Source organism: Tychonema sp. LEGE 07196 (assembly GCF_963890365.1).
Lineage (GTDB): Bacteria > Cyanobacteriota > Cyanobacteriia > Cyanobacteriales > Microcoleaceae > Microcoleus.
Map to the genome: position 1 here is coordinate 1 of NZ_CAWPRX010000202.1, position 166,184 is coordinate 166,184.

The 166,184-nt window shown below is 45.6% G+C and carries 146 protein-coding genes, 1 tRNA gene, 2 pseudogenes and 1 riboswitch; of the genes and pseudogenes, 82 read left to right on the plus strand and 67 right to left on the minus strand.

Annotated elements, in window-relative coordinates; genetic code table 11:
• The 7 genes and pseudogenes from AACV78_RS24290 to AACV78_RS24320 form a co-directional block, all read left to right on the plus strand.
• A partial coding sequence (locus AACV78_RS24290; protein ID WP_194074266.1) for a cation:proton antiporter occupies positions 1–818 on the plus strand: 818 nt, incomplete at its 5' end.
• Between the two features lie 1,034 nt (positions 819–1,852).
• Entirely contained in the window at positions 1,853–2,914 is a 1,062-nt protein-coding gene (locus AACV78_RS24295; protein WP_194012964.1) for a sodium-dependent bicarbonate transport family permease, read from the plus strand.
• 129 nt (positions 2,915–3,043) lie between these two features.
• Positions 3,044–3,376: a P-II family nitrogen regulator gene (locus AACV78_RS24300; RefSeq protein ID WP_194012965.1), complete on the plus strand. Its 333-nt coding sequence runs from the start codon at positions 3,044–3,046 to the stop codon at positions 3,374–3,376.
• 952 nt (positions 3,377–4,328) lie between these two features.
• Positions 4,329–5,942, plus strand: coding sequence for a mechanosensitive ion channel family protein (locus tag AACV78_RS24305; RefSeq protein ID WP_194012966.1), 1,614 nt, complete (start codon positions 4,329–4,331; stop codon positions 5,940–5,942).
• 198 nt (positions 5,943–6,140) lie between these two features.
• Positions 6,141–7,207: pseudogene (locus AACV78_RS24310) on the plus strand (ISKra4 family transposase).
• A gap of 97 nt (positions 7,208–7,304) precedes the next feature.
• A complete protein-coding gene (locus AACV78_RS24315; RefSeq protein WP_194010998.1) occupies positions 7,305–8,390 on the plus strand; it encodes a mechanosensitive ion channel family protein in 1,086 nt (361 codons plus the stop codon).
• 7 nt (positions 8,391–8,397) lie between these two features.
• Complete coding sequence (locus AACV78_RS24320; protein WP_228041993.1) at positions 8,398–10,050, plus strand: mechanosensitive ion channel family protein; 1,653 nt, start codon at positions 8,398–8,400, stop codon at positions 10,048–10,050.
• On the opposite strand, the gene AACV78_RS24325 is transcribed toward AACV78_RS24320, so the two are convergent.
• Positions 10,043–10,465: a C6orf136 family protein gene (locus AACV78_RS24325; protein WP_194011001.1), complete on the minus strand. Its 423-nt coding sequence runs from the start codon at positions 10,463–10,465 to the stop codon at positions 10,043–10,045. The genes AACV78_RS24320 and AACV78_RS24325 overlap by 8 nt on opposite strands.
• 189 nt (positions 10,466–10,654) lie before the next feature.
• Here AACV78_RS24325 and AACV78_RS24330 point away from each other — a divergent pair, with 189 nt between their 5' ends.
• Positions 10,655–11,092: a hypothetical protein gene (locus AACV78_RS24330; protein WP_228041994.1), complete on the plus strand. Its 438-nt coding sequence runs from the start codon at positions 10,655–10,657 to the stop codon at positions 11,090–11,092.
• Positions 11,093–11,202: 110 nt separating this feature from the next.
• Here the strand turns inward: AACV78_RS24330 and AACV78_RS24335 are convergent, their stop codons facing one another.
• From AACV78_RS24335 to AACV78_RS24360, 6 genes are all read right to left on the minus strand, one after another.
• Positions 11,203–12,558 (minus strand): histidinol-phosphate transaminase, encoded by a 1,356-nt coding sequence (locus tag AACV78_RS24335; protein WP_228041995.1) that lies wholly within the window; start codon positions 12,556–12,558, stop codon positions 11,203–11,205.
• Between the two features lie 318 nt (positions 12,559–12,876).
• A complete protein-coding gene (locus tag AACV78_RS24340) occupies positions 12,877–13,596 on the minus strand; it encodes an ROK family protein (RefSeq protein WP_194010994.1) in 720 nt (239 codons plus the stop codon).
• A gap of 162 nt (positions 13,597–13,758) precedes the next feature.
• Positions 13,759–14,457, minus strand: a complete 699-nt coding sequence (locus AACV78_RS24345; RefSeq protein WP_194010993.1) for a YqiA/YcfP family alpha/beta fold hydrolase — start codon at positions 14,455–14,457, stop codon at positions 13,759–13,761.
• A gap of 615 nt (positions 14,458–15,072) precedes the next feature.
• Positions 15,073–15,561 carry a Spy/CpxP family protein refolding chaperone gene (locus tag AACV78_RS24350; RefSeq protein WP_194010992.1) on the minus strand — a complete coding sequence of 163 codons (489 nt, stop codon included), beginning with the start codon at positions 15,559–15,561 and terminating at the stop codon, positions 15,073–15,075.
• Positions 15,562–15,580: 19 nt separating this feature from the next.
• Complete coding sequence (locus tag AACV78_RS24355; protein ID WP_194010991.1) at positions 15,581–16,015, minus strand: hypothetical protein; 435 nt, start codon at positions 16,013–16,015, stop codon at positions 15,581–15,583.
• Complete coding sequence (locus AACV78_RS24360) at positions 16,012–16,602, minus strand: sigma-70 family RNA polymerase sigma factor (RefSeq protein ID WP_194011000.1); 591 nt, start codon at positions 16,600–16,602, stop codon at positions 16,012–16,014. The genes AACV78_RS24355 and AACV78_RS24360 overlap by 4 nt, the downstream gene beginning before the upstream one ends.
• A gap of 53 nt (positions 16,603–16,655) precedes the next feature.
• Between AACV78_RS24360 and AACV78_RS24365 the strand changes: the two genes are divergently transcribed.
• Positions 16,656–16,802: a hypothetical protein gene (locus AACV78_RS24365; protein WP_194010990.1), complete on the plus strand. Its 147-nt coding sequence runs from the start codon at positions 16,656–16,658 to the stop codon at positions 16,800–16,802.
• A 140-nt stretch (positions 16,803–16,942) separates the two neighbouring features.
• Here the strand turns inward: AACV78_RS24365 and gor are convergent, their stop codons facing one another.
• Complete coding sequence (gene gor, locus AACV78_RS24370; RefSeq protein WP_194010989.1) at positions 16,943–18,286, minus strand: glutathione-disulfide reductase; 1,344 nt, start codon at positions 18,284–18,286, stop codon at positions 16,943–16,945.
• A gap of 487 nt (positions 18,287–18,773) precedes the next feature.
• On the opposite strand from gor, the gene AACV78_RS24375 reads away from it, so the two are divergent.
• The 6 genes from AACV78_RS24375 (at position 18,774) to AACV78_RS24400 (ending at position 24,196) form a co-directional block, all read left to right on the plus strand.
• Positions 18,774–19,700: an NACHT domain-containing protein gene (locus AACV78_RS24375; RefSeq protein ID WP_228041996.1), complete on the plus strand. Its 927-nt coding sequence runs from the start codon at positions 18,774–18,776 to the stop codon at positions 19,698–19,700.
• Between the two features lie 51 nt (positions 19,701–19,751).
• Positions 19,752–22,079, plus strand: a complete 2,328-nt coding sequence (locus AACV78_RS24380) for a HEAT repeat domain-containing protein (protein ID WP_228041997.1) — start codon at positions 19,752–19,754, stop codon at positions 22,077–22,079.
• Positions 22,080–22,106: 27 nt separating this feature from the next.
• Positions 22,107–22,361: a hypothetical protein gene (locus AACV78_RS24385; protein WP_194010988.1), complete on the plus strand. Its 255-nt coding sequence runs from the start codon at positions 22,107–22,109 to the stop codon at positions 22,359–22,361.
• Between the two features lie 7 nt (positions 22,362–22,368).
• Positions 22,369–22,812: an HNH endonuclease gene (locus tag AACV78_RS24390; RefSeq protein WP_194010987.1), complete on the plus strand. Its 444-nt coding sequence runs from the start codon at positions 22,369–22,371 to the stop codon at positions 22,810–22,812.
• A gap of 61 nt (positions 22,813–22,873) precedes the next feature.
• Positions 22,874–23,212 carry a hypothetical protein gene (locus tag AACV78_RS24395; RefSeq protein WP_194010986.1) on the plus strand — a complete coding sequence of 113 codons (339 nt, stop codon included), beginning with the start codon at positions 22,874–22,876 and terminating at the stop codon, positions 23,210–23,212.
• 219 nt (positions 23,213–23,431) lie between these two features.
• On the plus strand, positions 23,432–24,196 hold the full coding sequence (locus AACV78_RS24400; RefSeq protein ID WP_228041998.1) for an ABC transporter ATP-binding protein: 765 nt from the start codon (positions 23,432–23,434) through the stop codon (positions 24,194–24,196).
• Between the two features lie 191 nt (positions 24,197–24,387).
• Here the strand turns inward: AACV78_RS24400 and AACV78_RS24405 are convergent, their stop codons facing one another.
• The 3 genes from AACV78_RS24405 to AACV78_RS24415 form a co-directional block, all read right to left on the minus strand.
• Positions 24,388–24,768 carry a hypothetical protein gene (locus tag AACV78_RS24405; RefSeq protein ID WP_194010985.1) on the minus strand — a complete coding sequence of 127 codons (381 nt, stop codon included), beginning with the start codon at positions 24,766–24,768 and terminating at the stop codon, positions 24,388–24,390.
• 142 nt (positions 24,769–24,910) lie between these two features.
• A complete protein-coding gene (locus AACV78_RS24410) occupies positions 24,911–25,639 on the minus strand; it encodes a lysophospholipid acyltransferase family protein (protein WP_194010984.1) in 729 nt (242 codons plus the stop codon).
• Between the two features lie 749 nt (positions 25,640–26,388).
• The gene (locus AACV78_RS24415) at positions 26,389–26,826 is read right to left on the minus strand and encodes a nucleoside deaminase (protein WP_228042006.1); all 438 of its coding nucleotides are present in this window, start codon (positions 26,824–26,826) and stop codon (positions 26,389–26,391) included.
• A gap of 247 nt (positions 26,827–27,073) precedes the next feature.
• Here AACV78_RS24415 and AACV78_RS24420 point away from each other — a divergent pair, with 247 nt between their 5' ends.
• Together AACV78_RS24420 and menB are read left to right on the plus strand one after the other, a co-directional pair.
• Complete coding sequence (locus tag AACV78_RS24420; RefSeq protein ID WP_194010982.1) at positions 27,074–27,670, plus strand: TerB family tellurite resistance protein; 597 nt, start codon at positions 27,074–27,076, stop codon at positions 27,668–27,670.
• Between the two features lie 425 nt (positions 27,671–28,095).
• Positions 28,096–28,929: a 1,4-dihydroxy-2-naphthoyl-CoA synthase gene (gene menB / locus AACV78_RS24425; RefSeq protein ID WP_194010981.1), complete on the plus strand. Its 834-nt coding sequence runs from the start codon at positions 28,096–28,098 to the stop codon at positions 28,927–28,929.
• Positions 28,930–29,165: 236 nt separating this feature from the next.
• Here the strand turns inward: menB and AACV78_RS24430 are convergent, their stop codons facing one another.
• Positions 29,166–29,453, minus strand: coding sequence for a hypothetical protein (locus AACV78_RS24430; protein WP_228041999.1), 288 nt, complete (start codon positions 29,451–29,453; stop codon positions 29,166–29,168).
• A gap of 515 nt (positions 29,454–29,968) precedes the next feature.
• Here AACV78_RS24430 and AACV78_RS24435 point away from each other — a divergent pair.
• The 4 genes from AACV78_RS24435 (at position 29,969) to AACV78_RS24450 (ending at position 35,560) form a co-directional block, all read left to right on the plus strand.
• Positions 29,969–31,156, plus strand: coding sequence for an SPOR domain-containing protein (locus tag AACV78_RS24435; RefSeq protein ID WP_194010979.1), 1,188 nt, complete (start codon positions 29,969–29,971; stop codon positions 31,154–31,156).
• Between the two features lie 144 nt (positions 31,157–31,300).
• A complete protein-coding gene (locus tag AACV78_RS24440; protein WP_194010978.1) occupies positions 31,301–32,005 on the plus strand; it encodes a PspA/IM30 family protein in 705 nt (234 codons plus the stop codon).
• A 299-nt stretch (positions 32,006–32,304) separates the two neighbouring features.
• Positions 32,305–33,090, plus strand: coding sequence for a PspA/IM30 family protein (locus AACV78_RS24445; protein WP_194010977.1), 786 nt, complete (start codon positions 32,305–32,307; stop codon positions 33,088–33,090).
• 490 nt (positions 33,091–33,580) lie between these two features.
• Positions 33,581–35,560, plus strand: coding sequence for a ShlB/FhaC/HecB family hemolysin secretion/activation protein (locus AACV78_RS24450; protein WP_194010976.1), 1,980 nt, complete (start codon positions 33,581–33,583; stop codon positions 35,558–35,560).
• A gap of 718 nt (positions 35,561–36,278) precedes the next feature.
• Here AACV78_RS24450 and psbA read toward each other — a convergent pair.
• The 4 genes from psbA to cobG all read right to left on the minus strand — a co-directional run bounded on the left by psbA (position 36,279) and on the right by cobG (position 40,717).
• Positions 36,279–37,361 (minus strand): photosystem II q(b) protein, encoded by a 1,083-nt coding sequence (gene psbA / locus AACV78_RS24455; protein WP_194074267.1) that lies wholly within the window; start codon positions 37,359–37,361, stop codon positions 36,279–36,281.
• 232 nt (positions 37,362–37,593) lie between these two features.
• Positions 37,594–38,304: a precorrin-2 C(20)-methyltransferase gene (locus AACV78_RS24460; RefSeq protein WP_194008175.1), complete on the minus strand. Its 711-nt coding sequence runs from the start codon at positions 38,302–38,304 to the stop codon at positions 37,594–37,596.
• Complete coding sequence (locus AACV78_RS24465) at positions 38,301–38,930, minus strand: precorrin-8X methylmutase (RefSeq protein ID WP_194008174.1); 630 nt, start codon at positions 38,928–38,930, stop codon at positions 38,301–38,303. The genes AACV78_RS24460 and AACV78_RS24465 overlap by 4 nt, the downstream gene beginning before the upstream one ends.
• 278 nt (positions 38,931–39,208) lie before the next feature.
• Entirely contained in the window at positions 39,209–40,717 is a 1,509-nt protein-coding gene (gene cobG, locus AACV78_RS24470; protein ID WP_194008173.1) for a precorrin-3B synthase, read from the minus strand.
• Positions 40,704–40,783: riboswitch (adenosylcobalamin-variant (AdoCbl-variant) riboswitch) on the minus strand. Its footprint overlaps the gene before it by 14 nt.
• Before the next feature lie 412 nt (positions 40,784–41,195).
• On the opposite strand from cobG, the gene cbiE reads away from it, so the two are divergent.
• From cbiE to AACV78_RS24485, 3 genes are all read left to right on the plus strand, one after another.
• Complete coding sequence (gene cbiE / locus AACV78_RS24475) at positions 41,196–42,404, plus strand: precorrin-6y C5,15-methyltransferase (decarboxylating) subunit CbiE (protein WP_194008172.1); 1,209 nt, start codon at positions 41,196–41,198, stop codon at positions 42,402–42,404.
• Between the two features lie 103 nt (positions 42,405–42,507).
• Complete coding sequence (locus AACV78_RS24480; RefSeq protein WP_228042000.1) at positions 42,508–42,957, plus strand: RusA family crossover junction endodeoxyribonuclease; 450 nt, start codon at positions 42,508–42,510, stop codon at positions 42,955–42,957.
• A complete protein-coding gene (locus tag AACV78_RS24485) occupies positions 42,954–43,640 on the plus strand; it encodes a HepT-like ribonuclease domain-containing protein (RefSeq protein ID WP_194008171.1) in 687 nt (228 codons plus the stop codon). Before AACV78_RS24480 ends, AACV78_RS24485 begins: the two co-directional genes overlap by 4 nt.
• A gap of 169 nt (positions 43,641–43,809) precedes the next feature.
• Here the strand turns inward: AACV78_RS24485 and cphA are convergent, their stop codons facing one another.
• Both cphA and AACV78_RS24495 read right to left on the minus strand, forming a co-directional pair.
• The gene (gene cphA / locus AACV78_RS24490; protein ID WP_194008170.1) at positions 43,810–46,533 is read right to left on the minus strand and encodes a cyanophycin synthetase; all 2,724 of its coding nucleotides are present in this window, start codon (positions 46,531–46,533) and stop codon (positions 43,810–43,812) included.
• Between the two features lie 495 nt (positions 46,534–47,028).
• Entirely contained in the window at positions 47,029–47,922 is an 894-nt protein-coding gene (locus AACV78_RS24495; protein WP_194008169.1) for a cyanophycinase, read from the minus strand.
• Here AACV78_RS24495 and AACV78_RS24500 point away from each other — a divergent pair.
• The 10 genes from AACV78_RS24500 (at position 47,921) to larB (ending at position 54,493) form a co-directional block, all read left to right on the plus strand.
• Complete coding sequence (locus tag AACV78_RS24500) at positions 47,921–48,106, plus strand: hypothetical protein (RefSeq protein WP_194008168.1); 186 nt, start codon at positions 47,921–47,923, stop codon at positions 48,104–48,106. The genes AACV78_RS24495 and AACV78_RS24500 overlap by 2 nt on opposite strands.
• A gap of 170 nt (positions 48,107–48,276) precedes the next feature.
• On the plus strand, positions 48,277–48,951 hold the full coding sequence (trmD, locus tag AACV78_RS24505) for a tRNA (guanosine(37)-N1)-methyltransferase TrmD (protein WP_194008167.1): 675 nt from the start codon (positions 48,277–48,279) through the stop codon (positions 48,949–48,951).
• A gap of 264 nt (positions 48,952–49,215) precedes the next feature.
• Positions 49,216–49,827, plus strand: coding sequence for an ATPase (locus AACV78_RS24510; RefSeq protein WP_194008166.1), 612 nt, complete (start codon positions 49,216–49,218; stop codon positions 49,825–49,827).
• Positions 49,784–49,963, plus strand: a complete 180-nt coding sequence (locus AACV78_RS24515) for a hypothetical protein (RefSeq protein ID WP_193975548.1) — start codon at positions 49,784–49,786, stop codon at positions 49,961–49,963. The genes AACV78_RS24510 and AACV78_RS24515 overlap by 44 nt, the downstream gene beginning before the upstream one ends.
• A 95-nt stretch (positions 49,964–50,058) precedes the next feature.
• Entirely contained in the window at positions 50,059–50,538 is a 480-nt protein-coding gene (gene ispF / locus AACV78_RS24520; protein ID WP_194008180.1) for a 2-C-methyl-D-erythritol 2,4-cyclodiphosphate synthase, read from the plus strand.
• Between the two features lie 33 nt (positions 50,539–50,571).
• On the plus strand, positions 50,572–51,090 hold the full coding sequence (locus tag AACV78_RS24525) for a hypothetical protein (RefSeq protein ID WP_194008165.1): 519 nt from the start codon (positions 50,572–50,574) through the stop codon (positions 51,088–51,090).
• A 7-nt stretch (positions 51,091–51,097) separates the two neighbouring features.
• Positions 51,098–51,535 (plus strand): PIN domain-containing protein, encoded by a 438-nt coding sequence (locus AACV78_RS24530; RefSeq protein ID WP_255512904.1) that lies wholly within the window; start codon positions 51,098–51,100, stop codon positions 51,533–51,535.
• A 13-nt stretch (positions 51,536–51,548) separates the two neighbouring features.
• A complete protein-coding gene (locus AACV78_RS24535) occupies positions 51,549–51,671 on the plus strand; it encodes a hypothetical protein (RefSeq protein ID WP_255512903.1) in 123 nt (40 codons plus the stop codon).
• Between the two features lie 28 nt (positions 51,672–51,699).
• Positions 51,700–53,472: an ABC transporter substrate-binding protein gene (locus tag AACV78_RS24540; RefSeq protein WP_194008164.1), complete on the plus strand. Its 1,773-nt coding sequence runs from the start codon at positions 51,700–51,702 to the stop codon at positions 53,470–53,472.
• 247 nt (positions 53,473–53,719) lie between these two features.
• Positions 53,720–54,493, plus strand: coding sequence for a nickel pincer cofactor biosynthesis protein LarB (gene larB / locus AACV78_RS24545; protein WP_194008163.1), 774 nt, complete (start codon positions 53,720–53,722; stop codon positions 54,491–54,493).
• A 521-nt stretch (positions 54,494–55,014) separates the two neighbouring features.
• Here the strand turns inward: larB and AACV78_RS24550 are convergent.
• The gene (locus AACV78_RS24550; RefSeq protein ID WP_194008162.1) at positions 55,015–55,632 is read right to left on the minus strand and encodes a hypothetical protein; all 618 of its coding nucleotides are present in this window, start codon (positions 55,630–55,632) and stop codon (positions 55,015–55,017) included.
• A 316-nt stretch (positions 55,633–55,948) separates the two neighbouring features.
• On the opposite strand from AACV78_RS24550, the gene AACV78_RS24555 reads away from it, so the two are divergent.
• The 3 genes from AACV78_RS24555 to AACV78_RS24565 all read left to right on the plus strand — a co-directional run bounded on the left by AACV78_RS24555 (position 55,949) and on the right by AACV78_RS24565 (position 57,769).
• Positions 55,949–56,161: a chlorophyll a/b-binding protein gene (locus AACV78_RS24555; protein ID WP_194008161.1), complete on the plus strand. Its 213-nt coding sequence runs from the start codon at positions 55,949–55,951 to the stop codon at positions 56,159–56,161.
• A 145-nt stretch (positions 56,162–56,306) separates the two neighbouring features.
• The gene (gene psbP / locus AACV78_RS24560; RefSeq protein WP_194008160.1) at positions 56,307–56,846 is read left to right on the plus strand and encodes a photosystem II reaction center PsbP; all 540 of its coding nucleotides are present in this window, start codon (positions 56,307–56,309) and stop codon (positions 56,844–56,846) included.
• Positions 56,847–57,118: 272 nt separating this feature from the next.
• On the plus strand, positions 57,119–57,769 hold the full coding sequence (locus AACV78_RS24565; protein ID WP_194008159.1) for a nucleoside triphosphate pyrophosphatase: 651 nt from the start codon (positions 57,119–57,121) through the stop codon (positions 57,767–57,769).
• Between the two features lie 356 nt (positions 57,770–58,125).
• Here AACV78_RS24565 and AACV78_RS24570 read toward each other — a convergent pair whose 3' ends face one another.
• Complete coding sequence (locus tag AACV78_RS24570; RefSeq protein WP_194008158.1) at positions 58,126–59,046, minus strand: calcium-binding protein; 921 nt, start codon at positions 59,044–59,046, stop codon at positions 58,126–58,128.
• Between the two features lie 531 nt (positions 59,047–59,577).
• On the opposite strand from AACV78_RS24570, the gene eno reads away from it, so the two are divergent.
• Together eno and AACV78_RS24580 are read left to right on the plus strand one after the other, a co-directional pair.
• Positions 59,578–60,858, plus strand: coding sequence for a phosphopyruvate hydratase (gene eno / locus AACV78_RS24575; protein WP_194008157.1), 1,281 nt, complete (start codon positions 59,578–59,580; stop codon positions 60,856–60,858).
• 292 nt (positions 60,859–61,150) lie between these two features.
• Entirely contained in the window at positions 61,151–62,587 is a 1,437-nt protein-coding gene (locus AACV78_RS24580) for an RNA-guided endonuclease InsQ/TnpB family protein (protein ID WP_194008156.1), read from the plus strand.
• Between the two features lie 14 nt (positions 62,588–62,601).
• Here the strand turns inward: AACV78_RS24580 and argC are convergent, their stop codons facing one another.
• Positions 62,602–63,660, minus strand: coding sequence for an N-acetyl-gamma-glutamyl-phosphate reductase (argC, locus tag AACV78_RS24585; protein ID WP_194008155.1), 1,059 nt, complete (start codon positions 63,658–63,660; stop codon positions 62,602–62,604).
• 307 nt (positions 63,661–63,967) lie between these two features.
• On the opposite strand from argC, the gene AACV78_RS24590 reads away from it, so the two are divergent.
• Positions 63,968–64,984 carry a sulfate/molybdate ABC transporter ATP-binding protein gene (locus AACV78_RS24590; protein WP_194008154.1) on the plus strand — a complete coding sequence of 339 codons (1,017 nt, stop codon included), beginning with the start codon at positions 63,968–63,970 and terminating at the stop codon, positions 64,982–64,984.
• 214 nt (positions 64,985–65,198) lie between these two features.
• Here AACV78_RS24590 and AACV78_RS24595 read toward each other — a convergent pair whose 3' ends face one another.
• Together AACV78_RS24595 and hisF are read right to left on the minus strand one after the other, a co-directional pair.
• Positions 65,199–65,540: a low temperature-induced protein gene (locus AACV78_RS24595; protein ID WP_194008153.1), complete on the minus strand. Its 342-nt coding sequence runs from the start codon at positions 65,538–65,540 to the stop codon at positions 65,199–65,201.
• A gap of 538 nt (positions 65,541–66,078) precedes the next feature.
• Positions 66,079–66,849, minus strand: a complete 771-nt coding sequence (hisF, locus tag AACV78_RS24600; protein ID WP_194008152.1) for an imidazole glycerol phosphate synthase subunit HisF — start codon at positions 66,847–66,849, stop codon at positions 66,079–66,081.
• 971 nt (positions 66,850–67,820) lie between these two features.
• Here hisF and AACV78_RS24605 point away from each other — a divergent pair.
• The 3 genes from AACV78_RS24605 to nadB all read left to right on the plus strand — a co-directional run bounded on the left by AACV78_RS24605 (position 67,821) and on the right by nadB (position 71,564).
• Entirely contained in the window at positions 67,821–68,807 is a 987-nt protein-coding gene (locus AACV78_RS24605) for an adenylate/guanylate cyclase domain-containing protein (RefSeq protein ID WP_194008151.1), read from the plus strand.
• Positions 68,808–69,009: 202 nt separating this feature from the next.
• Positions 69,010–69,444, plus strand: a complete 435-nt coding sequence (psbU, locus tag AACV78_RS24610) for a photosystem II complex extrinsic protein PsbU (RefSeq protein ID WP_194008179.1) — start codon at positions 69,010–69,012, stop codon at positions 69,442–69,444.
• Positions 69,445–69,911: 467 nt separating this feature from the next.
• Entirely contained in the window at positions 69,912–71,564 is a 1,653-nt protein-coding gene (nadB, locus tag AACV78_RS24615; RefSeq protein WP_194008150.1) for an L-aspartate oxidase, read from the plus strand.
• Positions 71,565–71,574: 10 nt separating this feature from the next.
• Here nadB and AACV78_RS24620 read toward each other — a convergent pair whose 3' ends face one another.
• The 4 genes from AACV78_RS24620 to btpA all read right to left on the minus strand — a co-directional run bounded on the left by AACV78_RS24620 (position 71,575) and on the right by btpA (position 77,790).
• Positions 71,575–71,853: a hypothetical protein gene (locus AACV78_RS24620; protein ID WP_194008149.1), complete on the minus strand. Its 279-nt coding sequence runs from the start codon at positions 71,851–71,853 to the stop codon at positions 71,575–71,577.
• 748 nt (positions 71,854–72,601) lie between these two features.
• On the minus strand, positions 72,602–74,707 hold the full coding sequence (locus AACV78_RS24625; RefSeq protein WP_194008148.1) for a CHASE2 domain-containing protein: 2,106 nt from the start codon (positions 74,705–74,707) through the stop codon (positions 72,602–72,604).
• Positions 74,708–75,633: 926 nt separating this feature from the next.
• On the minus strand, positions 75,634–76,560 hold the full coding sequence (locus AACV78_RS24630) for a vitamin K epoxide reductase family protein (RefSeq protein WP_194008147.1): 927 nt from the start codon (positions 76,558–76,560) through the stop codon (positions 75,634–75,636).
• A 342-nt stretch (positions 76,561–76,902) separates the two neighbouring features.
• On the minus strand, positions 76,903–77,790 hold the full coding sequence (gene btpA / locus AACV78_RS24635; RefSeq protein ID WP_194008146.1) for a photosystem I biogenesis protein BtpA: 888 nt from the start codon (positions 77,788–77,790) through the stop codon (positions 76,903–76,905).
• Between the two features lie 286 nt (positions 77,791–78,076).
• On the opposite strand from btpA, the gene AACV78_RS24640 reads away from it, so the two are divergent.
• Positions 78,077–79,048 carry an SGNH/GDSL hydrolase family protein gene (locus tag AACV78_RS24640; protein WP_194008145.1) on the plus strand — a complete coding sequence of 324 codons (972 nt, stop codon included), beginning with the start codon at positions 78,077–78,079 and terminating at the stop codon, positions 79,046–79,048.
• Between the two features lie 373 nt (positions 79,049–79,421).
• Here AACV78_RS24640 and AACV78_RS24645 read toward each other — a convergent pair whose 3' ends face one another.
• Positions 79,422–80,474 carry a Gfo/Idh/MocA family protein gene (locus tag AACV78_RS24645; protein ID WP_194008178.1) on the minus strand — a complete coding sequence of 351 codons (1,053 nt, stop codon included), beginning with the start codon at positions 80,472–80,474 and terminating at the stop codon, positions 79,422–79,424.
• A gap of 521 nt (positions 80,475–80,995) precedes the next feature.
• On the opposite strand from AACV78_RS24645, the gene AACV78_RS24650 reads away from it, so the two are divergent.
• A complete protein-coding gene (locus AACV78_RS24650) occupies positions 80,996–81,178 on the plus strand; it encodes a PEP-CTERM sorting domain-containing protein (RefSeq protein ID WP_194008144.1) in 183 nt (60 codons plus the stop codon).
• 9 nt (positions 81,179–81,187) lie between these two features.
• On the opposite strand, the gene AACV78_RS24655 is transcribed toward AACV78_RS24650, so the two are convergent.
• The 3 genes from AACV78_RS24655 to def all read right to left on the minus strand — a co-directional run bounded on the left by AACV78_RS24655 (position 81,188) and on the right by def (position 83,738).
• Positions 81,188–82,525 (minus strand): PrsW family glutamic-type intramembrane protease, encoded by a 1,338-nt coding sequence (locus tag AACV78_RS24655; RefSeq protein WP_194008143.1) that lies wholly within the window; start codon positions 82,523–82,525, stop codon positions 81,188–81,190.
• A 452-nt stretch (positions 82,526–82,977) separates the two neighbouring features.
• Positions 82,978–83,178, minus strand: coding sequence for a hypothetical protein (locus AACV78_RS24660; RefSeq protein ID WP_304941012.1), 201 nt, complete (start codon positions 83,176–83,178; stop codon positions 82,978–82,980).
• Complete coding sequence (gene def / locus AACV78_RS24665; protein ID WP_194008141.1) at positions 83,178–83,738, minus strand: peptide deformylase; 561 nt, start codon at positions 83,736–83,738, stop codon at positions 83,178–83,180. Before def ends, AACV78_RS24660 begins: the two co-directional genes overlap by 1 nt.
• A gap of 102 nt (positions 83,739–83,840) precedes the next feature.
• Here def and AACV78_RS24670 point away from each other — a divergent pair, with 102 nt between their 5' ends.
• Positions 83,841–84,353 carry a DUF1648 domain-containing protein gene (locus tag AACV78_RS24670; RefSeq protein WP_194008140.1) on the plus strand — a complete coding sequence of 171 codons (513 nt, stop codon included), beginning with the start codon at positions 83,841–83,843 and terminating at the stop codon, positions 84,351–84,353.
• Positions 84,354–84,447: 94 nt separating this feature from the next.
• Here AACV78_RS24670 and AACV78_RS24675 read toward each other — a convergent pair whose 3' ends face one another.
• Positions 84,448–84,903 (minus strand): aspartyl protease, encoded by a 456-nt coding sequence (locus AACV78_RS24675; RefSeq protein ID WP_194008139.1) that lies wholly within the window; start codon positions 84,901–84,903, stop codon positions 84,448–84,450.
• A 119-nt stretch (positions 84,904–85,022) separates the two neighbouring features.
• Between AACV78_RS24675 and AACV78_RS24680 the strand changes: the two genes are divergently transcribed.
• The 3 genes from AACV78_RS24680 to AACV78_RS24690 all read left to right on the plus strand — a co-directional run bounded on the left by AACV78_RS24680 (position 85,023) and on the right by AACV78_RS24690 (position 86,990).
• Complete coding sequence (locus AACV78_RS24680) at positions 85,023–86,315, plus strand: pentapeptide repeat-containing protein (protein ID WP_194008138.1); 1,293 nt, start codon at positions 85,023–85,025, stop codon at positions 86,313–86,315.
• Between the two features lie 22 nt (positions 86,316–86,337).
• Positions 86,338–86,709: a hypothetical protein gene (locus tag AACV78_RS24685; RefSeq protein WP_194008137.1), complete on the plus strand. Its 372-nt coding sequence runs from the start codon at positions 86,338–86,340 to the stop codon at positions 86,707–86,709.
• Positions 86,710–86,795: 86 nt separating this feature from the next.
• Entirely contained in the window at positions 86,796–86,990 is a 195-nt protein-coding gene (locus AACV78_RS24690; protein WP_194008136.1) for a hypothetical protein, read from the plus strand.
• A 38-nt stretch (positions 86,991–87,028) separates the two neighbouring features.
• On the opposite strand, the gene AACV78_RS24695 is transcribed toward AACV78_RS24690, so the two are convergent.
• On the minus strand, positions 87,029–87,673 hold the full coding sequence (locus AACV78_RS24695) for a TenA family protein (protein ID WP_194008135.1): 645 nt from the start codon (positions 87,671–87,673) through the stop codon (positions 87,029–87,031).
• A gap of 197 nt (positions 87,674–87,870) precedes the next feature.
• Here AACV78_RS24695 and AACV78_RS24700 point away from each other — a divergent pair, with 197 nt between their 5' ends.
• Both AACV78_RS24700 and AACV78_RS24705 read left to right on the plus strand, forming a co-directional pair.
• Positions 87,871–89,808, plus strand: coding sequence for a 4-amino-4-deoxy-L-arabinose transferase (locus tag AACV78_RS24700; protein WP_194008134.1), 1,938 nt, complete (start codon positions 87,871–87,873; stop codon positions 89,806–89,808).
• Positions 89,809–89,855: 47 nt separating this feature from the next.
• Positions 89,856–90,818 carry a glycosyltransferase family 2 protein gene (locus AACV78_RS24705; RefSeq protein ID WP_194008133.1) on the plus strand — a complete coding sequence of 321 codons (963 nt, stop codon included), beginning with the start codon at positions 89,856–89,858 and terminating at the stop codon, positions 90,816–90,818.
• A gap of 195 nt (positions 90,819–91,013) precedes the next feature.
• Here the strand turns inward: AACV78_RS24705 and AACV78_RS24710 are convergent, their stop codons facing one another.
• Entirely contained in the window at positions 91,014–91,922 is a 909-nt protein-coding gene (locus AACV78_RS24710; RefSeq protein WP_194008132.1) for a DMT family transporter, read from the minus strand.
• 384 nt (positions 91,923–92,306) lie between these two features.
• Positions 92,307–93,320 carry a Gfo/Idh/MocA family protein gene (locus AACV78_RS24715; RefSeq protein ID WP_194008131.1) on the minus strand — a complete coding sequence of 338 codons (1,014 nt, stop codon included), beginning with the start codon at positions 93,318–93,320 and terminating at the stop codon, positions 92,307–92,309.
• Between the two features lie 436 nt (positions 93,321–93,756).
• Between AACV78_RS24715 and AACV78_RS24720 the strand changes: the two genes are divergently transcribed.
• A complete protein-coding gene (locus tag AACV78_RS24720) occupies positions 93,757–94,056 on the plus strand; it encodes a ferredoxin (protein ID WP_193971396.1) in 300 nt (99 codons plus the stop codon).
• Between the two features lie 262 nt (positions 94,057–94,318).
• Here AACV78_RS24720 and AACV78_RS24725 read toward each other — a convergent pair whose 3' ends face one another.
• The 6 genes from AACV78_RS24725 to AACV78_RS24745 all read right to left on the minus strand — a co-directional run bounded on the left by AACV78_RS24725 (position 94,319) and on the right by AACV78_RS24745 (position 101,253).
• Positions 94,319–95,974: a SpoIID/LytB domain-containing protein gene (locus tag AACV78_RS24725; protein ID WP_194008130.1), complete on the minus strand. Its 1,656-nt coding sequence runs from the start codon at positions 95,972–95,974 to the stop codon at positions 94,319–94,321.
• Between the two features lie 565 nt (positions 95,975–96,539).
• Complete coding sequence (locus AACV78_RS24730; protein WP_194008129.1) at positions 96,540–97,730, minus strand: M20 family metallopeptidase; 1,191 nt, start codon at positions 97,728–97,730, stop codon at positions 96,540–96,542.
• 144 nt (positions 97,731–97,874) lie between these two features.
• Positions 97,875–99,635 carry a DUF2326 domain-containing protein gene (locus tag AACV78_RS24735; RefSeq protein ID WP_194008128.1) on the minus strand — a complete coding sequence of 587 codons (1,761 nt, stop codon included), beginning with the start codon at positions 99,633–99,635 and terminating at the stop codon, positions 97,875–97,877.
• Positions 99,632–99,901 carry an ABC-three component system middle component 6 gene (locus tag AACV78_RS28810; protein WP_333152021.1) on the minus strand — a complete coding sequence of 90 codons (270 nt, stop codon included), beginning with the start codon at positions 99,899–99,901 and terminating at the stop codon, positions 99,632–99,634. The genes AACV78_RS24735 and AACV78_RS28810 overlap by 4 nt, the downstream gene beginning before the upstream one ends.
• Positions 99,898–100,530, minus strand: a complete 633-nt coding sequence (locus tag AACV78_RS24740) for a hypothetical protein (protein WP_194008127.1) — start codon at positions 100,528–100,530, stop codon at positions 99,898–99,900. Before AACV78_RS24740 ends, AACV78_RS28810 begins: the two co-directional genes overlap by 4 nt.
• Before the next feature lie 3 nt (positions 100,531–100,533).
• A complete protein-coding gene (locus AACV78_RS24745; RefSeq protein WP_194008126.1) occupies positions 100,534–101,253 on the minus strand; it encodes a hypothetical protein in 720 nt (239 codons plus the stop codon).
• A gap of 97 nt (positions 101,254–101,350) precedes the next feature.
• Between AACV78_RS24745 and AACV78_RS24750 the strand changes: the two genes are divergently transcribed.
• The 3 genes from AACV78_RS24750 to AACV78_RS24760 all read left to right on the plus strand — a co-directional run bounded on the left by AACV78_RS24750 (position 101,351) and on the right by AACV78_RS24760 (position 102,215).
• Complete coding sequence (locus tag AACV78_RS24750) at positions 101,351–101,593, plus strand: NACHT C-terminal alpha/beta 1 domain-containing protein (RefSeq protein ID WP_228042002.1); 243 nt, start codon at positions 101,351–101,353, stop codon at positions 101,591–101,593.
• Positions 101,594–101,742: 149 nt separating this feature from the next.
• Positions 101,743–101,952 carry a hypothetical protein gene (locus tag AACV78_RS24755; RefSeq protein WP_194008125.1) on the plus strand — a complete coding sequence of 70 codons (210 nt, stop codon included), beginning with the start codon at positions 101,743–101,745 and terminating at the stop codon, positions 101,950–101,952.
• Positions 101,949–102,215 (plus strand): type II toxin-antitoxin system RelE family toxin, encoded by a 267-nt coding sequence (locus AACV78_RS24760; protein ID WP_194008124.1) that lies wholly within the window; start codon positions 101,949–101,951, stop codon positions 102,213–102,215. The genes AACV78_RS24755 and AACV78_RS24760 overlap by 4 nt, the downstream gene beginning before the upstream one ends.
• A 4-nt stretch (positions 102,216–102,219) precedes the next feature.
• Here AACV78_RS24760 and AACV78_RS24765 read toward each other — a convergent pair whose 3' ends face one another.
• The 4 genes from AACV78_RS24765 to AACV78_RS24780 all read right to left on the minus strand — a co-directional run bounded on the left by AACV78_RS24765 (position 102,220) and on the right by AACV78_RS24780 (position 105,753).
• Entirely contained in the window at positions 102,220–102,756 is a 537-nt protein-coding gene (locus AACV78_RS24765) for a hypothetical protein (protein ID WP_194008123.1), read from the minus strand.
• Positions 102,757–102,954 (minus strand): hypothetical protein, encoded by a 198-nt coding sequence (locus tag AACV78_RS24770; RefSeq protein WP_194008122.1) that lies wholly within the window; start codon positions 102,952–102,954, stop codon positions 102,757–102,759.
• 248 nt (positions 102,955–103,202) lie between these two features.
• Positions 103,203–104,987 carry an aspartate--tRNA ligase gene (gene aspS / locus AACV78_RS24775; RefSeq protein WP_194008121.1) on the minus strand — a complete coding sequence of 595 codons (1,785 nt, stop codon included), beginning with the start codon at positions 104,985–104,987 and terminating at the stop codon, positions 103,203–103,205.
• Positions 104,988–105,147: 160 nt separating this feature from the next.
• A complete protein-coding gene (locus AACV78_RS24780) occupies positions 105,148–105,753 on the minus strand; it encodes a hypothetical protein (protein ID WP_194008120.1) in 606 nt (201 codons plus the stop codon).
• 1,241 nt (positions 105,754–106,994) lie between these two features.
• Between AACV78_RS24780 and AACV78_RS24785 the strand changes: the two genes are divergently transcribed.
• From AACV78_RS24785 to AACV78_RS24805, 5 genes are all read left to right on the plus strand, one after another.
• A complete protein-coding gene (locus AACV78_RS24785) occupies positions 106,995–108,341 on the plus strand; it encodes an AAA-associated domain-containing protein (RefSeq protein ID WP_194008119.1) in 1,347 nt (448 codons plus the stop codon).
• A gap of 342 nt (positions 108,342–108,683) precedes the next feature.
• The gene (locus AACV78_RS24790) at positions 108,684–110,420 is read left to right on the plus strand and encodes an ABC transporter permease (protein ID WP_194008118.1); all 1,737 of its coding nucleotides are present in this window, start codon (positions 108,684–108,686) and stop codon (positions 110,418–110,420) included.
• A 293-nt stretch (positions 110,421–110,713) separates the two neighbouring features.
• On the plus strand, positions 110,714–111,601 hold the full coding sequence (locus AACV78_RS24795; protein WP_194008117.1) for a transporter substrate-binding domain-containing protein: 888 nt from the start codon (positions 110,714–110,716) through the stop codon (positions 111,599–111,601).
• Positions 111,602–111,967: 366 nt separating this feature from the next.
• A complete protein-coding gene (gene mgtE / locus AACV78_RS24800) occupies positions 111,968–113,365 on the plus strand; it encodes a magnesium transporter (protein WP_194008116.1) in 1,398 nt (465 codons plus the stop codon).
• A gap of 204 nt (positions 113,366–113,569) precedes the next feature.
• Positions 113,570–114,514 carry a hypothetical protein gene (locus tag AACV78_RS24805; RefSeq protein WP_194008115.1) on the plus strand — a complete coding sequence of 315 codons (945 nt, stop codon included), beginning with the start codon at positions 113,570–113,572 and terminating at the stop codon, positions 114,512–114,514.
• Positions 114,515–114,981: 467 nt separating this feature from the next.
• On the opposite strand, the gene AACV78_RS24810 is transcribed toward AACV78_RS24805, so the two are convergent.
• Complete coding sequence (locus AACV78_RS24810) at positions 114,982–115,503, minus strand: filament morphology membrane protein FcmC (protein WP_194008114.1); 522 nt, start codon at positions 115,501–115,503, stop codon at positions 114,982–114,984.
• Positions 115,504–115,523: 20 nt separating this feature from the next.
• Positions 115,524–116,606: a filament morphology actin-like protein FcmB gene (locus AACV78_RS24815; protein WP_194008113.1), complete on the minus strand. Its 1,083-nt coding sequence runs from the start codon at positions 116,604–116,606 to the stop codon at positions 115,524–115,526.
• Positions 116,607–116,928: 322 nt separating this feature from the next.
• Between AACV78_RS24815 and ftsH2 the strand changes: the two genes are divergently transcribed.
• The 5 genes from ftsH2 (at position 116,929) to AACV78_RS24840 (ending at position 125,159) form a co-directional block, all read left to right on the plus strand.
• Positions 116,929–118,818 (plus strand): ATP-dependent zinc metalloprotease FtsH2, encoded by a 1,890-nt coding sequence (gene ftsH2 / locus AACV78_RS24820; protein WP_194008112.1) that lies wholly within the window; start codon positions 116,929–116,931, stop codon positions 118,816–118,818.
• Positions 118,819–119,016: 198 nt separating this feature from the next.
• Complete coding sequence (locus tag AACV78_RS24825; protein WP_194008111.1) at positions 119,017–119,400, plus strand: hypothetical protein; 384 nt, start codon at positions 119,017–119,019, stop codon at positions 119,398–119,400.
• Between the two features lie 274 nt (positions 119,401–119,674).
• Positions 119,675–120,964, plus strand: a complete 1,290-nt coding sequence (locus AACV78_RS24830; protein ID WP_194008110.1) for an aminopeptidase P N-terminal domain-containing protein — start codon at positions 119,675–119,677, stop codon at positions 120,962–120,964.
• Positions 120,965–121,335: 371 nt separating this feature from the next.
• Positions 121,336–123,930, plus strand: coding sequence for a PAS domain S-box protein (locus AACV78_RS24835; protein ID WP_194008109.1), 2,595 nt, complete (start codon positions 121,336–121,338; stop codon positions 123,928–123,930).
• An 8-nt stretch (positions 123,931–123,938) separates the two neighbouring features.
• The gene (locus AACV78_RS24840; protein ID WP_194008108.1) at positions 123,939–125,159 is read left to right on the plus strand and encodes a hybrid sensor histidine kinase/response regulator; all 1,221 of its coding nucleotides are present in this window, start codon (positions 123,939–123,941) and stop codon (positions 125,157–125,159) included.
• A gap of 7 nt (positions 125,160–125,166) precedes the next feature.
• On the opposite strand, the gene AACV78_RS24845 is transcribed toward AACV78_RS24840, so the two are convergent.
• Positions 125,167–125,751, minus strand: a complete 585-nt coding sequence (locus AACV78_RS24845; RefSeq protein WP_194008107.1) for a D-glycero-alpha-D-manno-heptose-1,7-bisphosphate 7-phosphatase — start codon at positions 125,749–125,751, stop codon at positions 125,167–125,169.
• 471 nt (positions 125,752–126,222) lie between these two features.
• Positions 126,223–127,185 carry a glycosyltransferase family 9 protein gene (locus tag AACV78_RS24850; RefSeq protein ID WP_194008176.1) on the minus strand — a complete coding sequence of 321 codons (963 nt, stop codon included), beginning with the start codon at positions 127,183–127,185 and terminating at the stop codon, positions 126,223–126,225.
• A 169-nt stretch (positions 127,186–127,354) separates the two neighbouring features.
• On the opposite strand from AACV78_RS24850, the gene ispD reads away from it, so the two are divergent.
• From ispD to AACV78_RS24910, 12 genes are all read left to right on the plus strand, one after another.
• Positions 127,355–128,038: a 2-C-methyl-D-erythritol 4-phosphate cytidylyltransferase gene (ispD, locus tag AACV78_RS24855; protein WP_194008106.1), complete on the plus strand. Its 684-nt coding sequence runs from the start codon at positions 127,355–127,357 to the stop codon at positions 128,036–128,038.
• A 980-nt stretch (positions 128,039–129,018) separates the two neighbouring features.
• The gene (locus AACV78_RS24860; protein WP_194008105.1) at positions 129,019–129,954 is read left to right on the plus strand and encodes a circadian clock protein KaiA; all 936 of its coding nucleotides are present in this window, start codon (positions 129,019–129,021) and stop codon (positions 129,952–129,954) included.
• 167 nt (positions 129,955–130,121) lie between these two features.
• Positions 130,122–130,436, plus strand: a complete 315-nt coding sequence (gene kaiB / locus AACV78_RS24865) for a circadian clock protein KaiB (protein ID WP_006632119.1) — start codon at positions 130,122–130,124, stop codon at positions 130,434–130,436.
• A 195-nt stretch (positions 130,437–130,631) separates the two neighbouring features.
• Positions 130,632–132,194 carry a circadian clock protein KaiC gene (gene kaiC / locus AACV78_RS24870; protein WP_194008104.1) on the plus strand — a complete coding sequence of 521 codons (1,563 nt, stop codon included), beginning with the start codon at positions 130,632–130,634 and terminating at the stop codon, positions 132,192–132,194.
• A 486-nt stretch (positions 132,195–132,680) separates the two neighbouring features.
• Positions 132,681–133,880, plus strand: a complete 1,200-nt coding sequence (locus AACV78_RS24875) for a tyrosine-type recombinase/integrase (protein ID WP_339383792.1) — start codon at positions 132,681–132,683, stop codon at positions 133,878–133,880.
• 258 nt (positions 133,881–134,138) lie between these two features.
• Positions 134,139–134,549, plus strand: coding sequence for a hypothetical protein (locus tag AACV78_RS24880; protein WP_194008102.1), 411 nt, complete (start codon positions 134,139–134,141; stop codon positions 134,547–134,549).
• On the plus strand, positions 134,546–135,058 hold the full coding sequence (locus AACV78_RS24885) for a hypothetical protein (RefSeq protein WP_194008101.1): 513 nt from the start codon (positions 134,546–134,548) through the stop codon (positions 135,056–135,058). The genes AACV78_RS24880 and AACV78_RS24885 overlap by 4 nt, the downstream gene beginning before the upstream one ends.
• Positions 135,058–135,321 (plus strand): hypothetical protein, encoded by a 264-nt coding sequence (locus AACV78_RS24890; protein ID WP_194008100.1) that lies wholly within the window; start codon positions 135,058–135,060, stop codon positions 135,319–135,321. The genes AACV78_RS24885 and AACV78_RS24890 overlap by 1 nt, the downstream gene beginning before the upstream one ends.
• Positions 135,312–135,872 (plus strand): hypothetical protein, encoded by a 561-nt coding sequence (locus AACV78_RS24895; RefSeq protein ID WP_194008099.1) that lies wholly within the window; start codon positions 135,312–135,314, stop codon positions 135,870–135,872. The genes AACV78_RS24890 and AACV78_RS24895 overlap by 10 nt, the downstream gene beginning before the upstream one ends.
• Before the next feature lie 784 nt (positions 135,873–136,656).
• Positions 136,657–139,518, plus strand: coding sequence for a DUF3987 domain-containing protein (locus tag AACV78_RS24900; RefSeq protein ID WP_194008098.1), 2,862 nt, complete (start codon positions 136,657–136,659; stop codon positions 139,516–139,518).
• A gap of 231 nt (positions 139,519–139,749) precedes the next feature.
• Positions 139,750–140,049, plus strand: coding sequence for a hypothetical protein (locus AACV78_RS24905; protein WP_194008097.1), 300 nt, complete (start codon positions 139,750–139,752; stop codon positions 140,047–140,049).
• A gap of 32 nt (positions 140,050–140,081) precedes the next feature.
• Entirely contained in the window at positions 140,082–140,351 is a 270-nt protein-coding gene (locus tag AACV78_RS24910) for a flagellar alpha dynein (RefSeq protein WP_194008096.1), read from the plus strand.
• Positions 140,352–140,534: 183 nt separating this feature from the next.
• Here the strand turns inward: AACV78_RS24910 and AACV78_RS24915 are convergent.
• From AACV78_RS24915 to AACV78_RS24965, 11 genes are all read right to left on the minus strand, one after another.
• Positions 140,535–140,605 (minus strand) — tRNA-Gly (locus tag AACV78_RS24915).
• A 150-nt stretch (positions 140,606–140,755) separates the two neighbouring features.
• Complete coding sequence (gene uvrC / locus AACV78_RS24920; protein ID WP_194074268.1) at positions 140,756–142,837, minus strand: excinuclease ABC subunit UvrC; 2,082 nt, start codon at positions 142,835–142,837, stop codon at positions 140,756–140,758.
• A gap of 116 nt (positions 142,838–142,953) precedes the next feature.
• A complete protein-coding gene (locus AACV78_RS24925) occupies positions 142,954–143,706 on the minus strand; it encodes an amino acid ABC transporter ATP-binding protein (protein WP_194013110.1) in 753 nt (250 codons plus the stop codon).
• A gap of 118 nt (positions 143,707–143,824) precedes the next feature.
• Positions 143,825–145,054: an amino acid ABC transporter permease gene (locus AACV78_RS24930; RefSeq protein WP_194074269.1), complete on the minus strand. Its 1,230-nt coding sequence runs from the start codon at positions 145,052–145,054 to the stop codon at positions 143,825–143,827.
• Between the two features lie 291 nt (positions 145,055–145,345).
• The gene (locus AACV78_RS24935) at positions 145,346–146,506 is read right to left on the minus strand and encodes an amino acid ABC transporter permease (protein WP_194011612.1); all 1,161 of its coding nucleotides are present in this window, start codon (positions 146,504–146,506) and stop codon (positions 145,346–145,348) included.
• Positions 146,507–146,801: 295 nt separating this feature from the next.
• A complete protein-coding gene (locus AACV78_RS24940; RefSeq protein WP_194011613.1) occupies positions 146,802–147,887 on the minus strand; it encodes an amino acid ABC transporter substrate-binding protein in 1,086 nt (361 codons plus the stop codon).
• Between the two features lie 200 nt (positions 147,888–148,087).
• Complete coding sequence (locus AACV78_RS24945; RefSeq protein WP_194011614.1) at positions 148,088–148,315, minus strand: hypothetical protein; 228 nt, start codon at positions 148,313–148,315, stop codon at positions 148,088–148,090.
• 478 nt (positions 148,316–148,793) lie between these two features.
• On the minus strand, positions 148,794–153,962 hold the full coding sequence (locus AACV78_RS24950; RefSeq protein ID WP_194011626.1) for a PAS domain S-box protein: 5,169 nt from the start codon (positions 153,960–153,962) through the stop codon (positions 148,794–148,796).
• A gap of 203 nt (positions 153,963–154,165) precedes the next feature.
• Positions 154,166–154,567: a fasciclin domain-containing protein gene (locus tag AACV78_RS24955; RefSeq protein WP_194011615.1), complete on the minus strand. Its 402-nt coding sequence runs from the start codon at positions 154,565–154,567 to the stop codon at positions 154,166–154,168.
• A 247-nt stretch (positions 154,568–154,814) separates the two neighbouring features.
• The gene (locus tag AACV78_RS24960; protein ID WP_194011616.1) at positions 154,815–155,186 is read right to left on the minus strand and encodes a hypothetical protein; all 372 of its coding nucleotides are present in this window, start codon (positions 155,184–155,186) and stop codon (positions 154,815–154,817) included.
• A gap of 1 nt (position 155,187) precedes the next feature.
• Positions 155,188–155,550 (minus strand): hypothetical protein, encoded by a 363-nt coding sequence (locus tag AACV78_RS24965; protein ID WP_194011617.1) that lies wholly within the window; start codon positions 155,548–155,550, stop codon positions 155,188–155,190.
• A gap of 7 nt (positions 155,551–155,557) precedes the next feature.
• Here AACV78_RS24965 and AACV78_RS24970 point away from each other — a divergent pair, with 7 nt between their 5' ends.
• Positions 155,558–155,944, plus strand: coding sequence for a hypothetical protein (locus tag AACV78_RS24970; protein ID WP_194011618.1), 387 nt, complete (start codon positions 155,558–155,560; stop codon positions 155,942–155,944).
• Positions 155,945–156,104: 160 nt separating this feature from the next.
• Here AACV78_RS24970 and AACV78_RS24975 read toward each other — a convergent pair whose 3' ends face one another.
• Both AACV78_RS24975 and AACV78_RS24980 read right to left on the minus strand, forming a co-directional pair.
• Positions 156,105–156,545, minus strand: a complete 441-nt coding sequence (locus AACV78_RS24975; protein WP_194011619.1) for an Hsp20/alpha crystallin family protein — start codon at positions 156,543–156,545, stop codon at positions 156,105–156,107.
• A gap of 267 nt (positions 156,546–156,812) precedes the next feature.
• Positions 156,813–157,100, minus strand: coding sequence for a hypothetical protein (locus tag AACV78_RS24980; protein WP_194011620.1), 288 nt, complete (start codon positions 157,098–157,100; stop codon positions 156,813–156,815).
• A gap of 185 nt (positions 157,101–157,285) precedes the next feature.
• On the opposite strand from AACV78_RS24980, the gene AACV78_RS24985 reads away from it, so the two are divergent.
• The 4 genes from AACV78_RS24985 (at position 157,286) to plsY (ending at position 160,830) form a co-directional block, all read left to right on the plus strand.
• Positions 157,286–158,080 (plus strand): MlaE family lipid ABC transporter permease subunit, encoded by a 795-nt coding sequence (locus tag AACV78_RS24985; RefSeq protein WP_194011627.1) that lies wholly within the window; start codon positions 157,286–157,288, stop codon positions 158,078–158,080.
• 63 nt (positions 158,081–158,143) lie between these two features.
• The gene (locus AACV78_RS24990) at positions 158,144–158,536 is read left to right on the plus strand and encodes a DUF3119 family protein (RefSeq protein WP_194011621.1); all 393 of its coding nucleotides are present in this window, start codon (positions 158,144–158,146) and stop codon (positions 158,534–158,536) included.
• 59 nt (positions 158,537–158,595) lie between these two features.
• A complete protein-coding gene (locus AACV78_RS24995) occupies positions 158,596–159,936 on the plus strand; it encodes a DUF3086 domain-containing protein (protein ID WP_194011622.1) in 1,341 nt (446 codons plus the stop codon).
• 210 nt (positions 159,937–160,146) lie between these two features.
• On the plus strand, positions 160,147–160,830 hold the full coding sequence (gene plsY / locus AACV78_RS25000) for a glycerol-3-phosphate 1-O-acyltransferase PlsY (protein WP_194011623.1): 684 nt from the start codon (positions 160,147–160,149) through the stop codon (positions 160,828–160,830).
• A 95-nt stretch (positions 160,831–160,925) separates the two neighbouring features.
• Here the strand turns inward: plsY and proC are convergent, their stop codons facing one another.
• The 5 genes and pseudogenes from proC to AACV78_RS25025 all read right to left on the minus strand — a co-directional run.
• Positions 160,926–161,771: a pyrroline-5-carboxylate reductase gene (proC, locus tag AACV78_RS25005; RefSeq protein ID WP_194011624.1), complete on the minus strand. Its 846-nt coding sequence runs from the start codon at positions 161,769–161,771 to the stop codon at positions 160,926–160,928.
• A gap of 42 nt (positions 161,772–161,813) precedes the next feature.
• Positions 161,814–162,041, minus strand: coding sequence for a hypothetical protein (locus tag AACV78_RS25010; protein WP_228042003.1), 228 nt, complete (start codon positions 162,039–162,041; stop codon positions 161,814–161,816).
• Between the two features lie 29 nt (positions 162,042–162,070).
• Positions 162,071–163,210 (minus strand): group II intron reverse transcriptase, encoded by a 1,140-nt coding sequence (locus AACV78_RS25015; RefSeq protein ID WP_339383793.1) that lies wholly within the window; start codon positions 163,208–163,210, stop codon positions 162,071–162,073.
• A gap of 86 nt (positions 163,211–163,296) precedes the next feature.
• Positions 163,297–164,961, minus strand: a complete 1,665-nt coding sequence (gene ltrA / locus AACV78_RS25020; protein ID WP_194011625.1) for a group II intron reverse transcriptase/maturase — start codon at positions 164,959–164,961, stop codon at positions 163,297–163,299.
• A gap of 609 nt (positions 164,962–165,570) precedes the next feature.
• Positions 165,571–166,059, minus strand: a pseudogene (locus AACV78_RS25025) (reverse transcriptase domain-containing protein); the annotation flags it as partial.
• Positions 166,060–166,184 lie beyond the last annotated feature (125 nt).

A 166,184-nucleotide genomic window follows, 5' to 3' on the forward strand; every position in this document is an offset into this window, starting at 1 on the left:
GTTCGGGGGTGATTGGGGTGGTCACGACGGGGCTAATTTTGGGCAATTTTGGTTCTCGCATCGGGATGAATCCTCGCACTCGGATTATTGTGAGTGAGTTTTGGGAATTTTTAGCTTTTTTTGTAAATTCGATTGTGTTTTTGCTGATTGGCGATCAGATTCGGTTTGGGAGTTTGGGCGAAAATTTGGATGCGATCGCGGTGACGATTGTGGCGGTGATTGTAACGCGGGCGATCGCCATTTACGGACTGGGAAGTCTCAGCAACCGTTTTGCCGCATCCGCCATTCCGCTGCAGGAGCAAACGGTGCTGTGGTGGGGAGGGCTGCGGGGTGCGGTGTCGGTGGCTTTGGCTTTGAGCGTACCTGAAGGTTTACCGGGCCGGGAGGTGGTGATTGCGACGGTTTTTGGGACGGTGTTGTTTACTTTATTGGTGCAGGGACTGACTATTCAGCCTGTTCTGCAAAAACTGGATCTGCTGGGGGATGGGCCGATGCGCGGGGAGTATTTGGAGGCGATCGCCCGTCGGGCCGCTTTGGGTAGGGTGTTGCAACGGTTGGCTGAGATGGAGGATCGGCCGGGGGTCGATCGGGAGTTTTATGAGTATCAAGAATCCCTGGTTAAGGGGGAGTTAATGAGGATTGAGGCGGAGGTCGATCGGCTTCAAGATGAATATCCCGATCTCAGCACGTTTATTGCTGAGCAAATTCGAGGTGAGTTGCTGGCGATCGAGGCTGACACCTATGCTGAGTTTGTGCGATCGGGTCGCTTAAATCAAGAACTGTCTCTCTTTTTGGGAGTTGAGAATATAGGGGAGTAACTATAGCCTTTCTCGCACCATTTGTGAGTTTCTTACTCCCTCCCCTCAATAAGGGGATGGTTGGAGTGGGGTAAAAAACTTTACTACTGGTGCAAGGATCGCTATATAGCAATCCTAAATCATATCATTTCCGGTTACACTCCTTATGATGTTGACTGTTGACTGTTGACTGTTGGCGGTACGACTCGATTTTATTATTCCGATGCAACCGGAAACGATATGAGGTGCGAATTTCAAAGGTGGTACCCGCCACGCGATCGATCCACCGAATCAATCGGGAGCATCTGGAATCCTCAAGCCCCCGAATTTATCCGTGGGGTCGCCTCCAAAATCTCAAAATCTCAAATCTAAAATCGAATCACATCCACCCATCGCTAAAACGAGGGATTCCTAAGACTCACAACTTAGGTTTCTGTTTCCTTCCCTAAGCGAGTTGGTAGTTGTCTGAGAGAATGTATTGTCAATATATATACGATCGCACTTTAAACACAACTCTAATTTATATTTCGTATAGGAAATTCAAATATAACTTGCGTGGTGAAGGTGTTACCTTCCTAAACCTCTAACCCACATTGCGCAGGTCTTAACATTAATAGTTGGAAATTTTTATACAAAGAATAGCTGTAATCCTTTCTAGGCAAGCATTTTGACAATATATATAAATATGAACATTTGTTAACAAGTGTTTATGCGTTATCAATAATAGCTGTTAATTATCGATAATATTTTGAGGTTAAATTCCTAGGATGACGTTTTCTCCTAAAAATACTTTTGACCTGTTAAGAAGCGCGGAATGTGGCTCTAATCATAGTATTATCATCTGGAAGGAAGCGATCTCATTTGTTAAAGTCAATGGAACTTTTAACTCTATTGCCCACAAAGTTCCTATCCGACCATGACAAGGCAGTAATCTCCTAACCCCATAAAAGGCAATTGTTGCCTCGTGGATTCTGTGGAAGCCAGCTACCCAGAATTCGAGGTTTTGCTTGCCTGCCGTCCTGACCCCTAAGTTCCGATCGAGGAGAAATTACAACGTGGATTTTTTGTCCGAATTCTTGACGCGCTTCATAGCGCAATTACAGTCCCCGACACTCGGTTTTCTAATTGGTGGCATGATAGTTGCCTCCCTCGGTAGCCAACTAGCAATTCCAGATCCGGTCTATCAGTTCATCGTCTTCATGCTGCTGATGAAAGTCGGCCTGACCGGTGGCCAGGCGATCCGCAACTCCAATCCAGCGGAGATACTGTTGCCCGCGTTGTTCGCCGTGGCAATAGGGATCCTTATCGTGTTCATCGGGCGCTACACGTTGGCAAAGCTGCCGAACGTCAAAGTCGTGGATGCCATTGCGACCGCAGGGTTGTTCGGTGCCGTGAGTGGCTCTACCCTCGCCGCCGCCCTGACGCTACTGGAAGAGCAAAGCATCCCATACGAGCCCTGGGCCGCCGCACTCTATCCATTCATGGACATCCCAGCCCTCGTGACTGCGATCGTCTTGGCCAGCGTTTATACCAGAAAGCAGGAGTCTCTCATCAACAGGGAACGCACGATCGCAGGCTATGCCCCCAGCGAGCAGCTCGATACCGCAGACCATCGGGTCAAGATCTGGCCCATCGTGAAGGAAAGTCTCCAGGGTTCTGCCCTAACGGCACTGCTGCTCGGCCTGGCTCTAGGCCTGCTAACCCAGCCGGCAAGTGTCTATAAAACCTTCTACGATCCCCTCTTCCGCGGCCTGCTTTCGGTACTGATGCTGATCATGGGTATGGAGGCCGCCGCAAGGCTTGCCGAGCTCCGCAAGGTGGCCCAGTGGTTCGCCGTATATGCCTTTGTGGCACCGCTGCTGCATGGGTTCATCGCCTTCGGTCTCGGCTGGATTGCCCACGTCACCACGGGATTCAGCCCTGGCGGCGTTGTGATTCTGGCCGTCATCGCCGCCTCTAGTTCAGACATCTCAGGGCCGCCCACTTTGCGAGCCGGTATCCCGTCGGCCAATCCCTCCGCCTACATCGGCGCGTCCACAGCCGTCGGCACGCCGGTTGCCATTGCCTTGGGAATACCGATCTACATCGGGCTTGCCCAGGCGCTGATGGGCAACTGATCTCAGACGGGTCGCGGTCTGTCGGCGACCCACGCGGCAGCTATAATATCAGGGCGATAGCACGCGGTGCTGCCGTTTTCCTGAGTTTCTATATAGTTCAATCAATACACACATCAAGAGGTAACCCACATGGCTAAGCCAGCAAGCAAGCTTGTCATCGTCACGGAAAAGTTGTTGCTCAAAAAGATCGGTAAGATCATCGACGATGCCGGGGCGACCGGTTATACGGTGGTGGACGCTGGAGGTAAAGGCAGTCGCAACGTGCGCTCGTCGGGACATCCCACCGTTTCCGATACCTACTCGAATATAAAGTTCGAGGTGCTCACCGACAGTCGGGATATGGCCGTGAAGATTGCGGATGAGGTCGCAGCGAAGTTTTTCGCCGATTATTCGGGCCTCGCCTATATCTGTAACGCGGAGGTACTGAGCGCGCACAAGTTCTGTGGGCCAGAGGGCTGTTGAATCGAAATACGATCGCCAAAGCAAATCTCACTGAACCGCCTATTCAACCTAGGTTTTAGCCATTCTGAACCGATTGAACCAGTAACCGAAGATTGGGACGGTACAGGCGATATCTTTCCCGCTCTGACCGCTGGGCTGGTTCAGGGCATCCGGTCGGGGTTGTCTAACAATCAGATAATTACTGAGCTGCTACAGACTCCTAAAGGCGGCTCTAAAAAATATAGGCATTGTGAGTCAGAAACATGATGATTAGAGAAAAAAAATTCTGTGATTGTGTCCAAATAAAATAAGTTTTTGAACCACTGGCAACGGTGGTTTTTTATTGAAATCAACCCCAAAGTAAAGGCACATCATAGAGTGGGAATTTGCCATCCTTGGAAATCACTGTTAACCCTTCACAGAAAGCCTGAAAATTTAACATTTTGTCAAAAGGGTCTTGATGCTGATTTGGTAAAATACTGAGGTTAAAAATATGAGCAGCGCAACACCATATCGGGTTAATGTCACTTCGATGTGGTTCTGAATATCGGTTAATAGTTCCAACAGGCGATCGCCTAACTGATTAACATCAAACGTTTTCTTTAACATTTCACTCTAACCTAAACATTCAATCGCCCTCGCTCGAATCTAGCACAAAGACAATTCTCGATTGAGGGGCGATCGCCTCTAGCATCTGAAGCTTTGTTTAAGAGTGTTAAGGAATGTTCAGCATAAATAAATCAGCAGCGTCAGCATTAAGTTTGATGAGAGTTCAAACAGTTATAATGCAAAAAGAACGTAAATATCAAGAACCAAGATGTCCTTGCAGTGTATGCTTTGGAAGCACTAGCGCGCCGTTTCTCGCTTAGATGCTTGCATTTAATGGGTTCGATCTGCCAATGTCCAGTTTGTAATCTATTAGAAGCACAGCGATCGCCCGATATTAGCAGTCATGTTGTGAAATTGGTAAAATATGTTAAATCGCCGGAAATCTTCATTTGTTCGTTACCAAATACTGGGAATCATCACAGCCTTAGCGCTGAGCTTAGTTTTACAGGCTGTACCCGTTCAAGCAGCGAGGACGGCGACATCTGTTGTGGTAGATGGTCGTCCAATTTTTAGCGTCAGCGATGCTGACTCATTGACGGGCGCCGAACGAGCCGATTTGCTCAATTTGCGACTCAAACAAATTGAGCAATCTCAAGAAACCGTTCGAGTCACAACAGAAGTTCGCGATCGGTACCCCACCATTCTGGTTAATGGCAAATACTTGCTGACAGTCACTCAATCCGATGTGCAAGAAAATCGCACGCCCGCCGAACAAGCTAATTTTTGGGCCCAACAACTCCGTCAAGCTTTGCAGCAAGCTCAAAATGAAAAAAGCGACGGATTCATGAAAAATATGCTGGTGCTGGCAGCGGCGACTGTCGGGCTGGCGATCGCCCTCAACAAAGCATTGGGATGGCTGTGGCGATTGGCCCGACAAGCTGCAATCCAGCGATTTGTCGAACCGTCAAACGAAGAAGTTGGAGTTAACGATTCGCCCAAAGCTCTGAACTTATTATTTAACTTAACTCTGTTTTTCGCAAGGGCTGCGCTTTGGATTGTCACCGCCCTTTACATTACCAATCTGTTTCCGGTAACTCGGATTTGGAGTTACACCCTAACCAGCAGTTTAGTCAGCACTTTCACATCTAAAGCCCTGTCTGTAGGACGCAACAATTACTCAGTCACCGATCTGCTAATTCTAGCTGCTCTAATCCTGGGATGGGTTGTCCTTAGCGGCGTTATTTCTAAATTATTTAAACTGCGAATTTTAGAAGTCACCCGCATCAGTCGAGGCAGTCAAGAAGCCGTTGCTGTTATCGCCAAATATTTGCTGGTTGTTGTAGGAACGATCGTTCTCATGCAAATATGGGGAATTGACCTGAGTTCTCTAACAATTATCTTTAGTGCATTAGGAGTTGGTATCGGTTTTGGATTTCAGGATATCGCTAAAAACTTTGGTAGCGGTCTCATTTTGCTCTTTGAACGTCCGATTCGGGTAGGCGACTTTGTGAATGTCGGTAAAATTGAAGGCACTGTGATCCGTATTGGCGCTCGCAGTACAGTGCTTCGCAACCTAGATCAAGTTTCGATTATTTTACCCAATTCCCGTTTCTTAGAGGATGATGTAACTAACTGGAACTATGAGAATTCTGTGTCGCGAATCAGAATTCCAGTTGGTGTTGCCTACGGCTGTGATATCAATCAAGTTAAGGAGGCATTGCTAAAAGCTGGTAGGGGACATTCTGATGTCTTGAAGACTCCAGAACCGATTGTTTTTTTCTTGGGTTTTGGTGAGAGTTCCTTGAATTTTGAGCTGCGGGTTTGGATTGTTGAACCCATCGCACAGTATCGCGTCAAGAGTGATTTATTTTTCCGTATTGAAGAACTGTTTCGAGAGCGCGAAATCGAAATTCCGTTTCCTCAACGAGATTTGCACGTGCGATCTGGGAGCATTCCTTTGGCTTTGTCACCGGAACTAGAGGCAACCTTACGCAAAACTTTACTCAAGTCGGAAAATAACTCAGTTGCCCCTAAATAACTTAAACTAAATTCTTCCTGCTTGCTTCTTTTTTCTTCCTAATGACTAATGACTAATGACTAGGTTCGCGAGTTTTTAAGCTCGCACTAATGACGACTGTCAATTGTCAACGGGTGCATCTCACTTTGGCGAGTATGCCCAAAAAGGGTTAAAATGAAAAAGCTAGTAAAATTGCCAAATAAAGATGAGGTAAAGAAAATGACACCCTCAGACCAAGAACAGCTAAAAGCCTACTTAAAAGCGGCCGCAGAAATTCTTTACAAAAATACAGATCCAACCGAGTTAAAAAGTTTTGACAGTATCGAAAAATCTCTTCGTCAAAAAATGTTAGAAGAAGTTGGTCCAGAACTAGGTAGCTTTTTTTTTCAGCAGCATCAGGAATTGAAACAGGAAAACCCCGAAAAATAAAATCAATAGTCGGTTCGCTCGAAATTACAGATAATCAGGCGAAATATTTTGGATTGAAAGCTTAGAGTCAATTCAGTCCACTGATGGAAAAATGCTGTCTTTTAATCAGTGCCAACGAATCTTATCAAATGGCAGAAAAAGATTTAGAGATTTTCACTGGTATCAAAATCTCTCACAGTACATTACATAGATTAGTCAAGGGACAAGAATTTGAAGTACCTATATCTAAACAAGGAGTCCAAGAAATTACATTAGATGGCGGAAAAGTCAGACTACGCAACGAATCTAAAGGCGAAGGGTGTTACTGGAAAGACTATAAAGCCGTTTGTTTCGATAATGTTTATTCGGGAGCATTATTTCAAAATAATCAAGATTTAATTGATTGGACTAACAGCCAAAAATTGCTACATCCTATGTATTGTTTGGGAGATGGTCATGCCGGAATTTGGAAGATATTTCAAGAAATCGGAGATGTCGAACAAAGACAAGAAATTTTAGATTGGTATCATCTAAAAGAAAATCTTTACAAGATAGGAGGCTCACTAAAACGTTTAAAGCTAGCAGAAAATATGTTGTGGCAAGGCAAAATAGATGAAGTCATTAATCTATTTAAAGAAATGAAAAAAAAAGCAGTTAAAACATTTTGTAACTATTTAGAAACCCATCGTTGTCGAATAGTCAACTACCAATACTATAAAGAAGAATCCATAAGTTCGATTGGTTCTGGAACAGTTGAATCAATTATTAAACGAATTGGATTCAGGGTCAAAATATCAGGAGCGCAATGGAATATTGAGAGTGTTCCCTCTATCCTTTCTCTTCGCTGTGCTTACCTCAACGGTCAACTTTCAATTTGATGTATTTGCCAAAGTGAGATGCACCCATTGTCAACTGTCAACTATTTATTATAATACAGTTGGTTTGATCGTGACAACAACCATTAATGTGCTATTTATGTTCACACAACTGCCTTTAAATTATGCCGATCGTTTTTTGCAAGTTATCCTAATTTTTCTAGCTGGAGGAATTGGGGGATTAGCTGGACTGGTAGTGTTCCCAACCTTGAGATTGATATTAGCTTTATTTGCACCAAGCTTATTGAAAAAGAATTATATTGGTGTATTGCTTGCCTCTCAAAATCTAATTTTAATTTTATTAACTCTGTCGGCGATGGAAGTCATGTTAGTTTTAATTCCTCACACTAAATGGCTAAAATTGATGGAGTTTGGTTTGAGTGCGGGCATCACTTGCTCTGCCGGTTGGCTAGTGTCAAGTTTATTTCGAGAAGTTTTTAATAGCACAATTTTAGGCGCAACCTTTGACTCCAACCCGAAAGTAAGAGGCGAGTCTATCTTTTTAATTCGCTATCTGGGAGACTTTGCGATCGCTGTAATAATAATTTTAGTCTTTTGCATTAGCCATAATATCAATGTTGGAGGCATACTTGCTAGCTTGGGGATTGGAGGTGTTGCTATTGCCTTTGCTGCTCAGAAGACGTTAGAACAATTTTTAGGAGGAATTGTATTAACTCTCGATCGTCCTTTTCAAGTTGGAGACTATATTGGTTTATCCGACGGCCCTATGGGAAAACAAGGCACTTTCGGACGAGTCGAAAGTATTGGTTTAAGGTCAACAAAAATTCGTACCTCTGGTAAAGGTACCCTCACAGTTATTCCTAATAATTCGCTGACAGAAGTTACCATAGAGAACTATACCAGCGCCAAGAAAGTCATGTCGATTATGATGCTAGAGTTTCCCGAACAGGTATCTGCTCAGGATGAAGCACTAATCCGTCAAACTGTGATGGAAAGCACGATGGACATTTTTGGTTTAGACTGGCGCAGCACGGAGGTTTCCTTCAGTAACAACCAAGCCCAAATTTCTTTTTTCATTTTGGGTTCTAATGAATTATCTATGGACTTGAGGCGGCAATTGCTGGATCTAGCTACCCAACAAATTACCAAACAACTCCCAAAACATAATATTTCTTTCACCATTAACCAACCAACGATTTATGTGGATGCTCCAATTCCTATTTAAACGACCAATGAAGCTGATATTCTTATTTGTAATGGCTTTGGTTTTGGCGACTTTTCCGATGAGTTTTGCTCTAAGTGTTGACGGTCCTCATTCTCCTGTAGTAGTTGATGGCATTCCGCTGTTTTATTTACAACCTGTAGATCGATCTTCAGCATTAGATCGTACCGAATTTGCCAATAAATTACTGGCTGATGCGATTTCTAATGAGAAAGTCATAAATTTTGATGTGCGTAACGATCCTAATACAAGCGCTACTTCAATTTCTTTAAACAAGAATTACTTGTTGACAGTTACCGCTAACGATGTGTTACCAAACTTTTCTTTATCTCAACAAGCTAAACAATGGGAAGATATTCTAGAAAGGGCAGTCGCCAAGGCTAAAAAAGAACGAACTTCACAATACATTGTGGAGAGAAGTTTGTGGGTTTTAATTGGCATAGGAATTATTATAGTATTGCGGTTTTTATTGGTAATTGTCGCCAAAATAGCTAAGTGGGAAACTGGTGGTTTTACCAAGGTTTTTTTTAGTTTTGCCTGGTTAGCGATTGTCCTAGTGTGTGCGGAATGGTTCCCGGTATTGCGAAGTATTCGTTATCAGATTTTTTCCCCATTTTCTCAGCCCCAGTGGCTGATATTTTTGGGAGCATTAGGAAGCTCTTTTGTATTTAGCCACTACGCTCCAGCCTTATTGAGATTTGCCATCAAAAAGCTAGATCTGCATTCAACAGAAAATGTTTACCTGGCACTTATTCAACCAAGCGAAATTCTCGTACAATTTTCAGTCCTCTCTATTTGTATCAGTTGGTCTCTGAGCTTGCTAGAAACATTAGCACCAGTTGTGTATGAGCTGCTAAAACCGATTGCTAATTTATTTGTAGTTGGCTGTCTCTATTGGTTATCTACAAAAGTTACTAGCCGCTACCTGCGTACCTATGGATTCAAGTTTGGGGGAAAATTTAATCCCAGTAGCGATGATGCAATTTTAGTATTTGAAACTGTGTTGAATGTCTTTATCTTTATTGTAGCACTGGTGACATTTGCCCGCAGCGTAAACTTTGACTTGATTGGTTTGGTTGCTAGTTTGGGATTGGTTGGTTTAGCCGTCGCCTTTGCAGCCCAAAAAATTCTAGAACAACTGATTGCTACTCTAGTATTGTATTTAGATCGCCCTTTTGTCACTGGTGACTATATCCGTCTACCGGCTGGAGAGTTGGGGAAAGTAGAAAGTATTGGCTTGCGATCGACAAAAATTCGTTCTCTCGGTACGGGTACAATTATTGTGATGCCCAATTCTATATTAGTCAGTGTAGAAATTGAAAACGTTACTCTTGCCAAAAAAATTATGGTGTTACTGTATATGGATTTTGCAAGTGCTTTAGGAGAACGAGAATATGCTCTAGTGCAGCAAGCTATCATGGAAAAAATTGTTTTCCTATCAGGAATTGATCCTAACAGCACAAATATTGCTCTCGCCGATGGTTCGGGAAAAAGATTAAGGGTTAGTTTGGCAATTTTAGGCTCTCAGGATAATGCGGTTGAGGTGCGTAAACGCCTACTAGAGTTAGCAAGCGTTCAAATTGCTAAATCTCTTGCAGTCCACGGTATTGTGTTTACGATGGAAAATCCTACGGTTTACGTGCAGTCCCCTGCTACTATTTGAGTAAAACTGTTCCCTTGCCCAAAAACTGCTTTAAAATTTCTCCGGGTTTTCTGTCCCAAGTGTCGATATGTTGGTAAATCAAGCCGTCCTCATCCATTTTGTAGGTAGAGTAGCCGTTAAAGAAAATTTGAGCTTTCCAGGGTACGCGCAGCGTCCCGCGCACAGTCCAATTTGCCACAATAGTATCAGGGGCTGTCTGACTTACGTCGTGGAGGTCGAAGTAAATCTCGTTAAAAAATAGCTGCCCGTGAAATCGCAAAGTCCAAAAGATAATGCGGTAGTTGATTTTTCCTTTAAATTTGTTGACGGGATCTTGAAAATAGATGGCTTTTGTGTATATGTCGTAGGAGATGTCTTTCTCAAACAGCGTCGGGAGATCCGCTTTCAGGGTATCTACTACTTGTTTTACCTGCATTTGATATTCGATCGCGCTCAAGCTACCACCTTGTGACAGTATTAATTTATAAGTTTAAATGAATAATCTCGATCGCTCGACGATCGCAGATTTGAGATTTCATCCAGCTCTGATTTTAAGTCTAACGCTATTGTCCGCATCTGCCTTTGTGCAGACCCGGACTTGCGACATCGAAACCTTGGCACAGATTTGACTGAGTACACCAACCCCTCTGAAATTCTCGCAGAAATCAACAACGGCCAACTGTTGATGGTAGATTGCCGTCGCCGGAACGGTCTAATTTTGATTAAACGCTTTCACGCAGAGTTTGCCGGGCCGGGGGCTGCGGTTGGCGGTGCTTTTGATGTTGACTCTGTGCGGGCGATTCCGGTGGGGGATTTTTGTTTGGTTTGTCCTCAATCCCCCGAAGAAAAACAGAAAGCTTTTGAAATTCGGCGACATTGGGTGCGGTTAACGGAACAGTTAACTGCCAAGCCGGTAGCTTTGGAACGGGCACAAATGATTGTAACTCAGTTTGAACAATATTTTGATGGGGAAACAGTGGCACAAATTCCCGATGAAGCTTTGGCACTTTTAGTAGGCGTATTTCCCCAAACTATTCGCGCGGCCAGGCAAATCGATCGTTAAAAATGCCATATATTTTATTAGGCAAAATAACCGCGATAACTTCGCAGCATCGGATTTTGGTTTTCAGGAAAGGATAAAAAACTGGCATTCCGATGCTGCAAACTAATTTATCAAGTCAAAATCGCACCAATTCGATCGACTGTGCGCTGATTTTCCTCGGGACTTCCTACCGTAATTCGCAAACCTCCGCCGGTGTGCCGAATCAAAGTACCTCTAGCTTTTAGCTGCTGCATGATTTGTTGCTGTTCCTGTTCTGCCGATTTACCCTCACCGGCTTTCACCCGCAGGTAAACAAAGTTTGCCGCACTGGGCCAAACTTGCAATTTTGGGTGCTGAGTTAGCGCTGCAATTAATTTGGCTCTTTCGGCTATAATTTCGGGAACTACTGCTAGCAGTAGCTGTCGCTGGGCTAGGGCGAATTCGGCTGCGGTTTGCGATAAACTGGGGAGGTTGTAGGGTAGGCGGATTTTTTCTAAGGCGGCTGTGAATTCGGGATGGGCGATCGCATATCCGACTCTCATTGATGCTAGTCGAAATGCTTTGGAAAATGTTCGCAAAATTACCCAGTTCGGGTGTTGGTGCAATCTGTCTGCTAAGGTATTTTGGCTGAATTCAAAATAAGCTTCGTCAATTACTACTAAAATATCGGGCGGTAATGTTTCTAACCAATCCACCTCATCTGGTGTCAAAGCATTGGCTGTGGGGGAATTGGGATGGACGACAAAGACGGCGCGCACGGGGGGATTTTGATTTTGGGCGTTAGCGCAGCCCGCCCCTACGGGGGCTACGCCAACGGAGAGGATCGCTCTTTTAGCCGCCTCGATATCTATTTCAAAATTATCCTCTTTTCGCGCAACACTGACAGCGGGAATACCGAGGGTTTGCGCGATAATGCCATACATCGAAAAGGTGGGATTGGCGACTAAAATTGAGCCTTGGCCACCCAGACAGGTTGCAATTAAGAGCGATCTAATTAGTTCGTCGGAACCGTTTCCGACAGAGATATTGTCGGCTGTAATGGCATTTTTGGGCGGTGTAACCCCCCCTAGCCCCCCCTGGTTAAGGGGGGGGACATTTATGAGATCCCCCTGGTTAAGGGGGGGGACATTTATGAGATCCCCCTGGTTAAGGGGGGGGACATTTATGAGATCCCCCTGGTTAAGGGGGGGGACATTTATGAGAGCATTCTGGTTAAGGGGGGGGACATTTAGGGATTCGTTGACGTATTGGGCGATCGCCTCTTTGAGTGCTGCGTGGCCTCCGTCGGGATAGCGATTTGTTTCAATTAACTGCTGGTAATTCCAAGCTAGCTTTTGTTTTAATTCTTCTGGTAAGTCGTAGGGGCATTCGTTGGTGTCTAGGCGATCGATTACAATTTCCGAATGCGCTGATTCTGTTGATGCGCCACCCGGATGGGGAGTGTAGGCGGTAAGTTCGGCTAAGTCTTGGCGGATAAAAGGCAGCATAGTATGATTTTAGCTCTGAGATTGTAGATGGTCTAATTACGATTTAGTTTTACACTATTAGGGTTATTAGTCATTAATCTCTAATATCTAGTTGGTGAATTATTCATTCTAACAAATAACTGATGACTAATGACTAATAGACCTCTTGCAAAAAAATATATGTTATAATTAAAGGTTTTGAGTTTTAGACCCCAGAGCTAACTCATAATTGTAAAGTGCTGATATAACCTGCAATCTGCTCCACTTAAGCCAAACCCTTTACTATAGCATAAAATTATTTTGCAAGAGGTATAATAATTAATGACCAATGACTAATGACTAATGATTATTTAAATCGCGCCACAAAGCGATCCCGCCCAACAAACCGCTGACATTCGGTACTATTTTAGCCTGCGGCGGTAAATCAAAAGCAATTTTTTTTGTATTGCCGCCACCGATGTAAAGCCGATCGCAGTTAAACAGATTTTGCAGACATACCAGCGCTTTTTCCAGACGGCGATTCCATCTTTTGGTGCCGACTGCATCTAATGCCGATCGCCCTAATTGCTGTTCGTAAGTTTCCCCTTTGCGAAACGGGTGATGTCCTAACTCTAGATTTGGCACCAAAATACCATCGACAAATAAGGAAGAACCGAAACCGGTGCCGAGGGTAATTACTAATTCTACGCCCGTCCCAGCGATCGATCCCAATCCTTGAATGTCGGCATCATTCGCCACTCGCACAGGTTTTCCCAAACGGTCTTTGAGGGTAGTTGCTAGGTCAAAATCGACCCAAGACGGATCTAAATTTACTGCGGTTTTGGTGATTCCGCGACAAACTACGCCGGGAAAACCGACGGATACTCGGTCAAATTCTCCTTGTCCGCTGGCTAAAGAGGCGATCGCCTCTAGTACGGGTTCGGGTTTCGGCGGTTGAGGCGTTTCTAAACGGCTGCGTTCCGTCTGAGGTTCACCTTCAGCGTTCAAAACCATAACTTTGATGCCGCTTCCGCCAATGTCAACGGCTAAGGTGCGAGTCGATGAATCTTGTTCAGTCATTTGATTGTTGACACTTGCAAGTTGGTAAGTCGATTTGAAATTGAAGAATTTTAGATTTTCGATTAACTCTCCCATTAAATCTGAGAGTTTGAAAAAAAGTCTAAAATGTTATGTTCGATAATTGGGGATTGTCGGAAACTTGTACCAATTTTTTGGTGAAGTCTAAGTTGAATGGGGAAATTGGCAAAACTTTTGAATCGCTTCCCAAATTTCCGTTAGGACATTTCCCAAAGAATGATCGTCTTCTAATTCGATTAATTGCACCCAGGGACGGTGCTCGGAAAAATTTCTGCTAGCTTGAATCGGTATGATTGTATCATGCTTCCCGTGAACAATTAACGTAGGGACTGGTCGCATTAATTTTTCGTCAGGGTATTGAGACATTTCTGCCACAAACTGATAATTCAGCGGCAGATTGCGCTGTTCGCCGTAGTGATAAACTGGTAAATACTCCTCAGACTGCCACTTTTCTAACTGTTGCTGTCCCAGCAGCGGCAGCCAGTGAGAGAGAAATTGAAAAGCCGGTGCCAACAAAACTATTCGTTTTACCGATAATTCTCGCTGGGCCAACCAAGCCGCTGTCAAGCCGCCAAAACTTGACCCAATGATTGTAACTTCCCCTAAATCTTTTACATTTTCTGCCGGAGATGGGGAGGATTGGGTTGGCAAAAATTCTGTTTCTATTTGGTTTAATTGGCGGGTGAGGGTGAGACTGGAAAAATCGTTTTGATTGAGATCGGGAGTTTTTAGGTCAATTCCTAGGGAAGAAAAGCGATTTTGGAAATATTTAGCCTTAGCTGAATCTGGACTTGAAGCAAATCCGTGTAAATAAATGTAAGTTGAATTATTCTGTATATTCATTCCGAAATTTTGATGAGATTTACTAACTAATTTAGTCCCGGACGGATTATTTGATTAAAAATCGTTTCCTTTCCCCAAACAACTGCATCTAAACCTTTAATATAATATCCGATAGATTGACCGCAATAAGTAACGATCGCGCGTGCGGACTTTACCGCAATCCCGGAGCGGAAACCAGGACGCACTACGAACCGTTTTTGTTATGGTAGTCGATCGGACATGATATAATCCCGGTCAAAATCTGATTTATGTGGTATTAATGCGATCGCGAACTGTAATTATTGTAACTTCAATCAGTAAGGTGTGCAGTGCATACCTTACAACTTGATTGTAGGGTAAACACTGCACACCTTGCCAATATAACTAGCGGGTAAAATTACTTTTTGCAGTTTGACTGAGTTCTAGTGGCTGACAGTTAACTCTCCTGTGCTTCAGGCGCAGGCTACAAATTGATTCTTGAGTAGCGCGCACCAGAAATACTAGAATATCGACTCAAAACTACTTGTATGTTATACCCATTTCATAAAGTAGCGCTAGATATTAACCCCCCCCAACCCCCCCGCGAGTTCGGGGGGGCTAAGACTTCATCTATACCACATCTTTAGAAAAATGGTATTACTGCGGTTTTTGGCTGTTTTGCCTCCGGTTTTTAGCAGATTCCCTGCGCTGCTGCATCAGTTGAGATAGTTGGCTGCGCTGTTCGGGCGTGAGCACTTCTCGCATTCCTAGCATACTTTCAAATTGCGCTTCTTCTAACTGCTGTCTCAATCCCATGATTTGGCGGTTTTTATCGCGCATTTGGCTGGCATTTGCTGTCGCACTAGACATCATTGTTTCCAATTCTTGTCTGGCTTGGCGGACGGCTTGCATTCGCTGGGAAACTTGGTCTTTGTAGCGATCGCGCACAGCCTGCATTTTCTGCTTTTGATCGGCGCTTAAATTGAGTTGCTCGAACAGCCCGCCTTTCTTGCCAGCGGGTCGATTGGGACGCTGATTTTGGGCAATTGTTTCGGCTTGGGCGGGGGCAGAAACGGCTGTCGCAGCGGCTGTAGTGCCGAGGGTTAACATTAAAACTGCTAGGGCAGAAATGCGGCGAATAGACATGAAAATTACCTCTTTGAGATTAGTTATTTTTTGGTTGTTCGCTGTCAGGAGTAACAGCGTAATTAAACAAGTCAGTTGGCGAGCGTTCCAGCAAGTTTTCCGCTGGAGGCTCCTTCAATACAGCCTCCCAGTTATTGACAAGAAATGCTTCTAGGTGTGCCGCCTCATCCTTCTGATGTTGTGCGGTAACTAGGACGCGATAACCTGACCCAAAAACTAGCAGACTTGCAGCGATCGCAGTAGGAAAAGCCCATTTGGGAAAACGAAGGATTTTTGACTTTTTAGTGGCCTCGATCGATCGCGCTTCTCCTAGGTGATTTAACTCTACCGTCGCCTCATTTCTATCTATTGCTGCTAAAAGTTTTAGCTCAAAATCTGGGGCAGATTCAGGAACATTTGGGCGATGTTGCTTTAAAAAATTAACTAATTTTTTGTCACTATTTCCGTCCTTCATAGTTCGTGAACTCCCTGTTTTTGCAAAAATTGCCGCATAGCATTTCTGGCATAAAACACGCGAGATTTGACAGTCCCTGATGGCAGTCCCAAAATTTGGGATACTTCTTTTTGCGGGATATCTTCTAGGTCGTGCAACACCAAAACGCTGCGGTGTTCAAAGCTCAATTGATCCAGGCCGCGCTGCACTAAATCTTGATAGTGTAACTGCATCAAGTCGGATGTGTGATTGTTTACAATAACTCGCTCCATTGTTTCTTGATTTTTGAGCTTGGAGTCAAAAGAATGCTGTTTAGCAAATGCTTGTCTTTGGTCGGAAGCCACATTCCAAGTGATTCGATAAAGCCAAGTAGAAAAATTGTCTTGTTGTTTGAGTTTTGGCAATCCTTTCCATACCCGCAGGAATACTTCTTGTGCTAGATCGTCAAGAAGTGACGGGCCGCAGAGTTGGTAAAGGGTTGACCTGACTTTGTGTTGGTAGCGTTTGTAAAGGTAGCGAAAGCAAGTGCGATCGCCCTTTAGACACTCAGCAACTAAGTCCGAGTCGGAACAGTCATCGTTTAAAACATTGGCTGACACACCTAACACCTGTGAAGTCTCCCCCACCAGTTCGTTATCTGAAGTGTTTAGACAGGAGAGGTGTGAAAAAGGTTCAAATTATTGAAGAAGGAAGTACGTCCGCTTCTTTTGTAGCGGATGTAGCGGATGTAACGGATGTAACGGATGTAAGTCCGTCGGAAGAAGGGAAAACCAACTACCGCATGGGTTTAACTGATTTGACTGGTTAAGAGGCTCTGCCGGGGAACCTATATCTAGAGGCTCTGCCTCGCTGGGGAAAGAGGAGGCTCTTCCTCGCCCCAGAAGCGTTACCAGGAAGAGCCTGGTAACGAGTAATACGAGTAATTTGCGGGCTGTCCCGATTTAAGATTTACCGCAGAGTCACAAACTCTTCAGCAGTCGATGGATGAATGCCGATCGTCGCGTCGAAGTCTTTCTTCGTAGCTCCCATATTAACCGCGATCGCCATTCCTTGAATAATCTCGCCCGCGTCTTTCCCCACCATGTGTACGCCCAAAACTTTGTCAGTATTAGTCTCAACAACTAACTTGACAAAAGTCTTTTCGTCTGCACCTGTCAAAGAATAAAACATCGGTCGAAACTTGGCTGTGTAGCACTTAATTGATTCGGGAAACTTTGCTCTAGCCTGCTCTTCATTTAAGCCGACTGTAGCCGCTTCCGGCTGGGAAAATACGGCTGAGGCCACATTTTCGTAACTAATTGCTCTGGGATTGTTGCCAAATTCAGTATCGGCAAAAGCGCGTCCTTCGGCGATCGCAATTGGCGTTAAATTAATCCGGTTGGTGCAATCTCCGACGGCAAAAATGTGCGGTTGACTGGTGCGGCTGTCTTTGGTAACTGCGATCGCACCTTTATCGGTTTCTACTCCCGCATTTTCCAAACCCAATTTTTCCAAATTGGGCGATCGTCCAGTAGCACACAAAAGCGCATCAACTGTCAAGGTTTCTTCCGATTCTCCCGACAAAGTTAATTTTAAGCCTTCCGGGGTTTTTTCAATTTGGGCGATCGAGCTTCCAGTCACAAAATTGATCCCGTGCTTAACCATTCCTTCCTGCACGTTAGTGCGAATTTCTCCATCAAATTCATTCAAAATTAAATCACGCCGGATGATTTGAGTTACTTGACTTCCTAAACCGTTCATAATGCAGGCAAATTCAACGCCGATGTAACCTCCTCCCCAAATTGCCAACCGTTTCGGCTGCTCTTTGATCAAGAAGATTTCGCGGGAAGTAATGGCGTGTTCGATACCAGGAATGTCCACCCTGTGAGCTTCGCCACCGACTGCAATTAAGATTTTAGCAGCCGTGTATTTTTTATCGCCAACTTCGACGGTGTGGGCGTCGATAAATTTGGCGTATCCTGAGATTAATTCCACTCCAGCTTTTTCAAGGAAGCTGATGTGCAGTTTGCTCAGCCGCCGCACTTCTGTGTCTACGCTGGTGACGAGTTTTTCCCAATCGAAACTGCTTTCTACTGGACTCCAACCGTAGCCCACCGCATCTTCGTAAAGGTGCGAAAATGTAGAGGCGTAAACCATCAGTTTTTTGGGGACGCAGCCGCGAATTACGCAGGTGCCGCCTACTAAGTCATTTTCGGCGATCGCCACCTTCGCCCCGTAGGATGCCGCGCGCTTGGAACTCGCCAATCCGCCGGAACCTGCACCTATCACAAACAAGTCGTAGTCGTATGTCATAATTGTCGCTAGTTTCCTATCTTTATTTGACGATTTTTGCGCTTTACTTTTTTTCATGATATCTCAAAAATTTTTCATTTTTTTTGGGGTCAACTACTTTACTTCTTGCCCTTGACATGGTATTATTAGATAATAGAAATTTGTGCATTAATTTTAAAATTGCCACCATCACCATTATTAAAGTATAGCACAAGCAAATCGCTAAAACTATATAAAAATGTAACTATTTTTGGGCGGTCGTTGAAGGAATGGCTAATTGTAGCTGAAGTCTCGCTCCCCCTCGCATCCCCCTTAAGAAGGGAGAATTCGATCGGAATCTTGTCCGCCCTTTTTCAAGGGGTGATCTGGGATAATTGCAGCGACAGAAGACTGATACTATCCTAACCTATCGAGGTAACGGGAGAGATTGCCCGTACAGTTTTTTGAGCTTCACAAATCCTTGATAATTGCTATATTATAAACATAAATTTATTTTTAGGCTAGCTTTATGATTGATTGGCTTTTGCTGTGGGGAGTAACTCAAGGAGTCGGCATTATCGTTAAACCCATCTTAGAAGATTTAGTCAAAGACGGCGCGAAGGATTTTGCTAAAGATTTTTTTAAAGATTCCCTAAAAAATGTCTTATTTGGCGAAAAAGACCCCCGACAAGTCGCTGCGGGTAAAGCGCTGAAAAAGTTTTTGGAGTTAGTACAACAGCAGTTGAAAATCAGCGGACGTTCCCCCGAACAGATTAAGCTGTATATTAAAGATGTTAAAAAGTTTATCAGCAACAAGTCAGTTAAGGAAATTTTGGGTAAGGGCTTTGAGAGCGATCGCGAATCCCTTGATGCAGAACTTCTCGAACAAACCTGGAGTCAACTAGATTTAGCTGCTTTACCCGCCAGATTTAAGTGGCAAACCATCGCCAATCAGTATCTCGCCGAAGTTCAAGAAATTCTGTTTGACTCAAAAGATTTGCGGGATATCTTGAATGCTCAAAATCTTGATAGCATTCAGAAAAACACTCAAGAAATTGCTGGGATTATCCCCGATTTTGATTTGAGACAATATCAAGAGGCTTTGTGCGAACGTTACAGCAATCTGGATTTAAGCAGCGTCGATACCAATACCTACGATTATCGGGAAAAGCTGAAAGTTTGGCAAATCTTTATTTTCCAAGATGTGCGCTTAATTTACGAGTCATTTCGGCCGCAAGCTTACGAAATTCCCAAGGAACATCAAAGGCGGTTGCAAGATTGCGCTCAATTAAAGGCGATCGCACTTGAAAATTTAGAGAAATATCGGCGCGGTTATTTTTCGCAGGCGATCGTATCTGTGTTAGATGTCATCAATGACAAGTCAAATTATCCCTACATTGTGATTTTAGGCGATCCGGGTTCGGGTAAATCTACTCTGTTACAATATTTAGCATGAACCTGGGCGCGATCGCCCTTAAATAGCGTCACATCTCTCCCGATTCCGCTGTTGATAGAATTGCGGATTTACATTCGCAGCGGGGAATCAGGACATTGCCAGAACTTCCTCGAATTTTTCCATCAAAGTCCCGGTTCAATTTGTCACTTAAATCAGCATCAATTGCAGGAAAAGCTGAAAGCCGGCGACGCTGTGGTGATGTTCGACGGATTAGATGAAATTTTCGATTCGGGGAAACGAGAAGATGTAATTACCGCGATTCATCGGTTTACCAACGAGTATCCGCGCGTGCGAGTGATTGTCACCTCTCGGATTATTGGCTACAAGCCTAAACGGTTGCAAGATGCGGAGTTCCATCACTTTATCCTGCAAGACTTGAATCCGGCACAGATTCAGGATTTTGTGCACCGCTGGCATGAGTTGACTTTTACGGATGCTAGGGAAAAAGTGCGAATTTGCGATCGTATGAAAAGAGCGCTAGAGTATTCATCAACAATTCGAGATTTAGCGGGAAATCCGTTATTGTTGACGATTATGGCGATTTTGAATCGCAGTCAAGAATTGCCGAGAGACAGGGCGGAACTTTACAATCAAGCTTCGCGGATATTGCTGTATCAATGGGATGTGGAAAGGTCATTAGTAGAGGATAGCAGGCTCGATCCAAAAACGATTGATGCTAAAGACAAGCAAGAAATGCTGCGGCGAGTTGCTTGGAAAATGCAAGCAGCACCTGAAGGGTTGGCTGGTAATATTATTAGTGCCGAAGATTTGGAGGATATTCTGACAGCATATCTGAAGAATAAAGATTTTGACCAACCGAGAAACCGGGCAAAGTTGATCGTTAATCAACTGCGAACCCGCAATTTTATTTTATGTGATTTGGGTGCGGACAGTTACGGATTTATACACCGCAGTTTTTTGGAATATTTCTGTGCGTCGCAAGTGGTGAATAGGGTTCAGGCTTTAGAACTTTCGCTGGATGAATTGAAAGCAGAAGTTTTTGGCCCGCACTGGGATGATGAATCTTGGCAGGAAGTTTTGTGTTTGATTGCGGGATTGATTGCTGGCAAGCTTACAGGGGAAGTGATTCAATTTTTGATTGAGCAAGATGGGGAAGTCCAAAAGTTTACCAACCTGTTTTTGGCCGCGAAGTGTTTGGATGAGGTGAGGGATAGAAAGGTGATTGCTGCTGTTGATAGTCAATTGCTGGAGCGATTAAAAGAGTTAACGAAGTACGATCTCAATTACTCTTATGAACCTTATGGAGAAGAGGCAGATTTAGTTGAAAAAATTCGCACTCAAGCAGTAAGTGCGATCGCTTTTACTTGGAAAGAAGACCCAGAAACCTTACCTTGGTTCAAACAACTGGCTCAATCTGACGATGATTCGGCTGTGCGACGTGCAGCAGTCCAAGAATTAGCACGGGGGTGGAAAGATGACCCGGAAACCTTAACTATACTCAACGAAATAGCTGAACATGATGATAATTTGGGTATGCAAGTTACAGCAGTTCAAGAATTATTACGGGGGTGGAAAATAGACTTTAAAATTTTATCTTGGCTCAAAGATGTGGTTCGATTTAATGATGATCCGAATCAGCGTTCTTCAGCAGTCCAAGAATTAGCACGGGGGTGCAAAGATGACCCGGGAACCTTACCTTGGCTAAAAACAATGGCTCAATCTTACGATGATTGGAATGTGCAAAAAAAAGCATTTCAAGAGCTAGTAAGGGGGTGGAAACATAAACCGGAAATCTTACCTTGGTTCAAACAAATTACTCAATCTAATAATTATTCTGATGTGCGTTCTTCAGCAGTCGAAGAATTAGCACGGGGGTGGAAACATGACCCAGAAACCTTACCTTGGCTAAAACAACTGGCTCAATCTAACGATGATTCGATTGTGCGACGTGCAGCAGTCGAAGAATTAGCACGGAGGTGGAAAGATGACCCAAAAACCTTACCTTGGCTAAAACAACTGGCTCAATCTGATGATGGTTTGATTGTGCGACGTGCAGCAGTAGAAGAATTAGCACGGGGCTGGACAGATGACCCGGAAACCTTACCTTGGCTAAAACAACGCGCTCAATCTGACGATGATTGGGATGTGCGCTCTTCAGCAGTAGAAGAATTAGCACGGAGGTGGAAAGATGACCCGGAAACATTTGAATTATTGTGTGACATTGCTATCAATCATCCTTGTGAACGCATGTTCGACTTCCAAGATAATCCCAGAAAAATAGCACTTGAAATCATGTTTAAGCAATATCCCGATCGCCCGAAAACATTAGAAATACTTCGCGATCGATTTGCCAACGATCCAGATGAACAAGTCCGCGAATTTGCTGAGAAACAATTGGCAAAATTAGACAAGCTGTGATATAAACAAAAAAAAGAGAAACAAGTTATGACTGTAGCCACTAAAATCCCCCAAGCTTATGCAGAAATAGTTGAGTTTTTTGCTGCAGGCGCTACTCCCGAAAGCATTCTCAACTTTCAACTATCCGAAGAAGCAAAAGAGCATATCGCCGACCTAATTTACTCACACAACAACCAAGATTTGACCACCGATGAAAAAACCGAATTAGACAACTTTCTAGTTATAGAACATCTGTTGACTCTCATCAAAGCAGTCGCTCACAAACACGTCGTCAAAGAGTAAGTTTTTTATGCCTCGTCCTTACATTAGCGTCGAACTTAGGCGTTTAGTTGCTCTCCGTGCCGATCGCATTTGCGAATACTGCCTCATTGCAGAGACAAACAGAGCATCAGGCTGTCAAGTTGACCACATCATCAGCGTCAAACATGGTGGAGAAACAACAGCCGATAACCTCGCCTATGCTTGTATTTTCTGCAACTTACAGAAAGGAACAGATTTAGGCTCAATTGTTTGGCGGACTGGAGAATTGGTGCGTTTTTTCAACCCGCGCAGAGATTTTTGGGGAGAACATTTTCGCTTAGATGAAGCTGCAATTCAACCAAGAACAGATATTGAAGAAGTGACAGCAAGAATTCTAGAATTTAATCATAATGAGCGGATTAGAGAGCGACAAATTTTGATAGAAGTTGGTGTATATCCGTCACCAGCCGCGCAACAACGGATGACTCAGTAACTCAATAAATATCACCCAATCTAGTATAATTAAGATCGGATAGTTCTCGGAGACAACCACTATGCAAGTCACGAACGAACAAATTATTTATCCATCCAGCGACGGCCAACCAATAGCAGATAGTACAACTCAATTTGATTTAATGGTCAAAATTCAAGAAGGTTGCGAGTCGCTGTTTAAAAAAGATCCAAACGTATTTGTAGCAGCAGATTTACTGTGGTATCCGGTTGAGGGAAGAAATGACATCTTTCAAGCACCGGATTTAGAATTGGTTGAACAGATAGAATTAAACCGTCAGCGCAGACAACAAGCAGCTCAAAGAGCCGAACAAGAATCTCAAAGAGCCGAACGTTTAGCAGCAAAACTGCGCGAATTGAACATCGATCCCGATCGCATTTAAGCCACAAATTGTTTAATTTAGGACTTATTCATTAAGACCAAAGAAACCGGGTTTTTAGCGTTTTTGCGGGCTATAACCAATTATTTTCGTCAAAAAACCCGGTTTCTGGCCCGCCCCTGCGTAAGTCCTATAAGCGTCCAAACATCGCCCTTCCACCCGCCAAAACCTCTCAGAAGTGTTAACTTAGTAATTAGTTGTGTCGATCGCACATAAAAACAAATGCCTGAACTACAAACCCAGACCCATCCAGACCTCCACCCGCAAGACACCTCAAAACCGGTCATCGTCGGCCTGCAAGACGTAACAAAAGTTTACGGCATCGGCGACTTGGAAGTGCGCGCCCTCAACGGCGTCAGCTTGACAGTAACCCAAGGAGAATATTGCTCGATTATGGGCGCATCGGGTTCCGGCAAATCTACAGCCATGAATATTATCGGCTGTCTCGATCGACCTACGACCGGCAGTTACTACCTAGATGGCGTAAATGTCGCCCAAATGCCCGAAGCAGAATTAGCCGGAATTCGCAATTTAAAATTAGGTTTTGTATTCCAACAATTTCACCTGCTAGCTCAATTAACAGCCTTAGAAAACGTCATGTTACCGATGGTTTATGCAGGCATTCCCGCAGCCGAAAGACGCGAACGGGGCGTAGACGCTTTAACAAAAGTAGGCTTGCAAAGTCGGCTGCAAAATAAACCGAATCAACTATCAGGAGGACAGCAGCAGCGGGTAGCCATCGCCAGGGCGATTGTCAACCGTCCGGTTTTGTTGCTTGCAGATGAACCGACTGGTGCATTGGATACTAAAACTACTCAAGAAGTAATGGATATTTTTACAGAATTCAATGAAAGCGGCATGACTGTGGTGATGGTAACTCACGAACCGGAAGTAGCGCGCCAAACTCGCCGCGTTGTCTGGTTCCGCGACGGTCAAGTTATTCATAATAATCTCGATCCGGCAGAGCTTTCTCACGCAGTATTTTAATGCCAATTTCAAAAGTTTTGCTACAATCTTCAATCTGATAGCAATTATTAAAAGTCGCACTTTCCCGCGCCAGACAGGCCGCCGTGCCGTTTCCCTACAGATGCTCTCTACTTGTTACCAGCCTAGAGTATAGAAAGGAAACCTGTTAACTAATGACTACTGACTGCTGACTGCTGACTGCTGACTACCGACTACTGAAAAGCACTCGGAAAAGCAGCCCAAACTCGATCGACAAAATCTCTAAGTTGCCGAGACGCGATCGCGCTATCCTTGCGATCGGAGTCCAAAGACTGCAACTGAGTCAACAGCGAAATCACCTCGGTATCCAGCGCCGCCCGAAACAAACTCAACGGCCAAAGCAAATCAGCACCATCTCGCAAATCCGATAAAGTGTATTCTTCCGGCCACTTTTGGGGCAAATCCTTCCCCGATACCAATCCAACCAACATTAGAGGGCGCACCCAACAAATTTGACGTGCCTCAACCACTTCAATCACCTCTGAATGCAGGCACGCATTTCCACATTCTAAACTGACAATTTGACCGGGTTTAAAGTTCAAAGCACAATCCATTAATGCTGACTCTTAATACAGACAATAACCAAGCAAAATAAGTGCCGCAACTCTCGACAGCACCAAAAAACATTATATCACAATTACTTATTCCTTTGGTCAACTGCTTTCCTATCAACTGCCAACCGCCAACTGTCAACTATCAACATTCATCAAGAGTTTTCAGAGCCTTTTCAAGATCGGCAGTCAACAATCGCGCTTCTTTTTTACCACTGCCACCTTTAGCATAATCCGCCACCGAAAGCGGCTCGCCGATCGCAATTTTGACACGAGCACCCCGTCGAGGAATGCGCGGGCGGTAGCGGATACTCATCGGTACAATTTTCACCCCCAAACCAGGTTGGCTCAACTCTGCCTGCATTGCCAAACGAGCCAATCCAGGCTTGGGAGGGTGAACTTCACCATCCTGAAAAATGCCACCTTCGGGAAAAATCACCAACATTTGCTTGTCGAGGAGCAATTCCACGCCATAACGCAGGCTGCTAATTGCTGGATGCTTGATATCGACAGCAAAACCTCCCAAATGTCTGATGAACCAACCTTGCAAGCCTTGCACCTCATCGGCAGTTACCATAAACCGCAAATCGCGTCCACTCACCTTCTGTCCCGTTGAATAGGGCATCATCAACGCATCCCACCGGGAGCGATGCGTAGGGGCCAAGATGACAGGCCCGTCCTTCGGCAAGTGCTCCTGTCCGGTTATTTCAATCTTGCTAAAATAAAACGGCAGGACAACATAGTGACCTAGCGGATAGAGCAAGGAGGTTAACCAAGGAGAAACGCGAGAGGTATTAGGTGCTACCTTGGCAAGCATGGGCTTCACTAGAGATGATTTACTGGACTCAACGGCGATCGCGGCATTATGGCGCATAGCAGTTAACTTGCTTTATCGATATTTGACACTCCGGGCGCGTGAACGCGCGGGGATTCTTGGTTCACTGACACACCTTTAAACTATCCATCCTTTCGGCAATATTTAAACCCAAAAACCGTCCGATTGAACGAAGTTGCGAGTCTAATTTGAATAGCCCCAGAGGGCTTGTCTCCCCAAGCAAGCGTTAAGGAATCACTTCCCAAGTTCCCGTATGCCCTTGTACATCTAACTACTAAGTTTTTGAGTTTTCTGGTATGGGTGCGCGGTGGCTACCTTAGCTATGTTTTTGTGGTGTTCGCTACCCACGAGATATTATTGTTTTCTAGCCCGTCGTTTTGGATTCTCACCCATTTGTGCTAGCGGTTATTCTACCTGTATCTATACTCTAGTGTACTAGAGTTAGGGAAAATACTGTCAAGCCTGAAAAAGTTTTCCAGTATTAAAAGCCGTCCTCAAAGGCTTGCCATGAGCTTGCTGAAGGGACGGGGTTTAAAACCCTGTTTTCTGATCGAGTTTAAGGATATGTTGTTTAGCAAACTTTTAATCTTTCGATGGGACACTTTTGCTAGTGGCATTTTGCTTTTCGCCGGCGGAAAGCACCCCAAAACTTAATCTGTTAGAGGCTTTCACCGAAGTCAACCCGACCGCAATCAGGAGCCAGATCGATCGGGCAATTACTTATTATTTGAGTTAATACGGCCAAGTTCGATTAAACATTGTCGATCGAAAGTAAAAAATTTAACAGGTTAAATTTTCCGGCGGGCTTCAAACCAAGAAAGCAATTGATCTCGACAAACAGACTCCATAATACCGCCAAGTACCTCCAAGCGGTGACACGAAGGCGCGCTATCTGGAATATTAGCAGCAGTCCGAATCGTGCCAGTTTTCGGGTCATCAGCTCCGTATACCAGCAAACCGATCCGAGCTTGTACGATCGCACCAGCGCACATCGGGCAAGGCTCCAGAGTCACGTAGAGCGTGCATTGGTTGAGATGCCAGTCTTGCAAAACTTTGCCCGCCGCCTGCAGAGCCAAGATTTCAGCGTGAGCAGTCGGATCGCAGTCTCGCTCTCGCCGATTTTGCGCTTCGGCAATCAACTTACCAGTACCGTCAACCATGACAGCACCCACCGGCACTTCACCCGCATCGCCCGCAGCTCGTGCTAGTTCCACAGCCCTAGTCATCCAGCCCTTGTGAATAGCATAATTAAAATCACCAATAAACAACTGCTCTGTTTGCAAATTCACGGTATACCTATGTAACTAAAAACGTTTAACATTGTCTTACTTATACACTTGCTGCGGAGCGAATAAGTGCGATCGCTAGTAAAACAAGTTTTTATGGCAATTTATGGCATACTTACCTAGTTGAAAACACTTAAGATCGAAAAATAAAGTTACATCACAGTCCCATCCAGGGTAATTTTAAATTATGGACACCACCACGATTAGCACTGAAGTTGTTGAGCTGTTGTCCCGGATTAGCCGGCAAAAACTCCGCCAACAAGATATCACTCCCTTGGTAGTATTTCTGACTGCTCTAATTTCCATCCTGCGCGGAGTAATGATTATCGACAGGACGATCGCCATTGAAGAAGAAGAACGGCTGCAAAAGACTCTCAAAGCCTTTTCCAGTGGCGATCCAAGTCGAATAGAACTAATTCAGCGCCTTGTCAAAGGAGTATCCAAACAGCAAGTTTACTTCAACCCCACGGAATTGCTAACCCTCACAGCTTTCTTCTCAGAATCAGAAAAGCTGTTGCTCATCGGTTCCGGCTACGAAATGTCAGCCGTAGACGGACACATCGACCTGCGGGAGCAAATGTACCTACAGTCGATCGCCAACCGGCTCGGCCTCGACTCCAGACACATTGCAGTCATAGACACCTTATTTACAAAAGAAGGAACCCTCGACTCAGAAGCTTTTGCCGAAGTTCAAGCATTACTCGCACCAAGCGAATTCTCCTCCCGCGATCCAGTATTTGCCAAAGCAGGAAAGCACCTGCTGACTCTTTTAATGCGTCAGTAATCCAGCGCCTTAAAGTTTTTTGGCCGTGCAAGAATCAGACACCGGGAAAAGAATTTGATGCTTTTTCTATTAGTTCGCTCATTTGGAGCGGTCGGAAACCGGGTTTTTTCAGACAAATACATAGGTTGCAGCCAGCCAAAACGGTAAAAAACCCGATTTCTTTTGCCTTGATGCGTCCAATGCCCTCTAAAATCTAAAAGCGACTTATCGCTGGATCGATCGCCCCCAGCGGGCGTTTCAAATCTCAACTTGACCGCGAATCAACGGGTATAGCGCCCCGAAGCTGTTGAGCGGATGCTTCCCAAATTTTAGACGCTTGTTCCTGCTTCCAAATGCAATGCAGCAAGTAAATCTAAAATCTAAAACTTGTTCGCTCGCGAAGCCGAAGAATCTAAAATCTAAAATCTAAAATCGACCGATAGATCATGCAAATTGAATGGCAAACTGCTAAAACCTACGAAGACATTCTTTATCACAAAAGCGGCGGCACCGCCAAAATTACCATCAATCGACCTCACAAACGGAACGCTTTCCGTCCCAAAACCGTGCAAGAACTGTGCGATGCCTTTACTGATGCCCGCGAAGACACAAAAATCGGCGTTGTCCTCTTTACCGGTGCGGGGCCTCATACTGACGGCAAATATGCCTTTTGTGCGGGTGGCGACCAAAGCGTGCGCGGTGCTGCGGGGTATGTAGACGAAGGTGGCATACCTCGGCTGAACGTGCTCGACTTGCAGAAGTTGATTCGATCGATGCCCAAAGTTGTGATTGCTTTAGTTGCCGGATACGCGATCGGCGGCGGTCATGTTTTACACTTGATCTGCGACTTGACGATCGCAGCAGACAATGCCATTTTCGGACAAACTGGCCCAAAAGTAGGCAGTTTCGACGGTGGATTCGGTGCCAGCTATCTCGCCAGAGTAGTCGGCCAGAAAAAAGCCAGGGAAATTTGGTTTTTGTGTCGCCAGTACAGCGCGCAGAAAGCCCTAGAAATGGGTTTAGTCAACTGTGTCGTACCCGTGGAACAACTCGAACTCGAAGGGATGCAGTGGGCTGGAGAAATTCTCGAAAAAAGTCCGATCGCGATTCGCTGTTTAAAATCCGCTTTTAATGCCGACTGCGACGGTCAAGCCGGTCTGCAAGAGCTGGCTGGCAACGCCACTTTGCTGTACTATATGACCCAGGAAGGCGCGGAAGGCAAACAAGCATTTTTGGACAAACGGGAACCGGATTTTAGTCAATATCCGTGGCTGCCATAGCTCGATCGACAAATAAGTTTTTTGATTCCCTCATTCCAGTTACAGATGCTATTGATTTGTGTCAGTTGCAAAAGTCGAATTGAGGCGATCGTCGAAAAGTGTAAGTATTGATATTACTAGCACCAAAAAAATGAAACTGCTTTGTTAAATCCAGACTGCGATCGCCATCAGTAATTCCCGAATCGGAAATGTCCAATGCTCCTATCCAAAATGATATGATTCCTGCTGCTGTCCGACTAAACCGACAGTGCTGCTGATTGCTCGATTAAAGTTGTGCCTGTCAACTGGCAGGCATTGCGCTCAGAAACAGTAACAGCCTCTTGCACAGTCACAGTCTGTTCTTCTTGCCACAGTCCAATTTCTGCTATATTTTCCCAAGGTTCTCCAAAAGACGGAACCGCTAGAGTACAAGCTTTCCACTGACTTTGCACCGGCACGCTCAGCAGAGCGCAAACCCCCCCGCGTCTTCCTTCAGGAGTGTAGTGGTGGCAGTGACGGCAAGCGGAAGTTAATGGTGTTTTCATAAAAGTGTTTAGACAAATCAGTTTCATCTATAATTCTCCTCTGTAGAGCTAGGAGGTTTGAGAGCATTCCAGCCTTTATGGTGTATGGGTTATAGCGATCCCCGAAACATAATTAAATTTTATAATTTATTTATAATTGCGTTATATGTAGAAACAATTAGCTCAGTTCTTACTCAGTGGGTAGGTAAAAATACAGGTTAAAAGTTTATAAAGGGTCAGGGATCAAGAAAAACTGCAAGTGTAAAACAAGTATGAGATGTTACAAAAAAACTGTGACCGCGAACACAAAAAGCGGCGCAGAGTAGGGTAAGCAGCCTCTGGGACAAAGCAATTGAAGTTTGAATATAAATAAAAATGAAAAAATAGCAAAGGGCGATCGCAATCAGGCGATCGGGCAGCAGTTACCTTGACGGCAAAAGCCACTAATTCTAGAATAGGCAAGTTTTAAAGCTGCTTGTTTATTTGTTGAGAATCAAAACATTAAAATCAATTCAGACACGATAGGAGTTTTGCTAATGAGTAAGCGTTCTTCGGTTGAATCCCCAAATCAATCCTCATCAACCCCAATCCAGCCTGCCTTGCAAGCAGCCCTGGGATGTTTGGATGTAAATCTAGAAGCAGAACTGACAACATACAGAAGGCACAGGCGGCGCGCCGAACAGTGGGTGTCGCCATCAGTTCGTACCGGCAAGCAAACAGCCACAACCGAGCAACAGAATACCCAAAACCTACGGCTGGAAGCTGCCGAGGAAGCTCAACAGCCGCTATCGCTGCCCCTATCCCTGGCCGGCGTTCAGGGCGATGCCCCGCTAGCAACTACCAGAGGTGGCACCCCATTATCTAGCAGTGGCTTTGCACCCCAAAACTATCTCGAATCCAGCGAAAAACTGATAGAAAGTTTGGACGAAGCAAAAACCGAGCCTGCAGAACGCAGTTTGGCCGCTAGTCTGTTAACTCCCTTGGGACTGAGTTCGATGCTGCTGTTTCTGCTGTCTTGCACAGCTTTGGGCTACGCAGTCATGCACCCGTCAAGTGTAGTTAAAATGACAGGTTTGAACCGCTTGCTCGATCGCTCTGCGCCCGGAACAAACCAAAATCCCACCGCTAGCGCCCCCTCAAATAGCAGCGCCAAAGAACTGCCGAAAGCTCCAAATCTGGTATCCAAGGAATTTGTCGATCTAGATTTGAGCACTCTCAGCAATGTCAAGCCCACAGCCAGCCCGATTGCTTCCCCATCGCCAAAAGCATCGATCCCGCCAACTCCACCAGCACCTCCAGCCCCCGTCGGCGCTGTCCCAATTCCTACAGAAGATGGCAACCCTCCTAGAGGTGCCCAACAAGGACTAAACAATCTCAGCACAGCTTTGCTGCCCAGTCCCAGCCCCAGCGCGGCCGAACCAGTCCCGACACTGCCTAAACTACCTCCCACACCGACCGCAGCCCCGCAGGCAGCAGCCCCGCAGGCAGCAGCCCCCACCGGAACTCCGAGACGGGCATCCGACGGATTCTATTACGTTGTTACCGATTACACCAACCCAAAATCTCTCCAGCAAGCCAGAACCGCAGTTCCCGATGCCTACGTGCGGAATTTCTCAAAGGGTGTCAAGATCCAAATGGGGGCTTTGAATGATGCGGCATCAGCAGAACGTTTGGTAAAAGAACTCCAAGCCAAAGGGGTGAAGGCGCAATACTATCAGCCGTAAACTAGGCAAAGAGTAAAAAAATTCAACTAAATTTTAGACAAAGCCCGACAGTGATGAATGTTTTGTCTAACACAAAATTGTTTTTTTAATTGTCAATCCCCATCCCCTAAATCTAAAATTTAATAAAATCGGGAGACGGAGCTCATGGGATTATTCGATCGCCTTTGGCGAGTGATTCGAGCCAATATTAACAGTTTGATAGGGGCTGCAGAAGATCCAGAAAAAATTCTGGAACAAGCTGTAATGGATATGCAGGAAGATTTAATCCAGCTCAGACAAGCTGTAGCAGGAGCGATTGCTGCTCAAAAACGTACCGAACGCCAATGCTCCCAAGCAGAATCTACAGCGGCAGAATGGTACCAGCGGGCACAGTTAGCTTTGCAAAAAGGCGAGGAAAATTTGGCGCGGGAAGCTCTGACGCGAAAAAAAACCTATCAAGAAACGGCAACGGCGATGAAAGCTAGTCTCGAACAGCAAAACGCTGTGGTGACTCAACTTAAAGACAATATGCGATCGCTCGAAAGTAAAATTTCTGAGGCAAAATCTAAAAAAGATATGTATATTGCCCGAGCGCGATCGGCAAAAGCCTCAGAAAGGCTGCAAGAAATGATGGGAAATCTCAGTACCGGCAGCGCTTTGAGCGCCTTTGAAAAAATGGAAGAGAAAGTCATGCAGCTAGAAGCTCGCTCCGAAGCAATCGCAGAACTCGGAACTAACGATTTAGAAAAGCAGTTTCTCTCCCTCGAAGGTGCCGGAGATGTCGATGCCGAGTTGGCGGCGATGAAAGCACAAATGCTTCCAGGCAAAAATACACCCAAATTGCCCTCTGGCGAGCCGCCCGCATCCTGAACCAGAACCAGCAGCAAAATAGTTGGGAAGACAAAAAATTCTCAACAGCCGAGTTAGACATACTTCACAAGCGTGTTGGGGAATTCCCGGATCGAAGTTAAACTCAATAGATAGGTGCATCAAATCAGTTTGCCTGCACCACTGACTCGATCGCTTTAAACTGTATTTATATGTTTGCAAAAATTGCCAAAGGATCGATCGCGCGAAACATCTGACCAAATCAGTTTAACTCAAAGCGGGCTAACGCTATCAAGCCTGCTTACCGCCTAGTTCGTACACCTCACAGGAAAAATAGGATTATGGGATTATTTGACCGCATCAGCCGAGTCGTCAGAGCCAATCTTAACGATATGGTCAACAAAGCTGAAGACCCGGAAAAGATTTTAGAACAGTCCGTGACGGATATGCAGGAAGACTTGGTGCAGTTGCGTCAAGCCGTTGCCAGCGCGATCGCAACCCAAAAGCGTACCCAGACTCAGTACAATCAAGCTGAATCCCAGTCTAACCAGTGGCAGCAACGCGCTCAGCTAGCCCTGCAAAAAGGAGACGAAACTTTGGCCCGCGAAGCCCTAGTGCGTAAAAAATCTCACGCAGAAACGGCGGCTACCCTGAAAAGTAGTTTGGAACAGCAATCGGGTCAAGTAGAAAGCCTCAAGCGTAACTTGATCGGTTTGGAAAGCAAGATTTCCGAAGCCAAAACTAAGAAGGATATGCTCAAGGCCAGAATATCCGCAGCTAAGGCCCAGGAACAGCTTAACAACACCATTGGCACCCTGAATACTGGCAGTTCAATGGCAGCTTTCGATCGCATGGAAGAAAAAGTTTTGCAGATAGAAGCTCGCGCGGGAGCATCAGCAGAACTCGCGGCCGGTGGCAGCAATTTAGAGGAACAGTTCCGCTTGCTCGAAAGTGGCGGCGGTGTTGACGACGAGTTGGCTCAGATGAAAGCTCAACTGAGCGGAGGTTCTGTGGCTCAAGGTCAATTGCCTGCAGCGGATCAAACTGCCAAGGCTACTACCTCCGAGTCGAGTCCGGTGATTGACGCTGAGTTGGAAGAATTGCGATCGCAGCTCAATAAAATGTAGTAATTTCTATCAAAATTCACCTATTTCTCAGACATCGCTTTGATAGAATGCTCCGCCTACCTACAGCGCTAGCTTGGGGAAGTCGGAGCTTTTTTCAGCCACAATTTATAATTCATACAAATTGCATTTTGTCAAGTACCTTTATATTGAATTAAGAATTTAATTCTTTAAAAAAAATGATAAAGTGACTTTATTATTAGCAATTACACTGGCTTGGCTACTCGTAGCAGTATAAATAACTATCAAATATTGCTAAGTAAATCCACCTAATCAAACCTATGAGTCCGATCGCTCAAAAGCTTGCTGTCTATCTCTTCTTGCTTCTTTTTGTCTAGAGCGAAGCCGAAGCAAGCCCTCTGCCTCCTGCCTTCTGCCTTCTACTTAACACCATTTTTCTCAAATAATGGAACTCGCGTGAAAGCTCCCAACCCCGAGCCTGTAAAGCATTCCCAATTGTTCAATTCTTTAATCTAAAAGGGTTTAACCTGTCATGGCCCGGCCACATTCCAGAGCGTTTTGTAGAATCAAGTTTTTCAGGACATTAGCACTTGCTTGTTCAATACCAGTTATTTGGCCCGTACCGCTAACAGCTCAAAGTGTTGGCGAGTCTGCGGTTGCTGCCGAGTCATTGGGCCGGTCGCCAATTTTTAATGATAATTTAGAGTTTAAATTAAAACTTAATCCAGAAACTGCAGACGATCGCGATCGGCTTCCTGATTTAGACTCAAGTTCAGAATTAGAAAAAGAGAGTCAAGAACCCGAAAACAACATCCCGGAGTTCGATCTACCTGCCAAAAATCAGTCACGAGAAACTCTCGCTCAATTGCCGAACCGAGGAGAAAACAGACAGGAAATTTCGATTCCCAACCCGCTGCTGCCAACTCCACCTCCACTCCCAGAACCCGCGCCCCCTGGGCCCTTACCTCCGGTAGAACAGCTTTTGCCGCCAGTAGTGCCGGCACAGCCTGAAGAATTACCCAACATTCCGGGTACGATCGAGGTCGATCGATTTGAAGTAGTCGGCAGCACCGTCTTTAGCAAGCAAGAATTAGACGCTGCACTCAAAAACTTTGTAGGCCGCCCGCTGACTTTTACCGAACTGCTGCAAGCTCGTTCTGCTATCAATGAACTGTACTTTAGCAAAGGTTATATCACTTCGGGAGCGCTGATTGAGCCACAAACGATCGCAGGTGGAGTTGTAAAAATATTAGTGCTAGAAGGCAAGCTAGAAAGTATCAAAGTAGTCGGAACTAGGCGGCTGAATTCTAACTATGTCAGAAGTCGTTTGGCACTGGCAACGCGAGGCCCGCTGAAGGAAAAGCGTTTGTTAGAAGCTCTGCAACTGCTGCAACTAAGCGGTCAAATCCAAAATATTTCAGCAGAATTGCAAGCGGGTTCTCGTCCGGGTTTTAATGTGCTATTAGTCCGAGTCAAAGAATCAAAAACTTTCCAAGCTGGGATTTTTACTGATAATTCTCGCTCTCCGAGTGTGGGGAGTTGGCGGCGCGGGGCCGAAGTCCGCGAAGCTAATTTATCGGGTTTGGGAGATAGTGCGAGTTTGATTTATACAAATAGTGAGGGCAGCAATACTGTAGATGTTAGTTACGCGCTGCCTGTGAATGCGCGCAACGGTAGTGTAAGTTTTCAGGCAAGCAGGAGTCGCAGCAATATTGTTGAGCAGCCTTTTGACGCGCTGGATATTGAGTCGTCGAGCCGGACTTATGAGTTGACTTACCGGCAGCCGATCGTCCAAACTGCTAGAACAGAAATCGCTCTTGGTATTGGTGCGAGCAGGCGAGAAAGCGATACATCTTTGCTGGGAGAGGATTTTCCGCTGTCGCCGGGAGCTGACAGTCGCGGGAGAACTCGGGTTTCGGCGCTGAGGCTGTTTCAGGATTTTACTCGGAGGGGAGAGAGGGATGTCTTGGCGGCGCGATCGCAGTTCAGTCTGGGAGTGGCAGCATTTGGCGCTACGGTGAACAGCAGTGAGCCTGACGGTCAATTTTTGGCGTGGCGGGGTCAATTGCAGTACCTGCGGTTGTTGGCTCCCCAGACGCTGCTGGTGGTGCGATCGGACGTGCAGTTGGCTGGAGGTGAGCTTTTGCCGATCGAGCAATTTGGTTTGGGCGGCCCGGATACAGTGCGGGGCTACCGTCAAGATGCTTTGCTCGCCGATAGCGGGATTTTTGCTTCTGCCGAGTTGCGCTATCCGATTTTGCGAATTGGCGACAACCAAGGAGTTTTGCAAGTGACACCGTTTGTGGAGGCTGGCAATGTTTGGAATAGCGGCTCTAGGGCGGATTTGGAAACAAATACTTTGCTGTCAGCGGGATTGGGCTTGCGTTGGCAGTACGGCAAGAGGTGGAACGCTCGCTTGGGTTGGGGAATTCCTTTGATTGATCTTAAGTCGAGAGACAGAAGTTTGCAAGAGCGCGGGCTGTATTTTTCAGTAGAATTCCAACCTTTTTAGGCAAGCCGCCGTTATGCCCTTGGTGCAACTGAGCAATTCCGCTATATAGTAATAAGTACCATTTGGCACTCGTCTGTAGCTGCCAAGAGTGCATTTTACTGATAATTTTAAAATTAAACTATGTCTAAGGTGCAGTTGCTGATTTTAAGTTCTTTTGCTTCCGGTTTTGGGTTTTTCTCTATCATTTTGGCGATGTTTGCGATGATTTCTAGGCTGTCGTTTACTTCTTTTTTTACCCTTGTTTTAACTTTGATATTTTTTGGGTTTAATTTGATTTTTGCTTTGCATTATTATACCTCAATTGCCAAGCAGTTAAATGTTAAAAGTAAAAGGAAAGTGAGAATTTAGAATTTTTGAAGCAGCGCCAGACAAAGGCCTGGAGATTTATTGATTTAATTTGAATTGTCCCTGACTTTACTCTGCAGGTTGCCGAGTTATTTCAAAAGCTGGATTTTTCATGAAAGGGCGATCGCAAATATCGAGTATTACTAATAGTATTAATAATTTGTGCGCTTCAAGTTACACATAATTGGGAACCGTGTGAATTAGCGGGCAAAAACCAGGTTTTACGAAAATTATTCCTCCGAGCTAAATTATTAGGTGAAAAAATTGGTTTTTTCGATCTTGATGGGTAAGTTCTAATACAAAAATGGGATTTTCCCCAAACAAAAAGCGCCCCTATTTCTAGGAGCGCTTTTTGTTAATCTCAGACTAAAACTTAGCCGTTGATAGAAGGAGCAACCATTGCTACGGGAGTAGTTTCAGCAGCAGCCAAGTCAAGCGGGAAGTTGTGAGCGTTGCGCTCGTGCATTACTTCCATACCCAAGTTAGCGCGGTTGATCACATCAGCCCAGGTATTGATACCACGACCTTGAGAGTCGATAATCGATTGGTTGAAGTTGAAACCGTTCAAGTTGAAAGCCATCGTGGAGATACCCAAAGCGGTAAACCAGATGCCTACTACTGGCCATGCACCTAACAAGAAGTGCAAGGAACGGCTGTTGTTGAAAGAAGCGTATTGGAAAATCAAACGACCGAAGTAGCCGTGGGCTGCAACGATGTTGTAGGTTTCTTCTTCTTGACCGAATTTGTAACCGTAGTTTTGCGACTCGGTTTCAGTTGTTTCGCGAACCAAAGAAGATGTAACTAATGAACCGTGCATGGCGGAGAACAAGCTACCACCGAAGACACCGGCTACTCCCAACATATGGAAGGGGTGCATCAGGATGTTGTGCTCAGCTTGGAACACTAGCATGAAGTTGAATGTACCGGAGATACCCAAGGGCATACCGTCTGAGAAGGAGCCTTGTCCGATCGGGTAGATCAAGAATACTGCGGTGGCTGCTGCAACTGGTGCAGAGTAAGCTACGCAGATCCAAGGACGCATACCTAAGCGGTAGGACAGTTCCCATTCACGACCCATGTAGCAGAAAATGCCGATGAGGAAGTGAAATACTACCAATTGGTAGGGGCCGCCGTTGTACAACCACTCATCCAGAGAGGCTGCTTCCCAGATTGGGTAGAAGTGAAGACCGATCGCGTTAGACGAAGGAACAACTGCACCTGTGATGATGTTGTTACCGAACATCAAGGAACCTGCTACTGGTTCGCGGATGCCGTCGATGTCTACGGGAGGGGCTGCGATGAAGGCTGTGATGTAGCAGATTGTGGCAGTTAGCAAGGTAGGAATCATCAGGACTCCGAACCAGCCTACATAGAGGCGGTTGTCGGTCGATGTGACCCAGTTGCAAAACTGATCCCACAGGTTAGCGCTTTCGCGCTGCTGTAATGTGGTTGTCATGTGTTTATGATTGCGTTATTTGGTTTTCAATGTTCGTGACGGCTTTGTGTTCCGCCATGTAAATAAATATAAAGCATATTCTCAGGTTTGTAAAGGTCTGTAACGACAGTTAAACTTATGAAACTTATAACTTTAACTTATTAATTGGAAGAAAATTGGGTAAATGGGCAAGAATCCACAAGAAAATAGGAAAAGCCTGGAAGCTGGTCGCCTTCAGGCATGGAAATAAATATTAAGATACAGACTTTTGTTGGCTGGGTATCATCACCAGCGCCCAGTAGGGAACCTCAGCCGGATCGACATCGGCGATCGCCCTAATTCGCTGATTTGGCATAGTTGCGCGTTCTATATATAGTGCGCGATCGAACTGTCCCAACTCAATCAGCACATCCCGGACTTTCGCAAAGTGCCTCCCCAGCTTAATAATCACAGCAGCATCAACCAGCGCCAGCCGATCGCGCAAAATCTCCGCATCCAGCGTCGCAGGCATAATACTTAACACATCGTTACGATAAGTTAACGGTACTCCCAGCGCACTCGCACTCGCCATAGTCGAAGAAATTCCCGGCACAACTTCGGTAGTAAACTTTCCCGACAAACGGTTGAACAAATACATAAACGAGCCGTAGAGAAAAGGCTCACCCTCGCACAAAACCGCCACATCCCGGCCCTCAGTGAGGTGGGCGGCAATTTTCTCGGCAGCAACATCATAATAAGGTTGCGACGATCGCGTCGGACTAAAAGGCAGCGGCATCGGAATCTCAATTTGTTCTGGACGCAAATAATCTGCGACGATCGCCCGCGCCAGCACCTTACCATTTTCCATCGCCGGATATGCAATGACCGGCACCGATTGCAAAATCCGATAAGCTTTCAAAGTAATCAATTCAGGATCGCCAGGGCCGATGCCCAATCCGTACAATTTACCAGCAGTCTCAGTCATAATTCGTCCTCTTTAGCTAAAGCATTCACGGCCGCCGTTGCCATTGCACTGCCACCGCGCCGCCCCTGCAGCGCGATAAATGGCACTCCCCGACTGTTGGCTGCGAGTTCGGCTTTAGATTCGACCGCCCCTACAAATCCTACCGGAAAACCCAGAATCAAGGCAGGTTTGGGGGCTCCAGCATCCAGCATTTCCAGCAGTCGGAACAAAGCAGTCGGGGCATTGCCAATGGCCACCACCGCACCATCTAAGTTATCTAGCCACAAATCCAGTGCCGCAGCCGATCGAGTATTTCCGATTTGGCGCGCCAACTCCGGGACATCGGGATGCCAGAGGGTGCAAATCACCTGATTGTTAGCGGGAAGCCGCTTGCGGGTGATGCCTTCGGCTATCATTCGCGCATCGCACAAAATCGGCGCGCCTGCGGAAAGGGCTTGACGTCCGCGGGTGGCGGCACCGGGGGAAGCTGCTAAATCTGCAACAATATCTGTCATTCCGCAACTGTGAATTAGTCGCACGGCGACGGATTCTAAGTCTGGTGGCAATTTTGACAAGTCTGCTTCGGCGCGGATTGTGGCGAAGGATTTTGTGTAGATTTCTGTTCCGTCTCGGATGTAGTCAATCATGGGGAAGAAGGAAGAAGGAAGAGGGAAGAAGGAAGAAGGAAGAGGGAAGAAGGAAAAGATAGGGTGACTTTCGTGTTGTAAATAACGGGAATTGGAAATTTGGAGGCTCTTTTTGATTATCTTTAAAATGGCTATGACAATTTTGTTTGATTTGTGAACGAGCTTTTTAAAATGAACCGCGTTGGCGTAGCCTGCGCGAAGCGCTTAGGCGCAAAGGGCGCGAAGGAAGAAAGAGAAGGGGAGATGATTACAATTTGTCTGTTTTAATGGATGTTTTTTTAGTTTAATTTTTGATTTTTGGGATTCATTAATTTTTGCAATTTGTCGATCGCCCACCGATCGCAAAATTCGCCAAATGACTCGTCCGGTTCTCGAAATTGCTGGTAGGCGCGCAGCATTTGCTCGATCGCGCGGGGCATTTCGGCTACTGTCACGGCGGGGAAGATTTGCCGTCCAAAGGGCAGGTCTTTTTTACCTACATAAATGTTGTAACCTGCGATCGTCTGGTTTTCCTGCTGCATCTGAATTCCGATTAGGGTGATGTCAATTGGCTGGTGTTGGGCGCAGGATTTTTCGCAGCCGCTGAAATGGATGTTTATCGATCGGTCGATCGTCAGTTTTTTCGCTAAATCCTTCGCCATTGTTAGGGCGTGACTTTGAGTATCTGTCGCCGCCGACGCGCAGCCGCTGCTACCGGCGCAAGCAACTAAGCAGGAATCTAGATTGGTTGGGGATGAGTGCAATCCTAAATCGGCGATTTGCTGTTTGACTTCAAAAACTTGGGAGTTGGGGATGTCGGAAATCAGCAGATTTTGCCACGGTGTAAGCCTCAGAGTGCCGTTGGCGAATTTTTGGGCTAAGTTTGCCAAATTCCGCAGTTGCTTTGATTCTAGCTTGCCTAGAGGCAGGGCAATGCCGATGTAGGAAAAACCGGACTGTTGCTGACGGTGGATGCCGAGATTGGCGTTGGGTTCGATCGCATTTTCTGAAAGTTCGATCGCGCTTCGCCCCAAGGGAAACGGCAATTTTGTCTCTACTTTTTCGAGATAATTTTCAACGCCCCAATCGGCTAGCAAGTGCCGCAATCGCGGTTTTTTGCCATCAATTCGCGGTCGATTTTTGGTGTATTCCAGATAGATATTAGCGAGGGCTGCTAATACTAAAATAGTTTGAGATTGTTCGATAATAATTCCTGTGTTTCCGTTCAAATAGAGGCGAAAAACTATTTCAAAATTGGTCGAACTCCTTTCTGCTACTAATAAAATATCGTTCCGTAAATTGCGGATTGAAACTAATTCTCCGCCATCAAAACCAATGCTGAATTTAGCCGAAAGTTCGGCTAATTCGGGATGTGTTTGCAGGTAATCGTCCCAAGCTTTCACTAGGGGGCGAGTATCGAGTAACTGCTGTCGGTCGATTCCTGCTGTCGGGCTTGCCATCATGTTGCGAATCGGGTCAACTTCAACGCGGCGAGACGCTAATCCCAATTCCTGCAAATCTTGCCAAACTTCTGGGGGAATTTCTGAGTGCAATTCTCGGATTTGCAAATTTGCCCGATTTGTGATTTGCAAACAGCCGGTACTGTAGCGATCGACTAAATTGGCGATCGACCAACATTGCTGTACGCTTAAAATTCCCCCCGGAATCCGCATCCTCGATAAAACTCCGTCTCGGGCTCGGGAACCGTAAAATAGGCCGGGACAAGTTGGTAAATCAGTCAAAACTAACAAATAATCTCCTCCCCGTGCGACGCAGGGAATGTAAAGTAAACTTCCTGAAATCGGCATTCTGACTTTCACAGTTGCGGCACAGCGCCGGAATTGCACCGGACTTTCCCGCTTTCAGGTTTAAGAAATGTATCACAAGTCGATCGCCCGCTGCTTAAATTCTCAATTTTCTTAACAAATGCCCGCTAATTTTGTATAGTTTTCAGAGGAATAGCGAGAAACCGGCTTTTTTACAAAAATATAAAGGTTACAGACGGCAGATTCCCTAAAAAAACAAATTTATATGGTTAAAATGCACTTAGGAGTGAGTTAAAATAATGACTCGTTGGCCCAGATTTATCAATCCGAAAAACAGTGCAAGTGCAGTTCTTTAGCACAGCCACAATAGATTTTTTTTAAATTGTTCATCTGCGTGCATCCCTGTCGATCGGCTTGACATCTGCGGTTGACCTTTTTATCAAAAAATTATCCAATAAATACTGTAAATTTAAGCTCATATTATTGTTGAAAATTGATAAATCGTAATTACCTTGGCGCAATGCACAAATGGCTTTCGGTTGTGGGAATTGGGGAAGATGGACTTTCGGGATTGAGCTCGATCGCCCGATCGTTACTCGATCGATCTAAAATCGTTGTCGGGGGCGCGCGCCACCTCGCAATGCTACCAACCGACGACACCCGCGAAAAATTAGTTTGGGCTTCACCCCTGCAAACAACCATTGACGACATTATCCGCAGGCGCCCAGAATCTGTCTGCGTGTTAGCAAGCGGCGATCCGATGTGTCACGGGATTGGTGTCACGCTGTCGCGCCAAGTTCCGATTTCGGAAATGATTGTGATTCCCGCAGCATCGGCTTTTAGTCTGGCTTGTGCCCGTTTGGGTTGGGCGCTGGCGGATGTTGAGACTTTTAGTTTAACAAATCGCCCGATCGCCTCGATCGCCCTTGCTTTGTCTCCGGGGGCGCGTTTGCTGGTGTTGAGTGCCGATCGGCACACGCCGGGAAAGGTCGCCGGTTTGTTGACTGAGCGGGGGTTTGGCAGCAGTTTGATGACTGTGTTCGAGCGGATGGGGTCGGAGGCGGAACGGCGGATCGAGGGGGTTGCAGCGGCTTGGAATGTGGCGGATTTGGCGGATTTGAATGCGATCGCCATTGCAGTTGCAGCCGATCGGCAAACTCTTATCCTCCCTCGAACTGCGGGTTTACCGGATGCTGCGTATCGCCACGACGGACAGTTGACTAAACGGGAGGTTCGAGCCGTTACTCTGTCTGCGTTAGCGCCGATTCCGGGGGAGTTGCTGTGGGATGTGGGGGCGGGCTGCGGCTCGATCGCGATTGAGTGGATGCGGAGTCATCGGAGTTGTCGGGCGATCGCGATCGAACGCCATCCAACTAGACTGGAATACATTGGTGAAAATGCCTCTAATTTGGGTGTTCCCGAACTCCAAATTGTGGCGGGAGACGCACCGGCAGCTTTGGCAAATTTGCCGAAACCGGATGCTATTTTCATCGGTGGCGGTGTCACTGTTGAGGCTTTGTTAGAAACTTGTTGGAATGCTTTAGGTGAAGGCGGCCGTTTAGTTGTGAATGCGGTGACAATTGAGAGCGAACTTACGGTGCTGCAATGGCATTCTTTGCACGGCGGCGAACTAATTAGAATTGGGATTCAGCGGGTTGGGGCGATCGGTTCTTTTCAGGGTTGGAAGCCGCTTGCACCGGTGACTCAGTGGGCGGTTGTTAAGAGTTGAAAGGTAATAAAAATGAGATTCAACATCAAGAATATTATCCCGCAATTGCGATAAAATTGTATGTCACCGTATCCCGATCCGTCCGAGGCGGCAGTCAGGACACTTGCAGTCAGATCAAATAATCCCCGATCTTCTATTTAGAAATACTTTGGCGAGATTTGAGTTCATAGTAGATGGGCCACCCGTATCACAACAAGCTCGCAGACGAGATCGTCTTAAAGCTTGGAAAATGACGGTGAGAGAAGAGGCTGAAAAATACTGGTCTTCAGAGCAAAAAACAGCTACCGGGCTCGTTATGCTCCAGATAACTTATTTCTACGATTCTGTTAAAATTGATGTGGATAACATAGTAAAGCCAATTCAAGATGCAATTATAGGGTTAGCCTACGTCGATGACGATCAAGTAACCGATGTTATAGTCCGCAAGAGGAATTTATCGGGTAACTTTAAAGTAGAAAATATGACCTCTATCCTAGCGGAAGGATTTGCTCGTGGTAATGAATTCTTGCACATTGTCGTAATTAATGATCCTGACCAAGAGGTACTGACATGATAGCAACCCCAACTGCAAACATAGAAAGAGAGCGCTTACTCCAATTAGCAGAAGAGTATCGTGAGAGAGGTTATGAAGTTTCATTTCATCCAAACCTGGAAGATTTACCTGACTTCCTGAAAACCTATCGCCCCGATATGATAGTGCGCCTGGGTGAAGAGTCAGTAGTTATTGCAGTCAAATCACGCTCCTCACTCAATTCATCTTCTACTCAATATTTACGCAATTTAGCCCAAGCAGTAGCAGAAAATCCTGGTTGGAGATTTGAGTTAGTGATGACTAACCCGGAGGATGCAGTCTATTTTCCAAAAGCTGAGGGTTCTCTGCAAGAGGATGAAATAGAATCTGGCTTACAAGTGGCAAGGCAACTTGTAGCACAACAACATCTAGAGTCAGCTCTGCTATATTCCTGGTCTTTAGTTGAGGCAACTTTGAGAATTGTTGCGAAAAATGAAGAGCTAAGTTTGCCAAGATTAGAGCCACTTTATTTAGTAAAAAAACTGGCAACTGAGGGGCTAATTTCCCAATCTGAGTATCAGTTACTAATGAATATGCTTTCATTGCGTAACGCTATTGCTCATGGCTTTAAAACTACACAACTTACGCAAAACTCTGTATGCGAACTGATTGAAATTGCAGAGGAACTATTGGAATCTCTGCATACTGGTGAAGCAACAGCGTAACATTTGAAAAAGCATAAAATTTACGCACTGAACATAAAACAGCCTGGTTTGAGATTGCTCACCCGCTGCAATGATCAAAAAATCGTAGTGGTGCGTCAGTTTTGTTAAAAAAAATAGGTTGGGTTTATTTTCGTCAACCCAACCTATTAATTCAATGAGACTTAAGACTTTAGCCTTGATTCACAACGGTTGGTTTTAAACTGTCGGGCGATTCCAAAGATCGATCGACAATAGCAGCATTTACCACAGATTCCTGAATCGGTTTCCGGGCTTCAATTAAACCCAGAGCTTTCGTGACACCTTCGGGTAAAATCACCACCAAACTGCCGGCCGGCGCTTCGTCTAGGGCTTTGTTAACCGCCGTTATTTCGTCGAGAATCAACTCGTATGCAACTTTAGATCTATCGGCAGTTCCAGCAGAAATCGCCTCTTGAATCCCTTGGCAAATTAACTTTGCTACCACACCCGGTTCTCGCCCGCGCCTGTCAATATCTTCTTTGACAATAATGCGATCGAACATTTCGGCCGAAAGTTTGCCCAAGGTGACAAAATCTTCATCTCGCCTATCCCCCGGCGCACCAACTACCCCGATCCGCATTCCCGGCCAATTCTGCACGAAACTGCCCAAAGCTTGGTAGCTGTGGGGGTTGTGGGCGTAGTCCAGCAAAGCGTGATAGCTGCCCAAATTAAACAAGTTCATCCGTCCGGGAGTTTGACCTACCGATGCCTGGAAGCTTGACAAAGCTGCCCGAATATCTTCTATTTTCAAGCCTTGGGCAAAGGCCGCCAAACAAGCTGCTAAAGCATTAGCAATCATAAACGGCGCGCGCCCGCCCATCGTCAGCGGCACGTTCACCGCCTGCTCGATTCTCAGCGTCCAGTCGCCTTTCAAAATCGACAAATACCCATTTTCGTAAATTGCCGCCAGCCCGCCGGCAGCGGTATGTTTGGCAACCAGTTCGTTTTCCGGGTCCATCGAAAAGTATGCAATTTGAGCCTTGACACGCTGCGCCATTTGTGCGACTAGCGGGTCGTCTGCATTTAACACTGCATAGCCTTTGGGCATTACCGACTCGACGAGGACGCTCTTGAGTTTGGCGAGTTGTTCCACGGTGTCGATGTCGCCAATTCCCAAATGATCGGCCGCGACGTTCAAGACTACGCCGACATCGCACTGATCGAAGCCCAAGCCCGATCGCAAAATTCCACCTCTAGCCGTTTCCAGCACCGCCACTTCCACCGTCGGATCGGACAAAATCAAGTGAGCGCTTTGCGGCCCGGTATTATCTCCGCTTTCAACCAAATAATCGCCGATATAAGTGCCGTCGGTAGTCGTGTAGCCGGTAATTTGACCAGTCTGCTTGAGAATGTGGGCCAGCAGGCGAGTTGTTGTAGTTTTGCCGTTGGTTCCAGTCACTGCTAAAATCGGCACCCGGCTGTGTTGAGGCGAGGGGAAAAGCATATCGAAGACTGCGCCGGCAACGTTGCGGGGCAAACCCTGACTCGGGGCGACGTGCATTCTGAAACCCGGTGCTGCGTTTACTTCGACGATCACGCCGTTCGTATCCCGCAGGGGCACAGAAATATCGTCTGTTACTACGTCAATGCCGGCGATGTCCAAACCGATGATTTTGGCCACTCTGGAAAACAGCCAGACGTTTTCTGGGTGGATTTCGTCAGTGCGATCGACTGCAATGCCACCGGTACTCAAATTTGCTGTGGCGCGCAAAAATACTCTTTCGCCCGCCGGCACTACCGAGTCCATCGCGTAGCCTTGTTTTTGCAGCAAATCGAGGGTCAATTTGTCGATCGTGATCCGGGTGAGTACGTTGTCGTGTCCGTCTCCCCGCTGCGGATCGCGGTTTACTTCTGCGACGAGCTGTTCTACTGTATCCCTGCCGTTACCCACAACGTTAGCGGGGACTCGTTCTGCGACTGCTACGACTTGTCCGTTGACTACTAACACTCTGTGGTCGCGGCCGGTGTAGTAGCGCTCGACAATGATGCTTTTTGTTTTTGAGGCGGCGCTGGCTAAGTCGTAGGCTTCTTCTGCTACTTCCCAAGAGTTGATGTCGATTGTAATCCCGCGGCCGTGGTTGCCGTCTAGAGGTTTGAGGACGATCGGAAAACCGCCCACATCTTCGATCGCCCCCTGCAGTTCGTCCAAATAATGAATCACCGTCCCTCTCGGCACCGGCACGCCCGCCGCACCCAGAATATTTTTGGTACCTTCCTTGTCGCAGGCTAGTTCTACCCCCAAAACTCCCGTGCGGTTGGTCAGAGTTGCCTGAATCCGCTTTTGATGAACTCCGTAGCCTAGTTGAATCATAAACCGGGCGCCCAAGGGCAACCAGGGAATCCCGCGCGCTTCTGCTTCCTTGATCAGGGTTTCGGTACTCGGCCCGAGGGCTGCAGACAAAGCAAACTCTCTGAGGTCTTTCAAATCTTGCGCTAATTCCGCCGCAGGATAAGAGCCTGTATCGGCAATGCTCTGGCACATCCGCACCCCCGCCCTGGCTGCATAGCGACCTGCTTGTTCGTTTTGATACTCGATTACTACTTGGTAAATCCCTGGTGTGGCAGTCTCGCGGGTGCGACCGAATCCGGCGGGCATTCCTGCCATTTCCTGAAGTTCTAGGGCTACGTGTTCGATTACGTGTCCCATCATTGTGCCTTCTCGCACCCGTTCCAGGAAGCCTCCCCGATGGCCGGGAGAACAGTGATGGTCGTCCAAACTCGGAAGTGCTGCGGTCAAGCCTTCGTAGAAGCCTGGAATTTCAGATGTGGTTTTATCTGCCAACTCCTCTAAATCCAGACGCATGAGTACGAGTTTGTGGCGTCGGATGCTCCAGTAGTTGGGGCCGCGTAAGGTCTGGATTTTAAGTATTTTCATCGCAGTTATAGGGGTATGGGGCGCGAAATCTTATAGGTAATTGGAGCATTTATTCAATTTGGAGCTTACTTGGACGATCGACTGTTCGCAGCGAACAGTTTGACAGTGAATTTCTAGTGATTAGCGGGAGCGTCAATCTTAGATTTTAGATTTTAGATTTTAGATTTTAGGTTTATTCTACAGACAGATCGATCGTCTCGGAGATCCAACAAAATTCTAAAATCAGGGGTTCTCAACACTCATAGCGTCGCGGGCGCAATATCCGTTTTTGGGCCCGTCAGCGTTGAAAATTCATGGCAGAGCGATCGGCTCAAAACAAGCAAAAGTCAAGGTTCGGCAGAAACTAGAACGCAGAAGGTAGCATTATTTTGTTGATTCTACCTTCTGGGGTCAGCCCGTGGCTTCACGGCTAATCTATTGTATTCCTGCATCCATTATTTGACCGGAATGCCACCTAATTTCTGGCGAATCAATGACTCTAATATTCTGCATTAGTTAGTTAGCTGTGCGACATTCCGAAGGCCAGCCAGACTCCGAACAAGCTGCCGATGCCATCGGTTGGCCTAGGGGCATATTGTAGCAATCGCCGTGACACAGCACGTGCAAGCGCATATTGAACAGACTTAAGGGTTCTGTCGCTCCTACTTGGGACTCATTGGTATAAAAGTTTTCCCGAGAATCAACAATAGTCACAGTGCCTTTACCGAGAACTTTCAGAGTATCGTCTCCCTCAAATAAGGCGCAGGTATCTTCGTCAATACCAATAGCGAGGCGATCGGGATAGCAAGCCACAGCCGACAGCAAGCGAGCCATGCGGTTTCGGTTGTGAAAATGCTGATCGACGATAATCTCTGGAATAATGTTAAGTCCGTTTGCCATATCTACTAAAGAACGATTCGGCGACGCGCCGCTTCCCCCACCTGCAATCATGTGATATCCCATCACCGCAGCACCCGCGCTAGTGCCGGCGAGGGTAATCTTGCCTTCTTGAGCTTCTTTGCGAATTTTCTCCATCAGCGGGGTGTCCGCCAGCAGCCCGCAGAGCCGCAGTTGGTCGCCACCTGTGATGAATACGCCCGTACAGTCTTCTAAATAATCTTTCCAGACGGGATTTTCTGCTTGTTGGCGTTCGCGGATGTCCACTACTTTGACAGCGCTAACGCCCATTTCGTCAAATATAGTGCGGTAGCGGTTGCTCGTTCCTTCGGGGTCTCGCGAAGCGCAAGGAACGATCGCCAGCCGAGCGTTTGTCCCCCCAGCACGGCAAAAAAAGGTATTCAGAATCTCTCGCCCGTGAACTTTGTCTTCGGCTCCTCCGATGACCATAATCGAGGTTTTGATCCGCTGGGGAAGATTTTGTTCGAGGGCTGGAGATGTCAACTGCTGCATGGTGTGTCTTCCTCTGGTGGATGTGAAATTCAATTTTGCTGTGGTTGTGGGTAGAATTGGGCTTTTTAAGAGTAAATATTTTTTTGTAGCAGTGATGTGCGGGCGGCGTAACTATCCCTCGCCAGAATCGCCTCACGCGCGATCGGGCAGTTTGGGGGCGAGTTTGCTCGATCCGCTGTCCTGAGAACTGATTATTTTTGTACAACAAAACCGGACACCAGACAAAGGAAGAGGATTTAACTTGCAAAAATTCTCACAAATTATAAGAAATTATAAATAATAATGCAATTACTGAAAACGGATATCCCTCTAAGGGTCAAACTAGAGGAGATGTATCAATAAATTCCAATTATTTTGCGATTTGACGTTGTAACTCTATTTCCAGAATTTTTTATCGCTCCCCTAGCATCGGGACTGATGGGCAAAGCCTTAGCTAAAAAGATTGCTGAGGTGAATTTTGTCAATCCCCGCGATTTTACCACAGACAAGCACCAGCGAGTCGATGACGAGCCTTACGGGGGCGGAGTCGGGATGCTGATGAAGCCGGAACCGATTTTTGCGGCGGTGGAGTCGCTACCTGTGTTACCGAGGCGCGAGGTGATTTTGCTGACTCCGCAGGGCGAACCGATGCAGCAGCCGATGTTTCGGGAGTTCGCCACCGATCGCGATCAGTTAGTGTTGATTTGCGGGCACTATGAAGGTGTGGACGATCGAGTGCTGCATTTGGTAACTCGCGAAGTGTCTCTAGGCGATTTTGTGCTCACCGGGGGCGAAATTCCGGCTTTGGCTTTGATAAATGGGGTTTTGCGATTGTTGCGGGGAACTGTCGCAAAGGAAGATTCGCTGAAGTTTGAGAGTTTTGAAGACGGACTTTTGGATTATCCGCAGTACACTCGACCGGCCGATTTCCGGGGATTGAAGGTTCCCGACGTATTGCTGTCTGGTAATCACGCAGAAATTGCTCGCTGGCGCAAGGAACAGCAAATTGAAAGAACTCGCCAAAGGCGGCCGGATTTGTTGGAGGATTAATTAACTGAAGTAGATGGAATAAGTCATTGGTCATTAGTCATTGGTCATCAGAAAGAAGAGGTATACAGCGAGCTTTTGAGCGATCGATAATTTACGTTTAATTAGGTCGATTTACTTAGCAAGTTGCTCGTTACCAGACCGAGCCTGGTAATGCAGATAGGCGAGGCTCTACCTTTTTTGATCTGGCAACTTACAGGATACAAAACTGTAGGAGGTGCTTCAGTTAATTTTTCGCTCCTCAGTACAAATTTAACTTGTAAATTTATGCCGAATCTTTATATCATTGGCGGCGCTAACGGTTCCGGCAAAACCACTGCATCAATGAGTTTATTACCCAACTTTCTGGACTGTTTAGAATATGTCAATGCTGACGCGATCGCGGCTGCACTTTCACCATTCAATCAACAGTCGGTAGCCATTACCGCCGGACGCATTAGGCTAGAAAGACTGCAAATTCTGTCTAATTCGGAAACAGATTTTGCTTTTGAAACTACTCTAGCAGCCCGCAGCTTTGCAGCTTTTGTAAGAAGTTGTAAAACTAAAGATTATACAATTAACTTAATTTACTTTTGGGTGCGATCGCCCGAACTAGCCGTAGCAAGAGTAGCCCGACGGGTAGCTAGCGGCGGTCATTCTATCCCAGAAGATGTCATCCGCCGCCGCTATGACAGAGGACTGGGAAATTTGATTGCTCTGTATTTGCCACTGTGCGACAATTGGATTATCTATGACAACTCTCACGAAACTGCTCAGTTAGTGGCTGAAGGAATGATCGATCAAGAACAGATCATCTATAATCTTGAAAGCTGGAATCAAATCAATCAAAGATCAAATGAACACATTAAAACCCAGACAACTTTTATCTACAAAGATTAATGAGGGAGTAAAAGCTGCCATTGCGGCTGCTATTGAAAAACACCGCAAATTAGGCGAATCTATTGCGATTTGGCAAGATGGAAAAGTTGTAATTTTAACAGCCGATCGTATTCCTCCAATATCTGCCGAAAAGTAAAAAAGGTCGATCGCCCAAAAAACTGACTAATCTCGACACAGACTGTGAAATAATTGTCTGCTGTCTGCATTTGGCAAACATCTACTTTTTTTTACATGAACATCCGCATCGGTAACGGCTACGACATTCACTGCTTAGTTCCAGAACGCCCCCTAATCCTCGGCGGCGTACACATTCCCCACGAATTAGGCTTATTAGGACACAGCGACGCAGACGTGCTTACCCACGCGATTATGGACGCGATGCTGGGAGCTCTCAGCTTGGGAGATATCGGCCTGTATTTCCCGCCAACTGACCAAAAATGGAAAGGTGCAGACAGTCTAGTGTTGCTAGAACAAGTCAATCAGTTAATATTAGATAAAGGCTGGGAAATTGGCAATATAGATTCTGTAATTGTAGCAGAACGCCCCAAGCTGAAACCGCATATTGAGCAAATGCGCGATCGGCTTTCTGGTGTTTTACAACTAAAACCAGACCAAATCGGCATCAAAGCAACTACCAACGAAAAGTTAGGCCCTGTCGGGAGAGAAGAAGGAATCGCCGCCTATGCTGTAGTTTTGTTGATGCTAAAATAGAACTTTAATCTACGTTTTAGGAAGACCAAAACCATGCAAACTGAAACCTTGGATTTAGAGTTACCCATAGACGCGGATATTATCGCATTGGATAAGGACGATCGCATAGTCGTGCTAATCGAGGTCAAAATTAATCAAGCTCAAGAAGCAGCCGCAAAACAGAAAATTGTCGATCGCGCGATCGATTGGGTGAAAACAGCCCTATCAAAACTTTCAGAAACAAATGCGGTCATTCCTTATGCTATGTTTGTTGACCTCGAAGAAATTCTCGTTTTCAAATGGGACGGTACTCTTTTATCTGAAGCAGTTTTATGTTTAAAAACGGCTGACATCCTTCACTATTATGACTCAAAATTAGGCGATCAGCGGATATTTGAGCCATACTTAACTAGGTTGATTGAAGCATGGTTGCGTGACTTAGCTTATAATTGGAAGTCTGAGATTCCGCCAGCATCGGAACAGATAGCAGAAATCGGTTTGCTGCCGTTGCTAGCAGGTGGAACAACAAAGTCAAGGGTAGAAATTGGTGGTGATTTTATATATAGAAACTAACTTTTTGATGAGTATTGCTACAGGGCGCGATCCTGATGCCAATAACTTGTTACTGAGTGTCCCAACATCAGTCCGCATTGCCATACCTGCTATTTGCTGCATGGAAGCTCTCTCGGCTTTAGAAGATGAGATCAAGCGCCGCAACCGTTTTGCAGATGAACAGAAAAAACAAATTAGCCAGCTCAAGCGCGATCTTACTTCGTCTTATGCTAAGTCTCTTTTATTCCATGTAGAAGAGTCTTTGAATGAAAATGAAGGATTGCTCAATAATATTAAAGTACGTCTTTTTGAGGCTCTTGAATTATTAGCTGACAATGTGGAGATGATTGAACTAACAGCAGATACACTGCAAGAAAGCTTGAATACAGTTCTCATTGAAGAAGATCCGACAGATAATTTGATTCTCGCAAAGCATCTTGAATCACGCACACTTACACACTCATGAAATCAAGGTATTTTTGAGTAATAATACAAAAGAATTTAGTGTGCCGGAAGTTCAAGATGCTTTGCGAGAAGCAGGAATAACCAAGTATTTCTCAGTCACTAAAGATTTTCTAGGTTGGCTACAATCTCAGTCATAATCGCACGCAGATGCTACAGTAAATTATTATGAAAAATTTCACTATTTTACATTCAAAGCGCCGCTGGTTGGCTGTTTTGCTAGCTCTAATTGCCACTATCAGTCTGTCTGCTTGTCGTCCCGCCCGATCGCAATTAACCAACAGACTCGTAGTTCCCACCCCCAGCGGCCCGTCTACCTTCAACTACCCGCTAAATCAGTCTGCATATAGCGTTTTTGGCTATATGTACGAGGGATTGATTAACGAAAACGGCTTGACATCTCAGCTAGAACCAGGTTTAGCAGAGTCCTGGAAAGTATCTAAAGACGGCAAAAAGATTGTCTTCACCCTGCGAGAGGGATTGAAATGGTCTGACGGCGAACCCATGACAACAGATGACATTATTTTCAGCTATGAAAAGATTTATTTCAATGACAAAATCCCTAGCGGCTTAAAAGATACTCTGAGAGTTGGCATGAGTCGCCAATTCCCCAAACTCAAAAAAATTGACAGCCGCCGCGTAGAATTTTCCGTTGCAGAACCCTTTGCTCCTTTTATTAGATATGCTGGAGGAATCCCAATTTTACCAGCTCATATTTTACAGGAAGCTGTCAGCAATACCGATGCAGGTGGCAACTCCCAATTCCTGTCTACTTGGGGTACAGATACCGATCCGAAAAAAATTGTCGGTAACGGTCAGTACCGAATGCTAAGCTATACTCCCAATCAGCGCGTGGTTTTGGAACGAAATCCGTATTTTTGGCGCAAAGATGCTGAGGGAAATGCTCAGCCCTACATCCAGCAAATTGTTTGGCAAATCATTGAAAATACTGACAATCAACTGTTGAATTTTCGATCGGGCGATTTGGATACTCTGGACGTGCAGCCGGAGGTGTTCCCCCTGTTGAAACGAGAGGAAAAACGCGGCAAATATACGGTTTTCAACGGCGGCCCGGACACTGGTAGTGTGTTTATGACCTTCAATCTGAATCAGGGGCGCAATGCTCAAAATCAGCCGTTTGTAGACCCGGTTAAGTCTCGCTGGTTTACCAATCAGGAATTTCGGCAGGCCGTAGCCTACGGTATAGACCGATCCGCCATGACTAACAATATCTATCGCGGACTTGGCGCGCCCCTGTATTCCCCAATTCCGGCACAAAGTCCCTTTTACTTGTCTCCAGAACAGGGATTAAAAACTTACGATTACGATCCGCAAAAATCGAAAGAGTTGCTGTTGAATGCTGGTTTTAAATATAATAGTAACGGCGATTTGTTGGATGCTGAGGGCAACAAGGTTCGATTTACTTTGTTAATAGCGGCGGGGAAAAAAGTTCGGGAACAAATGGCAACGCAAATTAAGCAAGATTTGGGTAAATTGGGGATGCAAATTGACACGCAGTTCCTGAGTTTTAATACTTACGTGGAAAAGCTGCGCCTGACGCGGAATTGGGATACTTACCTCGGCGGTTTTACGGGAGGTACTGAACCGCACAGCGGCTACAATATTTGGTCTGTTAATGGGACTTTGCACAGTTTCAACCAGGGCCCGCAAGCTGGAGAACCGCCGATTAATGGTTGGAAAGTGTACCAATGGGAGCAAAAAATCGATGACCTTTATGTGAAGGCTTCCCAAGAGCTTGATGAGGCGAAGCGCAAGGAGCTTTATGGGGAGGCGCAGGAGATTATAGCGGAACAAGTGCCTTTTATTTATATGGTCAATCCGCTGACTTTTGAGGCGGTGCGCGATCGCATTTCGGGAATTCGCTATAGCGCCCTCGGCGGTGCTTTCTGGAATTTGTACGAGCTGAAAATGGCAGAATAGTTAGTTGTTAGTTGTTATTGGTTAGTTGTTATTGGTTAGTTGTTATTGGTTATTGGTTACTAACAACTGATAACTGATAACTGACAACTAACAATTGACAACTGAAAACTGATAACTGAAAACTGATAACTAACAATTGACAACTGAAAACTGACAACTGACAACTGATAACTGAAAACTGACAACTGATAACTGAAAACTGACAACTGAAAACTGAAAACTGACAACTGACAACTGACTAATATTTATGCAGCCTGAAATTTTACAAAAATTGCTCGAATCTGTGGCGGCGGGCGATGTAAGTCCCACCGCAGCTTTGGATAAATTAAAGCATTTTGACTTTCAACAAGTAGGCGATTTTGCCAAAATTGACCATCACCGCACCTTAAGAACTGGTTTTCCTGAAGTCATCTTTGGCCTAGGGAAAACGCCAGACCAAATTGTTGAGATTGTCGAGGCGATGCGCGGGCGAAATCCTGTGGTGATGGCGACGCGAATTGAACCGGAAGTTTTCGAGCGATTGCAACAAAAAATACCCGATTTGTGCTACTACCAAAAGGCTCGAATTTGTGCAATTTCTGCTGATTCCCCAACTCGCCAGCATCCGGGTACTGTGACTATTATCAGTGCGGGAACGGCGGATTTGCCTGTGGCGGAAGAGGCGGCTGTGACGGCGGAACTTTGCGGTTTTGAGGTGCGGCGTTTGTGGGACGTGGGAGTTGCTGGAATTCACCGCTTGTTGAATAATCGGCACGTGATTGATGATGCTGATGTGTTGATTACGGTTGCTGGTATGGAAGGTGCTTTGCCGAGTGTAGTTGCGGGTTTGGCGGATTGTCCGGTGATTGCGGTGCCGACAAGTGTGGGTTACGGCGCGAGTTTTGGGGGGATTGCTCCTCTTTTAACTATGCTCAATTCTTGTGCGGCCGGTGTAGGTGTGGTTAATATTGATAACGGGTTTGGTGCGGCAATTTTAGCTTGTCAAATCTTAAGAACTGCTGACAAAGTAGGGAAAAATTAAATAAGCTGTATTGGATTTAACTTGCCTTAAACTTCCATTGTACTCCCAACAGAAACTATCCCGAACAGTTCTGGACGCACTTCCGATAAAGCAATCGGGTTTTTTATTTTTTCGGCGGATTGCAGTCAAGGATTTTGGTAAAAAAATCTGGTTTCTGGGAAAGGTGCGTTCTGGAGTCCTTGGTTTAAGAGGTCGTCCGCGCTACAAACCGTTTTTGTGATGGTAATCGATCGGACGCGATCGCAGTCCTAATTATCGACCTTGAATCTGCGGTTTCTCTATCGATTCCCTGACTCAATGCCAGCCTTCTCTCTCAAAGTCCAAGGTTCAAGAGATGCACAGCCTCTGCATCTGCATTACCAGGCTGTGCCTGGTAACGAGCTATCTAAAATCTACAATCTACAATCTCAAATCGACTGATTTTTTACATTTTTGAGAAAGGCTATATTCTTGAGGGCGGGTTCTGAACGCCCGCCCTAGGGATTGTTTGAACAAATGCAGACATATCCCAAACATCAAGCTCAGCCGCCTTGAAAATCCAGCCAATGCGGATAACCGGAAGAATCCTCTGCTTTCAACTTTTGAGCCTGATAGGTCTTGGTAGTCCAATTAGCTACTGTTTGCAGGTTTTCTGTCAGACAACTTTCGCTGCCAAATGCTTCAAATCCCAAAGTCCAAGAGGGATTGCCGTTAATGTTCAATTGAGTAACTTCGACGCTGCAACCTTGGGGAACTGGGGCTTCTACTGGTACAGATATTAAGGAACCGGGGGCTGAAACTTGGTAAAGACGCAGCGCTCGCTTTTTCTTGACTCCCATCCACTTTCCTGTCGCCAGAATATCCGCCGATACCGGTGCCATCGTGTCGGCACAAACCCACTTGAGCCACTTCTCGGCCTTGCCTTCCCAGCGGTTGCCGAACTGCATCGCCCCTAACTCTCCCTGGCGCCACTTTACTTCTAGGGTTTTCCCGCGCAGCTTGACTCCCAAGTAGTCGCAACCGGGTACTAGCAAATATATGTCTTCGCGCTCTTCTGGAGGCGACAGATACCCTCCGAGACTATCGCTTCCAAACCATTGCCCGATCGATTTTGGCAACGCACCGTTATAAAACCACCGCATTTCCAGACTGGCCCGCATAAACTTTTCCTCCGTTCCACAATTTTCGTCAAACCCAGACCGGATTTGCTACACACCATCGACTTCTGCACGTCTCAACTCTATCCTCCCCCCTCTTGGGTTCAGAGTCTACTCTCAGAGGATGTGAGATTTGAAAATTGCGAATATGCGAATAATTGATTATATAAGGGTTAAGAGCTTGTCTACTGTGGGATTTTTGGTGGAAACTCAGGTCAAAATAGGGTATTTGAAAAAAAAAATTACGCAATCCTTTACATTTCTTCATAAGTCTGTTACATTTAGTTACAGTACATGAAAAACAATTTAGGAAACAGACATGACTAACAAAGGCTTAATGCTGGACGACCAAGGTAAAATGAACAATTTTGCGATCGAGCCGACAGTATACATCGATGACGAACCCCGCACAGGCTTTACCCCCTACGCAGAACGTTTAAACGGCCGCCTTGCCATGATTGGCTTTGTTTCTCTCTTGGCTTTAGAAGTTTCGACCAAGCACGGACTGATTAGCTGGCTAACCAACCTGTAATGATTTTGTTAAAAATTAAACTTGACGGCTATGGCTTGCCAGCGATGCACAAATGGCAATCCATAGCTTAACTATTTTTAGGGGCTAGGTTTGGTGAGATAATTAAAATTAAATATTTTAGTGTTACCCTACTCGCGTAAAAATAATGCTCAAACGAATTGTGGCCCTACTTCTGGTGGTTCTAAGCCTCACCTTGACCGGTTGTGTGTCTCAAGTGACCGGACTCAAAAGCCACATTGATACTGGCGACGGCTATCAATTTCTCTATCCTAATGGCTGGCTGCCGATCGCAGTTTCTAATGGGCCCGATGTGGTGTTCCGCGATTTGATCCAGCAAACCGAGAATGTCAGCGTGGTAATCAGTCCAGTCGCGGGCGGAAAAACTTTGGCGGATTTGGGAACGCCGACGGAAGTGGGATACAAGCTTAGCAAAAATTCCCTCGTCTCGACAGATTCTGGCCGCGAAGCTGAATTAATCAGTGCAGAAGCTCGCGAATCGCGATCGAAAAGCTATTACATTTTAGAATACGCCGTCAAACTCCCAAACCAAGAACGGCACAACTTAGCCAGCGTAGCCGTCAGCCGCGGCAAACTTTTTACCCTTAACGTTTCCACTACCGAAGAACGCTGGCCGAAGGTAAAAGAAGCTTTTGAGAAAGTCGTTAAATCTTTCTCTGTTTATTAGGAAATTGGGAATTGGGCGAGCGCGAAGCGGAGGGATGGGGAATAGTTTAAGATCGAAAACTTAATAACTTAAGCCCTCCTACAGCCCTCTATCCTGTAAGTTGCGAGAAAAAAGGAGGCTCTTCGGAACCCCAGAAGCATTACCAGGCAGAGCGAAAGTAACGAGAAATCGCTTAAATTATTAAATTTTCATTCCTTAGTTTATTTTTCTGCCTTCTTACCTCTTCCTTCTTCCTTCTTCCCTCTTCCCTCTTCCTTCTTCCTTCTTAAATTATGAAAATTCCAACTTTTGTATTGGCTTCAGCTTCCCCAGCGCGCCGCAGCCTACTAAATAGCGCTGGGATTCAAGCTGTGATTTGCCCCAGCGACTTTGATGAAGGGCAAATACAAATGAGGGACGCTACTCAATTAGTCCAAGTTTTAGCAGAGGGAAAAGCTGAAGCTGTAGCTAGCTTTTTGCTGGCTAATTCTCACCCGCAAATCCCCAATCCCAAATCGTGTTTGGTGTTGGGATGCGATTCAATTTTGGTCATTGATGGCGAAATTCACGGCAAGCCGAAGGATGCCGAAGAAGCAATTTTGCGCTGGCAGAGAATGTGCGGAAAAGTTGGCGAACTTTATACAGGCCATGCTTTAATTGATACGAGATTTGATAGTTTCGATCGCACAATCGAGCGATCGATCGTTCGCTATCAAGTTACAAAAGTTCATTTTGCCGAAGTTACCTCGCGCCAAATTGTGGCCTACGTCGCTACCGGAGAACCCCTCGCCTGTGCTGGTTGTTTTGCGCTGGAAGGTAAAGGCGGATTTTTTGTGGAAAAAATCGAGGGCTGTCACACGAATGTGATCGGGTTGAGTTTGCCTCTGCTGCGGCGAATGCTGGGCGAAATGGGATATGATGTGGCGGATTTTTGGCAATTTTAATGTTGGCTGGATTGAGCGGAAAATTGGTCTACGAATCTAATTCAAAAAACTGAGTTTTTTTGGGTTTCTACACCTGTAATATTAATTCCGGTTGCACCGTCAGGTGATTGTTGACTGTTGACTGTTGGCTGTTGGCTGTTGGCTGTTGGCTGTTGAGTGTTGACTCGATTTTATTATTCCGATGCAACCGGAAACGATATAACGAACTTTTTTCATAAAAACCCGTTTCTAGCCACCCGCGCGAATCTAAGAAACCGGGTTTTTTGGGGTTTCTGCATTGTAACGAATTCTTCTGGCAAAAACCCGGTTTCTGGGCTACGGATCAAAACAAAAGAAACTGGTTTTTTTCACAAATCCTATCCAAGGACGATCGCCCCGTCGGATACAGAGATAAACTGAAGTTGAGAAGGCGACACATCTTTCACCAAACCCAAAATATTGCCGCTACTAGCTTCTCGAATCACCGTCGCCTTAGTATTTAACACTCTAAAATCAGCAGTTCGGGGCTGTCCGGGAGGAAAAGGGCCGCTGCTGTCATAATCTCTGGCATCACCAATTGTTAAAAACCTTTCGCTCAAAACAATGTCATTTCGTGTCAATCCTCCCGCCAATCCAATCACATCACCTTGGGCAGGATTGTAGTCGAGAATAAAATCTGCCGGCACTTCATCTACTTGACCCAGAAAATTGCCAGCAGGACGTGGTTGATCTGAACCAATTTCTCCCGAAGTTGTTTCAGCTTCTCTTCTGAGGACAAATAAATCTGCACCTTCTCCTCCCCAAAGTCTATCGATTCCAGCATCACCAATCAGAGTATCATTGCCTGTTTCACCTACTAAATTATCGCTGCCTTTACCGCCTCGAACAAAGTCATTTCCCGTACCTCCGTAAGCTACGTCATCGCCTAAATTTCCACTCAGAACATCGTTAGCGCATTCTCCGTACAGGATGTCAAAATCTTGACCGCCGCGAATAGTATCGTTCCCACAACCTCCGATTAAAGTATCGCTGCCGCTGTTCCCGTTCATCAGTTCGGCACCGCCAGAACCTCGGACAAAATCGTCGCCGGCTAAGGCCCGCAAACCTCCAGGAGTGTTGCGGAGAATTCCGTTGGCTAATTGAACGATATCGTCATTGAGAGTAAGGTCAAAAAAATTGGGATCGCTACCTGAATTTGGCAAAGGCCCTGTTAGTAATCTGATGTTTGGGGGATCGGGAATTATGGGGTCGGCGTTTTCAGCTAATGCTCTAACTTCTCCAGGATTTGTTTCTAACATTTGAGGTTTTTCCTGTTTGATTTAGTTGGTTGATATTCTGATCTTAACAAAGGTTTCAATGGGAGCATCTGGGGCTTTGCAACAAGTATTTTTTTACTGTGCGTTTGCTCTCGCTCGCGTGCGCTTGCTCCCCTCGCGCGTCAGACAGCTACAGATGCTCGCGCACAGATGCTCCCGGTTGCAATTAACTATTCTGCGTGAATCTGCTGTGAAAAAAATTAAATTACTGTCAAAATGATCTAAGATCATTTTTCATAAAGTAGCGCTAGACATTACCCCCCCAACCCCCCCGCGAGTTCGGGGGGGCTAAGACTTCATCCATACCACATCTTTAGAAAAATGGTATAAGATAATTTTTCAACAAATATTGCTTGTTGACACCAAAGCGATCGCCCAAATCCGCAAAAAGTTTGAAATGAGCGCTAATAATTGTGGGGATCGCGTACTCTATTACCCGTTAGCAGTCAGTTACCGAAAGCCTGCTGAATGCTAATTGTCATCAACCATTGAGTTAAGTCAGGAATCGTTAATATGCAAGACACTGCGATCGAATCTATTCAAGCCAGAGAAATTCTCGACTCCCGCGGCCGCCCCACCATTGAAGCTGAAGTTTATCTAGCTAACGGTGTTGTCGGGCTCGCCCAAGTCCCCAGCGGTGCATCTACAGGCTCTTTTGAAGCCCACGAATTGCGAGACGGCGACAAAAACCGTTACGGCGGGAAAGGAGTTTTGAAGGCTGTTGCTAACGTCGAGCACAAAATTGCCCCTGCTTTGGCTAATTTGGATGCGATCGACCAAGCACTGGTAGACCAAACCATGATTGACTTGGACGGTTCTCCCAACAAATCCCACCTCGGAGCCAATGCCATTCTCGGAGTCTCCCTGGCCACAGCAAAGGCTGCCGCCGAGACTTTAGGACTCCCCCTTTATCGCTACTTGGGTGGCACTTTAGCGAACGTTTTACCCGTACCTTTGATGAACGTGATCAACGGTGGTTCCCACGCGGACAATAATGTAGACATTCAAGAGTTTATGATTGTACCTGTGGGAGCGCCTTCTTTTAAGGAAGCTTTGCGCTGGGGAGCAGAAATATTTGCTAGTCTGGCTAATGTCTTGAAAGACAAAAATTTGCTGACCGGTGTTGGGGATGAAGGCGGTTTTGCTCCTAATTTGGGTTCCAATCAGGAAGCTTTGGATTTGTTGATGATGGCAATTGAAAAAGCTGGTTACAAGCCTGGGGAACAAGTTGCTTTGGCTTTGGATGTTGCTGCTAGCGAGTTTTACAAAGATGGGCAGTATACTTACGACGGTGTGGCTCATTCGCCGGCGGAATTAATCGATTATTTGGATGGTTTGGCTGGTCAATATCCGATCGTTTCCATTGAGGATGGTTTGCATGAAGACGATTGGGACAGTTGGGTGGCGCTGACTCAGAAAATGGGTAGTAAAGTTCAGTTGGTGGGTGACGATTTGTTTGTGACTAATCGCACGCGCTTGCAAAAGGGAATTGATTTGAAGGCTAGCAATTCGATTTTGATTAAGCTGAATCAAATTGGTTCTTTGACGGAGACTTTGGATACGATCGACCTCGGCAAACGAAACAGCTATCGATCGGTCATCAGCCACCGTTCTGGTGAAACTGAGGATACTACCATTGCTGATTTAGCGGTAGCGACTCGCGCCGGTCAAATCAAGACTGGTTCTTTGTGTCGCAGCGAACGGGTTGCTAAATACAACCGTTTGTTACGGATTGAGGACGAATTGGGCGATCGGGCGATCTATGCTGGTGCGATCGGTTACGGGCCGAAATAAAATTTGGGAATGGGTAATTGGGAATGGGGTAATTGGCAATTGCTATAACCAATGCCCCATGCCATAAGCCCCATCCCTCCGCTTCGCTCCGCCCAATTCCCATGAATAATTAACTAACAGCCGGGAAGTCCCTCGGTATATTTAGAGGGGATGAAAGGCGGGTCGGTCGTCGCGGACGTAGCCCGACAATTTTATACTTCGGGAGCATCTTGATTCTCAATGTACCTCAAGAGTGTTGAGACAGTAACTACACCAACTACACTGTAAAAAGGTCGAAAAAAGGAAGTTTCTGATGCAGCTCACATACAAATACCGCCTTAAACCCACAAAAGCCCAACAGACAACGATTGCGGCTCATCTAGAACTCTGTCGGAGACAATACAACTACCGATTGGGTGAAAGGTTTAGATGGTGGGAATCTACCAGAACACCCATCAACGCTTGCCCTTTAATTGCTTCGATAGTGCCAGTTGAGGAGATTTACAAAAATATTCCCCTGACTAGAGTACAAACTAGAGACGGTAGGAAAAAGGATGATGCAGGCAATCCCGTGACCAGAAAAGGGGATATTTTCTCAAACATTGATGGTGGTTATGTGCAGTGGCAAACTGTACAGTTGGCTGACTTGAAAAACACCAAAAAATTCTTTCCTGACTACAAGCTCTTGGATTCTCAAGTTTTACAGGATGTAGTGAATCGCGTAGAAACTTCCTTTTCAAATTTTACAACGCCCGATCAAAATGGTCATCGTAAAGGTAAGCCCAAATTCAAGGGGCTTCACTACTACAAATCTTTTACATACCCTCAACTAGATAATCTCGATATCATCAAGGATGAGAAAAATAGGATTTGTATTGACCTTGGAAAAATAGGTCGAGTACCGATAGCCTTCCATCGCTCAATACCGCCAGGTTTTAAGGTTAAGACTGGAACAGTTATCAGAGAAGCAGATGGGTGGTATATTTCCCTAACGCTAGAAGATAAAACAGTTCCAGCAACGGTTGTAGAAATTCAACCGACCGACAAAAATACTCTCGGCATTGACTTGGGAATCACTAATTACGTTTACCTTTCCAATGGCGAAAGAATTGAAAATCCTAGATTCTTGAGGAAGTCTGCTGAGAAGTTAGCGAAACTTCAATCGAAACTAGCTGATAGAGTCAAGGGTTCCAAGCCTTGGCAGATTATCAAGAATAAGATTTCTAGGCTGCACCAATTTGTGGCTAGAACGAGACTTGATTTTCAATTCAAAATAGCACATGAGTTGTTCAGCAAGTGTGATGCTTTGGTGGTTGAAGATTTGAGTATCAAGAAGTTGACAAGACGTACTAAAATCAAGACTGATATTGAAGATAACAAGTTAGTCTATTTGCCAAATGGTCAAGCAGCTAAAAGTGGCTTGAATAAATCAATGCTCGATGCTGCACATGGTCAATTAATTGCTGTCCTCAAATATGTTGCTTGGAAATTAGGTAAAGGCATTTTGTTTGTCAACCCCAAGGGAACTTCTGTGCACTGTTGGAATTGTCTCAACAAGGTACCGAAAGAATTGTCAGATCGATGGCATTCTTGTCAGTGTGGAGAATCTTTGGATAGAGATGAAAATTCAGCCAAGCTGATCAAAAGGATTGGTCTAAATTATCACGAAAGTGGCGGGGGAACTTCGTCACTCAAAAAAGCCCTTGTACAAAGGGAAAAAGAAGCCTGCGGTCTAACGGAGTACCGTTAGACCATCAGGTTCGTTCACGGATAGAAAGCCAATTGAGGCAAACCCAAAGTTTCTTCCCAACCCATCATCAAGTTCATGCACTGGATGCCTTGACCGGCTTGACCTTTAATTAAATTGTCGATCGCCGACATCACAATTACTCTGTCAGTGCGGGGATCGACTTCCACGCCAATGTAACAAAGATTCGTGCCACAAGTCCATTTAGACTGCGGATAAACCCCAGCCGGCAACACTTTCACTAAAGGAGAATTGCGGTAAAAAGCGTTGAAAATCGTGATTAAATCTTCCCGTACCAATCCCGGATCGCGCAAATTTGCGTAAACAGTTGCCAGAATTCCCCGCACCATCGGTACCAGGTGTGGAGTAAATTGGACTTTGATGTCTTTTCCGGCTAAATCGCTGCAAATTTGCTCAATTTCTGGCGTGTGGCGGTGGCGGCCAACTCCGTAAGCGCCTATGGAATTGTCAGCTTCTGCTAATAAGAAGTTAACTTCGGGTTTGCGGCCTCCTCCCGAAGTTCCTGATTTAGCGTCGATAATTGCTGTGTCTGGTACGATTAGACCTTGTTTTAGCAACGGTGCCAGGGCTAATAAACTAGCGGTGACGTAGCAACCGGCACAGCCTACTAATTGAGCGTCTTTAATGCGATCGCGATATAATTCTGGCAAACCGTAAACAGCGGTAGCAGCGAGTTCAGAGTCCGATCGCTCGCCACCGTACCAAGCTTTGTAAGTTTCTAGATTTTCAAATCTATAATCAGCCGATAAATCCAAGACTTTGCACCCTTTTTCGATCAGCTTCGGTGCCATTTGGCAAGCTAAACCGTTAGGCAGCGACAGAAACACAACTTCACATTTTTCCGCTACTCGATCTAAGTCGATCGCCTCAACAGTCAAGTCTATGCAGTTAGTCAGATGCGGATAAAGGCTGGAAAAAGGTTTTCCCGCACTGCTATCCCCGCCCAAATACACTACTTCCGCCGCTGGGTGATCTGCCAGCAGTCGCACAAGTTGCACGCCGCCGTAACCTGAAGCGCCGATAATTCCTACAGGCACACGTCCAACATCTCCCATTTTTCTTTATCCCCTCAGCCGTTGAAGTCAAAAACGCTTGAACTTTTGCTGCATTGTAGTACCAAACGCCAACTTTGGTGACAAAGAATTATATTGTTTTGTGATGGAGGTGCATTTTAGAGAATTTTTGGGCTTTCCAGAGGCAGCTAAGACCATAAAATTAAGTAACTGATGCGCGATCGTGCTATAAAATCTTACATAAACCTATCCATAAACCGGGGATTAACATTTTTCGCTTTTTCCTCGAACCTCGCAGCTCAACATCCATCCGTAAAATCCATTACACTAATCCGTTGCCGAACTTCCTATGGGTATCGTCGTAGAAAATGTCAGTAAACAGTTTGGCAGTTTCCAAGCACTCGATAAAGTCAGTTTAGAAATTGAATCAGGTTCCCTAGTCGCATTGCTAGGCCCGTCTGGTTCCGGCAAGTCAACCCTGCTGCGGCTGATTGCAGGTTTAGAAATGCCCGACTCCGGCAAAATCTGGCTGACAGGCCAAGATGCCACAAATACCAGCGTTCAAGACCGCAAAATTGGGTTTGTGTTTCAGCATTACGCGCTTTTTAAGCACATGACAGTGCGAAAAAACATCGCTTTCGGGATGGAAATTCAGAAAACTGCACCCGCCAAAGTCAAATCGCGAGTAGAAGAATTGTTGAATTTAGTGCAATTAGCAGGATTGGGCGATAGATACCCGTCGCAACTTTCAGGCGGTCAGCGGCAGCGCGTCGCCCTAGCGAGAGCTCTGGCTGTGGAACCGAAAGTGTTGCTACTAGACGAACCTTTTGGAGCTCTTGATGCTAAAGTCCGCAAAGATTTGCGCGCTTGGTTGCGCCGACTGCACGACGAAGTGCACGTTACCACCGTCTTTGTGACGCACGACCAAGAAGAAGCGATGGAAGTTGCGGATCACATTACAGTAATGAATAAAGGTCAAATCGAACAAGTAGGCACGCCCGCAGAAATTTACGACCATCCTGCTAGTGCATTTGTAATGAGTTTTATCGGCCCCGTCAATGTCTTACCCAGCAGTTCGAGAATGTTTCAAGAAAACGGCTTTGACTCAGCCAACCCAGAGATTTTCTTGCGCCCTCACGACGTGATAATTGAAACTACCGAAAATAGTGCAACAGTGCCTGCAAGGATCAGTCGCTTGATTCATTTGGGATGGGAAATTCAGGTAGAATTAACCTTAGATGACGGTCAAGTAGTAAACGCTAATTTGACCAGAGAAAAGTTTGACCAATTGCAGTTACAGCCGCAGCAAAGAGTGTTCGTCAAGCCGAAAGGTGCAAAGTCTTTTCCACTGTTTTATTCTATCTAAATTCCGCTCCGCTCGAACGATCGCCCGGTTCGCAGTGCGTCCTGGCATACGCTCCAATTTGCGGACTCGCATTCCGCACTAGGAAGCTGCTGGCGCGTGCCGTTAATCGAGCGGATACCATCTCTTAGAGATCGAGCTAAATTTAAATAGTATCAAAAACTAGAAAGACACGGCCCCGCCATGTCTCTAGTTTTTGATGCTGATAACTGTGGAGTTAGTCTTTAATGTTGCTCACAGCTTTTTTGACTTGTTGCTCAAAAGATGTAGCTCTTGTGTTAGAAGGATTTTTCATCTTATCTCTGTCAGCATCTCCCTGAACTTCATTAATCCCTTCGTTAGCTTTGTCTTGAGTTTCTTCAAGAGACATAGGATCTTTCAAAACTGCTTTTTGAGCTTCTTTCTCAATCCCCAAAAGTTGATCTTCACCTTTTGTGGGGCTGCTGGTAACAGCAAAAGCTGGGAAAGCATTGGAAACAAACATCAATGCACAAAAACAAACAGCTATTAAACTGCGAACAAAACGCTTGGCAGGAAGATTAAAGCTGATAAAAGACATACAAATTTTCTCCATTTTTACAAATTTTCATCGCTGAGATTGTTAACAGGCTGAAGCTCGTTCAAATTCTGTACAATCTTTAGCTCAAGTTGGATCAAAGCAACAGCCTTGAGCAGTGCCTTTTTCTTAAATTGAGGTAATATATAATATTTAGCCAAAAAAACGGGGATTTGAAATCCTTCTCAGGGAATATTTTGGCTTTGTGTCTTCCGATAGATGAGTCTGGTACATCCCTGAAGTCCGATTGAGATTTGAGATGGGAGTATCTGTGGCAGCATCTGAGCCTGCTCTGCTCGCTAAGGCAAAAAACCCGGTGTTTTTGAGAATCGTGGCTGCTATTCGACAGAGATCGATCGAGCAACCGGGTTTTTTGTCCCATGCGTAATATCGTGGACGGTGGCATCGGAATCATAAAATCGAGTCAACAGTCAGTAGGGGCGGTGGATGGTGCGTGCAGGCCCTCTTAACAGTCAACAGTCAACAGTCAACAGTCAACAATCACCTGACGGTGCAACCGGAATTGATATAACTCGTGAAGTTACTGCAGCCGCACGGGAACTTGATGTTGTGCTAGATAAGTCTTAATTTCTCCGACGCTCAGTTGCCCGTAATGTAGGAGGGAAGCCAGGAGTGCGGCTTCTGCTTTGCCCTCTGTCACGGCTTCGTAGATGTGGTGACAGTTACCCGCGCCGCCGGAAGCAATCACCGGAATTTCTACAACTTCGGCGATGCTGCGGGTTAATCCCAAGTCGTAACCCGCTTGAGTTCCGTCAGAGTCCATGCTAGTCAACAGAATTTCGCCGGCACCGCGCTGTGCGGCTTCCTTGGCCCAGACGATCGCATCTTTCCCGGTATTTTCTCGCCCCCCGCGCACGTACACGTCCCAACCGGGATTATCGGCATCTTGTCGTTTGCGGGCGTCGATCGCCACTACAATGCACTGATTGCCGAATCGATCGCTCGCTTTGTCAATCAAACTCGGATCGCGCACTGCTGCTGAATTAATGCTTACCTTATCAGCGCCCGCCCTCAACAAACTTTTAATCGTGTCCAAGGATTGGATGCCGCCGCCGACAGTCAAAGGGATAAATACTCGATCGGCAGTTTGGTATACCACATCAATCATAATGTTCCGGTCTTCGTGAGTTGCGGTAATGTCCAGAAACACCAACTCGTCAGCACCCGCATCGTTGTATACCTGAGCCATTTCCACCGGATCGCCAGCATCCTTAAGGTTGACGAAATTGACACCTTTGACCACGCGGCCGGCTTTCACATCCAAACAAGGCAAAATTCTTTTTGACAACATAAAATTCTCGTGTTTGTAATTTATACCAGTTCCCAAAAAAAATGCAACTGTAGCCTCGCGACCGAAACCATTATGCAGTAAGTCGTATCGTGTCCGATCGATTTTTGCTATGGTAATCGATCGGACACGATATAGCGGTTCTCAAGCTTGGTGAGGTATGCCCTGCGCGGGCCACCCTTCGACTTCTTCGGGCAAGATGCCCTGCGCGGGCCACGGATCCCCACTGCCCTGCGCGGGCCACGGATCCCTGCGCGGGCCACGGATCCCCACTGCCCTGCGCGGGCCACGGATCCCCATCCCTCCGCTTCGCGCTCGCCCCATGCCCCATCCCTCCGCTTCGCGCTCGCCCACGAGAGCACCTCATGTTACTGACCCAATTTATTGAATCTAAAATCTAAAATGCTATTGTTGACAGATACTTCAAGCCCTGATCGGCCACTGCCTGGAACAGGCTCTGTTGAGATCTGGCAAAATTAGAACTCAAGTAACAAATCTTACAGGTAAAAGATGTTTTAATAATTCTCGGTTAAGGTACAGAGCCATCTGCCAGTTTTTTTTTGGCAAAAAGCAGCAAATTTAACTGCTGAGATACATCTCTGGCGTGAAAAATATGACACTTTCGCTTAAGATCGAAACATAACTACCTTCGCTGGCGATCGTATTGTGGTTAGGCAATCCTGTACGGGTTCGGTGCATCGAGGATGGACTAAATAATTTTAAATTTTGAGAACAGCCGATTTAAGGTTTTTTACTGGCAATCATGAGTTATCAATAGTTCGGACAGTTTTCAATCACTAACGGCAGAATGAGGGTTTCATCCTTCTCAGTGAAGTCCAATGCTAACGGTAAAATGAGGATTTGGGCCTCTGTCTCAAAAACTGTCCTGAGTATTCACTTATGAGCCACGTACTAAAGTTAAGATTGAAAGTTGAAAACCTCAAATCGGTTGAATTGATGTTGTTTCTAGGGCTGTGGTGACTTTGCAAGCCAATCCACATTTGTTACTTCGTACAGAAAGCGGCAATCGCTACTTGCCGCTCTCCGGCAGCAATTGCTGGACAGTAGGGCGGAATGATGACAATAATTTTGTATTGACCGATCGCTGGATTTCTCGCAATCACGCGATGTTACAGCAAATGGAGACGGGAGAATTCTACTTGATCGACTTGGGAAGCCGCAACGGTTCCTTTGTCAACGGGCGGCGGGTGAGTATTCCTGTGACGCTCCGAAATGGCGATCGAATTATTTTCGGTCAAACTGAACTGGATTTCTACAACCCAGCCTCCGGCCGCCGGATCGATCGCATACACGAGACAGACTCAGAAGATTTTACGGCGACTTTGACCGTCCGCAGCCTGATTACCGTCATGGTAATGGACATCCGAGATTTTACAGTTTTGACTAGACAGCTAGACGAAACCCTACTCTCCGAAGTCATCGGGAATTGGTTCCGCAAAGCAGGACACATCATTCGCGAACACGGCAGTTGGGTAGACAAATACATCGGCGATGCGATCATGGCGGTGTGGTTTCACAAACCAAGCGGTGTCAGCACCGAGGAAATGATGCGGATTTGCCAAGCCTTGAGCCAACTGCACAAGGCAACAGACGAGCTCAGCAGCCGTTACCCCCTGCCTTTTCCTTTGCGAGTAGGGGCTGGCATTAATACCGGTTATGCAATGGTGGGAAATTCTGGCAGCAGCGATCGATCGGACTACACCGCCTTGGGAGATACCGTCAACGCAGCATTTCGCCTAGAATCTTGCACCAAGCAACTCGGCAAAGATATCGCCGTCGGAGAAACCACCTACAAATACCTGACCGAATTGGGTGCCGAGGGTGCTTTCGAGCAGCACACCGTTGCTTTAAAAGGTTACGAAACTCCCAGCGTGACTTACGGCGGTACTTATTCTGACTTGAACGCTTTTCTCAAAACCAAAGGAAAGAGTTCTGAATAGGTAAAAAACTGGATGGAGCGTCAAAAATTAACCGATCGCCTCACCTGCGACTAATATCATATATAGTCCGCAATGTCAATACATGAATGTAAACTTTTTTGACGTTTCTACGGGTGCTGGGGATTTATCTAACAAACTGCATAAGCAAAATGGTAGTCTCTACATAATAAATGCTTTGCATGAAATTGGGAGACAAAACTTCATGAAACGATTGGGTCGTCTATTGGCAGTATTGGGCCTAGTGCTGGGCTGCTTTGCATGGGCAGGAGACCAAAGCGCGAGCGCGGCGACATTGAGCCGTCTCGTCTTACCACCATCCTCGCTTATAGTGCTTGACGTTCCGACTAGAACAAATCGCGCCGATGACAAACTTGCCACAGAATACGGCAAAAAAATTGACTTGAACAACAGCGGCGTCCGGGATTTTCGGGAATTTCGAGGGTTGTATCCTACTTTAGCTGGACTAATTATTAAGAATGCTCCTTACGAAGACGTTGAGGACGTGCTCAACATTTCAGGCTTGACGGATGCTCAGAAAAAAGTGCTGCAGGCTAACCTGGACAAATTCACCGTAACTGATGTCGATTCAATATTTATTGAAGGAGACAACAGGTTGAACAACGGTTTTTACGACTAAATAGCAGCGGGCCTCCTTTAAAGGCAGAAAGCAGAAGGCAGAAGGCAGAAAGCAGAAAGAAAAAAATTTTTCTAGAGGCTGATGACTTCTGCCTTTAATTTCTCCAGAATTCGGCAAAGCTGGCAAAAATTTGCGAGGTTGAAATCAGCGCGTTTTCGAGATTAAAATCAAATCCTCTCTTCATCGGAATGATTCAGATATACATTCTCGGACTCTGTGTACTCTGTGTACTCTGTGTACTAATAAGGTTAAATCATTCCCATGCAAGCGGAAACGAGATCATTTGTAGGCTCAATCTAAAATAGACGGGAGTTGCATAAAGCCTCGACTAATACATAAACCGCAGATGAAAGGGTGATAAACACAGATAATGAGTGCAAGAAATATAATCTAAAAGTGACAGCCATTAATTCTCGCCCCAAAATTCATATTGAGAGTTAATTATAAAATCTAAAATCGGCAGACTTATGACTGACAAATTTGATGTATTAGTGATAGGTGCTGGGGCAGCCGGTTTGTACACGGCACTTTGCCTTCCAGAACATTTACAGGTGGGTTCAATTAATAAAAATACCCTGCCTGTTTCTGCCAGCGATTGGGCCCAAGGAGGAATTGCTGCGGCGATCGCCCCAGAAGATTCGGCAGCGCTGCACGTTCAGGATACAGTGGCTGCAGGAGCCGGTCTTTGCGATTTGGAAGCGGTCAAATTTTTAGTCGAGGAAGCTCCCGATTGCATTGATTCCCTCGTGAAAATGGGCGTGGCGTTCGATCGCGCCGGCTCAGATTTAGCCCTCACCCTAGAAGCCGCCCACTCCCGCCGCCGAGTGCTCCACTCCGCCGACACCACAGGGAAAGCAGTCATAGGTACCCTGACAGCAAAAGTATTGAGCCGCCAAAACATTCAAGTCGTATCTCCCGCCTTTGCATTGAGTCTGTGGCTCGACGAAAGCGGCCGCTGTCAGGGCATTAGCGCGATTTGTGGATCCAGAGTCAAATGGCTGCGGGCACAGGCTGTGGTGCTAGCGACAGGCGGCGGCGGACAGGTTTTTGCTCAAACCACCAACCCGTCGGTGAGTACCGGAGACGGGGTGGCAATTGCGTGGCGCGCCGGGGCGCTGCTGCGAGATTTAGAATTTGTGCAGTTTCACCCCACGGCGCTGAGTAAAGCTGGCGCGCCCCGGTTTCTGATTAGCGAGGCGGTGCGGGGAGAAGGAGCTCATTTGGTTGACAGCAAGGGATATCGCTTTGCTTTTGACTCTCACCCCAGCGGGGAACTTGCGCCTCGCGATGTTGTCAGCCGCGCTATTTTCCGCCATTTGCAGAAGACGGGGGAACCTCATGTTTGGCTGGATTTGCGCCCGATTGCGGTCGATCGGCTGCGCTACAGGTTTCCGAATATTATTCAAGTCTGCGCTGATTGGGGAATTGATATTTTTTCCGAACCGGTGCCGGTGACGCCAGCCGCCCATTACTGGATGGGAGGGATTGTGGCTGACAAGTTTAACCAAACTTCGATTCCGGGTTTGTACGCGGTGGGAGAAACTGCCAGCACGGGGGTGCACGGCGCTAATCGGTTGGCGAGCAATTCGCTGCTGGAATGTCTGGTTTTTGGCGCGCAGATGGGACTTTTGCAGGTGGAAGGTGAAAAGTCCAAGCCATTCACGGATGAGGTCGATGTAGGGGAAATTTGGGAAAAATCGATTTCTCCACAGGAGATTGAGACGATCGAAAAATTGCGGGTGGAATTGCCGATTTTGCTGTGGCAGAGTGCGGGAATTTGCCGGGGAATGCGGGATTTGGAAAGTGCGATCGTCCAAGTTGAGATTTGGCGACAAGAATTTGCCTCTTTGCCTTTGAGTCAAACGCTTAATAATTTACGGCCCGGACAAACTATTGATTTTTCGCCGGATAATGCGGAAAATAGCTCGGTTTTGCGGAATTGGGGAGAACTTGGCAATTTATTGGATATTGGTTACTTAATTCTCAAAAGTGCTGCGTTTCGCACGGAAAGTCGCGGCGGCCACTATCGTGTGGACTATCCACTGACCGATCGGGATTGGTGCAGGCACACTTTAATTAACCAATCGAATTGGTACAAATCCGATCTCATAGAAGATTAAAAAATTGGTCTCAGCGCGTTCCCGTACCGTCACTTTTCGGGTTCCCGTTGGGGTCTGGTTCATATTTTGAGGTATTTCCAGACCTAGAAGTTTCGGCGGCTACCAAAAATGTGGAGGTCGATCTCGGATTGGTTCGTAGTGCATCCTGGCGTCCGCTGACTTGTTGCGGACTAAAGTCCGCACTACGAACCATTTTTGTGATGGTAGCGGCATTGGCGATGCCGATCGTGTTCACTTGCAAGCATACAGCCAGGGTAGCCGTTGTTGTGAGCTGAATCAAAGTACGCATATTATTTATAGCCTTATTCAAATCACCGAAGTAGATGCACGTCCGTACAACCTATTATATCTATCACTTTCCGTATTTACACTGATATCTTTACATTTACTTTACTTAATTTTCGTAAAGTTACGTAAAAGGTTATAAATAAAGACTTTTTGGCGATTTAAATTTCGTCTTCTAGCTCAGTTTTTCAATCTTTTAATTAGGACTGACCCATGGGGAACTAGAAACCAAGTTTTTGACGAAAAGCGCGTTGCAGCCCCGAAATTAGGCAAATAACCCGGTTTCGAGTTGTAGGCTGCGGCTCTCTAAAAGACGAGGAAAGAGGCGAAAATTGTTCGTAGCTGCAACGTGCTTTTACGAAATCATGGATTGGGGCATCTTACCCGGATTTGGTATGAGATGCTCCAGCAGAACCTCTATCTGTAGGGTGCGGGGTGTATGGAGCCTTACCCCTACAAGCAATAAATAATATCGTTGACCGTTGCATCGTCAGGTGATAAGTTAAAGGGCAATTTATGAAAGATTTTTACAATTCGTTACCTATCTCGGCGCAATTTTCAGTTGTTCGATTCACAGTCAACAGTCAACAGTCAACAGTCAACATCATGAGTAGTGCAACCGGAATTGATATAAAACTCTTTTTTGCCTCAGTCCCGGATTTAGATGAGACGACAATCTCCAGTCATAAGTTTCATGATTTTTGTAAGTCTATCTAATGACGGATGACTGATGACGGATGACTGATGATAAATTACTCAAGAAATTGATATTGATTTTTCCCCCGTTCCTTAGCACGATACATTGCAGCATCGGCATTTTTGACTAAAATCTCTGACTCTTGACCGTCAGTTGGATATAAACTAATGCCAATACTTGTAGTTACAGAAACTTTATGTTCTTCTAAAAAAAAAGGCTGCACGATGGCATTGCAAATTTTTTCAGCTACTTTTGCAGCTTCCTCATTACCGGGAATTGCTGACAGGATGACTGTGAACTCGTCGCCGCCCAGCCGCGAGATAATATCGCTGCCGCGCAAGCATTGTCTGAGCCTGTTAGCAACTGATTTTAATAGCAAATCGCCCACATTGTGTCCGAGAGTGTCGTTGATAGACTTAAATCCATCTAAATCTAAAAACAGTAAAGCTACCAATTCTTGATTGCAGGAAGCTCTTTCTAGAGACAGATGCAAACATTCGTAAAACATTTTACGGTTGGGCAAACCTGTAAGAGCATCGTGAGAAGCTTGGTGGCTGAGTTCAGCATTTTTTTTCTCTAGAGCGTCTTCCCGAAGTTTGCGCTCGGTAACATCTCTGATCGCTCCGACTAAAAATAAGTTGCCGGCTGCATCTTTGTGCAGGGTTCTTTTAGTCGCAATCAGATGCGTAATTCCGTGAGCATCGGTAAAATATTCTTCATTTTCTTGCGGCTGTTGAGTTTGCAATACTAATTCGTCTTGCTGCCAAAATATATCGGCTTCGGCTTGGGGAAATAAGTCGTAATCTGTGCGATGGGTTAAAATTTCCCAAGGATAGCCGATTAACTGACAATAGGCCTGATTCAACACAACCCAGCGGTGATTTATATCTTTGACAAAAATCGGATCTGGAATTGTATCGATTAGCGATTGTAAAAATTCTTTAGAGCGTTTTAGTTCTTCTTGCAAGTGAGCCAGATAGCCGACAACTGCTACGCCAGAACCCAAAAGACTGAGGATTGCAGGAATTAACGGCAGCCACCAACCGTCTAAAAAAGCTAGGTATAAACTGGCACTCAAACCGAGACAGATACTTGACAAACACCCAGCCGATCGCCCGAGCGATCGCAACTTCCAGCTCACACTCGCTCCCACCCAAGACCACAGTAAAATCCACAGTAACTCCCCAGCCTCGGGCCAAACATTGATACCTTCGCGTCCGTCGAGGGCAGCACTCAAAATTTGGCTCAAGAAATGAGCCTGAAGCTCGACTCCCGGTATGGGCTGGGGAGGAGCAAACACACCGGAACTGTAAGCATTTTGCTGAAAGTCTTTGAGGCTGGTGGCTGTTGAGCCGATCAAGACAGCGCGCGATCGCACAAAATCCGCCGGTACTTTGCCAGAAAGCACGTCACCCATTGATGCAGTGCGGAAACTGCCGATCGGGCCGCGCAGAGCAGCCAGAATTTGATAGCCGCGGCTGTCCGCTCGCACGTAAGCACCGTCATTCGGCTCAAAAGGTCGAAACACCCCCTTGCCTAACTGCAAGTATTTAGGATTGACAGTTGCTGGCTGAGGGGAAATCCCTTCGCCTTCGAGATAAAGCAAAGCCAGTTTGAGCGCGAAGCTTTCATGAGTTTTGCCGTCTCCGGGCCAAGAGTAAAGCAAAGCTCGGCGCACTTTACCGTCAGCATCGATGACAACGTTGTTGAAACCGACGCGCGAGGACTCCTCAAGTACCGGAGGGGGCCGAACTCCAATCCTGGTTTCGTCCGGCATCAACTCAATGCCAATTAAGTTGGGAATAGTTTTAAAAGTTTTGAGCAATTCGGCGTTACCCGGTTGAGTCGGCAAATCTCGGTAAACGTCGAGACCGATCGCCCGCGGCTTGCCAGCGTGCAATTTTTGCAGCAATTGGGCCAATACAGCATCGGAAATTGGGTAGCCGTATTTTTGCAAGTCAGCTTCCTTAATTTCTACAATCACGATGCGCGAGTCAATTGGTTCGGCTGGCCGCCCGCGCACAAAGTGGTCGAAAGCAGTCCATTCCCACACCTGCAAAAATCCGAACCAGCGCAGTACAATCACCGTACCGGCAACCGTACTGGCAGTAATCAATACTCTGCGTTCTCGATCGAGCCATTTTTTGATACTTTCTATCATAATTTTGGGAATTTTTGCCTCGCCCTTCGAGCATCTAAGCTACTACTACATATAGCTTTTATATCTTCTCGGCGATCGGCTCAGTCGATCCTGGCAAAATATCTCATTTGACAAGAGACTGGAGTTGCCTAAGTTTTTTATCGCACTTGGCAACCGCAGATTTCAGGCAGATAGACCCAGATAAACGCAGATAATTGCAGGAATTGAAAGCGAATTAATGCAATACCAGTTTAATGAGTCTGGAAGCAGAAATCCGGTTTTTTGATTTTCTTTGTAAAATGTCTAGTATTTCTACTATTTATAAAAATTATAATAAAGCTTGCTACAACAAAAATGTTGGGCAGTGAAATTCTGGATTTTTTCTGGATTTTTGAATATATTTGGTGCGGTTCTATGAGATTGTTGGTCTTTCTGGAAGATGGTCGATTTATCCGCAGTTTAGGGAAATCTATTGCATGAAGGAATAATAATTGGATTTTTTTTCAGACTTAATACTACAATACTTCCGAAAGTATTTTCAAATTCGCACCAACTAATTTTTAAAATGTTTTTATGGATTGTATAGCGGTTCTGACAAAACTGAGGAGAGCCTCATGCCCTATGTCCGGTTTGGCCTATGCCCTATGCCCGGTTTGGCCTATGCCCTATCCCTATGCCCTATCCCGGATAGTACCTCATACCAGAGCACAGAAAGGCTATAGATGCGATATTTTTGAGTGATTTTACAACAGCAGAAAAAGATTAGACCTCTTGCACTCATTCGCAGAGCAGATTAAATTATCTGCGTCTATTGGTGTTTATCCGCTTGAAATCTGCGGTTTACCCATCAATCAAATATTTATGCAAGAGGTCTATTAGCTAAGCTTTAAAAAACCGGATTTTTCCTACCCAAAAAACTCTCGGATCTCAACTCTCAAGCCTTGCTATCATTTTTGAAAGTTGCGCGGGCCAGTGTAACCGGATAACTCAGCGAGTTTATCCAAAGTTTGTGTCCCCGAATAAAACTGACCTTGAATTTCCCAAGTAGGAAAACCTTTAATATTTGCAGCAGCGGCTTGGCAAATTTCAGCGCGGGAATTTTGCCCTTTGGGATCGCATTCAAAATAATCAATTATTTTGGCTGCTTCTTTCCCAAACAGCATTTTTTGATCGTGACAGTGGGGACACCAGTAAGCGCCGTATTCTTTAGCGCCGATTTGTCGGAGGTGGCGGGCTAAAGCAATTTGTGCCGGCCCGGAGGTTGTGGTGACTGCTGGGGGTAAAATTCCGGGGGTAGCAGAAACAAAAGGAGCGGGTGATCTGACGCTGTTGTATAGGGCTAAAGCGCCGATCGAACTCACCATCACCACCAAAATGCCTGTAAAAACCAATTGTCCGATATCTTCCCAGTCGCGCCCGACTAGCACTAGCACGAACAGCGACAGGGCAAATAGGGCGGAACTGATGCAGTAAATGCACAGATCCTTAATTTCAAAAGCCATCAAGTACATCAAATAGCTGCTGAATATTAGCATCGCAGCGGTGATGATAAATAGGGCTTGCCAAGTCCAATTTTCTAGTTGAGAATGCTGTCGTTTGTTGGTGTCGGGATTGACGGCTTTGGGAGCTAGGGCCAGAATTGCGATGCTCAGGTATGCCAGACAACCTAATAAACTTAAAGGCACTGTGCCAAAGACGGTAGCGTAGGGACTGTTGAGCACTTTGTCGCAGCCGCTGGTGGGACAAATTACTGAGTTTGTTGTGAATTTAGCGATCGTCAGATAGGCCGTTTCTAGGACGCCGATGGCTGCGATGGCTGCCATCACCGTCCTAGACCAGCGATGAATCCAAGGGGTTGAACGTCGGCGAATCATTTTTTTGATTTGGGAATTGTTGACTGTTGACTGTTAACTGTTAATTGTTGACTGTTGGCTGTTGACTGTTGGCTGTTGACTGTTAATTGTTGACTGTTAACTGTTAATTGTTGACTGTTGGCTGTTAATTGTTGACTGTTGGCTGTTAACTAACAACTAACAACTAACAACTAAGAGGGCCCGCACGCACCATCCACCGCCCCTACTGACTATTGCCAACTAACAACTAACAACTAACAACTAACAACTAACAACTAACAACTAACAACTAACAACTGCCAACTAACAACTGCCAACTAACAACTGCCAACTGCCAACTGCCAACTGCCAACAATTACTATTTTACGTTTTACTTCTGACTCTGCCCGGTTCCGGTGTTAGCCCTCTCGAACCATTAGCGTTTTTGTTTTCTTGTTCGAGTTCTTTCTCGGAAAAGCTGCGATGGGCGGCTTCTACAAATTGACTGACGCGGATGGGATCGATCGGTTGTTCGATGCGGCCGTTTCGTTTCAGCGAGCTCGACACAATTACTCCGTCTGCAGCTTGCATGAGGGTGGAAATGTTTTCCCACGATGCACCGCTACCGATGAAAACAGGAGTTTCCCCCGCTGCTGCACTCGCAAGTTCTAAGTCTTCGAGATTGGGTGGGCTGCCGGTTGTCCAGCCGGAAAGAATTACGGCGTCGGCTAAGGCGCGCCCGATCGTCTCTGAGACGGCTGTGGTCAAGTTGGAGCCTCCCAGGGGTCGCCCGTGCTTGACTAGCACGTCTGCTAATATTTTGACATCGCTTCCCAATTCCCGACGGTAGCGCAGGAGCTGGTGTGCTTGGCCTTCAATTAAGCCTTGGTCTGTAGCCATGATGCCGTTGAGGACGTTGACGCGGATGAATTGAGCTCCCGTGCAGGAGGCGATGGCGATCGCGCTGTGGGCGTCGTTTCGCAGCACGTTAACGCCGATCGGCAGTGTCACGAGATTTGTTAGCCTCTCGACTACCAGAGTCATCGCACTGACAACAGCCGGATCTACGCTGTCTTTGGCAAAAGGAGCGTCGAAAAAGTTCTCGACTATGATACCGTTTGCGCCGCCAGAAGCCAGCGCTGTAGCCTCTTGCTCGGCTCTTCCGATAATAGCTTTGAGGTTCCCGCCCCAGCGGGGAGAAGTTGGCAAAGGCTGTAAATGTACTACACCGATTATGGGATTCGGCGTTTTGAATATTTGTTTTAAGTCCACGGATTTTCCTGAAACCACCAAGTTCACTGACGGCTGACGGCGGATTTTGACGGTATATTCTAGAATTCTATATCCACGCGGGCGATTCCGCTGACTCGATCGCGCTGCAGAGTTGCTAAAAGCCTGAATTGGGCAGCATTTAGTCGATTTTCGATTCGGGTATTGCAGATTTTCGATTTACTCAAAGCGAGGTGAATTACCGGAGGTTGAACAAAAGTCTCAAATTTTGCACTCTCTACCACAGATAGTACGTGGCACCGTATCCGTTTTAGATTGAGGTTAATCGTTGAAATTTGTTCTGATAATTTTGGCCCTCACCTGCGGATTGTGGGCCGCAATCGAAGTGCTGCTGCGGGTGTTGCTGGGTTTTGGCAATCCCTTGATTTACATTGCTGATGCGGAGTGCGGCTATTTGTTGGCGCCCAACCAGAGGGTGCGCCGTTTGCGAAACCGGATTGAGATTAACGAGTATTCGATGCGTACTGGAACGATCGCCCCACTCCCAGCCTCAGACACTCTGCGGGTTTTGCTGTTGGGAGATTCTGTCGCCAACGGCGGTTGGTGGACAGATCAGACAGATACCATCTCCGAAATTATGGCTCGCCAGTTGAGGCTGCAAGTACAAAATCTGGCAACCAATGCACAATTAAGTTCAAAAGTCAACTACTCAAAGTTTGAGATTCTGAATGCCTCAGCCAATTCTTGGGGGCCGAGGAATCAACTTGCTTACGCCCAGCGGTTCGGTGTTTTTGGGTCAAAAATTCTGGTGTTGCTGCTGAATACGGACGATTTGTTTGCATCTGCTCCTTCTTCTGTGGTGGTGGGGCGCGATCGAGCTTACCCGGATCGCCAACCGCTCTCGGCCGCGCTAGAATTATTGAGCCGTTACTTGCTACCTGCGGTGCCGGCGAACCAATTAGCAGCAGCCGTAGCCAAAAGTGGCGATGTAGTCGGCTGCAACTTAGAAGCTATTCGCCAAATCCAAACAATAGCTGTATCGGCTAAAGTCGAGTTTTTGCTAGCGGTGACTCCCAAGCGCCATGAATGCGGCGAGGGCCCTAGAGACTGGGAAGTCAAGGCTAGAGAGCGTCTCGCCGAACTTGTCGCACGGGAGAAAATTACTTACATAGATTTTCTTCCTATTTTCAATTGTGCGGCGCAACTTGCAACATTGTATCGAGACAGCATTCACCTAAGCCCTCAAGGAAATCAGCTAGTTAGCCAAACTATCAGCAGTCAAATAGTCGCTCTTTTTTAAGAGAAAAAATTGTGACTTTAGCCAAAGATGGATAATTGCCCTCCCCCGACATAGGTTGTGGAAAGCAAAAAAGTTTAAATTTTAGTTCAATCCCGCACATTGCATCTGTGGAGTCAACCTCAAATCTGAGATTTCAAATCGACAGTTTCATCTCCCAATAAAGGATGTGAAGTCAATCTCAAATCTCTTATCTAAAATCTTCGTTTAATCCCGCAGATTGCATCTATGGAGTCAATCTAAAATCTACAATCTACAATCTAAAATCTAAAATCGAGTGACATCGAATCCGGTTGCGCCCAAACAGTTACCCTATTCAACAAACAACAAACCCCAAACTGTCAAGGCACCCGGAAACGACAGAATTTGTCTCGATTTAGCTAACTTGCAAAGTAGACTCTAGCTTTTGTGGATACCAAGCTTGACCGTCGAGAGCCATTTGCTCGATCGAACTCGCAAGCCGCAGAGCTTTGAGAGCTTGTTCTCCTCCGACTGAAGGCTGATTTCCACCCCGCACGCAATTAATAAAATGCTCCAATTCTGCGTGGAGCGGTTCAATATTGCTGGTGTAAACTTTCTCGATCAACCCATCTTGACGGTAAAGCACCTGACCGTAATCTGTCACGTAATTGGCGGTGGTTTGTCGGTGAATCAAGATTTCGTTGTTAAGAAAATCTGCCTCTGTCAAAGAATTTTTGCAGTGAGCGGCGATTGAACGAAGTTTGCGGTGCGTCACCTTGCTTGCTGTCAGGGTGGCCACAATGCCGTTAGCAAAGTTCAGCGTCGCTGTCACGTAGTCTAAATAACCTGAATCTGATGCGCGGCTACCGCTAGCCGTCAATTTTACTACTTGAGAATTTGCCAATTCCAGAAGCAAGTCGATGTCGTGGATCATTAAATCCAAAACTACCGATACGTCGTTGGCCCGATCTGAATAGGGACTCATCCGGTGAGCTTCCAATGCCAGTAGCTCTTCAGTTTTCAGCACTTTGCCGAGTTCCTGAAAAGCTGGATTGAAGCGTTCGATGTGACCCACCTGCAAAATGCGGTGGGCTTCTGCAGCGGCGTTGACTAAAGATTCGGCTTCAGCAATGCTAGCTGCGATCGGCTTTTCAATTAAAACGTGAACCCCTGCTTGGAGACAAGACATCCCCACAGGGTGGTGCAGGCGAGTTGGAACGGCGACGCAAACTGCATCTACGTGGGCGAGCAAATCTCGGTAGTCTTCAAAGAAGCGAACCCGATATTTGCTTGCTACATCAATTCCCCGCTCTACATTTATATCTGCAACACCCACGAGTTCGATATCTTTTAGCAAGCTCAAAACTCGCGTATGGTGTTGGCCCATATTGCCAACCCCAATTACCCCAATGCGGAGGGGTTCGGGTTGACTTCGCTTGACGAAAACGTTTGCGTATCCCAATGACATCCTATCTAGCACTCCTGGATTCTCCTCCACCACAGGAATCAAGCCCGTTGGCTTCCCTAAGCTACTCACAGCTCATCCAGATAGTACCACAGTCAAACTATTTGTGAAGAATTTCTAAGTTGGGCTGGGATTCTGGCCGTGAGCAATTACGCAGGCGCCACTTATAAGAAAGCTCCCTGAAAACCCTGTGGCTTCAGCCCAGGGATGAAAGGGAATGGCAGACTTTAGTTTGCCTTAACACAATTAAACAGGGCAGGCTAAAATTAGTTGTGTCAGTACAAGACATTAAAACCTACCCCCGGACTGGAGGAAAGTATACGTCTGAGGAGCTAGTTGCCAGACTAGGATAGCAGCCCGCCATTTTTGGCAAAAGGATTGCGCCCAGAAACCTGATTGCTCAGGATATTACGGCCGAAAGGTCTTAAAAATCCCCTTGCCTTTAGGCAGGGGAGTGTCAAGCACGAGAGCTCAATATTGCGCTATTTTTCTCGGAAATCACGTATTGACAAATTCAATTATACATGATATATGACGCAGGCGATCGCGCTTGCGTCTACTTCGTTATTGACAGCGCGCTGCGATTGTTGCTGTACGTCGTGGATACCGCCGCCGAACCAGTTCCCGAACCTCTCACCGTTGGAGGGACAGCTTTAGGATTGGCCGGTTTAAGCTGGTTGAAACACAAGAAAAAAACCGCTGTTTGATCTCCTAGTTCACTTTTCATAAAATATGCGAGTAGCAAAATTTTGCTCTCGATTTGGAGACAAAGCCCGGGCTTTCAAAATTGCAGCTACTAAAAACGCATAGGACAAAACTCCCACCAAGGCCAGCAAAAGTACGCTGACTGCTCCCGACGCATTCCACAAAGCGTGAAGTGCGGAGGCGCTAAAATAACCTACGCCCAAAATTTGCCAGCGCTTCCTGGGTTTGAGGGCGCTCAAACCGATAAAATATCCCAAATAGCCGCTGTAAGCCATGTGTCCGGCGGCGGAGCCTAAAATGCGGGGAATTAGCAATTGCAATCCTACTAATTGTCCGGCTTCTGGGCCTGCTTGCAGGGTGATATTTTGGATGATATTGGGAACGTATTGACCGAGAGTTTCTAGTAGTGTAAAGCCGACTGCTGAGGCACTTCCTAACAGAATTCCGTCTAATGGTTCCCAAACGCCGATGCGATCGCGCCAGGGATTTCTTAGTAAATTTCCCAGCAGCATTGCTCCCAAAACGGGCAGGGCTTTCAGCAATTCTTCCATCAGACCTGCCCCGAAGAACATTCTGATTAAAAAAGGTAAAAAACTGATTTGTTCGCCTTCTGCGGGCAAACGACCGGGTAAAATTTCTCTAAATACTAATATAAATCCAATCAATAAGGGGCTTAGCAGTATCAAGACTGTTGCTAAAGCGGTACCAAGCAATACCCACCAAGGTTTGTGTTTGCCGCACAGTTGATAGATGAAGTAGTAAGCTGCACCGGCAAGGTAGGCTGACAGCAGGAAGTTGAAGGCTGCGGAATTTCCGACGGCGAGAAACATCGACACGACAAAAATAACTGTGGCTATACCTGGATATAAGTATGCTTTTTGGCTTAATTGTTTGCCGGTGGAGGCGATCGGGAATAATTGAGTTAAAGTTAGAGCGTCTTTTTCGGGCGGCTCAAAATTGACGGTTGGTGTCTGGGAGAATCCGGGTTTATTTTGGTGAGGGGTTGCGGAAGTTTCAAAGATGAATTCGGGGCCGTCTTGACCGAGACTGATGCGATCGCCTGTTTGTAAAGTTTGGCAGCCTTGCAGTTTTTGACCGTTGACATAAGTTCCGTTAGCGCTGTTGAGGTCGCAAATTTGCCATCTCGTCCAATTACCATGAGTCAGGGGGCGGACTGCGGCGTGGCGGCGAGAAACCATGCCGTGGGCGATCGACTCTAGGGCTATGTGACAATTGCGATCGCGTCCGATCGCCACTTCCCCATTTTCAGAAAGTGGGTACTTGGACGCTGCCGATGCCGCAGAGCCTTTGGCTGGCACTTGTCGCAAAAATCCGATTTCATTAGTCATTAGTCATTAGTTATTAGTTATTAGTTATTGGTTATTAGTTATTGGTTATTAGTTATTTGTTATTTGTTATTGGTTATTTGTTATTGGTTATTTGTTATTGGTATGGACGGTGGATGGTGCGTACCCGCCCTTAGTTGGTAGTTGGTAGTTGTTAGTTGTTGGTTGGTAGGGGCGGTGGATGGTGCGTGCCCGCCCTCAGTCGTTAGTTATTAGTTGTTAGTCATCAATCATTAGTCATCAGTCGTTAGCCGAGCTTATTTGTTAGCAGTATTGATAGCACAGTTATTAGTCATTTTCTCGCTGTTCCGTGCTGTTATTTATTCGCAATCTTGATTCCACAATTATGAAATTTTAGATTCCGAATAATAACCAATAACCAATAACCAATAACCAATAACCAATAACCAATAACAAATAACTAATAACTAATAACCAATAACTAATGACTCTACCTATAGATTTGCTCTAGCATCCTGAACGGCGGCATAGAAAAATATGCCTGTTAGTGGTACGCTGAGGGCGAGGATGATACCGGTCACTACATTTCCGAGTTGAGCGTCTCCCGAAGACAACTCAAAGATGGAGCCGACGGCGGCGATCGCAGTGATGCAAGAAAGAGCTAACAATAAACCACTTTTGGGAGTTCCTGCCATCATATTGATTTTACTGCCTTGGGGGAATATTTTTGCTTGACTAATTCTTCATTCAATGCCAGTTTGTTTTCTACTCTGTCTACAAACAGCACGCCGTTAAGATGATCGATTTCGTGTTGGATCACCTTAGACAGCAAGTCTTGAGCTTTGAGTGTTTGGGGGCGACCGAATTCGTCGCGGTAAGACACTTCAATGACTTCTGGGCGTTTGACATCAAAATAAACTCCCGGAATGCTCAAACACCCTTCTTGCAAGATGCAGACTTCGCTGCTGCTACTTTTGATGGTGGGGTTGATCAAAACCAATGGAGGTATCGCGGGATTGTCGGGTTCGCAGTCGATAACAATTACTTGTTTGTGGACTCCGACTTGGGGGGCTGCTAAACCGATGCCGTCTGCACTGTACATGGTTTGTAGCATTTCTCGGACTAACTGCCGAATTTCTGCATCGACGCTGCTAACACGCTTTGCTGGCTGTCGCAGGACGCGATCGCCTAAAGTGTGTATTGTTAGGGGCGGTTTTTCTAACTTTTTCTTTTCCACCAAAACCTGAACCGTCATAAAACCTCGCGAGATTGTTTGAAAATCCCCAACGAAAGCTGTTGGGGGAGGAAATGGGAAGCAATACTATTATTTTCAATCTTAATCTAATTTTAAGTAGCCATGACTGGAAACACACCAAACCAAAGGCCTGTTAGATCGCTGGGGCTTTCGCCTGCTGATTTGGCGGTAGAGTTCGCCGGGGCGATCGCGATTGTGCTTGCTGTTTTGCCGATTGTAGAATTTTGGGCTGTTTTGCCCGATCGAATTCCGATTCATTTCGGATTTTCCGGGCAGCCTGATAGTTGGGGCGACAGGGTGACAATCTGGATACTGCCGGCGGTGGCTGCCATTATTTTTGTGGTTTTAACAGCAGTATCGCGCTATCCACATACTTTTAATTATCCAGTACAGATTACCGAAGAAAATGCGCGCCGACAATATCTCTTAGCCAGAAGCCTTTTGGTTTGGCTGAAAGCGGAGGTTTGTTGGCTGTTTGCTTTTGTGGTGCGGCAACAAATTCTTGTGGCTTTGGGCAATGCTCAAAGGTTTAGTATGGAATTGCTTTTAGGAATAATTGTTTTGATATTTGCGACGGTTGGTTTGTATTTGTTCAAGGCTTATTCTGCTCGATAAATACAAGCAAGAACTCTCCTCTAACAAGGCTTGTAGTGATAACTTTAGTCCGCATCAATCCGAACAATCGGATTCTTCACGACAAAATTTTCAACTAACCCATCAGATATGTTTGCTGATTGTTCATCGGCAATACTCGCAACCGTCGATTTTTCAAATCTGGTTCTAGACCTAGTTCTTCCATTGGAATCACGCCCAACAAAACCGCCGAAACGCCTTCGGGCAATTCCAGACAATCAAATCTGCCTTCTCTCCCCTCTACAATAATTTGAGCGTCGGCAAAAATTCGACCTTTTTTGATGCCGGCAGATGTTTCGACATTTCTTTCTCCTACTTGTATTAAGCCTAGTTGGCTAATAATGGGAGCAGGCAAAGAAAGCAGAGTTGCTCCGGTATCGACAACAACGTTATCGAGGTTGACAGAGCGAACTTCCTCAGCAGAAATAAATCCCCGTTCTGCCATAACTCGATCGATACGATTCGTGACTGTGATGGTAGTGATTACTTGACCCATTTGTTTGCTTTGAAGATTGGGGAGTACCAGAGTCATATTATTTTACCTATTTGAGTGTAATAATTGGAGATCTATATTGTAATGCTATCTATAATCGTGCTTCATTGGTTAAAATCGTTTTAACGATCGCCAAAAATTAGAATTTGCCTCAACGCATGACACCAGAACAAAACTCTGCTCAACCCAATCCTCCTGATTCCAACGTGACTGTAGAAAGCCCTAACGGTGCGAGTCCTGTTGTCCCACCAGAATCAGCAACAATCGTTGCTACTGCTGAATTGACAAAACCGCGGCCTTCGCGTCCAAACCACATGATTTTTGCGCCGATACAGCCGGCACAAACGACTGCTGAGATGTCGGGTTCGGTGCTGACGCTGGCGGCGATCGTAGCAATGATTGCAGGGCTGGCTAACGATAGCATTTGGATCGGCTTAATTGGGGCCATCGGTGCGATCGGCATATCGCTGCGGATGATGTGGCCGAGTTGGGGCAAAATTTGGACGCAGGTAATTCCGCCGACTTGGCGCACGCTGATCATCTCCTGCTTCGGGCTTTTAGCTGGGATCGTTGGCTTGCTGATGCTTAGCGGTACTAATACGCAACCGGGAAGCCGCAACATCGAAATCAACTGGGACGCTATCGGAGCTCTCGGCGAGTTAATCGGGGCTTTGGGGCAAATTTTGATCGCAATTTTGGGCGTTTATGTGGCTTGGCGGCAGTACGTAATCTCGAAGGATTTGACGATTCAGCAAAATCGAATTACGCAGCAGCAAACTATTGATGCTTATTTTCAAGGGGTTTCCGATTTAGCCCTTGATGAACAAGGGTTTTTGGAAGATTGGCCCCAGGAAAGGGCGATCGCCGAAGGCCGCACCGCTGCAATTATGAGCAGTGTGGATGCTGAAGGTAAGGCGAAAATTCTGCGGTTTTTGTCCCAGTCGAGATTGGTGACTCCTCTGAAGCGCGATCGGCTTTTGGGCCGCGCCATCCTTGACGGCGACGGCGGCTACGCAGAAGACAGATCTCACGGTATCCGCGTCATCGATTTAAACGTGATGTTAGCCGGTGCTGACCTCGCTAGCACCGATTTGCGGTGGACGGAGTTGAGCGAAGCCAACCTTGTCCGGGCCAATCTCAGCAAATGCGATTTAGTCAAAGCCAACCTCTCGCGCGCTATCCTGTACGATGCCAAGCTCGATCGTGCTGACATGAAAGCGGCGATATTATTCTACGGATCAGCAGAAACTGCATCTCCTCGCAGCCGCACGGAATTTCCCAACTATGAAACGGGCGAATATACCGGCGCGGTGGTTGAACGCGCTGATTTCACGGCTGTCAAGCGACTGTCAGAGGCTCAGCGCTATTACTGCTGCGCTTGGTGTGGCTCGAAGTCGAGAGACACTATTCCCGGCGGCTGCGAAGGGATTCCCAATAAACTCGGACGTTAAAATTAGCAGTCCCGCTGTACTTATGTATAGCCTTTCTGTGCTCTGGTATGAGGTACTATCCGGGATAGGGCATAGGGCATACCTCACCACGCTTGAGAATCGCTATACATATTTGGCGATCGCGATCGCAGCGGACTATAGTTTAATTTTCCATCGACAGTTTTGCGCTGTTTTAGCCATGAGCAATACTGATTTAGCGGTTTTAGCGCTAGAAGTAAGTCCGCGTCTGGAACGCAAAAAAAGCAGGGATGGATGGATTTTTGTCGCTGCTATGTGGTTTCTGATATCGTTTCCCATAGCATCGGAATTATATATTTTAATGCTTGATAGTGGGAGCGTCCCCGCGAGCGATCGACGTCGCTCTTCGGGGACGCTCCCACTATATAATTCCTAATGCTACCGGATTTGATATGAGTCGATCGCTAATTGCGATCGGGACGCAGCTAATTGCTCCTTTAATCTCCCAAAAAACCTCAGTGTATGCCCTTCCTTCCCAAAAGCAGTTGGGAATTGTTTTCCCACTTGGACGGTAAATGGTACGTCCAAATAGCTACTTCAGGCTACAGCTACGCAAATAACGGGGATCATCATTCTGTAGCTTTTTATCCGCTATTTCCTTTACTCATGCGCGGATTGATGACTTTCGGAATACCAGTGGAAGTAGCAGAGGTATGAATTAACTCTTTGGCATTTTTTGGTGCATTAGTGCTGGTCTACTTTTGGGTAGAACAATGATACGATGTTTCCCACGCTGCCTGAAAAAAGTCTCTTTCGCACAGCATAGCGTAGCGATAGGTTGCTTCTACTTCCGGCGTTGTGTCAGCATAGCGATCGACCAAACTTTCCAATTGTTTTGCTAAAATCTCAAACTCAGGGCTGCTGTAGGTAGAAATCCAGTCGCTAAAGGCGTGTTCCGGTATATTAGGCTTAGCTAACTGCTGTCCCAAAAAAGCATACAATCGCAAGCAAGGAGTCATCGCCGCTGCTGTCAAACCTACACCGCTTCCCCAGGCTGTTGCTAATAAAAAATCCGTGTAGCGGCGGGTAGCACTTCCCGGTTTAGCCTCTTGCAAGTTTACACCCCATTTCGCTGCATATCCTTGGTGTAAGCGAAGTTCTTCTAAAACGCCGCTGCCCAGATTGTGGAGGATTTCAAACCCATCCCAGTCGGATGCTTTTGCCGCAGCGATACTGTAAGCCCGGGCAAATGCTCTCAGAAAAAATGCGTCTTGTGCAACGTAATATGCAAAACTATTTTGGGGTAGGCTGCCCTCAGCAATGCCTCTGACAAAGGGATGTTGCAGACAAGCTGCGCTTAAGTCTTGATTGGCTTGCCACAGATACTTAGAATTTGTCATATTTTTTTATTTATCGGTGATGGTGTTCATTCAGTTGACAGTTGACAGTTGACAGTTGACAGTTGACAGTTGACAGCACTTGACAAAAGAAGGAAGAGGATTGGAGTAATGAATAGTCTGATTTTAATTGATCCCGATCAGGGTTCCGGCTTGAAACCAATTCTTTCTGATAACTTTTAAAGTGCGGCTCGACATTTATGATAACAGATATATTCGGCTTGATTCCATTGGTGGCTCTATGCATTTTGTTTCTCAACTTTAAGCAAATAGATAATTGTTGGCGCAGCGCTATTCTATCCGCAGCTATTGTTTGGGGAGTTATTGTTGCTTTATCTACCGAAATTTTAAGTTTATTTAGGTTGCTGACTTTTGAGTGGGTGTTGGGGCTGTGGTTGCTAGCAAATATTCTAGGTTTGATGGTTTATCTAAAATATAAACCTGTCAAACTAAGTTTTGAGAAAAGTCAAGACGAGGAATTTTCTACTGTCTTAGCGGGGTTGCTAGGCGGTGTATTGTTTATTTTTGCTGCGGTGGGTTTGATTGCTGTAGTTGCACCGCCTAACAATTGGGATTCGATGACTTATCACATGAGCCGGGTTGCTCACTGGATGCAAAACCGCAGTGTCGAGCATTATCCGACTTATTACGTGCCGCAGTTGTATCACCCGCCGGGGGCTGAGTTTGCGATTATGCACTTTCAGATTTTAAGCGGAGGCGATCGCTTTGCTAATTTGGTACAGTGGTTGAGTATGGTGGGCAGCGCGATCGCAGTTTCTTTAATTGCCAAGCAACTAGGTGCTAATCTGCGGGGTCAAGTTTTTGCAGCAGTCTTTGCTGCGACTTTGCCGATGGGTATCCTCCAGGGTTCTAGCACTCAAAACGATTATGCTGTGTGTTTCTGGGTGGTGTGTTTTGTTTGCTGCGGTTTAGCAGGACTCTGGGCCGGAATCACGGGATTTAATACTTTCCAAATCGGTGCGAGTTTGGGTCTAGCTCTCTTGACAAAAACGACCGCTTATATATTTTGTTTGCCTTTTATTGTTTGGTTTATTGTCGGAGGAATTAAAGGCTTTCGGGGGAAAATGCTCCAACCAATATTGATTATAGCCACTGTAACTTTTCTGATAAACTTTGGTCATTTTTGGCGAAATTACGATCTGTTCGGTTATGCGATCGGAGCGCCTGAAAGTTTTACTAAAGAATATAAAATTGAAGCAATTACGCTGCCAACGTTCCTGTCAAATGTCATTAGAAACTTAGGTATGCAAGCCGGCACGAGGATTTCCAGAATTAACGGTGCGATTGTGGGACTGATTAACGTGCTGCACCGAATACTGGGCGTAGCGACAAACGACCCGCGCATCACTTGGCCTCCCGGACAGGTATTTGCCATCGCCACACCGTCATTTAATGAAAACACAGCTACCAATCCCATTCACTTCTGGCTGACATTTGCCGCCATCGCACTTATATTTAAAACCCCAAATTTAAGAAAAACAAAAATAGTAGTAACTTATTTAATTGCTGTAATAATGACATTTTTACTGCTATGTCTTATCCTTAAATTGCAGCCTTGGCATGGCCGCCACCACCTGTCAATATTTGTATTGTTTTCGCCCATATTTGGATTAGCATTATCGCAATTATCAAATCAAAAAATAGCAAATTATCTGGCTACGATTCTGATTGTCATGTCGCTACCTTGGATTTTTTACAACCAATTTAGACCTCTCCTGGGAGATAGTAACATTTTTAATAGCAGTAGACACGAGCTTTACTTTACCAATCGGCCGAAGATCGAGGTGCCGCACAATAAAGCAGTAGATTTTGTGAAATCTCAAAACTGCACCAACATAGGACTGTCATTTTGGGCTAAAAGTGTCTGGGAATATCCCTTATGGGTAATGCTTCCAGAGCCGGGAAAACCAGCACCTCGCATCGAACACATTTCGACGATTGATCCTATTGTTAAGCAAAAACTCAACTCGGAACCTTACAAAAGTTTTATCCCTTGTGCGATAATTTACTCTCCTACAAAAAATGACGGCAAACAAGCAAAAGAGATAATAGTCAAAAATCAAACTTACATACAAAAATGGTCGATGGAGCCGCTGAGCGTGTTTGTGAAAAAATAAACTGTTGATTTAACTGTTTAACCCCTGATTATACAACAGAAAGTCAGATGAAAAATAGACCTAAATATTCCTTAATAATTCCCATCTATAACGAAGAAGAAAATCTCCCTGAATTATACCGGCGAATTAGTGGGGTGATGGAGCGCCTGGACGGGCCAGTGGAATTAATTTTAATCAATGATGGTAGTCGCGATCGCTCTCTCGACATTTTGCGAGAATTGCACGAACAAGATTCGCGAATTTGTTACCTCAGTTTTGCCCGCAATTTCGGCCACCAAATAGCTGTAACCGCTGGTTTAAATTTTTCTACTGGTCAAGTCGCAGTCATCATGGACGGTGATTTGCAAGACCCGCCTGAACTGATTTTAGATATGATAGAACAGTGGCGGAGCGGATATCAAGTTGTTTATGCCCAGCGCACTCATCGCCGTCAAGAAAGTTGGTTTAAGCGGTTGCCAGCTTATATGTATTATCGCATTTTGCGGAATCTGGCTGATGTTGATATTCCGATAGATACGGGGGATTTTTGTTTGATGGATAGGTGCGTGGTGGATGTGCTCAATGCAATGCCGGAACGCAACCGTTATATTCGGGGGCTGCGCGCTTGGATTGGTTTCAAACAAACTGCTGTTAAGTTTGAACGAGATCCGCGTTTTGCTGGCGATGTTAAGTATACTTTCAGCAAATCTTTTGCTTTGGCGATGAACGGTTTAGTGTCTTTTTCAAAAGTGCCTCTGCAACTGTCGATTTATTTGGGTTTGTTTTCGGCTTTGGTGTCTATTTTAATGGCTTTTTTGGTTTTGTACTGGCGTCTTTTCTCTCCGAGTACGGCCTTAACTGGTTTGACAATTATCATTATGGCAATTTTCTTTTTGGGTGCGGTGCAGTTGGTCAGTATTGGGATTTTGGGTCAGTATATCGGGCGGATTTACGAGGAGGTGAAGGGGAGGCCGCTTTATACGCTGGCTGAAGTGGCTGGTTTTGGCGATCGCCCAAAGTCGCCTAAATAATCTTAGCAAACAACAGTTAACTATAGCATTTCGAGTTCTCATATGAAGTGCCACTGGGCATTGGGAATTGGGCGTTGGGCATCGGGAATTGAGCATCGGGCATAAGGCATACCTCACTTTTTTGAGAACCGCTATACTGATAGCGCATTTTACCTAATTGAAAGAATAAAAAGCAGAACAGAAATTTTGTTCTTATCACAAATCTGCTGCTTGCTGAATTGATGCTTTTTTCCCTACTGCTACACAGATCACAACTAAACAAGCGCTGCCTAGGGCGATCGGTTCTATAGTTTCACCAAGCAAAATTGCCGATGCTAGAATAGTCAAAAATGGTTGCAATAGCTGAAGTTGCCCTACCCTGGCAACTCCTCCAATAGCCATCCCTTGATACCAGGCAAAAAATGCTACAAATTGACTGATAATACTAACATAGGCAAAACCCAACCATGCCGTTGGTGCAGCTATTAATCCATGTTGTATGACCATAAATATTGTAGGCAAAATCTCGAAGGGAGCGATAATGATCAATGCCCAACTGATAACTTGCCATCCACCTAAAGTTTTAGCTAATTGCCCACCTTCGGCGTAACCAAAAGCAGCAGCAATGACTGATGCAAATAAAGCTATATCTGCGGCTTGGAGTTGCCCTGCACCAGTAATAATTCCAAAACCAACGACGGTTAAACTCCCGGCGATACTAGCAATCCAAAAACTAGAAGATGGGCGATCGCCCGATCGCAAAACTCCCCCTACTGCTGTTGCTAAGGGCAACAATCCTAATACCACAGCACCGTGGGCGGCCGGTACTTGCTGCATTGCCCAAGCTGATAATAGCGGAAATCCGAGCACGACTCCCAATCCGACCATTGATAAACTCCACAATTGCTGTTTGGAGGGAATTGGTTGATGCGTTATCCGCAGAGTAAAGGCTGCTAGTATAGCTGCTACTAATCCGCGTCCTAAACCTACAATAATAGGATCTAAATCCTGTACTGCGGCTCTGGTTCCTGGAAGTGTCAAGCTGAAGCCAACTACGCCTAAAAAACCGTAAATTAGCCCAATTGTTTCTGGCTCAAATTGATGAGAGTTCCAGGGTAATTTCATTTTTAATATATTTGTTAGGTCAGATATAGCCTTTCTGTGATCTCATAGGAGGTACTATAGGGCATAGGGCATAGGCCGCCGTGGCCCGCGCCGGGCATAAGGCATACCTCACTTTTTTGAGAAAGGCTATAACGCTCGGCGGTTGATACCGCTACTATAGCAATCCTTGCAGGAGTCGTAAAATTTTTACCCCACCCCAACCCTCCCCGCGGGTTCGGGGAGGGAGTAAGAAATTCACAAATGATTTAGGATTGCTATATACAGATAAAACTAGCCTCCGCTGCTTCAATAACTGGCAATTAAAATTACGTTGTTTGATTCAATCTTCTGAGAGAGAGGAAAGTTTGTACAAACATGGTTTCAACTGCCGTTTGATCGGAATAGTTATGAATTGTCGATCGCCAATTTTTGATTAGTTTCGCTCGATCGCTTCGCAGCATCCGCCACCTTCAAAGCGTACAAGCTACTGGTATTCTTGACATACAACGGCGTACCGTTTAGCAAACAGTCTAACACCACCTCGGTATCTTTGGCAAACAAACCGCGCCGCGTTCCTACTTTGATGGTTTGCCGATTTTCTCCTTGAATTAATTGACCGGATTCTGGAGTAAAAATCAGCGTTCCTGCTTCTCCGTAGATGGTAAAAATGTTTTCCGACTGCCAAAAAGTCTCTCCTTTTCCGTAAACCGCTTCAGCGAGAACGCCATTGGTGAAGCGTAACTGTGCGTTGCACAAACAAGCTTTGTAGAAATCCGGCTGAGTGTCCCAAAATTGAGTTTGACAGTTAACGCTTGTCACTTCTCCGAACAAGTCTGTAAATCGGTGCAGTCGAGAAATTGCACCAATTAAGGGAAAACCAAATAGGGAATGTTGAAAAGTCCAGCGCTCAGGTACGGAACGCACAGAGGTAATTGTAACGTAGCGGGCATAAAAAACTTTACCGACTAATGGCAAAGATTCTTTGATTGAGGAGTGCAAACCGCCTAACAATTCGATGTGTTCGATGTGGAGGAGTTTTTGCTTTTGGGCCGCAAGTTCGATCGCCCTTTCGCCCTCAGACAGTTCTAAAGATAGAGGATATTCCACCACAACGTGCTTGTCATTTTCCAGGGCGGCGAGGACAATCGCCCCGTGATCGCGGTTCACCGTACAGACAATTACCAAATCTAAATCGTCTCTTTCTACCAGCTTGCGCCAAGAAACCGCAGCTTCAGCGCCGAAAGTTTGGCAAAATGCTGCGGTTGTCTCCGGGTTGTGGCCCGCAACTGCTACCAAGTTCGATCGCGCGTCAGCTACCAGCGTCTCGGCCCTCAACTTAGCCGCAAAGCCAGTACCCACAATCCCGACGCGAATTGGGGAATTTAGGGAAAAACCAAAGCCAGCATTAATTTGAGTCATAGGATTTAGATTTTAGATAGTTACAGACTTGCGGTGTAGGGGTTTAGGGTTTTATTGCCCAAATTTTAGGCACAGAAGACAAACTCAAGCAAGCTTTGGGGAAAGTCGATCGACTTTCCCCATAGCAAAAAACGGTTATTTGGACTGTAGGGCTCAAAACAGGATTTTTCCCCCAAACCCGGTTATTTTGCGTAAGTCTTGCAGCAACAGTATCACAAGGCTGAGTCGCGCATAGGTATAAGTAATCAAGATGAAATTAGAAAAAGTTATAACGAATCCCATTCAAATTTTTTGTAAATGAGTGTTGCAAGCTTGCTTCTTTCCCCTAATATCATAAAGGGAACGAACCTAATAGTTAATCTCAGAGCTCATACAGCCTTGAAGGTTGCATTAGGAAAAATTATCAATATTGTTGAATTTTTGAGAGGATTAGTGCATGGCAACTTACAAAGTTACCCTCATCAGCGAAGCCGAAGGAATCAACCAGACCATTGACGTTGATGACGATACTTACATTCTAGATGCTGCCGAAGAAGCAGGACTCGACCTCCCGTATTCTTGCCGCGCTGGAGCTTGCTCCACCTGCGCCGGCAAAATCACATCAGGCGAAATTGACCAATCTGACCAATCTTTCTTGGATGACGACCAAATCGAAGCCGGATTTGTTTTGACCTGCGTCGCTTATCCTAAGTCTGATTGTACGATCGAAACTCACCAAGAAGAATCTCTTTACTAAGTAAGGATTTTCGGCGCGATGCGTTAAGTAACCCGGTTTTTCGTTGTCGTAATTGAGCTCAAATAGCTCAATTACGTTAAGAAACCGGGTTTCTGCGTTACAGACACCGGTTGAAACCGCTATTTGTCAAACAAAACCCGCAGGCGTGCGGGTTGAAGCAAAGACGGTTAATATTAGGTGATTTTCTTCAGTCCGCTTGGTATGGACTTCGTTTGTCGAGGCGCGATTTCCATCGCCTACTCTGATGGCGACTCTGAATAAACTATTCCCGCCAAAATGTAATGGAATCGTTGAGGGGGACAACTTGAGCGCCGGGAAAATAAAAGCCCAGAATTCGATCGCCACTCCAGCCCAAATTAGCTAAATTGTAAGAACCAGTCTGACTCATTCCCACGCCGTGTCCGAAACCGCCTCCGACAAAAGCATAACCGTTGAGAGTTTTGTCTGGATTGTAAATCGGTTCTAGATAAAAAAGCGTGCTAATCGGCGGGTAAAAAGCATTGCGAATCTCATCTTTTTCGATATCGATGGAGCCCAAGTCAGTTTGAACCTTCATTTGCAAAACTCGACCAGCGGGCGACCTTTCCACCACTTCCACCTGAGTGAGAGTTTTAAAATTAGCTAGCGGGTGCTGTTTCTTTTGAAGATACTGTTTGAGAAATGCCCCAATCGATGTCAAAGAAACTTCTTCGCGCCAGCGGAAAGTGTCTTCTTTTTCCTCATTAAACCCTGTTTTGAGAGTCATAAAGCGGCGGAAGTTGTTTTCGTCAGACAAGCTCTGCTTTGACAAATCCCAGACGTTCTTGGGGGAATCGATAATCGATCGCAAATATGGACGTTCCGGGCCGTGCCACACATCGCCAAAAGTAGCTGTCACGCCACCGCTGGACGCGGAATAGAGCGCGTCTACGAGCTGATTTTGATAAGTTAGCACTAAACCGCTCGTTTGGGCGATCGCCTTATCGCTCTGCGGATAAACCTCCGTCAAACCCTTATAAACCTGACAGTTAACATCAGCGCACAACTCATAATTATCCACAGCAAACCGGCGCAAGTTTCTCAGGGCGTAGGTTCTCGCTAAAATAGTTTGAGCGATAATCGAAGCGTAAGGCGAAAAAGCCCCAATTTCGTGAGGAACAACACCCCGCAAATAAGTTTCCGTCGGCACCTCATTAACTAAAGTATAAGTGCCGTAAGAATTTTTTTGCAGGTGCAAACTGCCACCATAACGGCGAGTTTGTTGAAGAGCTTTTTCTGGTTCAGTAGCTGTCGCCTCTTGGGTAGTTTGTTCCAATACCTCAATCGTATTTTTGCCCGCCGTCACATCCAACTCATTGCGGTTGAAACGAAAGCCATTTAAAATCCAAAATGCTTGGGGTATTTGTTTGATAACTTTGGAATCTAAAAAAGCTGTTTTGTTACCTTGAGCTTGCAAACTTTGCAACAGCCAGCGCCGCACTATAGGAGAATTATAAATATCTCTTTTTGCCCAAACTTGCCAGCGCAAAGGTTGAGCAATTTCTACATCAATACCCTTAGCGCGCCACTGATTGGCGCTATCTTCTGCGCTTTCAAAACTGCGGTGGGAGCTCAGAACAACTCGTTCTTCTACTAATGGCGATTGCAGGGGTTTATTGGCAATTTCTAGCTTGATGCTGGGAGCAGTTTTGGTTTCTGTCCCTTGAGGAGTTTTGTAACTTAATGTTAAGCTGTCGCCCGGTAATGCTTTCAGCGTGAGTTTGTCGGTGGCTTTATTACCAAACCGCTGCACCACGCCAATTTTGATGAGTCTATTTTGGGGATTTTGGGCGTTTCCCGCAGCGCCCAAAATCGGCAACAGGCACAATGCGGCGAATACAGTGCGAGAAAGGCAGCTAAGCCATTTGTAACTTGGAGTTGGAGGTGTTTGAGCGAACACAGTTATCTGTCTCCAGATAGTTGAAATTTGGGGAGTTTTGATTGTACGTTAGCACATTTGGCGGCTGCGGAGAGGGGAATTGCCGAAGATCGGCCAATATACTTGGGCTAGTCGCGATCTCAGAAACCGGGTTTCTTGCGTGATTTGTCGCTACTAAACGCACAATTTCCAAGAATACCCGGTTTCTAGCCTCCCACGATCAGCCCTGAAACTGTCCAAACTGCACTAACTAATATAGCCTTTCTACCGAAAGATGAGGTACTATGCGGGATAGGGCATAGGCCAAACCGGGCATGAGGCTCTCCTCACTTTTGTGCGAACCGCTATATTGTGTCTGGTGGATTGATAACAACAAGATTAATGCGATCGTTCGGACTTCAGTCCTCTAATTTGGAAAAAAACTGAATTCCTGACTGCGAACCTATGTTAATTTTGGGTAATTTAACGGCAAAGATATATATCAATTCCGGTTGCACTCATACATGATGTTAACAGTTAACAGTTAACAGTCAACAGTCAACAGTCAACAGTTAATTTACTATTCCGATAAACAGAGGATTTGATATCACTTAGTTGCTGGCTGTTTCCAATACTGACAGGCGGCATAGGCTAAGGTGACAGCGCCGGTCACAATAGCCGCTTCATCCACCTCAAACTGCGGGTGATGCAGGGGATAGTTGGGTTTGTCAGTCAGTCCCACTCCCAAGCGAAACATGGTTCCCGGTGCGTGTTCTAGATACATTGAAAAATCTTCCGCGCCGAGGGATGGTTCTGGTAAAATTTGCACGCGCGATCGACCTAAAGCTTCTAAAGCTGCAGTTTCGACTAATTGCGTCAGTTTTGGGTCGTTTTGGACTCCGGGCACGCCGCGCTTGTAGGTGAGTTCGTATTTTGCGCCGTAAGTCGCGCAGACGCTGGAAACGATTTGTTCAATCCAAGCCGGTAGTTTTTCGTGGGTTTCGGGATGCAGCGATCGCACGGTTCCCAATAATTTTACGCGATCGGCAATCACGTTGGGCGCTCGTCCGCCGCTAATTTGCCCGATCGTCAAAACCACAGGCCTCAAAGGATTTTGCATCCGGCTAATTGCCTGCTGCAAACTGGTAATTACTTGAGAAGCTATCCAAATTGCATCGATCGCCTCGTGAGGACGCGCACCGTGGCCGGATTCGCCCATTACAATCACTTCTAGGTCATCCGCCGCCGCCGTCAGTGCCCCGTGGCGGATACCGACACAACCGCCGGGAATCGTCGGAAAAACGTGCACTCCGAGGATGCCGTCAACATCTTGCATCGCTCCATCTTTAATCATCCATTGAGCGCCTTGGGCAATCTCTTCTGCAGGCTGAAACAAAAAGCGGACGTTACCGGGCAATTTTTCTTTTAACTTCGACAAAATCATTGCCGCGCCCAAACCGACTGTGGTGTGGATATCGTGGCCGCAGGCGTGCATCACTCCCTCGTTGCGGGAGGCAAATTCTAGGTTAGTACGTTCTTGAATTGGCAAAGCGTCCATATCGGTGCGAATTGCCAGCCACCGGGACTCTGTGTTGTCAACTTTGAGCTCGCCGAGCACTCCTGTTTTGCCGATTCCTTCTATGGCGCGGACTCCGCTGGATGCGAGAACACCGGCTACGTAGGCGGCTGTTTGGTATTCTTGGCCGCTGAGTTCGGGGTGCGAGTGGATGTGGCGGCGAATTTCGATCAAGCGGGGTGCGAGGGTGGCGGCTAGTTCTTGGATGCGGGCAAGAAGCATAGATTATCTTGGGGAGAGCTGTAGTTAACTAGGTTAACGCATTACATCAATAAAATGGTTCAAACTATTTTTATCTTTCATCGCTCTGGAGCGTTCTGAGTTTTCTTCAAATTGTACCTCATGTGGCTCCAAGCCACTGTATTTCTAAAAGAGAATGCCTAGTAGTCCACTCTCATCACTTTCGTCTGTAAGTCTAAGTCTTACAAAGGAATCAAAATCAAAATCTGCTGCAAACTCAGCGTATGGAACCATATCGGAGTTTAAAGTACAGATATATTGAAAGCCATATTTTCTAGATTCTCTATCGGCCAATTCAAGAGCAAGTCTCACTTGTCTCTCATCAACACCATCAAAAATGGTACTGTCATGAATTAATATACGTGGTGAAGGATCGCGTTCAGACCAAAGCTGTGCCAGCATTAAGTCATAAGAAAATATTTTCATGTTATCGATACCTTCGCTGCCATCACGGCTAATCTCTACATTGAACTGAAAACCATTGTCGCCTACATTAATAATTAACCTTCCTGGGACACCGTAAAGAAATCGAGAGTTTGTATTGAATAAATCTATAGCCCGATTTGCTTGAACACGTCGTTCTTGATAGTCACTACGTGCGCGTTGTAATACACGTTCTTTTTCAATCTTTAAAGCACTTTTTCCTTCTTCAAACCTATTTAACTCTTCTATACGTTTTTTGATATCGTTTAGATTAGATACAGTTTCTAGATAAAGTTCTTGAAGTATTGTGTACTCTTCTAAAGCACCATGTGTTTGTAGCACTTCCAATAAAGAAGCACGTTCTTCTATTTTTTCACGTATGAGAATTTCTCTAGATGATATATCTCTCCTGATACGATCAATTTCATTCGATAGAAAATCGCGACGATTTTCTATAAGTCTACGATGAAATCTTTCAACTTCTTCCAATCTTCTAACTACCAAACCAGGAAGTTCAATGCCGACACTTTCATATATATTAGTCACATCCTCTGGAGACGGCTCATTTTCTGCTTCCAGGCTAGATTGATAAAATTCTAATAATTTCTTTTCTGCAATATTGTTATTAGTTGCTTCATGAATTTCCGCAGTCAACCGATTTGTATTAGCCTCTAGTTCGTGGTATTGATCAGCTACGCGAAAATTACTTAATGTTTTTTTTCTCTCGCGTAACTGTGACTCTACTTCTACTTTTAAAGCTTCGAGTTCCCCTAGAGAACCCAAGATGCCAATTGCAACTCCTGTCTCTGTGTCTTTTTTTAGTTTTTTGATATTATCCAGTAATTTTTGTCGATCTTTTAAAAGTTGTAAATCTCTCGCATCTTCCCAAGCCAAACCTAGTAAAAAAGCATTATTAACTTGCTTTTCCCACTCAAATTGCTTTCTGTGATGTTCAAACGGAGTAGAAAATGCGTCTCGTCCACGGCGGATAAAATAAGAAATTAGCCCTCTAAATGTAGGTTTGAATTTTTGATCTTCATTATTATCAATTGGCAAGTCAAACAGAAGATTTCCTAGTAATGCTTTCCATTTTACCAGGCTTATAATTTTTTTCCCTTCTTTTTCTTTCGGCTGAATAGGCCATGAAGTAGTATCTCCTTCAATTGCTACCTGATTAGATTCCTGCTTATCAATACTTCTAGTAACTGTAATAACTTTATTAGCAAGTGTAATGTCTAGGGTAAATGCCCAGCCTTGTAAATTTTTAGAACCCAGTCCTTTAGCTCTTGGTAATGTAGCTCCAAGGCAAAAGTGAATTATTTCAATTAAAGTTGATTTACCTAAACCGTTACGAGAGTCTTTGCTTCCAGACTCTTCTGTACGATCGGCCAAGACTACATTAAAGCCTGGTCTAAATTCGACAGCTTTAAATGAAGCATGATTACAGCGAACAGCATGAATCATCGACGACTCCTACGAAGTATTCCTGCATCCATTTCAATTGCCCCAATAGCGTATAGGATATCCAGAGTCAAAACAAACCGTTCAAAGGTTGCGACTTCCGGCATCGTGGAAACAGCACTCCAAAGTGATGATACTGTTCTCGGTTGATATAAATGTTCTATTATTTTAGCACCTACTCCCAACAAAGAGCGACGGGTAGAGATGTGTTTTGTAGGTAAAATCCTTGAGTAGTTATATGTAGAAGCTGCCTCTGTAGAAAGAGTCATCTTTCAAACACCTCGCACTTTTCAAAAAGATAGTAAAGAACTGCTAAGCCAGCCGCTTTTAGATCGTAGTCTGAGCTATGATGGCAAGAAAATTCATGTAAGGCATTAAATAGAGCATTTCCCTCTAATCCTATTCCTTGGAGTCTTTGATACTCAGTAACGAATCCTACTTTTAGCCTTTCTGGAAAGTCAGGGATTACATTGACCATATTGTCAACAAAGTTGCTAACCATCTTGGCTTGAATTACCCCTGTCATTAATCTTGATTGAGCAGCCCCAGTCAGTTGATTATTAAACATTTTTTCCAAAGGAGGAGTAACTGAAAAGTTAGTATCAGAAGGTATGGACATACAAATAATTCCCTGTGTCACTATATCCAACTCCTTGAATGTAATATTTGTCATTGCACGAACAAGAGAATTTTTATCTTGTTGACTTTGACCTAGGGAATTTAATTCGACATTATAATTGCCAACCCTACTTTTAACTTCCTCTATGTCCTTGTTGAATTTGGTTTTCTGCTGTGGCTCTGAAGCCAAACGCAAACCCTCTTCTAATTGCTTCAGTAGTTTGTATTCCTCTTTTATGTTTTCTTCTAAATCATTCTTACGTTGATGGTGCGGCTCCACGATTTACCCCCCTATAAGCCGCAGCCGCGCCATAAATTGTTTCAAAGCTTCTTTGAGATTTATTCCTGTACCTAGCTCTAATTCACCTTCATAGTCCAAGATAAAAGGAATAAGAGGCACCGCAACCTTTAATCTATGCTTAAAATCCATTTGAGGTGCATTAATCACTTCGACGATATCTCCCTGACTACCAGGCAAAGTAACAGCGCGTTGTTGTAATATACTTAAACCTTCCTGGATACTCGATAAAATATTCTGCATTTCTGCATCTGACACTTGGTTAGCTTCTATTGCATCTAACAAAGCAGAAATGGTAGTCACTTGAGATTCATTCAACTGATTTGTGATTGCAGAAATAATATTTTTTTCACCAGCCTCATAATGGGCTAGTAATCCTTGTCGCAGGTGGTTAATGTTTCCATAAATAGCTTTCTGCCCAACATATAATTGGTCTAATTTCTTGTTCATCTGTTCTAACTGCATAGCTACGCTGTGCATTTGTACAGTTGATTCACCAGTTATCTGCTGATGCAGTTGATCGTATTCCTGCTGATAGCGATTCGCTGATTCCCTTAATTGCTCAATTGCTCGATTATATTTACCCTTGCGACGTGGATCATCTTCATCGCGTAAGGCATCTTCGTAGTCTTTGAGTAAAGCAAAATCTTTTTTAATATTGTCTTCCAAATCTTTCAGTCGCCGGGTAAGGTTGGATGGTTCCATTGGATCAGCCTTTTGCTTTTACAAAAATGATTTGTAAATAATGTAGCACTTAACGCACGTGTTTGGACTTGCGATCGCACTAATACCCTGACGCACCGTGTTCTTTTGGCAACTCCTAGACAGCGACAAACACCCCATCCTCATCTTCTACCAAGACCCCACATCCCCCGCCGCCCAAGGTTTGAGTCCTACTTTCCTCAATGCTCTTACCCGCTTCGACGGTACGCTTTGTGTTGTCGCAGATACGTCTCACCCACCGCTGCAAACCTTCTCGCCCCATGACTCGGATTTACTTCAAAGTGTCGTAAATTGGCTCAAAAGAGTTCATTTAGAGTCTTAAAGAAACCGGGTTTTTGGCCACTTCTACGAGGCGCAGCGAATAATTCTCAAAAAAACCCGGTTTCTGGCCACTCGCGAACTGAAGTTGGCTAAATTTCTCCTGTTTTGTGATATGATTAAGACCTTAAAAAAATAGCACACAAAAAAGTTATGTCTAACATTACTCTAGACGAAACCAAGCTTAAAGAATTGCTCAAAGCAGCTATTTTTGAGCTGTTAAAAGAACAAAAAGAAGTCTTTTCGGAAATTTTAACCGAAGCCCTAGAAGATATAGGGATGGAAAATGCTATCAAAGAAGGTGAAAATACTGAAACAGTCAGCCGCGAGCAAATATTCAAAATTCTGAAGGGACAACCATGAATGTTGAGTTTAAAAAGAGCTTTGAAAAGGATTTGCTCAAAATTCTTGATGCCGACTTGTTTGAAAGAATTCAGGAAGCGATAGAAGATGTTGAGAATGCACAAAAATTAAATGAAGTCAGCAATCTTAAAAAACTCAAAGGCGATGGAGATTACTATCGCATTAGGCTGGGAGATTACCGCATCGGTATTAAAGTTAATGATGGCATAGTCTGTTTTGTCAGGATACTGCATAGGAAAGAGATTTACAGATACTTTCCGTAATCATTTAACGTTCGTGAATTGATTTACATTCCCAAAATAATCCAGGCCCAACCGTCAAAACTTGTTCTGTTGGCATGAACAATTCCCAATAGGGAAGTCCAGAATCATCTGGGAAATCTGGCTGTAAAATTAGTTGGTAATCACCCTCAAAAACTAGAGTGAGACTAATATTATGAGCACAAATCACAAAATCAATCAATTCTTTATTTTCCAATTGCTGCAAAAGTTTTTTGACAGCATCTATTTCTACCTCATCTATTTCTAGCTCATCTATATCTACTGGCAAGGAAGAAGTTAAAATGCGATCGCCTTGCTTGAAAACCCAAGGTGTTGCCCTTGTGCCAAATTGCCAACTACCTTTGCATAGATGTGCTAATTTTGGGTGAGTATAGGCAGACATCTCACCGAAATCTAGCCGTAATTCATCCCCATAACTAAATATAACCTGATGACAAATTTCTCCGATCATCGGTTTAGTAATGACTGAAATAATTTGCTCGATATTTGGTTTCTGATTAGCAATGGATGTTTGAATAGCCATTTAAATATCCTCTAAAAATTCTTTTGCTTTCTGGCGGAGTTCTTCATAGGTAAAATCGCCTCTACGGTTTAAAGTTCCGCCATAACCATTTTTCTTTTCTTCCTCAATGAATAAACCAAAAGCAATCCTTAATTCACCTCCCATCTTAAACTCCCTAGCGATCGCATCAACCTGTTTAATATCGCGTTTTCTACCCATCAATATTATCTGCTAAAATATCTTGTAAGATTTCTAAACCAAAGAAACCGGGTTTTTGGCAGTTTCTAGGATGTGTGGCGAAGTATTCTGGAAAAAACCCGGTTTCTCGCCACCCATCCACTATTCATTGAAGGTATTTTACATCTCGCAATCCTTGCAGGAGTCGTAAACTTTTTACCCCACCCCAACCCTCCCCGAACCCGCGGGGAGGGAGTAAGAAATTCACAAATGATTTAGGATTGCTATACCTATGTTTTCGGTACGTAAGTCGATCGCACTTGCAACTCCTTCAACTGCTTATCATCCACACCAGCAGGCGCATTCGTCAGCAAACAACCAGCCTGTTGAGTCTTCGGAAACGCAATCACATCGCGAATCGAATCCTCGCCCGCCAACAGCATCACCAACCGATCCAAACCGTAAGCAATGCCGCCGTGGGGCGGAGTTCCGTACTCAAACGCATCCAACAAAAAGCCGAACTTATTGTAAGCTTCCTCAGTCGATAAACCGATCGCCTCAAACACCTTTTCCTGAACATCCCGCTGATAAATCCGCAGAGAACCACCGCCCACTTCTGTGCCGTTTAACACCAAGTCGTAAGCTTGAGCCCTCGCCGTCTTCAAATCGTGAATATCGTCAGGATGCGGCGCAGTAAACGGGTGATGGATAGCTTCTAAACGCTTCTCCTCAGCGTTCCATTCAAACATCGGGAAATCTGTCACCCACAGCAGATTCATCTTCTCTTTGTCAATCAGTCCCAATTCGTTACCGACAAACAAACGCAATCTATCCAAAGTCTTATTGACAGCAGTCGCGTCGGCTGCTGCAAACAACAACAAATGACCTGGTTTCGCGCCCGTGCGATCGAGCAATTCCTGTTTTTGCGCTTCCGTCAAATTATCCTTAATTGCGCCGATCGTATCAATTTCGCCATTTTCCCGCACCCGGATAAAAGCCAATCCCTTCGCACCCGCTTCAGTGGCTTCCTTAAACAAATCGCCTTTTTTAATCCGTTCGTTAGAAAAAGCCTCATTCCCCCCCGGAATCGGCAAAGTTTTCACAATTCCGCCCGCAGCAATCGCGCCAGAAAATACCTTAAATCCCGAATCTTTCATCAAATCGGAAACATCGATTAATTCCATACCGAAACGAGTATCCGGTTTGTCGCTACCGTAGCGATCCATTGCTTCGGCGTAAGTCAAACGCGGGAAAGGACGGGGCAATTCTACACCTTTGACACTTTGGAAAATTTGGCAAACTAAACCTTCGTTTAATTCGAGGATTTCTTCTAAAGACATGAAACTCATTTCCATGTCTAATTGCGTGAATTCCGGCTGTCTGTCGGCGCGCAAATCTTCATCGCGGAAACAGCGGGCAATTTGATAGTATCTGTCGAATCCCGAAACCATTAACAATTGTTTGAACAACTGCGGCGACTGCGGCAAAGCATACCATTCGCCCAAGTTGACGCGGCTGGGAACTAAATAATCTCTGGCACCTTCGGGAGTCGATCGAGTTAAAATCGGCGTTTCAATTTCCATAAAATTGCCGACATCTTCCAGGTAGCGGCGCATAGCTTTGACAACTTGGTGGCGAAGCTGCAAATTGCGACTCATACGATCGCGCCGCAAGTCCAAATACCGATATTTCAGCCGCAAATCTTCCCGCACATTTTCATTATCCGCCGTGGAAATCTGAAACGGTAACTGCTTGCGTACCGCATTTAACAACTCAATTTCGTCCGCGTAAATTTCTACTTCACCCGTAGGTAATTTGGGGTTGAGGGAATCTTCGGGCCGGCTGGTGACTCTACCGGTAATTTTCACCACGTATTCGCCGCGCAAAGACTCAGCGCCGTGATAGGAGTCGGGGGTGCGTTCGGGATCGCTGACAATTTGCACAATACCCGATCGATCGCGCACATCGAGAAAAATCACTCCGCCATGATCGCGGCGGCGATCCACCCAGCCGTAAAGGGTGACAGTCTCTCCGATATGTTTGCTTCGCAGGTCGCCGCAGTAGTAAGTTCTCATGGTTCGGGGTTTTGGACTAAAAATAAAGCTTTTTTATTATGCAGTATGGCTGAACCTTTTGCTGAATGCAAATTAAAGGGCGATCGCTATTAGCCCGCCCAGCTTTGAAACCGGGCGGGCGGGCTGTAGCGCAAACATTGCCAGATTGTGTCCAATCTTGCTAGGAATCGCCGCCATTGTTGCGAGACTTCTCAACAAACGCCGTTAGCGAGTTCCATGCAGACTTAGCCGTTTCCTTCAAGCGAGTACCCAGTGACTCAATTTCTCCCACAACAACGTGCCAATTTTTTTCAGTTTGTTTCTGAATGTCGTCAACAGCTTGTTCGATGCGAGATCGTTCGACCAATTTATTTTGTTCCACCGCTTCTCGCGCTTGTCGCACTGCTTTCAAATAAGCTTCGCGACTGACTTCGCCGGCATCTTGTACCTGCGCTTGCGCCCGCGTTTTAATCGCATCAAGTACCAGCCAATTTTTCTCGGATTCTTTTTTGATCAGGCTGACTGCTTCTTTCATTCTGTCTTTGGCGATCGACTTATTTTCGTCGATCGCCTCACTGGCTTTCGTCACAGCTTTCAAATAAGCTTCGCGGGTGAGTTCGCCGGCGGCTTGAAATTCGGCAGCGGCGCGTTTTTTGATTGATTCAAACAAAGCCGCAGTTTCTGCGATCGTTTCATCAGTCGCATCGGGCATCTCTTGTTTGACGATCGCCGTCGTTTCGGGAGTTACCTCTACAATTGTTGTTTCAGTCACATTTGGATCTGTCATATCAATTATCTCCTTTCTTAAATCCGCTGGGAATGGACTTTGTATTTATAGCGCCAGAATTCATTCTGACATTTTAGCATTGAAGCCGCCTGTCGGATATCGCCCACTTGCAGGTACGGTTTAGCGCACTTAAATTTATGATAATTCCCTTCACCTAACAACGCACAACAAACTTAATTTTTCAACATCAAAGTTTAAAATTTAAAATTTCAATTTTGCCCCTGCAAATCTCCGACATCGCTAGTCTGTAACAATTGGTGACTTTTTTGGGCGTACAGCCAAGATTGAGGAAATTTGTATCGATATATAACCCATTTGACATTTTTGAGTTTGTGGGTTGGGTGACGATAAATATAGAGAAAAACTGGTTTTTGCTATTTACGCAAGGGGCGAGAAACTGGGTATTCTTGGAGTTTTTGGTTGGGTGACGAGAAATATAGATAGAAACCCGGTTTCTGAGATTTACGCAGAATAGATATCAAATGGGTTCTATACTACTTTTTTAACTTACGGTTTAGACTCCAATGTCTTGTAGCGCGATCGAGCTTACAGCATTGCCATTTTTTACTGGGTAGCCAGTGCCATATTTGGAGTAATCGCCGTTCAGTTAGGCAGCATTTTAACACGAATTGGCAAATATATCAAATACCGTTTACATCTTTACATTATAGAGAATCGAGCACCTGTAAAAAACCACCAATGCCTAAGTCCGGCGAGTTGTCGGCAAATTAAAGATAATTTATATAGAATTACTCATTGTAGCAATAATATTGAAAATTAATCTCAAAATCCAGTTTTTTTAGAGAAACCAAGTTTTGGCGATCGCTCATTATTTCAGCTTTAATTGATATCTCGCAGATTTTACCCATTGTCGCCAGCAGGTCTTGCTAAAAATGAGTTTATAGGGTATAGGTATGGAAACCCAAGAATCAATTTTAAGACTAGCGGACGGGAATTCCTGTCTGCAGACAAATATCCGTTGTCAGTTTACGATCGGGGCTATTTCATTCTCAGGAAAATCAGGATTTTGTAGGGGTCGTGGATGGTGCGGGCCGACCCTCCCCTGTCTAGGAGGGCGATCGCGGGAGGATTGCCCCTACAAAGAATGAAATAGCCCTGAGTTTATGATATTTTTGGTCTAATGACCAATGACTAATGACCAATGACTAATGACTAATGACCAATGACCAATGACTAATGACTAATATCTAAACTTAAACAACAAGCGAGGGGGTTTAGCTGTGATAGCTAAAACAGCAACAGAGTGCCTCATTACCTTAAAAGGCGTTAGCAAAGCTTACCAGCAGCCAAACGGTCAAAAAATTTCTATTTTAGAGCAAATTAATTTAGAATTGCGATCGGGCGAAATAGTAGCTTTGCTCGGCCCTTCCGGGTCAGGTAAATCAACATTAATGCGGATGATAGCCGGACTAATTCCGCCCAGCGAAGGTCAAATTTTCTACCACAATCGTCCTTTGATCGGCTTAAATCCTGGGGTGGCAATTGTATTTCAAAATTTTGCTCTTTATCCCTGGTTGACGGTACTAGAAAATGTAGAATTAGGATTAAAAGCTAAAGGAGAAATGCCCGAATCGCGCCTCCAAAAAGCCTTGAAGATGATTGATATTATCGGTTTGGACGGATTTGAAAATGCTTATCCTAAAGAACTTTCTGGCGGAATGCGGCAGCGGGTGGGATTTGCTAGAGCTTTGGCGGTGGAACCCGAACTGCTTTGCATGGATGAACCGTTTTCAGCTTTAGATGTTCTGACTGCTGAAAACTTGCGGTTTGAGTTATTAGATTTGTGGCTGGAAAAAAAGATTCCCACCAAAGCTGTGTTAATCGTAACTCACGGGATTGAGGAAGCGGTTATTTTAGCCGATCGCATTGTAGTCCTCGGCCGCAATCCGGGGCGAATTCGCGCCGACTTGACCGTGAATTTGCCGCACTACCGCGATCGCAAAACAGCCGAATTCCAAACTCTCGTAGACCAAGTTTACAAAATTCTCACCAATCCCGAATTGAGCTGCTTCACGATGACAGCACCCGCTGAAAGTACCGCTACTACTGCATCTGAGCCTCAACCCGCCCCAACGCCTAAATACCAATCTCTGCCGCAGGTGCGAACAGGTGCGATCGCAGGTTTGCTGGAACTGCTAGAAGACCGCAAGGAGAAAGACCTCTACCGCCTCGGTCAAGAATTAATGCTAGAGGTAGACGACATTTTGCCGATCGTCGAAGCAGCAAAATTAATGGAATTCCTAGTAATCCAAGAAGGCGACCTGCTTTTAACACCAGTTGGCCTTCAATTCATAGCCGGCGGAATTGACCAGCGCAAACAAATTGTCCGCACCCAAATTATCAGCAACATTCTCCTCGTACAGCAAATTTATAGAATGCTTCAGGCCAAGCGCAATCACCGCATTTCAGAAGAGTTAATTCTGGATATTCTCGAAGCCCACTTTAGCCCGAAAGAAGCAATAAGACAATTGCAAACCGCGATTGATTTGGGTCGCTATGCCGAATTGTACAGCTACGACGAACCAGGAGGCGAAATATTTTTAGAATCAGAAGTCAACAATCAGTAGTCAATAGTCAGTAGTCAGTAGTCAGTAGTCAGTAGTCAGTAGGGGCGGTGGATGGTGCGCGGCCGCCCTCTTAGTTGTTAGTTGTTAGTTGTTAGTTGTTAGTTGTTAGTTGTTAGTTGTTAGTTGTTAGTTGGCAGTTGTTAGTTGTTAGTTGTTAGTTGTTAGTTGGCAACAGTCAACAGTTAACAGTTAACAGTTAACAGTCAACAGTCAACAGTCAACTGGTTGACAATGCCCAATTCCCAATTCCCAATTCCCAATCCCCAATCCCCAATTCCCAATTCCCAATTCCCAATGCCTAATTCCCAATTCCCAATTTCCAATTCCCCATAACTAATAATTATGACAAGACCCCTAATACCCGCCAATCAAACTTTAGAAAGATCCGCTTGGACTTGGCAAGACGGCTTGCTGATTCTAGCGATATTTTCTCTAATTTTCGTAATCGTTCAAACAGCATCTCAATTCAACGGTGAGTACAACCCTAACTTTAAAATTGAGACTACACTAAATGTCTTGCCAGGGTATACAGCCCAGACTCTTTTACGCATGACAGCCGCCTATTTTTTATCCTTGCTATTTACCTTAGTTTATGCTTACTCTGCTTACCGTTCTGCCCTAGCTGCCAAAATTTTAATTCCCTTGTTAGATATTTTACAGTCAATTCCGGTTTTATCTTTTTTGCCCGGAGTTGTTTTAGCCCTAGTGACTTTATTTCCAGGTCAAAGAATCGGCGTAGAACTCGCATCGATTATCTTAATATTTACTGGAATGACTTGGAATATGACCTTTAGTTTCTATCAGTCGCTTTCCGGCATTCCGCAAGAACTAAAGGAAGCTGCACGAGTTTATCGCCTCAATGCTTGGCAGCAATTTTGGACGTTAGAATTGCCCGCTGGTGCGATCGGACTGGTGTGGAACAGCGTCATGTCAGTGGCTGGCGGGTGGTTCTTTTTGATTGCGATCGAGTCTTTTACCTTGGGCGACAAAAATTTTAATTTGCCCGGACTTGGTTCCTATTTGGGCAAAGCAGCCAATGAAGGCAATTTTGGGGCGATCGGCTGGGGTTTAGCAGTATTAATTGGTGTGATCGTGGCGATCGACTTTTTTATATGGCAGCCTTTAATTGCTTGGGCAGAAAAATTTAAATATCAAACCGTGGAAGCTACCAACGTACCGCAGTCAAAGGTGTTGGATTTTTTAAGGCGATCGCCCACACTGCGGGTGTTGAAATCGCGGATTTCGCCCCTAGGCGACAGTTTCGATCGCACTTTAGCCAGAGGTTTTGCACCTGCTAACTTACCAACAAGCGATCGCCCGCAAAGCCGCCTCGGAAATTGGATAAATTGGCTGTTTCTGTGCGGGTTTGCCGCGATCGTGCTTTGGGGAACATGGGAAGCAGTGCTGCTGCTCAGGTTGCTGAGTTTTTCGGACTGGCAAAAAGTCATGGGAGGTGCATTTTTTACCGCTTTACGAGTCATTTGCGCCCTATTTTTATCGCTGTTGTGGACTGTACCCCTCGGAGTGGCGATCGGGCGAAATCCGCGTTTAGCTCAACTTTTGCAACCCTTAGTACAAATAGCCGCTTCTGTACCAGCAACGGCTTTATTTCCTGTATTGCTGCTAGCTTTAATTCACGCAGGAGGCGGCTTACAAATAGGTTCTGTGGCGTTGATGATGTTGGGTACAATGTGGTATTTGCTGTTTAATGTAATTGCCGGCGCTCAATCCATACCATCGGAATTGTTTGAAGCCGCACAAGTTTACAAGCTTTCACTAATTCAGCGATGGAAAACTTTAATTATTCCCGGAATATTCCCTTACTTAATTACAGGAATTATTACGGCGGTAGGGGGAGCTTGGAATGCGAGTATTGTCAGCGAATACGTGCAGTTTAAAGGTGAAATAATTAAAACAAGCGGCTTGGGCGAGACGATTTCTGAAGCCACGGCATCGGGTAATTTTCCTCTGCTATTAGCAGCTACTTCTGTGATGTCGCTGCTGGTGGTATTGACTAACCGTTTGGTGTGGCGGCCGCTTTACCGTTTGGCACAAGAAAAGTATCAGTTATTGGTTTAATTTGGCTGTCAAATAGGATGGCAATCTAGCGATCGACTTTCATTAAATCAGCAACTAATTATTGTCGCAAAGCTACCATTGAACTTGAAATGATGCAGTTAATCGGTTCCCCGGATCTTCCTGGGAACCTATGCAAGCGAGGAAGAACCCCGGCACGCGATTTAGTCGGCATAGCCGATCGCTCTGCGTTACCTGGTATAGTTCAAAAGCGCCCCATTAACTCCAAAAATATATTGACAACATTTGTTTTATTTGTATAATATAATCGACCAAATATTTATAGGAATGCCAAAGTGACAAGCAAAAAAATAACCAGCAAAAGCCTAAAATTTGCAGCAATCGGCTGCGTCTTGTCGATATTGTTTCCCGCAGTTTTACCTTCAGTTGCCTCCGCCGAAACAGCACTGCAAGAAATTAAGCAAACCGGCATTCTGAAAGTCGGCATCAGAAAAGATGCTGCTCCCTTCGGCTACTTAGAAGGCGAAAAGTGGCAAGGAGTTTGCATCGAAGGGTTAGAGCTTTTCCGAGCTGACTTAGAAAAGAAATTAAATCGCTCTGTTCGCTTAGAAAAACTCGAAACAAACCTCAACGAATCAGCCGAAAAAGGGCGATTCCGCAGCGTCACCAGCAAGCGCGCTCACCTAGAATGCGGGCCCAATACAATCCTCCAAAATCCCCCCAGCGGAATTGCCTATTCGCTACCCTTTTTATACAGCGGCACCTATCTGTTAGTCAAGCCAGAAAACAAACTGAGAGTCAATCCTTCGGGATTCCTGCAAGGCGCGACAATTGGCGTGTTGAGCGGTTCTCTTACCGAACAATTCATTGCAGGCAGATATCAACTAGCCAACCAGAAAATTTATCAAGGTATGACGGGGAGAGAGTCTGGTGTGGCAGATGCGGCAGCCGGAAAAATCGATGCCTTCGCTAGCGATGGAATGCTGTTAGTTGGAGAAGCGCTGAGACAGGGTTTAACTCAAAACCAGTATTCTTTGATACCGGAGCAGCCTTTAACCTGCATTTCCTATGGCATGATCCTGCCTGCGGGTGATACTGAATGGAAAGAAACGGTCAATAATTTTATTCGCAATCAAAGTTCTACGAATTTGTTGGAAAAAGTGTTCGGGCCCAATTCTCCTTTCCTACCGATGAGTGTCACGGATCAAAATAAATGTATTTGATCCCAAATCGGTTCAACAGTTGACAGCATATAGGTTGACAGTTACCCCGCGCTCGATCGCCAGGAGATTGCGGGCGAGGAAAATTAATTTTTTTCTTCGATCCTTCAAGGGAGAGGCTTTAAACCAATTTTTTCTGGTAAAGTGCGGATTGTGTCATGGCAAGTTCGATCACTGCGACGAGTGGTGTCAATAGGCTCTAAACTGGATTCAGGAAGGCGCGCAGCACAGGTTTATACCAGTTTCCCCCAAAAATGTAACTGTAGGTAAACTCCAAAACCGCTGACTCCGTAAGTCATCCCCAATTCTTTAATCGATAATCTTCTATGCGAAAATCGAAAAGCGAAAAGGGCATTAGGAGGGTCATCAGTGACAGAAAAAAGTTATCAATCGTCTTCGCTTCCCACTTATGCGCGAAAAGAACTGCGGGAATTAGTTCGATCGCAGTTAAGGGCTTTGTTGGAACAAGGAGACTTTAAAGGAGCAAAAGCGATTTTGCATCCGGTGCAGGAGGCGGACATCGCTGAAGCGATCGAAGGCCTGCCAGAAACCATGCAAGTAATAGCTTTCCGGTTGCTTTCCAAAGACGAAGCTATCGGAGTTTACGAATATCTCGACTCCAGCGTTCAGCAGTCCCTCTGCGAAAAATTCAAACGCCAAGAAGTCCTCGACATTGTAGACAAAATGTCGCCGGACGATCGAGCAAAACTGTTTGACGAACTGCCGGCGATATTAGTCCGCCGCCTCTTAGGTCAATTGAGCCCAACCGAACGCGAAGCTACGGCCCAACTTTTGGGTTACGAAGCCAGTACCGCCGGCCGGATCATGACCCCAGAATACATTTCTCTCAAGGAAAGCTTTACCGTCTCCCAAGCTTTAGACCGAATTCGCTCTTTGGCTAGAACTACTGAAACAATTTATTCTCTTTACGTCACCGACGCAGCCCGCAGCCTGACGGGCATTTTATCCTTGCGGGATTTAGTCACTTCTCCCCTGGACAAAACTGTCGGCGAAATTATGACCCGCGATGTAGTTTCTGTTCAGACTGGAACGGATCAAGAAGAAGTAGCTAGGCTAATCCAGCGTTACGATTTTTTAGCAGTGCCCGTTGTAGACCGCGAACAGCGTCTTGTGGGGATCATTACAGTTGACGACGCGATCGACATTTTAGAAGAAGAAGCCGATAAAGATATTTATACCTTGGGCGGTGTCCAGTCCGGCGGCGACAATTATTTTCAGACCGATTTGATCACGGTTGCTCGCAAAAGGGTCGTGTGGCTGTTTGTTCTGCTCTTAACCAATACAGTCACTGGGGCAATTATTAGAGCGCAAGAAGATATTTTGCAGCAAGTAGTCGCCCTAGCAGCCTTTATTCCGCTGCTGACTGGCACTGGAGGCAATGTCGGAGCCCAGTCTTCAACAGTTATAATTCGCGGTTTGAACACTGACGAAATTACGGCGATGGGCCCGTTTAAAGTAATTGTGCGCGAGGGGATGGCGGGAGCGCTGTTAGGAGCTATATTAGGGACTGTAGCAACGGGCTGGGCTTACACTCTGCAAGGGAATTTAGCAGTAGCAATCGCAGTGGGAGTAAGTTTGTTGGCGATCGCAATTTTAGCTTCTCTTGCCGGTTCATCTCTGCCGTTTCTATTTCGTTCTTTGGGTTTAGACCCAGCTTTAATGTCTGCTCCTTTTATTACCACCGCCGTTGATGTCCTCGGAGTTTTGATTTATTTCTCTTTAGCTCGGGTAATTTTGCAGATTTAATATATTTAATGAGATGACGGTTAATAAAAAATTTAATTTGTTTTTCACCGCTGCTCCATTCAGGGTCTACATCCGATCGCACTTTATTTTTACCTGCATATTTATAGTTGATTTACAAATAATGCAATTATAGGCAAACTCCAAACTCCCATCGACCTCGGTCATTCCCAATCAAAAATCAAAAATCAAAAATGGTATTAGCCTATGTCACCATCCAATTCATCAACTACCATCAAAAAATCCCAGCCTAGCAATTTGTTAGACACTGCTGAATTGGTTTTTCTTGCTGCTTCGGCTGCGGGATTGGCTGCTAGTTTGGTTTGGCAGCAGGGTGTTTATGTCGAAGTACCTGTAGTGATTTCGCTGGTGTTGAATTTTGTGAACCGGCAGAAGCTGCACGGGCAAGTTAAAACAAGTACGGCGGCTGTGTTCGATCGCGTAAATCAACAAGCAACTATTACCGCTCGCGCGATCGAGCAATTGCAACTTGCTGTAAATACCCTAGACGAAGCCCTAGGCCAAACATCTCGCGAAAACCTCAATGTTGGATCGGGAGAAAACGTACACTCTCTAATTTCCGCCATTGAGAACCTGCGCCAGCGACTAATCATTTTAGAAAAAACGATTAAAATGATTCAAGGCGAGATCGAAGTCACCACTCGCCAATTCAAACAGCGCCCGGAGTTGCAACAAATCGAAACTTTGACAACAATCATTCTCGACTTGCAGCAGTTTATCAACGAACTGCCGCAGTGGGGCAGTTTGCAGCAGCGGCAGCTAACAGAAATTCAGCAAAAAGCAGACAATGCTTTGGTCGAGCTTGCTCAAGAAATTGCTGCAATTCCCAACCGCATACAGGAAGCTGTAGCTAGTCGCAGCGGTGCAATCAACCCGCAGTTGAACGCTGGTGGCTCGAATTTGGAGTCTGACAGTTCTCAGATGCAGCATAATGCCGATCGACCTAAAAACCAGAACGAGAAAATTCGCCAAAAATATCCCAGAGCTTATGTAAAGTGGAGTCAGGATGAAGACGAAAATTTGCAGAAAGAATATGCTAGCGGTCAACAAATTGGCGAATTAGCTCAGAGATTTCAGCGACAGCCGGCCGCTATTCGTTCGCGCTTACAAAAACTAGGATCGCTCGAATAATATCAAGGAAATTGACCAAACAGGGCCTTCGCAAAACAGGGCATTGGTTACTATTTCACGAAAATTGAGAACCGCTATATCGAGAATAATGATATCAATTCCGGTTGCACTCATACATGATGTTAACTGTTAACTGTTAATAGTGAATTTACTATTCCGATGCCAATGGATTTGATATGACCCACAACTAACAACTAACAACTGAGGGCGGGCCCGCACCATCCACCGCCCCTACCAACCAATAACCAATAACCAATAACCAATAACCAATAACCAATAACCAATAATCAATAACCAATAATCAATAACCAATAACCAATAACCAATAACCAATAACCAATAACTACTAAAAAAAAGATCGCCTTTTTTTCAAAAGAGCGATCGACTTTATTTATTCTAGTATCGACTGTCAACAGCCGATCGCTAACATCAAATCTCAAGGCCCGATAGCCTTGTTCTACCTCATACTAGAAATCTTGCGGTAACAAAGAACTTAAACGCTCCAATAAAGGATCGGACTCCCGACGAGGCCCAACCTCAGCATCAGAAATGACATTATCATCCGCCACAGAATCAGACTTAATCGAGTCAGGCTCTACTACTTTTGAAACTGGGGCAAAAGAAACTTGAGCAAACTTACTGTTAACACTTCCCTGCAACTGATCCAACTGCGCGCCCAGTTGACTTAGGTGATGTTCCAGTCCTTCCAAACGGCTTAATTCCTCAGCAGAAACATGGCGCTCGAACTCAGCAAATTTGACCGCAAGTTCAGCTATACGCTGTTCCAAGCGCTGAAAGCTATCTGTTGTAGAGCCAGCAGACTCAGATACAGACAAAAACTGCCACAAAGCTTGCTTGCAGAGATTGCCGAAAGTCTGATACTTCGTAAAAGCCAACTCTTTTTCAATAGCGGCCAGTAAAGTTTGATCGGCAGCATCTTCAGTAAACGCCACCGAGAAATTCGCCTTATTTTTTGCCCACAGTGCCATAGGGTTCAAGCCTTAATGCGTTACTTAATTGTGGCTAGCTGAGCCTCAGCATAAATAAACTGTCCCAAAGCATTAGCTTTCCGAGAAGGTTGAGCCAAGTGAGCCTTAAGATTGGCATCTTTGAGCAAAGGTTGGAGTACCTCCCAGAAAAACTCGCCGCCGCCGCCAGTCAGAACCACATCCGTCACCCGTTCTGGCAGCCACTGCACTAAACGTTCGGATAGTTCGTTAGCGAAAGCCTCCCGTAAATCCTTAATAATCGGATCTAAGTTAGTCGGCTTAGTCGCTCCTCTCGGACGGTAGAAACGCTCGCCTTCTGGTTTATTCACCGCTTCTAGTAAAGACAGAGATTGAGGGTCTGCCCCCGGAATTTTGGAGGCTACTTGTTCGTAGAACTTGTTCATAGCGAAAGAATCGCTCTTAGAAGCAGCCCGGGCGAACCGGAAACGATCGACCATTAACAAATCAGTAGTTTGGTGTCCGATATCGACAACAGCCACCGACAGTTCCGGTAAATCCGGCGTAAACTCCTTATTGTCTTGAGCCTCACACCAAATCAGGCTGCCGAATCCTTCCGGCATCACCCAAACGTGGCGGATGTCAATTTCCACGCGCTCACCTCGGTAGACCACCACGTGGGGAGAGCGAAGTTGGCTGATAATCTCTTCCTTTTCTTTTTCAAACTGATCCTGGGAATAAAAAGGCAAACCCAGCACTACGGCCATTTCGCCCTTCATCTGGAAATATCCAGCACAGGAAAAAACCTTAACCAAAGCATCCACTACTTTCGACTGGTCTGCGCCGCCGAGATTAGCGCCAAAGTCTGCAGCCAGTTGACCGATCGCGTATCCCTTGCCTTGGTACTCCAGCCACATATCCAACAGAGGGTCTGTTGCTTTGGACTCAAAGCTGCCGCCCCGCACCTTTTCCACTGGCATATTAGCCACGTTGGCGGGGATAAAAACAACGCCGTTTGGGTTGCGACTTACGCAAGCTTTAGTTGCAGTACGACCCAAATCAGCACTAATAATCGATTTGTGAGAAGCGATCTTAGTCTGCTGCGTCAGCATAGCCGAATTAGGAACAAGCTGTCTAGTTGTCATCGAAATGTGTTACCTCACTGAGCCTCACCATTATCATGCCTTATCCCTTGACACTGCCGCGCTTAAAGACAGTGGGTTTTGAGGCGATTCTTTTAACTCTACCTATATCGGTATCGAAATCAGCACCAAACATTATATTCGGGACGATCGCAGTTGCAGTAACTAACCTAACTTTTTTTTCTAGCGATCGCGAGCAAGGCCTGTTGCCCGATCGTGCATTGTTAAGTTAAATTTAGTTAAGATTCTGAGTGTAAAGTTTTGTCCCGCTCCGGAGGCACCGCGCTCTTACCCGATCTGTCCCCAATTCAAGGCATCCCTATTTATGAAAATTTCTTGGCGAACTATACTACTTTGGACTTTACCCGCCCTGGTAATCGGCTTTTTCTTGTGGCAGGGAGCCTTTGCCCCATCCCCAGCAGAAATGAGTAAGAACACCGCCAGCACACGCTTAAGCTACGGTCGATTCTTAGATTACTTAAACGCCGGTCGAGTCACCAGCGTTGATTTGTACGACGGAGGTCGGACGGCGATCGTCCTAGCCGTAGATCCCGAATTAGACAATCGCGAGCAGCGGTGGCGGGTGGACTTGCCATCAAATTCCCCGGAACTCGTTTCTAGGCTAAGAGACTCCCAAATCAGCTTCGACACCCATCCCCTGCGGAACGACGGCGCAGTCTGGGGACTGTTAGGCAATCTAGTATTTCCCCTCTTGTTAGTCGGAGGGCTGTTTTTCCTCTTCCGCCGTGGCGGTGGCAACGTGCCCGGAGGCCCTGGCCAAGCGATGAACTTTGGCAAATCCAAAGCACGCTTTCAAATGGAAGCTAAAACAGGCGTACTGTTCGACGACGTAGCAGGCGTAGAGGAAGCCAAAGAAGAACTTCAAGAAGTTGTAACATTCCTCAAAAAACCCGAACGCTTCACCGCAGTAGGGGCGAAGATTCCCAAAGGCGTGCTGCTAGTAGGCCCTCCCGGAACCGGTAAAACCTTGCTAGCAAAAGCGATCGCAGGCGAAGCAGGCGTGCCTTTCTTCAGCATCTCCGGTTCAGAATTTGTGGAAATGTTCGTCGGTGTCGGCGCATCCCGCGTCCGCGACTTGTTCAAAAAAGCCAAAGAAAATGCTCCTTGCATAATCTTCATCGATGAAATCGATGCAGTGGGCCGCCAGCGCGGCGCAGGCATCGGCGGCGGTAACGACGAACGGGAACAAACCCTGAACCAATTGCTGACCGAAATGGACGGTTTTGAGGGCAATACTGGGATTATCATCATTGCTGCTACAAACCGCCCCGACGTGCTCGATTCGGCGCTGCTGCGTCCGGGTCGTTTTGACCGCCAAGTTAGCGTAGATACGCCGGATATCAAAGGCCGCTTGGAAATTTTGGAAGTTCACGCGCGCAACAAGAAGTTGTCTGCAGAGATTTCTTTGGATGCCATCGCCCGCCGCACTCCGGGTTTTACCGGCGCTGATTTGGCTAACTTGCTCAACGAAGCTGCTATTTTGACCGCCCGCCGCCGGAAAGAAGCGATTACGATGCTCGAAGTTGACGATGCAGTCGATCGCGTGGTAGCAGGTATGGAAGGCACGCCGCTGGTGGACAGCAAGAGCAAGCGCTTGATTGCTTACCACGAAATCGGCCACGCGGTCGTCGGTACTTTGATTCAAGCCCACGATCCCGTGCAAAAAGTTACCTTAGTCCCTCGCGGACAAGCTCGCGGCTTGACTTGGTTCATGCCTAGCGAAGACCAAGGTTTGATTTCTCGATCGCAAATCTTAGCCCGGATTAGCGGTGCTTTGGGCGGCCGCGCAGCCGAAGAAGTAGTTTTCGGCGACGCAGAAGTTACCACCGGTGCCGGCAACGACTTGCAGCAAGTCAGCGGTATGGCCCGCCAAATGGTTACTCGCTACGGGATGTCTACCTTGGGCCCGATCGCCCTAGAAGCTCAGCAAAGCGAAATTTTCCTCGGCCGCGACTACACGGCGCGATCGGAATATTCCGAAGAAATTGCCTCTCGGATTGACGGACAAGTCCGGGAAATTGTCGATCGCTGTTACGAAGATGCCCGCCGCATTATTCGCGAAAATCGCACTGTGGTCGATCGTTTAGTCGATTTGCTGATTGAAAAAGAAACCATCGACGGCGAAGAGTTGCGGCTGATCGTCTCTGAATACACTTTTGTTCCTGAAAAAGAACAATACGTTCCTCAGCTTTAAAAAGTTAAAGGCGAATATTCAGGGCGAATAAAATTCGCGACTACACAAACAAAGTCCGCCTGCGCGGACTGAAGAAATTAAACCCGCGCAGGCGGGTTTTGTCTGTTTAGCAGCGGTTTCAACCGCCGACTCAAAAGAAATTTTAAAAAGTTAAAGGCGAATATTCAGGGCGAATAAAATTCGATCAAAAGAAACTATATGATTAAGAATTCATCGATTTGTTTGATAGTAATTTCAACATTAATTTCCGTCAATACTTTGAGCGCCAGCGCCGAAAAATTAAGATGTTTTGTAGATATTTGCATCGACCCCAGCAGCGTAGAATTAAGCAAATCCGATATTCCCGGTGCTCCTTCTTATCCCGTCAGAATTATTTTAGGCACTCAGCAGTTTAGTAACGAGAAAATGCTGGTGCAAATGGAAGTTAACTGCAATTCGCGAGAGTTTAGAACAGTCAGAATTAGCGAAGATGGCGAAAATTGGTCGAATTTCGATCCGAGATGGACTTTGGTCGATCGCACAAACTCATATTTGTCTCGGCTGGTTGACTTTACTTGCAAATTGGCGATCGCCGAACAATAGCACAAACAGTTCGCGATCGCAACCAAAGAAACCGGGTTTTTTCGCAAATCTGGGCGCTGTAAAGCGTTTTCTCGTAAAAACCCGGTTTCTGACCACCCGGTTTCTGACCACCCGTGCGATCGCGAACTAATAAATAAGTAGACCAAGAAAAAAAACAGAGCACTTATATCTTCAACCCTTGACTTGCGGGTTTTTTCAGTGTAGAAGCGGTTGAAATCGCCGAATGTTAATATTAAACTCAATCTAAAATCTAAAATCTAAAATCTAAAATCGAATGACAAACCCCAGCGAATACCGGCAAAGACGCGAACAATTAATGGCAAAAATTGGCAGCGGGACAGCGATATTTCGCAGCGCCCCCGCAGCCGTCATGCACAACGATGTAGAATACGCCTACCGACAAGATAGCGATTTTTTCTACTTAACAGGTTTCAACGAAGCGGGGGCGGTAGCAGTGCTCGCGCCGCACCACGAAGAACACAAATTTGTCTTGTTCGTGCAGCCAAAAGACTTGGAAAAAGAAACTTGGCACGGTTATCGCGCTGGAGTAGAAGGCGCTAAGGAGTTGTACGGCGCTGATGAAGCGTTTCCCATCGCCGAACTTGCCGAAAAATTGCCAAAATTTCTAGAAAAGGCCGATCGCATATATTATCACTTCGGGCGCGATCGCACCTTCAACCAAACAATCCTCAATCACTGGCAAAGCTTGATGGCAACCTACCCGAAACGCGGTACAGGGCCAACAGCCATCGAAGATTCCAACATCATCCTACACCCGATGCGGCTGGTGAAAAGCGAAACAGAATTAGCATTAATGCGCCAAGCCGCTAATATTTCAGTTATCGCCCACAACCGCGCCCAAGAATTCGCCAAACCCGGCAGGTACGAATACGAAATTCAAGCAGAAATCGAACATATTTTTGGCATGAACGGCGGCACTCCCGCTTATCCTTCCATTGTCGCCTCCGGTAACAATGCCTGCGTTCTCCACTACATCGAAAACAACCGCCAAATCCAGGAAAACGATTTGCTGCTAATAGATGCCGGTTGTGCTTGCAACTACTACAACGCCGACATTACTCGCACCTTTCCCGTCAGCGGCAAATTCACCGCCGAACAACAGATTATTTACGACTTAGTTTTGCAAGCACAATTGCAGGCAATTAGTCAAGTATATCCGGGAAATCCTTACAGCAAAATTCACGAAACAGCAGTGCGCGTTTTGGTGGAAGGTTTAATGGATTTAAAAATTTTGGCGGGGGACATTGAAGAGATAATTAAAGAAGAGAAATACAAGCCGTTTTATATGCACCGCACCGGACATTGGCTGGGATTGGACGTACACGATGCAGGCGTTTATCAGTACGGCGAAAATTCGCAAGTTTTGCAGGCGGGACAAGTGCTGACGGTGGAACCGGGGATTTATATTTCTCCTCATATTAAACCCGTTGAAGGACAGCCGGAGGTTCCTGAAAAATGGCGCGGTATTGGCGTGAGAATTGAAGATGATGTTTTGGTGACAGTTGACAATCACGAAGTCTTGACGGCGGGAGTTCCTAAATGATTGTTGACTGTTGACTGTTGACTGTTGACTGTTGACTGTTGACTGTTGGCTGTTGGCAGTTGCGGCATTTAAATTGTATATTAAAAAAAATCAAAGTCTTGTGGGGTTTCCCGCTCGCCCTGAATATACAATTTAAATGCGCGACAGCTTATTTATTATTTATTATTAATTATTTATTATAGCGGTTCTCAAGCTTGGTGAGGTATTCCCACGGATGCCTATTCCCGATGCCAGATGCCCGATGCCCTATGCCCACGAGAGGACTTAATGTTACTGAGAAAGGCTATATTTGTTGGTTCTAATTCCGAATTACCAACAACCAACAGCCAACAGCCAACAGTCAACAACCAACAGCCAAACAAAGATCCCTTATGTGTATTGATCCCGCAGACAACGCACGGCGTAACTATCCCGTAGGGAATCGACCTCTCGAAACCTGCGAAGTATTAGTAGCAGAGCAAAAAGCAAAAATTCGGCAACTCGAAGAACATTTGCAGCAGCAGAGAGAATTGTGCCAGAAATTAGAAGCACAACTCAAAGCAGTCGAGAATGCTGCCTCTTCGGATTCGGCAACTGAATTTGATATCACCGAGGACGATCGCACTGAGTTAATCGCATCTCTGGAAAAAAGCCAGGAAATGTACCGAACTCTGATCAAACATTATCCGAATGGGTCGGTGTTTTTGTTCGATCGCGATTTGCGCTATACTCTGGTTGACGGTCAAGGTTTGGCAGTAGCTGGTTTGTCTAAAGAAAAGTTGGAAGGCAAAACATTGTGGGAAGTATCCCCACCTGAAGATTTGCCACTTTTTGAGACTACATATCGCGCGGCTTTGGCAGGAAAAGAGAATAATTTTGAATATAAATACGGCGATCGCGTTTATTCAACAACAATTGCTCCCGTCAAAAACGACCGGGAAGAAATTTTCGCAGGCATGGTCGTCACTCAAGATATTACCGAAAAAAAACAGGCAGAAATAGCGCTGGCAAAAATCAAAAATCAGCTAGAAATTAAATATAAAAAGCGCACTGAAGACTTGAAAACAGCCAACAATCAATTGCAGGAAGAAATTCTCTCTCGCTGGCGCGCCGAAGAAGCTCTGCGGGAAAGCCAGGAACAGCTAGAATTGTTTTTCTCTCAATCTTTAGATGGCTTTTTCTTTATGATGCTGGACGAACCCGTGCACTGGGACGATACAGTTGACAAAGAAAAAGTTTTGGATTACGTATTTACTCACGGGCGGATAACGAAGGCAAACGATGCTTTGATAGCTCAATACGGAACTACTCGGGAAGAGTTGATTGGCCAAACAATTAACTTTTTTTTGTCCCACAACTTGGCTGGCTGCAGAGAGATGTTCAGGCAATTTTTTGATGCTGGCAGAATTCACATCGAAAATGACAATCGCAAGTTTGACGGGGCTACAATTTGGGTGGAAGGCGACTATATTTGCATTTACGATTCCCTGGAAAGAATCGTGGGGTATTTTGGCGTGCAGCGGGATATTAGCGATGCCGTGGTTGCAGCTACGCAACGCAAACAAGCTGAAACAGCACTGAAAGAAAGCGAACAAAGGTTCCGACAGCTAGCAGAAAATATTGAAAGCGTGTTTTGGATGGTAGGCATTCAACCGCAGGAAATTATTTATATCAGTCCGGGTTACGAAAAAATTTGGGGCAGAAGCTGCGCTGAATTGTATGCTTCGGGGCACTTTTTTGCAGATTCCATCCATCCAGAAGATCGCTCTCGCGTTGTTGCTAAATTCGCTAAAAAAATTGTAGCTGAAGATGAGACGGAATATCGAATTGTCAGACCGGATGGCGAAATTCGCTGGATTCGCGATCGGGCTTTTCCGATTACCAATCAAGCTGGTGAAGTTTACCGCATCGTTGGCATTGCAGAAGATATCAGCGAACAAAAACATTCAGAAAAAGTCATCCGCGAAAGTGAAGAACGCTTCCGCCAGTTAGCAGAAAATATCCAAGATTCCTTCTGGCTAATGTCTGCTGAATTCACCGATTTATTGTATCTAAGTCCAGCTTACGAACAAATCTGGGGGCGCAGCCGCGAAGAATTGTATGCCGAGCCCTTAAAAATGATGGAGTGGGTGCATCCAGAAGATAAACATTTGCTGCAAGAGGCAATGGGGCGAGTGTTGCAGGGCGAGTCTACCTATATCGAATATCGGATTTTTCTGCCATACGGCACAATTCATTGGGTTTGCGATCGAGCTTTTCCTATTTACGACGAATCGGGTAATATTTACCGCATCGCTGGTATTTGTGAAGATATTAGCCATCGCAAATTGACCGAGGCCCGCATCCAAGCAGCACTCCGCGAAAAAGAAGTATTGCTGAAAGAAATTCACCACCGAGTCAAAAATAATATGCAGGTAGTTTCCAGCCTGCTGCAATTACAAGCTCAATACATTGAAGACGAACCGACGCTAGCTTTATTTGAAGAAAGTCAGACCCGCATCCATTCAATGGCTTTGATTCACGAGCAACTTTATCAATCCGACAATCTCGATCGGATCGATCTCCCGCCCTACGTTGAAAATTTGCTTGCCAATTTGTATCAATCTTTTGGTTACGGCAATACTTCCATCCAATTCAATGTCAACGTTGACCCAATTTCTTTAAATATAGAAACAGCAATTCCTTGCGGTTTGATTATTAATGAACTGGTGTCTAACTCGTTGAAATACGCCTTTACCGAAAGTTTGGCAGGTGAAATTAATATTAATTTTCATCGTGACACAACTTCTCAGCAATTTCACTTAAGTATTCAAGACAACGGCAGGGGATTCCCTGCAGGTTTTAACATAGAACATACCGAAACTTTAGGATTGCGATTAGTGCGGATGTTGACCAACCAATTAGATGGAACTCTTGTGATTGACAGTAAGTGCGGAACTTGTTACGATATTAGTTTCGCTGAGTTGTCTTATCGACGGCGCATTTAAAAAATAATATGAACCCTATAAAGATTTTGGTGGTCGAAGACGAAGTGATTGTCGCCGAAGACATAGCAGGCAGGTTGAAAAAACTAGGTTATATAGTAACAGCCACGGTTGTTTCAGGGGAAGAAGCACTGGAAAAAGTTGCAGAAGAACGGCCAGACTTAGTGCTGATGGATATCGTACTTAAAGGTAACATGGATGGTATAACAACAGCCGAACAAATCAGAACCAAGGTAGATGTACCAACAGTATTTTTAACCGCTTATGCCGACGAGAAAACGCTGCAAAGAGCGAAACTTACAAACCCATTTGGTTATATTATCAAACCATTTCAACAACATGATTTGCGGGTGGCGATCGAGATTGCCCTGCACAGACACGAAATCGAAGCTAAGATGCGAGAATCTCTTAAAGCTTCGGAAGCAACGAGAGAGTGGGTGGAAGAAAAGTCGTACCGCCAAAACCAGTATATTTCAATGGCTGCTCACGAATTGCGGAATCCGCTCAACGCAATTTTAATCTCTGCAGAACTCCTACAGCTCGATCGCGATCGTAGCAATGATGAAGCCCAAGTCAGAACCCTGCGGCTGGTGAATTCAGCTACAAAAAAAATGAACCAGCTAATCGACGATATGCTGTTCATGGGCCGAGCAGAATCAGGTAAACTCAAATCCCATCCATTACCGATAAATTTAGTCGAATTTTGTCAAGATTTGCTGGATCAACTGCAGTTAGGAAATGAAGCCAAGCACAAACTAAAATTCATCCCGTCTGACGTTACCAGCGCGATTTTAGATCAACAATTGCTGCACTGTATTATTTCTAACTTAATTGTCAACGCCATCAAATATTCCCCAAGCGGCGGTCAAGTCAGCTTGGAATTGCAATACACTCAAGCAGGAGATGGAGACAAAGAACCTATCTTTTGTTTTTATCGCGAGTGTTTATTTCCTAATTCTCAATCTACACATATTAACTATCCCTTACTAATTATCCGCATCCAAGACCAAGGTATAGGCATCCCAGAAACCGAAGTAGAAAAAATATTTGAAATGTTTTACCGCTGCAAAAATACTGGAAAAATTAAAGGTAACGGTTTGGGATTAACCATTGTCAAAAAAGCTGTAGATTTGCAAGGAGGTGCCATTTGCTGTGAAAGCAAAATCGGCGTTGGTACTAACTTTACAGTCGTGCTTCCCTATGTAGCTCTTTCTTCAAAAAATCATAGATAAGACTTATCTAATCATCAAAATGTTGCAAAATCCACTCAACCGCCACCGATAAATTGGCTGCAATAAAATCCGGTTTAGTATGGTGCTGATACTCGCCGCTCAACACGCTTTCACCGTAACCAGTCTGCACTAAAATACCAGTACAACCGGCATTGTGAGCCATATCCACATCAGTCGCTTTGTCTCCCACCATAAAACTGTTCTGTAAATCCAAATTGTGTTCCCAAGCGGCGGCTACCAACATTCCCGTATTCGGTTTTCGCCAAGTAGTATATCGTGTAAATTCCGAGTTTATTCCACCTTCGGCTTCGCTCAAATAAGGGCAGTAATAAAGAGCATCTAAGCTCGCTCCCGCTTCATTTTTTAATAGTTGACAAAGGCGTTTGTGCAAAGCTTCAACGTGGCTGACTGGATAATAACCTCTGGCGGGGCCGGATTGATTGGAAACCAGACAGCAAAATATTTTGTGGTCATTTAAACGGCGTACAGCTTTAGCTATTCCTGGGATTAAATGCAAATCTTCTACTTGGTGAATGTAGCCCGCTTCGATGTTAAGTACGCCATCTCTGTCCAGAAATACTGCTCGTTTCATGTAATTGTAATTGATAATATTATAGGAATCCTATCATATTCGCTTGATTAACCCCAAGTTTACACAGGTTCGTAGTGCGAACTGAAGTAGGCTCTTGTTGCCGACTGAAGTCCGCACTACAAACGGGGTAATCTATCGGATATGATATCGCACATTTCCGATTCCTCGAAACCGGATTTTTTGATCGAATATGCGGATGAAGAACAAGTATTTTCGTGACAAAATCAGGTTTTTGACCAAAAAAAACGGATACCGTGCCACCTTGACTCCTGATTGGAAAGAGTACAGTTTTAGACTTTTGTTCAATATCCAAAATTGCTCTGGGAGTCAATCTAAAATCTAAAATCTAAAATCTAAAATCGACGGACTGCCCGTGCGTCCAAGAGTGAGTTTGTCAGACCGGGTTTTGTACAAGAATGTTGTAAATAATAAATAATTTTTGTACAAAACCCGCCCTCTTTTCAAACAAAGTTAGCCGCCCCAAACCTTCTTCAAAACCTCTTGAGGAGAAATGTCAGCCATTTTACCAGTTGGAGATTTTATACCCAAAAATCGATCGCCCGGTGGCAGCAATTTTGCAGGTTCAGTCGGGCCGAACAAAGCTATTGTATAAGTTTGAACCGCTACAGCTAAGTGCATCGGCGCACTGTCGGTACACATCATCAAATTAGCAGCAGCAATGGTGGCGGCTAATTTGCCGATATCATCCGGCGAGATAACTTTTACCTTCGGACAAAGTTCGACTAACTTGTTTACGAAAGCTGCATCTTCGGGGCCTTTCACAACAACAACGGGCAAATTAGGCTGCCGTTGCTGACAGTCTTCGATGATTTGTCTCCAGTTGTCTGTAGGGTAAATTTTGTCAATACCTTTAGACAGGGCTAGCTGACTGGAACCGCCGTGAATCAGAATGTAACCGCTTTCTTTTACACCTAACCGCTGCTGTTCGGCTTCTGCCCACTGAATATCCTGTTTCGGTACATTAATTGCCAGGGGCGGACAAGGATTTTTAATGTTGAATCCTTGCAGCAAATCGTGATACATTGAGGCAGCGTACTGGTCAGTTTTTAAAGGTACGGCATCGGTGAGAAATCGAGCGCCGTTGGTTCCTAAATAGCCAACTCTCTGCGGAATGCCGGTCAGCCACAGCAGAAGTCCTACAGTCCACCGCTGGCCGAGGGAAACAACTGCTTCGTATTCGCGATCGCGAATTACGCCCAGTAAATTGCCCAAATCTGCCATAGCGTTGCGGTCTTTGAAATTGTACGTCAAGACTTCTTTGACGGACTTGCAGACTCGGTAAGCGCCCTTTGCCCTCGGTTCCACGATGACATCAATCTGAGAGTCTGGATAAGACTGCTTGAGGTCGTCAAGGGTGGGGAAAAATAAAATTTGGTCGCCAATCCCGCCAGGGACAAGTGCTAGTATTCGCATCATAAACGATCGGGCTATTATCTATCTAGGTAGCTCTCAGCTATCGGTCTTCCACTATCAGCTTATAGTATTTTTAGACTTTAAAAGCTACTGGCTGACAGCTAAACAACTGACCCAAAAGTACAGGACGCTTTTAATATATACCTAGTTGGTAAAGAAGGGTTAGTTAATGCACTTATTGATTGCGGCGGCCGGTTCGGGGCGGCGGATGGGGAGTCAGCGGAATAAACTGCTGCTGAATTTGCTCTCTAAACCTTTGCTGAGTTGGACTTTGGCTGCTGCTGAAGCTTCGCAGCAGATTAGTTGGATCGGCATCATGGGACAGCCTGACGATTTTCCAGATTTTAAGGCAATTCTGGCCGATTTAGCTTTGATCAAGCCTGTGGAACTGATTCTAGGAGGGACTACCAGGCAAGAGTCAGTTTACAACGGTTTGCAGGCTTTGCCACCAAATGCCGATCGAGTGTTGATTCACGACGGCGCTAGGTGTTTGGCAACTCCTGAATTATTCGATCGCTCGGCAGAGGCTCTGTTGGGCTGTCCGGGCTTGATTGTCGCCGTCCCGGTCAAGGATACCATTAAGGTGGTGGACGAGTCTAGGATTGTGCGAGACACGCCGGACAGAAGCAATTTGTGGGCGGCCCAGACTCCCCAAGGATTTGAAGTGAAATTATTAAAGCAGTGTCACGAACAAGGGCGACAAAAGGGTTGGGAAGTTACAGACGATGCGGCTTTGTTTGAAAAATGCGGTTTGGCCGTGCGAATTGTTGAGGGAGAAGAGACAAATTTGAAGGTGACAACGCCCGTTGATTTGAGCGTAGCAGAATTCATTTTGCGCCAAAGATTCGGATAAATTATCTTCAACAGATTTCCGGTACGGGTTTTGTCAAAAAAGAAGCGGTTCAAACTGCCGCTTCTTCTTTCATAAACCTGTTTTTTAGCTTTTTTATTCACCCAAAAACGGATACCGTCGTGGAAAGAGCGAAATTTTAGACAAGAGTTCCAATTCCCGTGATTCACCCAGCAGCAAGTAAATCTCAAATAGAAACATGGAGAATCTCAAGTTGAGTGATGTTTTTTTAGGAGGAATAGTTAGGGATTTTTTTGCTAGTTATTTTTGATGACGCGAAGGAGTTTCTTGCTTTTTGGGAGCATCTTTAGTTTGGCAAAAAGCATTTTTTTGCGATCGTGCTGTCCCTGAAAACCTAGCGGTACAACACTCGATGAGGAGAGAACACTATAGCGGTTATCACAAAAGTGAGGATAGCCCGATGCCCGATACCCTGTTTGGCCGATGCCCGATGCCCGATGCCCTATGCCCTCATCTTTCAGAAAAAGGCTATATATAAATGCAAAACACAGATACTCCCCATTTGTTCAATCAGATTTGTACTGCTTTTTTTCATCTCTTAAATGCTTGACATGATACTTATTTTAGGAGGGTTGAATCAGCCCTGCCTAATTTAGGGGTATAAAAATAAAATCAGGATCGGAGGGAACAGCGTTTGACCGACATTTGCCCCTTCGCGACGCAAAGTCAAGGTTTTTTTGCGCCAAGTAACCAAACTCTAGACTATTTGTAGATGAGTTTGCTTGTATGGCGGTAGCAACTAAGCGACACTGTAAGTAGCAAGTCAGTCCCTGTAAGGTCTGAAGGCATCTAAAAACGGTGTTTTGCTAGACCGTTCCTAGAGAGTGCCTGCTAAATGGCTGAAAGTATTGATAGTTCGTTAGGTTTTCGATGGGTTTTTAAATGTTAAGTTTTTTGTAAAGGAGATATCAACTCTGAGCGATCCAGCACTTTCGGGCACCACCGGTGTTTCACCTACAGCTTTGCTTCCTCAACTGTCGATCGGTATTTTTGTCCGCTCACAGGAACTCGCAGGCTCGACGATCGAGCTTTTGAGGGGCGAGCGCTACGCTTTAACCCACATCAAGTCGGCGGTGGAGTTTTTGGGATTCCTGAAGCACAGCTACCACCTCGATTGTTTGGTTGTTGAGGTAGATGGAGATCGGCGCGAACTCCTCAGCAAGCTGCAAGAACGATCGCTCTTTTTGCCTGCTGTGATTTTTTCGCCCCAACCGGGGGAAGATGAAATACCCGAAGCACCACTTTCAAATAGTTTTGAGACGCAGCCCAGTAACGCCGACAATAGTCAAGAACAAAGTTGTACTTTTTTTTATCACCCTGCGGAGGTGCAACTGCCGATCGCCCGATCGAGTGAAATAACTGCAGCTATCGATCGGGCGATCGGGCAATTTCTCAAACTTTCAACTTTAGTTCCTCCGGGCGAGCGATCCGCAAAAGTCGATCCGACAACCCTATTGACTGCTCAAAGTTTACTAAGCCGACAGCAGCGCCGACTTGCGGAAAAATTACGGGAGCGATTAGGATACTTAGGTGTGTATTATAAAAGAAATTCCCAGATTTTTTTGCGAAATCTGTCTGAGTCAGACAAGCAAAAGTTCTTGGAGCAACTCAAGTCAAGTTATCGCGACATCGTTTTGCATTATTTTTCTGAAGATACTGCAGTCAACAATCAAATAGATGAATTTGTCAATTTGGCTTTTTTTGCTGACGTTCCCGTTACTCAACTTGTAGAAATTCATATGGAGTTGATGGAGGAGTTTGCTAAACAGCTAAAATTAGAAGGGCGCAGCGAGGAAATATTGCTCGATTACCGCTTGACTCTGATTGACGCGATCGCTCATCTGTGCGAAATGTACAGGCGATCGATTCCCAAAGAGACATCTCAACCTAGAGATTAGAAGGAAGAAAGCAGAAGCTAAAATTTACCAAAACAGAAAGGAGAAGACGTTCGATCGGGCGATCGGAAAGCAGCAATTATTATAAAATAACAAAGAACAGCAGACTTAACACAAATAACCACTACAACTAACATCTGACAACTCATACTCAACATCTATAAAAGTTCATGAGTCCTCTCAAAAAAACCTACGTTCTCAAGCTCTATGTTGCTGGAAATACTCCCAACTCAGTGCGAGCTTTGAAAACCCTAAAGGACATCCTAGAACAAGAATTTCAAGGAGTATACGCCCTGAAAGTCATAGACGTTCTCAAAAATCCTCAACTCGCAGAAGAGGACAAAATTTTGGCAACCCCGACTCTGGCGAAAATCCTGCCGCCCCCGGTGCGAAAAATTATTGGCGATTTGTCCGATCGCGAGAAAGTTCTGATAGGATTAGATTTGCTCTATGAAGAACTCCGCGAAGAAGACCTGAATTCATAAGATGATCGGGTGACAGTCATTAGTCCGCAGTGATTAGTTATTAGTTATGGGAGCATCTCATTTTTGTAAAAAGCATTTTTTTGTTATAGAACTGTCCGCGTTCGCGCGGGTCATATAACCCAGTGCGAACGCGGACACCACTATAAAAGTTAATGATTCACAACTAAAGAATACTGAGAGTTCAAAAAAATCCCTATGAATGAAATTATTCAAACAGTACAACCCGAAAAAAATGTAACTGCAGGAGTTCAAAAAATTCGCACGATGATTGAAGGTTTTGACGACATCAGTCACGGCGGAATGCCAGTCGGCAGAACCACCCTAGTCAGCGGCACATCAGGAACAGGAAAAACTTTATTCGCCGTACAATTTATCTATAACGGAATCACCCATTTTGATGAACCGGGAGTCCTCGTAACCTTTGAAGAATCACCGACAGATATTATTAAAAATGCGTGCAGTTTCGGTTGGGATCTGGCAAAATTAATCGATGAAGGCAAGCTATTTATTTTGGACGCTTCCCCCGACCCAGAAGGTCAGGATATCGTGGGAAATTTTGATTTGTCAGCCTTAATCGAACGGATTCAATACGCCATTCGCAAGTACAAAGCCAAGCGCGTTTCTATAGATTCAGTGACAGCAGTATTTCAACAGTACGACGCTGCATCGGTAGTGCGCCGAGAAATTTTTCGCTTAGTTGCGCGCCTCAAACAAGTAGGCGCAACTACAGTTATGACTACCGAAAGGCTGGAAGAATACGGCCCAGTGGCGCGGTTTGGAGTGGAAGAATTTGTATCGGATAATGTAGTAATTGTTCGCAACGTTTTAGAAGGAGAACGCCGCCGCCGCACAATGGAAATTTTGAAGTTGCGCGGTACAACTCACATGAAAGGCGAATATCCTTTTACTATGACTAATGACGGCATTAATATTTTCCCATTGGGAGCGATGCGATTAACTCAAAAGTCTTCTAACGTGCGGGTTTCTTCCGGCGATAAAACTCTCGACGAGATGTGCGGCGGCGGTTTCTTTAAAGACTCGATTATTTTAGCTACGGGTGCAACGGGAACCGGCAAAACCTTGTTGGTAAGCAAATTCTTGCAAAATGCTTGCATGAACGGCAATCGGGCGCTGCTTTTTGCCTATGAAGAATCGCGGGCTCAGTTGTTCCGCAATGCTTATTCTTGGGGCATTGATTTTGAAGAAATGGAACAGAAAGGACTGCTAAAACTGCTGTGTACTTACCCGGAATCTGCGGGTTTGGAAGACCACTTGCAGACGATTAAATCAGAAATTGCGGAATTCAAACCTTCTCGAATTGCTATTGATTCGCTGTCGGCCTTAGCTAGGGGTGTTAGCAATAATGCTTTTAGGCAATTTGTGATTGGGGTAACTGGTTTTGCGAAGCAGGAAGAAATCACTGGCTTTTTTACAAATACCAGCGATCAGTTTATGGGTTCTCATTCGATTACTGACTCCCATATTTCTACGATTACTGACACGATTATCATGCTGCAGTATGTAGAAATTCGCGGGGAAATGTCGCGGGCAATTAATGTGTTTAAGATGCGCGGTTCGTGGCACGACAAAGGGATTCGGGAATATACGATTACTGAACGGGGGCCGCAAATTAAAGATTCGTTCCGCGGCTACGAACGGGTCATCAGCGGTTCTCCGACTCGGATTGCGATTAATGAGAAGAGTGAGTTATCGCGGATTATTCAGGGGGTACAGGGCCCAGATGATGACGATATTTAATAGCAAACAGTCGGTTTTAGGGTGCTCTTAGCAAACACTGTATAGCTGTTGTTGAGAAACTCATACCCTGTACGATGGAAGCAGTGCTGGACTTGTTGGCCGGGCTAGGGAGTTGATTGTCTCCAAATTTGTCTCCAAATTGTCTCCAAATTGTCTCCAAATTTGTCTCCAGACAGCCCGTTTTGTCTTCAAAGACTCCTTGTACGGTAACATACGCTAAGCCCTAGAAACGCGAAAACCCTTGATTTTTCAAGGGTTATAGCCATTTATTGTAGAAAGCGGGCAGCGGGAATCGAACCCGCATAGTTAGCTTGGAAGGCAACCAGATAATAAGCTATATCACTATACAGGTCAAGGGTTCCAGCTTTAACCGAAAATCGAGCCAAGTATTTTGTATCCAATTTGTATCCAAAATTCGCTATCATATCGTCATCGTAATTGGTACATAGGATGACGAATCCCCCTAGCAGGGCAAAAAAGGGGTCAGTGGTTGTTCAAACTTTTCAAGGTAGGCTGCGATTGCAGTTACCTAGGCAACTGTACGATGGCAGTCGCAAATATATGTCCCTAAACTTAGCGGACACCGCCGAAAACTGGAAACTGGCAGAGGCTAAAGCACAGTTGATTGAATCTGATATCAAGTTTGAGCGGTTTGACCCCACGCTCAAAAAGTACAAGTCACAAACTCACTTGACCGTTGTTGAGACAATCAAGCCTAAGCCAGAACTGACACTGACTCAGTTGTTTGAGAGATATTTGGAGTTCAAGAAGCCCACACTCAAGACAACAACGTTCAATTACATGGTGACGGGCATTCAGAGTTATATTGACCGTTGCCCTTGCCAGCCTCTGTCGGAGGACTGTGCTTTGCAGGTACGCGCGTGGCTGTTAGAGGATACAACAAACAGCATGACCAAACGGGTTTTAACCCATTTGAATGCAGCGGTTAAGTGGGGGATTAAGTTCAAGATTGTGAGGGGCTTAACTGCTTCCCCGTTTGAGGGGATGTCGGCAGAGTTGCCTAAGCACAAATGGGAAAGTGACCCAGAGCCTAATGCTTTTACAGCTCAAGAGAAAGAGCTGGTGTTGGAGGCTTTTAAGAACCACAGAGGCACTTGGAACGGGAGGGGAGAAACCGGGCAAAAGTTTTGTTTTTACTACCCGATGGTGCAATTCTGGCTGCTGACTGGATGCCGTCCGTCCGAGGCTGTGGGGTTGAGATGGTCTGACATTGCTGCTGACTTTTCTCACATTGTGTTTAATGGGAGTATACAGCACCCAAGCGGTAAGGAGACAAGGGTTGACGGCAGTAAAAACAACAAGCGGCGTAAATTCCCCTGCAATCAAGAGCTGATTCAGTTGTTGAAAAGTATTAAGCCACTAAATCTGACTGACAAGGATAGATTGGTTTTTCCGTCACCGATTAAGGGCGGGGCGATTAACTACAACAATTTCACTAAGCAGGTATGGCATAAGCTGGTTGACCCGATTACTCAAAACAGTCGGCAACATCAACAGGATTGCAAGACTACTACGCCTTATTCTTGTCGGGATACTTTTATCAGTGAACAGGTTGGTAAGGGCGTACCGAGTGCGGTTGTGGCTAAGTGGTGCGACACGTCGGAGAAAGTGATTAATGCTGTGTATTTAGATGGCAAGATTTTAGAGCATTTACGCCCGTTATGATGCTGTTAATATGTTGATTCTACGGGCAATTTTTGCAAAACAAAACTTTGCAGTCGCACCTGTTGACAGATGGCTGCGAATCTGCGATCGTATGTAACTAAGGAAGATTGATGCGCGGTAATGCGGTTTTAGCGAACCACACTAACCACGACTTCCCCAAACCGTTTTGTACCAACGTTTGGAGCCGAATAATTATGCCACATTCAGCCGATTGCCCTCAAGGGCGATCGCAACACTTAATGTTTGCGGGGGCTAGCCATGACTGAGCCTCCCATCCATTACCGCCGTATTGACAAACTCAAGGCGATCGCTTTTGACCACGGCTTTACCAACCAAGATGCTAAGCAGTTTGGGAAGCTTTCCAAGACTGCTACATGGGAAGCGCTGCTAGAACTGTACTTCGTTGACGGTGAATCGCTTGACACAATGCTAGACAAACCGCTAGACAGTGTAGACACTGGGTGGACTAATGACGGTTCGTTTCCTGTCTGCGACTTTACCCAAACTTCCACCAGCTTTTTAGAATGGGTTGATTTTGGGCAACTCGTTGCATTCTTACTCGCATCGGCAGGAATCTTTGTGCTGGCGATGTCAATGTGGCGACAAATCAATCCTCTTAATCTGTTTCCCCCAGTTCGCATCAACATACAAATAGGGACAAAATTATGAGCTTACAACTGCGACTATTCGGTGGCGGTCAGGACGCTGCTGGCAAACTTTCAGGAACGAATGACGGCGGACACGCCATCGACAAATCAAAAGTGTTGGCACAAACTGACGCAGCGGCCATCAGCCCGCTAAACCCCGGCGACTTTGGCTCAATCCGCAGCGTCCCGGTTGTACCTGCTCCCCGTTATTTTACAAAGGATGAGGCGGACGGACTCAAAGACCTGGCAAAGGAAAAAACCGACGGGGCACGGCAAGCAAAACGCGGCTACAAAGCACTAGGCAAAATTGAAGCGGCTGACGCTGTGGTGCATAAAGAACATCGCAAATATGAGGGTGTGGTTGCGGACAATGAATTGAAGAAAGTTCGCAGCAATGCTGGTCTGGCTAAAAAATTACACGGATTACGCCCTGGTTATGCTCGTCTAGGGATGGGAATAGACAAAGCTGAAAACGATGCCCGCACCCGTATCGATGCTATTCGAGCCAAACTTACAGCGGGGATGAACTAATGCGGGCGATGTATTTGGCAAATTATTTTATTGCTGGGTGCATCGCTTCCTCTCTTCTGGGATGGATAGCGAGTTTGCATCCTATGGCATTTAGAGCGATCGCATTTTTATCAGCAGCAGCCTTTATTTTGTGGGGTCTTTGCTGGTTGCTAGATTTTTCAGTCAGTGGCTGGCTCAAGATTTCTGTACAAAATCTACAGGCTTTTTTGCTAGCTGGGCTGGCAATGGCAGTTATCGGCGCGGGGGTGTTTCTATGCAGTTAAAAATGTGGGTGCTTTCTGGCGCTGCGTTGGCTCTGTGGCTAACTCCTCTGACAGTCCTGGACAAGCGTATTAATTGGCATAAATCAATCCAGGGTCTGTCGCTGTGTGCTGCAATTGCCTGTGCGGTTGGTGCTGGGAAAATTGCCTCCCAGTTGGCTGATGAAAATGAAATCGAGTTTTTAAAGATTAGAGCAATTAAGGCAGATGTTGAAGATGAAATTGCTACTGAAGTTTATGTGAGTCAAAAGCAGCGTCAACAGGAAGCTGAACTTATCCTGAACCCGCGCGAACAGCTTGAACGCGCTTTAGCATTGACCTCTGGCGATGACGACGAATCCGAACCGATCGGAACGCAACAGCTAGCTGCACCTGACCAGAACACCGAAACAGAACGCGCTGAACGGGCGCTGCAACTCAAAGCTAAGGGCTGGGGCAAGGCTAAAATTATCCTTGAAATTTGGGGCATAAGCAAAGGCGGCTCTCCCAAGTACAAAGCTGCTGAGGCTCAATATGAGCAATTCATCAATCAACAGGAGGAAAAAGAAGAATGAAAAAGCGGGCCAGGGGGGGGGCTGGTTTAGAGTCTGCCCCCCTGGCCGCACACTCAGATTTAAGGTGCCGCAGGCAACCGGACCTGAGTAATACCCGGTACACTCTTTAACAAGTAGAAAAAAAGCCTAATAGATAATGTTAGTTAAAAAATAGAAGAAAATAGATAGTAAACTATTTACCATCTACTTTGATATATTTTTCAGCTATTTTACTCTCTAAGCTTTCAGGCTTATTCACTAGCGGGATTTTTCCGAAGTTCCGCTGGCAACATTCGCCGAACTCGCACAGACTCCGCCGGAACTTCGGAAAAATAGCCGCAACTTTTCGGCACGTTGTAGGATTTAAATTGGTGGAACCCTAACCTTGAGCAATTGAGGTGCATCCGGTAGGCAGCCCATGAAATGCTTTGACAAGAGAAAGAGTAGACGAATCTGTCGCGGTCGATGGCGACGAATGGGTTCGGGAATCTCCTAAAGTAGGTTGCTAGGAGGGGCGGGCGGGTTAGCCCGGTAAACAGACGGCCCGGTGATAAGCGCCGTGAGTGCATACGACCCACCAAAACTAAGCTGGACTCTCATTTGCACGAGGATGACTGGCTTTCTATCGCAGGCGAAACGCATTCCTTTGATGCTTGGTTTTGCATGGCGATATAAGCTGGTTCCATTTAAGCTTTCAATTTTTCAAAAACTCAGTAAACACCAAAAAACCGCTGCCTTCAATTGGAACCTGATTACAGCAGTTTTTTGGAATCAACCCGCTTTTTAAGGCGGACACGTATCTATCATGAATAGTAGCTCAAACAACGGACAAAGTACAAGCCGTGCACTCCTTCGTGCATCCAAAACCAGTCCATGCCCGCACTGTGGCAAACCAGATTGGTGTTACTTTATCGGCGAACTTTCAGTATGTAATCGCGACCAGCCACCCGCTACTGGTTGGGAAGCAACATCGAAAGCTGATAAGGATGGCAAAATTTACTATGCCCCCATCCAACAGAAAAAAAGTATTCGCCCTCGCAAGACTCGCTACTGGGAGTATTTCACCCGCGACGGCTTGCCACTGGTTCGGGTTGTTCGATTTGATAATGGTGAAGGCAAAACTGACTGGGCTCAAGAAAGCTGGGGTAAATGTAAGGCTTCTCGACAGATAGGCTGGGTAGCTGGAACTAAGGGGGTGGCGCGTGAAAATATCCCCATTTATCGTTATACCGATGTCCAGAAAGCGATCGCAAATAATGAACTGATTTTCATAGTTGAAGGGGAATCTTGCGCCGATGTACTTTGGGATTTAGGCTTGGCCGCTACCTGCAATATTGGCGGTTCCGGCAAATGGCGAGCCACTGACACAAGCGATTTAGAGGGCGCTAACGTCGTAATCTGCCCTGACCGCGATAAACCAGGCATCAAACACGCTGAGCTATTGCATCAAGAATTCCCCGGCGCGTTGTGGCTTTACCCTTTCCCTGAATCTAAAGCTTGGGAAAACTTACCCGAAAGCAAGGGGCTAGACATTGCCGACTGGGTTGAACACCACAAAATAACTGCGGACGATATCAAAGCGGCGATCGGAGACAAGAAAACTTTTGACACTCTCCGGCAGACGCAAAAAATCGTTACTCATCCAAAATTTGAAGCCCCCAATCTTTCCGACCTGGCAACCAAAATTGATGAATTGCTTGAGTTGGATTTAAGGAAGTCACAGCTTCAAATCAAGATTTCAGAGCTGGCTCAGACTTACCGACTTACTCCTGCTGAGATTTGGAAAATTTACCGCACTCGCGAACAGGAATTAGAGCAAGAATCTGATCAAGAAGATACAGCGGCCGAAGTTGCCCGCTTACTCGCCTCAAAAGCTACTAATGTCAATTTGTTTGAAATTTTGCCACAACCTTTGGCAGAGGCAATTGTAAGACTAGCTACAACTTTGAATTTAAAGCCTGAAGGCTATACGCTGGCTTTGTTTACACAGGTATCAACTCTACTGAAAGCCAGCACAACCACAATGCTTTACCCTCAAACTAACTTCAGGGTATGCCCGAATTATTTCGGTGCCCTGGTTTCAGAAAGCTCTCAAAAGAAAACTCCGGTTATTCGTGCAGTCATCATTGACCCGATGGAAGCATTAAAAGTTGTTAGTGACCAAGAGTTTGAGAAAGCTAGTCTTGCTTACGAAGAAGATTTAAATCACTGGAAGGCTGACAAGGAACCCGATAAAGGTCCGATGCCTAAGCCACCAGCTCAGAAAATTTACCATTTTACAACAGCAACAGGAGAAGGCATTGCTGCACAAGTAGGCAGGTTGCCACAACAATCTTTACTTTGGGTAGCTGACGAGCTTGCGGGTGCTTTCAAATCCGCTAACCAGTACCGAGGGGGTAAGGGTTCTGATGAAGAAAATTTACTTGAATATTGGAGCGGTGGCGGTTCTGCCGTTTTACGTGCTGCGGGCTTAGCCGTGAATGCAAGGAATGTCGGTCTTTCAATATTTGGAAATATTCAGCCAAAGGTTTTGGCAACGTTCTTGGGAGAAGGCAATGATGACAACGGCAAATTTGCCCGCTTTGATTTTGTTCAACAGCCACTAGCCGCAACAGAACTTTTTGAGGATGCGCCAAGCGTTGACCTAACTCCAATGCTAACTTCGCTGTATGCAAGGCTAGACACATTGCCTCCCCAAAAATTTGAGCTAGACAAGGCTGCTAGAAAACTTTTTATCGCTTATTACAATCAGTGCGAACGCGATCGGATAGCAAGTTCTAAGCAAGGAATGCGCTCGATGTTTGGCAAAGCTCCTGAGAAAGTCGGCAAGCTGGCAACTATACTGCACTGCATTCATGGTGCGTTTCAGAGTGTCGAGATTTCTTCAGCTATTTCTGCTGAAACTATCCGAGCTGCTATCAAATTCGTGAAATACACCACAGACCAAGCTTTGAGTTTAAATCTAGAAATTTGTGATTCAACAGCGCTGGCTCCTAGTTTGGCAAAAATTATTTCGCTAGCAGAACGCAAGGGTGGGAGGGTATCAGCTCGAGATGTCAGCCTATCTTTTGATTCAAAACATCGCCCCACAGGGCAGCAAATACGCGACTGGCTTCGAGAATTAGTTGTTTTGAAGTATGGCGAAGTTACATCTAAGGGGCAAAAAATTACCTTTACCCTCACTCCACACTCCACAGTATCCACACTAGACTCTAACCAAGACATAGTAAGCGCTCAGGTTATCTACAGTAACAAATTACCTTATCCACACTTATCCACACTTAACGACAAAAGTGTGGATAAGTGTGGATACACTGTGGATAACCCTATCCACACCTTTAAACCTTTACCAGATGAGACTTTAGAGCTAAGTGTGGATACTGTGGATACAAAAACACCTTCTTCCAAAAACTCAAAATCCTTAATGATGAGCTGTACTACAGAAATAGAGGTTTCTACAGCAACCACTACCAAAAATCTCAGAACCTTTGAGAAAGGCGATCGAGTTGTAATTAAAGATGTGGGCGGTATGTTCCAAGGTGTTCGCGGTGAGATTTCGGATGTCTGGCACGGTCGCGCTGGTGAGACTTACATTGTCAGATTCGACAAGCCTGTGAGGAATATTCGGCAGACAGAATGTGAAGGCTCCAACCTGATGAAGCTCTAGAATCCCTCAATTCTGGGATTTTGAGATTCTACTTGCTCTCCCAAAATCCCCGCCGATCGCCTTGTGCCAATTGGCTTAGATTTTGGGGCCGGTTCGGTGTGCCAGTTTTTTAAAATTGTGCCAATTGTGTGCTAGACAAACCCTAGACAAGTTGAACTAATTCCTAAAAACACTAGACAGCAACTAGACATGGTGATAGTATGTGTCTAGTGGTAATTAGAAGCATTAGACATGACGGATAGGGTGCAGCTTAATTTGAGATTAGACGGACGGCGCGATTTACTGGAAACGATTAAAGAGGTAGCAGCAGCGCAGGGCTTGAGCGTTAATGCTTGGGTGGTGCGGACTTTAGAAACAGCAGCCAATTCTTCTGCAACTCCGATCACAAAATCTGAACTTCTACCCGAACCAATGCCCGCAATTCGAGATATAGAACCCGTGCTAGACATATCGCTAGACGGTAAACTAGATACACTACTAGCAGCTAAGTTTGCAGGGATTGAAGAACGCTTGGGAAAATTGAGTGCCTGAGTGATGGCAACGATGAATCACTCAGGCAGGAATTGAAAGCGGCCAACAAGCAACTTACAGAATGGGACGCAGAACTGAATCAGTTACACGAGCGCAACGGCGATTTGGTTTTGAAGGTGCAGATGTTGGAGCAAGAACTTAAGGAAGCGCAGCGCGATCGGGAAACTAATTTAGCTCCGACCGTCGCGGAGTTGCCAGAGCCGGCAGAGTTGCTTAACCAGTTGAAAGGGCGGCGTAAAAAGTCGAGGGCTGACTTGGCAGATATGGAGGCGGTGTTGGATCTACTGGGGGACAGGGACTGAGTACAGGTCTAAATTGGATACAAAATCATATCCAATTTGTATCCAATTTAGTGTCAACAGGGTGATAGGTGGCTAATTTGTATCCAATTTCTAGTTACCTCAACGCCCTAATGCCTGGTAATTTAGGCAATAAAAAACCTCAAACCGTTGATTTATCGTTGGCTTGAGGCTCATATATTCGTAAGCGGGCAGCGGGAATCGAACCCGCATAGTTAGCTTGGAAGGCTAAAGTTTTACCACTAAACTATGCCCGCACACAGAATCCAAATATAACACAAGCTTCTAAAAATTGCAATAGGCCTGTGCAAAATTTTTTAAGTTGTCCCTCCCAAGGGCTAAATCGGGACTTGCGGCCCGATCGCCCAACCAGCCAAAAATCTCCCTTTCCCAGGCTACCAAAGGCTTTACGGGTGGAAATAATCGTAGATTTGCTGCGCCAGACGCGGGCCAATCCCAGCAACTTCTGCCAACTGTTGGCGAGTCGCTAAACGCAGATAGTCGATCGACCGAAAATGCGCTAACAACAGTTTTTGCCGGTGGTGTCCCAATCCCGGAATATCATCAAGGCGCGATCGCTTCATTCTCTGGCTTCTTTGATCCCGGTGAAAACTCACAGCAAATCTGTGCGCCTCATCCCGCACCCTGCGTAATAATTGTACCCCTGGCTGGTCAGAATTAGTCGGCAGCGGCAAAGATTCCCCCGGCAAAAATATCTCCTCTCGCTGCTTAGCCAAACTGACAACCCGCAACTCATCTAGCAAATTCATCTCCCGCAAAACAGCCACAACTGCTGACAGTTGACCTTTGCCACCATCTATCATAATCAAATCCGGTTTGTCAGAAATAGTATGAGAAACCGAAGATAAACTACTGACTTCTTGCCGCAATCCTAAATTACTCAATTCATTTTCATTACTTTGATCCGTTAAATCCCGTACATTGTTCGTTGCCGAACTTTCTTTTTCCTGATTCTTTCGGAATCTCCTACCGATAACTTCTGCTAAACTCGCAAAATCGTCAGAATGACCCGATTTAATTTCAGGATTCTTAATTTTGTAATGGCGGTAGTGTTGATTGGCCGGCAAACCATCAATAAATACGACGCGGGAAGCTACCGCATCCGAACCTTGAATGTGAGAAATATCGTAACCTTCTATGCGGTGCGGCAGTTCGGGCAAATCGAGAAGTTCTGCTAAATCTTCCATTGCTTGAGAATTGCGATCGCCCAATCTCTGCATTCTCGCCAATTCATACTCAGCATTGCGTTCCACCATCTCAATCAACTCCGCCTTAGTTTGGCGCTGCGGAGTCACAATTGTCACTTTTCGTCCTTTACGATTGCTCAACCAATCTGCTAATATTTCCGCTTCTGGCAATTCGTACTGCACTGAAATTTCGCTAGGAATTTCTACAGATTCGACATTTTGATAATGTTCCTCCAACACCCGCTGCAAAATTGCTCCCGGTTCCACCCCCGGTTCCCCACCTTCGCAAAGAGGGGAGGAAACAGAAAGTTGAGACAACTCTTGCCCCCCCTTGGTAAGGGGTTGAGACAACTCTTGCCCCCCCTTGGTAAGGGGGGGTTGGGGGGGTATTTCTGCAATAAATCCCAGTCTTCCGACTAATTGGCCGGCACGAATCTGGAATAATTGAACGCAAGCGTGCTGAGTGCCGGCTGCAAGGGCGATCGCATCTCTAGAAACCGTATCATCCGGTAAAGACACTTTTTGACCAGCACTCAAAGACTGCAAACCCTTAATTTGATCTCGAATCCGCGCCGCAGTTTCAAAATTTAAATCTTCCGCTGCTTGTTCCATTTGCGGTTCCAGAATATCCAGCAATTCCTGAGTCCTTCCCTGAAAAATCATCGCTACCTTTTGGATAATTTTGCGGTATTCTTCCGGCGAAGTTAGCCCTTGACAAACGCCGACGCAGCGACCGATGTCGTAATTCAAACAAGGACGGTCTTTAAACAGCGGCTGAGGGCGCTGTCGCAGGGGGAAAATCCGCTTGATTAAATGCAGCGTACTCCGCAGCGCCCCTGTATCGACGTAGGGGCCGTAGTAGCGGTCTTTTGCACTGCTGGCGCGACGTTTACGGGTGATGAAAATGCGCGGGTATTCTTCCGACCAAGTTATGCACAAATAGGGATATTTTTTATCGTCCTTAAGGAGGACATTAAAGTAAGGTTGGTGCTGTTTTACAAGGTTTGCTTCTAATGCTAAAGCTTCCGCTTCTGTGTCGGTGGCGATGAATTCAATTTCCCGCACTTGCTGTACCATCATCGCGATGCGGGGACTGAGGTTTTGGCTTTCGCGGAAGTAGGAACGGACACGATTTCGCAGTTTTTTTGATTTACCGATGTAAAGGATGCGATCGCTCTCGTCTCGCATTAAGTATACACCAGGAACCGCCGGAATTTCTTTGAGGCGACTTTCTAGGCGTTCCGAGTCTTTAACTAACGGCAGAGTTTTTGTGGATGGCATTGCAAGCTATCTCAGCAAAATATAGACTGATTGTACACTTTTTTATTTTACCTTAATTCTGTCTTTTTTTACGGCTGCTACCGCCGCCAAATTCACCGATTAAACTTGAAAATCAGTTACAATATCTGAGATAAAAACTTGCGGGTGCGTTCTTCCTTCGGATTCTGAAAAAACTCTTCCGGCCCGGCTTCTTCCACTAAAACGCCACCGTCCATCAATACAATGCGATCCGCTACTTCGCGCGCAAATCCGACTTCGTGAGTTACTACTACCATTGTAATTCCAGTTTCAGCCAAATTTCGCATCACATCTAAAACTTCTCGCACCATTTCTGGATCTAATGCTGATGTTGGTTCGTCAAAAAGCATAATTTTAGGCTGCATTGCTAAAGAACGTGCAATTGCTACCCGTTGCTGCTGTCCGCCAGATAGCTGTCCGGGATATTTTTGTGCTTGTTCCAAAATTCCCACTCTTTCTAACAGTTGCATTGCTGCTTCTTCGGCTTTTTTCTTGGGCCAGCGGCGCACCCATACGGGTGCTAGCATGACGTTTTGCAAGACTGATAGGTGGGGAAACAGGTTGAATTGTTGAAATACCATTCCTACTTCCCGGCGAATTGTCTCGATGTTCCGCAAGTCGTGGGAAAGTTCGATTCCGTCGATCGTGATTTTACCTTGCTGATATGCTTCTAAGGCGTTGAAAGTACGAATAAATGTGGATTTTCCCGAACCGGACGGGCCCATTATGACGACGACTTCGCCTCGGTTGACGTTCATGCTAACGCCTCGCAGTACGTGAAAATTTCCGTACCATTTATGGACATTTTCTGCTACGATTACTGTTTCGGGATTTGTGGATTGAGTTTCCATGTTTGTTTTATTTGTTAACCGCTGATGAACGCAGATGAACGCTGATAGAAATTCGTATTGAAAAATAGTCTAATAACCAATAACCAATAACCAACAACCAATAACCAATAACCAATAGCTAATGACTTTTTTCGAGACTACGTTCTAGTTTGCGGCTAGCTAATGACATTGAATAGCAAAATATCCAATAAATTAGGCCGACGAATATGTAAACTTCGGCGTACCTGCCGATGTATGATGGATTTGCTAAAATTGCGCGGGATATTCCGATTAATTCTAACATTCCAAATAGGGCAAGTAGGGATGTATCCATGAATAATCCGATGAATTGACCGCCGATCGCCGGAATGACTGTTCGCAACGCTTGGGGTAGTACAATGAGAATTGTAAGTAGTGGTGTGTTTAGCCCGATCGCCCTTGCCGCTTCTATTTGTCCCCTGGGTACGGCTTGCAAGCCCCCGCGCACGTTTTCTGCCAAGTATGCCGCACTGAATAATGTTAATCCGGCGATCGCCCTTACGACTCTATCTAATTTGGGATATTCCGGCGGCAAGAATAATTGCAACATCACTTGACCTAAAAACAAAATGCCAATTAATGGCAAACCGCGAACGATTTCAATATATAATGTTGAAAGCAGTTTAACGACGGGCAAAGAACTTTGTCTTCCCAAGGCTAGCAATACTCCCAAGGGAAAGGAAAGCACAATACTAATTATTGCTAAAAACAGCGTCAACACTAAACCGCCCCAATCATTTGTCGAGACTTCTCTCAAACCTAACCCGCCTTTAATTAGCCACAAAATCAGCGGGAAGGATAAAGCCCAAATTCCTGGCATCCAGCTAACCCCCCCCAACCCCCCCTTGCTAAGGGGGGGCGAGGGGTTGCGGTTGACTTGTCTGGCGGTGACGTAGCCGGCGATGGCTGCGATAATAATTCCTAAGAGGTAGAAGCGAGAGGTTTGGTCGATCGGCGAAATCAGCGCACCGACAACCGCAGAACCGAGTAAAATCAATGTAGGCGCATTCCAAAGTCGTTCTTCCCGCTGAATATTTCCCCAAGTCAAGCCTCCCAACAAAGCAATTATTCCCGCCACTATCCACAGCCGCCAGTAGGATTCGCTAGGAAATCTGCCCGCAAAAAATAGCGGTAAGTTGGCTTCTAATACCCGCCACTGAGCTTTTGTTGTAGCCCAAACGATAATTCCTTTGATAGTTTGGAAACCGACAATCAGACAAACTACTGTAAAAATGCAGTTGTACCAGGTACTAAATAGGTTTTTGCGCGCCCAATTCCAAGGTGTGGGCGATTCGGTGGGGGGAGGCGGTAGTACGGGGGTTTTTTCCATAATTCTTTAGTGGTTAGTGGTTAATTTCTAATTGCACTTATATCTAGCCTTTCGAGCGTAACATGAGGTGCTAGGAGTGGGCATTGGCCAAACAGGGCATTGGGCAAACCTCATTTTATTGAGAACCGCTATACTAAAATTTCTAAAATTTTGACGGCTTTCTAGTTTCTGTTCGTTCGCAAACAAATTAGCATTTTCAGAATAACTTAATTGAAATGCTTTTAAGACGCTGCTTAAACTGAAATCACTGTACGCCATTTGATTTGCCTTATTGTAAGCAGAATTAAGTTTTTATCTTTCCTTGAGTTGTACGGTTTGATTGTACCAATTCATGAATAGAGAAACTATTAAACTAATTGTTAAGTATGTTACCATGATAATTAGCATTGCTTCGATCGCCCGACCGGTCTGATTCAACGTCGGAGAACCCACTACAAAGTAAACATCGGGATAAGCAACCGCCACAGCTAAACTTGAATTCTTAGCTAAATTTAAATACTGACTGGTTAAAGGCGGCACTATCACCCGCAAGGCTTGCGGCAAAATTACCATCCGCATCGCGGTTCCCGATTTTAGTCCCAAAGATTTTGCCGCTTCCCACTGGCCTCGGGATACTGACTGAATTCCGGCGCGGACAATTTCTGCAATGTAACTCCCAGTATACAAGCTGAGTCCTGTTACCAAGGCTGCAAATTCTGGAGTTATTTTTAATCCTCCTTGGAGTTGCAATGCTGGTGTCAGGCGGGGAAAATCTAGGCGCAAAGGCAGATTTTTGGTGATAATTAAAGCTACGATCGCACTTAGCCCGATCGCACCTGCCGCCCAAAACAACTGTCTTCCCGGCTTCGCTGTTACCAGCATCACCCGCCCCCGCCACATCCACAGCCCCGCCGCAGCCAAAACTCCGACAGTTAATAAAATCAACCAAATCTCAAAACCGGGCAAAGGTGCAGGCCAAGGTACAGCAATGCCGCGATTTGTCAAGTAAATCGGCCCTTTCATCTGCGGATTATCTTCCAGTTTTGGCAGGGAAATGAACACTGCAAAATACCAGAAAAATAACTGCAGCAATAAGGGCGTGTTTCGCAGAATTTCTACGTACAAAGCAGCCAAATTTCGCAGCAACCAGTTGTCGGAAAGGCGAGCAATTCCTACCGTCACACCCGCAATTGTTGTGAAAACAATCCCCAGCCCCATTACCCGCAGCGAGTTGACTAAACCGACAAAATAAGCTTGTCTGTAGGTGTTTTCGGGACTGTAGGGAATTACGCTTTCGCCGATGTCGAAGGATGCTTGGGAATTGAGAAAGTCAAATCCAAATTCAATCCCTAGTTGCGCGTAATTGGCGCTGATATTATCCCAAAAAATGGCGATTACAGTTATTACTAAAATTAGGGCGATCGCCTGTCCGACTATTTTCCACAAGCGATCGTCCCGCAGCAGTTTCATCATTGTTATTGGTTATTGGTTATTAGTTATTGGTTATTGGTTATTGGTTGGCTATTAGTTATTGGTTAACTATTAGTTATTGGTTATTGGTTATTGGTTATTGGTTAGTAAGCCCAGGCGCATCTAAATTTTAGAGTCAATTTGGATGAAATTTTTCTGGTGGGGAGGGTTTATGACCGCCCAAAAATATAATTTAGATACTCAACAGCTTACAACAAAAACTGACTAATGACTAATGACTAATGACTAATAACTAATAACCAATAACCAATAACCAATGACTAATGACTAACAAAAATTAACGGAAGGGCGGCGAGTAAAGCAAACCGCCATCTTTCCAGAGTTTGTTTTGACCCCGGTCTAACTTAAGTGTACTTTTCGGGCCGAGGTTGCGATCGTAAATTTCCCCGTAATTCCCCACTTTTTTAACAACGCGGAGAGCGAAATCGTTCGAGAGTCCGAAACCTTTACCTAAGTCTCCTTCTTTTCCTAGCAAACGTTTGACGTTTGGATCGGTACTGCTTGCGGCAATTTTATCTACATTTGCTGAATTAATTCCCAAATCTTCAGCTTCAATCGTCGCAAAAATAATCCATCTCACCGCATCCGCCCATTTCGCATCGCCGCTTTTTACCGCTGGGGCTAAGGGTTCTTTTGACATCACTACCGGCAAAATCACATTGTTCTCGGAATTCGGTAGAGTTGTGCGCTTAGAAAGAAGTTGCGATCGATCGGAAGTAACACCTTGACAGCGACCTTCTTGATAGGTAGCAAAGGTAGCATTCACATCTTCAAACACGACAGGAGTATATTTGACTCCTAATTTTCGCATTTGGTCGGACAAATTTTGTTCGTTGCTCGTACCTGTCTGCACGCAGATAGATTTGCCCGCAAAATCTTTTAAACTTTTGATGCCGCTGTCTTTTTTGACCATGATGCTTTGAGAGTCATAAAAGACAATTGGCGCAAATTCCAGTCCCGTAGTGCTGTCGCGACTCGCCGTAAAGGTGGTATTTCGGCTGAGAAGGTCGATTTCTCCAGATTGCAAAACAGTAAATCTATCTTTGGCGTTGAGCTTTCGGTATTCGACTTTTTCGGGATCGTCAAATATTGCGGCCGCCACCGCCCTGCACACATCTACATCGAGTCCCGAATATTTACCTTTTTCGTCTACAAAGCTAAAACCCGGTAGTTCGCCGCTGACGCCACAAATGAGTTTGCCGCGGCTGACAATAGTATCTATCCGGCTGGAACCTTGTTGCGATTTGCCTTCACCAGAATTTGTAGCTGTATTTTGTGCGGTTTGTGCCGATCGATCCCGACAAGATGCTAGCGGTGCGACTAATAACACGCTTGCTAGCAACAGAAATCCCCATTTACGCATAGATTTTAGTAGAACGCTTTCCTGACGATCCTACCTTGTCGCTGTCGATAACTTTGCCGATCGCCCCTTTACAACATCGGGCTGCTTCAAATTAGCTGTTGTGAACCGCGACAACTCCACGCAAACCAGCCGATCTTTTTTAGCCGGCTGCGGGCGATCGCCCTTCTCTACAATATGTATCCAATTTTGATTTAATCGGCTCAGAACTGATCGGGGGCCAAACGCTCCTCAGCTAAATCGCGAATTAGCGACAGCCGAGACTCGATGTACTCGTTCAACACATCTGTTTCATTGCCATTGAGCGCAGAGTTTGCCTTCAACTGCTTCAGCAGCCACTGTACTAGGGTGGCATCGTCTAAATTGACTAACAGAGTGGCTTGGGTGGTCTCAATTAACGACCAGAGTTGACGTAACATGATTGGAGTCATAAAACCTCCTCAAGCGTAAATACGCAGTTAATGGGTTGGGCGGGCGAAAATCCGATCTTAGTCTTTCAAGCCGATATACGAAAAGTATCTTTTGAGCGATCGGCTTAATGATTATTTTATATTTCACCACAATAACTCAATTTAGTAGTGTCAAAAGCTACAACACACAAGATGTTATAAGAGTTCCTAATCTCGTCACATAGAAATAAATATCTTGATAAAAAGTTAAAAATCTTTACAGGCTATCGATCGCAGGGGCTAATAGGAGGTATTTGCGATCGGGCGATCGGGCCACTTCTGCATAAAATCAATCAAGTCCTAGGTTGCGTCGCCTAGCGAAAATCCCTAAACATATCCATAATCTCATAGATCCGCACCTTGCAAACTATCGCCCGTGCAAAAAAACCCACACTTCTTTTGCAGCCAAACTATCATGATTTTTTAGGCCCGGGCACTCCTACAAATACTGTAGAACCTATTACTGACCAGCCGTCCACTGTTCAACCCCCGCCAGAATTATTTCTAATTCAGCGATGATTTTCGTTGCGCCCTCCAAATCGTTGGATTCGGCCATAGTTTGAAGCTCAGCAGCCAAATCTGGCATTCGCCGCACCGCCGCCGTAGCGCTGACACCTTTAATTTGATGCGCGTGGCGGGCCAGCGCCTGCACATCTCCCGAGGAAATCGCCCCCTTAGCTGCTTTTAAATAACTGTCAGTATCCACCACAAAAGCTTGCAAAATTTCCAGCTCAAAATCTAAATCAGCGCCAGCAATTTCGTGCAAACGCGCCATATCCACTACAGATTCTAGATCCGCTGCAGAGTTTTCGAGTTCCTCGCCCTGAAACTTGGGACTTTCAATTTTTAACTTTACCGACCAATTTTCTAGTACAGATTTCAACTTTTCGATCGAAATAGGTTTGCTAATATAATCGTCCATCCCCGCAGCCAGACACTTTTCCCGATCGCCCTTCAAAGCATTCGCCGTCATCGCAATCACCACCGTATGAAGATCCAACTCCCCCAAACCAGCAGCGCCTGTCGCTTCCAGACGGCGCAATTCCCGCGTCGCTTCGTAACCGTCCAAAACCGGCATCTGACAGTCCATCAACACAATGTCATACTTTTTGAGAGTCAGCATCGATAGCGCCTCAGCACCGTTATTCGCCACATCCGCAGCGCATCCCAAAAGTTTGAGTTGATTCAAGCCAACTTTTTGATTGATCGGAGTATCTTCAACTAACAAAATCTTCAAGCTGGCTAACTGCCGATTGTCAATAACTGAAGCTTGATTATTGGTGGGATTAGCCAGCGACAGATCGATTTCAACACTAGGGGCGATCGCATTCACCAAACAATCAAACAGCCGATGAGCTTTCACAGGTTTAGTTAAATAGCCGCTAAAACCGATATCTACCAAACGTTTCGCCTCCGATATCTGAGTAATGCAAGTCAACACCACCCAATGCGTTTGCTGCATAGCCTGCTCAGCAATCATCAAACGTTCCAGACTTCCCGCCACCATTTCCGGTAACTGAATATCCACCAAAACAATAGCGTAAGGAGAATTAATGCTGACAGCTTTGTACAAAGAGGCGATCGCCATCCAACCGTTCTCAACCTCGTCAACTTCCATTCCCCACAAAACAGCCATTTTCAGCAGCACTTTTCGCAATGTCGGCTTATCGCTAGCAACTAACATTTTTCGCCCCGCCAACACCGTTTGCAAATTCACGTCGCACGCTGTCCTCGCAGTCAAATTTTCCTTAACAGCCGGCACAGTAAACCAAAAAGTTGAGCCTTGACCAAGCGTACTTTCCACGCCTATTTGACCCCCTAGCAACTCCACCAACTGCTTAGAAATAGCCAAGCCTAAACCTGTGCCACCGTATTTTCTCGTTGTAGAAGCATCAACTTGAGTAAAAGATTGAAACAGCTTTATTTGGTCTTCTGTCGTTATACCAATTCCTGTATCTGTGATTTTAAACAGCAGCAACAGCGAGCGATCGCCTCCGAGTTTTAACGGCTGCATATTCTCTAATTTTTTGCGGGTGCCACTGGCTGCCACCAACCCCGGAGGTCTGCCAGTAGAAACCTCAATTACTACTTCTCCTACTTCGGTAAACTTAATCGCATTGTTGATTAAGTTAGTGAGAATTTGCCGCAACCTCGCTGCATCGCCTCTAATTTGCTGCGGCACGTCGCTGTCAATCAGCGCCACCAATTCTATACCTTTTTCTTGTGCGGGAGTTGCTAACAAATCCAGCACTTCATCCAAACAGATACTGAGGTCAAATTCGATGGTTTCCAAGCGCATTTCTCCGGCTTCCAGTTTGGAGAGATCGAGAATATCATTAATGATTGATAGCAAATTTTGGCTGCTGAGTTTCAGCGTCTGCACAAAGTCTAGCTGTTCGGGAGTGAGATTTGTTTTCAGCAGCAAATCAGTCATTCCCATCACTCCATTCATCGGAGTGCGGATTTCGTGACTCATATTTGCCAAAAATAGCGACTTCATTCTAGAGGCTTCTAGGGCTGCTTCTCGGGCCTGCTGCGCTTGTTCAAACAAAGTAGATTGCTGAATGGCGATCGCCAACTGCACGCTCAACCTTCCCAGCAAATCCACCTCAGAATCAGTCCAAGCGCGCGGGCCACCGCACTGGTGAGCAACCAGCAATCCCCACAACCGATTTTGACTGGTTTCCCAACTGGCGATGTGCGATTCTGTTCCGGGAGTTTTTGACCAATTTTCGGCGATCGACTCTTGATTTTCATCGCCGATAAAAATTGGGACAACTAAATTAGCCCTTACCTGCAAACTCACCAAAAAATTTAGGTGGATGTCGCTCAAGCTTGCCGTATGAACATCTTCAATAGCTTGAATTTTACCAGCGCGGTACACCGATACATAACTTTCCTCAAAAGATGATTCTTCCAGCTTTCTGTCTAGCAGTGGCATCCAATCCTCGCCCACAGATTCCACAACCACAATCGCTGTTTTCTCCGAATCAAAACGATAAATTACCGTGCGGTCAGTCCCTAGCAAATGCCGCACTTCTTCTACGGCTGTGCTCAGAGTTTGAGTGAGATTGAGAGACTGCCGGACTCGCTGGGCGATCGCCGAAACCAGCCGTTCTTGTTCTGCTTGTTCCCGCAGCATTCTCTCAGCTTGCTTGCGTTCGGTGACATCGCGAATTACCGCAGCAAAGCACAGCGGTTCGCTTCTTTGAGGATGCTTGACCAGAAAAGCATTTATCACCACATCTATGCGTTTTTGGCTGTGGAAGTTCTGCATTTGACCTTCACCTTGCCACTGACCGTCACCGAGCATTTTTGGCAAAATCTCTTGAGTAAATTTTTGTTTAAAAGTGTTACCTATATAATCCCATATCTCCGTATAAAGCATTTCCGAAAGCCGCTCTACACCAACCATTTTGCGTCCGGCTTCGTTGACAAAAAGCGTGTGGCCTTCGAGAGTAGCCATACCGATAAAATCGCTGCTATTTTCAATCAAAGACACAAATTTTTGCCGTTCTTCTTCTCCTTTTTTGCGTTCGGTAATGTCGCGCTTGACGCAGACGTGACAAATTATATCGGCGCTGTTGTTCATCACAGAGTAGGCCGCTACGTCGATCGCCAGGGTGCGTCCTTTTTTAGTAGAGTTAGTAATTTCGCCCCGAAAAGTTCCTGTTTTCGCTAAATTTTTGGTAATTGCCGAAAAGCGCTCCTCCGCCACCAGCGGCGGCGCTTCTGCTTCTAATTCTGCGTCTGTGTATTCTAGCAGCGATTGGTGAGCGCGATTTTGTTCCAGAAAAAACCCATCAGCATCGATAATTACGATCGCATCGTTGGAGTTTAAAAATATTTCTCGATAAAGTTTAAGTTTGTCCTCAGCTCGCTTGCGTTCGGTGATATCTCTTTTGACGCTGACGTAACAAACCACATCCCCAGCATCATTGAGAACCGCAAAAGCCGAAAGTTCCGCCTCAAAGATTCCGGCTTGTAAAGCCTTAACACAGGTTATTTCGCCTCGATAACTCCCTGTTTCGGCTAAGCTTTTCAGCAGCGACGCAAAAGCCGGTTCTCCCATGTGAATCGCAGGGGTTTTTCCCCACAATTTCGATGAGGTGTAACCCAGCAAAACCGTGTGAGCTTGATTTGTTTCTAAATAATAGCCTTGGGGGTCTAAAATGGCGATCGCATCGTTAGACTTTAAAAATATTTCTTGATAAAGTTGCAGTTTTAATTCCGCTCGTTTGCGATCGCTAATATCCGTAAACAAGCCGTAGTAAACTATCTCCCCCGATTCTTGCATTTCCGGTTGAGAAGCTCCTTGCATCCATTTCAGTTTTCCTGACGGAGTAACAATTCTGCCTTCCCACCGCCAAGGCTGCAAACTTTCAGCAGAAATCTGCACCGAGTTAACAAAATCATCTCGATCTTCGGGATGAATCATGTCAACAATTACATGAATATCCTGCTGAGCCACCTCTGGTTCTATTTCATACAATTCTCGACAGCCCGCGCTCACAAACGAGAAGGTCATCGAACCGTCTGGCTGCAAGTCAATTTGATATACCGTACCAGGTACGCTAGCAGTAATTTTTTGCAGTTTGGCTTGGCTTTGATTTCTGGCTTCCTCTGCGGCGGAGTGTTCTAAAATTTCCCGATAAATACCCAAAACCCCAAATATATTGCCCTCCGCATCGCGCAGCGGCAGTTTTTGGGCGTCAAAAAAGTGTTGTCTGTCGCCTCCAAAGACGATCGCCTGGTAGGGATTGCGAACCATCTCCCCGGCGAGTACAGCTCGATCTTCCTCGCGAATGCCCCTAACAAAGCCTTGGCGATCGCCAAATACGGCTGCTGCTGAAAATCCTAATTCAATGTCATCTTTTCCGAGAATTTCTTCAACATTTTTTCCTAAATACTGCGCTAAAATTTGATTAACAAAAATGTATTTAAAATTTCGATCTTTGGCAAAAACTATGTCCGGCGCACAGTCCGCCAAAGCCCGCAATACGAATTCTTTAGTTTCCTCACCGACGGCAAAATTATCTCGATCTTTTTCCTTGAGATTCGGCTTTTTAGCTGCTAAATTAATCAAAGATGTTGCACAAATTTGAGCGACAGTTTGGAGCAAACAAAGGTGTTCGATATTAAAAGCAGTTGCCTGCTCTGCACCGACAAAAAATACTCCCAACAATTCTTGACTTTCATCTTCGTTAGCTGGTGCCATCAAGACAGACTTAAACTGACCGATTGGTGGCAAAGCGATGTTGTACGCCCAGTCCCGATTTCCAGCGAGCCATTCAACGCGGGCTGCTTGCAATCGTGCTTTAATTTTGGCTTTGGTGCGAGCAGTTAAAGGGTTTGACGGTGGTTGGAGGTATAGTCGATCGTCCGGTAGCGTCAAAAGTTCGTTAGCGTTAGCGAAGCGATCCGAAGGAAAGCCCGCCCCTACGGGGGCTGCGCCAACGAAGAGGATCGTCTCCGCAGGAATCAGACGCCCGATATGTTCGATACACGCAGACCAAATTTCCTCAGCAACCGTGGCAAGTTGTACTTTCACGGTAAGTTCGTTGAGAACTTGCAGTTCAAAAGTGCGCTGGCGGACTTGTGCTTTGAGGCTGGCGGCTAGGATTTGCATAGTGCTCACCACACAGGTTTCCTTATATTATAATTATTGATTTTCAAACTTTTTTAAACAATAATTTTAAAATATATCCGGCGAAAAGACAACTTTTTTAGATTTAAATTACCTTCATTCGCTAAAAAATAAAAGCGCGATCGGGAGCGAAGCTGCAGTGCAAGACACCTGCTTCGCTCCTGCTGCAAAGTTGAAAAGTGAAATTATCCCATCAAAATCACGTTATCAATAACGTGGATGACACCATTGTCAGCTTCGATATCTGCCGCGACAACAGTAGCGTTTTTCACTTCAAAACCGTCAGAACAATCAATTTTAATCGGCGAACCTTCTAAAGAAGTAACAAAACCGAGTTTTGCCAAATCAGCCTTCATAAACTTGCCGGAGACGACGTGAAACATCAAAATTCTGCTCAGTTGGGGGACATTCTGCACTAGCGTAGTGATAGTTCCCGGTGGCAATTTCGCAAAAGCATCGTCAGTGGGTGCAAAGACGGTGAAAGGCCCCGGACTTTTGAGTGCATCTACTAAATTAGCTACTTGCACGGCTGTTACCAGGGTTTGGAAGGAACCCGCACCTACGGCAATATCCACAATATCAGGCATTTTGTTCTACCTCGTTTGGCAAAAAAGTTCTATTAAGTATCGTAAACTGATGCGGGCAAAAATACCTACTGTCTTTACTAAAAAATTGGTAATTCGTTGAGGTGCTGGGATTTATCTCCTCTTTTATTTGGCGGACACAAGTCCGAACGTTCTAACCTCACAATGGTTATTTTATAGGTATCATATTATTAACTAATATGTAATTGAGTCGCGAGGCAATTTAAAGTCTCTACAAGACTACTGGCGGTTATGACACCAAAACCTTTGTTTCTAAATCTGTTATTTCTAAATTTAAATCCTCTCCTTTATGAATACTGAAGCTGCCATATAAAATAGAAATTGCCAAAATGTCTGTATGAATTAAAGCTGCTTGACGGTGCTCGTCTTCACCCAAATGAATGCCAATTAAATCAGCTTCAGGATCTTGTACATCTTCAGGATGGAACACTTCCCAACTGACATCTCGGCAGTCATGAAATACGATGGTATAAGGCAAGCGGTCTCCTGTAGGATCGTAAATACATTGAAATAAAATTTCATTTCCCCACAAAGAGACATTGACATTGGTTACGAGGGATGTCAGTCCACCTAAATCAAGTAAGTTGTAGTCATCCGGCATACTAATTCCTCACTTTTTCTCCAGTATTGCGTGTACCCAGAATTGGGTTGCCAAATTCATCGCGTGTTTTGATCGAACTGCCGTCTTTGTCAAGACGCAAACCTTTGTTTATTCTTCTGCCATCTGAACCGTATCTAGGAGCAGGGGTGCGTATAACTTCACCATCAATACGAATATGGACTCGCGAACGATCGGCAAATTCGTATTCAAGATAACCACCTTTAGTAGTTCTGATTTCTGCACCCAGTCCGCGCAAAAAGTCATCGAGTTCTTGGCGAGTCATTCCGGTTAAGTCTCCAAATTCTGATGCAGTTCCATATCCTCCAACTCCCTGACTCGGCACGCCAGTCTCCCCACCAACCATTGCTGATTTGAGTTTAGCACGGTTGGAAGAAGGAAGAAGGAAGAAGGAAGAAGGAAGAAGGAAGTTCGGCAACGAGCAATGTACGGGATGTAACGGATGTAACGGATGTAACGGATGTAAGTCCGTCGGAAGAAGGAAGAAGGAAGAAGGAAGAAGGAGGAAGGAAGAAGGAAGAAGGAGGAAGGAAGAAGGAAGAAGGAAGAAGGAGGAAGGAAGAAGCAAGTTCGGCAACGAGCAATGTACGGGATTTAACGGATTTAACGGATGTAACGGATGTAAGTCCGTCGGAAGATGGAAGTTCGGCAACGAGCAATGTACGGGATGTAACGGATGTAACGGATGTAAGTCCGTCGGAAGAAGTAAGAAGGAAGAAGTAAGAAGGAAGAAGGAATAAGGAATAAGGAATAAGGAATAAGGAATAAGGAATAAGGAAGAATTATTCCTTAAACTCGCAATTTTCAATTTTCAATTTTCAATTGCCAATTACCCAAAGAATAGGGGTACGCACTGCGCCCCCTATTAATAAACTAACTAAGGTGGTAAAAAATTATTGATTAGCCGAGTTGAACTTTAACCACGCGGTTCTTTTCTGCTTCCGCCTTTGGTAAAGTCAAGTTCAAAATCCCATTTTTGTACTCAGCTTGTACGCTGTCATTTTGAACTCGTGCGGGTAGGGGAATCACCCGGCGGAAGGAACCGTAGCGGAACTCTGAACGGGTTATGCCTTTATCTTCGCTCATAGTTTCCGATCGCCTTTCGCCACTAATAGCCACCGCTTCTGCGGTTACTTGTACGTCCAAATCCTGAGCTTCCATGCCTGGGATTTCTAACTTAAGGTGGATGGCTTCGGGAGTGTCATTGAGTTCGGCGGGGGGGACGAAAGCCACACCGTTAGATGCGCGATCGGTCGCTGGTGTCAAGCTATCAAACAACCGATTCATTTCTCGCTGCAAGGAGTCCATTTCTCGCAAAGGTTCCCAACGAATAAGTGCCATAATTGATACCTCGAATCTCTTACGTTGTTAGAGGTTGAGAAACACTTGACTCAACCTGTATTTAATATATTCCAGCTTCCGCAACAGCGATATTCGGTTTTCCGCAAAAAGGGCGATCGCATTTCCGAACATTGGCGATCGTACTGCTAAATCATTACAGGCGCAGGTATCCGAGGGAGCCACAGCTAAACAATGTTAAATTTGAGATTGCATCGATAAGTTCCATCCTTAAATCTCAAATTTAAAGTCTGCTTTTTCTCAAGTCGGTCAATCCCACCGCGAATGCTGATAAGAAGCGTAGGTATCAAACAAAGCACCAACCAAACCAAAAGCTAGACCGATCGCCAAAACACCCTGGAGAGGAGAGCCGCTGCCGAAAGTCGCTAAGAACTGTAAAATCATGTTTTCTCCAGAACGACCGAGTCCTTGGAAGCCAGGGACGAGGCCAATCAGCGCACAGCCAGTCAATCCCGCGCCGATCGACAATAAGGGAGCGACAAAGCTCAACAGGCCCGTCAGCAGTAAAGAGCGAAGAAAATTAGGAAATATGCTCATAAGAGTCAGTAAATTCAGCTAAACTGCCGAAAGGTGCAAGTAAACAAAACTTGTCTTTTTCTACGATAGGCAGCGATCGCCCTCCGCAGCCAATTCTGTCAAAAATCTTAAATCTTAGAGAAGAAACTTGTTTAAGATTTGTAGATAGATTTCATTTTTGGCAGTTGTTCTACAGTCAAAATCCCTTGAGCACAACTACACAGTCGAGCCTCAGTTTGTGGAGTAAGCGGTTGTTCGCAGCAATTTTATTGGGCGGCCAAGTCATGCTGCACCTGCTGACGCGCAAAATTAACCGCCGCAACACCCTCGACCAAATGGCAGCAGTTGGCCCGGAATCGCTACTGATTGCTTTGCTGACTGCTGGTTTTGTCGGCATGGTATTTACTATTCAGGTAGCGAGGGAGTTTATTAACCTCGGTGCCGGCAATGTCGTCGGCGGCGTTTTGGCTTTGTCTTTGACTCGCGAACTCGGCCCGGTTTTAACGGCGGTAATCGTGACGGGACGAGTAGGTTCGGCTTTTGCGGCGGAAATCGGCACAATGCAAGTCACAGAGCAGATAGATGCCCTGCTGATGCTCAAAACAGACCCGATCGACTACTTAGTAATTCCCCGCGTCATTGCTTGCTGCTTAATGCTGCCAATTCTGACAATATTGTCCCTAGTCACCGGCATCATCGGCGGGCTGCTGATTGCAACGACAATGTACGGCATCTCTCAAACAGTGTTTTTAGAATCTGTCCGCCATTTCCTGAGTCTGTGGGATATTTGCAGCGCAGCAATTAAGGCTTTTGTGTTCGGTGCTTTGATTGCTGTAATCGGTACTAGCTGGGGTTTGACCACCACCGGCGGCGCAAAAGGTGTGGGCCAATCGACTACTACAGCGGTTGTGACGGCTTTGCTGGCAATTTTTGTGGTTAACTTTTTGATGACTTGGATCATGTTTCAGGGGACGGGCTCTAGCGTACTCAAAGGGCTCTAAGCTAGGAAACAGTAAAATATGAATAATTGGCAACATTCGTTTATGTACTTTTGATTTAAACCTGTGAATACAACCGCCTCTGCGACCGCGCCCACAAATACGATCGAACTCGCCCCGAGTTTTGCGATTCCCCTAGTGCTGGTACTGGCCGCCGTACCGCTGCTGTTCGTGCAGAAGTGGGCGAGTTTGCCGCTTTCGCTGTTCGGCTTGTTTCTGATGTACCAAGCCGCCACCATCCGGCTGCAATTCACCGCAACGGATTTGGACATTTATCGATCGCAAAACTTAATCCGCCGCTTTCCTTACCGAGAATGGCAAAATTGGCGCATATTTTGGCCCGCGCTGCCGATTTTGTTCTATTTCAAAGAAATTAACAGCATTCACTTTCTACCGGTTCTGTTCGATCGTAAAATGCTACAGACCTGCTTAGAACAGCGCTGTCCCCGTCAAGACTAAAAAAGTTGTTAATTTAAAATATTTAGCTTTTCCGTGCCCTGGGCCGAACAAAATTTCCCATGAATTCAGACGAATCTCCAACCCAAAAACCTCAAGAAACAGCAGCCGCTGACGGCGAACTAAACTTATCTGTGCATGAGACGGAGTACCAACTTCCATCTCAGATACCGTCCAAGTCGATCGCTCTTAACAAACCTGCCGCCCAATTCCCGCCAGAAACAGACCCCTGGGCCGAGGAAGAGGCCGAAATCGCCGATGAAGCGGACGCAGCAAGCGCGATCGACCAAATTCAGCCAGAAACAGACGATCGCTCTTTTGAAAGCGCGTTAGCGAAGCCCTCGAAGAGGATCGATCAAATCGAGCCAGAAACAGACTCCCAGCCAACAGCAACCGCCGCAACGGTGACAGAAATTTCAGAAAATGTTACCGAAAATGTGGCAGATCGAGTTCAAAAATTGCTCCAGCAAGAACAAAATTTGACAGAAAAGATTGCGGCGCTGGAAGCCGACAAAGCCCAAGCATTAGAAGCGTTGAGCGAGGCTCAATCATCGATGGGGCGTTTGGTACAAGACGGCTTGATTCAATTAGACAAGCGCAAACAAACCCTACAAATCGAAATAGAAAAACTCGAACGTCGGCGCGATCGAATTCAAAAGGAAATGCGGACAACTTTTGCAGGCGTTTCCCAAGACTTAGCAATCCGAGTCCAGGGTTTTAAAGACTATCTAGTCGGAAGTTTGCAGGATTTGGCCGCCACTGCGGAACTCTTAGATTTGACACCGCCAATCCAAGAAACGCCCAAGCAAATGTACGCGGACGAATCGGAATCCTCAGCACCAGTAAATCTGAGATTTGCCGAACCAGGATTTCAAGAACAAACCAAACAAATTCGCCGCATCCTCGACCAATATCGCACCCTCCCGGACTACTACGGCCCAGCTTGGCAACTCCGCCGCACCTTTGAACCCATCCACGCGGAACGAGTCTCTAACTGGTTTTTCACCCAAGGAGGAAGGGGCGCTTTGCGAACTATGGGTTCGCGCTTGCAAAATATCTTGATTACTTCGGCGATTGTTTCTGTCCTCAGAAGCGTCTACGGCGCACGGGTGCGGACTTTGGTGCTCGCCAACACTCCCGAACGTTTGGGAGAGTGGCGCAGGGGTTTGCAGGACTGTTTGGGGATTACTCGCAGCGATTTTGGCCCGGAACGCGGCATTATTATGTTTGAGTCTCCCGAGGCTTTGGCTCAAAAAGCCGATCGACTGGTGAAAGATGGCAATTTGCCGCTAATTGCGATCGATGAAACTGAGGATTTAATTAGTTTGTCAATGCTGCAATTTCCGCTGTGGCTGGCCTTTGCTCCAGATCCGCAAAGTTTGATGGTTCCTAAAGATTTTTGAATGGGTAATTAGTAATTAGAAACGGGTAATGGTAATCGGTAATTGCTGATTGGACAAGCAAAAAACACACCATTCCCGGTAGGGCGGGTTGAGTTCAGAATCTATGAAACAAGCAACTCGATCGAGGCAAAATCCGCCCTCTCTTTATGAAGGTAAAAAAACACATTTGCTATGGCAAATTGTAAAAATACACGAAGATTAAATTAAAACATGACTAGCTGGATAGTTTTAAATGGCGCACTTTTAATAGCAGCTTATCTGCTGGGTTCAATTCCGACTGGGTACACCCTGGGTAAATGGATGCTGGGAATTGATATTCGAGAGGTGGGTTCTGGTTCGACTGGCGCGACTAATGTACTGAGGACTTTGGGGAAAGGGCCGGGGTTGGCGGTGTTGCTGGTTGATGTGTTGAAGGGCGTAAGCGCGATCGTCCTAACCCGCTACATTTACTCTCTAGATTTTACCAGTCAGCTAGCGATCGGCGCAGGTTTAGAAAATACTGCCACTGTCATCCCTTGGATGGCAACTTTAACAGGCTTGTTTGCTGTTTTGGGCCACAGCAAGTCTATCTGGCTGGGGTTTACCGGCGGTAAATCTGTGGCTACGAGTTTGGGAGTTTTGCTGGGTTTGTATTGGCCAGTTGGTTTGGGAACTTTAGGGATTTTTGGAATTGTTTTTGCAGTGTCCCGAATTGTTTCTTTAAGCTCGATTATCGGAGCAATTAGCGTTGCTGGATTGATGTTTGCTTTACATCAGCCGCTGGCTTATGTATTGTTTGCAATTGCGGGCGGTGTGTTTGTGATTGTGCGGCACCGCAGCAATATTCAGCGTTTGTTGAACGGTACGGAACCGAGGATTGGAGAGAAATTGGAAACTGCAGCTAGCGATCGATAATCATATCATGTCCGGTTGATGAACATAACAAAAACCCTTCGTTCTTAGTGCGGACTTGACTGATTGCGGTTAATCGAACGGACATGATGTAACACCTATTTTCCTAATTCTTGAGAACGCAAATAAGCCGCTTTGACTGCTTCGATCGTAGCAGATCGAAAGCCATTACTTTCTAGTTTAGCAATTCCGGCAATAGTTGTGCCGCCGGGACTCGTCACCCGATCTTTTAATTCTGCTGGGTGCATTCCGGTTTCTTGCAATAGCTTCGCCGTACCGAATACAGTTTGGATTGCTAATTGAGAGGCGATCGCCCGTGGCAGTCCAGCACAAACTCCGCCATCTGTCAAGGCTTCGATAAAAATTGCCACATAACCAGGGCCGGAACCGGAAAGCCCAGTCACCGCATCCAGCATACTTTCGGGAACTTCCACGACTTCTCCCACAGCCCCAAAGATGCGTTTTACCAATTCTAAATCGGTTGGTTGCACAAGTTTGCCAGGGGCGATCGCGCTCATTCCCGCCCCCACCGTCGCCGGAGTATTCGGCATCACCCGCAGCACTCCCCGCCCAGGGAAAGCCGGTTCTAGCTTGCTGAGCGGGACTCCTGCTAAAATCGATACTATCAACGCTTCGGGCTGGGAATTAGCCGTTTCTCCATTATTTGCTTGTTGGCGATCGATCGCCACCGCCAACTCCAAAGCTACCGTATCAAACATTTGTGGTTTAATCGCCAAAAACAGCACTTCTGTAGCGGTAGCAACTTCTAGATTGCTTGCTGTTGTAGCGATTCCATAGGTTTCCGTCAAAAATTCGCGCCGTTGGGGTTGCGGATCGCTGACCAATATTTCTGAGGGTAAATAAACTTTTTGTGCTATGAGGCGCGACAGGAGAGCTTCTCCCATTACCCCGCCGCCGATCGTACCAAATTTGATGTTAGTCATTAGTCAGTTGTCAGTTGTCAGTTGTTAGCTAATGTTAGTGAACTACCCAGCGCTGATGCTATCGCATACAGCGTGGGCTTCTGTCTTCGTAGGGGAGTGCCTCAGATTGAACTTACGCCCCACCTTTGGACTTACCTTCCCTCCAACAGCAGAAACGGCTGTTCCATCCGTCTTTAGCATTCTGATACCTTCATTCCTGATAATTAAAGTCAGTGAAGGAGTCGCCTCCTCCACTGCTCTACAAAACGGAACGTGATAGTTTCCCATCATTCCGCTCCTCAATAAAACGGCTGTTGTCATCAGTACGTCATTACCAACATATCGTTTTCCCAAACCCAAAGGCTTGGTTCCACTGGTGGCTTAGGTTTAGCACTTTTGCAGCTAGATTTGTTACCGAGACTGCCATCATTGGCGGTCTTTGTGTCGTGGCAATGTCGATGGAGTAGTTGCCAATTATCATACGATTCCCTTCCACCTTTCGATTTGGGGACGATGTGGTCAACCTCTATCGAATCTCCATCTTTGAAGTAGTTACCGCAGTGAGCGCATTTCCCTTTTTGTCGCTTGAGTAATTTAGCCACTCTTACGGGTATATCGGGTTGTACTCCCATTCTTGAACTCCAATATATCCAATCACCGTCATAGGGTGATGCCGTCCCTTTTACTTTTACATGGCGCTTTATTTCAGTGGAGCTATGTTGTATTAGCGAATAAGGATTATTACCCTCTCTGGTTGCGAACACCCAGTTATTGCCTTCTACAGTTTTGAAATATTTAAGGCGTATCCACCCTCTGCCTTTATTCCTATGACGATGGCGACCCCATTTCAGAAGTTTCCAAACCACTAAGTGCCACAGCCTTTCAAATACTTTCTGACTGACGACTGTTGAGAAGTAGTTACACCAACCCCTGATGATAGGATTGAGATTTTTGATTAAAGTCGCTTGGTTTAACCCACGCAATTTATCTATTACTTCAGCAACTTTTCTGTAGTGTCTTTTCTGACTTTCCTTGCTGGGGGTGATAATAGTCTTAAATCCGAGGATTTTACCCTTTACTCTGCCTGAATTGTGTTTTCCAACAGGGAATTGCCTGACGTTGAATCCTAGGAAGTTGAATCCAGGTTGTTCATCATCTAACTTGTTCAGGGTGTGGGCTAGTCTTGTCTTGCTCGGTTTTAATTCTAACCCAATGCCACTTAACCACTTTTCTATCTCATATTTGCACAGTTTTATGACTTCTAAATCCTCATGAAGGACTAAAAAATCATCTGCGTATCTAATCAATGAAATCGATTTAAGCTTGTCTCTTACACTTAATTGGGTGTTATCCGGTCGCTTCATATCGAATTTTGGGGCTAAACCCATAATCAATTCCTCAATTCCATGTAAGGCGACATTGGCAAGTAGAGGTGATAATGGAGTAGGAACAAAGCGCACCTCTAAATCTCTCGATTTATGTGTTTCTTCATTCCTCTCCCCAAACCGGACGTGAGACTTTCACCTCATCCGGCTTTCCATCATTGTTACGTGCTGCGTCCATACGAAGGCGTTTGGACATGACAATCACGACAAAGAAGTTGAAGATTTTCAACATCATCTTTACCCTTTGATTTTCGGGCTTTGACGTGGTGTAGATCTAAGTTAATCGTGCTTAAACACACTTCACACTTAGCTCCTCTTTCAGCTTTAATTGTCTCCTTCAGCTCGCGCCATTGAGAGTTATCTGCGTTGCCCAGCCACACCTGATCCGGTAAAGGTAGGTCAGCTAGTGGCATCCCTGTCCGATACTCTCCCTGAATATAAGGATTTTCGGGAGAGCGAGAACGATATTTAGTTAATGGTAAATCACTCAGGCGGTAAAGATAAAGAATCTTGTTTCCGTTACGAATACCCAAGTTAAATCTCCGACCGTCCTCGCGCAGTTTATACATCTTGATGATGTATTTGGGGGATAACTTATGCCGTTTACAAAGCCAGCGAAATAGTCGTTGATTGACCCAAAAGTCTAAATCTTTGGCTATATCTTTAACATTGCAGTGACGATAATAGTTAATCCACCCTCTTAAAACTGCATTAAGGGCAGAGAATTTCAACAGGGGGGAATCTTGGAACCATTTCCGCTTGGTCATCTCCTTAATGGTCTGTTTGAACTTCTTAGTGTTTTTCGGTGCAGGGGTGACCAACATTTTCGGTCGGTCGTGTCCGCTGACATAGCGTTGAATGTGAAAACCTAAGAAGTCAAAACCATCATTAACATGGGTAATGTGCGTTTTTTCTGGTGACAATTCAAGTTGAAGTTCTTCTTTGAGGAAGATACTAAATTCCTCCTTGAGTCTCACCGCTTCTGCTTTGCTGCCGTTGGTCAATAGTAACCAATCATCGGCATAGCGGATTAAAGCACAATTTCCTTGATGTCTGGTGCGGCGACGTTCTTTCTCTTTGCGGTCGAGATTGCCATATTTCTGCCACCAATAGAGATCTAATTGGTGCAAGTAAATATTCGCCAAAAGTGGCGAACAAATACCACCTTGCGGTGTACCGATATCGGTATGTTTGAACAGATGCCCCTCCATGATTCCCGCTTTGAGAAAACTTTCTACCAGTTTCAGGAGACGATTATCGGCGATTCTTTTCGCCATGAGTTTGAGCAGTATCTGATGATGAATACTGTCAAACGCCGCTTTGATATCTCCCTCAATTACCCAATAGTATTTGTTGCGACGATTGATGTAGCTATCTAATCGGGCGATGCAATCTTGAGTTCTGCGCTGTGGTCGAAAACCATTAGAGCAGTTAAGAAAGTCACTTTCATAGATTGGTTCTAATACCATTTTTAGCAACATTTGGACTGTTCTGTCCTTGAGTGTGGGAATACCTAGCGGTCGTTGTTTACCATTTGATTTCGGGATGTAAACGCGACGGACTGGCATCGGTCGGAATTGTTTGGTTTGTAATTCCGTCCGTAACGTATTCACGAATTCAGTTTTGGCTGATTCCGTTGTCAGCGTCTTTTTAGTGATGCCGTCGATCCCTGCCGTTTTAGCTCCCGTATTCGAGAGTACGGCGGTTAAGGCGGTTCTAATCCAATCCTCTCGGCAAATGAGTCGATACAGATCGTCGAACTGATGTTCTGATTGATGCTGTGCCTTGATGGCGAGACTATGTTGGGTTTTGATGATATCGGACATACGTTTTAGTCCTCTCTAGTTCCCTTAACTTATCTCTAACAATGACTGCCATCCTTCGCCATGTACCAGACTATTTTCTGGCTCGGACTACTACGATGGCTCTGCCACACGATAACTACTTCAGTTGCAGCTAACCCAGTCTCCATCGACCAGTTACCGTGCTTCCTACGTTCATACAGTGGTACGTGTTTGTCTAGCCTTAGACTTCCTCTTTACACCAATCGGATACAGACCTAGTATCCGCGACCACAGCCGATGGTTTATACCTCTATAACCAGAGCGGTTCAGTCCGAGTAAACAGACCTTTTCATCAGTAGAATCAAATACTGATTTACCTGTTGTCTCACGCCATCTCTGTTGTTTAGCAGCGTGTCCAAGGTGACGGTGCTTCGGACAAGGATTCCTCTCGTAGTCATAGCTAGACTCAGGCTCGAAACCTCATACTGTAACAGAGTGCCAGCATTTTGTTCCTTGTTTCCCAGGCTTCAAACAGGTTCTCACTCATTGTCCCCTGCCTGCTGGGTCAGCCTTAATACCTTGAGGTAGGTATTATCTCGTGGTTGTTTTGGCTCACCTAGAGCATTACCACTGTACGCTTCGCAGCGCACTCACCCCACCCTGTGGTGTCCCTTCATCTGTTGGGAACAGCTTGTTTCCATCCATAACACCAGCTTTTAACCAAGCTCGGATTTGTCTCCGTAGGGTAGGATAAGTATTCAATTTTTTGAGAAGTGCATCGTGATTAATACGGTCGAAGCATTTACTAATGTCGGCATCCAGCACATATTTTGATTTATGCTTTATTGCCAGGAATATTGCTCCAATCGCATCGTGGCATGAGCGTCCTGGTCGGAACCCATATGAGTTAGGTTCAAATCGCGCTTCCCATTCTGGTTCTAATACCAGTTTGATTAACGCTTGCAAAGCTCGGTCTTCCATTGTCGGTATACCTAAAGGTCTTTCCTCATCTGTCCCTGGTTTAGGTATCCAAACTCGGCGTGTTGGTTTGACCTTAGAACCCAATGATATTTTGTTTATCAATGCGAGACGTTGCTTTGGATTCAGTGATTTAATACCGTCTACACCTGCCGTCTTCTGTTAACCTAAGCAGGCAGGTCGCCCTACCTGCTCGGCTCCAGAACCGAACGTGAATATCGCTATTCATTCGGCTCCTCAGTGTGTGACTGTCACCTTTGCTTGTGACATCTCCAATAAGGGAAAAC

Coding starts and splice junctions, on each gene's coding strand:
- kaiC (WP_194008104.1), top strand. CDS start 130,632: ATGAATGAAATTATTCAAACAGTACAACCCGAAAAAAATGTAACTGCA.
- AACV78_RS24735 (WP_194008128.1), bottom strand. CDS start 99,635: ATGATTCATGCTGTTCGCTGTAATCATGCTTCATTTAAAGCTGTCGAA.
- AACV78_RS24410 (WP_194010984.1), bottom strand. CDS start 25,639: ATGCGCCATAATGCCGCGATCGCCGTTGAGTCCAGTAAATCATCTCTA.
- AACV78_RS24315 (WP_194010998.1), top strand. CDS start 7,305: ATGTTCACACAACTGCCTTTAAATTATGCCGATCGTTTTTTGCAAGTT.
- AACV78_RS24675 (WP_194008139.1), bottom strand. CDS start 84,903: ATGACTCTGGTACTCCCCAATCTTCAAAGCAAACAAATGGGTCAAGTA.
- AACV78_RS24980 (WP_194011620.1), bottom strand. CDS start 157,100: ATGAGCATATTTCCTAATTTTCTTCGCTCTTTACTGCTGACGGGCCTG.
- AACV78_RS24375 (WP_228041996.1), top strand. CDS start 18,774: ATGATTGATTGGCTTTTGCTGTGGGGAGTAACTCAAGGAGTCGGCATT.
- AACV78_RS24700 (WP_194008134.1), top strand. CDS start 87,871: ATGATAACAGATATATTCGGCTTGATTCCATTGGTGGCTCTATGCATT.
- AACV78_RS24385 (WP_194010988.1), top strand. CDS start 22,107: ATGACTGTAGCCACTAAAATCCCCCAAGCTTATGCAGAAATAGTTGAG.
- AACV78_RS24340 (WP_194010994.1), bottom strand. CDS start 13,596: ATGACTGAACAAGATTCATCGACTCGCACCTTAGCCGTTGACATTGGC.
- AACV78_RS24890 (WP_194008100.1), top strand. CDS start 135,058: ATGCGGGCGATGTATTTGGCAAATTATTTTATTGCTGGGTGCATCGCT.
- AACV78_RS24540 (WP_194008164.1), top strand. CDS start 51,700: ATGAAAAATTTCACTATTTTACATTCAAAGCGCCGCTGGTTGGCTGTT.
- AACV78_RS24430 (WP_228041999.1), bottom strand. CDS start 29,453: ATGAAAACACCATTAACTTCCGCTTGCCGTCACTGCCACCACTACACT.
- AACV78_RS24780 (WP_194008120.1), bottom strand. CDS start 105,753: ATGACAGATCCAAATGTGACTGAAACAACAATTGTAGAGGTAACTCCC.
- AACV78_RS24570 (WP_194008158.1), bottom strand. CDS start 59,046: ATGTTAGAAACAAATCCTGGAGAAGTTAGAGCATTAGCTGAAAACGCC.
- AACV78_RS24550 (WP_194008162.1), bottom strand. CDS start 55,632: ATGCGGGCCAGTCTGGAAATGCGGTGGTTTTATAACGGTGCGTTGCCA.
- AACV78_RS24405 (WP_194010985.1), bottom strand. CDS start 24,768: ATGGATTGTGCTTTGAACTTTAAACCCGGTCAAATTGTCAGTTTAGAA.
- AACV78_RS24350 (WP_194010992.1), bottom strand. CDS start 15,561: ATGTCTATTCGCCGCATTTCTGCCCTAGCAGTTTTAATGTTAACCCTC.
- AACV78_RS24810 (WP_194008114.1), bottom strand. CDS start 115,503: ATGGCACTGTGGGCAAAAAATAAGGCGAATTTCTCGGTGGCGTTTACT.
- larB (WP_194008163.1), top strand. CDS start 53,720: ATGCAGCCTGAAATTTTACAAAAATTGCTCGAATCTGTGGCGGCGGGC.
- AACV78_RS24755 (WP_194008125.1), top strand. CDS start 101,743: ATGTCTAACATTACTCTAGACGAAACCAAGCTTAAAGAATTGCTCAAA.
- AACV78_RS24630 (WP_194008147.1), bottom strand. CDS start 76,560: ATGATTCGCCGACGTTCAACCCCTTGGATTCATCGCTGGTCTAGGACG.
- AACV78_RS24485 (WP_194008171.1), top strand. CDS start 42,954: ATGATAGCAACCCCAACTGCAAACATAGAAAGAGAGCGCTTACTCCAA.
- AACV78_RS24885 (WP_194008101.1), top strand. CDS start 134,546: ATGAGCTTACAACTGCGACTATTCGGTGGCGGTCAGGACGCTGCTGGC.
- AACV78_RS24835 (WP_194008109.1), top strand. CDS start 121,336: ATGTGTATTGATCCCGCAGACAACGCACGGCGTAACTATCCCGTAGGG.
- AACV78_RS24580 (WP_194008156.1), top strand. CDS start 61,151: ATGCAGCTCACATACAAATACCGCCTTAAACCCACAAAAGCCCAACAG.
- cbiE (WP_194008172.1), top strand. CDS start 41,196: ATGCACAAATGGCTTTCGGTTGTGGGAATTGGGGAAGATGGACTTTCG.
- AACV78_RS24815 (WP_194008113.1), bottom strand. CDS start 116,606: ATGACAACTAGACAGCTTGTTCCTAATTCGGCTATGCTGACGCAGCAG.
- AACV78_RS24440 (WP_194010978.1), top strand. CDS start 31,301: ATGGGATTATTCGATCGCCTTTGGCGAGTGATTCGAGCCAATATTAAC.
- AACV78_RS24935 (WP_194011612.1), bottom strand. CDS start 146,506: ATGATGAAACTGCTGCGGGACGATCGCTTGTGGAAAATAGTCGGACAG.
- AACV78_RS24300 (WP_194012965.1), top strand. CDS start 3,044: ATGGCTAAGCCAGCAAGCAAGCTTGTCATCGTCACGGAAAAGTTGTTG.
- AACV78_RS24495 (WP_194008169.1), bottom strand. CDS start 47,922: ATGCAGCAGTTGACATCTCCAGCCCTCGAACAAAATCTTCCCCAGCGG.
- menB (WP_194010981.1), top strand. CDS start 28,096: ATGCAAATTGAATGGCAAACTGCTAAAACCTACGAAGACATTCTTTAT.
- AACV78_RS24925 (WP_194013110.1), bottom strand. CDS start 143,706: ATGGAAACTCAATCCACAAATCCCGAAACAGTAATCGTAGCAGAAAAT.
- AACV78_RS24830 (WP_194008110.1), top strand. CDS start 119,675: ATGACAAACCCCAGCGAATACCGGCAAAGACGCGAACAATTAATGGCA.
- AACV78_RS28810 (WP_333152021.1), bottom strand. CDS start 99,901: ATGACTCTTTCTACAGAGGCAGCTTCTACATATAACTACTCAAGGATT.
- AACV78_RS24620 (WP_194008149.1), bottom strand. CDS start 71,853: ATGCGTACTTTGATTCAGCTCACAACAACGGCTACCCTGGCTGTATGC.
- AACV78_RS24515 (WP_193975548.1), top strand. CDS start 49,784: ATGAACACATTAAAACCCAGACAACTTTTATCTACAAAGATTAATGAG.
- AACV78_RS24805 (WP_194008115.1), top strand. CDS start 113,570: ATGTCACCATCCAATTCATCAACTACCATCAAAAAATCCCAGCCTAGC.
- uvrC (WP_194074268.1), bottom strand. CDS start 142,837: ATGCCATCCACAAAAACTCTGCCGTTAGTTAAAGACTCGGAACGCCTA.
- AACV78_RS24650 (WP_194008144.1), top strand. CDS start 80,996: ATGATATATGACGCAGGCGATCGCGCTTGCGTCTACTTCGTTATTGAC.
- gor (WP_194010989.1), bottom strand. CDS start 18,286: ATGACATACGACTACGACTTGTTTGTGATAGGTGCAGGTTCCGGCGGA.
- AACV78_RS24395 (WP_194010986.1), top strand. CDS start 22,874: ATGCAAGTCACGAACGAACAAATTATTTATCCATCCAGCGACGGCCAA.
- psbP (WP_194008160.1), top strand. CDS start 56,307: ATGCTCAAACGAATTGTGGCCCTACTTCTGGTGGTTCTAAGCCTCACC.
- AACV78_RS24355 (WP_194010991.1), bottom strand. CDS start 16,015: ATGAAGGACGGAAATAGTGACAAAAAATTAGTTAATTTTTTAAAGCAA.
- AACV78_RS24930 (WP_194074269.1), bottom strand. CDS start 145,054: ATGGAAAAAACCCCCGTACTACCGCCTCCCCCCACCGAATCGCCCACA.
- AACV78_RS24465 (WP_194008174.1), bottom strand. CDS start 38,930: ATGATTGACTACATCCGAGACGGAACAGAAATCTACACAAAATCCTTC.
- AACV78_RS24590 (WP_194008154.1), top strand. CDS start 63,968: ATGGGTATCGTCGTAGAAAATGTCAGTAAACAGTTTGGCAGTTTCCAA.
- AACV78_RS24680 (WP_194008138.1), top strand. CDS start 85,023: ATGACACCAGAACAAAACTCTGCTCAACCCAATCCTCCTGATTCCAAC.
- proC (WP_194011624.1), bottom strand. CDS start 161,771: ATGACTAACATCAAATTTGGTACGATCGGCGGCGGGGTAATGGGAGAA.
- AACV78_RS24765 (WP_194008123.1), bottom strand. CDS start 102,756: ATGGCTATTCAAACATCCATTGCTAATCAGAAACCAAATATCGAGCAA.
- ispF (WP_194008180.1), top strand. CDS start 50,059: ATGAACATCCGCATCGGTAACGGCTACGACATTCACTGCTTAGTTCCA.
- AACV78_RS24840 (WP_194008108.1), top strand. CDS start 123,939: ATGAACCCTATAAAGATTTTGGTGGTCGAAGACGAAGTGATTGTCGCC.
- AACV78_RS24500 (WP_194008168.1), top strand. CDS start 47,921: ATGGTGTGTCTTCCTCTGGTGGATGTGAAATTCAATTTTGCTGTGGTT.
- ispD (WP_194008106.1), top strand. CDS start 127,355: ATGCACTTATTGATTGCGGCGGCCGGTTCGGGGCGGCGGATGGGGAGT.
- AACV78_RS24450 (WP_194010976.1), top strand. CDS start 33,581: ATGGCCCGGCCACATTCCAGAGCGTTTTGTAGAATCAAGTTTTTCAGG.
- AACV78_RS24960 (WP_194011616.1), bottom strand. CDS start 155,186: ATGCCGGATGACTACAACTTACTTGATTTAGGTGGACTGACATCCCTC.
- AACV78_RS24995 (WP_194011622.1), top strand. CDS start 158,596: ATGAATTCAGACGAATCTCCAACCCAAAAACCTCAAGAAACAGCAGCC.
- AACV78_RS24955 (WP_194011615.1), bottom strand. CDS start 154,567: ATGCCTGATATTGTGGATATTGCCGTAGGTGCGGGTTCCTTCCAAACC.
- def (WP_194008141.1), bottom strand. CDS start 83,738: ATGACGGTTCAGGTTTTGGTGGAAAAGAAAAAGTTAGAAAAACCGCCC.
- AACV78_RS24320 (WP_228041993.1), top strand. CDS start 8,398: ATGAAGCTGATATTCTTATTTGTAATGGCTTTGGTTTTGGCGACTTTT.
- AACV78_RS24730 (WP_194008129.1), bottom strand. CDS start 97,730: ATGCTTCTTGCCCGCATCCAAGAACTAGCCGCCACCCTCGCACCCCGC.
- AACV78_RS24435 (WP_194010979.1), top strand. CDS start 29,969: ATGAGTAAGCGTTCTTCGGTTGAATCCCCAAATCAATCCTCATCAACC.
- AACV78_RS24555 (WP_194008161.1), top strand. CDS start 55,949: ATGACTAACAAAGGCTTAATGCTGGACGACCAAGGTAAAATGAACAAT.
- ltrA (WP_194011625.1), bottom strand. CDS start 164,961: ATGTCCGATATCATCAAAACCCAACATAGTCTCGCCATCAAGGCACAG.
- AACV78_RS24415 (WP_228042006.1), bottom strand. CDS start 26,826: ATGACTAGGGCTGTGGAACTAGCACGAGCTGCGGGCGATGCGGGTGAA.
- AACV78_RS24845 (WP_194008107.1), bottom strand. CDS start 125,751: ATGAAACGAGCAGTATTTCTGGACAGAGATGGCGTACTTAACATCGAA.
- AACV78_RS24905 (WP_194008097.1), top strand. CDS start 139,750: ATGACGGATAGGGTGCAGCTTAATTTGAGATTAGACGGACGGCGCGAT.
- argC (WP_194008155.1), bottom strand. CDS start 63,660: ATGGGAGATGTTGGACGTGTGCCTGTAGGAATTATCGGCGCTTCAGGT.
- AACV78_RS24900 (WP_194008098.1), top strand. CDS start 136,657: ATGAATAGTAGCTCAAACAACGGACAAAGTACAAGCCGTGCACTCCTT.
- AACV78_RS24710 (WP_194008132.1), bottom strand. CDS start 91,922: ATGAAATTACCCTGGAACTCTCATCAATTTGAGCCAGAAACAATTGGG.
- AACV78_RS24715 (WP_194008131.1), bottom strand. CDS start 93,320: ATGACTCAAATTAATGCTGGCTTTGGTTTTTCCCTAAATTCCCCAATT.
- eno (WP_194008157.1), top strand. CDS start 59,578: ATGCAAGACACTGCGATCGAATCTATTCAAGCCAGAGAAATTCTCGAC.
- AACV78_RS24670 (WP_194008140.1), top strand. CDS start 83,841: ATGACTGGAAACACACCAAACCAAAGGCCTGTTAGATCGCTGGGGCTT.
- psbU (WP_194008179.1), top strand. CDS start 69,010: ATGAAACGATTGGGTCGTCTATTGGCAGTATTGGGCCTAGTGCTGGGC.
- AACV78_RS24880 (WP_194008102.1), top strand. CDS start 134,139: ATGACTGAGCCTCCCATCCATTACCGCCGTATTGACAAACTCAAGGCG.
- nadB (WP_194008150.1), top strand. CDS start 69,912: ATGACTGACAAATTTGATGTATTAGTGATAGGTGCTGGGGCAGCCGGT.
- AACV78_RS24445 (WP_194010977.1), top strand. CDS start 32,305: ATGGGATTATTTGACCGCATCAGCCGAGTCGTCAGAGCCAATCTTAAC.
- AACV78_RS24655 (WP_194008143.1), bottom strand. CDS start 82,525: ATGACTAATGAAATCGGATTTTTGCGACAAGTGCCAGCCAAAGGCTCT.
- AACV78_RS24660 (WP_304941012.1), bottom strand. CDS start 83,178: ATGGCAGGAACTCCCAAAAGTGGTTTATTGTTAGCTCTTTCTTGCATC.
- plsY (WP_194011623.1), top strand. CDS start 160,147: ATGACTAGCTGGATAGTTTTAAATGGCGCACTTTTAATAGCAGCTTAT.
- AACV78_RS24975 (WP_194011619.1), bottom strand. CDS start 156,545: ATGGCACTTATTCGTTGGGAACCTTTGCGAGAAATGGACTCCTTGCAG.
- AACV78_RS24720 (WP_193971396.1), top strand. CDS start 93,757: ATGGCAACTTACAAAGTTACCCTCATCAGCGAAGCCGAAGGAATCAAC.
- AACV78_RS24335 (WP_228041995.1), bottom strand. CDS start 12,558: ATGCTGCCTTTTATCCGCCAAGACTTAGCCGAACTTACCGCCTACACT.
- AACV78_RS25010 (WP_228042003.1), bottom strand. CDS start 162,041: ATGATGGGAAACTATCACGTTCCGTTTTGTAGAGCAGTGGAGGAGGCG.
- AACV78_RS24850 (WP_194008176.1), bottom strand. CDS start 127,185: ATGCGAATACTAGCACTTGTCCCTGGCGGGATTGGCGACCAAATTTTA.
- AACV78_RS24790 (WP_194008118.1), top strand. CDS start 108,684: ATGACAAGACCCCTAATACCCGCCAATCAAACTTTAGAAAGATCCGCT.
- AACV78_RS24420 (WP_194010982.1), top strand. CDS start 27,074: ATGGACACCACCACGATTAGCACTGAAGTTGTTGAGCTGTTGTCCCGG.
- AACV78_RS24760 (WP_194008124.1), top strand. CDS start 101,949: ATGAATGTTGAGTTTAAAAAGAGCTTTGAAAAGGATTTGCTCAAAATT.
- AACV78_RS24745 (WP_194008126.1), bottom strand. CDS start 101,253: ATGGAACCATCCAACCTTACCCGGCGACTGAAAGATTTGGAAGACAAT.
- AACV78_RS24460 (WP_194008175.1), bottom strand. CDS start 38,304: ATGACTGAGACTGCTGGTAAATTGTACGGATTGGGCATCGGCCCTGGC.
- AACV78_RS24770 (WP_194008122.1), bottom strand. CDS start 102,954: ATGGGTAGAAAACGCGATATTAAACAGGTTGATGCGATCGCTAGGGAG.
- AACV78_RS24525 (WP_194008165.1), top strand. CDS start 50,572: ATGCAAACTGAAACCTTGGATTTAGAGTTACCCATAGACGCGGATATT.
- AACV78_RS24950 (WP_194011626.1), bottom strand. CDS start 153,962: ATGCAAATCCTAGCCGCCAGCCTCAAAGCACAAGTCCGCCAGCGCACT.
- AACV78_RS24685 (WP_194008137.1), top strand. CDS start 86,338: ATGTATAGCCTTTCTGTGCTCTGGTATGAGGTACTATCCGGGATAGGG.
- AACV78_RS24390 (WP_194010987.1), top strand. CDS start 22,369: ATGCCTCGTCCTTACATTAGCGTCGAACTTAGGCGTTTAGTTGCTCTC.
- aspS (WP_194008121.1), bottom strand. CDS start 104,987: ATGAGAACTTACTACTGCGGCGACCTGCGAAGCAAACATATCGGAGAG.
- AACV78_RS24965 (WP_194011617.1), bottom strand. CDS start 155,550: ATGGTTGGTGGGGAGACTGGCGTGCCGAGTCAGGGAGTTGGAGGATAT.
- AACV78_RS24690 (WP_194008136.1), top strand. CDS start 86,796: ATGCCCTTCCTTCCCAAAAGCAGTTGGGAATTGTTTTCCCACTTGGAC.
- AACV78_RS24400 (WP_228041998.1), top strand. CDS start 23,432: ATGCCTGAACTACAAACCCAGACCCATCCAGACCTCCACCCGCAAGAC.
- AACV78_RS24345 (WP_194010993.1), bottom strand. CDS start 14,457: ATGAATATACAGAATAATTCAACTTACATTTATTTACACGGATTTGCT.
- ftsH2 (WP_194008112.1), top strand. CDS start 116,929: ATGAAAATTTCTTGGCGAACTATACTACTTTGGACTTTACCCGCCCTG.
- AACV78_RS24895 (WP_194008099.1), top strand. CDS start 135,312: ATGCAGTTAAAAATGTGGGTGCTTTCTGGCGCTGCGTTGGCTCTGTGG.
- AACV78_RS24695 (WP_194008135.1), bottom strand. CDS start 87,673: ATGACAAATTCTAAGTATCTGTGGCAAGCCAATCAAGACTTAAGCGCA.
- psbA (WP_194074267.1), bottom strand. CDS start 37,361: ATGACAACCACATTACAGCAGCGCGAAAGCGCTAACCTGTGGGATCAG.
- AACV78_RS24565 (WP_194008159.1), top strand. CDS start 57,119: ATGAAAATTCCAACTTTTGTATTGGCTTCAGCTTCCCCAGCGCGCCGC.
- AACV78_RS24530 (WP_255512904.1), top strand. CDS start 51,098: ATGAGTATTGCTACAGGGCGCGATCCTGATGCCAATAACTTGTTACTG.
- AACV78_RS24645 (WP_194008178.1), bottom strand. CDS start 80,474: ATGTCATTGGGATACGCAAACGTTTTCGTCAAGCGAAGTCAACCCGAA.
- AACV78_RS24940 (WP_194011613.1), bottom strand. CDS start 147,887: ATGCGTAAATGGGGATTTCTGTTGCTAGCAAGCGTGTTATTAGTCGCA.
- cobG (WP_194008173.1), bottom strand. CDS start 40,717: ATGCCGATTTCAGGAAGTTTACTTTACATTCCCTGCGTCGCACGGGGA.
- AACV78_RS24510 (WP_194008166.1), top strand. CDS start 49,216: ATGCCGAATCTTTATATCATTGGCGGCGCTAACGGTTCCGGCAAAACC.
- AACV78_RS24625 (WP_194008148.1), bottom strand. CDS start 74,707: ATGATAGAAAGTATCAAAAAATGGCTCGATCGAGAACGCAGAGTATTG.
- AACV78_RS24325 (WP_194011001.1), bottom strand. CDS start 10,465: ATGCAGGTAAAACAAGTAGTAGATACCCTGAAAGCGGATCTCCCGACG.
- kaiB (WP_006632119.1), top strand. CDS start 130,122: ATGAGTCCTCTCAAAAAAACCTACGTTCTCAAGCTCTATGTTGCTGGA.
- cphA (WP_194008170.1), bottom strand. CDS start 46,533: ATGAAAATACTTAAAATCCAGACCTTACGCGGCCCCAACTACTGGAGC.
- AACV78_RS24595 (WP_194008153.1), bottom strand. CDS start 65,540: ATGTCTTTTATCAGCTTTAATCTTCCTGCCAAGCGTTTTGTTCGCAGT.
- AACV78_RS24705 (WP_194008133.1), top strand. CDS start 89,856: ATGAAAAATAGACCTAAATATTCCTTAATAATTCCCATCTATAACGAA.
- AACV78_RS24305 (WP_194012966.1), top strand. CDS start 4,329: ATGTTAAATCGCCGGAAATCTTCATTTGTTCGTTACCAAATACTGGGA.
- AACV78_RS24945 (WP_194011614.1), bottom strand. CDS start 148,315: ATGACTCCAATCATGTTACGTCAACTCTGGTCGTTAATTGAGACCACC.
- hisF (WP_194008152.1), bottom strand. CDS start 66,849: ATGTTGTCAAAAAGAATTTTGCCTTGTTTGGATGTGAAAGCCGGCCGC.
- AACV78_RS24825 (WP_194008111.1), top strand. CDS start 119,017: ATGATTAAGAATTCATCGATTTGTTTGATAGTAATTTCAACATTAATT.